The sequence below is a fragment of the Kitasatospora sp. NPDC028961 genome (assembly GCF_055564815.1).
In genome coordinates this window covers 59442-245563 of record NZ_JBVHVO010000011.1, presented here as the reverse complement: position 1 = coordinate 245563, position 186122 = coordinate 59442, and the positions used below count along the sequence as shown (strand labels likewise).

General features: G+C 74.9%; 52 protein-coding genes, 1 tRNA gene, 1 rRNA gene and 5 pseudogenes (1 of these 59 only partly in view). 25 read left to right on the top strand and 34 right to left on the bottom strand.

Features of this window, described 5'->3' with window-relative positions; all coding sequences use genetic code 11:
- Nucleotides 1–85, bottom strand: a 16S ribosomal RNA gene (locus tag ACZ4UX_RS21185); the annotation flags it as partial.
- An 821-nt stretch (nucleotides 86–906) separates the two neighbouring features.
- On the opposite strand from ACZ4UX_RS21185, the gene ACZ4UX_RS21180 reads away from it, so the two are divergent.
- The 3 genes from ACZ4UX_RS21180 to ACZ4UX_RS21170 all read left to right on the top strand — a co-directional run bounded on the left by ACZ4UX_RS21180 (nucleotide 907) and on the right by ACZ4UX_RS21170 (nucleotide 3126).
- Nucleotides 907–1890, top strand: a complete 984-nt coding sequence (locus tag ACZ4UX_RS21180; RefSeq protein WP_465707791.1) for a GlxA family transcriptional regulator — start codon at nucleotides 907–909, stop codon at nucleotides 1888–1890.
- 299 nt (nucleotides 1891–2189) lie between these two features.
- Nucleotides 2190–2792 (top strand): isochorismatase family protein, encoded by a 603-nt coding sequence (locus tag ACZ4UX_RS21175; RefSeq protein WP_396491422.1) that lies wholly within the window; start codon nucleotides 2190–2192, stop codon nucleotides 2790–2792.
- Between the two features lie 260 nt (nucleotides 2793–3052).
- Nucleotides 3053–3126, top strand: a tRNA-Ile gene (locus tag ACZ4UX_RS21170).
- Nucleotides 3127–3310: 184 nt separating this feature from the next.
- Here the strand turns inward: ACZ4UX_RS21170 and ACZ4UX_RS21165 are convergent.
- Together ACZ4UX_RS21165 and ACZ4UX_RS21160 are read right to left on the bottom strand one after the other, a co-directional pair.
- Nucleotides 3311–3952 carry an HAD family acid phosphatase gene (locus tag ACZ4UX_RS21165; RefSeq protein ID WP_465707790.1) on the bottom strand — a complete coding sequence of 214 codons (642 nt, stop codon included), beginning with the start codon at nucleotides 3950–3952 and terminating at the stop codon, nucleotides 3311–3313.
- 639 nt (nucleotides 3953–4591) lie between these two features.
- Nucleotides 4592–5215, bottom strand: a complete 624-nt coding sequence (locus ACZ4UX_RS21160) for a TetR/AcrR family transcriptional regulator C-terminal domain-containing protein (protein WP_465707789.1) — start codon at nucleotides 5213–5215, stop codon at nucleotides 4592–4594.
- A gap of 56 nt (nucleotides 5216–5271) precedes the next feature.
- On the opposite strand from ACZ4UX_RS21160, the gene ACZ4UX_RS21155 reads away from it, so the two are divergent.
- Nucleotides 5272–6786: an FAD-dependent monooxygenase gene (locus tag ACZ4UX_RS21155; protein WP_465707788.1), complete on the top strand. Its 1515-nt coding sequence runs from the start codon at nucleotides 5272–5274 to the stop codon at nucleotides 6784–6786.
- Between the two features lie 344 nt (nucleotides 6787–7130).
- On the top strand, nucleotides 7131–8051 hold the full coding sequence (locus ACZ4UX_RS21150) for a SigB/SigF/SigG family RNA polymerase sigma factor (RefSeq protein ID WP_465707787.1): 921 nt from the start codon (nucleotides 7131–7133) through the stop codon (nucleotides 8049–8051).
- An 87-nt stretch (nucleotides 8052–8138) separates the two neighbouring features.
- On the opposite strand, the gene ACZ4UX_RS21145 is transcribed toward ACZ4UX_RS21150, so the two are convergent.
- The gene (locus tag ACZ4UX_RS21145) at nucleotides 8139–8711 is read right to left on the bottom strand and encodes a DJ-1/PfpI/YhbO family deglycase/protease (RefSeq protein ID WP_465707786.1); all 573 of its coding nucleotides are present in this window, start codon (nucleotides 8709–8711) and stop codon (nucleotides 8139–8141) included.
- A gap of 578 nt (nucleotides 8712–9289) precedes the next feature.
- Nucleotides 9290–9526 (bottom strand): DUF6296 family protein, encoded by a 237-nt coding sequence (locus tag ACZ4UX_RS21140; protein WP_329490273.1) that lies wholly within the window; start codon nucleotides 9524–9526, stop codon nucleotides 9290–9292.
- Nucleotides 9527–9826: 300 nt separating this feature from the next.
- Between ACZ4UX_RS21140 and ACZ4UX_RS21135 the strand changes: the two genes are divergently transcribed.
- Entirely contained in the window at nucleotides 9827–10714 is an 888-nt protein-coding gene (locus tag ACZ4UX_RS21135; protein ID WP_465707785.1) for a Rieske (2Fe-2S) protein, read from the top strand.
- A gap of 465 nt (nucleotides 10715–11179) precedes the next feature.
- On the opposite strand, the gene ACZ4UX_RS21130 is transcribed toward ACZ4UX_RS21135, so the two are convergent.
- Nucleotides 11180–11788, bottom strand: coding sequence for a DNA polymerase ligase N-terminal domain-containing protein (locus tag ACZ4UX_RS21130; protein WP_465707784.1), 609 nt, complete (start codon nucleotides 11786–11788; stop codon nucleotides 11180–11182).
- Between the two features lie 228 nt (nucleotides 11789–12016).
- Between ACZ4UX_RS21130 and ACZ4UX_RS21125 the strand changes: the two genes are divergently transcribed.
- Together ACZ4UX_RS21125 and ACZ4UX_RS21120 are read left to right on the top strand one after the other, a co-directional pair.
- Complete coding sequence (locus ACZ4UX_RS21125) at nucleotides 12017–12955, top strand: AfsA-related hotdog domain-containing protein (RefSeq protein WP_465707783.1); 939 nt, start codon at nucleotides 12017–12019, stop codon at nucleotides 12953–12955.
- A gap of 121 nt (nucleotides 12956–13076) precedes the next feature.
- A complete protein-coding gene (locus ACZ4UX_RS21120; RefSeq protein WP_465707782.1) occupies nucleotides 13077–15647 on the top strand; it encodes an AfsR/SARP family transcriptional regulator in 2571 nt (856 codons plus the stop codon).
- Nucleotides 15648–15833: 186 nt separating this feature from the next.
- On the opposite strand, the gene ACZ4UX_RS21115 is transcribed toward ACZ4UX_RS21120, so the two are convergent.
- From ACZ4UX_RS21115 to ACZ4UX_RS21105, 3 genes are all read right to left on the bottom strand, one after another.
- A complete protein-coding gene (locus tag ACZ4UX_RS21115; RefSeq protein WP_465707781.1) occupies nucleotides 15834–16781 on the bottom strand; it encodes a polyprenyl synthetase family protein in 948 nt (315 codons plus the stop codon).
- 147 nt (nucleotides 16782–16928) lie between these two features.
- Nucleotides 16929–19646: a helix-turn-helix transcriptional regulator gene (locus ACZ4UX_RS21110; protein ID WP_465707780.1), complete on the bottom strand. Its 2718-nt coding sequence runs from the start codon at nucleotides 19644–19646 to the stop codon at nucleotides 16929–16931.
- 855 nt (nucleotides 19647–20501) lie between these two features.
- Nucleotides 20502–20771 carry a hypothetical protein gene (locus ACZ4UX_RS21105; RefSeq protein WP_329490266.1) on the bottom strand — a complete coding sequence of 90 codons (270 nt, stop codon included), beginning with the start codon at nucleotides 20769–20771 and terminating at the stop codon, nucleotides 20502–20504.
- Nucleotides 20772–20944: 173 nt separating this feature from the next.
- On the opposite strand from ACZ4UX_RS21105, the gene ACZ4UX_RS21100 reads away from it, so the two are divergent.
- A complete protein-coding gene (locus ACZ4UX_RS21100) occupies nucleotides 20945–21991 on the top strand; it encodes a hypothetical protein (RefSeq protein ID WP_465707779.1) in 1047 nt (348 codons plus the stop codon).
- 17 nt (nucleotides 21992–22008) lie between these two features.
- On the opposite strand, the gene ACZ4UX_RS21095 is transcribed toward ACZ4UX_RS21100, so the two are convergent.
- Nucleotides 22009–22824: a 4'-phosphopantetheinyl transferase family protein gene (locus tag ACZ4UX_RS21095; protein WP_465707778.1), complete on the bottom strand. Its 816-nt coding sequence runs from the start codon at nucleotides 22822–22824 to the stop codon at nucleotides 22009–22011.
- A gap of 424 nt (nucleotides 22825–23248) precedes the next feature.
- Nucleotides 23249–24628, bottom strand: a complete 1380-nt coding sequence (locus ACZ4UX_RS21090; protein ID WP_465707777.1) for a sensor histidine kinase — start codon at nucleotides 24626–24628, stop codon at nucleotides 23249–23251.
- 566 nt (nucleotides 24629–25194) lie between these two features.
- On the opposite strand from ACZ4UX_RS21090, the gene ACZ4UX_RS21085 reads away from it, so the two are divergent.
- Nucleotides 25195–26136, top strand: coding sequence for an ABC transporter ATP-binding protein (locus tag ACZ4UX_RS21085; RefSeq protein ID WP_465707776.1), 942 nt, complete (start codon nucleotides 25195–25197; stop codon nucleotides 26134–26136).
- A 59-nt stretch (nucleotides 26137–26195) separates the two neighbouring features.
- Here the strand turns inward: ACZ4UX_RS21085 and ACZ4UX_RS21080 are convergent, their stop codons facing one another.
- Nucleotides 26196–27113 (bottom strand): ParB/RepB/Spo0J family partition protein, encoded by a 918-nt coding sequence (locus ACZ4UX_RS21080; protein ID WP_465707775.1) that lies wholly within the window; start codon nucleotides 27111–27113, stop codon nucleotides 26196–26198.
- 563 nt (nucleotides 27114–27676) lie between these two features.
- Nucleotides 27677–27970: a hypothetical protein gene (locus tag ACZ4UX_RS21075; protein ID WP_329490260.1), complete on the bottom strand. Its 294-nt coding sequence runs from the start codon at nucleotides 27968–27970 to the stop codon at nucleotides 27677–27679.
- 256 nt (nucleotides 27971–28226) lie between these two features.
- Here ACZ4UX_RS21075 and ACZ4UX_RS21070 point away from each other — a divergent pair, with 256 nt between their 5' ends.
- On the top strand, nucleotides 28227–28994 hold the full coding sequence (locus tag ACZ4UX_RS21070) for a thioesterase II family protein (RefSeq protein ID WP_465707774.1): 768 nt from the start codon (nucleotides 28227–28229) through the stop codon (nucleotides 28992–28994).
- Between the two features lie 296 nt (nucleotides 28995–29290).
- Here ACZ4UX_RS21070 and ACZ4UX_RS21065 read toward each other — a convergent pair whose 3' ends face one another.
- A complete protein-coding gene (locus ACZ4UX_RS21065) occupies nucleotides 29291–29509 on the bottom strand; it encodes a DUF5988 family protein (protein ID WP_329490258.1) in 219 nt (72 codons plus the stop codon).
- 355 nt (nucleotides 29510–29864) lie between these two features.
- Between ACZ4UX_RS21065 and ACZ4UX_RS21060 the strand changes: the two genes are divergently transcribed.
- From ACZ4UX_RS21060 to ACZ4UX_RS21050, 3 genes are all read left to right on the top strand, one after another.
- The gene (locus ACZ4UX_RS21060; protein WP_465707773.1) at nucleotides 29865–30311 is read left to right on the top strand and encodes a hypothetical protein; all 447 of its coding nucleotides are present in this window, start codon (nucleotides 29865–29867) and stop codon (nucleotides 30309–30311) included.
- A gap of 212 nt (nucleotides 30312–30523) precedes the next feature.
- Nucleotides 30524–31849, top strand: coding sequence for a sensor histidine kinase (locus ACZ4UX_RS21055; protein ID WP_359839298.1), 1326 nt, complete (start codon nucleotides 30524–30526; stop codon nucleotides 31847–31849).
- Nucleotides 31834–32496 carry a response regulator transcription factor gene (locus tag ACZ4UX_RS21050; RefSeq protein WP_329490255.1) on the top strand — a complete coding sequence of 221 codons (663 nt, stop codon included), beginning with the start codon at nucleotides 31834–31836 and terminating at the stop codon, nucleotides 32494–32496. Before ACZ4UX_RS21055 ends, ACZ4UX_RS21050 begins: the two co-directional genes overlap by 16 nt.
- 79 nt (nucleotides 32497–32575) lie before the next feature.
- On the opposite strand, the gene ACZ4UX_RS21045 is transcribed toward ACZ4UX_RS21050, so the two are convergent.
- The 18 genes and pseudogenes from ACZ4UX_RS21045 to ACZ4UX_RS20960 all read right to left on the bottom strand — a co-directional run bounded on the left by ACZ4UX_RS21045 (nucleotide 32576) and on the right by ACZ4UX_RS20960 (nucleotide 165741).
- The gene (locus tag ACZ4UX_RS21045; RefSeq protein WP_465707772.1) at nucleotides 32576–35743 is read right to left on the bottom strand and encodes a non-ribosomal peptide synthetase; all 3168 of its coding nucleotides are present in this window, start codon (nucleotides 35741–35743) and stop codon (nucleotides 32576–32578) included.
- 66 nt (nucleotides 35744–35809) lie between these two features.
- Nucleotides 35810–46597 (bottom strand): annotated as a pseudogene (locus ACZ4UX_RS21040) (type I polyketide synthase); the annotation flags it as partial.
- A gap of 69 nt (nucleotides 46598–46666) precedes the next feature.
- A pseudogene (locus ACZ4UX_RS21035) lies at nucleotides 46667–48415 on the bottom strand (type I polyketide synthase); the annotation flags it as partial.
- 93 nt (nucleotides 48416–48508) lie between these two features.
- Nucleotides 48509–66445 (bottom strand): annotated as a pseudogene (locus tag ACZ4UX_RS21030) (SDR family NAD(P)-dependent oxidoreductase); the annotation flags it as partial.
- A gap of 292 nt (nucleotides 66446–66737) precedes the next feature.
- Nucleotides 66738–67844 carry an HAD-IIIC family phosphatase gene (locus ACZ4UX_RS21025; RefSeq protein ID WP_329490251.1) on the bottom strand — a complete coding sequence of 369 codons (1107 nt, stop codon included), beginning with the start codon at nucleotides 67842–67844 and terminating at the stop codon, nucleotides 66738–66740.
- Nucleotides 67845–67889: 45 nt separating this feature from the next.
- Nucleotides 67890–69005, bottom strand: a complete 1116-nt coding sequence (locus ACZ4UX_RS21020; RefSeq protein WP_329490250.1) for an acyl-CoA dehydrogenase family protein — start codon at nucleotides 69003–69005, stop codon at nucleotides 67890–67892.
- Nucleotides 68998–69288: an acyl carrier protein gene (locus tag ACZ4UX_RS21015; RefSeq protein ID WP_329490249.1), complete on the bottom strand. Its 291-nt coding sequence runs from the start codon at nucleotides 69286–69288 to the stop codon at nucleotides 68998–69000. The genes ACZ4UX_RS21020 and ACZ4UX_RS21015 overlap by 8 nt, the downstream gene beginning before the upstream one ends.
- Nucleotides 69285–70151 carry a 3-hydroxyacyl-CoA dehydrogenase family protein gene (locus ACZ4UX_RS21010; protein ID WP_329490248.1) on the bottom strand — a complete coding sequence of 289 codons (867 nt, stop codon included), beginning with the start codon at nucleotides 70149–70151 and terminating at the stop codon, nucleotides 69285–69287. Before ACZ4UX_RS21010 ends, ACZ4UX_RS21015 begins: the two co-directional genes overlap by 4 nt.
- Nucleotides 70152–70231: 80 nt before the next feature.
- Nucleotides 70232–73402: a condensation domain-containing protein gene (locus ACZ4UX_RS21005; protein WP_465707771.1), complete on the bottom strand. Its 3171-nt coding sequence runs from the start codon at nucleotides 73400–73402 to the stop codon at nucleotides 70232–70234.
- Nucleotides 73403–73407: 5 nt separating this feature from the next.
- Entirely contained in the window at nucleotides 73408–74124 is a 717-nt protein-coding gene (locus tag ACZ4UX_RS21000; RefSeq protein ID WP_396492581.1) for a hypothetical protein, read from the bottom strand.
- A gap of 279 nt (nucleotides 74125–74403) precedes the next feature.
- A pseudogene (locus ACZ4UX_RS20995) lies at nucleotides 74404–74895 on the bottom strand (acyl carrier protein); the annotation flags it as partial.
- A gap of 483 nt (nucleotides 74896–75378) precedes the next feature.
- Nucleotides 75379–89070 (bottom strand): annotated as a pseudogene (locus tag ACZ4UX_RS20990) (SDR family NAD(P)-dependent oxidoreductase); the annotation flags it as partial.
- Nucleotides 89071–89146: 76 nt separating this feature from the next.
- Nucleotides 89147–105790, bottom strand: coding sequence for a type I polyketide synthase (locus ACZ4UX_RS20985; RefSeq protein WP_465707770.1), 16644 nt, complete (start codon nucleotides 105788–105790; stop codon nucleotides 89147–89149).
- 43 nt (nucleotides 105791–105833) lie between these two features.
- Nucleotides 105834–120803, bottom strand: a complete 14970-nt coding sequence (locus tag ACZ4UX_RS20980; RefSeq protein WP_465707794.1) for a type I polyketide synthase — start codon at nucleotides 120801–120803, stop codon at nucleotides 105834–105836.
- A 110-nt stretch (nucleotides 120804–120913) separates the two neighbouring features.
- Nucleotides 120914–140596 (bottom strand): type I polyketide synthase, encoded by a 19683-nt coding sequence (locus ACZ4UX_RS20975; protein ID WP_465707769.1) that lies wholly within the window; start codon nucleotides 140594–140596, stop codon nucleotides 120914–120916.
- A gap of 61 nt (nucleotides 140597–140657) precedes the next feature.
- Nucleotides 140658–150272 carry a type I polyketide synthase gene (locus ACZ4UX_RS20970; RefSeq protein WP_465707768.1) on the bottom strand — a complete coding sequence of 3205 codons (9615 nt, stop codon included), beginning with the start codon at nucleotides 150270–150272 and terminating at the stop codon, nucleotides 140658–140660.
- A gap of 39 nt (nucleotides 150273–150311) precedes the next feature.
- Complete coding sequence (locus ACZ4UX_RS20965) at nucleotides 150312–164654, bottom strand: type I polyketide synthase (RefSeq protein WP_465707767.1); 14343 nt, start codon at nucleotides 164652–164654, stop codon at nucleotides 150312–150314.
- A 406-nt stretch (nucleotides 164655–165060) separates the two neighbouring features.
- Nucleotides 165061–165741, bottom strand: coding sequence for a DUF1707 domain-containing protein (locus tag ACZ4UX_RS20960; protein ID WP_329490239.1), 681 nt, complete (start codon nucleotides 165739–165741; stop codon nucleotides 165061–165063).
- A gap of 298 nt (nucleotides 165742–166039) precedes the next feature.
- Here ACZ4UX_RS20960 and ACZ4UX_RS20955 point away from each other — a divergent pair, with 298 nt between their 5' ends.
- The 4 genes from ACZ4UX_RS20955 (at nucleotide 166040) to ACZ4UX_RS20940 (ending at nucleotide 169556) form a co-directional block, all read left to right on the top strand.
- Entirely contained in the window at nucleotides 166040–167026 is a 987-nt protein-coding gene (locus ACZ4UX_RS20955) for a methyltransferase (protein WP_465707766.1), read from the top strand.
- A gap of 246 nt (nucleotides 167027–167272) precedes the next feature.
- Nucleotides 167273–167692: an XRE family transcriptional regulator gene (locus ACZ4UX_RS20950; protein ID WP_329490229.1), complete on the top strand. Its 420-nt coding sequence runs from the start codon at nucleotides 167273–167275 to the stop codon at nucleotides 167690–167692.
- 234 nt (nucleotides 167693–167926) lie between these two features.
- The gene (locus tag ACZ4UX_RS20945; protein WP_380382303.1) at nucleotides 167927–168334 is read left to right on the top strand and encodes a ParH-like protein; all 408 of its coding nucleotides are present in this window, start codon (nucleotides 167927–167929) and stop codon (nucleotides 168332–168334) included.
- Nucleotides 168327–169556 (top strand): MAB_1171c family putative transporter, encoded by a 1230-nt coding sequence (locus ACZ4UX_RS20940; RefSeq protein WP_465707765.1) that lies wholly within the window; start codon nucleotides 168327–168329, stop codon nucleotides 169554–169556. Before ACZ4UX_RS20945 ends, ACZ4UX_RS20940 begins: the two co-directional genes overlap by 8 nt.
- 199 nt (nucleotides 169557–169755) lie before the next feature.
- On the opposite strand, the gene ACZ4UX_RS20935 is transcribed toward ACZ4UX_RS20940, so the two are convergent.
- The gene (locus ACZ4UX_RS20935; protein ID WP_465707764.1) at nucleotides 169756–172020 is read right to left on the bottom strand and encodes a tetratricopeptide repeat protein; all 2265 of its coding nucleotides are present in this window, start codon (nucleotides 172018–172020) and stop codon (nucleotides 169756–169758) included.
- 93 nt (nucleotides 172021–172113) lie between these two features.
- The gene (locus ACZ4UX_RS20930) at nucleotides 172114–173340 is read right to left on the bottom strand and encodes a hypothetical protein (RefSeq protein ID WP_465707763.1); all 1227 of its coding nucleotides are present in this window, start codon (nucleotides 173338–173340) and stop codon (nucleotides 172114–172116) included.
- 771 nt (nucleotides 173341–174111) lie between these two features.
- On the opposite strand from ACZ4UX_RS20930, the gene ACZ4UX_RS20925 reads away from it, so the two are divergent.
- The 7 genes from ACZ4UX_RS20925 to ACZ4UX_RS20895 form a co-directional block, all read left to right on the top strand.
- A complete protein-coding gene (locus ACZ4UX_RS20925; protein WP_352291842.1) occupies nucleotides 174112–174834 on the top strand; it encodes a Crp/Fnr family transcriptional regulator in 723 nt (240 codons plus the stop codon).
- A 77-nt stretch (nucleotides 174835–174911) separates the two neighbouring features.
- Nucleotides 174912–175817 (top strand): nucleotidyl cyclase domain-containing protein, encoded by a 906-nt coding sequence (locus ACZ4UX_RS20920; RefSeq protein WP_465707762.1) that lies wholly within the window; start codon nucleotides 174912–174914, stop codon nucleotides 175815–175817.
- A complete protein-coding gene (locus ACZ4UX_RS20915) occupies nucleotides 175810–178677 on the top strand; it encodes a hypothetical protein (RefSeq protein WP_465707761.1) in 2868 nt (955 codons plus the stop codon). Before ACZ4UX_RS20920 ends, ACZ4UX_RS20915 begins: the two co-directional genes overlap by 8 nt.
- Nucleotides 178674–180371: a hypothetical protein gene (locus ACZ4UX_RS20910; protein WP_465707760.1), complete on the top strand. Its 1698-nt coding sequence runs from the start codon at nucleotides 178674–178676 to the stop codon at nucleotides 180369–180371. The genes ACZ4UX_RS20915 and ACZ4UX_RS20910 overlap by 4 nt, the downstream gene beginning before the upstream one ends.
- Nucleotides 180372–180374: 3 nt before the next feature.
- On the top strand, nucleotides 180375–180938 hold the full coding sequence (locus ACZ4UX_RS20905; RefSeq protein ID WP_465707759.1) for a Pycsar system effector family protein: 564 nt from the start codon (nucleotides 180375–180377) through the stop codon (nucleotides 180936–180938).
- Between the two features lie 88 nt (nucleotides 180939–181026).
- Nucleotides 181027–183378, top strand: coding sequence for a VWA domain-containing protein (locus ACZ4UX_RS20900; protein WP_465707758.1), 2352 nt, complete (start codon nucleotides 181027–181029; stop codon nucleotides 183376–183378).
- A 117-nt stretch (nucleotides 183379–183495) separates the two neighbouring features.
- On the top strand, nucleotides 183496–186122 hold the 5' portion of the coding sequence (locus tag ACZ4UX_RS20895; RefSeq protein WP_465707757.1) for a tubulin-like doman-containing protein. It continues 1117 nt past the right edge of the window; only the first 2627 of its 3744 coding nucleotides appear in the window; its start codon is at nucleotides 183496–183498; its stop codon lies off the right edge, out of view.

Genomic DNA, 186122 nt, shown 5'->3' with positions numbered 1-186122 from the left:
ACCCCGAAGGGCTTCACCGTTCGACTTGCATGTGTTAAGCACGCCGCCAGCGTTCGTCCTGAGCCAGGATCAAACTCTCCGTGAATGTCTGCCCGACTGTGCTCAATGAAGAGCGCGGGCTGCACTCGCGTCGAGCGGCACGGCAACCACCGGAATAGGGCGGCCCCGCGCACTGCGTCCTCGCTAGTGTTTACTTCATAAAGGAATCTCCAACCCCGATCACAAGGATCAAGGCCGGGGATGTCAACATATCTGGCGTTGACTTTTGGCACGCTGTTGAGTTCTCAAGGAACGGACACTTCCTTCGGACCGCCTCCCAGCGGGCCCTCCGGGCGCTTCGTTCTTTCGTGTTTCCAGCTTACCAGATGCTTTCCGCTCCGTTTAACGGCGCTTCGTTCATCCGATTTGCTTTCCTTCAGCCTTTCGGCGCTTCCGACTCTAGCAGATCGCTCTGCTTCGTCTTTCCGCGCTTCCGGCTTTCCAGAGGTTGTCGGATTATCGACCCGGGGGCCCCTCCGACCTGCTGAACTCTAGCCGAACCGCGCTTCACAAAGCGAATCCGACCGCAACCGACTTAAACACGCACAACAATTCGAGCGGAGGCGCACCGAAACGCGACCCAGCCGGGAAGAGAGGTGTGAACAAGAGGATTGGCCGCCCCGGGACCGTCCGCGCTATTGCGTGTCCGGTGCTCCCAGCCGAGCGACTAGGAAACACTACCCGCCCCTGGCGGCTGAGGCAAACCTCCCCGGCCGGCCCGGACCGGGGCTCGGCGGTCCGCCCGCGAGAGCCTGCCAGAGCCCCGGAGAGCCCCCGGCATGACGTCGGCGGTCCGGACGCCCGATGGCCGGATGTGACAGATCGCCGTCATTGCGGTCGTCCGGGTGCTGCCGTGACGATGGATGCATGCCCACTCCACACCGTGTCGTCATCGCGGTCTTCCCCGATGTCGACCTGCTCGACGTCACCGGTCCGGCCGAGGTCTTCGCCCTGGCCAACCGGGAGACCGGCGGCCGGGCGGGCTACGAGATCCGGCTGGCCGGCCCCGACAGCGGGCCGGTCGTCACCTCAGCCGGGGTCCGCCTGGTCGCGGACCTCTCCTTCTCCGAGGTGGGCGCCGCAGTGGACACGCTGCTGGTGCCCGGCGCGGTGGAGCTGCACCCCGACGGTCCGGTGGCCCGGGTCGACGAGGCCGTCGTGGAGTGGGTGAGGGAGACGGCACCGCACGCACGGCGGATCGCCTCGGTGTGCGTGGGAGCGCATCTGCTGGCGGCCGCCGGACTGTTGGACGGGCGGCGGGCGACCACCCACTGGTCGACCGCGGCCCAGCTCGCCGCCGACCACCCGAAGGTCAGGGTCGACGCCGACCCGATCTTCGTCCGCTCGGGCCGGGTGTGGACCGGCGCGGGCATCAGCACCTGCATGGATCTGGCGCTCGCGCTGGTCGCCGAGGACCACGGCGAGGACCTGGCCCTGGCCGTGGCCCGACAGCTGGTGATGTATCTGCGGCGGCAGGGCGGCCAGAGCCAGTTCAGCGTGCCGCTGAGCCGGCCCGCCCCGGCCCGCAGGGACATCGACGAGTTGCGCGTCTTCATCACCGAGCATCTCGACGAGGACCTGTCGGCCCCCGTCCTGGCCGCGCGGATGTGCCTGAGCGAGCGCCATTTCGCCCGGGTCTTCCGCCAGGAGACCGGCACCAGCCCGGCCGCCTACGTGGAGGCGGCCCGGGTCGAGGCAGCCCGCCGCCTGCTGGAGACCACTGACCAACCACTGGAGCAGGTCGCGGCGGGCATCGGGATGGGCTCGGTGGAAACGCTGCACCGTGCCTTCCGCAAGCAGATCAGCACCACCCCGGTCTCCTACCGTCGCCGATTCCGCACCACGTCCTGATCGCACGACATCCTGGTCGCACCGGCGTCCGGGTCGCACCGGCCTCGTCGCCCCTGCGTCCGGATCACCGGACGCCCTGACCGCTCCCTCACCCGGCCGCCGCGGCACGCGAGTCGTCGCGACCGAGGCTCCGCCATGCCTGATTCCCGGCACCGGTACGGATACGGGCCGCCCGAATCCGCCCTTGTCCACCCCTTCTCACGTCCAACCCGTTCCGGTCCGGCGTCGCACCTTCCGGTCCGGCTTCCGGTCCGGCTTCCGACCGAACCAGTCATCCGCCCGAAAGGACACCTCCAGCCATGTCTGCCTCCACCACCCTGCGTGACGTCATCGGCCTCGACAACACGCCGCCGCGCCTCGGCGAGAGCACCCTGATCATGATCGACTTCCAGAACACCTACCGCGGTGGCGTGATGGCGCTCGACGGCGTCGAGCCCGCCCTGGCCGCCGGGGCCCGTCTGCTCGCCGCCGCCCGCGCGGCCGGCACGCCGGTCGTCCACATCGTCAACGACGGCGGCGAGGGCACTCCTTATGACATCCGCGCCGAGATCGGTGCGATCAGCCCCGAGGTGGCACCGATCGACGGCGAGCCGGTCGTCGTGAAGCAGTTCCCCAACGCCTTCCACCAGACGGAGTTGGAGAAGACCCTGCGCGACCTGGGCTCCGGACTCGACCTGGTGCTGGCCGGGTTCATGACCCACATGTGCGTCACCTTCACCGCCCAGGGGGCGTTCAACCTCGGCTACCGGCCCACCGTCGTCGCCGAGGCGACCGCCACCCGCTCGCTGGCCGCGCCCGAGGGCGGCCTCGTGCCCGCCGCCGGACTGCAGGCGGCGAGCCTGACCACGATCACCGACCTCTTCGGCATCGTGGTCCCCACCGTCGACCAGCTCGCCGGCTGACACGTCGGCGCTGCCGCCCCGAGACCCGCCGGGCCGACGGTCGGCAGCGCCCCTGTTCCGCTCGGGGGTCGGGACAGGGGCCGGGGCCGCCCCGGGTCCACACAGCTGCGCGGTGTCGGCCCGGCCACCACCGTGCTGCCGCGACGGCCGGCAGCGGAGTCGGCCGGGCGCCGGGCGCATCCGGGGGCCGGCCGGGGCCGGGGTCAGCCCGGTCGGGGCTCGGTCCGAGCTCTGCTAATGTTGGCGGGCAACATCAGCGCGGGCCTATAGCTCAGACGGTTAGAGCGCTTCCCTGATAAGGAAGAGGCCACAGGTTCAAGTCCTGTTAGGCCCACCGCTGGAACCCCCGGACGTCTGTCGTCCGGGGGTTCTTCTTTGCCCGTCGCGCTGCCTCTCCCCGGGCGCGGCCTCCCGCCCCGGGCACCGCGTCCGCGTCCCGCGCGGGGCTCGGCGTGCCCACCGGCCCCGGGCGGTGTCGGTCCGCCGGACGGCGTGGGTCGACCGCCCGGCGGGGTGGGTCAGGAGAGCAGGCCGTTGTAGTCCGGCAGCTTGAAGGTGCGCTCGGCATGGCCGCCGTCCAGGTCGGTCCAGTTGTTGCCGACGCTGGCGATGATCGTGTAGCCCTCGTTCTCGACCTCGACCCGCTCGTCCGTCTTGTACTGCTGGACCGGCTTGAACAGGTCGCACAGGTCGCGCCCGTGCAGCTCGTCCACGGTGTAGCCGGCCGCGGCCAGGCTGTGCCGGGTGATCGGGTCGATGAAGTCCACCCGCGCGGTGACGAAGATGATCGCGACCCCCCGGCTGTGGGCGTACTGCGCCAGCTCCACGACCGGCGCGATGCCCGACATCGCGAACGGGTGGAAGTGCGTGGCGAGCGTGGTGTTGTCGATGTCGAACACGATCGCGGGCTTCTCGCCGGTGGGCGTGGCCGTGCGCTGCTCGACGTACGCGCGGGCGGGCGCGATCGCGGCGCCGACGTCGGCCAGCCACTGCGCCTCGGTCACCGCACCGCTGCTCGCGGCGGCGGCGAGGGCCGGGGCCTTGACCGGAGCAACCGGGGCCGCCGGGGCCTTCGGGGCCGCGACCGCCGGGGTGGCGAGACCGGCGGTGATCGCGGCCGTGAGGGCCGCTGCGGCAACGAGCCGTGCCTTGATGCTCATATCGGGGAGGAGGCCTTTCGTCTGCGGGGGTCGTCGGTCGGCGCGGCGGTGGGGGTCGGTCGGTGGCGCGAGTCGCGACGACGTTGTGGCCTGGGGGAGCGGGCCTCCCTCGGACGAGGTCCTCGCTCGACGGGGCCGCCGCGGGTGCCGGTCGACGGAGGGTCGAGGGCATGCCGAACGGCCGGCTGTCGGCAGGAGTCGCCACCGGGGGGCCGAGCGCCTTCCGTCCGGCGGGAGCCGGGCGGGAGGGGGCCGAAGTCGCCGCCGACCGGGTCCGTGCAGCCGGGTCGCCCCGCGCGGCCGGGCCCGGCGTCCCATGAGGGGGCGTCAGGCGCGGTCCACCGGAAGGTCCCTGGACCCGGGGCAGTCGTTCCGCCCGGGCGAGAACGTACACCAGCCGACGGGGCGAGCCAATACCCGCGGGTAACAAAGAATCGGCGGGCGGGAGAACATCAATCGGCGGGGCCGGACCCCGACGGCACGCCGCACGATCCGGCCCCGCACGACGCGCCACCACCGGACGCTGCGGGGCCGTCACCGCCGGATGCCGGGGCGCCGTCACCGCCGGACCCTACGGGGCCGTCACCACCGGGCGCCCGGGCGCCGTCGCCGGCCTCGGCCGACCCGTCGGCGCGACCGTCACCGCCGGCCCGGAGCGCCGCCGAGGATCGCGGTGAGGCCGTACTCGAAGCGCTCGTCGAAGGAGTCGGCGGCGAGGTGGCCGAGGACGCGCCGGAGGGCGGGGTGGGCCGTCTCCGAGAGCGCGTCGGCCAGCCGGTCGCCCAGCGGGCGGCGCGCGGCGGCCTGCTCCTCCTGGGTGAGGCCGAGGGTGAAGTAGATGACCGACCAGGTCGTCCAGGCCGCCCCGCGTTCGTCCCGTCCGCCGTCCAGGAGCGCGCCGACCAGGGCGTCGGCGAGGCCCAGGGTGTGCGGCTCGGCGGCATAGGTGCCGACGACGAGCGCGGCGCCGTCGCGGTGGGCCAGCAGGGCGCGGCGGTAGCGGCGGACCAGCTCCCGGGCGCGGGCGTCCGGCGCGGCGGGCAGGTCGCCTAGGGAGATCTCCCCGATCACGGCGTCCGCCATCAGCTCCAGCATCCGGGCCTTGGTCTTCACGTGCCACAGCACGGTGTTCATCCGCACGCCGAGCCGTTCGGCGACCGCGCGGGTGGACAGGGCGTCCAGGCCGGTCTCGTCCAGCAGCTCCAGGGCGGCCCGGATGACGGTGCCGGGGTCGAGGCGTCCGGCCGCTTGCGCATTGGTCATTGACCTAGTTTACTGCGACCCGTTGATTTGGTCAGTGACCAAGAGAGGTGGACCCCATGACCGAGCAGCACGTCGTCATCGCCGGAGGCGGCCCCGTCGGGCTCTGGCTCGCCGCCGAACTGCGGCTGGGCGGGACAGCCGTCACCGTCGTCGAGGAGCGCACCGCGATCGACGAGCGCTCCAAGGCGCTCACCGTCCACCCCCGCACCATCGAGGTGCTGGCCTCCCGAGGAGTGCACACGGCCTTCCTCGCCGAAGGGCTGCGGATCCCGACCGGGCACTTCGCGATGCTCGACACCCGGCTCGACTTCCGGGGCCTGGACACTCCGTTCCCGTTCACCCTCGCCCTGCCCCAGGCCCGCACCGAAGAGCTGCTCCAGGAGCACGCACTGCGCCTGGGCGCACGGATCGTCCGTGGGCACCGCGTCACCGGATTCACCGCTCACGACCGGTCGGTGACCGTCCACGTGGAGGGGCCGCGGGGCCCGTACCAGGCGGAGGCCGCCTACCTGGTCGGCTGCGACGGGACCCGCAGCACCGTCCGGCAGGCCGCCGGGATCGACTTCCCCGGCACGCCCTCCACCGTGCTCGGCCTGCTCGGCGACGTCACGCTCGACCGCCCGCCGCGACCGGGCTTCGGCATCCACACCCTCCAGGGCGCGGTGATGGTCGCGCCGCTGCCCGGCGGGCGGTTCCGCGTGCTCGGCATCGACCCGGACAGCCTCACCACCGAGTGGCCCGGCGACCTCACGATGGACGAGTTCCGGGCGAGGACCGTCGCCGTGACCGGGGACGACTTCGGCATGCGGGACCCCTCGTGGCTCTCCCGGTTCGGCAACGCCGGCCGGCTGGCCGCCGAGTACCGGCGCGGGCGCGTCCTGCTCGCGGGCGACGCCGCCCACCAGCACTACCCGGCGGGCGGCGTCGGCATGAACGTCGGCATCCAGGACGCGCACAACCTCGGCTGGAAGCTGAACGCGACGCTGAACGGCTGGGCCCCGGAGGGCCTGCTCGACACCTACCACGCCGAACGTCACCCGGTCGGCGTACAGCTGCTGGAACACAGCCGCGCCCAGACCGCCCTGATGACCACCTTCACACCCGAGGGCCTCGACCTGCGCGCCCTGCTGAGCGGGCTGATCGCCACCCAGCCCGCCTTCGGCCGCGCGCTGGCCGAACGGCTCACCGGGCTCGCCGTCGCCTACCCCGCCCAGGACCCGGCGGCCCACCCGCTCACCGGCACCCGCGCACCCGACCTCGCCCTCGCCGGTTCGGAGGCGGGCCTGTTCGCCCTGCTGGACCCGACCGCGTACCTGCTGCTCGACCTGACGCCCGACGGCGCCCTCGGCGCCCGCGCCCGGCCCGGGCTCGCCGTCCGCTCCGCCGTCCTCGACGGGCCCCCGGCCGCATGGGCCGGCGTACGCGCGGCGCTGGTCCGCCCCGACGGGCACGTCGCCTGGGCGGGCACCGACCGGGACGACGCCGAGCTCTCCGCCGCGCTGGACGGGGCGCTCGCGACCGTACTTCTCCGGGCCGCCTCCGATCGGCGGCGGCGGGTCTCGGCCCCATAGACGGCGGGTCTCGGGCCGGTAGGCGGCCGGGGGCGGGCCCGCGGGCGGCCGATCTCGGGCCCGAAGGCGACCGAGGGCGGACGGTCTCGCCGTGCGGGCCACCTGGCCCCCGAAAGGGGTGAATCGGATAGAACGATATAAATCGCGCAAAACGTGAATCAGGTGTCGTATGTCGGGTAGAACACCCGTGCGGCGTTCGCCCGGCCTACGCCGCTCCGCACCCTGCCGGGTGCCACCGGGACCTCCGGCCGAATCCGGCCATCGGTTCCGGAGGGAAAGAGACCCGGGGTCGGCGCACGTCACGCGCCGCCGCCGGGCGTTCACCCGATGCCCTGGAGATACACGTGTCCACCACCCTGGAGAACGTTCCCCGAGCCCCCGTACCCGCCGGCCTGCCGGCCGACCTGCCACCCCGGCCGACCGAGGCCGAGTTGCGCTCGATGGGCAAGACCGAGGCCCGCGAACTGAGCGACGCGCTCTTCGACCGCCTGATCGCGCTGCCCCGGGAGTCGCACGCCTACAGCTACGTGCGCGGCACCGTCATCGAGCTGAACATGCCGCTGGTGCGCTTCATCGCCGCCCGCTTCCGGCACCGCGCCGAGGACATGGACGACATCCTGCAGGTCGGCACCATCGGCCTGATCAAGGCCGTCGACGGCTACGATCCCGGCCGCGGCGTCGAGTTCGTCACCTACGCGATCCCCACCATCGCGGGCGAGATCAAGCGCTTCTTCCGCGACACCTCCTGGCCCGTGCGCGTACCGCGCAGCATGCAGGAGCTCTACCTCACCGTCGCCCGCGGCTCCGACCGCCTCGAACAGCGGCTCGGCCGCCTCCCCCAGCCCGAGGAGATCGCCGAGGACCTCCACCTCACCGTGGACCAGGCCACCGAGGGGCTCGTCGCCGGCCGCGTGTACCGGCCGGACTCCCTCGACGCCCCGCGCGACCAGGACACCGACGAGACCGGCAGCGCCATCCTCGACCGCATCGGCATCTGCGACCCCGGCATCGAACTCGCCGACTTCCGCACCGCCGTCCGGCCGCTGCTGGCCCAGCTGCCCGCCCGTGAACAGACCGTCCTGAAGCTCCGGTTCTGGGACGGCTGCACCCAGTCCCAGATCGCCGAACGCATCGGCGTCTCCCAGATGCACGTCTCCCGGCTGCTCACCACCACCCTGGCCCGGCTGCGCGAGCAGCTCGACGACCAGGACGCCCCCGGCTGGGACGACCTCCCGCACGAGCCCCACCGGACTGACCCGGACTGACCCGGGCCGGCACCGCCAGGCGTCGAGGCGGCCCGCCCCTCGTGTGGGGCCGGCCGCCTCGACGCGCCCGGGCGGGACGGACCTCGGTCAGGACGGACCGGCGGCCCCGGTCGTCACCCGCAGGGCGACGTCGATGCCCCGCAGGAAGTGGTCGAGGTCACCGGGATTGCGGGAGGTCACCAGTCGCCAGCCGTTGGCATCGTCCGTGACCAGCGGTTCGTCGAGCCAGGTCGCGCCGGCGTTGGCGAGGTCGGTGCGCAGCGACGGGTACGAGGTGAGCCGCTTGCCGAACGCCACCCCGGCCTCGGCGAGCAGCCAGGGCCCGTGGCAGATGGCGGCGACCGGGCGGCCGGAGGTGGTGAAGGCGAGCACCGCGTCGACCGCCTTCCGATGGAGTCGGAGGGTGTCCGCGTTGATGGTCCCGCCGGGGATGAGCAGCAGGTCGTAGTCGGCGGGGTCGACCTCGTCGAGGGTGTGGGTCGGGCGCACCCGCTCCCCCGGTTCCTCGTCCCCGACGAGCGTGCGGATGTCGTCCGCGGTGGGGGCGGCGATGTCGACCCGCACGCCGTCGTCGCGCAGGTGCTGGGCGGGGACGAGGAGCTCGTCCTGTTCGACCCCGTAGTTCGTCACGATCGCGAGGACCTTGGTGTCGCTGGTCATCGTTCCTCCTGAAGGTCGGGATTGGGTGGGCGGAGACGTTCCTCGGGGCTCGGCCGTTCGGTGGGCGGGCGCAGCCCGTGGGCGGGGGCGCGACCGCCGGCACCCCTCCGCGCCCCGGGAGCCGGCGGGTACCCGGCTTCGCGCCCGGCATGCCGGATTGGTGGCGTCCGGTTCGGGTAGCCGCGCGGCATCGGCGGGCGGGTGGCGCCCGCCCCGGACCACCGGGAGGCAGTGGTGAGCATCAGACGACGGTCCTGGGCCCTGGCGGTGCAGAACCGGTCCGGCCGGGAGCAGGACGCGCGGGAGCGGGACGGGCGGGAGCGGGACGGTGCGGGTGGCGCAGGTGGTGCGGGTGGCCTGCGACGGCGCCCCACGGACGGCGCGGGCCCACCGGGCGCCGCCCCGTCGTCCGCCGAGGCACCGGCGGCGGGGCGCGGTGAGGACCGGCCGCAGCCTCCGGCCGCCGACAGCACCGCCCCCTGAGGGCGGCCCCGGCACCGGTCGGAGGCCCGCGTCGACCGACGGTGCCCGGTTCCCGGCGCCGCCGGTCGAGGCACCGTTGGTCGCCGCACCGTCGATCACGGCAGCGCGTACGCCTGGAGGCAGGGGTGCCGGCCGCTGCCGGCCGGCGCCGTGAGGACGGTGGCCACGCCGCCGGTGATCTCCACCCGCAGGCTCCCGTCCGCGCTCTCCCAGACCGGTTCGCCGTCGGGGCCCGTCGCGTCGGTCGCATGGACGACGACGGTGGTGGGCGGGGCGTGGCCGCCGACCGGGCCGGGCAGTGTCACCGCGTAACGGCGTTCGAGGCTTCGCATGGCGGGCTCCTGCTCCCCACCCCCGGCTGACCGGCCCGTACCGTACCCGCGGCACCCGGTCGGGGCGGGCACGATCACCCGGCACCACGGCCGACGCCGACGGGCCGGCGATCCGGTCGGGACCGCCGTCCGGACCTCCGGGCCTTCCGGAACTCCTCCGGTACCCGGGCGGGTCCCCCGTAGCGGCCCGCCCAAACGCCGTCTACGGCGGTACACCCGGCGGTGTGGACCCGACCGCGTGTCGTTCCACCGGCGGCCGGATTCGGGTTTGGCGGAGCGGTGCCCGGCAAGCCGCCCGGTATGGATGCCTCAGCTCTGCACCTGCACCCGTGGTCCCGCCGGCTGCGCCGGGCGCTGGACGCCCCGGCGCACTGGGAGTTCCTCGACGCCCCGGCCTCCTCGCTCGCCGACGCCGTGGAGTCCGTCCCGCTCGGGCCGTCCCGCGACGCCCTGCACGGGGTGTGGCTCGGCCACCCGCTCCACCCCGTGCTGGTCCAGCTCCCGATCGGCTGCTGGATGTCCGCGGGTCTGCTGGACTTCACCCCGGGCGGCCGCCGGGCGGCCGGCACCCTGGTGGCGGCCGGGCTGCTGGCCGCCGGGCCGGCCGCGCTCGCCGGCTGGGTGGACTGGGCGCGACTCGACCCGCCGCGCCGGCGCACCGGCCTGGTGCACGCGCTGTCCAACACCACCGGTGTGCTGCTGTACGCCGGATCGCTGCTGGCCCGCTGCCGGGGGCACCACGCCCGTGGCCGGCTGCTCGGCCTGGCCGGGCTGACCGCCGTCTCGGTCGGTGGGGCGCTCGGCGGGCACCTCTCCTACCGGCTGGCCGCCGGGCCCGACCGGTCCGCCGCGGTGCCCCGGCTGGCGCCGCCCGACTGGGTCGGCCTCGGACCGGTCGACGACTTCCCCGACGGCGAGCCCGTCCGCCGGACGGCGGGCGAACTGACGGTGGTCGTGGTCCACGAGGGCGAGCGCTACCACGTGCTCGCCGAGCGCTGCGCCCACCTGTCCGGGCCGCTGTCCGCCGGGACGGTGGTGGACGGCTGCCTGCGCTGCCCCTGGCACGGCAGCGAGTTCCGACTGCGCGACGGCGAGGTGGTGCGCGGCCCGGCCACCGCGCCCCAGCCGGTCCTGGAGACCAGGGTGCTCTCGGGCCACCTGGAGGTACGGCTGCCGGGAGCCGGCTGACGTCCGGGCCCGCCGAACCCCGTTCGGCCCCGTGTCCCCGGGCGCAGCCCGGGTAGGCGGTGCCGAGGAAGACGATGCCGAACGATCGAATCGAGCCCAGGAGCAGCCCTATGGGGACACCCCCGAACGACCCCGTACCGCCCAGTCCCACCCCGGCCCCGGGCCCCGGCCCCGGCCCGCAGCCCGGCCCCCTGCCCGGTCCGGTCCCCGGCCCGGGCGGTCCGGATCCGGTACCGCCCGCACCGCCCCGGCCGGGTCCGGACCCGCAGCCGACACCCGCCCCGGGACCGGATCCGCACCCCCGCCCCGGCCCCCTCCCGGGCCCGGGCCCCGCACCGGAACCCGTCTTCTGACAGGTCTCGCCGATCCCGGGCCCGCCCGCGGGCCCGGGATCGGCGAGCGCTCCCCGGCGGCGGCCGCCGCCGGGAGCCCCTGCGTCGAGGCGCTCCTGGAGGCCGGTCGCGGTCAGGCCCGGCCCTCTTGGTCGGCGACCTGCCGCAGCGTCCGTCCGCTGCGCACCGAGCGGGCCCGCCGGGGGTCGGGGGCGGGCCGGCCACCACCGTGGCCGTGCCGCACCAGCAGCCAGGCCGCGCGCTCACCGGTGCCGTCCTCGCGGAACCGGGTGAGTGCCCAGTCCCCGCGCAGCTTGCGGCCGGCCAGCCGGAACGACGCGTGACCGGCGTCGAGCGCCTCCGCGAACGGGAGCTCGTGGCCGCGCCGGTCCGTACTGCGGTTCTCGTATCCGCCCTCGTCCCAGATGATCACCGTGCCGCCGCCGTACTCGGCCTCGGCGATGACCCCCTCGAAGTCGCGGTACTCCACCGGGTGGTCCTCGGTCGGCATCGCCAGCCGCTTGTCGTGCGGGTCACCGGACGGCCCCTTGGGGACCGCCCAGGACTTGAGCACGCCGTCGACCTCCAGGCGGAAGTCGAAGTGCAGGGTGCGGGCATCGTGGATCTGCACCACGAACCCGGGCCGCGCGCCCGGTGCGGCGCGGCCGCCGCCCTCGGGTTCGGCGGTCCTGGCGAAGTCGCGCTTGCGGTGGTAGTCCGACAGCGCGCCCGAGCCGCCCATCCCGTCCTCCCTCCACCTCGTACGGCGCCTACCCACGCCCCCGCGCCCGACCCGCGCACCCGCCCGGTTCCCGGTCCCCCGGCACGGCCCCGCCCCGGGCCGGGTGGGAGTAGCGGTCGCGCAACTTGCTGCCACGGGGGCGGGATGTCCACGTACCGCCCGGTGGGGCCATGCTGGGGGAAGGGCTGTCGAGGGGGCGGCCGTCGGACGACCCGGGGAGGCGCGGCCATGGCCGTCGGGAGCACCGTGCGGGACCGCGGGGCGCCCGGGCCGGGGGCCGCCCGGCACCTGGTCCACTGTCCGCCGTCCTGGGACCACTGCCTGCTGGAGGCGCCGAGCCGCGGCGAGGAGCGGTTCCGGCTGATCGGGGAGGTCCCGGGGGCCGACGACGGGCCAGGCCACTTCCACGATCCGCTGCTGGTCGTCGAGGCGGTCCGGGAGACCGCCGAGTTCGTCGGACGGCAGTACTTCGGCGGGCCCCCGGACCGGACCGGGTGGTTCCGCCGGTTCGGACTCGACGTGACCGAGGTGGCCGCCTGGCGGGCCGGGCGCGGTCCGACCCGGCTGGCCGCCGAGCTGCGGGCCACGCCGACCGCGACGGTCGACGGGGTACCGCGCGGCCTCGACCTCCGCCTGGAGCTGTCGCTCGACGACGTACCGTGCGCGACGGGCACCGCGAGCCTGGCGTTCGACCCGCCCGGGCCGCCCCGCGAGCGGGCCGGGCGGTGGGCGGTGCGCGCCGCCCCCGGGGCGGCGGACGCCCCGGCCGACCCCGGTTCGGTCGGCCTCGCCTCGGCGGCGGACGTGGTGCTGAGCGAGCCCGCCTGGGACTCCCGCGGCCGGCTCGCCACCTGGGTCCTCCCCCGTCGGGACCGCCCGGCCGACGGCCGGCTCTCCGCGCCGCTGCTGCTGGAGGCGGCGCGGCAGGCCTCGGTGCTGGTCGCCGGGCGCGCCGGCGGGCTGGTCCCCGGGCGGACCCTGCCGGCCTCCTACGACGTGCGCGTCCGCGGCCTCGGCGAGGCGGACCCGCCGGTGCACTGCGCGGCCGTCGCCGGGCCGGTCGGGCGGGACACGGCGGGGCGGCCGGCCGTCCCGGTCACCCTGACGCTGACCCAGCACCGGCGGACCGTCGCCGAGGCACGCACCACCGTGGTGCAGGACTTCTGACCCCCCGCCGGCCGGCGGGCCACCATCACCGCCGTCACCGTCGTCACCGCCGGGGACCCGGCGCACGAGAGCACAGCGAGTACGAGGGGTGGGCCCGGTGAGGTTCCGGATCCTGGGACCGATGGAGATCGAGGGCGGCACGGGCCCGCACACACCGCGGGCGGCCAAGCTGCGGGTCGTCCTCGGCACCCTGCTGGTCCACGGCGACCGGGTGGTCTCGGTCGACAGCCTGGTCGCCGAGCTGTGGCGGGACGAGCCGCCCCGCACGGCCACCGCCACCGTGCACGTCTACGTCTCGCAGCTGCGCAAGCTGCTGCACGCCGCCGACCCCGACCGGGGCCGGGAGCTGCTGCGCACCCAGTCCCCGGGCTACCGGCTCTGCGTCCCGCCGGACCGGCTCGACCTGTCCGAGTTCGAGCGGCTGCACCGGCGCGGCCGGGAGGCACTCGCCGCCGGCCGCCACCGCGCCGCCGCCGACCTCCAGCGCCGGGCCCTCGCGCTCCGGCGCGGCCCGCTGCTCTCCGACACCCCGCACGGGCCGCTGCTCGAAGGGGCCGCCGCCCGGCTCGCCGAGGCCGGCGTCGCCGCCCTGGACCAGCGGATCCGGGCCGACCTCGAACTCGGCCGGCACCACGAACTGATCGCCGAACTACGGTCGCTGGCCGCCGAACACCCGTTGCGGGAGGAACTGCACGGCCACCTGATCCTGGCCCTGTACCGGGCCGGGCGGCAGGCCGAGGCGCTGGAGGCCTTCGCCGAGCTGCGCCGGACGCTGGTCGCGGAGCTGGCGATCGAACCCGCGCCGCCGCTGCAACGGCTGCACCGGCGGATCCTGGCGGGCGATCCCGGGCTGCTGCGCACGGCGGCGGGCGGCGGCCGGGCCGTCGCCGTGGCCGTCCGGGCCGGGCAAGAGAGGGCGATGCCGCCCGCCGACCCGGTCTTCGCGGGCCGCGGCACGGCCCTCGCCCAGGTCGAGGAGCTGCTGCGGGACGCCCCGGCCGGATCGTTCGTCGCGGTCGCCGGGCAGCCGGGGGTCGGCAAGACCGCGTTCGCCCTGGAGGCCGCCCGCCGCAGTGACCCGTCCTTCCCCGACGGCCGGCTCTTCCTGGACCTCCACCCCGAACGAGGGCGGCCGTTGCGCGCCACCGAGGCGATGTCCACCCTGCTGCGACGGCGCGGGGTACGGCCGGCGAAGGGCGCCGGGGCGGGCGAGCTCCGCGCCGCCTGGCAGGCCCAGCTGGCCGGTCGTCAACTCCTGCTGGTCCTCGACAACGCCGACTCCGAGGCGCAACTGCGCCCGCTGCTGCCGACCACCGGCGGGAGCAGCGCGATCGTCACCGCCCGCCGGCTGCCCGCCGGGCTCGGCGGCATCCGGCCGGTGCTGCTGGACACCCTCGACGCCGAGGAGGCCCGGCTGCTGTTCGCGGCGGCCGCCGGCCCGGAGCGGGAGGCGGCCGAGCCCGCCGCCGTCCGCGAACTGCTGGAGCTGTGCGGACGGCTGCCGCTTGCCGTCCGGGTCGCCGCCGCCCAGCTGACGGCGCGCCCGCACTGGAAGGTCGCCTGCCTGGTGGACCGGCTGCGGGACGAACGGTACCGGCTCGGCGAGCTGCGGATCGGCGAACTCGACGTCCGGGAGCCGCTGTTGCGGGCCTACCGGGACGCCCGGCCGGAGTTGCGGCAGGCCTTCCGGCTGCTCGGGCTGCTACCGGCCGGCCGGTTCGACCGCGCGACGGCCGCTGCGGTGCTGGGCCGCTCCCCGGCCGAGACCGCTCGCCTGCTGGACGGGCTGCTCGACGACCGGCTGCTGGCCGCCGACCGGACCGGCCACCACCTCCCCGAGCTGCTGCGGGTCCTGGCCGTCGAACGGCTCACCGAGGAGGAGGACCCCCAGGACACCGGGGACGCGATCGAGCGGCTCTGTGCGGAGCACGCCCGCGCGGCCGAGCGGGTCACCGCCGTGCTGACGCACGCCCGGCCCACCGGGGAGGAGCCGCACGAGCCCGCCGGCTGGTTCACCCGTGAGCGGGAGGCGCTCGTCCGCGCCGTCCGGCAGGCCCACCGGGCGGGGCGGCCGGCCGCCGTCGTCCGGCTGGTGGCTGCGCTGGACGGCCACCTGGAGACGCACGCCGCCTGGGACGCCTGGGCCGAGACGCACGCGCTCGCCCTGGACGCGGCCCGGCGCTGCGGCGACCGCGGGGCCGAGGCCCGGACGCTCCGCTCGCTCGGCGATCTCGCCTGGCAGCAACGGCGCCCGGAGGAGGCCGGGGAGTACTACGGGCTGGCCCGCCGGGTCGCCGAGGAGTCCGGTCACCGGGCCGAGCTGAGCCGGGCCCTGGTCGGCCTGGCCGAACTGCGGATGGACGCCGGGGACGGCGCCGACGCCGACGCCCTGCTCGCCTCGGCCCACGCCACCGCGCTCGCCGACGACTCCGGACCGGCCGACCCGCGGGCCCGGTTCGACGTGCTGCGCGCCCTCGGACTCCACGCGCTCGCGGCCGGTGACCACGTCCGGGCACACGCCCGCTTCACCGACTGCCTCGACCTCGCCCGCACCCTCCACGACCGCCGGCTGGAGTCCTTCGCCCACCGCGCCCTGCGCACCGCCCGGCCCGGCCCGGGCCACCACCTGGAGGTCCGCCCCGGCGTCTGGCGCCTGCCCGCCCCCGGCCGCCGGGCCGAGCCGGCGGGGTAGCCGAAGGGGTAGCCGAACGACGGGCGGCCCCGGCGGGGCGGGCCGGCCGGTCCGAGGGCGGGCGAGGACGGCCAGGCGGTCGAGCGAGAACGACCCTGGGAACGAGGGGCATCGGAGCGCCGACCGCCGGGACCGGGCCGAGTGCCCCGGCGGCGGGCGGGCGAGATCACACGCCGGCCGGGCCGGTCAGGGTGCGGCCAGGCGGGTGGCCAGGGTGGCGAGTTCGGTGCGCCAGGCGAGGGTCAGCGGGGCTGCGGCGACGACCCGCCGGATGCGGTCGAGGAGGTGGCCGATGGTGCGCTCGGCGCGGTCCGGGTCCTCGCCGCCCAGCAGCATCTCCCGCAGCAGGTCGCCGTACCAGTCGCGGTCCCCGCTGCCGCTGACGAAGCCGCGCACCCGCCAGGCGGCGTGCAGCAGGCGGGCGTAGTCCTGGTACACCACCGCCAGGTCGCCGCGGCCCGCCAGCGCGGCGCCCATCAGCAGCGGGTGCTGGAGCGCGTACCAGCCGGTGCCGCAGCCTCGGGCGCAGCCCGCGAGGCAGCCGGCCGGCCACGGGTCGGCGAGGTAGCGGCTGGACAGCTCGGAATCGACGTAACTGCCGCCCAGCCGGCCGATCCGCAGGTCGTGCCAGACCTGCCGGGCGGCGTCCGGCAGGCCCGCGGCGAGCCGGTCGGCGAGGGCCGTCGCGAGGTCCCCGATCAGGGAGGCCATGCCGACGCCGAACCCCTGGGCGTCACCGCACCAGCCGTTGCGCTCGTGCTCGGCCGCGTGCCGGACGTGCAGGGTCGGCGCGCCCTGCCGGAGCGGGGCGTTCTCCCGGGCGTCGCGGCGGATCAGGTAGCAGGTGTCGAGGAGTTCGAGGGCCGCCGCCGCGTCGACGGCGGGGCCGCCCGCCGGATCGCCGCCCGCCGCGAGGTAGCCGGTGAGCAGCACGGTCGGCCGGATCCGGTCGCCACCGGCGGCGACCAGGTCGGCCAGCGCCTCCACCATGCCCGCGGCCGGCGGGTCGACGGCCCGGCAGCGAGCGTGCTCGGCATGGAGCTGACCCCGCAGCCGCTCCTCGACCCGGGCCAGCATGCCGGTGCGCAGCACCTCGGGCAGGGCCGCGTCCGGCGGACCGGTGTGCGTCGTCATGGTGTCTCCGTGGGTAGGCGCGGCGTCGCACCGGGCCGGTCCGGCGGTCGGCCGGTCCGGCCGACGCCGCGGGCCCGGGGGGCTCCCGCCGCCGGTCCTGGCTGTTCACCGCGGTGCCGGACTCCCGTCACCCGGTCCGCCGGGCCGTCACACCCGGCCGCCCGAGCCGAGCAGGTGGAGTTCCGCGGGCAGTTCCCGTCGGCAGGTGATGTTGAGCTTGCGGTAGACCCGGGTGAGGTGCTGCTCGACCGTGCTGACGGTGATGTAGAGCTTCATCGCGATCTCGCGGTTGGTGTGGCCGTGCACCGCGAGCATCGCCACCCGCTTCTCCGAGTCGCTGAGCCTGGCGTGGAGTTCGGCGAAGTCGACGCCCCCGCACCGGGTGTCCTCGGACGGCCCGCCGGGTCCGCCGGGGCCGGGGGCGATCTGCTCGCACAGGGCCTGGGCGCCGCACTCCTTGGCGAGTTGCCAGGCCCGGCGGCCGACCATGCCGGCCCGGTTGGCGTCGCCGAGTTCCTTCAGCACCCGGGCGAAGTCGGCGAGCGTGCGGGCGAGTTCGTAGCGGTCCTCGGCCTCGTGCAGCTCGTCCACCGCGCGGGCGAGCAGCGCGTGCCGCTCGCGGGGCTCGCACAGGCCCGCCCGTACGCGCAGGGTGAGGCCGCAGATCCACGGGTGGGCGGCGTCCCGGTGGGCGAGCTGCTCGGCGATGAGCCGGGCGGCCTGCGGGACTTCGCCGAGCCGGATCAGTGCCTCGGCCGCGCCGCTGCGCCAGGGCATCAGCAGCGGCCGGTCCAGGCCCCAGCGCTTCAGGCTGCGGCCGATGTCGAGGAAGTCGCCGAGTGCGGCGTGGAAGCGGTGGGTGGCGAGGTGGTACTCGCCGCGGGCCCGCAGGTGGGCGAGGCCGTGGATGCTGCCGGTCAGGCCTTCGGGCAGCGGGCGGCCGAGTTCGCGGGCGGCGGTGTCGTGGCGGCCGGCGGCGGTGGCTGCCCGGATCAGGGTGGCCGCCACGCCCCCGGCGTAGACGCTGCCGCCGCGTTCGGGCAGCAAGGCCAGGGCGGCCTCGGCCCGCTGCTGGGCGCCCGCCAGGTCGCCCTGCCGGAGCAGGGCCTCGGCGTGCAGGGCGGTGAAGGTGGTCTGCCAGCCGGGTGCGCCGCGCCGGACGGCCTCCTCCAGGAACACCTGGCACCAGGGCAGGGCGCGGGCCGGGCCGTCGGTGGCGAGCAGCGCCCGGACGGCCTGCACGATCGGGGCGGCGGTGCCGTCGCCGAGCGTGGCGCCGCGCAGGAAGGTCTCGGCCGCGGCCCCGGCCGCCCCGTCCGCGGTGTACTCGGGGACCGCCCACAGGGTGGCGGGCCCCTGGGTGCGGGCGGGCAGCGGTTCGCCGGGCCGGGCGCCCGCGGCCGACGGGGCCGGGCCGGCCCACCGGGGGAACGCCGAGAGGCCGTCCAGCGGGTCGGCGCCGCGGCCGAGCCGGGCCGGCTGTCCGGCGCGCTCGGCCTCGCGGGCGGCGGCCAGCCGTTCCAGGGCCTGGCCGGCCTCGTCGATCCGGCCCTGTTCGGTGAGCAGCCGGGCGAGCGGTCCGAGCCGGGCCGGGCCGAGCCGGCCGGCCCTGAGGGTCTCCAGCGGTCCGGCGAGGCTGCGCTCGGCGGCACTGGGGTTGGTCCGCCAGGTGATGGCGGCGAGCATGGTGCGGAACTGGGCGCGCTGTTCGTCGTCGGCCCGGCCGCGGTGGGCGAGTTCGAGGCAGGCGGCGGCCCGGTCGGTCGCGCCGTCGGCGAGCAGTTGCTCGGCGGCGGTGGAGAGCACCGCCACCGCCCACGGCAGCTCGGTGGGGCCGACGGCGAGGAGCTGGGCGGCCACGGCGGTGGTCGGGGCGCCGTCCTGGTAGGCGAGTTCGGCGGCGCGGCGGTGCAGGGCGGCCCGGTCGTCCGGGTCCATCCGGTCGAGCACCGCCTGCCGGGCGACGGGGTGGCGGAAGCGGTAGCCGTCCAGGATGCCGGCGGCGCCGAGCGTGGCGCTGCCCCGGACGACGGCGCCGTCGGTGCCGCCGAGCAGGCGGACGGCCAGTTCGCGCGAGCCGAGCTCGCCGAGGACCGCGACCACCTCGGCGAGGCGGCGCGCGACCGGTCCGCAGCGGGTCAGGCAGGCGAGGACGGCCTGGGTGAAGGCGCCGCCGAGTTCGGGGGCGCGGCCGCCGGCCCGGTGCTCCTCGATCAGGGCGCGCAGCAGCAGCGGGTTGCCGCCGGCGGCGTCGGCGGGCGGCGGGGTTCTGCCGTCGGCCGGGGAGGCGGCGAGTTCCGTGCGGACCAGCCGGTCGACGGCCTCGGGGCGCAGCCGCTCGGCCCGGATCCGGACGAAGCTGCGCTGGCGCAGCAACTCGGTGCCGTAGACGGGGTCGTCGCCGCGCTCGTGGACCGACTCGGTGCAGACCAGCAGGACGCGGGCGGCGCGGGTGCGGCGGACCAGGTGGAGCAGGTACTGGCAGGACAGGTCGTCGATGTGGTGCAGGTCGTCGATGCAGATCACGGCCGGCGTGGTCTCGGCCAGCCGGTGCACGGCGGCGCACAGGGACTGCATCACGTCGATCCGGGACGGGTCCGGCGCCCCCGCCGGGTCCGGCAGGGATCCGGCGGGGGCGGCGGCGAGCAACTGGCCCAGCACACCGAGCGGGAGGTCGTGCTCGACGGCGGTGCCGATGGCGCGCAGCACCAACGCGCCGGAGGCGGCCGCGCGTTCGGCGACCGTCTCGACGAGTTCGCTCTTCCCGCAGCCGACCGCGCCCTCGATCAGGACGATCCTGGGGGTTCCCTGCAGGCTGTCCGCGAGGGCGGAGTCCAGTACGGCCAGTTCTCGTTCACGGTCCATCAGCACTTTCGGCCCCCGGCTTCGTCCGCGTCACGGTCGGCGCGCCCGCCTCACGGCGATCGCCGGAGAGTCGTGGGCGCGGTTGAGACTTGCCACCCGGAAAGTGATCCGCCGGCGGTTCGAGTCTAGGCAGTCGGGACCGCCCGGACGGGCCGCCGAGGGCCGTCCGAAAGCTGCACGGCAACAACTTCCCCCCGCCTCGACGGCGGCTGTCCGGGGCGGGGTGACGAGGGGTCGGGCCGGGTACGGCGGGGGTCCGACCGGCCTGCGCGCGGACCGGCCTGCGCGCGGACCGGTTTGCCGCGACCGGACGCGGTGGTTCCGGCGGGTGTCGGGGAAGGGGTGGCACCCGGGCGCCGGCGCACCGGCGGGCGGGAGGCTGCCGGGCGCCGTGTCCGGGGCGAATGGCCGTCAGGTCCTGGCCGGGCGGCGGCGAGTCGGCCCACGTCGGCGGTCACGACCGGTCGGGCCGCGGCAGCGCGGAGTTCGACGGCGGGCCGCCGGACCTCCCGGTGCGTGACGTGCGGGCCGGGAGCGGAGAACGGGGCGGAGGCCGCGGGCCGGGGAGGGCACCGGCGGCGGCGCGAGCGCCGGGGCGAGGGAGTACGACACCTCGGGGCGCTCGGAGCGGGTCGTGATCGGCGGGCGGGGGCGCGCTCCGGCCGGTCGGCGGCGGGCCCACCGACGACGGTGGAGCGCGCGGCCCGGAACGGCGGGCGGGGAACGACTCACCGCGCCCGCCCCGGTGGTCCGTCAGCCGGCGGGCGGGGCGGCGCCGGGCGGCCGCCGGCCGGGCCGGGGGCATCCGGGCACTGCCCCGCGCCCCCGGCCGGTCCGACGGATGTTCGCGGGGGATCAGCCCCAGCGGTCGTCGTCCTCGGTCGCGGTGACCTTGAAGCCCAGGCGCGCGTCGGCGGCCTTGATGAGCAGTTCCTTCTTCAGGCCCCAGTCGTCGCTCGCGACGGGGGACGGTATGAGGTGGGTGATCCCCCACCGGTCGTCTCCGGGGCCGGTGACACCGACGCCGGAGGCCGAGCTGTGGCCGAGCCCGAGCAGGGTTGCGACACCCACCGCGAGCAGGGCGCTCTTCGCCGCCACCCGAATCCTGATGGTCGAGACCTTCATCTTGTCCCCCAAGCAGTCGGAACAGGTCGGAAACTCCGGCAGGGCGACGGCCGCACAGCCTTTCACCGCTTGCCTGGGCTCTACTCTGCCGCGCGGACAACGCCCGGTCCGAGCGGATCACCATGGCGTAAAGTTGCATGGCAGGAACTTCGCATTCCGACGGGGGCTTCAGAGTGTTCGGACACCCACAGCTTCAGACCGGCTTCGCCGAACTAGACGATCTGAGTGCGAGCGCCTATGGACACGCCGTCGAGTCGGGCCGCTTCGACCGGAATGCCATCGCCGCCGTGCTGAAACTGGACGAGGCCGAGGTCAGCCGCATCGAGCAGGTGCTGCGGCTGATGCACCTGCTGCAGCCGAGACCGGGCGACCCGAACGTCCTGGTGCCGGTCAGCCCGGACGTGGCCGCGGCCGACCTGGTCGGGCCGGCGGAGCATCAGATCCGCGACCTGCGGCAGGCGGTCACCGACGTCCGCAGCAAGTTGCTGTCGCTCAGCCCCCTGTACTTCGAGGGCCGCCGGCTGCGCAACCGGTTCGAGGCGTTCGACGTGGTCACCGACGTCGACGCGATCCAGAACATGCTCGACCACCTGGGGCAGACCTGTCGCAAGGAGGTGCTCACCGTCCAGCCGGGCGGCGCCCGCCCCTCCACGCTGCTGCCGGCCGCGCGCAAGTCCGCCGAGGGCATGCTGGAGCGCGGGGTGCGGATGCACACCATCTACCAGCACACCGCCCGCAGCGACCTCCCGACCAAGGCGTACGTCCGTGACGTCACCGCGATGGGTGCCGAGATCCGCACCGCGGACCAAGTGATCGACCGGATGCTGATCTACGACCGCGAGACGGTGTTCCTGCCGGTGCGCACCGCGGACGAGGAGGAGTCGACGGGCGCGGCGATCGTCCGTGAGCCGACCCTGGTGGCCTTCCTCTGCGCGGTGTTCGAGCACCTGTGGGACAGCGCGACCCCGTTCGTCTACGACACCCCGACCACGGACGACCTCAAGCAGTCGATCATCCGGCTGATGGCCCGGGGCTACAAGGACGAGATGGTGGCACGCCGGCTGGGCATGTCGGTGCGCACCTGTCGTCGTCACATATCGGAGATCACCGAGGAGCTGGAGGCCACCAGCCGCTTCCAGGCCGGGTACAACGTGGCGATGGCGGGTCTGCTCGGGAAGGGTCCGGCGGGCGCCGAACCGCCGCCGGAGCCGCCCGCCTGACCGGTCACGGGCTCGCATCACGCGCGGTCGTGGTCGAGCCCGGTTGTCATATTCATGTCTTCGAGGGGGCCGGGCCCGGCGTCGTAGACCGCGACGCCGACCCGGTACCCGCTGTCCAGTTCGAAGGTGTGGAACCCCCACTCCTCGCCGGTCCCGGTGCTGCCGTCGGGTCGCCGCACCGGGACGGGCCGGCCGTCCGGACCGAAGCCGAACTCCGTGAAGTCGAACCGCATGCCCTGCCCGGTCGCCTTCCGGTACGCCTCCTTGAGGGTCCACAGCCGCACCAGGGCCGGGTTGCGCTCCTCCTCGGCCTGCGCCGCCAGCGTGATCAGCTCGTACGCGGTGCACACCTGGCGGCTCAGGCCGCCCTGGTGCATCGGGCGCTCGGCGGGCTCGGCGTCCACCCCGATCAGGCCCCGGGTGGTGATGCCCAGCAGCAGCAGGCCGTCGGCCTGGCTGAGGCTGATGTCCACCCGGTCGCAGCCGCGCAGGTACGGCCGGCCGGTGGGGCCGTACGCCAGCTCCGGGGCGTCCGGGCCACCGCCCGGGAGGGCGGCGGCGGCGTGTTCGAGCAGCGCTCTGGAGGCGGCGTGGCGGTGGCGCACCTCGGGGTGGGCGAGGTCCAGGTAGCGCGACCGGTCCCGGTCGAGCGGCCCGCGCGGTTCCCCGCCGCCCGGCGGGACGGGCACCAGGTCGGCGAGGTCGGCGTGGACCACGGCGGTGCCGTACGCGGCCAGGTCGGCGCGCACCCCGGCCCAGGACCCGTCGAGGGCGGCCACCCGCCTGGGCCGGCCGACCGGCGGTCCGATCGTGGAGTTTCCCGGGTCGGTCATGCTCGTCGCTCCAGAACTGGGTGGGTCGCTGCGGGGCCGCGCGCCTGCGGGAGGGCGCGGTGAGGGGCGGGGACGCGGTGACGGGTCGCGGCGCGGTGACGGGTGATCGTGCGGTGACGGGTCGCGGCGCGGTGGGCGGGGTCCGTCGACGCCCCGGAGCGCGGCGCACGACAGGCCGGGCGGGCACGGCCGGGCGTCCCGGCGGCCGGGCCGCCCGGCTCCGCCGGCGCGGCGGCCCGGGCCCGCGCGCGCCCGGTGAAGCTGACGGAACGTGACATGACACCCCTCGGGTCGTCTCCGGTCCTGCGGGTCCCGCACACCGGGCCCGTCGTACGCCCCGATGGTCGCGCGGACCGCTAAAGCCCCGCTTAGGTGCGGGATTTCTCGCGATCGGTGCCCGGGGCGGCCGCGCACCCGTGGGCGGTCAGCGGCAGGGGCGGCCCGCCCCGCCCGAGGTGGCGGCCCCGGGCGCGGACAGCGCGCACGGCAGCTCCATGGTCAGCCGGGTCGGGCCGCCGGGCGGGCTGCTCAGCGTGAGCGTGCCGTCGAACGCGGCGAGCCGGCACTGGATGCCCCGCAGCCCGCTGCCCAGCCCGGGGTCCGCGCCGCCGTGACCGTCGTCGGCCACCTCGGCCCGCAACCGCCCGGCGGCGTGCGAGAACTCCACGCTGGCGCGCCGGGCACCGCCGTGCTTCACGGCGTTGGCGAGCGCCTCGCTGACGGCGAAGTAGACGGCCGACTCGACCGGCGCCTCGGCCCGGCCGGGTACGTCGGCCCGCACCTCGACCTTCAGCGGGACGTCCAGGGCGAGGGCGCGCACCGCGGCGACGAGTCCCCGCTCGGCGAGGACCGGCGGGTGGATGCCCCGGACCAGGTCGCGCAGCTCCTGGAGGGCCCGGACGACGTTCGCCTGGGTCTCCGACACCAGCTCCTTCGCCGCCTGCGGATCGCGGTCGATCAGCGCCCCGACCGCGCCGAGGCGCAGGCCGACCGCGACCAGCCGGGCCTGGGCGCCGTCGTGCAGGTCGCGTTCGATCCGGCGCAGTTCGGGAGCCCGGGCCTCGCCGAGGTCCGGGCGGCCCCCGACCGGCGGCCCGCCCCGGCCGGTCGGCGCGGCCCGCTCGGTGGGGCCGAGCAGGGAGGTCGGCGCGGCCCGCTCGGTGGGCCCGAGCAGGGCGCGGGTCCAGCGGCCGTGCAGGCGCAGCACCCGCTCCGCCAGACCGAGGCCGGCCGCCGCCAGGGCGAAGCCGAGGAGCGCGGTGTCGGCGCCGTCCAGCGGGAGGAGGGCGGTGTGCAGGGCCGGCTGCGCGAGGCCGGCCAGGCCGCAGCCGACCAGGAGCAGCGGGACGGCGGCGGTCGCGCCGCCGATCAGCGGGTTCAGCAGCACCCAGAGGTAGTCCCGCCAGGTCGCCGGGTCGGTCCAGAGCCAGCGGACGGTGCGGGTGTCCCCGGTGGGCCGGCCGCTCCGCTGGTGCTCCCCCGCGGTCGTCCCGCGGAGGGGCGGCGAGCGCTCCGGCTCCGGGCGCGGCAGGTAGGGCGACGGTACGGGCACCCCGGACCACGCCCCGGCCAGCCGCCGGGCGAGGCCGGCCGCCGCCCTGGTGAGTCCGGTGACCGCGGGGAACAGCGGGAAGACCCCGAGGCAGAACCAGAGCACGAAGCCGATCAGGGTCGTGACGAGCAGTCCGAGCGCGGGCGGGACGAGGACGGCCAGCACCGCCAGCCGGCCGAGGGCCGTCGCGTGCCCCCGCGCCCGGGCGACGGCGGGCAGGCCCGTCGGCCGCTCGGCCGCTGGGGACGGCATGCTGCTCACGGCTCCTCCGGCGGTCGGTTCGGTAGCGTCCGCTCGACGCCGTCCACTGCGGTGGTCGCTCCGGGACCTTCGGCTCCGACAGTAGGGCGCACGGGTGGTGGGCAGGAGCCACTCGGCCACCCCTTAGGGGTAGCGGCGGCCCCGACCCCTGTTCGCGGGCCCCGGAACAGGGGTGCCCGTCGCGAAGTCAGGGGTTCGCCACCGCACGGCCGGCGCCCGGTGTCCGGTCCCCCGCCTTCCCGTGGTTCGTGCACCGAGGTCGTTCCGCTCGCCGGTCCGTTCGACCGACCCGCCGGGAGCACACTCGCCCCTCCCCCGGATTCGGCGATTTCCGATCGTTTTCCCTCCTCCTGTCCATTCCACCGGTCGTCCTGTGCACGGAATCGATTCGGCGGGATATCCCTGAGGCGTCTTGAAATCGAACAGTCAGGAAAGCCGGTGGGGGTAGGCCCACTGCGTACGGGGCATAGCGGGGTGGCCGGGCGGCCGGGCGAACCGTAGGTTTTCCAGTCCGGGCCGACACCGGCACGCGCAGCCAGCATTCGAAAGGACAACCGATGTCCGTGGTGATCGAGGTGCGGAACCTGCACAAGACGTACGGTGACCGGGTCGCGGTCGATGACGTCTCCTTCTCCGTCGAGGAAGGTGAGATCTTCGGGATTCTCGGGCCGGCGGGTGCGGGCAAGACCACGATCCTGGAATGCCTCGAAGGGCTCCGGGACCGGGACCGCGGCCGGATCGAGGTGCTCGGCCGCGATCCCCGGCCGGAACGGACCGGGGTGACGCGGCAGATCGACGCCCGCCTCCAGGACGACCGGTCACCCGACCACCCGCGGATCGCGGAGGCGCTGTCGCTCTTCAGCTCGTTCTACCGCGACCCCGGTGACTGGCAGCGGCTCATGGACGCGCTCGGCTTCACCACCGGGAACGGGACCGAGACCACCGGGAACGGGACCGAGGTGGCCGGTCCGGCGTCCGGTCGGCCGGACCAGCGACCGGACCAGGTGCTGGCGAGCGCGCTGGAGCAGGTCGGGAACCCGAAGGTGGCGGTCTTCGACGAGCTGACCACCGGGCTGGACCCGCGGTCGCGGCAGGACACCTGGGAGCTGATCGAGGCCGTTCGCGCCAGTGGCGTCACCATCCTGCTGGTCACCGGTTCCTGGGAGGAGGCCGAGCGGCTGTGCGACCGGGTCGCGCTGATCGACCGGGGCCGGCTCACCGTCACCGACACGCCGGCCAGGCTGCTGGAGCGCGTCCGGAGCGGGCAGCGGATCCAGTTCCGCCCGTCCGCCCCGTTCGACCACCGCCTGCTGGCGCGGCTGCCCGAGGTCAGCGGCGTCAACCGCCAGGGCGACCACGTCGTGGTGACCGGCACGGACGAGGCACTGGGGAAGGTCACCTCGCTGCTGGCGCGGCACCAGGTCCTGGCCGAGAACCTCCGCGTCGACCAGGACGCCCTGGAGGCGTTCCTCGGTCTGATCAGCAGGCGCTCCGCCTGAGCCCGCACGGGGGCGCGCGGACCGCGGCGCCCCCGGACACCGTCCGGCCCGGTGCCGCCCTACTCGGCGGCGACGACCTGGGCCCGCCGGTTCAGCTCCTGGGCGAAGTCCTCCCAGATCTGGGAGTTCTGACGGGAGAGCTGGACGATCAGCTCGATGCAGTGCGAGGGCACGGACGCGCAGATGTCCGACATCTCCTTGGCGCCCAGCACGTTCTCCTTGAACATCCGCAGCAGCCGCCGGCCCAGCTCGTTCTGCCGCAGCGACGGGTCCCGCATGAGCTTCTCCAGCGTGACGGTCGAGGGCGGACCGACGACGACCGGGGTGCGGTCCGGCTGCTGCTCCCGGGCGGAGCCCGCCGGGGTGCCGGCGGGGGTCCGCTGACAGGGCACGGGACCCTCCCCGCGCTCCAGCCGCCGGCGCACGTCGAGCGCCGTCGCGGGCGAGACGCCGGCCGACCGGGCCACCTGACGCAGCGAGGCCTCGGGGTTCTCCCTGATCAGCTCCGCCACCCGCAGCCGCCCCGTCGCGCCGTTCAGCGGTCGGACCTTGCCGTCGCGCCCCACCCGGAAGTTCGACGCGGGCACGCAGTCGGAGGAGCGGCGCAGCTCGGCGACCGCCCTGGCGCCCAGTCCGGTCGACTTGGCGACGGCGCGGTCCGACATGGTGGGGTGCGACTTGAGGATCCGCAGCGCGGCCGCGTTGCGATCGGCCTGCGACAGCGGAAGGCCGTGCTCGATGTTCGACTCGACCGCCTTGAGGAACGCCTCCTCGCTGCTGCCGTCGAAGAACCTGACGTCGATCGTGTGGCGCCCCTTGAGGGAGGCCGCCATCAGCCGGTGGATTCCGTCGATCACCCGCATCGTCCGCCGGTCGACCAGAATCGGCGGCAGCGGACTCTCGATCGCCGCCAGCCGCAGGACGTGAATCTTGTCCTCACCCTCCAGGCGCGGTGAGTCCCCGGGCAGGATCTGCATGATCGGAACCGAGACGATCTCCGACTCGCCAATCCAGTGCTCATCAATTCTGAGCGGCATGACACTGTGGGCTAGAAGTCCCATACTGCACCCCCATGACAACTCGGTCGAGTCATTTGCAGCGGAAGCGGAAGCTGTCTGTTCCGGCAGGTCGGCAGCCGGAGGAACGTCGCACCGACCCCTAAAAGTCAATAGCGTTCGATCGGATTAACCAGAACCGCACGCTAGCAGCCCCGGACACCGCCCCGGAAGCTTCCGTCTGGGGATATAGGGGTCCCCTCACCGGATGTAAGGGCCCCCCGATTCCCCCCTCCTACCCGGCCTGCTCCGGCCCCGGCCGGCCCCTGCCCGGGGATGGCCGGGGGTGCTCGACGGGGAGGCAGGGGGTGCTCCACGGCGTGGCCGGGGGTGCTCGACGGGGTGGCCGCGGCGGCCGACCGCCGGCCGCCGGAAAACGCGGCGAAGCTCCGGTCGGGGGGACTCGAAAGTTCACCCTCGGCCGGAGCTTCGCCGCGTTCACACCCACCGCCACCTGGGCGGTTTCTTCGTCTCGTGCCGACAGGCTAGGCCGCCTCGGCGGCCGCCTCCTCGACCGGCGCCTGCGGCACCGCCGGGACGCTGAGGCCCGGGACCGTGAGGTCCGGAACCGTCTTCACCGTCTCCAGGGCCGACTCGATGGCCTCGGCCAGGGAGGGCGCGACCTCGTCGTCGAACTCGATCCTCGTGACCGGGACCTCCGCGTTGGTCGGAAGCGCATCGGTCGAGAAAGTCGCGCCGGCGAAACCCGCGTCCTGCAGGATCGTCGATTCCTCGTCGGAGATCTCCCGACTGAGCACCAGAGAGAACTTGTGTCCCACGTACGTCACCTCTCAATGTCGCCGCGTATTTTGGAACAGTAACCGGGATCATCGGGGCAACGCAACAGGCAGCCACGCTCCCTCGGTTCAAAGGAATACCAGTCGGCCGGCCGCCCGGCCACCGTTCAACTGTCACCCGCTCGCCAGTTGAGCGGATAACGCGGGGCCGGGCCCGCCGATCTCCTTGCCGCCGTTCCGGCAATTCGCTATGTTCGGGTTCAATTGACAATCCGGTATGACGACCTTCTGGAGTGGCATGTCTCGGCCTTCGCCCGGAGATGAACTGTGGTGCCGACGTTTTCACCCTGCCGAAAACGCGACCGCCCGACTCGTATGCCTCCCGCACGCGGGCGGCTCGGCCTCCTTCTACCTTCCGGTCTCGGCGGCACTGAGCCCCGCGGTCGACGTCCTCGCCATCCAGTACCCGGGGCGGCAGGACCGGCGGCTGGAGCCGGCCATCGACGACCTGGCGGTCCTCGTCGACCGTCTCTACGAGGTGCTCCGGCGCCAGCCGGAACTCCCGCTCACCTTCCTCGGCCACAGCATGGGGGCCGTCATCGGGTTCGAGCTGACCCGTCGACTGGAGGCCGACGGGCACGCTCCGGTGCGGCTGTTCGCCTCCGGGCGCCGCGCGCCGTCAACGGTCCGGCAGGAGAACACCTTCCGCAGTGACGACGCCATCCTGGCCGAGGTCCGCCGGCTGAGCGGCACCGCGTCGGCCCTGCTCGGGGACGAGGAGATGATGCGGGCCGCGCTGCCCGCCCTCCGGGCCGACTACACGGCGGTCGAGGGCTACCGCTGTGCGCCCGGGATCACGGTGAACAGCCCGATCACCGTGCTGACCGGCGACAACGACCCCAAGACGACCCTGGACGAGGCGAAGGCCTGGGCCGAGCACACGACGGCGGAGCTCGACCTGCGGGTGTTCGAGGGCGGGCACTTCTTCATCAGCGAGCGGAGCAAGGACGTCATGCAGGTCCTCGTCGAGCACTTCCGGGGTGCGGGCGCCCGGACCGCCGGCTGACGGTCCGGCCGCACACCCGCCCCCGAGGCCTTCATGGCCCTCAGGCCCCGCAACGGCCCGGCTCGTCCGGGCGGTTGCGGGGCCTTCGCCGTCCGTCCCGCCGCGCCCTTCGCGCCCGCCGCGCTCCGCCGGCTCGCCGACGGTTCGCCGGCCGATCGACGACGGGCCGCCCGCGGACCCCGGACACGCCGGAGCCGTGCACCGACCGGACGGTCCCGGTCGGTGCACGGCTCCGGTGCACGGTTCCGCTCTGCCGTACGCCGTCGACGTGCGGGTCGTCCGGCGTCCCGGTCGCGCTACTCGGCCACGTACGTGCTGTGGGTCCAGACGAAGACCCGCAGCTCGCGGTCGTCGACGAGAGTGGTCTCGGAACTGGCCTCGAAGTGCTCGTAGCGGTTGCCGAGCGGGACCTTCACCTTGGTCGCACCGGTATCCGCCACGTGGCGCAGCCGCTCCGCACCGGTGAGCACGGGGGCGCCGGTGAGGAACACGTTGGGTGCACCGTTGTCGTTCATGATCACCATCACTTCTCTGGGGTTCGGGATTCCTGTTCTTCTCCGGTCTCGGTTCCTCGACGTCCCTCGACGAGGCGCGCGCGGTGGTTCCGCTCTCCCCCGGGGCCGGGTCGGCCCGGCCGGAAGAGGGAAGGGCCGGGTGCTTCGGGGGAGCGCACCCGGCCCTGGCCTTGCGCATGATCGTAACAATCCCAATCACCCTTGGCCGTGCGGCAGTTGAACAGTCGAACGGCCTGCTCGGGAGGGCTCCGCGGGGAGTGGGTCCAGACCCACCCACCCGTACGGACAGACCCATGTCGGGGCGGGCCGGCGATCCGTAATGTCGTTAGCACAACGACACGAAGGAGCAGGAACCATGGCGAACACCAGCGACATCACGGCCTCGGCGGCGCAGCTCGGCGAGTCCCGCACGCAGGACGCATTCGACACCGTGAAGAAGTGCATCACGCTCTTCGGCGCCGTCGGCGCCATCGTCCTGGGCACGGTCGCCGTCATGGCGTTCACCGGCCACGAGGCCTCGCCGTTCATGTGGATCCGCGGCGCGATCCTCTTCCTGATCACCTTCCTGCTGCACCGGATGACGGCCCGCGCCGCCCAGGGCTCCTACAAGGCCTTCGACCGGGTGCGCACCCTCTCCACGATCATGCCGATCGCGATCATCGTCGTCGACCTGATCCCCGGCCTCTGCCCGGTCTGGTACGCCGTCCTCCAGGGCCTGTCCGCACTGGCCCTGATCGGCGTCGCCGTCCTCACCCGCGGCGCGGCGCTGAGCGCCGTCTTCCCCACCCCCGACAAGAAGTGACGTGCTGAGGACCTGCTCCGCCCCTCCGATGGCCGGACCCCCCTGGGCATCCGGCCATCCGGCGTCCGGGCCCCCGGTGCGCGCGGGACACCCGCACGCGTGGCGTACCCGCAGCCCCGGTAGGGGACCCGCCCGGCGTACGTTCGCAGGTACCGCCTGAGGAACCGGCGCCCGGCTGACACAATGATCACCCTTGCGAAAGGAACTGGCAGATGCGGATACCGCTCGGAGGCAATCCCCTGCGGTGGGGCGCCGGGATCGGGCTCGGGCTGTACCGGTCCGTCGTGCTGACCGGCCTCACCTGTGTGATGGCCCTGGTCGCCGTGCCCGTCGCGGTGGCCGGCTCCGCCCTCGCCTACTCCTGGTCCGACGGACTGTCCGCCCCGCTGGCCGTCCGCGCGCTGGCCACCCTCGGGGAGACCCTGGTGGTGGTCCTGTGGGTCGCCGTGTCGCTCTGGGTGGTCCACCCGCTGACCAGCCGGGCCCTCGCCAGGGGCGCGCGCCACTGTGCCAAGAAGTGGCTCGACCTGGAGATCCGGGTGGCCTACCGCCCCGTCCCGCCGGTCACCAGGATGGCCACGGGCTTCTGGTGGGACGGTCACGAGTACCACAAGTCCGAGCGGGAGGCCCGCCGGCGGGCCAAGGTGCACGCCCGGTTCCACGACCCGCAGCTGCACTGGGACGGCGTCTGGTCCCTGGTCGCCTCGGTCACCGTGCTCCCGGTCGCGGCGCTGCCGCTGCTCGCGCTCGGCTACGGCGGCTACATGGCGCTGACGCCCGCCCTCACCGGTTACGGCGTCGCCGTGATCGTGGCCGGCCTGGTCGGCGCCCCCTTCGCCTGGCGGATCCTGGGCCCGATGGCCCGGCGGTTCCTCGGGCCGGTCCCGAGCACCCGGCTCGGGCGGCGGGTCGAGGAGCTGGAGGCCATCCGCGCCGACCTGACCCAGACCCAGGCCGCCGAGCTGGAGCGCATCGAACGGGGCCTGCACGACGGCGCCCAGGCCCGGCTGGTGGCCATGGGGATGTCGATGGGCGCCGCCGAGCAGCTGGTGGACACCAACCCCGACGCCGCGAAGGCGATCCTCGCCGAGGCCCGGGCCACCTCCGCCACCGCGCTCGCCGAGCTGCGCTCGCTCGTCCGCGGCATCAACCCGCCCGTCCTCGCCGAGCGCGGACTGGTCGACGCCCTGCGGGCCCTGGCCCTGGACTCCTCGGTGAAGGTCAACGTCTTCAGCGAGGTGCCGGCCCGGCCCGAACGCCCCGTCGAGTCGGCCGTCTACTTCTCCGTCGCGGAACTGCTGGCGAACGTCGCGAAGCACTCCCGCGCCGAACGGGTCAAGGTCGAACTGAACTACGCGGCACGGTTGCTGACTGCTACCGTGAGCGACGACGGAATCGGCGGAGCGGCCGCATCCACAGGGTCCGGGCTGAGTGGCATCGAGCGCCGCATGGCGGCGTTCGGCGGACGTCTGGAGATCGACAGCCCGGCCGGTGGACCCACTCGTATCACCGTGGCGGTGCCGTGCGAATTGTCGTAGCCGAAGACCTCTTCCTGCTCCGCGACGGGCTGGTGCGCCTCGTCGAGGCGTACGGCCACACCGTCGTCGCGGCCGTCGACTCGGGGCCGGCCGCACTCGACGCGCTGGTCACCCACAAACCGGACGCGGCGATCGTGGACGTCCGGCTGCCGCCGACGTTCTCCGACGAAGGACTCCAGGCCGCGCTCTCCGCCCGCCGGGTCGTCCCCGGGCTGCCGGTGCTGATCCTCTCCCAGCACGTGGAGCAGCTGTACGCGCGCGAGCTGCTCGCCGACGGCCACGGCGGCATCGGCTACCAGCTCAAGGACCGTGTCCTGGACGCCAACCAGTTCATGGACGCGGTCCAGCGGGTGGCCGACGGCGGCACCGCGCTCGACCCCACGGTGGTCGCCAAGCTGCTGGGCCGGCCGATGCGGGCCGACCCGCTCGCCACCCTCACCGAACGCGAGCGCTCCGTCCTCGCGCTGATGGCCGAGGGGCTCTCCAACACGGCGATCGCCAACCAGCTGTTCCTCAGCGAGGGCTCCATCAGCAAGTACACGACGGCGATCTTCGCCAAGCTCGGGCTCGCCAACGACGACGACACCAACCGCCGGGTCCGCGCCGTCCTCACCTACCTCGGCGCCGACGGGCAGGGCGAGGACTGAGCACCGGGCAGCGGACAGCACACGGCAGCGGCCCTGCGGGAGGACATCTCGCAGGGCCGCTGCCGTGTGCGCGGGACGGTCAGCCGGCCGGCGCCTGCGCCCGTGCCGAGTCCCGGACGGCGGCGGCCAGTTCCCGCGGCGTACGGCGCTCGAACACCTCGGCCAGGCTGACCGACACCCCGCTGATGTTCTGGAACTCCTGCATCGCCAGCGCGGCGAGCATGGAGTTGCCGCCGTTGGCGAAGAAGTCGGTGTCGGCGTCGAGCGCCTCGTCCCGCAGGATGCTCCGCCACAGCCCCGTCAGCTCGGCCGTCAGGTCGTCGACGTCGCGCCGCTCCGAGCGGTCCGGGCCGGACCGGGTGGCGGCCGCGCGCCGGGCTTCGACGATCCGCTGCAGCGCGGGGTAGTCGACCTTCCCGCTGCCGTTGACCGGCAGCGAGTCGACCGTCACGAGGTCCCCCGGCAGCATCGACCGGGACAGCCGGGCGCGGGCGTGCGCCCAGACGCTCCCGGTGTCGATCGGCCCGGCGGCCGGCTCCAGGCAGCCGATCAGCACGGCGTCCGCGCTCGGGTCGCCGACCATGACCACCGCGGCGCCGCCGACCTCGGGGTGCGCCAGCAGGGTCGCCTCGATCTCGCCGAGTTCGATGCGGTTGCCCCGGAGCTTGACCTGCCGGTCGCTGCGGCCGAACAGATCGAGCAGGCCGTCCGCGCGCCAGCAGGCCACGTCGCCCGTCCGGTAGAACCGGCCGAACCCGGGGTGCTCGCCGAAGCGCTGGGCGTTGAGGTCCGGCCGGCCGTGGTACCCGATCGCCACCCCGACGCCCGAGATGCAGAGCTCGCCGCGGACGCCGACCGGCAGCTCGCGGCCGTGGCGGTCGAGCACGTGGACCCGGGTGTTGCGGATGGGCGCGCCGACGTCGAGGCGGCCGGCCGGCGCCTCGGTGACGACGCGTGACGTCGACCAGATGGTCGTCTCGGTCGGCCCGTAGGCGTGGTGCAGCACGCAGCCGGCCGCCACCAGCTGCCGGGCGAGGGACAGCGGCACGGGCTCGCCGCCCACGACGACGCCGCGGCCGCGCAGGCAGTCCGCCACCCGGTCGATCACCAGCCGCCAGGTGGTCGGCGTCGCCTGGACGAACCGTGCCCCGTACCGCTCGATCAGCTCCCGCAGGACCCGGCCGTCGCTCCTGGCCCGGTCGGGGGCGGCCACCAGCCGGCCGCCGGAGCTGAGCGACACGAACAGTTCGAGGCCGGAGATGTCGAACGCGAAGGTGGTCGTCCACAGCGTCGTGTCCCCGGCCGCCGCACCGAACTGCTCGGCGAAGTGCGCGACCACGTTGGCCAGCGCCGCGTGGTCGACCAGCGTGCCCTTGGGCAGGCCGGTCGAGCCCGAGGTGTACATCAGGTACGCGCAGGCCGCCGGATCCACCGCCGCGGGCCGGGCCTCGGCCGGCACCCGGTCCGGCGCGTCCTCGACAGCCGGCGCGGTCAGCACCACCGGGCCGGTCCCGGCCCCCTGCTCCGGGCCACCGGTCCCGCCCGTGGCCCCGGCCGGGCCCGCGACCAGCACCTTCGCGCCGGAGTCGGAGAGCTGGTGGCGGATCCGCTCCTCGGGGTGGGCCGTGTCGACCGGCAGGTACGCCGCACCCGCCAGCCACGCCCCCAGGACGGACGCGACCAGTTCGGGCCCGCGCGGAAGGGCCGTCGCCACCACGTCGCCGGCCCGGACCCCGGCGCCCCGGAGGAGGGCGCCCATCGCGTGCGCCGCGCTCCACAGCTGCCGGTACCGCACCGACCGGTCGCCCTCGACGACGGCGACCGCGTCGGGCGAGCGCAGGACCTGGGCGTGGACGGCTTCCAGGACGGAGCCGGGCCGTACAGGCCGGGCGGTGTCGTTCGCCGCGCCGATGATCGCGTGGTCCCGGTCGCTCCAGCACCGCACGTCGCCGACCGCCCGGTCCGGGTCCTCGGCGAAGGAGGCCAGCACCGCCTCGAAGCGGCCCAACAGCAGCTCGGCATGGGCCCGTTCGAAGAGCTCCGTCCGGTACACGGCCCGCAGCGAGACGGCGTCCGCCTTCGAGGTGGCGCAGAGCTGGAGGTCGAACTTGCCGAAGCCGCTCCCGACGGCGACCGGCCTGACCGGCAGCCCGTCCAGGGCCGGCGCGGCGGCGCCGCTCGCCGTCCGGTGGTCGAACACGTGCCGGAAGGGCAGCGACCACCGGCCGGTCCGCGCCGCGGGCATGAGGTCCGCCCGCGCGTCCACGGCCACGTCGGCGTGCGCCGCGCCCGTGCGCAGCCGCTCGCCGCTGCGGCGCACCAGCGCGCGGACGCTCTCCGCCCGGTCCAGCCGCAGCCGCAGCGGCACATGGGTCACGTGGTACCCGATCGTGCGGGCGGCGTGCGGCGGCCGGAGATCGACCGGGCACCCGACCAGCAGGTCGGGCCCGGCGCCGGCCGCCTCCAGCAGCACGTAGTAGGCGGCCAGCAGGACGGCGGACTCCGGGACGCCGAGGTCCTCGGCGAGGCGGCGGACCCCGGCCACCGTACCGGGCGGCAGGGTGCGGTCGAGCTGCGCCGCCGCCAGCGTCGGGCGGTCCGGCTCGGGCTCGGTGCAGGCCAGCTCCATGGTGTCGGTGCTCGCGCCCGCCAGCTCCGCGCGCCAGTGGGCGAGGCTCTCCGGGGTCGGGTCCGGCTCGGTCCAGCCGGGCACGGGCACGGGCGGTGCGTTCCTGTCGGGGTCGGCGGCGGCGGCGTTCTCGTAGGCCGATGCCAGGTCCGCCAGGAACACCGGGACGGACACCTCGTCGAAGACCAGCTGGTGCGCCGTGACGCAGAGGACGTCCGACTCCGGCGAGCGGAGGAGCACCGCCCGCAGCATCGGCCCCCCGTCCAGCCGGAACGGCGCGGCGGCCACCGATGCCAGGTCGGCCTCGCCGGGTTCGCCCGCCAGGACGACCTGGACGAGCTCCAGCCGGAAGTCGGCCGCGGCGACCACCCGCTTGGTCAGCCGGGTGCCGTCGGCGCGGTAGACGGTGCGCAGGGCCGCGTGGCCCCGCAGCACGACGGCCAGCGCCGCGTCCAGCCGCAGCGGGTCCAGCCGGCCCGCGACGGCGAACGCCCCGGACACGTTGTTCACGGGCGTGCCCGGCACCAGCGACTCCAGCAGCCACAGCGCCTCTTCCCTGGGGGAGACTCCCGCGTCGTCAGCCGGATCCGCGGGCGTACGCCCTTCCGCGGAAATCATCACGTCACTCCTCTACCCGTTACCAGTCCGTTGGGTCCGCCGGCGTTCCCGCTGCTGCCCGACCGCTCAGATCCCCAGCTCTTTGTCGATCAGGTCGAAGATCTCGTCGTCCGTCGCCCCGATGATGTCCTCGTCGGAGGGCGCGCCGTTCGCGTCCGCACCGCGGAACTCCTCCAGGAGCAGTTCGAGACGGCTCGTGATCTTCGCGTTCTGGCCGCCGCCCCGCCGGGCGATCGCGGTCAGCAGGGACTTGAGCCGGTCGAGCTCGCCCAGCACCGGCTCGTAGTCGATCTCCTGCTCGGCGACCCGGTCCCGGAGGTACCGGGCCAGCTCCGCGGGGGTGGGGTAGTCGAAGACCACCGCCGCGGGCAGCCGCAGCCCGAGGGCGCCGCTGATCCGGTTGCGGAACTCCAGCGCCGTCAGCGAGTCGAAGCCGAGCTGACGGAAGTACCGGCCGGCCTCGATGGATTCGGAGCCCGGCCGGTTGAGCACCAGGGCCGCCTGGGTCAGCACCAGGTTCAGGACCGCGCCCTCCAGCTGCTCCGGCGGGAGCGCGACCAGCTGGTTCAGGAGGCTCCTCCCGCCCTCCGGACCGGCCCCGCGCCCCACCGAGCGCCGACCGGGGCGGACGAGCCCGGTCACCAGCGCCGGCACCACGCTCCCGGGGCGACGCATCGCGGGCAGGTCCAGCCGGGCCGCGACCAGCAGGGGGTCGACGGCGTGCGCGGCCGCGTCGAGCAGCGCGAGCCCTTCGGAGGCGGACAGCGGCTTCAGGCCCTGCCGGGCCATCCGACGGCGGTCGGCCTCGGTGAGCTCACCGGCCATGCCCTGCTCCCAGGGGCCCCACGCCAGCGACACACCGGGCAGGCCCTCGTGCCGCCGGTGGGCGGCCAGCGCGTCCAGGAAGGTGTTGCCGGCCGCGTAGTTGGCCTGCCCCGGGGTGCCCCAGACACCGGCCACCGAGGAGAAGAGGGTGAAGGTGTCCAGGTCCAGGTGGCGGGTCAGCTCGTGCAGGTGCCAGGCGGCGTCGGTCTTCGGCCGCATGACCCGCTCGACGCGGTCGTCGGTGAGCGAGCCGACGACGCCGTCGTCGAGAACGCCCGCCGTGTGCACGACCCCGGTGAGCGGCTCGCCGCTCAGTACGCCCGCCAGTTGCGCGCGGTCGGCGGCGTCGCACGCCACCACCCGCACGCTCGTCCCGGCACCGGCCAACTCGGCCGCCAGCGCGGACAGCTGGCCGGCGGCCGGGCCGCGACGGGAGGCCAACAGGAGCCGTCCGGCCTGTCCGCTCGCCGCCAGGTGCCGGGCGACCAGACCGCCCAGGGCACCGGAGGCGCCGGTCACGAGGACGGTGCGCGGGCGACCGGTGGCGTGGAGCAGGTGCCGGTCGTCCCGGTCGTTCCGGTTGTTCCGGTCGTTCTGGTTGTTCCGGTTGTTCCGGTCGTTCTGGTTGGAGGCCTGCTCGCCCGGCTCCTGCCGGTCCTGATCGGCCGCACGCGTCAGCCTCGGCACTCGCACGGTGCTGTCCCGCACCGCGAAGCCGGGCTCCCCCAGCGCCGTTCCGGCCACGACGAGCGGCCCGGCGTCCGCCAGCTCCGCCACGTCCGCCGACACGATCCGCTCCGGATGCTCACCGGCCGCCGCCCGCACCAGTCCGACCACGCCCGCGCTGTCCAGTCGCACGCTCGCGCCGCAGCCGGCGTCCACACCGCGCTCGGTCACCACGACCAGCCGCGTCCCGTCGAGCGAGCCCGCCGCCAGCCAGTCCCGGAGCACCGCCAGCACGCGCAGCACGGCGGCCCGCGCCGCGGCCGGGACGTCGTCCGCGCCTTCGCCGGTGGTTGTTCCGAAGGGTGCTGTTCCGGGAACGCCGCAGACCAGCACGACGTCCGGGACCGCAGCCCCCGCCTCCACGGCGGCGACCAGATCCGCCACGTCCGCGTACGCCGCGGCGCCCGGCACGGCTAGGCGACCGTCGTCGCCCAGCACCGCCCACGCCCGACCCGGCTCGCCGGCCGTCTCCGGCGCGGCGACCGGCACCCAGTCCACCCGGAAGAGTCCGTCACCGACCGCCCCCGCGGCCCGGTCCACCAAGCCGGCGGCCGGCGCTCCGAGCACCACCGAGCCGACCGAGACGATCGGCTGGCCGGACTGGTCGGCCAGGGCCACCGAGACGCCCTCGCCCGAGGCCGACGGCGCCACCCTTACGCGCGCCGCCGGGGCGCCCGAGGCGTGGACCGTCACGTCGGCCCACCCGAGGGGCAGCAGCGGGCCCTCCTCGGCGGCCTGTTCCAGGCCGATGAGGTGCAGCGCGGCGTCCAGCAGGGCGGGGTGCACCCCGAACCCGGACACCTCGGTCCCCTCGGCCGACGCCACCTCGGCGAACACCTCGTCGCCGCGCCGCCACGCGGCCCGGACCGCCGGCCGGTAGCCGAGCCCGGCCGCCGCCAGCCGCGCGTACATCGCGTCCACGTCGGCCGCCTCGGCACCCACCGGCGGCCACTGCACGCTCCACGCCGCCATGTCAGCACCGGAGTGGCCGGCCGGCTCGTCCGGGGCCAGGGTGCCGGACGCGTGCCGCACCCACTCCCCGTCGTCCGCCCGCGCGAACAGCGCGACCTCCCGCCGCCCGGCGGGACCGCTCTCCCCGACGGTCACCTGGACGCGCACGCCGCCGCGCTCCGGCAGCACGACCGGCATCTCGACGGTCAGTTCCTCGACCCGTCCGCAGCCGACCTCGTCGCCCGCGCGCACGGCCATCTCGACCAGCGCCGCCGTGGGGACCATGACCCGGTCCCTGAGGAGCGACTGGGCCAGCCACGGTTGCGCGGCCAGTGACAGCTGCCCGGTCAGGACGACGCCGCCGGTGCCGGGCAGGGTGACGGCGGCGCCGAGCAGCGGGTGTCCGGGGTTCTCCAGACCGAGGTCCTCGGCGCGGCTGCCCGCCGTCGCGGTCAGCCAGTAGCGCTGACGCTGGAAGGCGTAGGTGGGCAGGTCGACCTGCTGGGCGCCGGTGTCCGCGTAGACCTGCTCCCAGGCGACCGGCACGCCGCGCACGAAGAGTTTCGCGAGGGCGGTGAACAGGGCGCGGGGCTCGTCACGGCCGCGACGCAGGAGGGGGAGCCAGACCTCGGGCTCGCCCTGGTCGTCCGTGCGGGTCTGCGGGCCCATGCCGGACAGCACGCCGTCGGGGCCGATCTCCACGAACGTCCGGACGCCGGCGGCGCGAAGGGCCTGCGCGGCGTCGTGGAAGCGCACCGCCTCGCGAACGTGCTTCACCCAGTAGGCCGGGTCCGTGACTTCGTCCGTCACCGGGAGACCGGTCAGGGCGGAGACCATGGTCAGCTTGGGCGTGCGGTAGCTGACGGCGGCGACGACGCGGGCGAACTCCTCCAGCATCGGCTCCATCAGCGGCGAGTGGAACGCGTGCGAGACCTGGAGACGCTTCGTGCGTGCGCCCGCCTGAGCCAACTGCGCGGCAGCCTGAAGTACTTCATCCTCGACGCCGGAGATCACCACAGCCTTGGGGCCGTTCACCGCGGCGACTCCGACACCGGCCCGGCCCGCGATCGCTTCGAAGACCTGCTCCTCCGTCGCCTCGACGGCCACCATCGCACCACCGGACGGAAGTTGCTGCATCAGCTGGCCACGCGCGGCCACCACCGCGCAGGCGTCCTCCAGCGACCACACCCCCGCCACATGCGCCGCGGCCAGCTCACCGATCGAGTGACCGGCCACCACCTGGGGGCTCACACCCCACGACTGAAGCAGACGGTGAAGGGCAACCTCAACGGCGAACAAAGCGGGCTGCGCCCAGCCCGTCTCGTCGATCGGGCCCTCACCCCGGATGACGGCGGCGAGGGAACCGTCCAGGTGCTCGGCCAGACCCGCGCACACCGCGTCGAACGCGTCGGCGAAGACCGGGAACGCCTGGTAGAGGCCCTGCCCCATGCCAACGCGCTGCGCGCCCTGGCCGGTGAACACGAACCCGACCTTGCCCGCACCGCCCACGGACCCGGTCACGACGCCGGGGACCTCGCGGTCCTCGGCCAGCGCCGCAAGACCCGCCACCAGCTCCTCGCGGTCCGAGCCCAGCACCACCGCCCGCTGCTCCAACGCCGCCCGCGACACCGCCAACGACCAACCAGCGTCCAGGACGTCAGCGTCAGACCGCTGTACGAAGTCCGCGAGCCGCTCCGCCTGCCCGGCAAGACCTTCCGCCGACCGCCCCGACACCACCCACGGCACCACCGGGAGCGTCCGGTGGTCCGCCCGGGGGCGCGGAATGTCCTGCTCGGGAGCCTGCTCGATGATCACGTGTGCGTTGGTCCCGGAGAACCCGAACGACGACACGCCCGCCCGACGCGGCCGCTCACCCGTCTCCGGCCACGGCTGCGCCTCGGTGACCAGCCGGACCGCGCCTGCCGCCCAGTCCACATGCGAGGACGGCTCGTCCACGTGCAGCGTCGCCGGAACGGTCCCGCGCTGCATCGCGGCAACCATCTTGATGACACCCGCCACACCGGCGGCCGCCTGCGCGTGCCCGATGTTCGACTTCACCGAGCCCAGCAGCAGCGGCCGGTCGGCCGGCCGCTCCTGGCCGTAGGTCGCCAGCAACGCCTGCGCCTCGATCGGGTCACCCAACCGCGTGCCGGTGCCGTGGCCCTCGACCACGTCCACCTCGGCCGCCGACAGACCGGCGTTGGCCAGCGCGGCCCGGATCACCCGCTGCTGCGACGGCCCGTTCGGCGCCGTCAGACCGTTGGACGCACCGTCCTGGTTGACCGCCGAACCCCGCACGACCGCAAGCACCTTGTGACCATTGCGGCGTGCGTCCGACAGCCGCTCCACCACCAGGACGCCGACGCCCTCGCCCCAGCCGGTGCCGTCCGCGGACTCCGCGTAGGCCTTGCAGCGCCCGTCCGGGGCCAGGCCGCGTTGCCGCGAGAAGTCGATGAACGTGCCGGGTGTCGACATCACCGTCACACCACCGGCCAGCGCGAGCGAACTCTCCCCCGAGCGCAGCGACTGGCAGGCCAGGTGCAACGCCACCAACGACGACGAACACGCCGTGTCCACCGTCACCGCCGGACCCTCCAGCCCCAGCGCATACGCCACCCGCCCCGAGGCCACCGAACCCGTGCCACCCGTCCCCAGGTACCCCTCGACCTCCTCCGGCACGAAGTGCGACGGCAGGTAGTCGTGATAGAAGAGCCCCGAGAACACCCCCGTCGCACTGCCCCGCAGCCCCGTCGGGTCGATCCCCGCGTCCTCCAACGCCTCCCACGACGCCTCCAGCAACAACCGCTGCTGCGGGTCCATCGCGACCGCCTCACGCGGACTGATCCCGAAGAACTCCGCGTCGAACTCGGCAGCGTCGTAGAGGAATCCGCCCTCCCGCGAGACGCTCCGGCCTGCGGCCGCCGGATCGGGGTCGTAGACGTCCGTCGCCCAGCCCCGGTCGGTGGGGAACTCCCCGATGGCGTCCCCGCCCGAGGCGAGCAACTCCCAGAAGTCGCCCGGGGACGACACGCCGCCCGGGAACCGGCACGCCATCCCGACGATCACCAGCGGCTCGTCCTCGACCCGTGCGCGCCCGGAGGCCGGGAGCGCGGTACCCGTCGAGACGGGGTCGTTGCCACCGACCAGCTCACCCAGCAGGAAGCCGACCAGGGCCGCCGGGGTCGGATAGTCGAACACCGTTGTCGCCGGCAGCCGCAGTCCGGTGGCGCTGTTCAGCCGGTTGCGCAGTTCGACGGCGGTGAGCGAGTCGAACCCGACGTCCCGGAAGGACCGTTCGGCGTCCAGGCTGCCCGGTCCGGCCATCCCCAGCACCAGGGCGGCCTGCGACAGCACCAGCTCCCGCACCACCTCCCGCTGCTCGTCCACGCCCAGCCCGGCCAGCCGCGCGGCAAGGGCGCTACGACCGTCGGTGCTCGGCAGTCCGGCCGTACGGCGGGTACGCGAGCCTGCGCGTGTCGCACGGACGAGGCCGGACAGCAGCGGCGGAACCTCGCCGGATCCCCTCGGGGCGGCCAGGTTCAACTCGGCCGCGACGAGGAGCGCTTCGGGCCGGCCGACGGCCGCCTCCAGGACGGCGAGCCCGCGCGCGTCGGAGAATGGCCGCAGACCCTGCCGGCCCATCCGGCGGCGGTCCGCAGCCGAGAGCTCACCCGCCATGCCGTTCTCCCACGGACCCCACGCCAACGACACACCGGGGAGGCCCTCGTGCCGCCGGTGAGCGGCCAGCGCGTCCAGGAACGTGTTCCCCGCCGCGTAGTTCGCCTGACCCGCGTTACCGATCACACCCGCGATCGAGGAGAACAGGACGAACATGTCCAGGTCCAGCTCGCGCGTCAGCTCATGCAGATACCACGCCGCGTCGACCTTCGGCCGCATCACCGCCGCCAACCGCTCCGGAGTCAGCGAGGCGACGAGCCCGTCGTCCAGAACACCCGCCGCGTGGACGACACCGTGCAGCGCCAAGCCCTTCAACGCGTCGGCGAGTTCCTCGCGATCGGACACGTCACAGGCCACGACCGTGACCTCGACACCCAGCCCCTTCAGGTCGGCGACCAGCTCCGGCATCCCGGCGGCCTCGATGCCCCGACGCGACAGCAGGACCAGGTGCTCGGCCCGCCCGCTCTCCGCGAGGTGCCGCGCCACCAAACCACCCAGCGCACCCGACGCGCCTGTGATCAGCACCGTGCCCGGACGGTCCCCGGCAACAGCCGCAGCCGTGGACGGCACCCGCACCAACCTGGGTACCCGCACCTGGCCGGCCCGCACCACGAACTGCGCCTCACCCGAGGCAACGCCCAGGCGCAACCACTCTGCGGACATCTCATCCACATCGGCCAGAACGATCCGGCCAGGGTTCTCCGCCTGCGCCACCCGAACCAGACCCCACACCGGAGCGGCCGCGACGTCCATCGACGCCTCCGGCCCGGCGTCCACCGCTCGGTCCGTCACCACCAGCAGACGGGACCCGGACAGGGACTCCGCCGCCAACCACTCCTGCACCAGACCCAGCACGTCAGCGGTTGTGCGCCCAGCCACAGCCGGGACCTCGTCCACGGCGTCCGGCACAACCCGCACCACCACCACCTCGGGCACGGCCCCCGCCGACGCCACCAGCGCCGCCAAGTCCGGGAACGACTCCACACCCGCCAGCTCCGCCGTCCCGAGAACAGCCCACCGGCCACCCTCCGTCGCGGCGCCGGTCAGGGCAGCCGGAACCCACTCCACACCGAACATCGACTCAGTCGCGGCCCCGGTGCCACCCGCCAGGTCCTCGGCCGAGGCCGCCCTCAGCACCAACGAACCGACCGACGCCACCAGCTCGCCCGCAGCATCGGCCAACGTGATCGACACGCCCTCGCCCGAGGCAGCCGGTGCCACACGCACCCGGGCCGCCACCGCACCCGATGCGTGCACCTCGACGTCACTCCACGCGAACGGCAGCGTCAGGCCGTCCCCGTCGTCGCCCAACCCCGCCACGTGCAGCGCGCTGTCCAGCAGGGCCGGGTGCAGCCCGAATCCGGACACGCCGACACCGTCCGGCAGTGCGACCTCGGCGAACAGCTCCTCGCCCCGCCGCCAGGCTGCCTGCATCCCCTGGAACACCGGACCGTAGGCGAGGCCACTGACGGCCAGGCGTGGGTAGAACCCGTCCAGATCCACCGCCTCGGCGCCCGCCGGGGGCCACTCGGCCGGCAGCACGGTGTCGGCACTCGGCGCGACCGGTGTCAGCGCGCCCGTCGCGTGCCGGGCCCACTCCTCCGCGAAGGCCGCCTCCTCGGACTGGGCATACACCGCGACCGCACGGCGGCCGGACTCGTCCGCCTCGTCCACCGTGACCTGCACCCGGACCGCGCCCTGGAGCGGCAGCACCAGCGGCGCCTCGATCAGCAGTTCCTCGACCCGGCTGTACTCGGCCTCGTCGCCCGCGCGCACCACCATCTCGACCAGCGCCGCCCCTGGGACGACGACCTGCCCGGCCACCACGTGGTCGGCCAGCCAGGGCTGGGCAGCCAGTGACAGCCGCCCGGTCAGCACCAGACCCCCGCTGGCCGGCAGCGTCACCGCCGCGCCCAGCAGCGGATGACGCGCCGGTGACTGGCCCAGCCCGGCCGCGTCCACCACACCGGAGCCGGTCGGCAGCCAGTAGCGCCGGCGCTGGAAGGCGTAGGTGGGCAGGTCGACCTGCTGGGCGCCGGTGTCCGCGTAGACCTGCTCCCAGGCGACCGGCACGCCCCGCACGAAGAGCTTCGCGAGGGCGGTCATCAGGGCGCGGGGTTCGTCACGGCCGCGACGGAGCAGCGGGAGCCAGACCTCGGGCTCGCCGTCGTCGGTACGGGTCTGCGGGCCCATGCCGGACAGCACGCCGTCCGGGCCGATCTCCACGAACGTCCGCACACCGGCCGCACGCAGGGACTGCGCGGCGTCGTGGAAGCGCACCGCCTCGCGGACGTGCTTCACCCAGTAGGCCGGGTCCGTGACCTCGTCCGTCACCGGGAGACCGGTGAGGGCGGAGACCATCGTCAGCTTGGGCGTGCGGTAGCTGACGGCGGCGACGACACGGGCGAACTGCTCCAGCATCGGCTCCATCAGCGGGGAATGGAACGCGTGGGAAACCTGGAGACGCTTCGTGCGCGCGCCGGACGCGGCCAACTGCGCGGCGGCCTCCAGGACTTCGTCCTCGACACCCGAGATCACCACAGCGCGAGGGCCGTTCACCGCAGCGATACCGACACCGGTACGACCCGCGATCGCTTCGAGGACCTCGCCCTCGGTCGCCTCGACGGCCACCATCGCACCGCCGGACGGAAGTTGCTGCATCAGTCGGCCACGCGCGGCCACCACAGCACAGGCGTCGTCCAGCGACCACACCCCGGCCACATGCGCTGCGGCCAGCTCACCGATCGAATGACCGGCCACCACCTGGGGGCTCACGCCCCACGACTCCAGCAGCCGGAACAGCGCCACCTCGACCGCGAACAGTGCGGGCTGCGCCCACCCCGTCTCGTCGATCGGGCCCTCACCCCGGATCACGGCGGCGAGGGAACCGTCCAAGTGCTCGGCCAGCCCCGCACACACCGCGTCGAAGGCGTCGGCGAACACCGGGAAGGCGGCATACAAGCCCTGCCCCATACCGACGCGCTGCGCACCCTGGCCGGTGAACACGAACCCGACCTTGCCCGCACCCCCCACGGAGCCGGTCACCACACCGGGAACCTCACGGCCCCCGGCCAGCGCCGCAAGACCCGCCAGCAACTCCTCGCGGTCCGAGCCCAGCACCACCGCCCGCTGCTCCAACGCCGCCCGCGACACCGCCAACGACCAACCCACATCGATTACTTCAGCATCAGAGCGCTCAACGAACGCCGACAGCCGCTCCGCCTGACCGGCAAGACCCTCCGCCGACCGCCCCGAGAGGGACCACGGCACCACCGGCAGCGTCCAGCCCTCGCCCCTCGGCGCGACAGCCTCCTCAGCCGGCGCCTGCTCGACGATCACGTGTGCGTTGGTCCCGGAGAACCCGAAGGACGACACACCTGCCCGACGCGGCCGCTCACCCGTCTCCGGCCACGGCTGCGCCTCGGTGACCAGCCGGACCGCGCCCGACTCCCAGTCGATCCGCGAGGACGGCTCGTCCGCGTGCAGCGTCGCCGGCACCACACCGTGCTGCATCGCGGCAACCATCTTGATGACACCCGCCACACCGGCGGCCGCCTGCGCGTGCCCGATGTTCGACTTCACCGAGCCCAGCAGCAGCGGCCGGTCGGCCGGCCGCTCCTGGCCGTAGGTCGCCAGCAACGCCTGCGCCTCGATCGGGTCACCCAACCGCGTGCCGGTGCCGTGGCCCTCGACGACATCCACGCCGTCGGCGCCGACTCCGGCGCTGGCCAGCGCGGCCCGGATCACCCGCTGCTGGGAGGGCCCGTTCGGGGCGGTGAGACCGTTGGACGCACCGTCCTGGTTGACCGCCGTGCCGGTCACCACCGCGAGCACCTTGTGACCGTTACGGCGCGCGTCCGACAGCCGTTCGACCACCAGGACGCCGACGCCCTCGCCCCACCCCGTGCCGTCCGCGGACTCCGCGTAGGCCTTGCAGCGCCCGTCGGCGGCCAGACCGCGCTGCCGCGAGAAGTCGATGAACGTACCGGGTGTCGACATCACCGTCACACCACCCGCCAGCGCGAGCGAACTCTCCCCCGACCGCAGCGACTGGCAGGCCAGGTGCAGCGCCACCAGCGACGACGAACACGCCGTGTCCACCGTCACCGCCGGACCCTCCAGCCCCAGCGCATACGCCACCCGCCCGGAGACGACCGACCCCATGCCCCCGGTGCCGAGATAGCCCTCGGCCTCCTCCGGTACGGGGTAGAACGGCAGGTAGTCGTGGTAGAAGAGGCCGGCGAACACGCCCGTCGCGCTGCCCCGCAGCCCCGTCGGGTCGATCCCGGCACCCTCCAGCGCGTGCCAGGACGTCTCCAGCAGCAAGCGCTGCTGCGGATCCATCACGACCGCCTCACGCGGACTGATCCCGAAGAACTCCGCGTCGAACTCCCCCGCGTCGTAGAGGAATCCACCCTCGCCGGAGACGCTCTTGCCCACCGCGTCCGGATCCGGATCGACCAGGTTCCCCGGCCAGCCGCGGTCCGTCGGGAAGTGGCCGATCGCGTCCCCGCCCGAGGCCACCAGCTGCCAGAACTCCTCCGGTGACGACACCCCGCCCGGGAACCGGCACGCCATACCGACGATGGCCACGGGTTCCTGCTGCCGGCCCTCCACCTCGCGCAGGCGCTCCCGGGTCTGCGCCAGGTCGGTAGTGACCCGCTTGAGGTAGTCACGGAGCTTCTCTTCGTTCGCCATCCGATGGACGCCTTCCTCATTTCGCACGGTGGTACGGCGACGTACTCAGAGCCCGAGCTGGTTGTCGATGAAGTCGAACATGTCGTCGTCACTGGCCGATTGGATCGTCTCGGCGACCGAGGCGCCCTCGTCGCCCTCGCCGGACCCGGCGGTGTCGCTCAGCGCCGAGAGGATGTCCTTGAGCCGCGCCGTGACCCGGGCCCGGGCGTCTTCGTCGCCCAGGAGCTCGGTGACCGAGGCTTCGAGCCGGTCGAGTCCGGAGTACGCCGCCAGGGCGCCCGACACCTCGGCGACCGACCCGAAGGTCTCCTGGGCCAGGAAGTCGGCCAGGGCCGTCGGGCTCGGGTAGTCGAAGACCGCCGTGGCCGGCAGCCGCAGGCCGGTGGCGCTGTTCAGCCGGTTGCGCAGTTCGACGGCGGTGAGCGAGTCGAACCCGACGTCCCGGAAGGAACGTTCGGCGTCCAGACTGCCCGGACCGGCCATCCCCAGCACCAGAGCGGCCTGCGACAGCACCAGCTCCCGCACCACCTCCCGCTGCTCGTCCGGCCCCAGCCCGGCCAGCCGCGCGGCCAGGGCACTCCGACCGTCGGCGGCAGGCTCCGCGACCGATCGACGGGCCGACCCACCGGCCCGCGATCCGCGCACCAGACCGGACAGCAGCGGCGGGACCTCGCCGGATCCCTTCAGGGCGGCCAGGTTCAACTCCGCTGCCACGAAGAGTTCTTCGGGCCGTCCGAGGGCCGCCTCCAGGACGGCGAGCCCACGTGCGTCGGAGAATGGCCGCAGACCCTGCCGGCCCATCCGGCGACGGTCCGCAGCCGAGAGCTCACCCGCCATGCCGTTCTCCCACGGGCCCCACGCCAACGACACCGCGGCCAGGCCCTCGTGCCGCCGGTGAGCGGCCAGCGCGTCCAGGAACGTGTTCCCCGCCGCGTAGTTCGCCTGACCCGCGTTACCGATCACACCCGCGATCGAGGAGAACAGGACGAACATGTCCAGGTCCAGCTCGCGCGTCAGCTCATGCAGATGCCACGCCGCGTCGACCTTCGGCCGCATCACCGCCGCCAACCGCTCCGGAGTCAGCGAGGCGACGAGCCCGTCGTCCAGAACACCCGCCGCGTGGACGACACCGTTCAGCGCCAAACCCTCCAGCACGTCCGCGAGTTCCTCGCGATCGGCCACGTCGCAGGCCGCGACCGTGACCTCGACACCCAGGCCCTTCAGGTCGGCCACCAGCTCCGACATCCCCGCGGCCTCGATGCCCCGACGCGACAGCAGGACCAGGTGCTCGGCCCGCCCGCTCTCCGCGAGGCGCCGGGCCACCAGACCGCCCAACACACCGGACGCGCCTGTGATCAGCACCGTGCCCGGACGGCCACCCGAGTCGGCGGCAGGCGTGGACGGCACTCGCACCAGCCTGGGTACACGTATCTGGCCGGCCCGCACCGTGAACTGCGGCTCACCGGAGGCCACGCCCTGGCGCAACCACTCTGCGGACATCTCGTCGACATCGGCCAGAACGATCCGGCCAGGGTTCTCCGCCTGCGCCACCCGAACCAGACCCCACACCGGAGCGGCCGCGACCTCCGTCGGTGCCTCGGGACCGGCGTCGACGGCCCGCTCGGTCACCACCAGCAGACGGGACCCGACCAGCCGTTCCGCGGCCAACCACTCCTGCACCAGACCCAGCACACCGGCAGCCGTGCGACCAGCCGCAGCCGGTACATCACCCGGCTCCGGCACGACCCGCACCACCACGACCTCAGGGGCCGGCTCCGCCGACGCCACCAGCGCCGCCAGATCCGGGAACGACTCCACACCCGCCAGCTCCGCCGTCCCGAGGACAACCCACCGACCACCCTCCGTCGCAGCGCCGTCCAGGGCAGCCGGAACCCACTCGACGCCGAACAGGCCGTCGCTCGCGGGTGCCGTGGCGCCCGCGAAAGGCCGCAGGACCACCGAACCGACCGACGCGATCAACGCACCCGTGGCATCGGCCAGGGTCAGCGACACGCCTTCGCCCACAGGCGTGACCCGCACCCGGGCGGCCACCGCATCCGCGGCATGCACCACCACATCGCCCCAGGCGAAAGGCACTTCCGGCCGCGCCAGGCGCTCGCCCGTGCCCACGATCACGTGCAGGGCGGCGTCCAGCAGAGCGGGGTGCAGCCCGAAGTCGGTCACGCTCACCCCGTCCGGCAGCGCGACCTCGGCGAACAGCTCCTCGCCACGCCGCCACGCCGCCCGCACCCCCTGGAACACCGGACCGTAGGCGAGGCCGCTGTCGGCGAGCCCCGGGTAGAACCCGTCAAGATCCACCGCCTCGGCACCCGCCGGCGGCCACTGCGCCAGATCGCCGTGAACATCGGCAGACGTGTCGGCCGGAGCGAGAACACCGGCGGCGTGCCGGGTCCACTCCTCCTCCTGCGCCGCTTCCTCGGCCTGGGCGTAGACGGCCACGGCACGGCGGCCGGACTCGTCCGCCTCGTCGACCGTCACCTGCACCCGCGCCCCGCCCTGGGGCGGCAACACCAGTGGCGCCTCGATCAACAGTTCCTCGACCCGGGTGCAGCCGGCCTCGTCGCCCGCGCGCACGGCCATCTCCACCAGCGCGGCGCCGGGGACGACGACCTGCCCGGCGACCACGTGATCGGCCAGCCAGGGCTGCGCGGCCAATGACAGCCGCCCGGTCAGGACCACGCCACCACTCGACGGCAGGGTGACCGCCGCGCCCAGCAGGGGGTGCCCTGCGCTCTCCAGCCCGAGGTCCTCGGCACGGCTGCCCGCCGTCGCGGTCAGCCAGTAGCGCTGCCGCTGGAAGGCGTAGGTGGGCAGGTCGACCTGCTGGGCACCGGTGTCCGCATAGACCTGCTCCCAGGCGACCGGCACGCCCCGCACGAAGAGCTTCGCGAGGGCGGCCATCAAGGCGCGGGGCTCGTCACGGCCGCGACGGAGCAGCGGGAGCCAGACCTCGGGCTCGCCCTGGTCGTCCGTACGGGTCTGCGGGCCCATGCCGGACAGCACACCGTCGGGGCCGATCTCCACGAACGTCCGCACACCGGCCGCACGAAGGGCCTGCGCGGCGTCGTGGAAGCGGACCGCCTCGCGGACATGCTTCACCCAGTAGGCCGGGTCCGTGACCTCGCCCGTCACCGGGACACCGGTGAGGGCGGAGACCATGGTCAGCTTGGGCGTGCGGTAGCTGACGGCGGCGACGACGCGGGCGAACTCCTCCAGCATCGGCTCCATCAACGGGGAATGGAAGGCGTGGGAAACCTGGAGACGCTTCGTGCGTGCGCCGAACGTGGCCAACTGCGCTGCCGCATCGAGTACTTCGTCCTCTACGCCGGAGATCACCACAGCCTTGGGGCCGTTCACCGCGGCGATACCGACACCGGCCCGGCCCGCGATCGCTTCGAAGACCTGCTCCTCCGTCGCCTCGACGGCCACCATCGCACCGCCGGAGGGCAGTTGTTGCATGAGCCGGCCGCGTGCGGCCACTACAGCGCAGGCGTCCTCCAGCGACCACACCCCCGCCACATGCGCCGCCGCCAGCTCACCGATCGAATGACCGGCCACCACCTGGGGACTCACACCCCACGACTCCAGCAGCCGGTGAAGGGCAACCTCGACGGCGAACAGTGCGGGCTGCGCCCACCCCGTCTCATCGATCGGGCCCTCACCCCGGATGACGGCGGCGAGGGAACCGTCCAAGTGCTCGGCCAGACCCGCACACACCGCGTCGAACGCCTCGGCGAACACCGGGAACGCCTCGTACAAGCCCTGCCCCATGCCAACGTGCTGCGCACCCTGGCCGGTGAACACGAACCCGACCTTGCCCGCACCGCCCACGGACCCGGTCACCACACCGGGAACCTCCCGGCCCTCGGCCAACGCCGCAAGACCGGCCAACATCTCCTCGCGGTCCGAGCCCAGCACCACCGCCCGCTGCTCCAACGCCGCCCGCGACACCGCCAACGACCAACCCACATCGACGACATCAGCATCAGAGCGCTCAACGAACGCCGACAGCCGCTCCGCCTGACCGGCAAGACCCTCCGCCGACCGCGCCGAAAGGGACCACGGCACCACCGGCAGTTCAACACCACCGGAACCGGAGCCCGAAGTGTCCTGGTCCGGCGCCTGCTCGATGATCACGTGCGCATTGGTCCCGGAGAACCCGAAGGACGAAACACCCGCGCGCCGGGGGTGCCCGGCATCCGGCCACGGCACCGCTTCGGTCACCAGTCGGACGGCGCCCGACTCCCAGTCGATCCGCGAGGACGGCTCGTCCGCGTGCAGCGTCGCCGGCACCACACCGTGCTGCATCGCGGCGATCATCTTGATGATCCCTGCGGCACCGGCGGCGGCCTGCGCGTGACCGATGTTGGACTTCACGGACCCCAGGAGCAGCGGCCGCTCCTGCGGCCGGTCCTGGCCGTACGTCGCCAGCAACGCCTGCGCCTCGATCGGGTCACCCAACCGCGTGCCGGTGCCGTGGCCCTCGACCACGTCCACCTCGGCCGCCGACAGACCGGCGTTGGCCAGGGCCGCCCGGATGACCCGCTGCTGGGACGGCCCGTTCGGCGCCGTCAGACCGTTGGACGCGCCGTCCTGGTTGACCGCCGTACCGGCGACCACGGCCAGGATGCGGTGCCCGTTGCGCAGCGCGTCGGACATGCGCTCCACCACCAGGACGCCGACGCCCTCGCCCCAGCCCGTACCGTCCGCGGACTCCGCGAACGCCTTGCAGCGCCCGTCGGCCGCAAGGCCGCGCTGCCGCGAGAAGTCGATGAACGTGCCGGGCGTCGACATCACCGTCACACCACCGGCCAGCGCGAGCGAACTCTCCCCCGAGCGCAGCGACTGGCAGGCCAGGTGCAGCGCCACCAGCGACGACGAACACGCCGTGTCCACCGTCACCGCCGGACCTTCCAGCCCCAGCGCATACGCCACCCGCCCCGAGGCCACCGAACCCGTGCCACCCGTCCCCAGGTACCCCTCGACCTCCTCCGGCACGAAGTGCGACGGCAGGTAGTCGTGATAGAAGAGCCCCGAGAACACCCCCGTCGCACTGCCCCGCAGCCCCGTCGGGTCGATCCCCGCGTCCTCCAACGCCTCCCACGACGCCTCCAGCAACAACCGCTGCTGCGGATCCGTCGCGACCGCCTCACGTGGGCTGATCCCGAAGAACTCCGCGTCGAACTCGGCAGCGTCGTAGAGGAATCCGCCTTCACCGGACACGCTCTTGCCCACCGCGTCCGGATCCGGATCGACCACGTCGCCGGGCCAGCCGCGGTCGGTCGGGAAGAGGCCGATCGCGTCCCCGCGCGACTCCAGCAGCTCCCAGAACTCACCTGGCGACGACACCCCGCCCGGGAACCGGCACGCCATCCCGACGATCACCACGCGGTCGTCCTCGGCCGACGCGCGTCGGACCACGGACCGTGCGGAGCCCGCCGACACGGGCTCGACCCCACCGACCAGCTCGCCCACCAGGTGGCCGACCAGGGCCGCCGGTGTCGGGTAGTCGAACACGATCGTCGCCGAGAGCCGCAGACCCGTCACATTGCTCAGTCGGCTGCGCAGTTCGACGGCGGTGAGCGAGTCGAACCCGACGTCCCGGAAGGAACGTTCGGCGTCCAGGCCGGCCGGTCCGGCCATCCCCAACACCAGGGCGGCCTGCGACAGGACCAGCTCCCGCACCACCTCCCGCTGCTCGTCCGGCCCCAGGCCGGCCAGCCGCGCGGCCAACGCGTTCTGGGCGCCGACGGCGGCCCGGCCCGCCGAGCGGCGGGTGCGGGAGCCCTGGTGCCCGGCGCGGACCAGACCGGTCAGCAGCGGCGGCACCTCGCCGGAGTTCCGCAGGGCGGCCAGGTCCAGCCTGGCCGTCACCACGAGCGGCGCGGCGGCGCGGGCGGCCGCGTCGAGCATGCCGAGCCCGTCGGCCGCGGGCAGCGGCCTCAGCCCCTGACGGGACAGCCGGCGCCAGTCGGCGTCGGTGAGACCGCCGGCCATGCCGTTCTCCCACGGGCCCCACGCCAGCGACACACCGGGGAGGCCCTCGTACCGCCGGTGGGCGGCCAGGGCGTCCAGGAACGTGTTCCCCGCCGCGTAGTTCGCCTGACCCGGGTTGCCCCAGACGCCGGCCACCGAGGAGAACAGGACGAACATGTCGAGGTCCAGGTGGCGGGTCAGCTCGTGCAGGTGCCAGGCGGCGTCGACCTTCGGCCGCATCACCGCCGCCACCCGCTCCGGGGTCAGCGAGGCGACGAGCCCGTCGTCGACGATCCCGGCCGCGTGGACGACACCCGTCAGCGGCACACCCGCGAGCGCGTCGGCGAGTTCCTCGCGGTCGGCCGCGTCGCAGGCCGCGATCGTGACCTCGACACCCAGGCCCTTCAGGTCGGCGACCAGCTCCGGCATTCCGGGGGCCTCGATGCCCCGACGCGACAGCAGGACCAGGTGCTCGGCCCGCCCGCTCTCCGCGAGGTGCCGCGCCACCAGACCGCCCAGCGCACCCGACGCGCCTGTGATCAGCACCGTGCCCGGACGGTCCCCGGCAACAGCCGCAGCCGTGGACGGCACTCGTACCAGCCTGGGTACACGCACCTGGCCGGCCCGCACCGCGAACTGCGGCTCACCCGAGGCAACGCCCAGGCGCAGCAGCTCTGCGGACATCTCGTCCACATCGGCCAGAACGATCCGGTCCGGGTTCTCCGCCTGCGCCACCCGGACCAGGCCCCACACCGGAGCAGCCGCGACGTCCATCGACGCCTCCGGCCCGGCGTCCACCGCTCGGTCCGTCACCACCAGCAGACGGGACCCGGACAGGGACTCCGCCGCCAACCACTCCTGCACCAGACCCAGCACGTCAGCGGTTGTGCGACCAGCCACAGCCGGGACCTCGTCCACCGCATCCGGCACAACCCGCACCACCACGACCTCAGGGGCCGGCTCCGCCGACGCCACCAGCGCCGCCAAGTCCGGGAACGACTCCGCGCCCGCCAGCTCCGCCGTCCCGAGGACAGCCCACCGACCACCCTCCGTCGCGGCGCCGGTCAGGTCAGCCGGAACCCACTCCACACCGAACAGGTCACCATGAGCCGGCGCCGCCACCGCTGCGAAGGGGCGCAGGACCACCGAACCCACCGAGGCGATCAACCCACCCGTGGCATCGGCCAGGGTCAGCGACACGCCCTCACCCAAAGGCGTGACCCGCACCCGGGCAGCCACCGCATCCGCGGCATGCACCACCACATCGCCCCAGGCGAACGGCACTTCCGGCCGCGCCAAGCGCTCGCCCGTGCCCACAATCACGTGCAGGGAGGCGTCCAGCAGGGCGGGGTGCAGCCCGAACCCGGACGCGCTGACACCGTCCGGCAGCGCGACCTCGGCGAACAACTCCTCGCCACGCCGCCACGCCGCACGTATCCCCTGGAACACCGGACCGTAGGCGAGACCGCTGTCGGCCAGCGCCGAGTAGAAGCCTTCGAGGTCCACCGCCACGGCACCCGCCGGCGGCCACTCGGTCAGCGCCTCCACCGCCTCCGGCGCGACCGGCGTCAGCGTGCCCGACGCATGACGGGTCCACTCCTCCGCGAACGCCGCGTCCTCGGCCTGGGCGTAGACGGCCACGGCACGCCGGCCGGACTCGTCCGCCTCGTCCACCGTGACCTGCACCCGGACCGCGCCCTGCGGCGGGAGCACCAACGGCGCCTCGATCACCAGTTCCTCGACCCGCCCGCACCCGGTCTCGTCCCCGGCCCGTACGGCCATCTCGACCAGCGCCGTCCCCGGCAGGACCACCTGCCCGGCGACCACGTGATCGGCCAGCCACGGTTGTCCGGCCAGCGACAGCCGCCCGGTCAGCACGAGACCCCCACTGGCCGGCAGGGTCACCGCCGCGCCCAGCAGCGGATGACGCGCCGGTGACTGGCCCAGCCCGACCGCGTCCACCGCGGCGGCAGCGGCCGGCAGCCAGTGACGCTGCCGCTGGAAGGCATAGGTGGGCAGGTCGATCCGCTGGGCGCCGGTGCCCGCGAAGACCTCGCCCCACTCGACCGCCAGACCGCGCACGAAGAGCTTCGCGAGGGCGGTGAGCAGGGCGCGGGGCTCGTCACGGCCCCGGCGCAGCAGCGGTAGCCAGACCTCGGACTCGCCGTCGTCGGTACGGGTCTGCGGGCCCATACCGGACAGCACACCGTCGGGGCCGATCTCCACGAACGTCCGGACGCCGGCCGCACGCAGGGCCTGCGCGGCGTCGTGGAAGCGCACCGCCTCGCGAACGTGCTTCACCCAGTAGGCCGGGTCCGTGACCCCGTCCGTCACCGGGAGACCGGTCAGGGCGGAGACCATCGCCAGCTTGGGCACGCGGTAGCTCACGGCGGCGACGACGCCGGCGAACTCCTCCAACATCGGCTCCATCAGCGGCGAGTGGAACGCGTGCGAGACCTGCAGACGCTTCGTGCGTGCGCCGGACGCGGCCAACTGCGCGGCAGCCTCCAGTACTTCGTCCTCGACACCCGAGATCACCACAGCGCGAGGGCCGTTCACCGCAGCGATACCGACACCGGTACGACCCGCCATCGCTTCGAAGACCTCGCCCTCGGTCGCCTCGACGGCCACCATCGCACCGCCGGACGGAAGTTGCTGCATCAGTCGGCCACGCGCGGCCACCACCGCGCAGGCGTCCTCCAGCGACCACACCCCCGCCACATGCGCTGCGGCCAGCTCACCGATCGAGTGCCCGGCCACCACCTGCGGGCTCACACCCCACGACTGAAGCAGACGGAACAACGCCACCTCAACGGCGAACAGTGCGGGCTGCGCCCAGCCCGTCTCGTCGAGAGAACCTTCGCCCCGGATCACACCCGCCGGCGAACCGTCCAAGTGCTCAGCCAGCCCCGCACACACCGCGTCGAAGGCGTCGGCGAACACCGGGAAGGCGGCATACAAGCCCTGCCCCATACCGACGCGCTGCGCACCCTGGCCGGTGAACACGAACCCGACCTTGCCCGCACCGCCCACGGACCCGATCACCACACCGGGAACCTCACGGCCCTCGGCCAGCGCCGCAAGACCCGCCAGCAACTCCTCGCGGTCCGAGCCCAGCACCACCGCCCGCTGCTCCAACGCCGCCCGCGACACCGCCAACGACCAACCCACGTCCAGGACATCAGGATCAGCACGCTCAACGAACGCCGACAGCCGCTCCGCCTGACCGGCAAGACCCTCCGCCGACCGCGCCGAGAGGGACCACGGCACCACCGGCAGTTCGACACCACCGGAACGTGCGACTGGAGCATCCTGCTCCGGCGCCTGCTCGATGATCACGTGCGCATTGGTCCCGGAGAACCCGAAGGACGAAACACCCGCGCGCCGGGGATGCCCGGCATCCGGCCACGGCTGCGCCTCGGTGACCAGCCGGACCGCGCCCGCCTCCCAGTCCACGTGCGAGGACGGCGCGTCCACGTGCAGGGTCGCCGGCACCACACCGCGCTGCATCGCCGCGACCATCTTGATGACACCCGCCACACCGGCGGCCGCCTGGGCGTGCCCGATGTTGGACTTCACGGACCCCAGCAGCAGCGGCCGGTCCTCCGGTCGCCCCTGGCCGTAGGTCGCCAGCAGCGCCTGCGCCTCGATCGGGTCACCCAACCGCGTGCCGGTGCCATGGGCCTCGACCACGTCCACCTCGGCTGCCGACAACCCGGCGCCGGCCAGCGCGGCCCGGATGACCCGCTGCTGCGACGGCCCGTTCGGGGCGGTGAGACCGTTGGACGCGCCGTCCTGGTTGACCGCCGTACCGGCCACCACCGCGAGCACCTTGTGACCGTTGCGCCGCGCGTCCGACAGCCGCTCCAGCACCAGGACGCCGACGCCCTCGCCCCACCCGGTGCCGTCCGCGGACTCCGCGAACGCCTTGCACCGGCCGTCGGCGGCCAGACCGCCCTGCCGGGTGAAGTCGATGAAGGTGCCGGGCGTCGACATCACGTTGACGCCGCCGGCGAAGGCCAGCGTGCTCTCCCCCGAGCGCAGCGACTGGCAGGCCAGGTGCAGCGCCACCAGCGACGAGGAGCACGCCGTGTCCACCGTCACCGCCGGGCCCTCCAGGCCCAGTGCGTACGCCACCCGCCCGGAGGCGACCCCGCCCGAGCCGCCGGTGCCGGCATAGCCCTCGACGTTCTCGGACACCGCGCCGAACGGCAGGTAGTCGTGGTAGATCAGGCCGGCGAAGACACCGGTCGCGGAGCCGCGCAGCGTGTTCGGGTCGATCCCGGCGTCCTCCAGCGCCTCCCACGACGTCTCCAGCAGCAGTCGCTGCTGCGGGTCCATCGCGATGGCCTCACGCGGACTGATCCCGAAGAACCCGGCGTCGAACTCCCCGGCGTCGTAGAGGAATCCGCCCTCGCCGGACAGGCTCTTGCCGACCGCCTCCGGGTCCGGATCGTGGACGTCCGGCGCCCAGCCGCGGTCCGTCGGGAACGGACCGATCGCGTCCCGGCGCGCCTCCAGCAGCTCCCAGAACTCGGTGGGGGACGACACCCCGCCGGGGAACCGGCATCCCATGCCGACGATGACCACCGGGTCCTCGTCGGCGGGCACGCCGGCCGTGGCCGCGGGCGCGGCCCCCGCCGGGCCGGGCTCGGCCGCGCCGACCAGCTCGCCCAGCATGAACCCGGCCAGCGCCGCCGGCGTCGGGTAGTCGAAGACCGTCGTCGCCGACAGGCGCAGGCCCGTCGCCGAGTTCAGCCGGTTGCGCAGCTCCACGGAGGTCAGCGAGTCGAAGCCGGTCTCGCGGAAGGCTCGGCCGGCCTCGATGCTCTCCGGTCCGGCCATGCCCAGCACCAGGGCGGCCTGCGCCGCGATCACGTCGAGGACGGCGGCGGTCCGCTCGGCGGGGTCGAGCGCCAGGAGCCTGGTGCTCAGCGCGTTCCGGCCGTCGGCGGCCGGACCGCCGGCCGTGCGCCGGGCGGGCGGGCCCGCATGCCCGGTTCGGACCAGACCGGACAGGAAGGGCGGGACCTCGCCCGAGCGGCGCAGGGCGGCGAGGTCCAGCTTGGCCGTCACGGTCAGGGCGTCGGCGGCGCGGGCCGCCGTGTCCAGCATGGCGAGACCGTCGGCCGCGGGCAGCGGCTTCAGCCCCTGGCGGGACATCCGCTGCCAGTCGGCCCGGTCGAGCTTGGCGGTCATGCCGTGTTCCCACGGCCCCCACACCAGGGACGCGGCGGGCAGACCGGCCCGGCGGCGGGAGGCCGCCAGCGCGTCCAGGAAGGTGTTCCCGGCCGCGTAGTTGGCCTGGCCCGGGTTGCCCCAGACGCCGGCGATCGAGGAGAACAGGACGAACATGTCCAGGTCGAGGCCGCGGGTCAGCTCGTGCAGGTGCCAGGCTGCGTCGGCCTTCGGCCGCATCACCGCCGCCACCCGCTCCGGGCTCAGCGAGGCCGCGATCCCGTCGTCGACGATCCCGGCGGCGTGCACGACGCCCGTCAGCGGCACACCCGCCAGGACGGCCGCGAGCTCCTCGCGGTCGGCCGCGTCGCAGGCCGCCACCGTGACCTCGGCGCCCAGCGCCTCCAGGTCGGCGACCAGCTCCGGCATCCCGGCGGCCTCGATGCCCCGACGCGAGACCAGCACCAGGTGCCCGGCCCGCCCGCTCTCGGCGAGGTGCCGGGCCACCAGACCGCCCAGCGCACCGGACGCGCCGGTCACCAGGACCGTGCCCGCCCCGGCGGCCGTCGCGGGCAGGGTCAGGACGACCTTGCCGATGTGCCGCGCCTGGCTCAGGAACCGGAAGGCGTCCACCGCGCGGCGTGCGTCCCAGCAGGCCACCGGCAGCGGCCGCAGGGCGCCCTCCTCGAACAGCAGGGTCAGCGACCGCAGCATCCGGCCGAGCACGTCCGGGTCCAGGTCCAGCAGATCGAACGCCCGGTAGGCGACCCCGTGGTCGCGGCGCACCTGCTCCGGGTCACGGATGTCGGTCTTGCCCATCTCGACGAACCGGCCGCCCGCGCGGGTCAGCCGGAGCGACGCGTCCACGAACTCCCCGGCCAGGGAGTCCAGCACCACGTCCACCCCGTGGCCGGCGGACGCGGTCCGGAAGGTTTCCTCGAAGTCGGTCGTGCGGGACGACGCGATGTGCGACGCACCGACACCCAGCCCGCGCACCGCCGCCCACTTGGCGGGCGACGCCGTCGCGAACACCTCCGCCCCCAGCTGCCGGGCCAGTTGCACCGCCGCGATGCCCACGCCACCGGCGGCGGCGTGGACCAGCACCCGCTCGTCCCGCCGCAGGCCGGCCAGCTCCACCAGCGCGTACCAGGCGGTCAGGAACACCAGCGGCGCACCGGCCGCCTCCGCCATCGTCCATCCGGACGGCACCGGGGCCAGCAGCCGCTGGTCGGTCACCGCCTCGGTGGTGAACGCGCCCGTGAACAGGCCCATCACCGCATCGCCCGGCCGGAGCCCGGTCACGCCCGGACCGACCTCCAGCACGACACCGGCGCCCTCCAGGCCCAGCCGGCCCGCGTCACCCGGGTACATGTCCAGCACGTTGAGCACGTCGCGGAAGTTCACGCCCGCCGCACGCAGGGCGACCCGCACCTGACCGGCGGCGAGCGCACCCGCCTCCTCGGCACCCAGCAGGGTGAGGTTCTCCAGCGTGCCGCGCTCGTCGAAGCCCAGACTCCACACCCGCTCCGCCGGGACCGGCAACCCCTCCGCGACGCGCGCCAGCCGGGGCACCCGCAGCTGGCCGGCCCGCACCGCGAACTGCGGCTCACCGGAGGCCACGCCCTGGCGCAGCACCTCCATGGAGGCGTCCTCGACATCGGCGAGGACGATCCGGCCCGGGTTCTCCGCCTGCGCCACCCGGACCAGGCCCCACACCGGAGCGGCCGCGACGTCCGTCGGCGCCTCCGGCCCGGCGTCGACGGCCCGCTCGGTCACCACCAGCAGACGGGACCCGGACAGGGACTCCGCCGCCAGCCACTCCTGCACCAGACCCAGCACGTCGGCGGCCGTACGACGGGCCCCGGCCGGGACGTCACCCGGCTCCGGCACGACCCGCACCACCACGACCTCAGGGGCCGCCTCCGCCGACGCCACCAGCGCCGCCAGATCCGGGAACGACTCCGCGCCCGGCAGTTCCATGGTCCCGAGGACGGCCCACCGGCCGCCCTCCGTTTCCGCGTCGGCCAGGGCAGCCGGGACCCACTCCACGCCGAACAGGCCGTCGCTCGCGGGTGCCGCGGTGCCCGCGAAGGGCCGCAGGACCAGCGAACCGACCGAGGCGATCAACGCGCCCGTCGCGTCGGCCAGCGTCAGCGACACGCCCTCACCGGTCAGCTCCGGGGTCACCCGGACCCGGGCCAGGGCGGCGCCGGTGGCATGCAGGTCGACGTTCCCCCAGGAGAACGGGACCTCAAGCCGGTCCCGGCGCTCACCCGTCCCCACGATCACGTGCAGGGCGGCGTCCAGCAGGGCGGGGTGCAGCCCGAAGTCGGCGGCGCTCACGCCGTCCGGCAGCGCGACCTCGGCGAACAGCTCCTCGCCGCGCCGCCAGGCCGCCCGTATCCCCTGGAACGCCGGTCCGTAGGCGAGGCCGCTGGCGGCCAGCGCCGGGTAGAACCCTTCGAGGTCCACCGCCTCGGCGCCTGCCGGGGGCCACTCGGCCGGCACGCTGTCGGCCGACGCCGTGGCGACCGACAGCGTGCCCGACGCATGCCGGGTCCACTCCCCGTCGGGCGCGGCCTCCTCGGCCTGGGCGTAGACACCGAGCTCCCGGCGACCGGACTCGTCGGGACCGTCCACCGTCACCTGGACCCGGACGCCACCCTGCGCAGGGAGGACCAGCGGCGCCTCGATGACCAGTTCCTCGACCCGGGTGCAGCCGGCCTCGTCGCCCGCGCGCACGGCCATCTCGACCAGCGCGGCGCCGGGGACGACGACCTGCCCGGCGACCACGTGATCGGCCAGCCAGGGCTGCGCGGCGAGTGACAGCCTTCCGGTCAGGACCACTCCGCCGGTGGCCGGCAGGGTGACGGCCGCGCCGAGCAGCGGGTGTCCGGGGTTCTCCAGACCGAGGTCCTCGGCACGGCTGCCCGCCGTCGCGGTCAGCCAGTAGCGCTGCCGCTGGAAGGCGTAGGTGGGCAGGTCGACCTGCTGGGCGCCGGTGTCCGCATAGACCTGCTCCCAGGCGACCGGCACACCCCGCACGAAGAGCTTCGCAAGCGCGGTCATCAAGGCGCGGGGCTCGTCACGGCCGCGACGGAGCAGCGGGAGCCAGACCTCGGGCTCGCCCTGGTCGTCCGTACGGGTCTGCGGGCCCATGCCGGACAGCACACCGTCGGGGCCGATCTCCACGAACGTCCGCACACCGGCGGCACGAAGGGCCTGCGCGGCGTCGTGGAAGCGGACCGCCTCGCGGACATGCTTCACCCAGTAGGCCGGGTCCGTGACCTCGCCCGTCACCGGGAGACCGGTCAGGGCGGAAACCATGGTCAGCTTGGGCATGCGGTAGCTGACGGCGGCGACGACGCGGGCGAACTCCTCCAGCATCGGCTCCATCAACGGGGAATGGAAGGCGTGGGAAACCTGGAGACGCTTCGTGCGCGCGCCCGCCTGAGCCAACTGCGCGGCAGCCTGCAGCACTTCGTCCTCGACGCCCGAGATCACCACGGCCTTGGGGCCGTTCACCGCGGCGATACCGACACCGGTACGACCCGCCATCGCTTCGAGGACCTGCTCCTCCGTGGCCTCGACGGCCACCATCGCACCACCGGACGGAAGTTGCTGCATCAGCCGGCCACGCGCGGCTACCACCGCGCAGGCGTCCTCCAGCGACCACACCCCCGCCACATGCGCCGCGGCCAGCTCACCGATCGAGTGCCCGGCCACCACCTGGGGGCTCACACCCCACGACTGAAGCAGACGGTGAAGGGCAACCTCAACGGCGAACAAAGCGGGCTGCGCCCAGCCCGTCTCGTCGATCGGGCCCTCACCCCGGATCACACCCGCCAGCGAACCGTCCAAGTGCTCAGCCAGACCCGCGCACACCGCGTCGAACGCCTCAGCGAACACCGGGAAAGCCTGGTAGAGCCCCTGCCCCATGCCAACGCGCTGCGCACCCTGGCCGGTGAACACGAACCCGACCTTGCCCGCACCACCCACGGACCCGGTCACCACACCGGGAACCTCGCGGTCTTCGGCCAGCGCCGCAAGGCCGGCCAGCAGCTCTTCACGGTCCGCACCGAGCACCACCGCCCGCTGCTCCAACGCCGCCCGCGACACCGCCAACGACCAACCCACGTCCAGGACATCAGCATCAGGATCAGCACGCTCAACGAACGCCGCCAACCGCTCCGCCTGACCCGCAAGACCCTCCGCCGACCGCCCCGAGAGGGACCACGGCACCACCGGCAGGTCGACACCATCGGCACGGGCCACCGGAGCATCCTGCACCGGCGCCTGCTCGATGATCACGTGCGCATTGGTCCCGCTGATGCCGAACGACGACACACCTGCGCGTCGCGGCCGCTCCTCGGAGTGGGGCCAGGCCACCGCAGTTGTCGCCAGCCGGACCGCGCCCGCCTCCCAGTCGACGTGCGAGGAGGGTTCCTCGGCGTGCAGCGTCTGGGGCACCTGCTCGTGCTGCAGGGCGAGCACCATCTTGATCACGCCCGCGACACCCGAGGACCACTGGGTGTGCCCGATGTTGGACTTCAGCGAGCCGAGCAGCAGCGGCCGGTCCTGCGGCCGGTCCTGGCCGTAGGTCGCCAGCAACGCCTGCGCCTCGATCGGATCGCCCAGCCTGGTCCCGGTGCCGTGGCCCTCGACCACGTCCACCTCGGCCGCCGACAACCCGGCGCCCGCCAGGGCCGCTCGGATGACCCGCTGCTGGGACGGCCCGTTCGGCGCCGTCAGACCGTTGGACGCACCGTCCTGGTTCACCGCCGAACCCCGCACCACCGCGAGCACCTTGTGCCCGTTGCGCAGCGCGTCCGACAACCGCTCCAGCACGATGATGCCGGCGCCCTCGGCCATACCCATGCCGTCGGCCTGCTCCGAGTACGCCTTGCAGCGGCCGTCCGCCGCGAGGCCCTGCTGTCGGCTGAACCAGGCGAGCCACGCCGTGGTGGCGTGCACGGTGACGCCGCCCGCCAGCGCCAGCGAGCACTCCCCCGACCGCAGCGACTGGCTTGCCAGGTGCAGTGCCACCAGGGAGGACGAGCATGCCGTGTCGACGGTGAGCGCCGGCCCTTCGAGGCCGAGCGTGTAGGCCACCCGGCCGGAGATCACGCTGGGCGCGATGCCCGACTGGAGGTGCCCTTCGAGCTCCTCGGGCGCGTTGGCGCCGTAGCCGGACGAGGAGGCGCCCACGAAGACGCCGGTCGCCGAGCCGCGCAGCCGCCTGGGGTCGATGCCCGCCCGCTCGAAGGCCTCCCAGGACAGTTCGAGGAGCAGCCGCTGCTGCGGGTCCATCGCCAGCGCCTCACGCGGGCTGATCCCGAAGAACCCGGCGTCGAACTCCCCGGCTCCGGTGATGAATCCGCCGCCACGCGTGTAGAAGGTGCCGGCTCGCTCCGCGTCCAGGTCGAAGAGCTGCGAGAGGTCCCAGCCCCGGTCGGTGGGGAGTTCGCCGACCGCGTCGCCGCCGGTGGCCAGCAGGTCCCAGAGCTGCTCGGGGGCGCTGACGTCACCGGGGAGGCGGCAGCTCATCGCCACGATCGCGATCGGCTCGTCGGCGGCCGCCGCCGTCCGGGCCGCCGCCGCGGTGTCGTCGGTGTGCCCCAGCGTCTGCGCCCGCAGGTACTCGGACAGCGCCACCGGGGTCGGGTAGTCGAAGATCAGTGTGGTGGGCAGCCGCAGGGCGACCGCGCTGCTCAGCCGGTTGCGCAGCTCGACCCCGGTCACCGAGTCGAAGCCGAGTTCCTTGAAGGTGTGCGCGGGGTCGAGCGCCTGCGCGGAGGGGTGTCCGAGGACGGCCGCGGCGTGCGCCGCGATCAGGTCGAGGACCACCTGGTCCTGCTCGGGCCGCGACAGGCCCGTGAGCCGGCGCAGCAATCCGTCGGCGGCGTCGAGCGGGGGTGCCCCGGCCGTGTCGTCCGCCGCGAGCGGCAGCTCCATCAGCTGCGCGGAGGGGCCGCTGTCGAGCCAGAACCGCTTGTGCCGGAAGGCGTACGTCGGCAGCTCCACCGGCCTCCCGGGGGGCAGGACCGCACGCCAGTCCACCGGCACGCCGTGCACGAAGGCGCGGGCCAGGCCCGTCACCAGGCTCGTGGTGCCTTCGTCGTCGCGCCGCTGGAGCGGGACGAAGTCGGGCTCGTCCTTCGCGGTGCCGGCCACGATGTCCGCGCCGAGCGAGGACAGTGACCCGTCGGGGCCGACCTCGATGAACACCGAGATGCCCTCGCGGGCCAGCGTCGCCACCGCGTCGGCGAAGCGCACCGCTCCCCGCGTCTGGGCCGGCCAGTAGCCCGCCTCGGGCTCGGTGACCAGCTCACCGGTGAGCGCGCCCGCCCACAGCACAGCCGGCCGGTGGTACTCCAACCCGGCCGCGACGGCGGTGAGTTCGTCGAGCACCGGGTCCATCGCCGGGGAGTGGAAGGCGTGCGAGACCCGAAGGCGCCGCACCCGGCGGCCCCGCTCCCGCCACAGCTCCACCACGTGGTCCACCGCGTCGGCCTCACCCGAAACCACCACAGAATCCGGGCCGTTCACCGCCGCGATCACCACCCCGGGCACCAGCTCCGCCAGCACCTCGGCCTCCGGGACGTTGACCGCCGCCATCGCCCCGCCGTCCGGCAGCGCCTGCATCAACCTCGCCCGCGCCGCCACCAGCCGCACCGCGTCCGGCAGCGACAGCACCCCGGCCACATAAGCGGCCGCGACCTCGCCCACCGAGTGACCGACCACCGCGTCCGGCGTCACGCCCGCAGCCGCCAGCACCGCCGCGACAGCGACCTCGAAGGCGAACAGACCGGCCTGCGCGTACAGCGTCTGCTGCGCCAGCGCCTCGTCCACACCCTCGGCGCCGAGCACGACGTCCCGGACCGAGACGCCCAACTCCAGCTCCAGCAGCCCGCACACCCGGTCGAAGACCTCGGCGAAGACCGCGCTGCCCTCGTAGAGGCCCCGGCCCATCCCGACCCACTGCGAACCCTGACCCGCGAAGACCAGACCCGCCCGGGCACCCGCCCGCGCCACACCCGACACCACCGAACCCGAGGGCGTCCCGGCAGCCAGGCTCTCCAGGCCGGCCACCAGCTCGGCGCGCTCGGCCCCGAGCACGACCGCCCGGTGCTCGAACGTCGCCCGGGTGGTCGCCAGCGACGCCGCCAGGTCCGCCGCTTCCACCGACGGCCGGGCCGTCACCCAGTCGCGCAGCCGCTCCGCCTGGGCCGTCAGCCCCTCGGCCGGCCGGCCCGACACCAGCCACGCACCGGCGCCCGGGAGGACCGGCGCCACGTCGGGCACCTCGGCGGTCTCGACAGCCGGCGGTGCCTCCTCCAGGACGACGTGGACGTTGGTCCCGCTGATCCCGAACGCCGACACGCCCGCGCGCCGCGTGTGCTCCCCGGCGGGCCACGGCACCGGCTCGGCCAGCAGCCGCACCGCACCCGCCGACCAGTCCACCTGCGGCGACGGCTCCTCCGCGTGCAGCATGGCGGGCAACTCGCCGTGCTGGAGCGCCAGCACCATCTTGATCACCCCGGCCACACCGGCGGCCGCCTGGGTGTGCCCGATGTTGGACTTCACCGAGCCGAGCCACAGCGGCCGGCCCTCCGGGCGCTCCCGGCCGTAGGTGGCGAGCAGCGCGCCCGCCTCGATCGGATCGCCGACCCGGGTGCCCGTGCCGTGTGCCTCCACCGCGTCGACGTCGGCGGCGGACAGGCTCGCGTTCGCCAGGGCGCGGCGGATGACCGCCTGCTGGGCGCGGCCGTTCGGGGCGGTCAGGCCGTCGCTGGTCCCGTCGGAGTTGATCGCCGAGCCGCGCAGCACGGCCAGCACGGAGTGGCCGTTGCGCAGGGCGTCGGACAGCCGTTCCAGGACGATCAGGCCGGCGCCCTCGGACCAGACGGTGCCGTCGGCGGCGGCCGAGAACGGCCGGCAGACGCCGTCCGAGGACAGCGCCCGCAGCCCGCTGAACGCGACGAAGTTCCCCGGGGTGGCCATCACGGACACGCCGCCGGCGAGCGCCAGCGAGCACTCGCCGGATCGCAGCGCCTGCACGGCGAGGTGGATGGCGACCAGGGAGCTGGAGGCGGAGGTGTCCACCGTGAGGGACGGCCCGTGCAGCCCGAGCAGGTAGGAGATCCGGCCGGACATCACGCTGGTCGTGGTGCCGGTGAGCAGGTAGCCCTTCACACCCTCCGGCGCCTCCTGCAGCCGGGGGCCGTACTCCCTCGGCTCGGCGCCCACGAACACGCCGGTCCGGGTGCCCCGGATCGCGGACGGGGTGATGCCGGAGCGCTCCAGGGCCTCCCACGAGGTCTCCAGCAGCAGCCGCTGCTGCGGGTCCATCGCCAGCGCCTCGCGCGGCGGGATGCCGAAGAAGGCGGCGTCGAAACCGGCGGCGTCGTCGAGGAAGCCGCCCCGGGTGAGGTAGGTCCTCCCGGGGCTCTCCGGGTCGGCGTCGTAGAGGGATTCGAGGTTCCAGTTCCGGTCCGCGGGGAAGTCGGAGAGGGCGTCCCGGCGTTCGGACAGCAGGCTCCACAGGTCCTCGGGCGAACGGACCCCGCCGGGGTAGCGGCAGCTCATGCCGACGATCGCCAACGGCTCCGCACCGGCAGCGGCACGTTCCGTCAGGGCCGGCCCATCAGTCTCGTTCACAAATCCCTCGGCATTCCGGAGTCTGGGAGTGCGATACCTGGTCGAATGTCTTTCAGCCAAGGAGAACAGCAATGCAAAAGGGCTGAACAGAACGGCCGCACAGAAAGCTGCGTCGAAGAACCGCACTGGAGCTGTGCGAGGAAATCCGGGAAATGGCCCGCCGGAGCCCCCGACGGTCAGGATATGAGCCGCTCCGTCCGGAGGACCACGTGTTCAACCGAGAAAGGCGCGCCGGTTGATCGGCGCGCCTTTCCGTTCGACCGGGGAGTCCCGGTACCGCTCACCCTCGGGCGACGGCGTCCTTCTCCGGGGCGGCCGCGGCGAGTTCGGGCGAGTCCAGCCGCATCGTCGTCGGCCCCTCGCGGCGGTCCGCGACCAGGTGCAGGCGCTGGACGCCCTCCCCGGCGGGCTCGCCGAGGACGGCCTGGCAGGCGCAGGGGTCGTCGGCGAAGCCCGCGAACCGGTAGGCGATGTCCATCATGCGGTTGCGCTCGGTGCGCCGGAAGTCGGCGACGAGGTGGGCGCCGGAGCGGGCCGCCTGGTCGATCAGCCAGTTGAGGATGACCGCGCCGGCACCGAAGGTCACCACGCGGCACGAGGTCGCGAGGAGCTTGAGGTGCCACAGATCCGCGTGGCGCTCCAGGAGGAGCACGCCCACGGCGCCGTGCGGACCGAAGCGGTCGGTGAGGTTGACGGTCAGGACCTCGTGGTCCGGGTCGACCAGCAGCGCACGCAGCGCGGCGTCCGAGTAGTGGACGCCGGTCGCGTTCATCTGGCTGGTGCGCAGGGTCAGTTCCTCGACCCGGGAGATGTCCTCCTGGTCGGCGCGCTTGATCTCCATGACGAGGTCGAGGGTGCGCAGGAACTCCTCGTCGGGGCCGCTGAAGGTGTCCTTCTCGGCGTCCCGGCGGAAGCTCGCCTGGTACATCTCCCGGCGGCGCCGGGCGTCGACCGTGACGATCTCGGGGCTGAACTCGGGCAGTGCGGTCAGCTCGGCCGCCCGCTCGGCCGGGTAGCAACGGATGTCGGGCGCGTGGTAGTTGACCTCGGCGCGCTCGGTGGGCAGGTCGTCGATGAAGGCGACGGCCGTCTCCGCGAAGTTCAGCCGCTCGGCGATCAGCCTCACCGCGTCGGACTTGCGCCCCCACCCGATCTGGGGATGCACGAAGTACTCGGCGAGGCCCAGGTCTTCGAGCCGCTTCCAGGCGAGGTCGTGGTCGTTCTTGCTCGACACCGAGTGCAGGACTCCCCTGGAGTCGAGCTCGACGATGGTGTCGTGGATTCCGGGGAACAGTTCGACGGTCGGGTCCTCCAGCAACGTGCCGTCCCAGACGGTGTTGTCCAGGTCCCAGACCAGGCACTTCACGAGGGTTGGCTTCTCAGCCACGGGGGTCTCCTACCAGCTTTCGGTCGGACTTCGGTCGGATGGACGTCAGTCGGAAATCGACAGGGCGTGGTCCGCCAGGATCAGCCGGCAGATCTCGTTGCTGCCTTCGATGAGCTCCATGAGCTTGGCGTCCCGGAACGCGCGGGCCACCACGTGGCCGTCCTCGGCACCGGTCGATCCGAGCAGTTGGACCGCGGTGGCGGCACCGCGGGCCGCGTGGTTCGCGCTGACGTGCTTGGCGAGGACCGCCGTGAGCCCCATGTCCGGGGCGGCGGAGTCCCATTGCCGGCTGGCGTGCTCGCAGCTGCGCCGCGAGACCTGCTCGGCGACGAGCAGCTCCGCGAGGTGCCCGCGGACGAGTTGGTGCTCGGCGAGCGCCACGCCCGCCTGGTGCCGGTGCTTCACGTGCCGGGTGGCGGCGCTCAGGCAGGCCTGCAGGATGCCGACGCAGCCCCACGCGATCGACACCCGCCCGTAGGAGAGCGCCGTGGTGAAGAGCATCGACAGGGGCTGCCCGCCGCCGCCCAGCACGTGGGTGGCCGGCAGCCGGACGTTGTCCAGGCGGATGTTGGCGTGGCCGGCGGCCCGGCAGCCCATCGGCTGGGGTACCAGGTCGATGTGCACGCCCGGCGCGTCGACGGGGACGATCGCGGCGGCCGCGCCGTCGCTGTCCCCCTGCCGGCCGATGACGACGACGAAGTCGGCGTACCGGGTGCCGGTGACCCACTTCTTCTCGCCGTCGATGACGAACCCGTCGCCGTCGGCCTTGATCCGGGTGCGCATGGCCGCCAGGTCGCTGCCGGCCCCCGGCTCGCTGAAGCCGACCGCGGTGAGCTTCCCGCCGGTCAGCTCCGCCAGGAAGGTGCGCCGCTGCTCGCGGTCGCCGAAGCGCTGGATGGTCCAGGCCGCGATGCCCTGCGAGGTCATGATGGACCGCAGGGAGCTGCACAGGCTCCCCACGTACGCGGTGAGTTCGCCGTTGTCCTGGCTGCTCAGCCCGAGGCCGCCGTAGGAGGCCGGCACCTGCGCGCACAGCAGGCCCTTGGCGCCGAGCGTGCGCAGCACGTCGAGGGGCAGTTCGCCCGCGACGTCCCAGGAGCCGGCCCGGGAGCCGACGAGCTCGCCGATGAGGGCGCGCTCGTCGGCCGGTCGGTCAGGCATTCCCGGCCGCCACCGCGTCGCCGCGCAGGCGCAGCACGAGGCCGGCCATGCCCCCGACGGTGCGGAAGTTGTCGAGCTTGAGGTCGCCGCCGACGATGGCGATGTCGTAGGCGTCCTCCAGGTGGACGACGAGCTGCATGGCGAACATCGAGGAGACCACGCCGGAGGCGAAGAGGTCCTGGTCCAGCTCGACGTCGGTCTTGATGCGCTCGGCGAGGAAGCCGAGGATCTCCTTCTGGAGGGTCTCAGCGGTCAGCGGAGTGTTGTCCCCGTGGACGGTCATGACGCGACCTTTCCGTAGTCGTAGAAGCCCCGGCCGGTCTTCCGGCCGAGGTGGCCGTCCCGCACCTTTTCGAGCAGGAGGTCACAGGGGCGGCAGCTTTCGTCACCGCGGCGCTCGTAGAGCACGTTGAGGGAGTCGACCAGGTTCTCCAGGCCGATCAGGTCGCCGGTGCGCAGCGGGCCGGTGGAGTGGCCGAGGCAGCCCTCCAGCAGGCCGTCGACGACCTCGACGGAGGCGACGCCCTCCTGGACGAGCATGGCCGCGGTGTTGATCAGCGGGTGGAGCAGGCGGTTGATCACGAAGCCCGCCGAGTCCTCGATGACGAGTGCCTCGCGGCCGAGGACGGTGAGCAGCTCGGTGGCCTGCTCCAGGACGGCCGGGTCGGTGCGCGGGCCGCGGATGACCTCGACCATCTTGATCATGTAGGAGGGGTTCATGAAGTGCACGCCCACCAGGTCCTCGGGGCGGACGATCCACTCGGCCATCTCGTCGATCGGGATGCACGAGGTGTTGGAGATCAGGGTGGTGCCGGGCGTCACGACCCGGGAGGCCGCGGAGAGCACCTCCTGCTTGACCTTGTCGACCTCGGTGACGGCCTCGACCACGGTGGTGGCCTCGGCGATGTCGTCGAGGTTGACGCTGGTGGTCAGCGTGCCCTGCGGGCGGTCGGCCGGCAGGACGCCCATGAGCTGGGCGTGCCGCAGCTTCTGCCGGATGGTCTGCCGGGCCGTCTCCAGCACGGTCTCGTCGACGTCGACCAGGACGACGGAGACGCCGTGGCCGAGGGCGAGCGCCGAGATGTTGGTACCCATCACACCGGCGCCGATGATGGCGAGGCGGTGCTCCTCAAGAGCAGTGCTCATGGATTCTTCCCTGCTGTTTCGTGAGCCGGTTCCTGTCGGCCGGCCCGGTCGTGGTGACGCGGCCCGGTGTGGTCCGCCGCTCAGGCGCGCAGCAGCGCGGCGAGAGCGGCGGGGGTCGGGTGCTTGAACACCTCGGCGAGTTCGAGGTTCCTGCCGGTGAGCTCTTCGACCCGCTGCGCCAGGACGGCCGCGAGCAGCGAGTGGCCGCCCGAGTCGAAGAAGTTCGTCTGTGCCGTGGCGCCGGTGCTCAGCAGCTGCCCCCAGATCCCGACGAGGCTGCGGACGAGCGCGTCGTCCTCCGCCGGGTCCGGCCGGTCGGCGCCCTGCTCGACGGCCTTGCGGGCCAGCGCGCGGAGGGCCTCGTGGTCGGGGCGGCCGTCCGGTGTCCTGGGCAGCGCGGCCAGGCGGACGAACAGCCGGGACCCGGCGGGGGCGCCGGTGCCGGTGGCCGTGCCCGGGTCGACGACTTTGTCGACGGCCGGGTCGGCGACTGTCCCGGTGGTCGTCGCGGTGGACGCCTCGGTGGTCGTCTCGGCGAAGGCGACGACGGTGTGCCCGCCGTCGGGCCGCGGCACGGCCAGCGCGGCGGCCGCCGTCACCCCGGCCCGGCCGAGCAGGTCGGCCTCCACGCGGCCGAGGTCCACCGGGCCGTCCTCGGTGGTGACCCGGCGGTCGGCCCGGCCGAGCCACTCGATCGCCCCGTCGGACCGCCGGCGGGCGAGTTCGCCGGTGCGGTGGTGGGGCCCGTACCGTGCGTCGGTCGCGACCGCCGGACCGTCCGGCCCGCTCGGGGCCCAAGCCGTTCCCGCGAGGCGGAGTTCACCACGCAGTCCGACGGGCAGCTCGCGCCCGTCGGGGGCGGTGACGAAGGCCCGGGTACCGGCCACCGGCCGCCCCCGGGTCAGCCCGTCGGGGCTCTCCACCCGGCCGGACAGCGCCCAGCCGGTGGTCCCCGGAAGGCAGAGGCCGCTGTGCAGTCGGCAGCCGGCCGCGAGGAGCCGCTCCGCCACCTCGGCGGTCAGCTCGTCGCCCCTGGCCAGCACCGTCAGCCCGGGCAGCTGCCCGGCCGGGTCCCCCAGGAGGCGGGCCGGGGTGCCCGGCGGGACGACGGCGACGATCGCGTCGAGCCCGTCGGCGGCGGCCCGGAGGGCGGTCACGTCGGTCCGGGCGCCGTCGGGCAGGACCACGCAGCGGCCGCCCGCGCCCAGCGCCAGGAACGTCTCGAAGAGCGCGTCGAAGCCGGCCGGCGCGGCGAGCGTCGGCACACCGGTGCCGGGCCCGACGCCGAGCTCGGCCGCGAAGTGGCCGACCGCGTCCGCGAGGCCCGCGTGGCTGAGCACGGCGGCGACCGGTTCTCCGGCCTCCCCGCAGGTGTAGAACACGCAGGCGGGCGCGGTCGGTTCGCCGTCCGCGGCCGGTCCGGCGGGACCGGGCGCAGGGGCGGGCGCGGGGGCGTCGGCCGCCGTCAGGACCGGCGGCAGGTCGGCGCCGTCGGGCAGCCGGACACCCGTGCCGGTGAGGACGGCCTTCGCCCGCGCGTGGGTGAGCTGCCGGGTCAGCCAGGACGGGTCGTGTCCGGCGTCGAGCGGCAGGCAGACGGCGCCGGCCCGCCAGACGCCGAGGGCGGCGGCCGCGGCCTCGCGCCGCGGCACGGCGATCGCCACCGTGTCGCCCGGCCCGATGCCGGCCCCGGCCAGCAGCGCGCGGACGGCGGAAGCCGCCCCGTCCACCTGCCGGTAGTCGACGCCGTGGTCGCCGTCGGTCACGGCCGGGGCCTCGGGCGTCTTCTCCGCCCAGGCCCGGAACGCCGCGGGCACCGTCGGGCGCACGGCCGGCTCGGCCGTCCCGTCGGCCCGGTCGACGGCCCGGCGGTCGGCGTCGCTCCAGCCCGCCGTCCCGGCGAGCGGCCGGTCCGGGTCCTGCGCGGCCGCGACCAGCAGGGCGTCGAACCGGTCCAGCATCGCCTCGACCTCGGCCGGGGCCAGCGTCTCGGAGTGGCGGAACACGATCTCCGCCCGGGACGGCGAGCCGACCAGCTCCAGGTCGAACTTGCTGTGCGGGTTCTCCACCGTCAGCACCCGGGCCGCCATGCCGCCGACCGACAGCTCGCCGGCCGGCGCCTCGGGCAGGAAGTTGAACAGGTGCCGGAAGAGCTGGGTCTGCCAGGACGTACCGATCCCCGGCAGCTCCCCGGTCAGCTCGTCGACCGGGGTGTCGGCGTGCGCCATCGCCCCGAGGAACGCGTCCCGGGCCTGCCGGGCCAGCGCCCGGAAGCCCTCGGCGAGGTCCACCCGGATCCGGATCGGCACGACGTTGACGTGGTAGCCGATGGCGGCGGTGTTCGCCCCGCGGACGTTGACCGGGGAGCCGATGACGAGGTCCGGTCCGGCGCCGTGCGCCGCGAGGAGGGCCGCGTAGGCGGCCAGCATCACCGCGCCGAGCGGCGCCCTGACCGCGCGCTGCAACTGCAGCACGGCCTGCTGCGCCCCGGGGGAGAGCGCGCGGCTCGCGGTCTCGCCCCGCAGCCGCGGCTGCCGGTCGCGCGGGGTGCCGCACCACAGCTCCAGCCCGGCCGGGTCGAAGCCCTCCAGGGTCTCCCGCCAGTAGGCGAGGTCGGCGGGCCGCGGCTCGGGCTCGGCGAGCGCCGGGGCCGGTGCGGTGGCCTGCGGCGGCACCGGCCGGCCCGCCGCGATCGCGTCGTAGACCGGGATGAACGCCTGGAGGAACAGGGCCACCGAGACCATGTCGAAGACCAGGTGGTGCACGGCCACGCAGAGCACGTCGCCGTCCGGACGGACGGCGTGCCCGATCCTGACCAGCGGCCGGCCGTCGAGCCGGAACGGCCGGTCCGCGAACGCGGTCAGCTGCCGCTCCACCGAGTCGCCCGACAGGTCGAGCGGCTCGATCTCCACGGCGAACCCGCTCGCGGGGACGACCTCCTTGACCAGGTCCGCCCCGGTGGTGCGGTAGACCGTCCGCAGCACCTCGTACCGGCCGACCACGATCGCCAGGGCCGCCCGCAGCGCGTCCGGCCGCAGCCGCCCGCTCACCTGGAGGGCCAGCCCCAGGTTGTTGACCCCGGTCTCCGGGACCAGCTGCTCCAGCAGCCAGAGGGCCTTCTCCTTGCTCGTCGTCGCGGTCGACGCCGAGGTCGCCGGTGCGTTCGTCGTCGCGGTAGTCGGGGCGTTCGTCGGTGCGTTCGCGCGGTCCGGTTCCGGCGGCCGGCCGGACGCGCCCAGGTCGGAGTTCATCGCCCTCAGAATTCGGCGTTGTCGAGGAGGAGCCGGACCGTCGAGTCGTCCCGCAGGAGGTCGACGTGGCCGATCTCCAGCGAGAGCCGCCGGCCCAGCACCTTGCTGGCGTTGACCACCGTCGCCGCGCCGGTCCGCTCCAGCTCCGCGTAGTCGGAGGAGGTGACGGCGAGCGCCTCGCCCCAGGCCCGGCTCGGGTCGATCTGGGAGGCGGCGGAGAGCCACGTCATGTACGACTCGAAGAGCAGCACGACCTCGTCCCGGCGGGCGTCGGCGAGACCGATCCGCCGGAAGGCGATGGAGGCCATCTCGCGGTAGAGGCCGACGATCTCGACGGCGGCGTCGAGCAGGCCGATCGACGGGGTCCCGACGATCTCGGCGGCCCGCTCGCGGGCGTGCTCCGCCTCCTCCGCGGTGAAGACCGGGCCGGCCAGCGCGATCATCTTGTGGATCTCGGACTCCAGCAGCTGCAGGTCGGTGACCTGCGGGTCGAACAGGATCACCTTGGGCGCGGTGCCCTGACGCTGCGCCAGGCGGTCGGCGATCTCACCGGCGTAGACGCCGCCGACGCAGTAGCCGAGCACGGCCACCACCTCGTACTTCTCCCACTCGCCGGCGTTCAGCCAGTGCTCGGTGTAGTAGTCGCCGGCCGGGCGGTCGGCCAGGCGGACCGGCGGGGGCGTGGTCTGCAGGAACCCGTGCCCGGCCCAGGCCGGGCCCATCTTCCGTGCGAGGTCCTCGAATCCGGCCTCGCGCCGCCCGGCGGCGGGGAAATCGATTCCGAGAACAAGGGACTTCGACGTCGGGGCGGTTATGACGCTCCAGGCGTTCTCGTTCGGCACTTTCTCATCCCATCTTCGGAGTCGGACGGCTGGTTTCCCTGCGGCACAGCCCGTGGAACATTTCCTCGAAGAACCGGTCGGACACCGGCACGGCCCCGGATCGCCGGGGGCCGCTCATCGGCCCCCGGCTCATGGCCCGCCGGCTCATTGCTCGTCGGCTCATTGCCCGTCGGCGCTTTCCCGGAGGACCGCCGTCAGCTCGCCGAGCAGGAAATCCGCGATCGCTTCCGGCAGATAGAGGTCATAGATGAAGCCCTCCGGCAGCTTAAGGCCGGTCAGCCCGGTAATTCTTTCCCGCAGTTGAACGGCCGACATGGACGTCATGCCCATCTCGAACACGTCGCCGTTCGGGCGGACCGAGTCGACCGACGCGTAGCCGAGCATCGTGGCGATCTCCTGGCGGAGCAGGTCGAGCACCAGCTCCCGCTGCTCCGCCTCGCCGAGGCCGGCCAGCTGCCGGAGCCAGTCGAGGTCGCCGGAGCCGTCGGCGGACCCGTCGGGGCCGTCGAGCGGCGCCTGCTCGCGTTCCTGCTGACGCCAGGTCGAGAGCCGCGCCAGCACCGTGCCCAGCGGCATGTCCTCCCGCAACGGCTCGGCCAGGCCGAGGACTTCGGCCAGGGCGGCCATGTCCCCGCCCTCCAGCGCGGCCCAGAAGCGCTGCTCGCCCGGGGTGGCGGAGCCGGCCGCGACCGGTTCGGTGCCGGGCCTGCGGGCCGGCGGCTGCGGCCAGTAGGGCTGTCGCTGGAACGCGTACGTCGGCAGGTCGACGTGGCGCCCGCCGCCCAGGACCGCGGACCAGTCCACGGGGACACCGAGGACGTGGAGGGCGGCCAGACCGGCCGTGAACGACCGCAGGCCCCCTTCCCCGTGGCGCAGCGTCCCGGTGACGGTGGCGCCCGCCCCGGCCCGCAGGCCCCGGTCGTCCAGGGCCCGGGCGAGGGCCGCGGTGAGTACCGGGTCGGCGCTGACCTCGATGTACGCACCGAAGCCGCCGTCGGCCAGGGCCGCCGCCAACTCCTCGGCCGGCAGGGTGTCCTGCGGGCTCCGGACCCAGTGGTCGGCGCCCAGCCCGGCGCCCTCGGCCCAGGCCATCGCCCGGGTGGAGAACAGCGGCACCGTGCCCGCCCGCGGGCGGACGGCGGCGAGTTCCGCCCGGTCGGCGGCCGCGCCGGCCGCCGACCGGCCGGTCAGCACCGCGATCCGGGCCGCGTCCGCCGGTGACAGCACACCGGCCACCTGGGCGGCCGCGACCTCGCCCACCGCGTGGCCCGCGACGGCCGCCGGGTGGACGCCCGCCGAGCGCCACAGCGCGGCCAGCGACACCATCACCGCCCAGAGCACCGGCTGGAGGACCTCGGGGCGGTCGAGCGCCGGACCGGCCGGGCCCTCCCGCAGCACCTCGGTGACCTTCCAGTCCACGTACGGGGCCAGGTCCCGCTCGCACGCGGCGATCCGGTCCGCGAAGACCGGCGCCTCGTCCAGCAGCGCGGCGGCGCAGCCGAGCCACCGGGACTCGCTGCCGGGGAAGACGAACACGGGCCGGTGGCCCGCCGTCGCGGTGCCGGTCAGCACGTCCCTGGTCGGCACGCCGGCGGCGGCCACCGCGAGGCCCGCGAGCAGGCCGTCCCGGTCCGCGCCCAGCACGACCGCCCGGTGGTCGAAGACCGTGCGCGTGGTGGCCAGGGAGAACCCGATGTCCACCGGGTCCGCGTCCGGCCGGTCGAGGAGGAAGTCGCGCAGCCGCCCGGCCTGGGCCCGCAGCGCCTCCTCGGTCCGCCCGGACAGCACCCACGGCACCACCGCCGGCGCTGCCGACGGGGCGGCGGGGGCGACGGGCGCGGCCGGCGCGGGGGCCTCCTCCACGATGACGTGCGCGTTGGTACCGCTGATCCCGAAGGAGGAGACGCCCGCTCGGCGCGGCCGCCCGTTCGGCTGCCACGGCACCGGCTCGGTCAGCAGCCGCACCCGGCCCTCCGTCCAGTCGACCTGCGGCGTGGGCTCGTCGACGTGCAGCGTGGCGGGCATCCGGCCGTGCCGCAGGGCGAGCACCATCTTGATCACTCCGGCGATGCCGGCCGCGGCCTGGGTGTGTCCGATGTTGGACTTCACCGACCCCAGCCAGAGCGGCCGGTCCTCCGGCCGGTCCTGGCCGTAGGTGGCGAGTAGTGCCTGGGCCTCGATCGGGTCGCCCAGCCTGGTGCCCGTGCCGTGCGCCTCCACCACGTCGACCTCGTCGGCGCGGACGCCGGCGTTGGCCAGCGCGGCCCGGATCACCCGCTGCTGCGAAGGCCCGTTGGGGGCGGTCAGACCGTTGGACGCGCCGTCCTGGTTGGTCGCGCTGCCCCGCAGCACGGCGAGCACCCGGTGCCCGTTGCGCTGTGCGTCGGACAGCCGCTCGACCACCAGCACGCCCGCGCCCTCGGCGAAACCGGTGCCGTCCGCCGCGGCGGCGAACGCCTTGCAGCGGCCGTCCGGGGCCAGCCCGCGCTGGCGGGAGAACTCGACGAACGTCCCCGGCGTGGCCATGATCGTCACGCCCCCGGCGAGCGCCATCGTGCACTCGCCGGACCGTAGTGCCTGGGCCGCCAGGTGCAGCGCCACCAGCGCCGACGAGCACGCCGTGTCGACCGTGACCGCCGGCCCCTCCAGGCCGAAGGTGTAGGCCAGCCGGCCGGACAGGATGCTGGTCGCGATCCCGGTCATCAGGTGGCCCTCGGCCTCCGCGCCGCCGTGTGCCAGCACGCTCATCTCGTAGCCGGAGGTGTAGCCGCCCACGAAGGTGCCGGTCTGGCTGCCGCGCAGGGACACCGGGTCGATCCCGGCCCCCTCGATGGCCTCCCAGGACAGCTCCAGGAGCAGCCGCTGCTGCGGGTCCATGGCCAGCGCCTCACGCGGGCTGATCTCGAAGAACCCGGCGTCGAAGGCGCTGGCGTCCTGCACGAACCCGCCCGCCTGGGTGTACGAGGTGCCGATGTGCGCGGCGTCCGGGTCGTAGAGGGAGTCCAGGTCCCAGCCGCGGTCGGCGGGGAACGGCGAGATCGCGTCCTGCCCCTCGGAGATCATCCGCCAGAGGTCCTCGGGCCCCGTCACGCCGCCCGGGAACCGGCAGCTCATGCCGACGATCGCGATCGGCTCGTCGTGGGCCGCCGCCCCGACCGGGGCCGGCGGTGCCACGACCGCCGAGGCTCCGCCGCCGAGCCGGCCCCGCAGGTGCCCGGCCAGCACGGCCGGGTTGGGGTAGTCGAAGACCAGGGTGGCCGGCAGCCGCAGTCCGGTCCCGGTGGTGAGGCGGTTGCGCAACTGGACGGCGGTGAGCGAGTCGAAGCCCAGGTCGGTGAAGGCCCGGCCGGGCTCGACGGCCTCGGCGGAGCTGTGCCCCAGCACGGCCGCCACGTGCGCCCGGACCAGGTCCAGCAGCATCCGGTCGCCGTCCGCGGCGGGCAGTGCGGCGAGCCGCTGCCGCAGCGAGTCCGCGCCCGCCCCGTCGGAGGCGGCGGCGGTGCGCCGGGCCGGTCGGCCGGCCAGTGCCCGCCAGAGCGGCGGGACGTCACCGGTGCGGGCCGCCTGGGACCGCAGCCCGGCCAGGTCCAGCCGGGCCGGTACCAGCACCGCCTCGTCCCGGCCGAGCGCCAGGTCCATCAGGGCCAGGCCCTCGGCCGCGCTCAGCCCGCTGGTCCCGCTCCGGGTCATCCGGGACCGCTCGGCGTCGGTGAGCTGCCCGGTCAGGCCGCTGACCTCCGCCCAGAGGCCCCAGGCCAGCGAGGTGGCGGGCAGCCCGGCCGCCCGCCGGTCGGCCGCCAGCGCGTCCAGGAACGCGTTGGCCGCCACGTAGTTGCCCTGACCCGGGACACCGAACGTCGCCGCGGCCGAGGAGAACAGCACGAACCGGTCCAGATCCAGACCCCGGGTGAGCTCGTGCAGGTGCCAGGCACCGTCGGCCTTCGGCCGCATCACCGCGGCCACCCGCTCGGGCGTCAACGACGCGATGATCCCGTCGTCCAGGACACCGGCGGTGTGGATCACGCTCCGCAGCGGACGCCCCGCCGGAACCGCCGCCAGCAGCGCGGCCAGCGCCTCACGGTCCGCCGTGTCACAGGCGACCACGTCCACCGACGCACCCGACCGCGCCAACTCCGCCGCCAGCACGGCCACCCCGGCAGCCGCCGGACCGGAACGACTGGTCAGCACCAGACCGTCCGCCCGCCCCGCGGTCACCAGATGCCGCGCGACCAGACCGCCCAACGTGCCCGTGCCACCCGTCACCAGCGCCGTCCCCCCGGATGGGCGGCCCGGCAGCTGTTCAACTGCCTCCGTGGAACGGGATGGACGCGTCAGCCGTCGTCCGTGGGCCAGGGTGCCGCGAACGGCGAGTTCCGGCTCGCCGGTGGCGAGTGCCGTCGGAAGGACGGCGATCTGCTCGGCGCCCGCGCCGGTCGGCAGATCGACCAGGACGAGTCGGCCGGGGTTCTCCGACTGCGCCGAGCGCAGCAGGCCCCAGACGGCGGCGGCGGGCAGATCGGCGACCCGCTCACCGGCCGCCGCAGCGACAGCCCCCCGGCTGACGACCACCAACCGGGCCTCGGCCAGACGCTCCTCGGCCAGCCAGGCCTGGACCAGGCCCAGGGCGTCTCCGGTCGCCCGGCGGGCGGCCTCGGCCGCGTTGTCGCCCTCCGCCTGGTCACCGGCACAGGCCAGCACCAGGGCGGGCTCGATCTCCCCCGCCTCGGTGGCGGCGGCCAGACCGGCCAGGTCCGTGAACGAGCGGACCGGAACGCCGGAGGCGTCCAGCGCCTCGGCGAGGCCGAAGCGGTCGGCGCCGATCAGCGCCCACGCCCCGGCCGGAGCTTCGGCCCCTGTGATCGGGGCCCACTCGACGGTGAACAGGGAATCCGCCACCCCGGCATCCTTCGACCGGAGTTGCTCGGCCGACACCGGACGGGTGATCAGCGACTCGACGGAGACCACCGGCGCACCCGTGGCATCCGCCGCCGACAGCACCAGACTGCCCTGCGCATCCCGGCGCAGCCGGGCCCGCAGCACGGACGCACCCGCCGCGTGCAGCTCGACACCCGTCCACGCGAACGGCAACCGCACCTCGTCCCCGGCCTCCGACACCAGCGCACTGGCCTGCAACACGCCGTCCAGCAGCGCCGGGTGCAGACCGAACGCCCCCGCATCGGCGGCCACCGAGTCCGGCAGCGCGACCTCCGCGAAGACCTCGTCGCCCCGGCGCCAGGCGGCCCGCAAGCCCTGGAACGCCGGCCCGTAGCCGTACGGCCCGTCGGCCGCGTCCTCGTACACACCGCTGACGTCCACCGCCGTGGCCCCGTGCGGAGGCCAGACCGCGAAGTCCTCCTCCGCGACCGGCGCCTCCCCGGCGGGAGCGAGGACGCCGTCGGCGTGCTGCGCCCACTCCTCCTGCCCGTCGGGACGGGAGAACACCTCGACCGTCCGACGGCCGTCGTCGTCCGCCTCGGCCAGCACCACCTGGACCTGCACCCCGCCACCGTCGGCGGGCAGCACCAGCGGCGCCTGAAGCGTCAGCTCCTCCAGCAGGCCGCAACCGAGTTCGTCACCGGCCCGGACCACCATCTCGACGAAGCCGGTCCCCGGTAGGAGCACCGCCCCACCGATCGCGTGATCGGCCAGCCACGGGTGCGTCCGCAGCGACAGCCGCCCGGTGCAGACCAGGCCCGCACCGCCGGCCAGTTCGACCGCCGCACCCAGCAGCGGGTGACCGACCGCACCCAGACCGAGTGAGACCGCGTCCCCGCCCAGGGCCGGTCCGGCCGCACGCGGCCAGTACCGCTCGTGCTGGAAGGCGTACGTCGGCAGCTCGATCCGCTCGGCGGCGGGGAGGACGGAAGTCCACTCCACGGAGGCGCCGTTGACGAAGGCCTCGGCGAGCGAGGTGACCAGCCGGGTCACACCGCCCTCGTCGCGGCGCAGGGTGCCGCAGACGGCGGCGGGCACGATGCCCGGGCCGGCCTCCTGGGCGACCTCTTCGAGCGTGTCGTTCATCGCGCCCAGCAGCACCGGGTGCGGAGTCACCTCGACGAACAGCTGGTGGCCCTGACCGGCGAGCGTGCGCACCGCCCGGTCGAAGTGGACCGTGGCGCGCAGGCTGCCGTACCAGTAGGCGGGGTCCAGCTCCTCGCCGGTCAGCGTCTCGCCGGTCATCGCCGAGACCATCGGGATCCGGCCCCGGCGCGGCGCGATACCGGCCAGGACCTCGGTGATCTCCGCTTCGAGACGGTCCACCTGCGCACTGTGCGAGGCATAGTCCACCGCGACCATCCGAGCCCGGACACCCTCCGCCTCGAACTCCGCCTTCAACTCCTCCAGCGCCTCGGGCTCACCCGAAACCACCACCGCCGACGGCCCGTTGACCGCCGCCAGCGACAGCCGCTCACCGAACCGGGCGATCCGCTCCTCCACCACCGCGGCGCTCCGGCTCACCGACAACATCCCGCCGAGGCCCGCCAGCACCTTCAGCGACCGCGAACGCAGCGCCACGACGCGCGCACCGTCCTCCAGCGACAGCATCCCGGCCACCGTCGCCGCCGCGATCTCGCCCTGCGAGTGACCGACCACGGCGTCCGGCACGACACCGGCTGCCTCCCAGACCGCCGCCAGCGACACCATCACCGCCCACAGCGCGGGCTGGACGACATCCGCCGCCGTCAACTCCGGCACACCCGCCAGGACATCGCCCAGTGACCAGTCCACATACGGCGCCAGCGCCGCCTCGCACTCCGCCAACCGCGCCGCGAACACCTGGCTCGACAGGGCCAGTTCACGACCCATCCCGACCCACTGCGAACCCTGCCCCGCGAACGCGAACACCACCCGCGCACCCGGCCGCGCCACACCCGACACCACCGCACCCGACGGCACACCGGCCGCCAGACTCTCCAACCCGGCCACCAGCTCGCCGCGCCCGCCGCCCAGCACGACCGCCCGGCGCTCGAACACCGACCGCGTCGTCGCCAGCGACCACGCCACCTCCGCCGGCTCCACCGACGGCCGCGCCGACACCCACGCGTGCAGCCGCTCCGCCTGCGCCGTCAGCCCCTGGGCGGAACGCCCCGACACCGCCCAGGCCGCGACCCCGCCGGGTTCGACCACCGACGGGGCAGCGGCCGGCTCGACCGGCTCCGCGTCGGTCGCGTTACCGGCCTCGGCGGGCGCCTCCTCCAGCAGGACGTGCGCGTTGGTGCCGCTGATCCCGAACGAGGACACACCGGCCCGACGCGGCCGCTCCCCCACCGGCCAGGGCGCCGCCTCGGTCAGCAGCTCCACCTCACCGGCGGACCAGTCCACGTGCGGCGACGGCTCGTCCGCGTGCAGCGTCCTCGGCAGCTCCTGGTGCTGCAACGCCAGCACCATCTTGATCACACCCGCCACACCGGCGGCCGCCTGGGTGTGCCCGATGTTGGACTTCACCGACCCCAGCCAGAGTGGCTTCTGGGCACCACGGTCCTGACCGTAGGTCGCCAGCAGCGCCTGCGCCTCGATCGGGTCACCCAGCCTGGTACCCGTCCCGTGCGCCTCGACGGCGTCCACATCGGCGGCCGTGAGGCGCGCATTCGCCAGCGCCGCGCGGATCACCCGCTGCTGGGACGGACCGTTCGGCGCCGTCAGACCGTTGGACGCACCGTCCTGGTTCACCGCCGAGCCGCGCACCACGGCGAGCACCCGGTGCCCGTTGCGCCGCGCGTCCGAGAGCCGCTCCAGGACCACCATGCCGGCGCCCTCGGCGAAGCCCATGCCGTCCGCGTCGGCCGAGAAGGCCTTGCAGCGGCCGTCCACCGCGAGACCGCGCTGCTGGCTGAAGCCGACGATGCCGTCGGGGGTCGCCATCACGGTGGCCCCGCCGGCGAGCGCCATCGAGCACTCCCCGGCGCGGATCGCCTGGGTGGCCAGGTGCAGCGCCACCAGCGAGGACGAGCACGCGGTGTCGATGGTCACCGCCGGGCCCTCCAGGCCCAGTGTGTAGGACACCCGGCCGGACATCACGCTCGTCGCGAAGCCGGTCGTCAGGTGCCCTTCGGCTCCCTCGCCGCCGGTCGCCAGTCCGAGCCCGTAGGCCGACGCGAACCCGCCGACGAAGACGCCGGTCTGGCTGCCGCGCAGCGTCGCGGGGTCGATCCCGGCCCGCTCCAGCGCCTCCCAGGACGTCTCCAGCAGCTGGCGCTGCTGCGGGTCCATCGCCAGCGCCTCACGCGGCGAGATCCCGAAGAACCCGGCGTCGAAGCCGCCGGCGTCCGCGACGAAGCCGCCCTCCTGGGTGTAGGAGGTGCCGACGCTCTCGGGGTCCGGGTCGTAGAGGCCCTCCACGTTCCAGCCGCGGTCGTCCGGGAAGCGGGAGATCGCGTCCGCCCCGGTGGTGAGCAGCTGCCAGAACCCGTCGGGGTCGTTCACGTCGCCGGGGAGCCGGCAGGCCATCCCGACGATCGCGATCGGCTCGTCGGATCCCGCTTCCGCCGGACGGACCGGCAGGAGGTCCACGGGCTGCTCGGCGTCACCGAGCAGCCGGGCCCGCAGGTGACCGGCCAGCGCGACCGGGTTGGGGTAGTCGAAGACCAGGGTGGCCGGCAGCCGCTGGCCGGTCGCAGTGCCCAGGCGGTTGCGCAGTTCGACCGCGGTGAGCGAGTCGAAGCCCAGGTCGGTGAAGGCCCGGCCGGGCTCGACGGCCTCGGCGGAGCTGTGCCCCAGCACGGCCGCCACATGGGTCCGGACCAGGTCGGTGAGCAGCCGGGTGCGCTCCTGTTCGGAGAGGCCGGCCAGCTGCCGTTGCAGCGAGTCCGCGCCGACGCCGCCCGAGGCGGCGGTCCGCCGGCCGGTCCCGGCCGTGACCAGGGTCCGCCAGAGCGGCGGGACCTCCGCGCTCCGCGCGGCCTGCGCGCGCAGCCCGGCGAGGTCCAGCCGGGTCGCCACCAGCAGCGCCTCGGAGCGGGCGGTCCCCCGGTCCAGCAGGGCCAGCCCCTCGTCCGCACTCAGTGCCACGGCGCCACCGCGGGTCAGGCGGGCCCGGTCGGAGTCCGAGAGCTGCCCGGTCAGGCCGCTGACCTCCGCCCAGAGGCCCCAGGCCAGCGAGGTGCCGGGCAGCCCGGCCGCCCGCCGGTCGGCCGCCAGCGCGTCCAGGAACGCGTTGGCCGCCACGTAGTTGCCCTGACCCGGGACACCGAACGTCGCCGCGGCCGAGGAGAACAGCACGAACTGCTCCAGGTCCAGACCCCGGGTGAGCTCGTGCAGGTGCCAGGCACCGTCGGCCTTAGGCCGCATCACCGCGGCCACCCGCTCGGGCGTCAGGGAGGCGATGATCCCGTCGTCGAGGACACCGGCGGTGTGGATCACGCTCCGCAGCGGACGGCCCGCCGGAATCGCCGCCAGCAGCGCGGCCAGCGCCTCACGGTCCGCCGTGTCACAGGCGACCACGTCCACCGACGCACCCGACCGCGCCAACTCCGCCGCCAGCACGGCCACCCCGGCGGCGGCCGGACCGGAACGACTGGTCAGCACCAGACCATCCGCCTGGGCCGCGGTCACCAGATGCCGCGCGACCAGACCGCCCAACGTGCCCGTGCCACCCGTCACCAGCGCCGTCCCTCCGGATGGGCGGGGGGCGCGCAGTTCGGCGGGGACGGTCAGGACCAGCTTGCCGGTGTGGCGCGCCTGCTGCATGAAGCGGAACGCCTCACGCGCCCGCCGCACGTCCCAGGCCCGGACCGGGAGCCGCGTCAGCTCGCCCGCCGCCATCAGGTCGACGATCCGGCCGAGCATCGCGCCCATCCGCTCGGGCCCGGCCTCGCCGAGATCGAACGGCCGGTAGAAGACCCCCGGGTACTGCGCCGCCAGGGCCTCCGCGTCACGGAGGTCGGTACGGCCCATCTCGACGAAGGCCCCACCGCGCGGCAGCAGCCGAAGCGAGGCGTCCGTCAGCTCGCCCGCCAGGGAGTTCACCACGATGTCCACACCCGCGCCGCCGGTGGCGGCGAGGAACTCCGCCTCGAACCCGGCATCGCGGGACGAGGAGATGTGCGCTTCGTCCAGGCCCATCGCCGCCAGCACCGGCCACTTCGCCGGACTCGCCGTCGCGAACACCTCCAGGCCCAGGTGCCGGGCGAGCTGCACCGCCGCCATGCCGACGCCACCGGCGCCCGCGTGCACGAGCACCCGCCGGCCGGCCTCGGCCTCGGCCAGCTCCACCAGCGCGTACCAGGCCGTCATGAACGCCACGGGCACCGACGCGGCCTCGGCGAAGGTCCAGCCCTCCGGGATCCGCACCAGCTGCCGGGCGTCCGTGACCGCCACCGGCCCGAACCCGCCTGCGGCGACACCCATCACCCGGTCGCCGACCGCGAGGCCGGTCACCTCGGGGCCGAGGTCGAGCACCGTCCCGGCGAGTTCACTGCCCATCACACCGCCGCCCGGGTACATCCCCAGGCCGATCAGCACGTCGCGGAAGTTCAGCCCGGCCGCGTGGACCGCCACCCGGACCTGTCCGGTCTCCAGCGGGTCACCCGTCTGCGGCGCCGCCGCCGGTGTCAGCCCCTCCAGCGAGCCGCCGGCGTCCGGCTCCAGCCGCCACGGGCCCTCGGGCACCGCCAGCTCGCCCGCCGGGCGCGCCAGCCTTCGTCCGTGGGCCTGGTCGGCGCGGACGACCAGCTCGGACTCACCGCTGCCCACCGCCGACGGCAGCACCGTGGCGGGCGTACCGGACTCACCGGCGGGCAGGTCGACCAGGACGAGTCGGCCGGGGTTCTCCGACTGCGCCGAGCGCAGCAGGCCCCAGACGGCGGCGGCGGGCAGATCGGCGACCCGCTCACCGGCCGCGGCAGCGACGGCTCCGCGGGTGACGACCACCAACCGGGCCTCGGCCAGACGCTCCTCGGCCAGCCAGGCCTGGACCAGGCCGAGCACCTCACCGGTCACCCGCGCGGCCGCCCGCGCCGGGTTGTCACTGCCCTGGTCACCGGCGCAGGCCAGCACCAGGGCGGGCTCGATCTCCCCCGCCTCGGTGGCGGCGGCCAAGCCGGCCAGGTCCGTGAACGAGCTGACCGGAACGCCGGAGGCCTCCAGCGCCTCGGCGAGGCCGAAGCGGTCGGCACCGATCAGCGCCCACGCCCCCGCCGGAGCCTCGGCCCCGGTGATCGGTGCCCACTCGACGGTGAACAGGGCATCCGCCACCGTCGAGGCAGCGGAGTTCAGTTGGTCGGCCGCCACCGGACGGGTGATCAGCGACTCGACGGAGACCACCGGAGCACCCGTGGCATCCGCCGCCGTCAGCACCAGACTGCCCTGCGCATCCCGGCGCAGCCGGGCCCGCAGCACGGACGCACCCGCCGCGTGCAGCTCGACACCCGTCCACGCGAACGGCAACCGCACCTGCCCGGGCTCGCCCTCCTCGGAACCTCCGACCAGGGCGCTGGCGTGCAACACGCCGTCCAGCAGCGCCGGGTGCAGACCGAACGCACCCGCATCGGCGGCCACGCCCTCGGGTAGCGCGACCTCCGCGAAGAGCTCGTCGCCCCGGCGCCACACCGCGCGCAGCCCCCGGAACGCCGGGCCGTAGCCGTAGGGCGTCCCGGCCAGCGCCTCGTACATACCGCTGACGTCCACCGCCGTGGCCCCGCGCGGAGGCCAGACCGCGAAGTCCTCCTCGGCGAGCGCGGGTTCACCGACATGGGCGACCAGACCGCTCGCGTGCTGGAGCCACGCCTGCTGCGCGTCGGCGGCATCCGGGCGGGAGAACACCTCGACCGTCCGACGACCGTCCGCATCGGCGGCGGCCACCACGACCTGGACCTGCACACCGGAACCGTCCGCCGGGAAGATCAGCGGCGCCTGGAGCGTCAGCTCCTCCAGCAGGCCGCACCCCACCTGGTCACCGGCCCGGACCACCATCTCGACGAAGCCGGTCCCCGGCAGGAGCGCGACCCCTCCGACCACGTGGTCGGCCAGCCAGGGGTGCGTCCGCACGGACAGCCGCCCGGTGCAGACCAGCCCCGCGCCGCCGGCCAGTTCGACGGCCGCGCCCAGCAGCGGGTGACCGACCGCGCCCAGGCCGAGCGAGACCGCGTCCCCACCGAGGGACGGCGCCGCAGCCGGCGGCCAGAACTGCTCGTGCTGGAAGGCGTAGGTGGGCAGCTCCACCGACTCGGCGGCCGGGAGCACCGTGCGCCAGTCCACGGGGGCACCGTTGACGAAGGCCTCGGCGAGTGAGGCCAGCAGGCGCTGGGCACCGCCGTCGTCGCGGCGCAGCGTGCCGCAGACGGCCGCCGGCAGCGCGGCGGAGTCCAGCGCGACCTCTTCGAGCGTGTCGTTCATCGCGCCCAGCAGCACCGGGTGCGGAGTCACCTCGACGAAGACCTGGTGGCCCTGGCCCGCCAGGGTGCGCACCGCGCGGTCGAAGTGGACCGTGGCGCGCAGGCTGCCGTACCAGTAGGCGGGGTCCAGCTCCTCGCCGGTCAGCGTCTCCCCGGTCATCGCGGACACCATCGGGATCCGGCCCCGGCGCGGGGCGATACCGGCCAGGACCTCGGTGATCTCCGCTTCGAGGCGGTCGACCTGGGCCGAGTGCGAGGCGTAGTCCACCGCGACCATCCGGGCCCGGACGCCCTCCGCCTCGAACTCGGCCTTCAACTCCTCCAGGGCCTCGGGCTCACCCGAAACCACCACCGCGGACGGCCCGTTGACCGCCGCAAGCGACAGCCGCTCACCGAAGCGCGCGATCCGCTCCTCCACCACCGCGGCCGACCGGCTCACCGACAACATGCCACCGAGGCCCGCCAGGACCTTCAGCGACCGCGAACGCAGCGCCACGACGCGCGCACCGTCCTCCAGCGACAGCATCCCGGCCACCGTCGCCGCCGCGATCTCGCCCTGCGAGTGACCGACCACGGCGTCCGGCGCGACACCGGCGGCCTCCCAGACCGCCGCCAGCGACACCATCACCGCCCACAACGCCGGCTGCACCACGTCAGCCGCCTTCAACTCCGTTACACCCGAGAGGACATCGGCCAGCGACCACTCCACATAAGGCGCCAGCGCCGCCTCGCACTCCGCGAGGCGCGCCGCGAACACCGGGCTGCACGCCGCCAGTTCACGCCCCATCCCGACCCACTGCGAACCCTGCCCCGCGAACGCGAACACCACCCGCGCACCCGGCCGGGCCACACCCGACACCACCGCACCCGACGGCACACCGGCCGCCAGACTCTCCAACCCGGCCACCAGCTCGCCGCGCCCGCCGCCCAGCACGACCGCCCGGTGCTCGAACACCGACCGCGTCGTCGCCAGCGACCACGCCACCTCCGTCGGCTCCACCGACGGCCGTGCCGACACCCACGCGTGCAGCCGCTCCGCCTGCGCCGTCAGCCCCTCGGCCGTGCGGCCCGACACCAGCCAGGCGTCCGCCCCCGACACCACCGGCGCCGTCGCCGGGGTGTCACCCTCCTGGGGCTCGGCGCCCCCGGCCGGGGCCTCCTCCAGGATGATGTGCGCGTTGGTACCGCTCAGGCCGAACGAGGACACCCCGGCCCGGCGGGCCCGCTCACCGGCCGGCCACGGCACGGCCTCGGTCAGCAGCCGGACCTCGCCTTCCGTCCAGTCGACGTGCGGCGACGGCACGTCCGCGTGCAGGGTCTTCGGCAGTTGCTCGTGCTGGAGGGCCAGCACCATCTTGATCACACCGGCGACACCCGCCGCCTGCTGGGAGTGGCCGATGTTGGACTTCACCGACCCCAGCAGCAGCGGCCGTCCCTCCGGACGGTCCTGGCCGTAGGTGGTGAGCAGCGCCTGCGCCTCGATCGGGTCGCCCAGCGTGGTGCCCGTGCCGTGCGCCTCGACCGCGTCCACGTCGGCGGCCGAGATCCGCGCATTGGCCAGGGCCGCGCGGATCACCCGCTGCTGGGACGGGCCGTTCGGCGCCGTCAGACCGTTGGACGCGCCGTCCTGGTTCACGGCCGAACCGCGTACCACCGCGAGCACCTTGTGCCCGTTGCGCAGCGCGTCCGACAGGCGCTCGACGACGACCATGCCGGCGCCCTCGCCCATCCCCATGCCGTCCGCGTCGGCCGAGAACGCCTTGCAACGCCCGTCCTCGGCCAGGCCGCGCTGCCGGGAGAAACCGACGAAGCCCATGGTGGTGGCCATGACCGTGACACCGCCCGCCAGCGCCAGCGAGCACTCCCCGGCGCGCACCGCCTGGCAGGCCAGGTGCAGCGCCACCAGCGACGACGAACACGCCGTGTCGACGGAGACCGCCGGCCCCTGCAGACCGAGCAGGTAGGAGATGCGGCCGGACATCACGCTGGCCGCACCACCGGTCATGAGGTGCCAGTCGAGCCCCTCCATGGTCTGCAGGGACTGGTGCGCGACGTAGTCGGAGGGGGCGACGCCGACGAACACGCCGGTCTGCGAGCCCCGGAGCGAGGCCGGGTCGACCCCGGCCCGCTCCAGCGCCTCCCAGGACGTCTCCAGCAGCAGCCGCTGCTGCGGGTCCATCGCCAGCGCCTCACGCGGCGAGATCCCGAAGAACCCGGCGTCGAAGCCGGCCGCGTCCCGCAGGAACCCGCCTTCGACCACGTAGGACGTGCCCTGGTGGTCGGGGTCGGGGTCGTAGACGCCCTCGGTGTCCCAGCCGCGGTCGTCCGGGAACCCGGAGATCGCGTCCCCGCCGGCGGCGAGCAGCTCCCACAGTTCCTCGGGGGTCGTCACGCCCCCGGGGTAGCGGCAGCTCATGCCGACGATCGCCAGCGGTTCCGAGGCCGCCGAGACGAGCTGGCGGTTCCGCTGTCGCAGCCGCTCGGTTTCCTTCACGGAGGCACGCAGCGCTTCAAGGAGCTTGTCGGCCTGTCCGGTCATCGCTGCCTCCACGCATCGAGCATCATCAACATCACTCCGACTCGCCGTCCAGGGCCAGGCGGATCAGGCTGTCCGCGTCCAACTCGTCGATGGCCTCGGCCTCTTCGCCCTGGTCGCCGATCAGCGCGGCGTCCCGGACGTCGGCGAGCCGCATGAGCGCCTCCATCAGCCCGGCATCGCGGAACCTGGACAGCGGGACGGTCGCGAGGGCCTTCCGCAGCTTCTCCTCGGCCGCGTCCGCCTCCCCGTGCTCGGCGAGCTCCGGCAGCAGCTTCTCCAGCAGGAGCCCGGCCAGTTCCGTGGGGTTGGGGTAGTCGAACACCAGGGTGGCCGGCAGCCGCAGTCCGCTCGCGGTGCCCAGGCGGTTGCGCAGTTCGACCGCGGTCAGCGAGTCGAAGCCCAGGTCGGTGAAGGCCCGGGTGGACTCGACCGCCTCGACGGAGGCGTGCCCCAGCACGGCGCCCACGTGGGCCCGGACCAGGTCGACGAGCAGCCGCAGCCGCTCCGGCTCCGACACCCCGGCCAGCTGCTTGCGCAGCGAGTCCGCGCCGACGGCGCCCGAGGCGGCGTGGCGCCGGCCCGTCCCGCCGCCGACCAGGGCCCGCCACAGCGGCGGGACGTCGGCGGCGCGGCCGGCCTGGGCCCGGAGCCCGGCCAGGTCCAGCTTGGCCGGGACCAGCACCGCCTCGTCCCTGGCGAGCGCCAGGTCCAGCAGCGCCAGGCCCTCGTCCGCGCTGAGCGCGGCGACGCCGCCGCGGTTGATCCGGGCGCGCTCGGAGTCGCTGAGCCGCCCGGTCAGTGCGCTGGCCTCGGCCCACATGCCCCAGGCGAGCGAGGTGGCGGGCAGTCCGGCCGCCCGGCGGTCGGCCGCCAGCGCGTCCAGGAACGCGTTGGCCGCCACGTAGTTGCCCTGACCGGGGCTGGCGAAGGTCGCCGCGGCCGAGGAGAACAGGGCGAAGTGCTCCAGGTCCAGCCCCAGGGTGAGTTCGTGCAGGTTCCAGGCACCGTCGGCCTTGGGCCGCATCACAGCGGCCACCCGCTCGGGGGTCAGCGACGCGATGGTCGCGTCGTCCAGGACACCGGCGGTGTGGACCACGGTCGTCAGCGGAGCCTCGGCGGGGACTCCGGCCAGGACGGCGGCCAGGGCGTCGCGGTCCGCCGCGTCGCAGGCGAGCACGTCCACCGACGCGCCCGACCGCGCCAGCTCCGCGGCTAGCGCGGCCGCACCCGGCGCGGCCGGGCCGGAACGGCCGGTCAGCACCAGGCCGTCGGCCCGCCCGGTGGTCACCAGATGCCTGGCCACCAGGCCGCCCAGCGTGCCCGTGCCACCCGTGACCAGCGCCGACCTGCCGCGCTCGCGGGGTTCGGCCGGGCCGGCGGTGACGGTGAGGACGAGCTTGCCGGTGTGGCGCGCCTGCTGCATGAAGCGGAACGCCTCACGCGCCCGCCGCACGTCCCAGGCCCGGACCGGCAGCTTCGTCAGCTCGCCCGCCGCCATCACGTCGACGATCCGGCCGAGCATCGCCCCCATCCGCTCGGGCCCGGCCTCGCCCAGGTCGAAGGGCCGGTAGAAGACCCCCGGGTACTGGACGGCCAGGGCCTCCGGGTCCCGGACATCGGTACGGCCCATCTCGACGAAGGCCCCACCCCGCGGCAGCAGCCGAAGCGAGGCGTCCGTCAGCTCGCCCGCCAGGGAGTTGACCACGATGTCCACGCCCGCGCCGCCGGTGGCGGCGAGGAACTCCGCCTCGAACCCGGCGTTACGGGACGAGGAGATGTGCGCTTCGTCCAGGCCCATCGCCGCCAGCACCGGCCACTTCGCCGGACTCGCCGTCGCGAACACCTCCAGGCCCAGGTGCCGGGCGAGCTGCACCGCCGCCATGCCGACGCCGCCGGTACCCGCGTGCACGAGCACCCGCCGGCCGGCCTCGGCCTCGGCCAGTTCGACCAGGGCGTACCAGGCCGTCATGAACGCGCTCGGGACGGAGGCCGCCTCGGCGAAGGTCCAGCCTTCCGGGATCCGCACCAGCTGCCGGGCGTCCGTGACCGCCACCGGCCCGAACGCGCCCTCGGCGACACCCATCACCCGGTCGCCCACGGCCAGTCCGGAGACTCCGGAGCCGACTTCGAGCACCGTTCCGGCGAGCTCACTGCCCATCACACCGCCGCCCGGGTACATCCCCAGGCCGATCAGTACGTCCCGGAAGTTCAGCCCCGCGACGCGGACCGCCACCCGGACCTGACCGGCCTCCAGTACGCCACCCGTCTGCGGCGCCGCCGCGAGCACGAGGCCCTCCAGCGAACCGCCGGCGTCCGGCTCCAGCCGCCACGGGCCCTCGGGCACCGCCAGCTCGCCCGCCGGGCGCGCCAGGCGCCGTGCGTGGGCCAGGGTGCCGCGAACGGCGAGTTCCGGCTCGCCAGTGGCGAGTGCCGTCGGGAGGACGGCGATCTGCTCGGCGCCCGCGCCGGTCGGCAGATCGACCAGGACGAGCCGGCCGGGGTTCTCCGACTGCGCCGAGCGCAGCAGGCCCCAGACGGCGGCGGCGGGCAGATCGGCGATCCGCTCACCGGCCGCGGCAGCGACGGCCCCTCGGCTGACGACCACCAACCGGGCCTCGGCCAGACGCTCCTCGGCCAGCCAGGCCTGAGCCAGGCCCAGGGCGTCGCCGGTCGCCCGGCGGGCGGCCTCGGCCGCGTTGTCACCCTCCACCTGGTCACCGGCACAGGCCAGCACCAGGGCGGGCTCGATCTCCCCCGCCTCGGTGGCGGCGGCCAGACCGGCCAGGTCGGCGAAGGCCCGGACCGGAACGCCGGAGGCGTCCAGTGCCTCGGCGAGGCCGAAGCGGTCGGCGCCGATCAGCGCCCACGCCCCGGCCGGAGCCTCGGCAGCGGCGATCGGGGCCCACTCGACGGTGAACAGGGCATCCGCCACCCCGGCATCCTTCGACCGGAGTTGCTCGACCGACACCGGACGGGTGATCAGCGACTCGACGGAGACCACCGGCGCACCCGTGGCATCCGCCGCCGACAGCACCAGACCGCCCTGCGCATCCCGGCGCAGCCGGGCCCGCAGCACGGACGCACCCGCCGCGTGCAGCTCGACACCCGTCCACGCGAACGGCAACCGCACCTGGCCCTCGTCCTCGGCCCCGGTGACCAGGGCGCTGGCGTGCAGCACACCGTCCAGCAGCGCCGGGTGCAGACCGAACGCACCCGCATCGGCGGCCACGCCCTCGGGCAGTGCCACCTCCGCGAAGAGGTCCTCGCCCCGGCGCCACACCGCGCGCAGCCCCCGGAACGCCGGGCCGTAGCCGTAGGACGCCCCGGCGCCGGCCTCGTAGATGCCGGTCACGTCGACGGCCGTGGCCCCGCGCGGAGGCCAGACCGCGAAGTCCTCCTCCGCGACCGGCGCCTCCCCGGCGGGAGCGACGACGCCACCGGCGTGCTGCGCCCACTCCTCCTGCCCGTCGGGGCGGGAGAACACCTCGACCGTCCGGCGGCCGTCCGCATCGGCGGCGGCCACCACGACCTGGACCTGGACCCCGCCGCCGTCGGCGGGCAGCACCAGCGGCGCCTGGAGGGTCAGTTCCTCCAGCAGGCCGCAGCCCACCTGGTCACCGGCCCGGACCACCATCTCGACGAAGCCGGTCCCCGGCAGGAGCACCGCCCCGCCGATCGCGTGATCGGCCAGCCACGGGTGCGTCCGCACGGACAGCCGCCCGGTGCAGACCAGGCCCGCCCCACCGGCCAGTTCGACCGCCGCACCCAGCAGCGGGTGGCCGACCGCACCCAGACCCAGCGACACCGCGTCCCCGCCCAGGGCCGGTCCGGCCGCACGCGGCCAGTACCGCTCGTGCTGGAAGGCGTAGGTGGGCAGCTTGACGAGGTCGGCGGAGGGCAGAACCGTCGTCCAGTCGACCGCCACGCCGTTGACATGGGCCTCGGCGAGTGAAGCCAGCAGGCGCTGGGCACCCCCGTCGTCGCGGCGCAGCGTGCCGCAGACGGCCGCCGGCAGCGCGGCGGAGTCCAGCGCGACCTCTTCGAGCGTGTCGTTCATCGCGCCCAGCAGCACCGGGTGCGGAGTCACCTCGACGAAGACCTGGTGCCCCTGACCCGCCAGCGTGCGCACCGCCCGGTCGAAGTGCACCGTCGCGCGCAGGCTGCCGTACCAGTAGGCGGCATCCAACTCCTCACCGGTCAGCGTCTCCCCGGTCATCGCCGAAACCATCGGCACCCGGCCCCGGCGCGGCGCGATACCGGCCAGGACCTCGGTGATCTCCGCCTCGAGACGGTCCACCTGGGCCGAGTGCGAGGCGTAGTCCACCGCGACCAGGCGGGCCCGGACGCCCTCCGCCTCGAACTCGGCCTTCAACTCCTCCAGCGCCTCGGGCTCACCCGAAACCACCACCGCGGACGGCCCGTTGACCGCCGCCAGCGACAGCCGCTCACCGAAGCGCGCGATCCGCTCCTCCACCACCGCGGCCGACCGGCTCACCGACAACATGCCACCGAGCCCGGCCAGCACCTTCAACGACTTCGAACGCAGCGCCACCACCCGGGCGCCGTCCTCCAGCGACAGCATCCCGGCCACCGTCGCCGCCGCTATCTCACCCTGCGAATGCCCCACCACCGCAGCAGGCTTGACGCCCGCGGCCTCCCAGACCGCCGCCAGCGACACCATCACCGCCCACAGCGCCGGCTGGACGACATCCGCCGCCGTCAACTCCGGCGCACCCGGTGCCCCGGCCAGGACATCGCCCAGCGACCAGTCCACATAAGGCGCCAGCGCCGCCTCGCACTCCGCGAGCCGCGCCGCGAACACCGGGTTGCACGCCGCCAGTTCACGGCCCATGCCGACCCACTGCGAACCCTGACCGGCGAAGGCGAACACCACCCGCGCACCCGGCCTCGCCACACCCGACACGACCGCACCCGACGGCACACCGGCCGCGAAGTTCTGCAGGCCGGACAGCAGCTCGCCGCCATCGGCGCCGACCACGACCGCCCGGTGCTCGAACACCGACCGCGTCGTCGCCAGCGACCACGCCACCTCCGCCGGCTCCACCGACGGCCGCGCCACCGCCCAGTCGTACAGCCGGCCCGCCTGAGCGGTGAGGCCCTCGGCCGAGCGGCCCGACACCAGCCAGGCGCCCACCGCACCGGGCTCGACCACCTTGTTCGGGAGGTCGCCCCGGCCGTCGTTCCCGGCGTCGTCCCCGGCATCGGTCGGCTCGGCGACCGCCGGGGCCTCCTCCAGGATGACGTGCGCGTTGGTGCCGCTCAGACCGAACGAGGACACCCCCGCTCGCCGCACCCGGCCGTTGCTCGGCCAGGGCGCCGCCTCCGTCAGCAGCTCCACCTCACCGGCGGACCAGTCCACGTGCGGCGACGGCTCGTCCGCATGCAGCGTCCTCGGCAGCTCCTGGTGCTGCAACGCCAGCACCATCTTGATCACACCCGCCACACCGGCGGCCGCCTGGGTGTGCCCGATGTTGGACTTCACCGACCCCAGCCACAGCGGCTTCCGGGCACCACGGTCCTGACCGTAGGTCGCCAGCAGCGCCTGCGCCTCGATCGGGTCACCCAGCTTGGTACCCGTCCCGTGCGCCTCGACGGCGTCCACATCGGCGGCCGTGAGGCCGGCGTTCGCCAGCGCCGCGCGGATCACCCGCTGCTGGGACGGACCGTTCGGCGCCGTCAGACCGTTGGACGCACCGTCCTGGTTGGTCGCACTGCCCCGCAGCACCGCGAGCACCTGGTGCCCGTTGCGCCGCGCGTCGGACAGCCGCTCCACCACCAGGATGCCCGCGCCCTCGGCGAAGCCCATGCCGTCCGCGTCGGCCGAGAAGGCCTTGCAGCGGCCGTCCGCCGCCAGTCCGCTCTGCTCGCTGAAGCCGACGAAGCCCTCCGGGGACACCAGGATGGTGACACCGCCGGCCAGCGCCATCGAGCACTCGCCGGAGCGCAGCGCCTGGGCGGCCATGTGCATCGCCACCAGGGACGACGAGCAGGCCGTGTCGATCGTCACCGCCGGGCCTTCCAGCCCGAGCGCGTAGGAGACCCGGCCGGACAGCACGCTCGTGGCGTTGCCGGTGATCAGGTGGGCCATGCCCTCGATGTCCGCGCCGTAGCCGTAGCCGGAGGTGTAGCCGCCGACGAAGACGCCGGTCGCGCTGCCGCGCAGCGACTCCGGGTCGATGCCGACCCGCTCCACCGCCTCCCAGGACAGCTCCAGCAGCAGCCGCTGCTGCGGGTCCATCGCCAGCGCCTCGCGGGGGCTGATGCCGAAGAAGCCGGCGTCGAACCCGCTCATGTCCTGGACGAACCCGCCGGACCTGACGTACGAGGACTCGCCGAGCGCCTCCAGGTCCCAGCCGCGGTCGTCCGGGAAGCCGGATATCCCGTCTCCGCCGGAGGCCAGCAGCGCCCACAGCCCGTCGGGGTCGACCACGCCGCCGGGGTAGCGGCAGGCCATCCCGACGATCGCGATCGGCTCGTCGGCCGCGATCGTGGCCGGCACGGCCGCCGGCGTCCCGGCGCCGTCCGGCACCGCCCCCAGCAGTTCCGCCTCCAGGTAGTCGGCCAGCGCGGCCGCGGTCGGGTAGTCGAACAGCAGGGTCGCGGGCAGCCGCAGCTCCGTGGCGGAGCTGAGGTCGTTGCGCAGCTCGACCGCGGTCAGCGAGTCGAAGCCGAGTTCGCTGAAGGCGCGGTTGGTCTCGACCGCCTCGGGCGAGGCGTAGCCGAGCACGTGGGCGGCCTTGGCCTGGACGAGTTCGGTCAGCACCCGGCGCTGCTCGGCCCGGCTCATCCCCGCCAGTCGGCGGACCAGGTCCTGCTCGACCGGCGCGGCCGGGACCTCGGCCAGCAGGGCGGCCAGCCGGTGGATCTCCGGCAGGTCACGCATCAGGGGGACGGTCAGCAGGCTCGCCGCCGGCTGCGGCTGCGCGAGGATGACGGACCAGTCGATGTTGGTGACGGTCAGCACGGTGTCGCGGCAGTCCAGTGCCTCGCCCAGGGCGCGGACCGCGAGGTCCGGGTCCATCACGCCCTCCCACTGGTTGCGGGCCAGCCGCTGCCGGGCCGCCTCGGAGCCCTGCGCCACACCGGCCGCCCACGGGCCCCAGGCCACGGCGAGCGCGGCCAGGCCGCGGCTGCGCCGGTTCTCGGCCACGGCGTCCAGGTAGGCGTTCGCCGCACCGTAGTTGGCCTGGCCCGGGCCGCCCGTGGTGGCCACCACGGAGGAGAACAGTACGAAGGCGTCCAGGTCGAGGTCGGCCGTCAGCTCGTCCAGGTAGGCCGCACCGGCGGCCTTGGCCGCGAGCACGGACTCCAGGCGCGCCGCCGAGAGGCCGTCGATCACGCCGTCGTCCAGCACCGCCGCGGTGTGCACCACGGTGCCCAGCGCGGGTCCGGTCGTGGCGATCCGGTCGAGCAGGCCGGCCAGGTCGGACCGGTCGGCCGCGTCGCAGGCCAGCACGTCCACCCGGGCGCCCCGGGCGGCCAGTTCGGCCGCGAGCCCGGCGACACCGGCAGCGCCGGCGCCGGACCGGCTGGTCAGCACCAGGCGCTCCACACCGCGTCCGACCAGCCAGCGGGCCACGTGCCCGCCGAGCGCACCGGTACCGCCGGTGATCAGCGCGGTGCCGTTGGTCGGCCGCCACGTCCCGGCCGCCGCCGGCTGGGGGGCGTGGGTGAGCCTGCGGCCCACGATCCCGGCCGGGCGGAGCGCGGCCTGGTTCTCGTCGCAGCCGGCCAGTACGGCCACCAGCTGCGAGCCGGTCCGCTCGTCCAGGACGGGTGGGAGGTCGATCAACCCGCCCCAGCGGTCCGGGTATTCGAGTCCGACGACCCGGCCGAAGCCCCAGACCTGGGACTGCAGCGGGCTGGTCAGCACCTCGTTCGGGGCGGTGGCCACGGCGCCCCGGGTGAGGACCCAGAGCGGCGCGACGACCTCGACGTCGCCCAGCGCCTGCACCAGGCCCAGCGTGGCGGCCAGGCCCACGGTCACCACCGGGTGGTCCGGCAGACGGGTCTCGTCGGTCGCGAGCAGCGACAGCACGCCGGACACCTCTCCGGTGCCCCGCAGCGCCTCGGCGAGCAGTGCGGCGAGAGCCTCCCGGTCGACCGTCCCGGCCGGGACCTCGACGAAGACGAGCTCGGCGCCGCGGGAGGACAGCGCGGCCACGCAGCCCTGGGCCACCTCGCCGTCGGTCTCCCCGGCGGGGAGCACCACCAGCCACCGGCCGGACAGCCGGGCGAGGCCGCCGGGGACGGTCGCCGGGGACCAGGTCACCCGGTAGCGCCAGGCCTCCGTGACCGAGCGGTCCCGCTCGCGGCGCCGCCAGGACGCCAGTGCGGGCAGCACCTCGATGAGCTGCTGGTCCTCGATGGCCAGCGCCTCGGTGAGGTGGGCCAGGTCACCGCCTTCGACGGCGGCCCAGAACTGCGCTTCCGCGGCCGTGCTCGCACCGTCGCCGCCCAGTGGGGACGGCGCTGCGGCGGACTGGAGCCAGTAGTGCTGGTGCTGGAAGGCGTAGGTCGGAAGCTCCACCGTCTCGGCGGCGGGCAGCACGACCTTCCAGTCGACCGACAGGCCGCCGACGTAGGCCTGGGCGAGTGAGGTGAGGAGGCGGGTAGCGCCCGCGTTGTCACGCTCCAGCGTGCCCACCGTCAGGACGTCGGCGACACCGGCGTCCTCGGCCGTCTCCGCCACCGCCGCCGTCAGCACCGGATGGGTCGACACCTCGACGAACGAGCCGTACCCGCCACCCAGCAGGGTGCGGACCGCCTCCTCGAAGCGGACCATCCGCCGCAGGTTCGCGAACCAGTAGGCCGCGTCGACCTCGGTGCCGGACAGCCACTCGCCCGTCACCGTCGAGATCATCGGAACGCGACCCGTCTGCGGGACGATCCCGGCCAGCTCCGCCGCCAGCACCGCCTCCAACGGCTCCACCGCCGGCGAATGCGCCACGAAGTCCGTCGCCGGAATCCGCCACCGCAGCACCTTGCGCGAGGCCAACTCGCGCTCGAACTCCGACAAGGCCTCCGGCTCACCCGACACCACCACCGCAGCAGGGCCGTTGACTGCGGCGACCGACAGGCGCTCGCCCCAGCCCTCGACGATCTCCCGCACCGCCTGCGACGGCATCACCACCGACACCATCGAACCCTGCACCGACAAACTCGTCAGCGCCCGAGCCCGCACCGCCACCACCCGCGCGCCGTCCTCCAGGCTGAGCATCCCGGCCACCGTGGCGGCGGCGATCTCGCCCTGGGAGTGACCCACTACGGCGTCCGGCGTCACACCGGCGGCCTCCCACACCGCCGCCAGCGACACCATCACCGCCCACAGCACCGGCTGCACCACATCGGCGGACTCGATCTCCGGCGCACCCGGCGCACCCGCCAGAACCTCACTCAGCGACCACGGCACGTGCGGCGCCAGCGCCGCCTCGCACTCCGCGAGACGCGCCGCGAACACCGGACTGCACGACGCCAGTTCACGGCCCATGCCAACCCACTGCGCGCCCTGACCCGCGAACACGAACGCCGTCCGGCCACCCGAACGGGCAACCCCCGACACCACCCCGGCCGCACGGGACCCGGCCACCAGGCCGCCCAGTCCGGACAGCAGCTCTTCGCGCCCGCCGCCGACCACGACCGCCCGGTGCTCGAACACCGACCGCGTCGCCGCCAACGACCACGCCACGTCCACCGGTTCGAACGACGGCCGCGCCCCGATCCACTCCCGCAGGCGATCCGCCTGACCCGCAAGCGCCTCCGACGACTGCGCCGACACCGGCCACGCCACCGGCCCGGCCGACTCCAGCACCGCCACCGCCCCGGCCTCACCGGCCGGCTCGTCCAGGGCGTCCGCCTCCTCGGCGACCGCGGCCGGCGCCTCCTCCAGGATGACGTGCACGTTGGTACCGCTCATCCCGAAGCCGGACACACCGGCCCGGCGGACGTGCTCACCGGTGGGCCACGCCACCGGCTCGGTCAGCAGCCGCACCTCGCCCGCCGACCAGTCCACGTGCGGGGTCGGCTCGTCCACGTGCAGCGTCTGCGGGAGCTGCTCGTTCTGCAGCGCCAGCACCATCTTCATCACCCCGGCCACACCGGCGGCCGCCTGGGTGTGCCCGATGTTCGACTTCACCGAGCCCAGCCACAGCGGCCGGCCCTCCGGCCGGTCCTGGCCGTAGGTGGCGATCAGCGCTTGCGCCTCGATCGGGTCGCCCAGCGTGGTCGCCGAACCGTGCGCCTCGACCACGTCCACGTCGGCGGGCGACACCCGGGCGCTGGCCAGCGCCGCGCGGATCACCCGCTGCTGGGAGGGACCGTTGGGGGCGGTCAGACCGTTCGACGCGCCGTCCTGGTTGATCGCCGAACCGCGGATCACCGCGAGCACCTTGTGCCCGTTGCGCCGCGCGTCCGACAGCCGCTCCACCACGAGCATGCCCGCGCCCTCGGCGAAGCCGGAGCCGTCGGCCGCCGCGGCGAAGGACTTGCAGTGCCCGTCCATCGAGATGCCGCCGGCCTTGGCGAAGGCCACGAAGACCCCGGGGGTGGCGGTGACGGTGGCCCCGCCGGCCAGGGCGAGCGAGCACTCGCCGGAACGCAGCGCCTGGGCGGCCAGGTGCAGCGCCACCAGCGAGGAGGAGCACGCCGTGTCCACCGTGACCGCCGGGCCCTCCAGGCCGAAGGTGTAGGACAGCCGGCCCGAGAGCACGCTGGTCGCGTTCCCGGTCACCAGGTGGCCCTCCACCACCTCGGTGCCCTCCAGTTGGACGTCGGTCGCGTACCGGGAGCTGTAGCCGCCGACGAAGGCGCCGGTCTGGCTGCCGCGCAGCGACGCGGGGTCGATCCCGGCCCGCTCGAACGCCTCCCAGGAGGTCTCCAGCAGCAGCCGCTGCTGCGGGTCCATCGCCAGCGCCTCACGCGGCGAGATGCCGAAGAACCCGGCGTCGAAGGCGCTGGCGTCCTGGACGAAGCCGCCGGCCTGGGTGTACGACTCGCCGTGCGGGTCGGTGTCCGGGTAGAGGCTCTCCAGGTCCCAGCCGCGGTCGCGCGGGAACGGGCCGATCGCGTCCGAGCCCGAGGCCAGCAGGCGCCACAGCTCCTCCGGGCTGGCCGCGCCGCCGGGGAAGCGGCAGGCCATGCCGACGATCGCGATGGGCTCGTCCGCGGCGCCGGTGGCCACCGGTGCGGCGGGTGCCGCGACGGCGGGCAGGTCGCCCGCCAGCTCGCCGCGCAGCAGCGTGGCGAGCGCGGTCGGGGTGGGGTAGTCGAAGACCAGCGTCGCGGGCAGCCGCAGGCCGGTCTCGGCGTTCAGGCGGTTGCGCAGCTCGACGGCGGTCAGCGAGTCGAAGCCGACGTCGGTGAACGGGCGGCCGGTGTCGATCGCGTCCGCCGAGGCGTGCCCCAGCGTGGCGGCGACATGGGCGAGGACGAGGTCCAGCAGCACCCGGTCCCGCTCGGGGCCGGAGACCGCCGCGAGCCGGCGCCGGAGCGCCTCGGCCGCGTCGGCTCCGGTGCCGGTGGCGGCGGCCGAGACGGCCGTGCGCCGGACGGACACCCCGGCCAGCGTGCGCCACAGCGGCGGGACGTCCGCGCTGCCGGCGGCCTGCGCCCGCAGCGCCGCCAGATCGAGGCGGGCGGGCATCAGCACCGCCTCGTCCCGGGCCAGCGCCACGTCCAGGACGACCAGGCCGTCCTCGGCGCCGAGTGGGACGAAGCCGCGGTCGATCCGCGACAGCGACGTCCGGTCCAGGTTCCGGCCGATGCCCGCCTCGTGCATCCACGGGCCGAGCTGCAGCGACATCCCCGCGAGGCCGGCGGCCCGGCGGTACCCGGCCAGGGCGTCCAGGAAGGAGTTCGACGCCACGTAGCTGGCCTGGCCGGCCGCGCCGAAGGTGGAGGCCGCGGACGAGAACAGGACGAAGCGCTCCAGGTCCAGCCCGGCCGTCAGCTCGTGCAGGTTCCAGGCCGCGTCGACCTTCGGCCGCATGACGGCCGCCAGCCGCTCCGGCGTCAGCGACGCGATCACGCCGTCGTCGACGACGCCCGCCGAGTGGACCACGGAGCCCAGCGGGTTCTCGGCCGGGATCCGGTCCAGCACCTCGGCCAGCGCGTCCCGGTCGGCCGCGTCGCACGCGACGATCCGGACCCAGACGCCCAGCTCCGCCAGCTCGGCCGCCAGCGCGGCGGCTCCGGCGGCGGCCGGGCCGGAGCGGCTGGTCAGCACCACACCGCCGGCCCGGCCGGTCGCCACCAGGTGCTTGGCGACCAGCCCGCCCAGCGTCCCGGTGCCGCCCGTCACCAGCAGCGAACGCGCCGCCGGGTCGGCCATCGGGTCGGCCGGCCAGCTGACCGGCTCCAGCTCGCCCGAGGGTCGGGTCAGGCGCCGGCCGTAGGCGGCCTCGCCGCGGATCGCCAGCTCGGGCTCGTCGCCGCCGACCACGGTGGTCAGCAGCGCGCTTCGGGCGCCGGCCTCGACGGCCGGGAGGTCGGCCAGGACCAGCCGGCCCGGGTTCTCGGCCTGGGCGGACCGCAGGAGCCCCCGTACGGAGGCCGCCGCCAGGTCCGTCACCGGCTCGCCGCCGGCGTCCACGGCGCCCCGGGTGACGACCACCAACCGCGCGGCGTCCAGGCGTGGTTCGTCCAGCCACTCGCGCACCAGCCGCAGTGCCTCGGCACCGGCCCGGCGCACCGTGTCCGGGAGGCCGGCGCCCTGGTCCGCGTCCCCGCCCAGCAGGGCGTCCGCGCACAGCAGGACGGTGCCGGGAGCGGCCTCGCCCGTCTCGACGGCGGCGGCCAGCTCGGCGATGCCGGCGAAGGCGCGCACCGGCACAGCGGCGGCGCCCAGCTCGTCGACCAGCCCGAAGCGGTCGGCGCCGATCAGTGCCCACTCGCCGGCCGGGGCGGCGCCGGCGGGCACCTCGGTCCACTCCTGGACGAACAGCGAGTCGTTCAACTCGTTCTGCGCGGAGCGCAGCTGGTCCATCGCGACGAGTCGCTTCACCAGCGACCCCACCGACACCACGGGAGCGCCGGTGGCGTCCGCGGCGGTCAGCGACACACCGCCCTGGGCGTCCTGGCGCAGCCGCACCCGCAGCACCGACGCGCCACCGGCGTGCAGCTCGACGCCGGTCCACGCGAACGGCATCGGCACCTGGCCCGGCTCGGCCTCGACGACCGGCTCCGCCAGCAGCGAGGCGTGCAGGGCGGCGTCGAGCAGCGCCGGGTGCAGGCCGAACGCGCCGGCCTCGGCCGCCGCCTCCTCGGGCAGCGCGACCTCGGCGAAGACGTCCTCGCCCCGGCGCCAGGCGGCCCGCAGGCCGTGGAACGTCGGGCCGTACACCTCGGCGAGGTGCACCGCGTACACGTCGGTGATGTCCACCGGTGCGGCGTTCTTCGGCGGCCACACCAGGAAGTCCTCGTCGGTCCGCCCGGCCGCGGTGGCGGGGGCGACCACACCGCTCGCGTGCAGGACCCAGGCCTGCGGGGCGGCCGTCTCCTCGGGGCGGGAGAACACCTCGACCCCGCGGCGGCCCTCGGCGTCGGGCGCGGCCACGACCACCTGGAGCTGGACCCCGCCGCGGTCGGCGGGCAGCACCAGCGGTGCGTGCAGCGTCAGTTCCTCCAGCAGGCCGCAGCCCACCTGGTCACCGGCGCGCACCGCGAGCTCCACGAAACCGGTGCCGGGCAGCAGGACGACGCCGCCGACGGCGTGGTCGGCCAGCCAGGCGTGCGTGCGCAGCGACACCCGGCCCATGCACACCAGGCCCGCGCCACCGGCCAGTTCCACCACCGCGCCGAGCATGGGGTGGCCCACCGCGCCCAGGCCGAGCGACAGCGCGTCGCCGCCGCCCGGGCGCGCGGAGCGCAGCTCGCCCAGCGTGCCCTTGGGCCAGAACCGTTCGTGCTGGAAGGCGTAGGTCGGCAGGTCCACTCCCGGTCCGGCCGGGAGCACGGTGGCCCAGTCGACGGCCGCGCCGCTGACGAAGGCCTCGGCGAAGGAGGTGACCAGGCGGGTCGCGCCACCGTCGTCACGGCGCAGGGTGCCGCAGACGGCGGCGGGCACCGCGCCCGGCCCGGCCTCCTGGGTGACCTCCTCCAGCGACTCCGTCATCGCGCCGAGCAGCACCGGGTGCGGGGAGACCTCGACGAACACCCGGTGCCCCTGGCCCGCCAGGGTCCGCACCGCACGGTCGAAGTGCACCGTCGCCCGCAGGCTGCCGTACCAGTAAGCGGCGTCCAACTCCTCACCGGTCAGCGTCTCACCGGTCATCGCGGACACCATCGGCACTCGACCCGGACGCGGCGCCACCGCGGCCAGCACGGACGTGATCTCCGCTTCCAGCCGCTCGACCTGCGCCGAGTGCGAGGCGTAGTCCACCGCGACCATCCGGGCGCGCACGCCCTCGGCCTCGAACTCCGCCTTCAGCTCCTCCAGAGCCTCGGGCTCACCCGAAACCACCACCGTGGCGGGCCCGTTGACGGCCGCCAGCGACAGCCGCTCGCCGAAGCGCGCGATCCGCTCCTCGACCACGGCCGCCGACCGGCTCACCGAGAGCATCCCGCCGAGCCCGGCCAGCACCTTCAACGACTTCGAACGCAGCGCCACCACCCGGGCGCCGTCCTCCAGGCTGAGCATCCCGGCCACCGTGGCCGCGGCGATCTCGCCCTGCGAGTGACCGACCACCGCGTCCGGCGAAACACCGGCGGCCTCCCAGACCGCCGCCAGCGACACCATCACCGCCCACAGCGCCGGCTGGACGACATCCGCCGCCTTCAACTCCGGCGCGCCCTCGGCGCCCGCCAGGACCTCACCCAGCGACCACTCCACATACGGCGCCAGCGCCGCCTCACACTCCGCGAGGCGCGCCGCGAACACCGGGCTCGACCGCGCCAACTCCTGGCCCATGCCGAGCCATTGCGAACCCTGACCGGGGAAGACGAAGACCGGCCGCGCGTCGGCCCGGGCCACGCCCGCGACGACGGCGCCGCTGGGCACGCCGTCGGCCAGGCTCTCCAGCCCGGCCGCCAGCTCCGCGCGGTCCCCGCCCACGACCACGGCGCGGTGCTCGAAGGTCGCGCGCATGGTCGCCAGCGACCACGCCACGTCCGCGGGCTCCGCCTCCGGCCGCGCCGCCACCCAGTCCCGCAGCCGGCCGGCCTGCGCCGCCAGCCCCTCGGCCGAACGGCCCGACACCGGCCAGGCGCCGGCGCCCGAGACGACCCGCGGCGCGGCCTCCACCGGCTCGGCCGCGTCCTCCTCGGCGGGTGCCTCCTCCAGGATCAGGTGGGCGTTGGTGCCGCTGCCACCGAAGGACGACACGCCCGCGCGGCGGACCCGCTCGCCGGCCGGCCACGGGACGGACTCGGTCAGCAGCTCCACCTCACCGGCGGACCAGTCGACGTGCGGGGTGGGCTCGTTGACGTGCAGCGTCCGCGGCAACCGGCCGTTGCGCAGCGCCATCACCATCTTGATCACGCCGGCCACCCCGGAGGCGGCCTGGGTGTGTCCGAGGTTGGACTTCACCGACCCCAGCCAGAGCGGCTGCCCGCCGCCGCGCTCCTGGCCGTACGTCGCCAGCAGCGCCTGCGCCTCGATCGGGTCGCCGAGCTTGGTGCCCGTGCCGTGGGCCTCCACCGCGTCGATGTCGGCGGCGGACAGCCGGGAGCTCTCCAGCGCGGCGCGGATCACCCGCTGCTGTGAGGGGCCGTTGGGGGCGGTCAGACCGTTGGACGCGCCGTCCTGGTTGATCGCCGAGCCGCGGATCACCGCGAGCACCTTGTGCCCGTTGCGGCGCGCGTCGGAGAGCTTCTCCACGACGAGCATGCCGGTGCCCTCGGCCCAGCCGGTGCCGTTCGCGTCGTCGGAGAAGGCACGGCAGCGGCCGTCCACCGACAGGCCCTGCTGGCGGGAGAACTCGACGAACATGCCGGGCTGCGCCAGCACGGTCACACCGCCGGCGAGTGCCATCGAGCACTCCCCGGCGCGGATCGCCTGGCAGGCCAGGTGCAGCGCGACCAGCGAGGAGGAGCACGCCGTGTCCACCGTGACGGCGGGGCCCTCCAGGCCCATGACGTAGGAGACCCGGCCGGAGAGCACGGCGGTCAGGTTGCCGGTCATCATGTGGCCTTCCAGGCCGGCCGTGCCCCCTTCCGCCAGCTCCAGGTTCACCAGGTAGTTCGAGGTGAAACCGCCGACGAAAACGCCCGTCCGGCTGCCCTTGAGCGTTCCCGCGTCGATTCCCGCGCGCTCCAGCGCCTCCCAGGCGACTTCGAGCAGCAGGCGCTGCTGCGGGTCCATCGCGACGGCTTCCCGCGGGCTGATCCCGAAGAACGCGGCGTCGAATCCGCTGGCGTCCTTCACGAAGGCCCCGGACTGGGTGTACGACCGGCCGGACTTCTCCGGGTCCGGGTCGTAGATGCTCTCCAGGTCCCAGCCGCGGTCGGTGGGGAACTCGCCCACCGCGTCGCCGCCGGCCGCCAGCAGCTCCCAGAGGTCCTCCGGGGTCTCCACGTTGCCCGGGTAGCGGCACGCCATGCCGACGATCGCCAGCGGCTCGTACTCGCCGGCCTCCAGCTTGTGCAGGCGCTTGCGCGTCTCCTGGAGCTCGGCCGCGGTCTTCTTGAGGTAGTCGAAGAGTTTCTCTTGGTTATCCACAGTGACCCCTTACCAAAACATGCCGTCAATTAGCGCGAAGTAACTAGTTGGACAGACCAAGTTCCTTGTCGAGAAACTCAAACACCTGGTCGGGTGTCGCCGATTCGAGTTCAACCTCGCCGCTGCCGGATTCCGCTTCGCCCTGCTTCTCGATCCACTTCGACAGAATGCTCTGCAGCCGCCTCGTGATTCGCTCGCTCGTGTCCTGGTCGGGTGCCGGACCGGACAGGCTGGATTCGAGCCGGTCGAGGTCGTCGAGCACCGGCACCGAGTCCGCCTCGTCCGGGGCGAGTTCGGTGCGCAGCCAGGCGGCCACCGCCACCGGGGTGGGGTAGTCGAAAATCAACGTAGCGGGCACCCGCAGTCCGGTCGCGGTGTTCAACCGGTTGCGGATCTCCACCGCGGTCAGCGAGTCGAACCCGAGGTCCTTGAAGGCCTGCTGGGCCTGGACGCCGTCCGCCGACGCGTGGCCCAGGACCACGGCCGCCTCGGCCCGTACGAGGTCCGACAGCAGCCGCTCCTGCTCGGCCCGGTCCAGGCCCGCCAGCCGCCGGCCCAGCTCGCCCTCGCCCGGGCCGGCCGCCTCGGCGGGCCGGGCGGCGGCGGCGGTGGCGATCCGGCGGACCTCCGGCAGGTCCCGCACCAGCGGGGCCTTCGGCAGGTCCACCGCGGTCTGCGCCAGCAGGGCCCAGTCCACGTCCATCACCGTCACCACGGCGTCGGGGCCGCGCAGCGACTCGTCCAGGGCCCGGACCGCCAGCTGCGGGTCCATCGCCGCCATCGGGAGCTTCTTCATCCGCTCCCGGATCGCCTCCTTGGACTCCGCCAGGCCGCCGCCGCCCCACTGGCCCCAGGCCACCGACAGACCGGTCAGCCCGCGGGCCCGCCGGTTCTCGGCCAGGGCGTCGAGGTGGGCGTTGGCGGCCGCGTAGTTGCCCTGCCCGGCGGAGCCGAGGGTCGACGCCGCGGAGGAGAACAGCACGAAGGCGTCCAGGTCCAGGTCGGCGGTCAGCTCGTCGAGGTGGGCGGCGCTCGCGGCCTTGGCGGCCAGCACCGTCTCCAGGCGGGCCGGGGTGAGGCGGTCGACGACGCCGTCGTCCAGGACGGCGGCGGTGTGCAGCACCGAGGACAGCGCCGGACCGGTCTTCCCGATCCGGTCCACCAGCCCGGCCAGCGCCGCGCGGTCGCTCACGTCGCAGGAGACGACGTCCACCGCGGTGCCGCGCTCCGCCAGTTCGGCGACCGTGGCCGCGACCCCGGCGGCCGCCGGGCCGGAACGGCCCGTCAGCACGACGCGCGGCGCGCCCCCTTCGGCCAGCCAGCGGGCCACGTGCCCGGCGATGGCGCCGGTGCCGCCGGTGATCAGCACGCTGCCGCGCGGGGTCCAGCGGTCCTCACCGGCCCGCACCCCGGCGGCCCGGCTCATCCGGCGGCCCAGCATCCCGGCCGGGCGGATGGCGACCTGGTCCTCGCCGCAGCCGGCGAGCACCGCGACCAGCCGGGCGCCGGCCCGGTCGTCCAGCACCTCGGGCAGGTCGATCAGACCGCCCCAGCGGTCCGGGTGCTCCAGGGCGACGACCCGGCCGAGGCCCCAGACCTGTGCCTGCGCCGGAGCGGTCGGCAGCTCGCCGGGCGTGGCCGCGACCGCGCCGCGGGTGGCCGGCCAGAGCGGTGCCTCGATCCCGGCGTCGCCGAGCGCCTGGATGAGGGTCAGGGTGGCGGCCAGCCCGCCGGTCACCACCGGGTGGTCCGGCAGCGGTGTCCCGTCCAGCGCCAGCAGCGACAGCACGCCGGTCACGCCGGACGGCTCCGCGCCCGCCTCCCGGAGCGCCCGGGCGAGCAGCGCGGACAGGACGGCACGGTCCGTCGTCCCGGCCGGGACCTCGACCGGCACGACCTCGGCCCCGCGCACACCCAGCGCGACCGCGCAGCCCTGCGCCAGGTCGCCGGCGGCGTCCGCCTCGGGCACCGCGACGAGCCAGGTGCCGGTGAGCACGCCCGGGTCGGGCTCGGCGACCGGCGCCCAGCCCATCCGGTAGCGCCAGCTCGCGGTGGTCGAGCGGTCCAGGTCGTGGCGCCGCCACGTCGTCAGCGCGGGCAGCAGTTCGCCGAGCCGCTCGCGTCCGTCCTCGATCGCCAGGGTGTCCGCGAGCTGCTCCAGGTCGCCGCCCTCGACGGCCGCCCAGAACGCGGACTCGGCCGGTGTGGCCGCCCCGTCCCGGCCGGTGGCCGGGCCGCCCGCCGGCAGCGCCGACGGGACCTTCGGCCAGAAGCGGTCGTGCCGGAAGGCGTACGTCGGCAGGTCCACCCGCCGGCCGGCCGGGAGGACGGCCGTCCAGTCGACGGCCGCGCCGTTCACGAAGGCCTCGGCGAGCGAGGTCAGCAGGCGCTGGGCGCCGCCGTCGTCACGGCGCAGGGTGCCGCAGACGGCGGCGGGCACGGCGGCCGCGCCCGCCTGCTGCGCGACCTCCTCCAGGGACTCGGTCATCGCGCCGAGCAGCACCGGGTGCGGGGAGACCTCGACGAACACCCGGTGCCCCTGACCGGCGAGCGTGCGCACGGCCCGGTCGAAGTGCACCGTGGCGCGCAGGCTGCCGTACCAGTAGGCGGCGTCCAACTCCTCACCGGTCAGCGTCTCCCCGGTCATCGCGGACACCATCGGGACCCGGCCCGGGCGCGGTTCCACCGCGGCCAGCACGGACGTGATCTCCGCTTCCAGCCGCTCGACCTGCGCCGAGTGCGAGGCGTAGTCCACCGCGACCAGCCGGGCGCGCACGCCCTCGGCCTCGAACTCCGCCCTCAACTCCTCCAGCGCCTCCGGCTCACCCGAAACCACCACCGCGGACGGCCCGTTGACGGCCGCCAGCGACAGCCGCTCACCGAACCGGGCGATCCGCTCCTCCACCACCGCGGCCGACCGGCTCACCGAGAGCATCCCGCCGAGCCCCGCCAGCACCTTCAACGACCGCGAGCGCAGCGCCACCACGCGGGCGCCGTCCTCCAGCGACAGCATCCCCGCGACCGTCGCCGCCGCTATCTCGCCCTGCGAGTGACCGACCACCGCCTCGGGCACCACCCCTGCGGCCTCCCAGACCGCCGCCAGCGACACCATCACCGCCCACAGCGCGGGCTGGACGACATCCGCCGCCTTCAACTCCGGCGCGCCCTCGGCGCCCGCCAGGACCTCACCCAACGACCACTCCACATACGGCGCCAGCGCCGCCTCGCACTCCGCCAGCCGGGCGGCGAACACCGGGTTCGCCGCGGCCAGTTCACGGCCCATCCCGACCCACTGCGAACCCTGGCCGGGGAAGGCGAACACCGGCCGCGCGTCGGCCCGGGCCACCCCCGACACCACCGACCCCGCGGACACGCCCGCCGCCAGGCTCTCCAGCCCGGCCGCCAGCTCCGCGCCGTCCCCGCCCACGACCACGGCCCGGTGCTCGAACAGGGACCGGGTCGCGACCAGCGACCAGGCCAGGTCGGCCGGCTCCGCCCCGGGCCGGGCGGCCACCCACTCGCGCAGCCGGCCCGCCTGGCCCGCCAGCGCCTTGGGCGAGCGGCCCGACAGCACCCACGCGCCGGCCCCGGACGGCGCCGGCGCCGCGGGCTCGACGGCGCCGGCCGCCCCGGCCGCCGGTGCCTCCTCCAGGATGATGTGCGCGTTGGTGCCGCTGATCCCGAACGAGGAGACGCCCGCCCGGCGCGGCCGCCCGTTCGCCCGCCACGGCACCGGCTCGGTGAGCAGCCGCACGTGCCCGGCCGACCAGTCGATGTGCGGGGACGGCTCGTCCACGTGCAGCGTCCGCGGCAGTTCCTCGTGCTGGAGCGCCAGCAGCATCTTCATCACCCCGGCCACCCCGGCGGCCGCCTGGGTGTGCCCGAGGTTGGACTTCACCGACCCCAGCCAGACCGGACGGTCCTCGGGGCGGTCCTGCCCGTAGGTCGCCAGCAGCGCCTGCGCCTCGATCGGGTCGCCGAGCTTGGTGCCCGTGCCGTGCGACTCGACCACGTCCACGTCGGCGGCCGTCAGCCCGCCACTGGCCAGCGCGGCCCGGATCACCCGCTGCTGCGAAGGCCCGTTGGGGGCGGTGAGGCCGTTGGACGCGCCGTCCTGGTTGATCGCCGAACCGCGCACCACCGCGAGCACCGGGTGCCCGTTGCGGCGCGCGTCGGACAGCCGCTCCACCACGAGCATGCCGACGCCCTCGGCCATGCCCATCCCGTCGGCGGACGCGGCGAACGCCTTGGACCGGCCGTCCACGGCCAGCCCGCGCGCCCGGGAGAAGGCGATGAAGCCGTCCGGGGCCGCCATGACGGTGATGCCGCCCGCGAGCGCGAGCGAGCACTCCCCCGCCCGGACCGACTGGCAGGCCAGGTGCAGCGCCACCAGCGACGAGGAGCACGCCGTGTCCATCGTGACGGCGGGCCCCTCCAGGCCGAAGGTGTAGGACAGCCGGCCCGAGAGCACGCTGGTCGCGTTCCCGGTCATCACATGGCCGTCGATGCCCTCGAACTCGGACTCGCCTTCGAGGCTCATCCCGGCGTACCCCGACCCGTAGCCGCCGACGAAGGCGCCGGTCAGGCTGCCGCGCAGGGAGGCCGGGTCGATCCCGGCCCGCTCGAAGGCCTCCCAGGACACTTCGAGGAGCAGCCGCTGCTGCGGGTCCATCGCCAGCGCCTCGCGCGGCGAGATCCCGAAGAACGCCGGGTCGAAGCCGCTGACGTCCCGGACGAAGCCGCCCTCGCGGGTGTAGGACGTCCCGGCGTGCTCGGTGTCCGGGTCGTACAGGGCGTCGAGGTCCCAGCCGCGGTCCTGCGGGAACGGGCCGATCGCGTCCCGGCCCGAGGCCAGCAGCTCCCACAGCTCCTCCGGGCCGGCGGCGCCGCCGGGGAACCGGCAGGCCATGCCGACGATCGCGATCGGCTCGTCCGCCACCGTGGCGGACGGCCGGACCGCCGGGGCCGGGGCGGGCAGGCCGCCCGCGAGCTCGCCGCGCAGCAGCGCGGCCAGCGCGACGGGGGTGGGGTGGTCGAAGACCAGCGTGGCCGGCAGCCGCAGCCCGGTCTCGGTCCGCAGCCGGTTCCGGAGCTCCACCGCGGTCAGCGAGTCGAAGCCCAGGTCGGTGAAGGCCCGGGTGGGCTCGACCGCCTCGGCGGAGGCGTGCCCGAGCACCGCGGCCACGTGCGCCCGGACCAGGTCCAGCAGCGCCCGGTCACGGTCCTGGCCGGAGAGCCCGGCCAGCCGGTGCCGCAGCGCCTCGCCGGCCTCGGCGCCGGTCCCGGCCGCGGCGGCGGCCCGCCGGACCCGGCCACCGGCCAGCGCCCGCCACAGCGGCGGGACGTCCCCGCTGCGGGCGGCCCGCGCCCGCAGGTCCGCCAGGTCCAGCCGGGCCGGCACCAGGACGGCCTCGCCGCGGGTGAGCGCCTCGTCCAGCACGGCCAGGCCCTCGTCCGCGCCCAGCGCCGCGACCCCGGACCGGCTGATCCGGGTCAGCAGCCGCTCGCCCAGCTCCCGGCCGATGCCCGCCTCGTGCACCCAGGGGCCCCAGGCCAGCGACAGGCCCGCCAGGCCGGCGGCCCGGCGGTACCCGGCCAGCGCGTCCAGGAAGGAGTTGGCGGCGACGTAGTTGCCCTGCCCCGGTGCGCCGAAGACGGCGGCGGCCGAGGAGAACAGGACGAAGTGCGCCAGGTCCAGGTCCCGGGTGAGTTCGTGCAGGTGCCAGGCGGCATCGACCTTCGGCCGCATGACCGCCGCCAGCCGGTCGGCGGTGAGGGTGCCGATCACGCCGTCGTCGATGATCCCGGCGGCGTGGAAGACGGAGCCCAGCGGGCGGTCGGCCGGGATCGTGGCCAGCAGCGCCGCCAGCGCGTCCCGGTCCGCCACGTCGCACGCCACGATCCGGACCGGGGCGCCCAGCTGCGCCAGCCCGGCCGCCAGCGCGGCCGTGCCGGGGGCGGCGGGGCCCGAACGGCTTGTCAGCACCACGCCGTTGACCTGCCCGGTCACCACCAGGTGCCGGGCCACCAGACCGCCCAGGGTGCCCGTCCCGCCGGTCACCAGGAGCGTCCGCGGGCCGTCGGCCGCGCGGCCCACGGGGCGTTCAACCGCTGCTCCAGCGCCGGACGGACGGCCCAGCCGCCGGCCCAGCACGGCCGTGTCACGGAGGGCCAGCTCCGGTTCGCCGGTGGCGAGGACGCCCGGCAGAACGGCGATCCGCTCGGCCGTACCGGTGGCGGGCAGGTCCACCAGGACCAGCCGGCCGGGGTTCTCCGACTGCGCCGAGCGCAGCAGGCCCCGGACGGCGGCGGCGGCCAGGTCGGCCACGGCCTCGCCCTCCCCGGCGGCCACGCCGCCCCGGGTGACGACCACCAGCCGGGCGTTCTCCAGGCGCTCCTCGGCCAGCCACTCCTGGGCCAGCGCCAGCGCGTCGGCGGTGCGGCGGCGGGCGGCCCCGGCCACGTCGCCGTCCTCGGCCTCCTCGGCCCCCGCACAGACCAGCACGACCTGCGGCTCGGCCTCGGCCGCCTCGGCCGGACCGGTGAAGGACCGGACCGGCACACCGGCCGCGGCCAGCGCCTCGACCAGACCGAACCGGTCGGCGCCGATCAGCGCCCAGTCCCCGGTCGGAACCTCGGCCACCGGGACCTCGGCCACCGGGACCCACTCCTCCACGAACAGCGCGTCCGACACCCCGCTGTCGGCGGCCCGCAGCTGCGCGGCCGACACCGGCCGGCTGACCAGCGACTCCACCGACACCACCGGGGAGCCGGCCGGGTCCACGGCCGTCAGCGCCAGCGCGCCCCGGGCGTCCCGCCGCAGCCGCACCCGCAGGACGGTCGCCCCGCTCGCGTGCAGCTCGACGCCCGTCCAGGCGAACGGCATCCGGACCTCGCCCGGCCCGCCGTCCGCGTCCGCCGGGGCCGTGCCCTCCAGCAGCGCGGCGTGCAGGGCCGCGTCGAGCAGCGCCGGGTGCAGACCGAACGCACCCGCCTCGCGCGCCACCGGTTCCGGCAGCGCCACCTCGGCGAAGACGTCCTCACCGCGCCGCCAGGCGGCCCGCAGCCCGTGGAACGCCGGGCCGTACACCTCCGCCAGCCGGACGGCGTATACCTCGCCGACGTCGAGCGCGGTCGCGCCCTCCGGCGGCCAGACCGACAGCTCCCCGGGGGCCGGCCGCTCCGCCGGGGCCGGGGCCACCGCGCCGCTCGCGTGCCGCGTCCAGTCCTGCTGCGGGTCGGACACGTCGGGGCGGGAGAACACCTCGACCGCGCGGCGGCCCTCGGAGTCCGCCTCGGCCAGCACCACCTGGACCTGGACCCCGCCGCCGTCGGCGGGCAGCACCAGCGGCGCCTGGAGCGTCAGTTCCTCCAGCAGGCCGCAGCCCACCTGGTCCCCGGCCCGGACCACCAGCTCGACGAAGCCGGTCCCCGGCAGCAGCACCGTCCCGCCCACCGTGTGGTCGGCCAGCCACGGGTGCGTCCGCACGGACAGCCGCCCGGTGCAGACCAGGCCCGCGCCGCCGGCCAGTTCGACCGCCGCGCCCAGCAGCGGATGGTCCACCGCGCCCAGCCCCAGCGACGCCGCGTCCCGGCCCGCACCCACCGGCGACAGGGGCAGCATCCCCTGCGGCCAGTACCGCTCGTGCTGGAAGGCGTACGTCGGCAGCTCGACCCGCTCGGCGGCGGGGAGGACGGTGCGCCAGTCCACCGGAGCGCCCTGGACGAAGGCCTCGGCGAACGAGGTGACCAGCCGGGTCACACCGCCCTCGTCACGGCGCAGCGTGCCGCAGACCGCGGCGGGCACGATGCCCGGGCCGGCCTCCTGGGCGACCTCTTCGAGCGTGTCGTTCATCGCGCCCAGCAGCACCGGGTGCGGAGTCACCTCGACGAACAGCTGGTGCCCCTGACCCGCCAGCGCGCGCACCGCCCGGTCGAAGTGGACCGTGGCGCGCAGGCTGCCGTACCAGTAGGCGGCATCCAACTCCTCACCGGTCAGCGTCTCCCCGGTCATCGCCGAGACCATCGGGATCCGGCCCCGGCGCGGCGCGATACCGGCCAGGACCTCGGTGATCTCCGCTTCGAGACGGTCCACCTGCGCACTGTGCGAGGCGTAGTCCACCGCGACCATCCGGGCGCGCACGCCCTCGGCCTCGAACTCGGCCCTCAGCTCCTCCAGCGCCTCGGGCTCACCCGAAACCACCACCGCCGACGGGCCGTTGACGGCCGCAAGGGAGAGCCGCTCACCGAAGCGCGCGATCCGCTCCTCCACCACCGCGGCCGACCGGCTCACCGACAACATCCCGCCCAGGCCCGCCAGCACCTTCAGCGACCGCGAACGCAGCGCCACAACGCGAGCACCGTCCTCCAGCGACAGCATCCCGGCCACCGTCGCGGCCGCGATCTCGCCCTGCGAGTGACCGACCACGGCGTCCGGCGCGACACCCGCGGCTTCCCAGACCGCCGCCAGCGACACCATCACCGCCCACAACGCCGGCTGGACGACATCCGCCGCCTTCAACTCCGGCACACCCGCCAGGACATCGCCCAGTGACCAGTCCACATACGGCGCCAGCGCCGCCTCGCACTCCGCGAGCCGCGCCGCGAACACCCGGCTCGACAGGGCCAGTTCACGGCCCATCCCCACCCACTGCGAACCCTGCCCCGCGAACGCGAACACCACCCGCGCACCCGGCCGCGCCACACCCGACACCACCGCACCCGACGGCACACCGGCCGCCAGACTCTCCAACCCCGACACCAGCTCGCCGCGGTCGGTACCGACCACCACCGACCGGCGCTCGAAGGCCGACCGCGTCGTCGCCAGCGACCACGCCACCTCCGCCGGCTCCACCGACGGCCGCGCCGACACCCACGCGTGCAGCCGCTCCGCCTGCGCCGTCAGCCCCTCGGCCGACTGGCCCGACACCAGCCAGGCACCGGCCCCTGACACCACCGGCGCCACGGCCTCGACCACCTCGGCGGTCTCGACGACCGCCGGCGCCTCCTCGACGATGACGTGCGCGTTGGTGCCGCTCATCCCGAACGAGGAGACCGCCGCCCGGCGCGGCCGCTCCCCCACCGGCCACGGCACCGACTCGGCCAGCAGCCGCACCTCACCCATCGACCAGTCCACGTGCGAGGACGGCTCGTCCGCGTGCAGCGTCTTCGGCAGCTCCTCGTGCTGCAGGGCGAGGATCATCTTGATCACGCCCGCCACACCGGCGGCCGCCTGGGTGTGCCCGATGTTGGACTTCACCGAGCCGAGCAGCAACGGCCGCCCCTCCGGCCGCTCCCGGCCGTAGGTGGCCAGCAGCGCCTGCGCCTCGATCGGGTCACCCAGCGTGGTCCCCGTCCCGTGCGCCTCCACCACGTCCACGTCCGCGGCCGACAGCCGCGCGTTCGCCAGCGCGGACCGGATCACCCGCTGCTGGGACGGGCCGTTCGGCGCCGTCAGGCCGTTGGACGCGCCGTCCTGGTTGACGGCGGAGCCGCGCAGCACCGCGAGTACCGGGTGGCCGTTGCGCCGGGCGTCGGAGAGCCGCTCGACCACGAGCATGCCCGCGCCCTCGGCCCAGCCGGTCCCGTCGGCGTCCTCGGAGAACGCCCGGCAGCGGCCGTCGGCCGACAGCCCCTGCTGGCGCGAGAAGTCGATGAACATGCCGGGCGTGGCCATCACCGTGGCACCACCGGCCAGCGCGAGCGTGCACTCGCCCGAGCGCAGCGCCTGCGCCGCCAGGTGCAGGGCGACCAGCGAGGACGAGCAGGCGGTGTCGATGGTCACCGCCGGGCCCTCCAGGCCCAGCACGTAGGAGACCCGGCCGGAGAGCACGCTGGTCGCGTTCCCGGTCAGCAGGTGGCCCTCGACGCCGGCCCCGCCCTCACCCGCCAGGGTGAAGCCGTACCCGGACGCGTAGCCGCCGGCGAAGACGCCCGTCGCACTGCCGTGCAGGGCCGCCGGGTCGATGCCCGCCCGCTCCAGCGCCTCCCACGAGGTCTCCAGCAGCAGCCGCTGCTGCGGGTCCATCGCCAGCGCCTCACGCGGCGAGATCCCGAAGAACCCGGCGTCGAACTCGGCCGCGTCCCCCACGAAGGCGCCCTGCGCCACGTACGAGGTGCCCTCGCGCTCGCCGTCCGGGTCGTAGACGCCGTCCAGGTCCCAGCCGCGGTCGGTCGGGAACCCGCCCACCGCGTCACCGCCCGAGGCCAGCAGCTCCCAGAACTCCTCCGGGCTGCCGGCCCCGCCCGGGAAGCGGCAGGCCATGCCCACGATCGCCAGCGGTTCGTCCGCGGCCGCGGCCGCCACGACGACCGGCCCCGGTCCGGCCGCGTCCCCGGTCAGTTCGCCCCGCAGGTAGCCGGCCAGCAGCAGCGGGGTGGGGTAGTCGAAGACCAGGGTGGCGGGCAGCCGGATGCCGGTCGCCACGCCCAGCCGGTTGCGCAGTTCGACGGCGGTCAGCGAGTCGAAGCCCAGGTCCTTGAACGACCGCCGGTCCTCGACCGCGTCCGCGGAGGCGTGCCCGAGCACGACGGCCACCTCGGCCCGGACGATGTCGGTGAGCGCCCGCTCCTGCTCGGCCCGGGTGAGCCCGGCCAGCCGCCGGGGCAGTTCACCCTCGGTCCGGGTGCCGTCCCCGCTCCCGGCGCCCCGGGCGGTCAGCCGGCGGACCTCCGGCAGCTCGCGGAAGAACGGTGCCTCCCGCAGGTCCGCCGTGCCCTGCGCGGAGGCCAGTTGGGCCCAGTCGACGTCCATCACGGTGACGACGGCGTCCGGCCCCTCCAGTGCCCCGCCCAGGGCGCGGGCGGCGAGCTGCGGGTCCAGCGGCGGCATCGGGCCGCGCTCGACCCGCGCCCGGGCCGCCGCGCTGGACTCGGCGAACCCGCCGCCGCCCCAGGCGCCCCACGCGACCGACAGGCCCGGCAGGCCCCGGCCGCGGCGGTTCTCGGCGAGGGCGTCCAGATAGGCGTTGGCCGCCGCGTAGTTGCCCTGACCGGCGGCGCCCAGCGTGGACGCGGCCGAGGAGAACAGCACGAAGGCGTCGAGATCGAGGTCGGCGGTCAACTCGTCGAGCAGCAGCGCGCCTTCGGCCTTCACCCCGAGCACGGACGCCAGGCGCGCCGCCGAGAGGCGGTCGACCACGCCGTCGTCCAGCACCGCGGCGGTGTGCAGCACCGAGGACAGCGCCGGACCGGTCTCCCCGATCCGGGCCAGCAGCCCGGCCAGCGCCGACCGGTCGCCGACGTCACACGCCACGACGTCCACTCCGGTACCCCGGGCGGCCAGTTCGGCGGCCGTGGCCGCGACCCCGGCGGCCGCGGGGCCGGAACGGCTGGTCAGCACCAGCCGCTCGGCTCCGCGCTCGGCCAGCCACCGCGCCACGTGCCCGGCGATGGCACCGGTGCCGCCGGTGATCAGCACACTGCCGCGCGGCGACCAGCGGTCCCGGTCGCGGGTCTGCCCGGCCCGCTTGAGCCGGCGGCCGAGGATCCCGTCGGCCCGGATCGCGACCTCGTTCTCCCCGGCACCGGCCAGCACCGCGACCAGCCGGGCACCGGCCCGGTCGTCCAGCACCTCGGGCAGGTCGATCAACCCGCCCCAGCGCTCCGGGTGTTCCAGACCGACGACCCGGCCGAGCCCCCAGACCTGCGCCTGCACCGGGCTGACCGGTGCCTCGCCCGGACCGGCGGCCACGGCGCCGCGCGTCGCCGGCCAGAGCGGCGCGCCGATCCCGGCGTCGCCCAGCGCCTGGACCAGCGCCAGCGTGGCCGCCAGCCCGGCGGTCACCCCCGGGTGGTCCGGCACGCGCGTCTCGTCCAGGGCGAGCAGTGACAGCACACCGGAGACGGCGGAAGGCTCGACCGCCGCGGCCAGCAGTGCGGCCACCGCGGCCCGGTCCACGGCACCGGCCGGGACCTCGACCACGACGACCTCCGCACCACGGTCGGCGAGCGCGGCCGCGCACGGCTGCTCGCCCGCGCCGGCCGGCACCACCACCAGCCACGTCCCCGACAGCACCCGCGCGTCGGGCTCCGCCACGGCCGACCAGGCCGTCCGGTAGCGCCAGTCGGTGGTCACCAGGCGGTCCAGCTCGCGGCGCCGCCAGGACGCCAGGGCCGGCAGTACCTCGGCGAGCTGCCGCTGGTCCTCGATGGCCAGCGTGTCGGCGATGCTCGCCAGGTCCCCGTCCTCGACGGCCGCCCAGAACCGCGCCTCCCCCGCCGTGCCCGCACCGTCGCCGCCGCCCGCCGCCGGCGGCGTCAGCGGCACCACGCCCTCCGGCCAGAAGCGCTGCTGACGGAAGGCATAGGTGGGCAGCTCGACAGGCTTACCGGCCGGCAGAACCGAACTCCAGTTCACCGGCACGCCGTGCACGAAGGCGCGGGCGAGACCCGTGACGAAACTCGCGACGCCCTCCGCGTCGCGCCGCTGGAGGGGGACGAACACGGGCTCGTCCCCGTCGATCCCCGCCACCGCGTCCGGGCCGAGCGAGGAGAGCGACCCGTCCGGGCCGACCTCGACGAACACCGAGACACCCTGGCGGGCCAGCGTCGCCACCGCGTCCGCGAAGCGCACCGCCTGGCGGGTCTGCGCCGGCCAGTAGCCCGCCTCGGGCTCGGTGACCAGCTCACCGGCGAGCGCGCCCGCCCACAGCACAGCCGGCCGGTGGTACTCCAACCCATCGGCCACGGCCGCGAGTTCCTCCAGCACCGGGTCCATCGCCGGGGAGTGGAAGGCGTGCGAGACCCGCAGCCGCCGCACCCGGTGACCCCGCTCCCGCCACAGCTCCACCACCTCATCGACGGCCTCGACCGAGCCGGAGACCACCACCGACTCCGGCCCGTTCACCGAGGCGATCACCACCCCGGGCACCAGCTCGGCCAGCACCTCGGCCTCCGGCGCGTTCACCGCCGCCATCGCCCCGCCCGCCGGCAGCGCCTGCATCAACCGCGCCCGCGCCGCCACCAGCCGCACCGCGTCCGGCAGCGACAGCACCCCGGCCACATAGGCGGCCGCGACCTCGCCCACCGAGTGACCGACCACCGCGTCCGGCGTCACGCCCGCGGCCGCCAGCACCGCCGCGACAGCGACCTCGAAGGCGAACAGACCGGCCTGCGCGTACAGCGTCTGCTGCGCCAGCGCCTCGTCCACACCCTCGGCGCCGAGCACGACGTCCCGGACCGAGACGCCCAACTCCAGCTCCAGCAGCCCGCAGACCCGGTCGAAGGTCTCGGCGAAGACCGTGCTCGCCGTGTACAGACCCCGGCCCATGCCGACCCACTGCGAACCCTGACCCGCGAAGACCAGACCGACCCGGGCACCCGGCCGCGCCACACCCGACACCATCGAGGCCGACGAGACCCCGGCGGCCAGGCTCTCGATGCCACCGACCAGTTCGGCCCGCTCGGTGCCCACCACCACGGCCCGGTGCTCGAACGCCGACCGCGTCGCCGCCAGCGACCACGCCACGTCCACCGGCGCCAGCTCCGGACGCGCCACCGTCCAGGCGCGCAGCCGGCCCGCCTGCGCCGTCAGACTTTCGGCCGTCCGGCCCGACACCAGCCACGCACCGGCACCCGCCAGCAGCGGCGCCACGGCCTCGGCCCGGGCCGTCTCGGGAGCCGGCGCCTCCTCCACGATGACGTGCGCGTTGGTCCCGCTGATCCCGAACGAGGAGACCGCCGCCCGGCGCGGCCGCTCCCCGGCGGGCCACGGCACCGGCGCCGTCAGCAGCTCGATCTCACCGGCCGTCCAGTCCACGTGCGAGGACGGCACCTCGGCGTGCAGGGTCTTCGGCAGCTCCTCGTGCTGCATCGCCAGCACCATCTTGATCACGCCCGCCACCCCGGCGGCGGCCTGGGTGTGCCCGATGTTGGACTTCACCGAGCCGAGCCACAGCGGCCGGCCCTCCGGCCGCTCCCGGCCGTAGGTGGCCAGCAGCGCCTGCGCCTCGATCGGGTCACCCAGCGTGGTCCCCGTGCCGTGCGCCTCCACCACGTCGACGTCGGCGGCCGACAGCCGCGCGTTCGCCAGCGCGGCGCGGATCACCCGCCGTTGCGAAGGCCCGTTCGGCGCGGTCAGACCGTTCGACGCGCCGTCCTGGTTCACCGCCGAGCCGCGCAGCACCGCGAGCACCCGGTGCCCGTTGCGCCGCGCGTCCGACAGCCGCTCCACCACGAGCATGCCCACGCCCTCGGCCCAGCCCGTGCCGTCCGCGTCCTCGGAGAACGCCCGGCACCGGCCGTCCGCCGACAGCCCCTGCTGCCGCGAGAACTCCACGAAGGTCCCCGGCGACACCAGGACGGTGACACCGCCCGCCAGGGCCAGCGTGCACTCGCCCGAGCGCAGCGCCTGGGCCGCCAGGTGCAGGGCGACCAGCGAGGACGAGCAGGCGGTGTCGATGGTGACCGCCGGGCCCTCCAGGCCCAGTGCGTAGGAGACCCGGCCGGACAGCACGCTGGTCGCGTTGCCGGTCATCAGGTGGCCCTCGACGCCGGACCCGGCCTCGGCGGACCAGGAGACACCGATCCCGTAGTTGGACGCGAAGCCGCCCGCGAACACCCCGGTCGCGCTCTCCCGCAGGGTCGCCGGGTCGATGCCCGCCCGCTCCAGCGCCTCCCACGAGGTCTCCAGCAGGAGCCGCTGCTGCGGGTCCATCGCCATGGCCTCGCGCGGTGAGATGCCGAAGAACCCGGCGTCGAACCGGGTCGCGTTCCGCAGGAACGCCCCTTGCGCCACGTACGAGGTGCCCTCGCGCTCGCCGTCCGGGTCGTAGACGCCGTCCAGGTCCCAGCCGCGGTCGGTCGGGAAGGCGCCCACCGCGTCACCGCCCGAGGCCAGCAGCTCCCAGAACTCCTCGGGGGTGTCCGCACCCCCCGGGAAGCGGCACGCCATTCCGACGATCGCCACCGGCTCCGCCGTCTGCTCCTGCACCTCGCGCAGTCGGGCGCGGGCGTCCTGGGCGTCTGCGATGGCCCGCTTCAGGTAACTACGGAGCTTGTCCTCGTCGGACACGGTCATCTCCCAGCAATGGTGTTTTTCGGCAGAGTCAGGGGCGGGCTGCCCCGCACGGTGTGTGCGGGGCAGCCCGGGTTCGAACGGAGCCCGTCAGGGCCTGGCAGGCGTCACTCCAGTTCGTCGACGAGAGCGAACAGCTCGTCGTCGGTCGCTTCCCGGAGTTCCGCTTCGCGCCGTTCCTTGCTCTTGTCGGCGGCCTGGTCACCGATGGCGTCCAGCAGCCGGCGCAGCCGGTCGGTGGCCTCCTCCCGCACCTGGTCCGCCATCGACCCGGTGCGGAGGGCGGCTTCGAGCCGGTCGAGCTCCGCGAGGACCGGCACCGACACCGCTTCGTCCGAGACAACCTCGGTTCGCAGCCACGCGGCAAGGGCGTTCGGGGTGGGGTAGTCGAACACCAGCGTGGCGGGCAGCCGGAGCCCCGTCACACCGTTCAGCCGGTTGCGCAGTTCGACCGAGGTCAGCGAGTCGAAGCCGAGGTCCTTGAAGGCGCGCCGGTCCTCGACCGCGTCGGCCGAGGCGTGCCCCAGCACGACGGCCACCTCGGCCCGCACCACCTCGGTGAGCACCCGCTCCTGCTCGGCCCGGCCGAGCCCGGCCAGCTGCCGGGCCAGTCCGCCCTCCTCGCGGACCGCGCCGCCGTTCGCACCCGCCGCGGCCAGCCGGCGGATCTCCGGCAGGTCCCGCACCAGCGGCATCTCCCGCGGGTCCACCGGGCCCGGCGAGGCCACCAGCTCGGCCCAGTTGACGTCCATCACCGTGACCACGGCGTCCGGGCCGTCCAGCGACTCGCCCAGCGCGCGCACCGCGAGCTGCGGGTCCATCGCCGGCATCGGGGCCCGCTCGACCCTCGCCCGGACCACCTTGCTGGACCCGGCCATTCCGCCACCGGCCCAGGCACCCCAGGCGACGGTGAGCGCGGCCAGGCCGCGGCTGCGGCGGTTCTCCGCCAGGGCGTCCAGGAAGGCGTTCGCCGCCGCGTAGTTGCCCTGTCCGGCGGCGCCCAGCGTGGACGCGGCCGAGGAGAACAGCACGAAGGCGTCCAGGTCGAGATCGGCCGTGAGCTCGTCCAGGTGGACCGCGCTCGCCGCCTTGGCGGCCAGCACCGTCTCCAGCCGCTCCACCGACAGCCGGTCCACGACACCGTCGTCCAGGACGGCGGCCGTGTGCAGCACCGAGGACAGCGCCGGACCGGTCTTCCCCGTCCACTCCACCAGCCCGGCCAGCGCCGAGCGGTCGGTCACGTCGCAGGACACCACATCGACGTCCATGCCCCGGGCGGCGAGGTCCGCGACCGTCGCCGCGACCCCGGCGGCCGCCGGACCGGAACGACCGGTCAGCACCAGCCGCTCCGCCTCGCGGCCGGCCAGCCACCGCGACACGTGCCCGGCGATGGCGCCGGTACCGCCGGTGATCAGCACGCTTCCGCGCGGTGTCCACCGGGCGGTGCCGCGGGGCTGGGCGGCCCGGGTGAGCCGGCGGCCGAGGATCCCGGCCGCCCGGATCGCGACCTGGTTCTCGCCGCAGCCGGCGAGCACCGCGACCAGTCGCGCACCCGCCCGCTCGTCGACGGTCTCCGGCAGGTCGACCAACCCGCCCCAGCGGTCCGGCTGTTCCAGGCCGACGACCCGGCCCAGCCCCCAGGCCTGCGCCTGCACCGGGTGGGCCAGCGCCTCTCCCGGTCCGGCCGCCACGGCGCCGCGCGTCGCCAGCCAGAGCGGCGCGCCGATCCGGGCGCCGCCCAGCGCCTGGACCAGCGCCAGGGTGGCGGCCAGACCGCCGGTCACCGCGGGGTGGCCGGGCACCGGCGTCTCGTCGAGCGCCAGCAGCGACAGCACGCCCGCCACCGCCGACGGCTCGACCGCCGCGCCCAGCAGCCCGGCCACCTCGGCCCGGTCCACGGCACCCGCCGGGACCTCGACCGTGACGACCTCGGCACCACGGTCGGCGAGCGCGGCAACGCACGCCTGCTCGCCCGCTCCGGCCGGCACGACCACCAGCCAGGTGCCGGACAGCACCCGGGCGTCGGGCTCGGCGATCGCCGCCCAGCCGCCCCGGTAGCGCCAGTTCGCGGTCATCGACCGGTCCTGCTCCCGGCGCCGCCAGGACGCCAGCGCCGGCAGCACCTCGCCGAGCCGGTGCTGGTCCTCGATGGCCAGCGTGTCGGCGATGCCCGCCAGATCGCCGTCCTCGACGGCCGCCCAGAACCGGGCCTCCGCCTCGGTGCTCGTACCGTCCCCGCCGACCGCCGGCGCGGCCGTCGGCAGCGAGAGGATGCCCTCCGGCCAGAACCGCTGGTGCCGGAACGCGTAGGTGGGCAGCTCGACCGGCGTACCGGTCGGCAGCACCGAACTCCATTCCACGGCAGCGCCGTTGACGTAGGCCCGGGCGAGACCGCCCAGCAGGCCGGTCACCCCCTGCTCGTCGCGCCGCTGGAGCGGGACGAACACGGCCTCGTCACCGTCGACGCCCGCCACCGCGTCCGGGCCCAGCGAGGAGAGCGACCCGTCGGGGCCGACCTCGACGAGCACCGAGACACCCTGGCGGGCCAGCGTCGCCACCGCGTCGGCGAAGCGCACCGCCTGGCGGGTCTGCGCCGGCCAGTAGCCCGCCTCGGGCTCGGTGACCAGCTCACCCGAAAGCGCGCCCGCCCACATCAGGTTCGGCCGGTGGTACTCCAACCCGGCTGTCACAGCGGCGAGTTCGTCCAACACCGGGTCCATCGCCGGCGAGTGGAAGGCGTGCGACACCCGCAGTCGCCGCACCCGGCGACCCCGCTCCCGCCACAGCTCCACCACGTGGTCCACCGCGTCGGCCTCACCCGAAACCACCACGGACTCCGGGCCGTTCACCGAAGCGATCACCACTCCGGGCACCAGTTCGGCCAGCACCTCGGCCTCCGAGACGTTGACCGCCGCCATCGCCCCGCCCGCCGGCAGCGCCTGCATCAAGCGAGCCCGCGCCGCCACCAGCCGCACCGCGTCCTCCAGCGAGAGGACCCCGGCCACATAAGCGGCCGCGACCTCGCCCACCGAATGACCGACCACCGCGTCCGGCGTCAGACCGGCGGCCTCCAGGACCGCCGCGACGGCGACCTCGAAGGCGAACAGCCCGGCCTGCGCGTACAGCGTCTGCTGCGCCAGCGCCTCGTCGACGCCCTCGGCGCCCAGGACCACGTCCCGGACCGAGACACCCAACTCCAGCTCCAGCAGCCCGGACACCCGGTCGAAGACCTCGGCGAACACGGCGCTGCCCTCGTAGAGGCCCCGGCCCATCCCGACCCACTGCGAACCCTGACCCGCGAAGACCAGACCCACCCGGGCACCCGCCCGGGCCACACCCGACACCACCGAGGCCGACGAGGCTCCGGCGGCCAAGCTCCCCAGCCCCGCCATCAGCTCGCCGCGCTCGGCCCCGAGCACCACGGCCCGGTGCTCGAACGCCGACCGGGTCGCCGCCAGCGACCACGCGACATCCGCCGGATCCACCGACGGCCGCGCCACCATCCACTCGCGCAGCCGGCCCGCCTGGGCCGTCAGCCCCTCGGCCGTCCGGCCCGACACCAGCCACGCACCGGCGTCCGAGAGGACCGGCGCCGACACCGTCCCGGTAGCCTCGACGGCCGCCGGCGCCTCCTCGACGATGACGTGCGCGTTGGTACCGCTCATCCCGAAGGCCGACACACCCGCACGACGCGGACGCCCGTCCGACGGCCACGGCACCGGCTCCGTCAGCAGGCTGACCTCCCCCGCCGACCAGTCCACGTGCGAGGACGGCACCTCGGCGTGCAGCGTCCGCGGCAGCTCCTCGTGCTGGAGGGCGAGGATCATCTTGATCACGCCCGCCACACCGGCGGCCGCCTGGGTGTGCCCGATGTTGGACTTCACCGAGCCGAGCAGCAACGGCCGCCCCTCCGGCCGCTCCTGGCCGTAGGTGGCCAGCAGCGCCTGCGCCTCGATCGGGTCACCCAGCGTGGTCCCCGTGCCGTGCGCCTCGACCACGTCCACGTCCGCGGCGGTCAGCCGGCCACTGGCCAGCGCGGCCCGGATCACCCGCTGCTGCGACGGACCGTTGGGCGCCGTCAGACCATTGGACGCACCGTCCTGGTTGACGGCGGAGCCGCGCAGCACCGCGAGCACCTTGTGCCCGTTGCGGCGCGCGTCCGACAGGCGCTCGACCACGAGCATGCCCGCGCCCTCGGCCCAGCCGGTCCCGTCGGCGTCCTCGGAGAACGCCCGGCAGCGGCCGTCCGCCGCCAGACCCTGCTGCCGCGAGAAGTCGATGAACGTCCCCGGCGTCGCCATCACGGTGACTCCGCCGGCCAGCGCGAGCGAGCACTCGCCCGAGCGCACCGCCTGGGCCGCCAGGTGCAGCGCCACCAGCGACGAGGAGCACGCCGTGTCCACCGTCACCGCCGGGCCCTCCAGGCCCAGCACGTAGGAGACCCGGCCGGACAGCACGCTCGTCGCGTTCCCGGTCATCACGTGGCCCTCGGAGCCGGAGTCGCCCTGGCTCGCCAGCGTCACCCCGAAGCCGTAGCCCGAGGCGAAGCCGCCGGCGAACACACCGGTCGACGATCCCCGCAGCGAGGCCGGATCGATGCCCGCCCGCTCCAGCGCCTCCCACGAGGTCTCCAGGAGCTGCCGCTGCTGCGGGTCCATCGCCAGCGCCTCGCGCGGCGAGATCCCGAAGAACGCGGCGTCGAACTCGGCCGCGTCCCGCAGGAAGGCACCCGACCGGGTGTAGGACGTCCCCGCGTTGCCGCGCTCCGGGTCGTAGAAGCCCTCCAGGTCCCAGCCGCGGTCGGTCGGGAAGGCGCCCACCGCGTCGCCGCCCGAGGCCAGCAGCCGCCAGAACTCCTCCGGGCTGCCCGCACCCCCCGGGAAGCGGCAGGCCATCCCGACGATCGCCAGCGGCTCGTCCGCCGCCGCGACCGCCGCGGCGGTGGACACCGGAGCGGCGGCGTCCGCCACCCTCCCGGTCAGCTCGCCGCGCAGGAACTCGGCGAGGACCACCGGGGTCGGGTAGTCGAACACCAGGGTGGCGGGCAGCCGGATGCCGGTCGCCACGCCCAGGCGGTTGCGCAGCTCGACCGCGGTCAGCGAGTCGAAGCCCAGGTCCTTGAAGGCGCGCCGGTCCTCGACCGCGTCGACCGAGGCGTGCCCCAGCACGACCGCGACCTCGGCCCGCACCACCTCGGTGAGCACCCGCTCCTGCTCGGCCCGGGCGAGCCCGGCCAGCCGGTGGGCCAGCTCTCCCTCGGCGTGGACCACGGCCGCCGCGCTCCCGCCGGCCGAGGCCAGCTGCCGGATCTCCGGCAGGTCCCGGACGAGCGGGCGCTTCGGCAGGTCCGCCGCGCCCGGTCCGGACGCCAGCAGCGCCCAGTCCACGTCCATCACCGTCACCAGGGCGTCCGGGCCCTCCAGGGCCTCGCCCAGGGCGCGGGCGGCGAGCTGCGGGTCCATCGCCGGCATCGGGCCGCGCTTGACCCGGGCCTGCACCACGCTGCTGGACTCCGCCATGCCACCGCCGGCCCAGGCACCCCAGGCCACGGTGAGCGCGGCCAGCCCCCGGCCCCGGCGGTTCTCCGCCAGGGCGTCCAGGAAGGCGTTCGCCGCCGCGTAGTTGCCCTGACCGGCGGCGCCGATCGTCGAGGACACCGAGGAGAAGAGTACGAAGGCGTCCAGGTCCACGCCGGCGGTGAGCTCGTCCAGATGGGCCGCGCTCAACGCCTTCGCGGCCAGCACCGTCTCCAGTCGCTCGACCGAGAGCCGGTCCACGACACCGTCGTCCAGCACCGCCGCGGTGTGCAGCACCGAGGACAGCGCCGGACCGGTCCCGCCGATCCAGCTCACCAGCCCGGCCAGCGCCGAGCGGTCGGTCACGTCGCAGGCGACGACGTCGACCGCGGAGCCGGCCGTCGCGAGTTCGGCGGCGAGCGCCGCCGCCCCCCTCGCGGCGGGGCCGGAACGGCTGGTCAGCACCTGGCGGGGGGCGTCGCGACCGGCCAGCCACCGGGCGACGTGCCCGGCGATGGCGCCGGTGCCGCCGGTGATCAGCACGCTGCCGCGCGGTGCCCAGCGGTCCTTGCCGCGGAGCTGGGCGGCCCGGGTGAGCCGGCGGCCGAGGATCCCGGCCGCCCGGATCGCGATCTCGTTCTCGCCGCAGCCGGCGAGCACGGCGACCAGTCGGGCACCGGCCCGGTCGTCCAGCACCTCGGGCAGGTCGACCAACCCGCCCCAGCGGTCCGGCTGTTCCAGGCCGACGACCCGGCCCAGCCCCCAGACGAGCGCCTGGAGCGGGTGGGCCAGCGCCTCGCCCGGACCGGCCGCCACGGCGCCGCGCGTCGCCAGCCAGAGCGGGGCGGCGATCCCGGCGTCGCCCAGCGCCTGGACGAGTGCCAGGGTGGCGGCCGTGCCGCCGGTCACCGCGGGGTGGCCGGGCACCGGCGTCTCGTCGAGCGCCAGCAGCGACAGCACACCCGCCACCGCCGACGGCTCGACCGCACCGGCCAGCAGCGCGGCCACCTCGGCCCGGTCCACGGCACCCGCCGGGACCTCGACCACGACCACCTCCGCGCCACGCGCCGCCAAGGCGGCCGCGCACGCCTGCTCGGCCGCTCCGGCCGGCACCACCGCCAGCCACGTCCCCGACAGCACGCCGGAGTCGGGCTCGGCGACGGCCGACCAGGCGGTCCGGTAGCGCCAGTTGGCGGTCAGCGAGCGGTCCTGCTCCCGGCGCCGCCAGGACGCCAGCGCCGGCAGCACCTCGTTGAACGGACGACCGCCGTCGAAGGCCAGCGTGTCGGCCAGCTGCGTGAGGTTCCCGCCCTCGACGGCCGCCCAGAACCGGGCCTCCGCCTCGGTGCTCGTGCCGTCCCCACCGGCGACCGGCAGGGCCAGGATGCCCTCCGGCCAGAACCGCTGGTGCCGGAACGCGTAGGTGGGCAGCTCGACCGGCGTACCGGTCGGCAGCACCGAACTCCACTCCACCCCGGCGCCGTTGACGAAGGCCTGGGCGAGACCGCCCAGCAGGCCGGTCACCCCCTGCTCGTCGCGCCGCTGGAGCGGGACGAAGACGGGTTCCTCGCTCCCGATGCCGGCCACGGCGTCGGGGCCCAGCGAGGAGAGCGATCCGTCGGGGCCGACCTCGACGAACACCGAGACGCCCTCGCGGGCCAGCGTCGCGACCGCGTCGGCGAAGCGCACCGCTCCCCGCGTCTGCGCCGGCCAGTAGCCCGCCTCGGGCTCGGTGACCAGCTCACCCGTGAGCGCGCCCGCCCACATCATGTTCGGGCGGTGGTACTCCAACCCGGCCGCGACGGCGGTGAGTTCGTCCAGCACCGGGTCCATCGCCGGCGAGTGGAAGGCGTGCGAGACCCGCAGCCGCCGCACCCGGCGACCCCGCTCCCGCCACAGCTCCACCACCTCATCGACGGCCTCGACCTCACCCGAAACCACCACCGACTCCGGGCCGTTGACCGCCGCGATCACCACACCGGGCACCAGCTCCGCCAGCACCTCGGCCTCCGGGACGTTGACCGCCGCCATCGCCCCGCCCGCCGGCAGCGCCTGCATCAGGCGTGCCCGAGCCGCCACCAGCCGCGAGGCCTCGGACAGCGACAGCACCCCGGCCACATACGCGGCCGCGACCTCGCCCACCGAGTGACCCACCACCGCGTCCGGCGTCACGCCCGCGGCCTCCAGCACCGCCGCGACGGCGACCTCGAAGGCGAACAGACCGGCCTGCGCGTACATCGTCTGCTGCGCCAGCGCCTCGTCCACACCCTCGGCGCCGAGCACGACGTCCCGGACCGAGACGCCCAACTCCAGCTCCAGCAGCCCGCACACCCGGTCGAAGACCTCGGCGAAGACCGTGCTGCCCTCGTAGAGGCCCCGGCCCATCCCGACCCACTGCGAGCCCTGACCCGCGAAGACCAGACCCACCCGGGCATCCGCCCGCGCCACACCCGACACCACCGCGGCCGAAGACGCCCCGGTGGCCAGGCTCCCCAGCCCCGCCATCAGCTCGTCACGCCCGGCCCCGAGCACCACGGCCCGGTGCTCGAACGCCGACCGGGTCGCCGCCAGCGACCACGCGACATCCACGGGCGCCAGGTCGGAGCGCACCGACATCCATTCGCGCAGGCGCCCCGCCTGGGCCGTCAGCCCCTCGGCCGACCGGCCCGAGACGATCCACGCACCGGCACCCGACACCACCGGAGCCGACACCGTCGCGGAAGCCTCGACTGCGGCCGGCGCCTCCTCGACGATGACGTGCGCGTTGGTCCCGCTGATCCCGAAGGCCGACACACCCGCTCGGCGCGGACGCCCGGCGGACGGCCACGGCACCGACTCGGTCAGCAGCCTGACGTCACCGGCCGTCCAGTCCACGTGCGAGGACGGCACCTCGGCGTGCAGCGTCCGCGGCAGCCGCTCGTTCTGCAGCGCCAGCACCATCTTGATCACGCCCGCCACACCGGCGGCCGCCTGGGTGTGCCCGATGTTGGACTTCACCGACCCCAGCCACAGCGGCTGCCCGCCGGCCCGCTCCTGGCCGTAGGTGGCCAGCAGCGCCTGCGCCTCGATCGGGTCGCCCAACGTCGTACCGGTGCCGTGCGCCTCGACCACGTCGACGTCGGCGGCGGTCAGCCGGCCACTGGCCAGCGCCGCCCGGATCACCCGCTGCTGCGACGGGCCGTTCGGCGCGGACAGGCCGTTGGAGGCGCCGTCCTGGTTGATCGCCGAACCGCGGATCACCGCGAGCACCTTGTGGCCCTTGCGCTGCGCGTCCGACAGCCGCTCCACCACCAGCACGCCGGCGCCCTCGGCCCAGCCGGTCCCGTTGGCGTCCTCGGAGAACGCCCGGCACCGGCCGTCCGTCGCCAGACCCTGCTGGCGCGAGAACTCGACGAAGGAGAACGGCGTCGCCATCACGGTGACACCGCCGGCCAGCGCGAGCGAGCACTCGCCCGAGCGCACCGCCTGGGCCGCCAGGTGCAGCGCCACCAGCGAGGACGAGCACGCGGTGTCCACGGTCACCGCCGGGCCCTCCAGGCCCAGCACGTAGGAGACCCGGCCGGACAGCACGCTCGTCGAGTTGCCGGTCATCAGGTGGCCCTCGACGCCCGAGGAGTCCTGGCCCGTCAACGCCATGCCGATGGCGTAGCCGGACCCGAATCCGCCGGCGAACACACCGGTGGACGATCCCCGCAGCGAGGCCGGGTCGATGCCCGCCCGCTCCAGCGCCTCCCACGAGGTCTCCAGCATCAGTCGCTGCTGCGGGTCCATCGCCAGCGCCTCGCGCGGCGAGATCCCGAAGAAGCCCGCGTCGAACTCCGCGGCGCCGCGCAGGAACGCGCCCGACTGGGTGGACGACGTCCCCGCCGTCCCCCCGTCCGGGTCGAAGAAGCCGTCGAGGTCCCAGCCGCGGTCGGTCGGGAACCCGCCCACCGCGTCGCCGCCCGAGGCGAGCAGCTGCCAGAACTCCTCCGGTGTGCCCGCACCGCCGGGGAAGCGGCAGGCCATCCCGACGATCGCCAGCGGTTCGTCCACCACCGGGGCCACCACGGCGGCCACCGGGGCGGGAGTCCCGCCCGTCTGCTCCCCGACCAGCTCGCCGCGCAGGAACTCCGCCATGGCGACCGGGGTGGGGTAGTCGAACACCAGCGTGGCGGGCAGCCGCAGCCTGGTCGCCGCGTTCAGCTGGTTGCGCAGCTCGACCGCGGTCAGCGAGTCGAAGCCCAGGTCCTTGAACGCCTGCCTGGCCTGCACCATCTCCGCCGAGGAGTGGCCCAGGACGGCGGCGGCCTGTGCCCGGACCATGTCGGTGAGCACCCGGTCCTGCTCGGCCCGGCCCAACCCGGCGAGCCGGTGGGCCAGTTCGCCGTCGTTGCGGGTGGTGTCCGCGGCGCCCGCCCGGTCGGCGGCCAGCCGGCGGATCTCGGGCATGTCGCGCACCAGCGGCATGTCCAGCACGTCGGCCGTGCCCGGCGCGGTGCCGAGCTGCCGCCAGTCGACGTCCATCACCGTGACGACGGGCTCCGGGCCGTCCAGCGACTCGGCCAGCGCCCGGACGGCCAGCTGCGGGTCCATCGGCGGCATCGGGATCCGGCGCATCCGCGACCGGATCGCCTCGTTGGACTCCGCGAGTCCGCCGCCGCCCCACAGGCCCCAGGCCACCGCGAGACCGGCCAGCCCGCGGCTGCGGCGGTTCTCCGCCAGAGCATCCAGGAAGGCGTTCGCCGCCGCGTAGTTGCCCTGCCCGGGGCCGCCCAGCGTGGACGCGGCCGAGGAGAACAGCACGAAGGCGTCCAGGTCCAGACCGGCGGTGAGCTCGTCCAGGTGGACCGCGCTCGCCGCCTTCGCGGCCAGCACCGTCTCCAGCCGCTCCACCGACAGCCGGTCGACCACGCCGTCGTCCAGGACGGCGGCCGTGTGGAACACCGAGGACAGCGCCGGACCGGTCGCACCGATCCAGTCGACCAGCCCGGCCAGCGCCGAGCGGTCGGTCACGTCGCAGGACACCACGTCGACGTCCATGCCCCGGGCGGCGAGGTCCGCGACCGTCGCCGCGACCCCGGCGGCCGCCGGACCGGAGCGACCGGTCAGCACCAGCCGCCCGGCACCGAGGCCGGCCAGCCACCGCGACACGTGCCCGGCGATGGCGCCGGTACCACCGGTGATCAGCACGCTTCCGCGCGGCGCCCAGCTCCGCTCGGAGCCGCGCTGCGGCACCCGCGACAGCCGGCGGCCGAGGATCCCGGCCGTCCGGATCGCGATCTGCTCCTCGCCGCAGCCGGCCAGCACCGCGACCAGCCGCACACCCGCACGCTCGTCCAGCACCTCGGGCAGGTCGACCAACCCGCCCCAGCGCTCCGGGTGTTCCAGGCCGATGACCCGGCCCAGCCCCCAGACCTGCGCCTGCACCGGACTGGCCAGCGCCTCACCCGGACCGGCCGCCACGGCGCCGCGCGTCGCCAGCCAGAGCGGCGCGCCGATCCCGGCGTCGCCCAGCGCCTGGACCAGCGCCAGCGTCCCGGCCAGACCACCGGCCACCACCGGGAACTCCGCGACCGGCGCCTCGTCCAGCGCCAGCAGCGACAGCACACCCGCCACCGCCGACGGCTCGACCGCCGCGCCCAGCAGCGCGGCCACCTCGGCCCGGTCCACGGCACCCGCCGGGACCTCGACCACGACCACCTCCGCGCCACGCGCCGCCAGCGCGGCAGCGCACGGCTGCTCGCCCGCGCCGGCCGGCACCGCCAGCACCCACGTGCCGGACAGCACCCGGGCGTCGGGCTCGGCGATCGCCGCCCAGTTCACCCGGTAACGCCAGCCGGCCGTCACCGACCGGTCCTGCTCCCGGCGCCGCCAGGACGCCAGGGCCGGCAGCACCTCGTTGAACGGACGACCGCCGTCGAAGGCCAGCGTGTCGGCCAGCTGCGTGAGGTCCCCGCCCTCGACGGCCGCCCAGAACCGGGCCTCCGCCGCCGTGCTCGCCCCGTCCCCGCCGAGGACCGGTCCGGCCGCCGGCAGCGCCAGGGCGCCCTGCGGCCAGTACCGCTGGTGGCGGAAGGCGTAGGTGGGCAGCTCGACCGGTTCGGCGGCGGTCAGCACCGCGCGCCAGTTGACGGTCGCGCCCTGGACGAAGGCCTCGGCGAGCGAAACCAGCAGGCGCTGGGCGCCGCCGTCGTCGCGGCGCAGCGTGCCGCAGACGGCGGCCGTCACGGCGCCCGGCCCGGCCGCCTGGGCGATCTCCTCCAGGGTGTCGTTCATCGCACCGAGCAGCACCGGGTGCGGAGTCACCTCGACGAAGACCTGGTAGCCCTGACCGGCCAGGGTGCGCACCGCGCGGTCGAAGTGGACCGTGGCGCGCAGGCTGCCGTACCAGTAGGCGGGGTCCAGCTCCTCGCCGGTGAGCGTCTCGCCGGTCATCGCGGACACCATCGGGATCCGGCCCCGGCGCGGCGCGATACCGGCCAGGACCTCGGTGATCTCCGCTTCGAGGCGGTCCACCTGGGCCGAGTGCGAGGCGTAGTCCACCGCGACCAGGCGGGCCCGGACACCCTCCGCCTCGAACTCCGTCTTCAGCTCCTCCAGGGCCTCCGGCTCACCCGAAACCACCACCGCCGACGGCCCGTTGACGGCCGCAAGGGAGAGCCGCTCACCGAAGCGGGCGATCCGCTCCTCGACCACGGCCGCCGACCGGCTCACCGACAACATGCCGCCCAGGCCCGCCAGGACCTTCAGCGACTTCGAACGCAGCGCCACCACCCGGGCGCCGTCCTCCAGCGACAGCATCCCGGCCACCGTCGCCGCCGCGATCTCGCCCTGCGAGTGACCGACCACGGCGTCCGGGGTGACGCCCGCGGCCTCCCAGAGCGCCGCCAGCGACACCATCACCGCCCACAGCGCGGGCTGGACGACATCCGCCGCCTCCAGTTCCGGCGCGCCCTCGGCACCCGCCAGGACGTCGCTCAGCGACCACTCGACGTACGGCGCCAGCGCCGCCTCGCACTCCGCGAGACGCGCCGCGAACACCGGACTGCACGCCGCCAGTTCACGCCCCATGCCCGTCCACTGCGAACCCTGACCGGCGAACGCGAACACCACCCGCGCACCCGGCCGCGCCACCCCCGACACCACCGCACCCGACGGCGCACCGGCGGCCAGGCTCTGCAGGCCCGCGACCAGCTCGGCGTGCTCGGTGCCGACCACCACCGACCGGTGCTCGAAGACCGACCGCGTCGTCGCCAACGACCAGGCCACCTCGGCCGGCGCCTGGTCCGTTCGCGCCGCGACCCACTCCCGCAGCCGGCCCGCCTGGGCGGTCAGCCCCTCGACCGTCCGGCCCGAGACCAGCCACGCGGCCGGCCCATCCAGCTCCACCACCGCGGCGGACCGGACGTCCTCGGCCGGCCCGTCCACGGTCTCCACCGCTTCGGGCTCCTCGGCCGGGGCCTCCTCCACGATGACGTGCACATTGGTGCCGCTGATGCCGAAGGCCGACACACCGGCCCGGCGCACCCGCTCCCCGGTGGGCCACGGCACCGGCTCGTTCAGCAGCCTGATGTCACCGGCCTCCCAGTCCACGTGCGAGGAGGGCACGTCCGCGTAGAGCGTCCGCGGCAGCTCCTCGTGCTGGAGCGCCAGCACCATCTTCATCACCCCGGCGACACCGGCGGCCGCCTGGGTGTGTCCGAGGTTCGACTTCACCGAGCCCAGCCAGAGCGACCCGCGGTCGCCGCGCTCCTGGCCGTAGGTGGCCAGCAGCGCCTGCGCCTCGATCGGGTCGCCCAGCGTGGTGCCCGTCCCGTGCGCCTCGACCACGTCCACATCGGCCGTGGAGAGCCGGGAGTTGGCCAGCGCGGCGCGGATCACCCGCTGCTGCGAGGGGCCGTTCGGCGCGGTCAGACCGTTGGACGCGCCGTCCTGGTTGATCGCCGAACCGCGCAGCACCGCGAGCACCGGGTGCCCGTTGCGGCGGGCGTCGGAGAGCCGCTCGACCACGAGCATGCCCGCGCCCTCGGCCATGCCCATGCCGTCGGCCGCGTCCGAGAACGCCTTGGAGCGCCCGTCCTCCGCGAGACCGCGGGCGTGCGAGAACGCGCGGAAGCCGTCCGGGCTCGCCATGATCGTGACGCCGCCGGCCAGCGCCAGCGTGCACTCGCCCTGGCGCAGCGCCTGGGCCGCCAGGTGCAGGGCCACCAGCGAGGACGAGCAGGCCGTGTCGATGGTCACCGCCGGGCCCTCCAGGCCCAGCACGTAGGAGACCCGGCCGGACAGCACGCTGGCCGCGTTCCCGGTCATCAGGTGCGCCCCGAGGCTCTCCACCTCCTCCTCGTCGGCCATCGTGACGGCCAGGTACGAGGAGCCGTAACCGCCGACGAACGCGCCGGTCTGGCTGCCGCGCAGCGTCGCGGGGTCGATGCCGGACCGCTCCAGCGCCTCCCACGAGGTCTCCAGCAGCAGCCGCTGCTGCGGGTCCATCGCCAGCGCCTCACGCGGCGAGATCCCGAAGAACCCGGCGTCGAAGCCGCTGGCCTCCTGGACGAACCCGCCGACCTGCGTGTACGAGGTCCCGACGTTGTCCACGTCCGGGTTGTAGAGGGAGTCGAGGTCCCAGCCGCGGTCGGTCGGGAAGGTCGACAGCCCGTCCGTGCCGGTGGCCAGCATCTGCCACAGCTCCTCCGGGCTGGTCGCGCCGCCCGGGAAGCGGCAGGCCATGCCGACGATCGCGACCGGCTCGTCCATGGCGAGCGCCGCCGTCGCCGCGGGACCGCCGAGGTCCACGTCCTCGGACAGGTCGCCGGCGAGCTGTTCGCGCAGCAGCGCGGCGAGCGCGACCGGGTTGGGGTAGTCGAAGACCAGGGTGGCGGGCAGCCGCAGCCCGGTCGCCGGGTTCATCCGGTTGCGGAACTCGACCGCGATCAGCGAGTCGAAGCCCAGGTCGGTGAACGGACGGCCGGCCTCGATCGCGTCGCCCGAGGCGTGTCCGAGCACCGCCGCGGCGTGGGTGCGGACCAGGTCCAGCAGCACCCGGTCGCGTTCGGTGCCCGGCAGCCCGGCCAGCTGCTGGCGCAGCACGTCTGCGGCGCCGGCGCCGGTGGCCCCGGCGGCCGAGGTGACGGCCGCCCGGCGCGGGATGAAGTCGTCCGCGAGCACCTGCCAGAGCGGCGGGATGCCGGTGGCGGCCGCCTGCGCCCGCAGGCCGGCCTTGTCCAGCCGGGCCGGGACCAGGACGGACTCGGCCCGCTCCAGGGCGAGGTCCAGCAGGACCAGGCCCTCCTGCTCGTTCAGCGCGGCGAGGCCCGAACCGGTCATCCGGCGGAGCATCACCTCGTCCAGGCCGCGGCCGATGCCGGCCTCGGGCATCCACGGGCCCCAGGCGAGCGCGGTGCCCGCCAGTCCGGCGGCCCGCCGGGCGCCCGCCAGCGCGTCCAGGAAGGCGTTGGCCGCCGCGTAGTTGGCCTGGCCCGCACCACCGAACGCGGCCGCGACCGAGGAGAACAGCACGAAGTGGTCGAGGTCCAGGCCCTGGGTCAGCTCGTGCAGGTGCCAGGCCGCGTCCACCTTGGGACGCATGACCGCCGACACCCGCTCGGCGCTCAGCGAGTCGACCATGCCGTCGTCGATGATGCCCGCGGCGTGGAACACGGAGCCCAGCGGGCAGTCGGCCGGCAGCGAGTCCAGCACCCCGGCCAGCGCGTCCCGGTCGGCCACGTCGCACGCGACCACCCGGACCCAGCCGCCCAGCTCGGCCACCTCGGCGGCCAGCGCGGCCACCCCGGCGGCGCCCGGGCCGGAGCGGCTGAGCAGCACGGCCCCGCCGGCCCGTCCGGTGGCCACCATGTGCTTGGCGACCACACCGCCGAGCGTTCCGGTGCCACCGGTGACGAGCACCGTCCGCGGGTCCTGGTCGGCCGGCCGCTCCGCCGCCGCCGTCCGGTCGGGGACCACCAGGTCGCCCGCCGGGCGGGTCAGGCGCCGGCCGTAGCCCTTCCGCTCGCGGACGGCCACCTCGGGCTCTCCGCTGCCCAGCACGGCCGGCAGCGCGGCCACCTCGCCGTCACCGCCGTCCGCGGGGAGGTCGGCCAGGACGAACCGGCCGGGGTTCTCCAGCTGGGCCGAGCGCAGCAGGCCCCAGACCGCGCCCACGGCCGGGTCCGCCACCGCGTCGCCGGCCTGCACGGCCACGCCGCCACGGGTGACGACCACCAGCTGCGCGGGCTCCAGCTCGGCCGCGGCCAGCCAGTCCTGCGCCAGCTCCAGGGCCTCACCGGCGACCTGACGGGCGGCCACGGCCGTCCCGTCGACGCCCTCGCCGCTCACGCAGGCGATCACCACGCGGGGCGAGACCTCCCCCTCGGCGGTGGCGGCGGCCAGTTCGGCGATGCCGGGGTAGCCGTGCACCGGGATCCCGGCGGCGGCCAGCTGCTCGGCCACGGCGAAGCGGTCGGCGCCGACCAGCGCCCACGGCCCCTCCTGCACCGCGCCCTGCGGCAGCGGCGCCCACTCGACGGTGAACAGCGCGTCGCGGATCCAGTCGTCGGCGCTCTGCAACTGCTCCGGCGAGACCGGGCGGGTGATCAGCGAGTCCACCGTCACCACCGGCCGGCCCGTGGCGTCGGCCGCGGTCAGCGTCAGGCTGCCCTGGGCGTCCCGGCGCAGCCGGGCCCGCAGGACCGGCGCCCCGGCGGCGTGCAGCGCGACGCCCGTCCAGGCGAACGGCATCCGGATCTGGCCCTGCTGGGCGTCGCCGGACTCCTGTGCCTCGGCCGCCTCGGCCACCACGCCCGCGAGCAGCGCCGCGTCCAGCAGGACCGGGTGCAGCCCGTACGAGGCCGGGTCCCCGGCCTCCTCCGGCAGGGCCACCTCGGCGAAGATGTCCTCGCCGCGGCGCCAGACGGCCTGCAGTCCCTGGAACGCCGGTCCGTAGATGTCGGCCAGGTGCACGGTGTACAGGTCGCTGATGTCGAGCGCCTCGGCCCCGCGCGGCGGCCAGACCGTGAGGTCCTCCTCCGGTTCGGCGGCGGCCGGGGCGGGGGCGATCACCGCGGCGGCGTGCTTCACCCAGACCTGCTCCTCCTCGGGGCGGTCGGGGCGGGAGAACACGTCCACCTGGCGGCGGCCCTCGGCGTCGGCCGCGGTCACCACCACCTGGACCTGGACGCCGGCGCCGTCCGCGGGCAGCACCAGCGGCGACTGCAGGGTCAGCTCCTCCAGCAGCGAGCAGCCCACCTGGTGGCCGGCGCTCACCACCATCTCGACGAAGCCGGTGCCGGGCAGCAGCACCACGCCGCCGACCGCGTGGTCGGCGAGCCAGGCGTGCGTGCGCAGCGACAGCCGTCCGGTGCACACCAGTTCGGCGTCGCCGGCGAGTTCGACCACGGCGCGCAGCAGGGGGTGGGTGACGGTGCCCAGGCCCAGTGAGGCCGGGTCGCCGCTCCCGGCCCTGGCCGCGCCGGGCAGCGCGAGCATGCCCTTCGGCCAGTACCGCTCGTGGCGGAAGGCGTAGGTGGGCAGTTCGACCTGGTCGGCGGCGGGCAGCACCCGCGCCCAGTCGACGGGCACCCCGGCCACGAAGGCCTCGGCGAGCGAGGTGAGCAGGCGCAGCGCCCCGCCGTCGTCCCGGCGCAGGGTGCCGCAGACCCGCCCGGCCTGGACGGCCGGGCCGGCGTCGACGGCGGCCTCCTCCAGGGTGTCGGTGATCGGGGCGATCAGCACCGGGTGCGGGGAGACCTCGATGAACACCTGGTGGCCGAGGCCGGCCAGGGTCCGCACCGCCCGCTCGAACCGGACGGTGGCCCGCAGGCTCGCGTACCAGTACCCGGCGCCCAGCTCCTCGCCGGTCAGCATCTCGCCGGTGACCGCCGAGATCATCGGGATCCGCCCGGCGCGCGGCGTCACCCCGGCCAGCAGGGAGGTGATCTCCTCCTCCAGCCGCTCCACCTGCGCGCAGTGCGAGGCGTAGTCGACCGCGACCATCCGCTCGCGCACACCATCGGCCTTCAGCTCCTCCTGGAGCTCCCGCAGAGCGGCCGCCTCGCCGGAGACCACCACCGCCGAGGGGCCGTTGACGCAGGCCAGCGAGAGCCGGCCCGCCCAGCGTCCGAGCCGCTCCTCCACCCGGGCGGCCGGCTCGGTCACCGACAGCATCCCGCCGATGCCGGTGATCGCCCGCAGCGCCCGGGACCGCAGCGCGACGACCTTGGCCGCGTCCTCCAGGCTCAACATGCCCGCGACGGTGGCCGCGGCGATCTCGCCCTGCGAGTGGCCCACCACCGCTTCGGGGGTCACCCCGGCGGCCTCCCAGACCGCCGCCAGCGAGACCATGACCGCCCACAGCACGGGCTGCACGACGTCGGCCGCCTCCAGCGCGGGCGCGCCCTCGGCGCCGGCCAGCACGTCGGCGAGCGACCAGTCCACGTACGGCGCCAGCGCCGCCGCGCACTCGGCCAGCCGCGCGGCGAACACCGGGCTGCCGGCCGCCAGTTCGGTGGCCATGCCGAGCCACTGCGAGCCCTGGCCCGGGAAGACGAAGACCGCCCGCGCGCTCGCGTGCGCCACCCCCGCGACGACCGAGGCGGTCTGCTGACCGCCGGCCAACTGGCCCAGGCCGCCCATGAGTGCGGCCCGGTCGGTGCCCAGCACCACGGCCCGGTGCTCGAAGGCCGCGCGCGTGGTCACCAGTGACCGCGCCACCGCGGCCGGCTCCAGGGCCGGCCGCGCGGCGATCCAGTCGCGCAGCCGGTCCGCCTGGGCGACCAGCCCGTCCGCCGAACGGCCCGACACCAGCCACGCCTCGGCGCCCGACACCAGCGGTGCCACGACCTCCGCGACGACCGGCGCCCCGCCCTCCGGGGCGCCGGGTTCGGCCGGGGCGCCGGCGTCGACGGCCTCCGCCGGCTCGGCCTCCTCGACCGGGGCCTCCTCGATGATGACGTGCGCGTTGGTGCCGCTGACGCCGAACGAGGAGACGCCACCGCGGCGCACCCGCTCGCCGGCGGGCCAGGACTCGGCCTCGTTCAGCAGCCGGACGTCGCCCGCCGACCAGTCGATGTGCGGCGACGGCTCCTGCGCGTGCAGGGTCTGCGGCATGCGCTGGTTCTGCAGCGCCAGCACCATCTTGATGACGCCCGCGACGCCGGCCGCGGCCTGGGTGTGCCCGATGTTGGACTTCACCGAGCCGAGGAAGACCGGACGGTCCTCCGGGCGGCCCTGGCCGTAGGTGGCGATCACCGCCTGGGCCTCGATCGGGTCGCCCAGCGTGGTGCCCGTGCCGTGCGCCTCGACCACGTCCACGTCGGCGGCCGACAGCCGGGAGTTGGCCAGCGCCGCGCGGATCACCCGCTGCTGCGAGGGACCGTTCGGCGCGGCCAGGCCGTTGGACGCGCCGTCCTGGTTGATCGCCGAGCCGCGGATCACCGCGAGCACCGGGTGCCCGTTGCGCCGGGCGTCGGACAGCTTCTCCAGGACGACCATGCCCGCGCCCTCGGCGATGCCCATGCCGTCGGCCTCCGCCGAGAACGCCTTGCAGCGTCCGTCGTGGGCCAGCCCGAGCTGCTTGGAGAACTGGGTGAACATGATCGGGATGGCGGTCACCGTGACGCCGCCGGCCAGGGCCAGCGTGCACTCGCCCGAGCGCACCGCCTGGGCGGCCAGGTGCAGCGCCACCAGGGACGACGAGCAGGCGGTGTCCACCGTCACCGCCGGGCCCTCCAGGCCCAGCGAGTACGACACCCGGCCGGAGATGACGCTGGTCGACGTCCCGGTCATCAGGTGGACGTCCAGGTCCTCGTCCGTGCCGAAGCCGTAGCCGGACAGCGCGGCGCCGGCGAACACACCGGTCAGCGAGCCGCGCAGCGAGGTCGGGTCGATGCCCGCCCGCTCCAGCGCCTCCCAGCAGACCTCCAGCAGCACGCGCTGCTGCGGGTCCATCGCCACCGCTTCCCGCGGGCTGACACCGAAGAACCCCGCGTCGAATCCGCTGGCGTCCGCGATGAACCCGGCCTCGCGCACCTGCGATATGCCGTCCGGGTCCTCCGCGTAGAGCTCCTCGATGTTCCAGCCGCGGTCGGTCGGAATTCCGGCGACCCCGTCCCGGCCGGTGGAGAGCAGGTTCCAGAAGTCCTCCGGAGCCTGGATTCCACCGGGGTACCGGCAGCCGATTCCGACGATCGCTATCGGTTCGTGGCTGCGTTCCTCCACCTCACGCAGTCGCTGACGCGTGTTGTAGAGGTCGGTCGTCACCCATTTGAGGTAGTCGCGGAGAGTCTCTTCGTTCGCCATCGGATCTCACCATTCCAGTCTGTGAAACGCATGCCTGCCATCCGCGCACACGGACAACCACTTACCTGCCGAGTTCCTTGTGGATGAACTCGAATATCTCGTCGTCCGTCGCGGACCCGATCTTCTCCGCGACCGCCTGGGTTTCCGTGGGAGCACCAACCTCCATCCACTGGGAAAGGAGCTCCTGCAGGCGATCGGTGATCAATTGATGCGTCTTCTCGTCCGGCGCCGCCCCGGTCAGCACCGACCCGAGCCGGTCGACCTCCTCCACCAGGGACACCGGACCGGACCCGTCCCGGAACTCCTCGTTCCAGAGGTACTCGGCCACCGCCGCCGGGGTGGGGCAGTCGAACAGCAGCGTGGCCGGCAGCTGCAGGCCGGTGGCGGCGCCGAGCCGGTTGCGCAGCTCCACCGAGGTCAGCGAGTCGAAGCCCAGGTCGCTGAAGGCCCGGGTGGCCTCCACGGCCTCGGGGGACGCGTAGTCGAGCACCGCGGCCGCCTGCGCCTGGACCAGCTTGACCAGCGTCCGGTTCTGCTCGGCCCGGGTCAGGCCCGCCAGTTGCTCCCGCAGGGACGCGCCCGCGTCCGGGTCGGCGGCCGCACCGGCCCCCGCCCCGGCCAGCGCCGCGACGACCTCGGGCAGCCCCTCGATCAGCGGGCTGCGCCGGCGCAGCGTGAACGGCGGGGCGAACCGCGCCCAGTCCACGTCGGCGATCGTGACGGAGCCCTCGCGGCCGTCCAGGATCTGGGCCAGCGCCTGGACGGCGTGGTCCTGGTCCATGACCATCAGGCCGCCCCGGGCCATCCAGGCGCCGGTGTCGGCATCGGTCATCCCGCCGCCGCCCCACGGCCCCCAGGCCACCGAGGTGGCGGGCAGCCCCTGCGCCCGGCGGTGCTCGGCCAGGCCGTCCAGGAAGGTGTTGGCCGCGGCGTAGGCGGGCTGGACGCTGCTGCCCCAGGTCGCCGAGATCGACGAGAAGAGCACGAACGCGTCCAGGTCCAGGCCCCTGGTCAGCTCGTCCAGGTGCACGGCGCCCCCGGCCTTGGCGGCCAGTACGGCGGCCGTCTCGGCCAGGTCGGTGTCCTCGACCGTGGTGGCCTGTCCGAGGCCCGCGGTGTGCATCACCGAGGACAGCGCGGGGCCGGTCACGGCGATCCGGTCGAGCAGCCCGGCCAGCCCGGACCGGTCGCTCACGTCGCACGCGACGACGTCCACCCGGCTGCCCCGGGCGGCCAGTTCGGCCGCCTGTGCGGCGACCCCGGCGGCGCCGGCGCCGGACCGGCTGGTCAGCACGAGCCGCTCGGCGCCCCGGCCGGCCAGCCAGCGGGCCACGTGCCCGCCGATGGCGCCGGTGCCTCCGGTGACCAGGACGGTCCCGGTCGGCGTCCACGGCCGCTCCGCCGGGCGGGGGTGCGGGGCGCGGGTCAGCCGTCGGGCCAGGATCCCGGCCGGACGGATCGCGACCTGGTCCTCGCCGCACCCGGCCAGCACCGCGGCCAGCCGTCCCGCGGCCTGCTCGTCGACCGTCCCGGGGAGGTCGATCGACCCGCCCCAGCGGTCCGGGTGCTCCAGGGCGACGACCCGCCCCAGACCCCACACCTGCGTCTGCACCGGGCTCGCCGGTCCGGTGCCCGGCCCACCGGCCACCGCACCGGAGGTAACCACCCAGAGCGGCGCGTCCACCTCGGCGGAGCCCAGCGCCTGCACCAGGCTCAGCGTCGCGGCGAGGCCCCGGGGCACCACCGGGTGCTCCGGCACCGGCGCCTCGTCCAGGCCCAGCAGCGACAGCACCCCGGCGAAGCCGGACTCCGGCCGCACCGCGCGGATCCGCTCGGCCAGCTGCTTCCGGTCGGCCTCGGCCGTGATCTCCAGGACGACGGGCTCGGCGCCGCGGGCGGTCAGCGCCGCCGTGCAGCCCCGGGCCACCTCGCCGTCGGTCTCCCCGGCGGGGAGCACCACCAGCCACGACCCGGACAGCCGGGCGGGAGCGGGGTCGGCGACCGGCGCCCAGCTGACGCGGTAGCGCCAGTTCTCCGTGACCGAGCGGTCCTGCTCCCGGCGACGCCAGGTCGCCAGGGCGGGCAGCACGGTGCTGAGCTGCTGCTGGTCCTCGATCGCCAGGGTGTCCGCGAGCCGGGCCAGGTCGCCGCCCTCGACGGCGGCCCAGAACTGCGCTTCCGCGGCCGTGCTCGCACCGTCGCCACCGACGGGGGACGCCGTCGCGGCGGCCTGGAGCCAGTAGTGCTGGTGCTGGAAGGCGTAGGTCGGCAGCTCCAGCGCCTCGGCGGCGGGCAGCACGACCTTCCAGTCCACCGACAGGCCGCCGACGTAGGCCTGGGCGAGCGAGGTGAGGAGGCGGGTAGCGCCCGCGTTGTCACGCTCCAGCGTGCCCACCGTCAGGACGTCGGCGACACCGGCGTCCTCGGCCGTCTCCGCCACCGCCGCCGTCAGCACCGGATGGGTCGACACCTCCACGAACGAGCCGTAACCACCACCCAGCAGGGTGCGAACGGCCTCCTCGAAACGGACCATCCGCCGCAGGTTCGCGAACCAGTAGCCCGCGTCGACCTCGGTACCGGACACCCACTCGCCCGTCACCGTCGAGATCATCGGAACGCGACCCGTCTGCGGGACGATCCCGGCCAACTCCGCCGCCAGCACCGCCTCCAACGGCTCCACCGCCGGCGAATGCGCCACGAAGTCCGTCGCCGGAATCCGCCACCGCAGCACCTTGCGCGAAGCCAACTCACGCTCGAACTCCGACAACGCCTCCGGCTCACCCGACACCACCACCGCAGCAGGGCCGTTGACTGCGGCGACCGACAGGCGCTCGCCCCAGCCCTCGACGATCTCCCGCACCGCCTGCGACGGCATCACCACCGACACCATCGAACCCTGCACCGACAGACTCGTCAGCGCCCGAGCCCGCACCGCCACCACCCGCGCGCCGTCCTCCAGGCTGAGCATCCCGGCCACCGTGGCGGCGGCGATCTCGCCCTGGGAGTGACCCACTACGGCGTCCGGCGTCACACCGGCGGCCTCCCAGACCGCCGCCAGCGACACCATCACCGCCCACAGCACCGGCTGCACCACGTCTGCCGCGTCCAGAGCGGGCGCACCCGGCGCACCCGCCAGAACCTCACTGAGCGACCAGTCCACATACGGCGCCAGCGCCGCCTCACACTCCGCCAGGCGCGCCGCGAACACCGGACTGCACAGGGCCAGTTCACGGCCCATGCCAACCCACTGCGCGCCCTGACCCGCAAACACGAACGCCGTCCGACCACCCGAACGGGCAACCCCCGACACCACCCCGGCCGCACCCGACCCGGCCACCAGGCTGCCCAGCCCGGACACCAGCTCCTCACGACCACCGCCGACCACGACCGCCCGGTGCTCGAACACCGACCGCGTCGCCGCCAACGACCACGCCACATCCACCGGCTCCACCGACGGCCGCGCCACCGCCCAGTCGTACAACCGGCCCGCCTGAGCCGTCAGCCCCTGCGCCGACCGACCCGACACCACCCACGCGGCAGCACCGCCGGGCACGACCACCGCGGGAGCGACCGGAGCCTGAGCCGCCTCGGTGGCGACCGGAGCCGGGGCCTCCTCCAGGATGACGTGCGCGTTGGTACCGCTCATCCCGAACGACGAGACACCGGCACGACGCACCCGGTTCTCGGCCGACCACGGCACCGCCTCGGTCAGCAGCTCCACCTCACCGGCCGACCAGTCGATGTGCGGCGAGCGCTCGGCGGCGTGCAGCGTCGCCGGCAGCTCCCGGTGCTGGAGGGCCAGCACCATCTTGATCACCCCGGCCACACCGGCCGCGGCCTGGGTGTGCCCGATGTTCGACTTCACCGAACCCAGCCGCAACGGCCCCTGGCCGCCCCGCTCCTGGCCGTAGGTGGCCAGCAGTGCCTGCGCCTCGATCGGGTCGCCCAGCGGGGTCCCCGTGCCGTGCGCCTCCACCACGTCGACCTCGTCGGCACGGACCCCGGCGTTCGCCAGCGCCGCGCGGATCACCCGCTGCTGCGAGGGACCGTTCGGCGCGGTCAGACCGTTGGACGCACCGTCCTGGTTGGTCGCGCTGCCGCGGATCACCGCGAGCACCCGGTGCCCGTTGCGCTGCGCGTCCGACAGCCGCTCCACGACCACCATGCCCGCGCCCTCGCCCAGGCCCATGCCGTCGGCCTCCGCCGAGAACGGCTTGCACCGGCCGTCCGGCGCCAGCCCCATCTGCCGGCTGAACTGGTCGAACAGCAGCGGGTTGGCCGCCACCATGACGCCGCCCGCCAGGGCCAGCGTGCACTCCCCGGAGCGCACCGCCTGCGCGGCCAGGTGCAGCGCCACCAGCGACGAGGAGCACGCGGTGTCGACCGTCACGGCCGGACCCTCCAGGCCCAGCACGTACGACACCCGGCCGGAGACCACGCTGGTCGAGATCCCCGTGACGAGGTGCCCGTCCAGTTCGCCCTCCAGTCCGGAGCTCCAGCCGTAGCCGGAGGCGGAGGCGCCCGCGAACACGCCGGTCGCCGAACCGCGCAGCGACGCCGGGTCCAGTCCGGCCCGCTCCAGCGCCTCCCAGGCCACTTCGAGCAGCAGCCGCTGCTGCGGGTCCATCGACAACGCCTCGCGCGGGCTGATCCCGAAGAACCCCGCGTCGAAGCCGGTCGCGTCGTAGACGAAGCCGCCCGCCCGGACGGGCCCGCCGTCGGCCGCGTCGGCGGTGTCCTCGATGACCCAGCCCCGGTCCTCCGGCAGTACGGAGATGGCGTCGGTCCGGGCGGTCACCAAGTCCCACAGCGCCTCCGGGCCGGTCACCCCGCCCGGGTAGCGGCACGCCATGCCGACGATCGCCAGCGGCTCGTCACTCGCCGCCGCCACCACCGGAGCACTCTGCGCGCCGTCGGGGACGCCGGCCAGCTGCACCAACAGGAACTCGGCGGCGGCCGTGGGGGTGGGCGCGTCGAACATCAGCGTGGCGGGCAGCTGCAGGCCGGTGGCGGCGCCGAGCCGGTTGCGCAGCTCCACCGAGGTCAGCGAGTCGAAGCCCAGGTCGCTGAAGGCCCGGGTGGCCTCGACGGCCTCGGGCGACGGGTAGTCCAGCACGGAGGCCGCCTGGGTCTGCACCAGGTTGACCAGCAGCCGGTTCTGCTCGATGCGCGACAGGCCGGCCAGCTGCCGCCGCCAGGACGCGCTCGCATCCGAGCCCGCGGCCGGGTCGGCCCCGCCGGCCTCCGGCAGGTCACCGGCCAGGGCCTGCCGGACCTCGGGCAGGTTCTCGATCAGCGGGCTGGGCCGGCGCAGCGTGAACGGCGGGGCGAACCGCGCCCAGTCGATGTCGGCGACCGTCAGCTGGGGCTCGCCGCCGTCCAGGACCTGGGCCAGCGCCTGGACGGCGTGGTCCTTGTCCATGACGATCAGCCCGCGGCGGCTGCCCTGGGCGGCACCCGCCTCGTCGGTCATCCCGCCGCCGCCCCACGAACCCCACGCCACCGAGGTGGCGGTCAGGCCCTGGGACCGGCGGTGCTCGGCCAGGCCGTCCAGGAAGGTGTTGGCCGCGGCGTAGGCGGGCTGGAGACCACTGCCCCAGGTCGCCGCAATCGAGGAGAAGAGCACGAAGGCGTCCAGGTCCAGGCCCCTGGTCAGCTCGTCCAGGTGGACGGCGCCCGAGGCCTTGGCGGCCAGCACGGCGGCCGTCTCGGCCAGGTCGGTCTCGTGCACGGTGGTGTGCTGGACGACACCGGCGGCGTGCATCACCGCGGACAGCGCGGGGCCGGTCGCGGCGATCCGGTCGAGCAGCCCGGCCAGGTCGGACCGGTCGGCCGCGTCGCAGGCGACGACGTCCACGTGGCTGCCCCGGGCCGCCAGTCCGGCGACCTTCGCGGCCAGACCGGCGGCGCCGGCCCCGGACCTGCTGGTCAGCACGAGCCGCTTGGCTCCCCGGTCGGCCAGCCAGCCGGCCACGTGTCCACCGATCGCGCCGGTGCCTCCGGTGACCAGGACGGTCCCGGTGGGCGTCCACTGCTCGGCGTGGGCGCGGGGCCGGTCGGCCCGGCCGAGCCGGCGGCCGAAGACCGCGGCCGGACGGATCGCGACCTGGTCCTCGCCGCACCCGGCCAGCACCGCGGCCAGCCGTCCCGCGGCCTGCTCGTCGAACGCGGCCGGAAGGTCGATCATCCCGCCCCAGCGGTCGGGGTGTTCCAGTCCGACGACCCGGCCGAAGCCCCAGATCTGGGTCTGCAGCGGGTTCGTCAGCGCCTCCTCCGGCGTCGCCGCGACGGCGCCGCGGGTGAGCACCCACAGCGGTGCGCCGACGCCCGCGTCGCCCAGCGCCTGCACCACGGCCAGCGTGGCGGCGAAACCCCGGGTGACCGCCGGGTACTGGGGCACCGGTGTCTCGTCCAGGGCCAGCAGCGACACCACTCCGGCCGGCACCTCGTCGCCCGGCAGGGCCCCGCCGATGATGGCGGCCACGTCCTGCCGGTCCGTGACACCGGCCGGTACCTCGGCGACCGTGACATCGGCGCCACGGGCGGTCAGGGCCCGGACGCAGTCCTGCGTCAGCTCGTCGTCGGCCCGGTCGGCGAGCACCAGCCAGCGGCCGGTGAGCGCGGTCGGGGCGGGGTCGGCGACCGGCGCCCAGCTGACGCGGTAGCGCCAGTTCTCCGTCGCCGACCGGTCGAGCTCGCGGCGGCGCCACGAGGTCAGCGCCTCCAGGACCTCGCCGAGCGAGCGGCGGTCGTCCAGCTCCAGCTCCTCGGCGAGGTGCGCCAGGTCGCCACCCTCGACGGCGGCCCAGAACCGGGCCTCGACGGCCGTGCTCGCACCGTCGCCACCGACCGGGACGACGGTCGCGGCCGAGGGCTCCAGCCAGTACCGCTGCTTCTGGAAGGCGTAGGTCGGCAGCTCCACCACCTCGGCGGCGGGCAGCACGACCTTCCAGTCCACCGCGAGACCGCCGACGTAGGCCTGGGCGAGCGAAGTGAGGAGGCGGGTGGCGCCCGCGTTGTCACGCTCCAGCGTGCCCACCGTCAGGACGTCGGCGACACCGGCGTCCTCGGCCGTCTCCGCCACCGCCGCCGTCAGCACCGGATGGGTCGACACCTCCACGAACGAGCCGTAACCACCGCCCAGCAGGGTGCGAACGGCCTCCTCGAAGCGGACCATCCGCCGCAGGTTCGCGAACCAGTAGGCCGCGTCGACCTCGGTGCCGGACAGCCACTCGCCCGTCACCGTCGAGATCATCGGAACGCGACCCGTCTGCGGGACGATCCCGGCCAACTCCGCCGCCAGCACCGCCTCCAACGGCTCCACCGCCGGCGAATGCGCCACGAAGTCCGTCGCCGGAATCCGCCACCGCAGCACCTTGCGCGAGGCCAACTCACGCTCGAACTCCGACAACGCCTCCGGCTCACCCGACACCACCACCGCAGCAGGGCCGTTGACTGCGGCGACCGACAGGCGCTCGCCCCAGCCCTCGACGATCTCCCGCACCGCCTGCGACGGCATCACCACCGACACCATCGAACCCTGCACCGACAGACTCGTCAGCGCCCGAGCCCGCACCGCCACCACCCGCGCGCCGTCCTCCAGGGACAGCATCCCCGCCACCGTGGCGGCGGCGATCTCGCCCTGGGAGTGACCCACTACGGCGTCCGGCGTCACACCGGCGGCCTCCCAGACCGCCGCCAGCGACACCATCACCGCCCACAGCACCGGCTGCACCACGTCTGCCGCGTCCAGAGCGGGCGCACCCGGCGCACCCGCCAGAACCTCACCCAGCGACCAGTCCACATACGGCGCCAGCGCCGCCTCACACTCCGCCAGGCGCGCCGCGAACACCGGACTGCACAGGGCCAGTTCACGGCCCATGCCAAACCACTGCGCGCCCTGACCCGCAAACACGAACGCCGTCCGACCACCCGAACGGGCAACCCCCGACACCACCCCGGCCGCACCCGACCCGGCCACCAGGCCCTGAAGACCCGACACCAGCTCCTCACGACCACCACCGACCACGACCGCCCGGTGCTCGAACACCGACCGCGTCGCCGCCAACGACCACGCCACATCCACCGGATCCACCGACGGCCGCGCCGACACCCACTCCCGCAACCGGCCCGCCTGAGCCGTCAGCCCCTGCGCCGACCGACCCGACACCACCCACGCGGTGGACCCGTCGAGCTCCAGCAGGGCCGGAGCGACCGGTGCCGCCGCCACCTCCGCGGCCGGCTCGTCCAGGGCGTCCGCCTCGTCGGCGTCCCCGGCCGGCGTCTCCACCGTCTCGGCGTCCCCGGTCGGGGCCTCCTCCAGGATGATGTGGACGTTGGTGCCGCTCATTCCGAAGGCCGACACACCGGCCCGGCGCACCCGCTCCCCGACCGGCCACGGGACCGGCTCGGCCAGGAGCTCCACCTCACCGGCCGACCAGTCGACCTCCGGGGTCGGCTCCGCCACGTGGAGCGTCGCCGGCAGCCGCTCGTGCTGGAGCGCCAGCACCATCTTGATGATCCCGGCCATACCGGCGGCCTGCTGGGTGTGCCCGATGTTGGACTTCACCGACCCCAGCCACAGCGGCCGCTCCTCCGGCCGGTTCTGGCCGTAGGTGGCGAGCAGCGCCTGGGCCTCGATCGGGTCCCCGAGCGGGGTGCCCGTGCCGTGCGCCTCCACCACGTCGACGTCGGCCGTCGACAGCTTGGCGCTGGCCAGCGCCGCGCGGATCACGCGCTGCTGCGAGGGGCCGTTGGGAGCGGTCAGACCGTTGGAGGCGCCGTCCTGGTTGATCGCCGAACCGCGTACCACCGCGAGCACCCGGTGCCCGTTGCGGCGCGCGTCGGAGAGCTTCTCCACCACCACGACCCCGGCGCCCTCGGCGACGCCCATGCCGTCCGCCCCGGCCCCGAAGGTCTTGCAGCGCCCGTCCGGAGACAGTCCCAGCGAGCGGCTGAAGTCGGTGAACAGCACCGGGGTGGCCGCCACGAACGCGCCGCCGACCAGGGCCATCGAGCACTCGCCGGAGCGCAGCGCCTGCGCGGCCAGGTGCAGCGAGACCAGCGACGACGAGCACGCGGTGTCGATCGTCACCGCCGGGCCCTCCAGGCCCAGCGTGTAGGACACCCGGCCGGACAGGATGCTGGTGGCGTTGCCGGTCATCACGTGGCCGTCGAGCTCGCCCTGCTTGCCCGTGATCCAGCCGTAGCCGGAGGCGGAGGCGCCCGCGAACACGCCGGTCGCCGAACCGCGCAGCGACGCGGGGTCGATCCCGGCCCGCTCCAGTGCCTCCCAGGCCACTTCGAGCAGCAGCCGCTGCTGCGGGTCCATCGACAGCGCCTCGCGCGGGCTGATCCCGAAGAACCCGGCGTCGAACTGGGTGGCGTCGTAGACGAAGTTGCCCGCCTGCACCTCCGCGGCGCCGGATCCGGGGTCGTCGGCGTCGCCGAAGGCCCACCCCCGGTCCTGGGGCAGTCCGGCCACCGATTCCCGCTGGGCGTCCAGCAGTTCCCACAGGGCTTCGGGGTCGCGTACCCCGCCGGGGAAGCGGCAGCTCATGCCGACGATGGCGATGGGCTCACCACCGGCCGTTTCCAGTTCCTGCAAACGTTGCCGGGTCTCGTGCAGATTAGCGGTCACCCGCTTGAGGAAGTAGCGGAGCTTCTCTTCGCTCACTTACGTCACCTCGTCGAAGAAGTCGCGGCGTTGGCCGAGTCAGTGGATTCCGAGTTCTTTGCCGATGAAATCGAAGACTTCGTCGTCGGTTGACGATTCGAGCTTCTCCGCAACTCCGGTCTCGGCGGTCTGTGCCCGAGCCTCCTTCCACTTGGAAAGGACGACTTCGAGGCGGTTCGTGATCAGCGTGGATTCGTCGTCGCCGGCGAGTGCGGCGAGCATGCCCTCCAGCTTGTCCAGTTCGGCCAGCACGGGCTGGGCCGGACTGGTCTCCTCGGTCAGACCGGCCCGCAGGTGGTCGGCGAGCGCGGCCGAGGTGGGGTAGTCGAACAGCAGGGTGCTGGGCAGGCGCAGGCCGGTGGCCGCGCCCAGCCGGTCGCGCAGTTCGACGGCGGTCAGCGAGTCGGCTCCGAGGTCGTTGAAGGCCCGGTCGGCCTCGACGGACTCGATGCTCGGGTGTCCCAGGACGGCGGCGGCCTCGGTCCGGACCAGGTCGGTCAGCAACCGGTCCTGTTCCACCCGGGGCAGTTCCGCCAGCTGCTGTGCCAGCGCGTTCCCGGCCGGCGACTCGGCCGGACCGGTGTCGCCGCCCTTCCCGGCCAGCACCTCGACGACCTCGGGCAGGCTCTCGATCAGCGGGCTGGGCCGGCGCAGCGTGAACGGCGGCGCGAAGCGCGCCCAGTCCACGTCCACGACCGTCATCATCGGGTCGCGGCCGTCGAGCACCTGGGCCAGCGCCCGGATCGCCTGGTCGGGGTCGATCAGGCGCAGACCGCGGCGGGTCATCTGGGCCGCGCCCTCCGCGTCGGTCATTCCGCCGCCGCCCCACGGGCCCCAGGCCACCGAGGTGGCGGCCAGGCCCCGGGCCAGCCGGTTCTCCGCCAGCGCGTCCAGGTAGGAGTTGGCGGCGGCGTAGCCGGCCTGGAGACCACTGCCCCAGGTGGCGGCGATGGAGGAGAACAGGACGAACGCGTCCAGCTCCAGACCGGCCGTCAGCCGGTCGAGGCTGGCGGCGCCCGCGGCCTTGGCGGCCAGGACCGTCGCCAGTTCCTCCACCGAGACGTCGTCCAGCGCGGTCGCCTGCGCCAGACCGGCGGCGTGCATGACCGCGGTCAGCGGCGGGCCGCCCGCACCGATCCTGGCGATCACCCCGGCCAGCGCGGCGTCCTCGGCCGCGTCGCAGGCGAAGACGTCGACCTGGGCGCCGATCGTCGCCAACTCGGCGGCCAGCGCGGCCGTTCCCGCCGCTCCGGCGCCGGACCGGCTGGTCAGGACGAGCCGCTTGGCGCCCCGGCCGGCCAGCCAGCGCCCGACGTGGCCGCCGATCGCGCCGGTCCCGCCGGTGATCAGTACGGTGCCGCGCGGCACGAACTGCCCCGCGCCGTCGCGGGGTCGCGGGGCCCGGGTGAGCCGGCGGCCGAAGATCCCGGCCGGCCGGATCGCGACCTGGTCCTCGCCGCACTCGGCGAGCACCGCGCAGAGCCGCGCCGCGGCCTGCTCGTCGAACTCGGCCGGGAGGTCGATCAATCCGCCGCCGTGGTCCGGGTGTTCCAGGGTGGCGACCCGGCCGAGGCCCCAGCTCTGGGCCTGCACCGGGCTGGTCGGCGCCTCGTCCGGCGTGGCACCGACCGCACCGCGGGTGAGCGCCCACATCGGGGCGTGGACGCCCTGGAGGATGAGGGCCTGGATCAGGGTCTGGGTCCCGGCGAGGCCGTTCGCCAGCACCGGGTGACCGGGCAGCGGCGTCTCGTCCAGGGCCAGCAGGGACACGACGCCGGCGACTCCGGCCTCGGGCAGGGTCGCGGCGATCCGCTCGGCCATCCGCTGCGGGTCGGTGGTCTCCGTGGTCACCATGGTGACCACCTCCGCGCCCCGGGCGGCGAGCGCCCGCGCACAGTCCCGCGTCAGCTCCTCCTCGACCTGGTCGGGCGTGACCACCAGCAGCCAGTGCCCGGCCAGCTCCGCCGGGGCGGGGTCAGCCACCGGCGCCCAGCCGACCCGGTACCGCCAGTTCGCGGTGACCGAGCGGTCCTGCGCCCGGCGGCGCCAGGACGCCAGGGCGGGCAGTACCTCGGCGAGCTGCCGCTGGTCCTCGATCGCCAGGGTGTCCGCGAGCCGGCCCAGGTCCCCGCCGTCGACGGCGGACCAGAACTGCGCCTCGGCGGCCGTGCCGGTACCGTCCCCGCCGGCGTTCGGCGGGGTCTGCACGCCCTTGGGCCAGTACCGCTGGTGGCGGAACGCGTAGGTGGGCAGCTCGACCGGCGTACCGGTCGGCAGCACCGAACTCCACTCGACCGCAGCACCGTTGACGTACGCGCGGGCGAGCCCCGCCAGCAGGCTCGTGACGCTCTCGTCGGTCCGCCGCTGGAGCGGGACGAAGACCGCCCCCTCGCTCCCGCTACCGGCCGCGATGTCCGGGCCGAGTGAGGAGAGCGACCCGTCCGGGCCGACCTCGACGAACACCGAGACACCCTGACGGGCCAGCGTCGCCACCGCGTCCGCGAAGCGCACCGCCTGGCGGGTCTGCGCCGGCCAGTAGCCCGCCTCGGGCTCGGTGACCAGTTCACCCGAAAGCGCGCCCGCCCACATCAGGTTCGGCCGATGGTACTCCAACCCGGCCGCGACGGAGGTGAGTTCGTCGAGCACCGGGTCCATCGCCGGCGAGTGGAAGGCGTGCGACACCCGCAGCCGCCGCACCCGGCGACCCCGCTCCCGCCACAGCTCCACCACGTGGTCCACCGCGTCGGCCTCACCCGAAACCACCACAGAATCCGGGCCGTTGACCGCCGCGATCACCACCCCGGGCACCAGCTCGGCCAGCACCTCGGCCTCCGGCGCGTTCACCGCAGCCATCGCCCCGCCCGCCGGCAGCGCCTGCATCAACCGCGCCCGCGCCGCCACCAGCCGCACCGCGTCCGGCAGCGACAGCACCCCGGCCACATAGGCGGCCGCGACCTCACCCACCGAATGACCCACCACCGCGTCCGGCGTCACACCCGCGGCCGCCAGCACCGCTGCGACACCGACCTCGAAGGCGAACAGACCGGCCTGCGCGTACAGCGTCTGCTGCGCCAGCGCCTCGTCCACGCCCTCGGCGCCCAGGACCACGTCCCGGACCGAGACGCCCAACTCCAGCTCCAGCAGCCCGCACACCCGGTCGAAGACCTCGGCGAAGACCGCACTGCCCTCGTACAGCCCCCGGCCCATCCCGACCCACTGCGAACCCTGACCGGCGAAGACCAGACCCACCCGGGCACCCGGCCGCGCCACACCCGACACCACCGAGGCCGAAGACGCCCCGGCGGCCAGGCTCCGCAGGCCACCCAGCAGTTCGGCCGGCCCGGTGCCCAGCACGACCGCCCGGTGCTCGAACGCCGAGCGCGTCGCCGCCAGCGACCACGCGACGTCCGCCAGGTCCACCGACGGCCGCGCCGCCACCCAGTCGTGCAGCCGCTCCGCCTGGGCCGTCAGCCCCTCGGCCGTCCGGCCGGAGACGAGCCACGCACCGGCGCCCGACACCACCGGCGCCACGTCGAGGTCTTCGGGTGCCTCCTCCGCCCCGACGGCCGCCGGCGCCTCCTCGACGATGACGTGCGCGTTGGTGCCGCTGATCCCGAACGCCGACACACCGGCCCGGCGCGGGCGGTCCCCGGCGGGCCACGGCACCGGCTCGGCCAGCAGCCGCACCTCACCCGCCGACCAGTCCACGTGCGGCGAGGGCTCGTCCACGTGCAGGGTCCTCGGCAGCTCCTCGTGCTGGAGCGCCAGCACCATCTTGATCACCCCGGCCATACCGGCGGCGGCCTGGGTGTGCCCGATGTTGGACTTCACCGACCCCAGCCACAGCGGCTGCTCCCCGGCCCGCTCCTGGCCGTAGGTGGCCAGCAGGGCCTGCGCCTCGATCGGGTCCCCGAGCGGGGTGCCCGTGCCGTGCGCCTCCACCACGTCCACGTCGGCGGCGGTCAGCCCGCCACTGGCGAGCGCGGCGCGGATCACCCGCTGCTGCGAGGGACCGTTCGGTGCCGTCAGACCGTTGGAGGCGCCGTCCTGGTTGATCGCCGAACCGCGCACCACCGCGAGCACCCGGTGCCCGTTGCGGCGGGCGTCGGAGAGCCGCTCCAGCACCACCATGCCGGCGCCCTCGCCCATGCCCATGCCGTCGGCCGCGGCCGAGAACGCCTTGGAGCGGCCGTCCGCCGCCAGTCCGCGCTGCCGGGCGAAGCCCACCATCTCCCACGGCGTCGCCATCACGGCGACGCCGCCGACCAGCGCCAGCGAGCACTCGCCCGACCGCACCGACCGGGCGGCCGTGTGCAGCGCCACCAGCGAGGACGAGCAGGCCGTGTCCACCGTGAGCGCCGGGCCCTCCAGGCCCAGGACGTAGGAGACCCGGCCGGAGATGATGCTGGTCGCGTTGCCGGTCACCAGGTGGCCCTCGACCTGCGCGGCGCCGTCCTGGCCGCCGAGCTGCATGCTGGCCAGCGCGTAGTTCGACGAGTAGCCGCCGATGAACACTCCGGTGCGCGAGCCGCTCAGCGAGGCCGGGTCGAGTCCGGCGGACTCCAGGGCCTCCCAGGACAGTTCGAGCATCAGCCGCTGCTGCGGGTCCATCGCCAGCGCCTCGCGCGGGCTGATCCCGAAGAAGCCCGCGTCGAAGCTGCTCGCCTGGTGCAGGAAGCCGCCCTCCCGCGCGTAGCTGGTCCCGGCGTGCGACGGATCGGGGTCGAAGAGCGCCTCCGCGTCCCAGCCGCGGTCCTGCGGGAGGCCGGAGATGCCCTCGCCGCCCACCGCCAGCAGGTCCCAGAGCTGCTCCGGGGTGTCGAGCCCGCCGGGGAACCGGCAGCTCATCGCCACTATGGCGACCGGCTCGTCGTCGGAGACGGCGGCCGTCGGCACGGCCCGCGCCGACGCGTGCCCGGCCAGGGCGCCGAGCAGCTCCGTCCGCAGGTGCTCGGCGAGCACCGTCGGGGTGGGGTAGTCGAACATCAGCGTCGTCGGCAGCCGCAGCCCGGTCGCGGTGGCGATCCGGTTGCGCAGCTCGACCGAGGTCAGCGAGTCGAAGCCCAGCTCGCTGAAGGCACGCCCGGCCTCGACGTCGTCGGAGCTCGCGTGCCCGAGCACGGCGGCCGCCTCGTCGCGGATCGTGTCCACCAGGATCCGGTCCTGCTCGGCCCGCGACAGGCCGCTCAGGCTCCGGGCCAGCTCGCCCTCGGCCTGCGGTCCGCCGGCGCTCTCGGTGCGCTGCGCCGCCTTCAGCCGCTGGGCGTCCGGCAGGGCGCGCAGGAACGGCACGTCCAGGATCTGGGCCTGGCCGGGCGCGGCCGCGAAGGCGGGCCAGTCCAGGTCCATGACGGTCAGCACGGTGTCCGGGCCGGCCAGCACGCCGCCCAGGGCCTTGACCGCGAGCTCGGGGTCCATCAGGACCTCCCAGCGGTTGCGGCGCAGCCGCTGCCGCGCCGCCTCGCTGCCGCCGGACACGCCCTCGCCGGCCCAGGGGCCCCAGGCCACCGAGCGGGCGGGCAGGCCGCGGGAGCGCCGGTGCTCCGCCAGCGCGTCCAGGAAGGCGTTGGCGGCCGAGTAGTTGGCCTGGCCCGCGCCGCCGAAGGTGGCGGCGGCCGAGGAGAACAGCACGAACGCGTCGAGGTCCAGGTCCGCGGTGAGCTCGTCGAGGTGGACGGCGCCGGCGGCCTTGGGCGCGAGGGCACTGGCCAGCCGGTCGTTGTCGAGGCCGTCGAGGACGCCGTCGTCGAGCACACCGGCGGTGTGCAGGACGGCGGTCAGCGGCGGGCCGCCCGCGGCGATCCGGTCGATCACCCCGGCGAGGTCGGCGCGCTCCGCGCTGTCGCAGCAGCTGATCTCGACGTCCGTCCCGGCGGCCGCCAGGACCGCGGCCAGGGCCACGGCGCCCCGGGCGGCGGCTCCGGAGCGGCTGGCCAGCACGATCCGCTCGGCGCGGCCGGCCAGCCAGCGGGCCACGTGCCCGCCGACCGCGCCGGTCCCGCCGGTGATCAGCACGGTGCCGCGCGGCGTCCAGTCCGGGCCGGGCGCGGGCTGCGGGGCCCGGGTCAGGCGGCGGCCGAGGATCCCGGCGGGGCGGATCGCCACCTCGTCCTCACCGCAGCCGGCGAGGACGGTGCACAGGCGGCTCGCCGCCCGGTCGTCGAGCACGGCGGGCAGGTCGATCAGACCGCCCCAGCGGTCCGGCTGTTCCAGGAAGACGACCCGGCCGAGGCCCCAGACCTGCGCCTGCACGGGGTTGGTCAGCGGGTCGCCCGGGCCGGTGGCGACCGCCCCGGAGGTGAGCGTCCACAGCGGGGCGGTGATCGCGGCGTCGGCCAGTGCCTGCAGCAGGGCCAGGCCGGCGGCCAGGCCGGCCGGCACCACGGGCCGCTCCGCGAGCGGTGTCTCGTCCAGGCCGAGCAGTGACACCACGCCGGTCACGCGCGGCGCGGCCTCGTCGGTGGCGTCGCGCAGCGCCCGGGCGAGGTCGGCGGCCAGCGGCTCGCGCCGGGCCGTCCCGGTCTCGACCTCGACGACCTCGACCCGGGCACCCCGCGCGGCCAGCGCGCGGACGCACGCCTCGACGAGGTCCGCGGTGCGGCCGGTGCGGTGCGCCGGGACGGCCACCAGCCAGGTGCCGGCCGGCTTGGCCGGGGCCGGGTCGGTGACGGGGGCCCAGGCGACCCGGTAGCGCCAGGCGCCGGTGACGTCCCGGTCCCGTTCGCGGCGCCGCCAGGACGCCAGCGACGGGAGCACCTCGCCGAAGGAGCGCTGTCCGTCCACGGCGAGCGTGTCGGCGAGCTGCTGGAGGTCGCCGCCCTCGACGGCGGCCCAGAACCGGGCCTCGGCCTCCGACGACGTGCCGTCCCCGCCGGCCGCGACCGGCGCGGCCGCGCGGGAGCCGGTGAGCCAGTACCGCTGGTGCTGGAAGGCGTAGGTGGGCAGGTCGGTGCGCCGCCCGGCGGGCAGGACCCTGCGCCAGTCGACGGGTGTGCCGCCGACGTGCACCTGGGCGAACGCCGCGAGCAGTCGGCGCGGGCCGCTGTTCTCGCGGTCCAGCGTCCCGGTGATCACCGGGGCGCCGGCCGTGCCCAGGTCCTCGATCGTGTCGGCGATCCCGGTGGTCAGCACCGGCTGCGGGGAGACCTCGACGAAGGTCCGGTTCCCGGCCGCGGCCAGCTCCCGGACCGCCTCGTCGAAGCGGACCGTGCGGCGGACGTTGGCGAACCAGTAGCCGGCGTCCAGCTCCGGGCCGTTCATCCAGCGGCACTCGACCGTGGAGAACAGCGGGACCCGCCCGGCCCCCGGCCGGATCCCCGCCAGCCGCTCGGTCAGCACGCCTTCCAGTTCCTCGACCCCGGCCGAGTGCGCCACGAAGTCGGTCACCGGGATCGGCCAGCGCATCACCCGCCGGGCCGCCAGCTCGGCGCCGAACTCCGCCAGCGCCTCGGTCTCGCCGGAGACCACGGTGGCGGCGGGCCCGTTCACCGCGGCGACCGCCAGCCGGTCGCCCCACGGGGCCAGCACCTCGCGCACCGCCGCGACGGGCATGACGACCGACAGCATCCCGCCGCCGGTGCCGAGCCCGGACAGCGCCCGGCTGCGGACCGCCACCACCTCGGCCGCGTCCTCGAGCGTCAGGATCCCGGCCACCGTCGCGGCCGCGATCTCGCCCTGCGAGTGGCCGACCACCGCGCCCGGGGTGACGCCCGCGGCCTCCCAGACGGCGGCCAGCGACACCATCACCGCCCACAGCGCCGGCTGGACGACATCGGCGCGGTCCAGCGCGGGCGCGCCGTCCGCACCGGCCAGCACCTCGGTCAACGACCAGTCGACGTGCGGGGCCAGGGCCCGCTCGCACTCGGCGAGCCGGCCCGCGAACACCGGCGAGACCGCCAGCAGCTCCCGGCCCATGCCCTCCCACTGGGCACCCTGCCCGGGGAAGACGAAGACCGCCTCGCTCGCCTCGGTGGCCGCGCTCGTGCCGGCGACCACCCCGGGGGCGCGCTCCCCGGCGGCCACCGCGGCCAGGCCCTCGGCCAGCTCGGCGCGGTCGGTGCCGGTCACCACGGCCCGGTACTCGTACACCGAGCGGGTCGCCGCCAGCGACCAGGCCACGTCCGCCGGGTCCAGCCCGGGCCGGGCCGCCAGGTACTCGCCCAGCCGGGCCGCCTGCCGGCGCAGACCGTCCGCCGTCCGCCCGGACACCACCCAGGCGCCGGCGCCGGGGGCGTCGAAGAGGGCCGGGGCCGGGTCGTCCCCGGTGGGCACCTCGACGGCCGCCGGCTCGGGGGCCTCCTCCAGGATCAGGTGGGCGTTGGTGCCGCTGACCCCGAAGGAGGACACCCCGGCCCGGCGCGGCCGTCCGTCCGTCTCCCACGGCCGCGACTCCGTGAGCAGCCGGACGTCCCCGGCCGACCAGTCCACGTACGGCGAGGGCTCGTCCGCGTGCAGCGTGGCCGGCAGGTTCCTGTGCTGCAGCGCCAGCACCATCTTGATCAGACCGCTGACACCGGCCGCGCCCTGGGTGTGACCGATGTTGGACTTCACCGACCCCAGCCACATCGGCCGGCCCTCCGGCCGGTCCTGGCCGTAGGTGGCGATCACCGCCTGGGCCTCGATCGGGTCGCCGAGCACCGTGCCGGACCCGTGCGCCTCGACCACGTCCACGTCGGCGGTGGTCAGCCCGGCGTCGGCCAGGGCCGCCCGGATCACCCGCTGCTGCGAGGGGCCGTTGGGCGCGGTCAGACCGTTCGACGCGCCGTCCTGGTTCACCGCGGAACCGCGTACCACGGCCAGCACCGGGTGCCCGTTGCGGCGGGCGTCGGAGAGGCGCTCCAGCACCACCATGCCCGCGCCCTCGGCGATGCCCATGCCGTCCGCCCCGGCCGAGAACGACTTCGACCGGCCGTCGGGGGACAGCCCCCGCTGCTTGCTCACCCAGACGAAGAGGTCCGGGGTGGAGGCGATGAACGCGCCACCGGCGAGCGCCAGCGAGCACTCGCCCGAACGCAGCGCCTGACTGGCCAGGTTGACCGCGACCAGGGCCGACGAGCAGGCCGTGTCGACGGTGACCGCGGGGCCCTCCAGGCCGAAGGTGTAGGCCACCCGGCCGGAGAGCACGCTGGTCGTGGTGCCCGTCAGCAGGTGCGCCTCCAGGCCCTCCGAGGCGTCCGGCCCGACCAGGCCGTACCCCGCGTAGCTCGCACCCGCGAACACGCCGGTGCGGCTGCCGCGCAGCGCCGCCTGGGAGATGCCGGCCCGCTCCAGGGCCTCCCAGGAGGTCTCCAGCAGGAGCCGCTGCTGCGGGTCCATGGCCAGCGCCTCGCGGGGGCTGATGCCGAAGAAGCCGGCGTCGAACTCGGCCGCGTTGTAGACGAATCCGCCCTGACGCACGTACGCCGTGCCGGGGTTCTCCGGGTCCGGGTCGTAGAGGCCGTCCAGGTCCCAGCCGCGGTCCTGCGGGAAGGCACCGATCGCGTCCGTGCCCGAGTCGAGGATCTCCCAGAGCTCCTCCGGGCTCCGCACCCCGCCGGGGAAGCGGCAGCCCATGCCGACGATGACCACCGGGTCGTCGTCCGCCGCCGCCCGGCCGGTGACGGCGACCGCACCGGCGTTCGCGGTCCGGTCGCCCAGCAGCTCGGTCCGCAGGTAGCCGGCCAGCACCACCGGACTCGGGTAGTCGAAGAGCAGCGTGGCGGGCAGCTTGAGGCCGGTGGCGGCGCCCAGCCGGTTGCGGAGCTCGACGGCGGTCAGCGAGTCGAAGCCCAGCTCGCTGAAGGCCCGGCCGCTGCCGATGGCCTCCGGCGAGGAGTACTCCAGCACCGCGGCGGCCTCGGCCCGGACCAGGGTGACCAGCGTGCGGTCCTGCTCGGCGGCCGGCAGGTCGGCCAGCTGCCGGCGCAGGGGCGTGCCGGCCTCCCGGTCGACGGCCGGGTCGGGCCCGTCGCCGGCCAGCGCCCCGGCGACCTCGGGCAGGTGCTCGATCAGCGGGCTGCGCCGGCGCAGCGTGAACGGCGGGGCGAACCGCGCCCAGTCCACGTCGACGACCGTCGTCAGTGCCTCGCCGCCGTCCAGGATCCGGGCCAGCGCGCGGGTGGCCGGGTCGGGGCCCAGCAGCCGCAGACCGCGCCGCTCCAGCTGGGCCGCGTCGTCCCCGGAGCCCATCGCGCCGACGCTCCACGGGCCCCAGGCCACCGAGGTGGCGGCCAGGCCCCGGGCCAGCCGGCGCTCCGCCAGGGCGTCCAGGGAGGCGTTGGCGGCGGAGAAGCCGGGCTGCTGGCCACCGCCCCAGACGGCGGCGACCGAGGAGAACAGGACGAAGGCGTCGAGGTCCAGGTCGGCGGTCAGCTCGTCCAGCCACCGCGCGGCCTCCGCCTTGACCGCGAGCACGGCGGCGAGGTCCGCGAGGCCGAGGTTCTCGACCGGCTGGTTGTCGATGGCCTCCGCGAGGTGCAGGACGGAGGACAGCGCGGATCCGGTCGTGGCGATCCGGTCGAGCAGGCCGGCCAGCTCGGACCGGTCGGCCGCGTCGCAGGCCAGCACGTCCACCCGGGAGCCCCGGGCGGCCAGTTCGGCCGCCAGCGCGGCGACACCGGGAGCGGCGGGGCCCGCGGCGCTGCTCAGCACCAGCCGGGACGCACCGCGGTCGGCCAGCCAGCGGGCGACGTGCCCGCCGATGGCGTCGGTGCCGCCGGTGACCAGGGCGGTGCCGCCCGGCGTCCAGTCCCGGCCCGCCTTGGGCTGCGGCGCGCGGGTCAGGCGACGGCCCAGCACACCGGTCTGCCGGATGGCGACCTGGTCCTCGCCGCAGCCGGCCAGCACGGCGGCCAGCTGGGTGCCCGCCCGGTCGTCCAGCACCTCGGGCAGGTCGATCAGACCGCCCCAGCGGTCGGGGTGTTCAAGTGCGACGACCCGGCCGAGGCCCCAGACCTGGGCCTGCGCCGGACCGGCCGGCACCTCGCCCGGCGTGGCCGCGACGGCGCCGCGGGTGGCGACCCAGAGCGGCGCGGCCACCCCGGCGTCGCCGAGGGCCTGGACGAGCGCGAGCGTCGTGCCGAGGCCGGTGGACACCGCCGGGTGGGCCGGCAGGGGGGTCTCGTCGATCGCCAGCAGCGACAGCACGCCGGACAGCTCCCCGCCGTCCGGCAGCGCCTCGGCGAGCAGTGCGGCGAGGTCCGCCCGGTCGACCGTCCCGGCCGGGACGTCGAGGGACACCGCCTCGGCGCCGCGGGCGGTCAGGGCCGCCGTGCACTGCCGGGCCAAGGCCTCGTCGGCGGTGCCGCTCAGGGTGACGACCAGCCAGCGACCGACGGGCGCGCCGGCGGACTGCTCCGTCACCGGGGCCCAGGTCACCCGGTAGCGCCAGGCCTCCGTCACCGAGCGGTCCCGCTCCCGGCGGCGCCAGGACGCCAGTGCGGGCAGCACCTCGGCGAGGCGCTGCTGGTCCTCGATCGCCAGGGTGTCCGCGAGCCGGGCCAGGTCGCCGCCCTCGACGGCGGCCCAGAACTCCGCTTCCGCCGCCGCGCCGGAGCCGTCCCCGCCGACGGTGACGGTCCGGGCCGGGGCCTGGAGCCAGTACCGCTGGCGCTGGAAGGCGTAGGTCGGCAGCTCCACCACCTCGGCTGCGGGCAGCACGACCTTCCAGTCCACCGACAGGCCGCCGACGTAGGCCTGGGCGAGTGAGGTGAGGAGGCGGGAGGCGCCCGCGTTGTCACGCTCCAGCGTGCCCACCGTCAGGACGTCGGCGACACCGGCGTCCTCGGCCGTCTCCGCCACCGCCGCCGTCAGCACCGGGTGCGTGGAGACCTCGACGAACGAGCCGTAACCACCGCCCAGCAGCGTGCGGACGGCCTCCTCGAAGCGGACCATCCGCCGCAGGTTCGCGAACCAGTAGGCCGCGTCGACCTCGGTACCGGACAGCCACTCGCCCGTCACCGTCGAGATCATCGGAACACGACCCGCCCGCGGGACGACCCCGGCCAACTCCGCCGCCAGCACCGCCTCCAACGGCTCCACCGCCGGCGAATGCGCCACGAAGTCCGTCGCCGGAATCCGCCACCGCAGCACCTTGCGCGAGGCCAACTCGCGCTCGAACTCCGACAAGGCCTCCGGCTCACCCGACACCACCACCGCAGCAGGGCCGTTGACTGCGGCGACCGACAGGCGCTCGCCCCAGCCCTCGACGATCTCCCGCACCGCCTGCGACGGCATCACCACCGACACCATCGAACCCTGCACCGACAAACTCGTCAGCGCCCGAGCCCGCACCGCCACCACCCGCGCGCCGTCCTCCAGGGACAGCATCCCCGCGACCGTCGCCGCGGCGATCTCACCCTGCGAGTGACCCACCACCGCATCGGGCGTGACGCCCGCGGCCTCCCAGACCGCCGCCAGCGACACCATCACCGCCCACAGCACCGGCTGCACCACATCTGCCGCGTCCAGAGCGGGCGCACCCGGCGCACCCGCCAGAACCTCACTGAGCGACCACGGCACGTGCGGCGCCAGCGCCGCCTCGCACTCCGCGAGACGCGCCGCGAACACCGGACTGCACAAGGCCAGTTCACGGCCCATGCCAACCCACTGCGCACCCTGACCCGCGAACACGAACGCCGTCCGACCACCCGAACGGGCAATACCCGACACCACCCCGGCCGCACCCGACCCGGCCACCAGGCTGCCCAGCCCGGACACCAGCTCCTCACGACCGCCACCGACCACGACCGCCCGGTGCTCGAACACCGACCGCGTCGCCGCCAACGACCACGCCACGTCCACCGGATCCACCGACGGCCGCGCCGACACCCACTCCCGCAGGCGATCCGCCTGACCCGCAAGCGCCTCCGACGACTGCGCCGACACCGGCCACGCCACCGGCCCGGCCGGCTCCAGCACCGCCACCACCCCGGCCTCACCGGCCGGCTCGTCCAGGGCGTCCGCCTCGTCCGCGTCCTCACCGGAGGGCTCGTCCGTCCCCGTGGACTCGCCGTCCGCGGTCGGGGCCTCCTCCAGGATGATGTGGACGTTGGTACCGCTCATCCCGAACGACGACACGCCGGCCCGGCGCACGTGCTCGCCGGTCGGCCAGGCCGCCGCCTCGTTGAGCAGCCGGACCTCCCCGGCCGCCCACTCCACGTGCGGCGTCGGCACGTCCGCGTGCAGCGTCGCGGGCAGCTGCTCGTGCTGGAGGGCCAGCACCATCTTGATCACACCGGCCACACCGGCGGCCGCCTGGGTGTGCCCGATGTTCGACTTCACCGAGCCCAGCCACAACGGCCGGCCCTCGGTCCGCTCCTGACCGTAGGTGGCGATCAGCGCCTCGGCCTCGATCGGGTCGCCCAGCGTGGTCGCCGAACCGTGCGCCTCCACCACGTCGACCTCGTCGGCGCGGACCCCGGCGTTCGCCAGCGCGGCCCGGATCACCCGCTGCTGCGCCGGACCGTTCGGCGCGGTCAGGCCGTTCGACGCACCGTCCTGGTTGGCCGCCGAACCACGCATCACAGCCAGCACCCGGTGCCCGTTGCGCCGGGCGTCCGACAGCCGCTCCACGACGAGCACGCCGACGCCCTCGGCCCAGCCGGAGCCGTCCGCCGACTCGGCGAAGGACTTGCAGCGCCCGTCCACCGACGTCCCGCGCTGGCGGGAGAAGCCCACGAAGACGGACGGGCTGGAGATCACCGTCGCGCCGCCGACCAGCGCCAGCGAGCACTCACCGGAGCGCAGTGACTGGGCGGCCAGGTGCAGCGAGACCAGCGACGAGGAGCAGGCGGTGTCGACCGTGACGGCCGGGCCCTCCAGGCCGAGGGTGAACGCCACGCGCCCCGAGGTGACGCTGGTCGCGATGCCGGTGAGGAGGTGGCCCTCCGAGCCGCCGGTCTGCACCGCCGGGTCCGTGCCGTAGCCCTGGGTGTAGGCGCCGGCGAACACGCCGGTCCGGCTGCCGCGCAGCGAGGCGGCGTCGATGCCCGCCTGTTCGAGCGCCTCCCAGGACACCTCCAGCAGCAGGCGCTGCTGCGGGTCCATCGCGACCGCCTCGCGCGGCGAGATGCCGAAGAAGCCCGCGTCGAACTCGGTGGCGTCGTACATGAACCCGCCGTGGCGCGCGTACGAGGTGCCGGGGTGGTCCGGGTCGGGGTCGTAGAGGTTCTCCAGGTCCCATCCGCGGTCCTGCGGGAACGGGCCGATCGCGTCGGTCCCCTCGGCCAGGAGCCTCCACAGCTCCTCGGGGCCCTGAACCCCGCCGGGGAAGCGGCAGCCCATGCCGACGATCGCGATCGGCTCCTGGTTCCGCTCCTCGACCTCAGCCAGGCGACGGCGGACCTGGCGCAGATTAGCCGTCACGAGCTTGAGATAATCGCGGAGCTTTTCTTCGTTCGCCATGTGAATTCCGCCATCCCTGCTTGCCGAGGATATGCCAGTTCTGATCTGCACAGCCGCGGTGCGGGATTACCGCGGAAATTAGGCAAAATCGAGAGTTCTCAATACCTGCAAATGATCGAGCCCACCATCAACAGGAACGTATCCAGCCCCTGTTGGGCGGCGCAACGTGGCAGTTGAACACTTGAACCACGCCCGGGAATCGAGGAATCCAGCACTCGTTCCACCGGTGCGCGCGGGTACCGGACACCATTGAATACCATCGCCCGGCTATTCAGGTCCAGGGCGATGCGTGCGCGCTCGCACACCTTCCTCGCACAACGCAAGGGGCGGTGGCCGGCTCCTCCGAGCCGACCACCGCCCTCACCGGGACCATCGCCCCTCGCCGGACCGCGGTCCGACCGCTACCTCAGAGCGCGCTCTCCCCGCGCATCCACTGCCCGAGCGTCCGCCTCGGGTACCGCACCACCACGTCGCCGCCGCGTACCCGCCCGGTCACGTTCACCCGGAGCTCGGTCGGCTCGTTCCACGCCGCCTTGGGCACGCGGACCTTGAGGTCGCCCACCCCGACGGCCAGGTCGTGGGTCGCCACCACGATGCCGGGCCTGACCACGATGACCAGGTCACCGCCGATGCTCAGGTAGACGTCGAGGTCGAGCGTGTCGTGAGTGATCACCGCCTGGGTGAAGTCGAGCTTGACGTCGCCCCCGTGCATGCGGACGTCCAGCCGGCGCGGGACCTCCCAGGGCCCGGACCGGCGCAGGGTGCCGAAGCGCTGGTTGATCTCCACGATGTCCTTGCCCGGCGGGCCCGTCCGCACCGGGGGCGCGGGAACGGGCGCGGGCGCGGGGACGACCGGAGCGAGGGGGGCGACCGGCAGATCGCGGGTCAGCCCGGCCAGTTCACCGAAGGTGCGGGCGTTCAGCGCCACCGTGAGGCGCTCGTCGAGTTCCTCGGCCGTGAGCCGGCCGTCCGCCGCGGCGTCGCGGAGGATCTCGACGACCTCGTCCCGGTCGGCGTGCGAAGCCCTGATGTCCTCCGCGGACACGTCCCCGGCCTTGCGACCGTTCGACGCCGTGTCATCCGTCATGTCTCCGGCCTGATCCTTCTCTGGGGAGTCACCTCGAATCGACGGTACATGACACCGGTTTGTCCCTTCGACCGCAAGCGGGACATTCGGCCGTGTTCAACTGGTGGCCCCCGCGCGCCGGACCGGATCCCCGGGCGCCGCCCGGCCTCGAACTCCCGTCTCAGGGCGGGGCAGTTGAACGACGCGACGCACGGCGCCTCCCCGCATTACCGTCGGCCGAACGAACCGTCATGCGCAACCTGCCGTCTAAGCCTAGGAAGTGAACGGGGCCATGGAAACGTCGCTGGTGAGTCTTGTCATGGGATCCTTGACGTCCGCGACGGTCGGCGCCGCGGCTCGGCTGGGTGTGGCCGACGCCCTCGCGGACGGACCGGCCACGGCCGCCGAACTGGCCAAGGCCGTCGACGCGGACCGCGACGCCCTGGTCTCCCTGATGACGGCCCTGACGGCGCTGGGGATCTTCGCCCGGGACGAGGACGGCCGCTACACCAACTCGCCCCAGTCCGAGCTGCTCCGCACCGACCACCCCGACTCGATGCGGCACCTGACCGCGCTGCTCTGCGGCCTCTACGCCCAGGCCGCCGCCGGCGGCCTCGCCGAGGCGGTCCGGACCGGCACCTCGGTCATGCCCCACGCCTTCGGCGTGCCGCTCTACGAGTACCTGGAGAAGGACCCCGAGACCGCGCGGATCTTCGACCTCGCGATGCAGGACTGGGCCCGGCCGATCGGCAAGATCCTGGCGGAGCACGTCCCGTTCGAGGACGTCCGCACGGTGATCGACGTCGGCGGCGGCAACGGCACGCTCCTCAAGGCGATCCTCACCGCCCACCCGCACCTCGAGGGCGTCTGCGTGGACCGTCCGGACACCTGTCGGCGGGCCGAGGCCGAACTCCGCGCCTCGGGCGACGCGGACCTCGCCGGGCGACTCACCTACCGCCCCGCCGACATCCTCCGCGAGGTGCCCGAGGGCGGCGACCTCTACATTCTCAAGAACGTCCTCCACGACTGGAGTTCCGAGAGCGGCATCCAGATCCTCGGCAACATCCGCCGCGCCATGAGCGCCGGCGCCGACGGCTCCCCGACCCTCCTGGTCATCGACCCCCTCGCGGAGCACGACTCCGGCGCCGCCTTCCGCAACGTCATCAAGATGATCGTCGGCGAGCCCAACACCCGCGAGCGGACCGAGGCCGACATGCGCCGCGAAGCCGCCGCCGCCGGCCTCCAGGTCGTCTCGCTCACCCCCTGCCCCGCCGACCTCACCGTCACCACCTGCACCCTCGCCTGACCGTCCCCCCGGCCCGTTGGGCCGCCTCCCCGGGGAGGCGGCCCAACGGGCCGTCCCGGCCTCATCCCCTGCAACCCGACGACCACGGCGCGAGCGGAGTGACGGACTCCGGACCCGCTCCGGCAGGAGGCTGCTCTCCGGGCCGGTGCCCCGCGTGGGGGAGCAACTAGACTGGGGGCTCGGTTCGCGAGAGGTCGATCCGCGCACGGACGACGCGTGCGCCCGGGGTGAGGGAAGAGGTGTGCCGTGCCCGATGCGGACTCCGGTGCGTCCACGCTCGCGGCGAAGCTGGACCGGCTGTTCGACGTGGTCCGCCGTCCCGACCGTGAGCCGTACAGCCACGAGGAGGTCGCCCGGGCCTGTCGGGAGGCGACCGGCGAGAGCTTCTCGGCGACGTACCTCTGGCAGCTCCGGACCGGCCGCCGGAACAACCCGACGAAGCGTCACCTCGAGGCGCTGGCGCAGTTCTTCCAGGTGCCGCCGACGTACTTCTTCGACGACCGGCAGAGTGCCAGGATCGCCGAGGAGCTGGCGCTGCTCGGTGCGCTGCGCAACGCGGGCGTACGGGACGTGGCGCTGCGCGCGGTGACGCTCTCCCCCGAAGGGCTCGGCACGATCAGCGACATGATCGAGGCGATCGCCCGCCGCGAGGCCGGCGGCCGGTAGCTGCCGCGGCGGCTCCGAGATGGTGAAGCGGATTCCCTCGGCGTTGCCGCGTCCGTAGTATCACCTCCCGGTCGACCGCCAGGGGGGCGAATCGTGGGGTATCCGGGTGGGGTTGAGCAGGGGCTCTGGCAGCGATGTCGGGGGGTCGCGGAGTCGATACCGATTCCGGAACCGTTCGGCATACCGGCGCTGACCGAGGCGCTCGCCGTGCGGCGCGGCAGACCCATCGAACTGATGCCGCTCTCCGGTCCGGAGCACTCGCCGTGCGGCGTGCTGATCACCACCGACCGGGCGGACTACATCGGTTATCCGGCCGACACCACGGCGCTGCACCAGCAGCACATCGTGCTGCACGAGATCGGCCACCTGCTCTGCGGGCACACCGGCGGCCCCGGGGCCGCCCCGGCCGTGTCGCCCGCGCTGACGACGCTGCTGCCGGAGGACCTGGTGCGCCGGGTGCTCGGCCGGTCCGGCTACACGCAGCGGATGGAGCAGGAGGCGGAGCTCGTCGCCTCCCTCGCGCTACAACGCGCGCTGCACCGGCCGCGCTCCACCGCCGTCGGCCAACTCGCCGACCAGGTCGTCCGGTTACGGTACGTGTTCGGCCGGCCGCTGCGGCCCGGCGCGGCCCGCCGTGGGTGATCAGCTGGCCAACGCCGCTGGGTACCTCGCCGGTGCGGTCGCACTGCTGGGCACGGTCTGGAAGATCCTGATGGACCGGGGACGCCGGTCCGATCCGGCGCTCCACCACGGCTACGCCTGCGGGGCGCTGATCGGCGCGGGGATGGCGGTGAGTGCCCCCGCCACCGGTCCGGCGCTGGCCGCCCTGCTCCCCGATCCGAGCCACCTCACCCTGCTGGCCGACCAGTTGAAGGTCGCTGCCTCCGGCGCGCTGGCCACGATGGCGTACTCCACCCGGCCGGCCGCGGCGGCGCGGCGCGCGGTGCGGCGGCAGACCGCCCTCACGGCCGGCACCGTCCTGCTGGGCGTCGCCCTCTTCCTCGCCGCCTCGCCCGTCCGACGGGGCGCCGAGGTCGGCGTCGACGCCGCGGGCCGGCCCGTCCTGGCGGCCTACGTCACGTTGTTCGCCCTCCACACCGCGTGGTGCCTGGCGGTCTTCGGCTTCCTGATCGGGCGCTGTGCGCGGTGCCTGCCGCGCGGAGTCCTCCGGCTGGGCCTGCGCCTGATGGCACTGAGCGCGCTGGCGGGCCTGCTGTGGACCGCGGACACCCTGCACGACCTGGCGAACATCCTCGCCACGGGCCACGAGAACGGCGCGGAGAGCAGGATGTCCGCGCTGGCGGGCGCCGTCTGCGTGACGCTCGGCTTCGCCGGTGCGACCGCGTCCGGCTGGGCGGACTGGGCCGGACGCGTCCGGGCCTGGCACGATCACCGCAGGCTCGGTCCGCTCTGGTCGGCGATGCGGACGGCGCTACCGGAGATCGAACTCGCCGCCCAGACCGGGCTGTTCGGCGCTGCCGGCGGGCCCCGTCGCCGCGACATCCAGTTCGCGCTGTACCGGCGGATCATCGAGATCCGGGACGGCCAGCTCGCCCTCCGTCGCCATCTGCATCCCGAGGTGCGGCACTGGGTGGCGGAGGCCGTCGGCCCCGCCGAAGCGGAGGAGCTGGCGGCCGTGGTGGAGGCGGCCGCCATCGCGGCCGCCCTGGAGGCGGCCCGGGCCGGGCACCGGTTCGCCGGGCACCCCGGCGAGGGGTGCGTGCCCCACCCGGTGGCGGCGGGCATCCACGAGGAGGCGGCCTGGCTGGTCCGGGTGGCCGCCGCCTACACCGGCTCGCCCGCCGTGGCGCACGTCCGCGCCCGGGTGCGCGACGAGCTGGGCCGCGCCGCGCTCCGGCACTGACGGCATGGGGCCGCCCCGCCGCCCGGCGTCTGCGGCGGGGCGGCGGGGCGACATCGGTGGGCGGGGCGGCATCGGCGGCCGGGGCGGCATCGGCGGGCCCGCTCAGGAACGGGCCGAACCAGGAACGGGCCGGATCAGGAACGGGCCGGATCAAGAACTGGCCCGCTCAGGAACGGCCCCGGCGCAGACCCCGCCCCGCTCAGACCCGGGCCAGGTCGGGCATCAGCTCGTACACCTGCTCCGCGGACCCGGGGTCGGCCGCCAGGCAGGCGAGCAGGTCGGCCCTGGCGGTGTCCGCCCGGTCGAGCCCGATCAGGCAACGGGCCCGCTGCAAGCGGGCGTCCACGTCCTCGGTCGCGCCGAGCACCTCGTCGAGCAGCCCGAGGGCCTCGCCGTAGCGCCCGGCGTCGTGGTGGACCACGGCCAGGTTGAACCGCATGCCCGGGTCCGCCGAGAGCTCGACCGCACGGGCCAGGTCGGCGCTCGCGCCGTCCAGGTCGCCCTCCTCGTAGCGGAGTTCCCCGAGCAGGGCCCACGCCTGGGCGTACTCGGGGTCGGCGGCGAGCGCGGCCCGCCAGGCCTCGGACGCCGCCGCGGGGTCGCCCTCGGCCGCCAGCAGCTGCCCCTTCAGGCACAGGAGTTGCGGGCTGTCCGGAGTCGCCGCCAATCCGGTCCCGACCTCGCCCAGGGCGCGTTCGTGCTCGCCCGCCTCGAACAGCAGGGCGGCCCGGTTGAGCCGGGCGTCGGCGAACGCCGGGTCCAGCTCCAGTACGTAGCCGAAGTCCGCCGCGGCCGCCTCGGTCTCGCCGAGCTCGGCCAGCACGTCGGCCCGGTTGAAGTACGCCTCCGGGAAGGGCGGCGACAGCCGGATGGCGCGGTCGTAGTCGGCCAGCGCCTGCTCCGGACTGCCGAGGTCGCGCCAGAGCATGCCCCGGTCGAAGTAGTACTCGGCGTAGTTGGGGTCGCACTCGATCACCGCCGTGTAGTCGGCGACGGCGTCGGTGTGGCGGCCCAGGCCCGCGTACACCTGGGCGCGGTTGTAGCGCAGCACGGAGCGGTGCAGCGCGTGCTCGTGCTCCTCCAGGGTCTCGTCGAGCCGGGCGATGCAGGCGTCGAGCAGCTCCAACGCGGCGTCCAGGCGGCCCTGGTGGACCTCGATCAGCGCGAGGCCGTTGCGGTTGAACACGACCCGCGCCTCCCGCTCCTTGGGTTCGGGGTGCCACTTCGCGAAGGCGATCGCCTGGTTGACCCAGCTCCGGGCCAGCTGGTGGTCGCGCCGGTCCGCGCCGAAGTGCCGGGTGTGGAGCATGGCCGTGGCGTACGCGGCCTGCATGTGGACCTCGGGCGAGGAGCTGAGCGCCCGGGCCTCGTCGTACAGCGGCAGCGCCTGCTCGGCGAGGCCGAGCGCGGCGAAGGAGGTGGTCATCTTGGTGGTGAAGGCCCACCAGTGGGTGGGGTGGCTCTCGTGGGTGACCAGCCGCCGGCCGCGCTCGCCGAGGTCCAGGACGGCGTGGTAGTAGCCGAGGTCCATGCAGTGGTCGAGCGCGTGGCGCAGCGTGTCCGCCCCGACGCCGGACGGGTCGCTGCCGTGCTCCGCGTGCCAGGCGATGGCGCCGAGCCGCAGCGAGGACTCCCCGGCCGTCTCCAGCTCGGCCCGTCGCAGGTCGTGCAGCCGGGCGCGCTCGGTGGGCGGCAGGGCCAGGTAGGCGGCGAGCTCGTCCGGGTCGTCGCCCACGCCGTCCCCGTCGATGTGCCGGCGGCCGAGCACGGCGGCCGACGGCGTCCCGGCCGGGCCTCCTTCGCTCACCGCACCCGCCGGCCGCCCCTCGTCCGGCGCGACGCCCTCCCCCGCCGGGACGACCACCGAGGCAACCACCGGGGCGACCACCGTGCAGTACGCGGCCAGCGCGGTCGGCAGGTCCTCGCTGCCGAGGCCGGCCGGGCTCGCGGGCGGCTCGGCGCCGGTGGTGACCACCACGGTGAGCAGCGCGGGATCGACGCGCCGCAGCAGGACGGCGAGGAACTCGGCGTCCGTGGGGTCGGCCGCGTGGGCGTCGTCGACGATCAGCGTGCGCGGGGCGGAACCGGCCGCGCGCAGGTACGCCTCCAGGAACTCGACCAGGCCGTGGGCGATCCGCAGGGTGCGCAGCGCCGAGTAGAAGCGGGTGCGCTCCTTGGGCACTGCGAGCGAGGTCAGCGTCTCCCGGGTGGCCGGCACCAGGTCGCGCAACTCCGGTGTGGTGGAGAGGATCTCGATGTCGTGCCCGGTGACGGCCTCGGGGCAGCGGGCGAGCGCGTCCGGGACGATCGCCCGCAGGATCGCGCCGACGGCGGTGTAGGGCCCCCGGAGCCGGCGGTTGGCGTTCACCAGGGCGAGCACGGGCGGCAGGTCGAGCCGCTCGCGGGCGTCGGCGCGGGCGGGTCGCCCGGCGGCGCGGACCCAGTAGTGGCGGTGCTCGGCCATGACACAGCTGCCTTTCGTGCGGTGGCGCAGGAGAGAGGGGTCGGTTCGGGCGTCGGGCCGGGGCGGCGAGCCGCGCACGGGCGGGGGCGGGCGTCAGGCCGAGGCGGCGGCCCGCCGCTCGCGGGCGGCGAGCACGAGGACGGCCACCGTCTGCGCGGCGCTGAGCAGCATCAGGGCGAGCGAGTCGAGCCGGCCGGCGAGCGAGGCCTGGCCGGTCAGCCGCAGCCACATGTCGTGCAGCAGCCGGTAGGCCGTCGGTACGACGACCCCGGCGAACATCGTGAGCGTGAACACGTAGCCCACCAGCATCAGCCAGGCGTACCAGCGCGCGACCCGGCGGTCGACCGGGTGGTGGACGGACAGGTCCAGCGGCGGCCGTCCGGTGCCGCGCCGAACGGCGTTGCGCAGCACGTCGGCCGCGGCGGCGTGCAGGTTCACGCAGCCCAGGACGGTGCTGAGCAGGACGTAGAGGTCGGTCCGCAGGTAGAAGAACCCCTGCCAGGCGAGGCGCAGTACGGTGGCGTAGGCCATCGCGAGGCAGATCGACGCGACGACGGCGTTCGTGTCACGGGTCAGGTCCGCGACGAGGGTGAGCACGGCGATCGCCAGGGTGTCGGCCAGCATGCCGGCCATGATGGGCAGGTAGCGCTTTCGGCGCTCCACGCTGACCAGGCCGTCGAGGGAGGTCTCCAGGACCAGGTAGACGAGCCGGCGTCCGACCGAGAGCCGCGAGCGCAGGCCGAGCCGGCGTCCGGCCAGCGCGTGGAAGGCCTCGTGCAGGGCGAGCAGCGGCACCTGGCCGACGAACAGCATCAGCACGACGAGGGTGTAGGACGAGCTGAAGAAGATGTGGTCGACGCGCGGGACCAGCCGGGGCACCCGGATCATCTCGGCGACGGCGAGGGCCGTCACGAGTGCGTAGCCGACGAAGGCCGGTCGGCTGAACACCAGCCGGCCCAGCCGCTGCCAGCGCACCGGGGTGACAGCGCCCGCCGGTCCGTCCGTTCCGTCCGGTCCCGCCGGTTCCCCGGCGGAGCGGACGAGGTCGAGCTCGACGAGGGCCTCGACCAGGTCGGCGATGTCGACGCTCTCACCGTGTGCGGCCTCGTAGCGTTCGGCGGCCTCGCGGGGCGTGCGGCCGTCGGCCAGCATCCGGACCAGTTCGGCGCCGTCGGCCGGGAAGACGGCGTAGGTGTCGGTCTCCGGGCTGCCGATGGTGACTTCGTCGGCCTCCTGCAGATAGACGAGGCGACGCAGTGGCACCGCACGGTCCAGGTCGACGCCCGGGGCGGCGGAGCCGCTGTCCGTGGAGGAGTGCACGGATCCTCCTGCGGGAGGTAGGCGGAGGGGCGAGGTGGAGCGGTGCCGGCCGGCACGTGGGTCCGGCCGGCACCGTGTGCCCCCTTGCCCGGGGGGATGGATCAGTTCTGCACGGCGCAGGACCACGGCAGGTACAGCGCACGGGCCGCGCTGGTGAGGCGAACCGGGCCGGCCTTGCGGACGACGATCTTCTTCATGGCACACACCTCCTTCGATGACTGGCTGGCAACAACGCCATCAGCTGAGATGAATGACCATGGGTCAGTCGTCCACACCAGCTCGGCGATGGGCCAAGAGTGGTGAAGTTGTGCCGATCGTGTCAAGGGACCGGACTCGACTGGCCGGAACGGTGGAGAGGGCCGCCGGACGGCTCGCCCACCCGGCCCCGCAGGCCACCTCCGCCCCGCCCGCCGCCGCTGGCCACCCGGCGTGACCGGGGCCGCCCGGCCGGTTCGCCGGACGCCTCCGGGGCGCAGTGCGCGGGGGCGCACGACGGCGCATCGAGCGTGTACACCGCACTGTGGCCAAGAGATGTCTGAATCGTGTCCCAAACCGCGCCGCTCTTCCCGCGATCACCTTGCCGACCTGCCCGTTCGCCGTACGGCCCGGGCACCGCCGACCCCTCGCGGAGGTGTCACACCAGCCTCGTGAACCCCTCCAGCACCACATCGCTCCCGTCGCGAGAAATTCGGCCAAATTCCTCCTCCGGCAGGTCTACGATCTCCCAACGTCGGAGCGGATCAAGACGGTTGGTGAGGACCAGGAGGTGACATGGGTCTGCTCGGCGGCGACCAGCCCTTCGCCCGAACACTCACCGCCCACGATCTCGAAGCCCTGGTCTCGCTCGGGGCCGAGCGCACGTTCCGGCCGGAGCAGCACCTGCTCTCCGAGGGCGACCGGTCCACGCACGTCCTGCTGGTGCTGGCCGGCTGGTCCATGGTCTTCACGGCCATCGACCGGGGGGCGACCCGGCTCGTGCTCGGCCTGCGCGGACCGGGTGAACTCATCGGCGAGCTGGCCGCGTTGGACCAGCGGCCGCGCAGTGCGACGGTCCAGGCGCTCGGCCCCGTCAAGGCCCTGGTGATCCCCGGCGACAGCTTCCGCCGGTTCCTGGCCGAAAGCCCCCGGGTCGGCAGCCAGGTGATGACCCAACTGGCCTCCCGGCTGAGGGACTCGGACCGCGAACGGTCCGCGCTCGCCTCGCTCACCGTGGTCCAGCGACTCGCCCGCCGCCTGGTGGAGCTCTCCGGCACCGACGCCACCTCCCGGCCGGGCCGGGACGGCGCCGCCGCGGTCGTCCACCTCGCCCAGGAGGACCTCGCCGCGACCGTCGGCGCCACCCGCGAGGCGGTGGCCAAGGCGCTCAGACTCCTGCGCGACCAGGGCCTGGTGCGCACCGGCACCCGGCAGGTCGAGATCCTCGCCCCCGCCCCGCTGCTGCTGCTCGCGCGGGGACCGGCCGAGCAGCGGCCGGAGGCGCGACGGCGCACATGAGGCGCGGCCGGGCGTCACCGCACGGCGCATGTAAACGGTCACAGACAACCCGGCGCGCGGCAGGCAATCCTGACGGCGTGGCAGAGACAACCATGGGGGTGGACGTGGACGACCAGGCAGTCGACGCGGTGTACGAGCTGGTCGTGGGCGTGGACGTCCGGCGGTCCGGGGCCTACGACGACCAGGGCAAGACCCGGATGCGCCGGCAGCTCTACGCCGTCCTCGACCGGGCATTCACCCGGGCCGGGGTGCCGGCCCGGCTCGTCCACCGCGAGGACCGCGGCGACGGCATCCTGGCGGCCATCGCCTCGACCGTCCCGCCGGCCCGGATCATCGGCGTCTGGGTGGCCGAGGTGCACGAGCAGCTGCGCCAGGACAACCGCGACCTGCGGATGCCGCTCGGGCTCCGGATCGGCCTGCACGTCGGCCCCGTCACCCACGACGCCCAGGGGATCAGCGGCCACGCCGTCGACCTCGCCTGCCGGCTCACCGACTCGGACGCCGCACGCCGGCTGCTCGAACGCGACCGGGCCGACCTGGTGGTGGTCGTCTCCGACTCCCTGTACCGGGAGGTCGTCTGCCACGGCGGCCGCTTCGTCGACCCCGAGCACTACGCTCCGGCGCGACTGCGGCTCAAGGACGGCGGGGTGCACGCCTGGCTCCGGCTGCCGGGCAGGCCACGGCCCGTCCCGGTGCCCGAGGGCGGCGGCACGTCCGCCGAGGGGCCGCCCGCCGACGAGCCGACCACAGGGGAGCCGGCTCGCGGCGGGACGGCCGACGGCGGTACGACGGGCGCACCGGACCACGCGGCCGGGAGCGCCCCGCGCCGGACCGAGCCCCGCCCCGGGCCCGCCGCGGACCCGGTCGCCCCCGGTCTGCCCCACGGCACCACCGTCGCCGGGGACCTCTCGGTGCACCACGACAACACGTACCAGGCGCCGGTCCACATCGGCCGCACCACCGAGGGAGACCGCCGTGGCTGAGCCCGCCGGCACCACCGAGGCACCCGCCGAGCGCAGGGCGGAGGAGCCGCGCGAGCGCGCCGCCCGGCGGCCGGAGGCCCGCCCGGAGCCCCGGGCCGGCGGGCCCGAGAACCGCGGGCACCACGACCGCGGCCGCGAGCCGGGCGACCGGGACCGCCGCGGTGAGCACCGCCCCGGGCGCGACCGCGCCGACCGGGAGCGCCCCGGGCCGGACCGCCCCGAGCGGGACCGCGGGCCGCAGCCGCCGGCCGGCGACGAGCCGGTGCGCACCGGGGACGATCCACCGCGCGCCGAGGCGGACCGGGAGGAGCCGGGGCGCGCCGAACAGGACGGCGAGGAGCAGGAGCGCTCCGAACGCGAGCGCGCCGCCGGCCGCTTCCGTGAGCGCAGCCGCGACCGCCTCCTGGACGAGCAGGAGGACGAGGGCGGCGCCGCCACCGGGATGGCCGCCACCTCCCGCGCCCACCGCTCGGCCCGGTCCTCCTACCAGGTCGGCGGCGACCACAACCTCTTCGACCGCTCGGTGTTCCACCGCGCCCACATCGGCGACGTCCACCTGAGCCTGGACGGCCGGCAGGCGGTCGGCGCGGTCAGCGGCCCGGTGCCGGAGGCGGAACTGCGCCGGGTCCGCCGGGTCTACCGCGAGCCGGAGGGGTACGTGGGCCTCCAGCGGGCGCTGCGCCGCCAGCGCGTGCTGGTGCTCGCCGCCGCCCCGGGCACCGGCCGGACGTGCACCGCGCTGGCGCTGCTCGACGAACTGACCCAGGCGGGCCCCGCCCAGCCCGCGGCCGGGGCGGAGCCCGGCGGGGCGGCCGGCGAGAAGCCGCCCGCCCGGGTCTCCCGGATCGCGCCGGACACCCGGGTGCCCCGGCTGACCACCGTGGTCGCCGAGGGCGAGCACCGCGACCGCGGCTACCTGCTCGAACTCCCGTCCGGCGGGGGCCGCACGGTACTGCCGCCCGACGAGTTCGAACTCGACGCGCTCGCCGCTGCCCTCGTCGCCCGGGACTCCTTCGCGGTCCTGGTGGTCGCCGCCGGCCCCACCGCCGCCCCGCTGCTCGCCGGGCGGTACGGCCTGATCTGCCCGCCGGCGCCCACCGAGGAACTGCTCCGGGCCCGGCTGGCCGAGCGCCTCGCGGCGGAGCCCGCCGGGGCGGGCGGCGAGCACCCGGACGCGGAGCCCGAAGCCGGGTCCGCGGCAGGGTCCACCGGGTCCACCGGGGAGCCGTTCCGGACCGACCCCGACGCGTTCGGGCGTGCCGAGGAACTGGTCGACGACCCGGAGGTGCGCGCCGCCGTAGGCCTGGAGGACCTCCGCCCCGCCGAGGCCGAGCTGCTCGCCGACCTGGTCTCCGCCCACGTGCTCGGCCGGCTCACCCGCCAGGACCTGCTGGACGGCTGCGCCAGCCTCGCCCCGCAGCAGGCCCAGCAGTGGTTCGCGGGCGCCGACCGCGAGATCGCCGACACCGCCGGGGACAACGGCCGCTCGGCCGCCACCGTGCTGCACCCGACCGCGTCCCGGATCGCCCTCGCCGTCCTGAACGGCTCGGCGCACAGCACCGTCGCGGAGGCCGCGCACCTGCTCACCTGGGAGTTCGCGGTCGCCCGCGACCCCGCCAACGCGCCCGCCCGGCCGCTGTTCTGCGACGACCCGGCCTCCGACCTCGCCTTCCTGCGGGCCGAGTTGACCGACGGCGAGGTGGAGACGGCCGGTGTCGGCGCACCCGCCCGGATCGTCCGCTACCGGGGTGCCGCCCTGCCCGCCGCCGTCCTCGCCGAGGTCTGGGACCGCCACCACCCGGCCCGCGAACCGGTGATCCGCTGGATGCGGCTGCTCGCCGACGACCCGCGCCCCGAGGTCTGGGTCCGGGCCGCGCTGGCCTCGGGCGAGCTGTGCTCCCGGGACTTCGCCACCGGCTACGAGAAGCTGGTCCGCCCGATGGCCACCGCCCCCGCCACCCAGCGCCGCGCCTTCGCGGCCACCGTGCTCGACCAGACCGCCCGGCACGAGAGCCACCGGCCCGCCGTCCGGGCCCTGGTCCGGGACTGGACGAAGTCCGACTCGGTGCGGCTGCGCTGGACCGCCGCGATGGCCCTCGGCTTCGGCCACATCGCCCCGGTGGAGGAGGCGCTGGACCGGCTGGCCCGGATCGGCACCGACGAGCACGACGACCAGGCGCCGCTCGTCTCGCACAGCGCCGTCCGGCTGCTGTCCGGCCCCGACGACCGGGCGGTCCTGCGCCGGATCGCCGACTGGACGGCCGACCGCCGCGTGCCGCACCAGGACCTGGGGCTGCTCACCATCGTCCGGCTGGCGGTGACCACGGTCGGCGAGGTCTGGGACGGCGAGGCCTCGCCGGACCTCGCGGACCACCTGGACTGGCCGCTGCCGCTGGCCCTGGCCGTGACCCGGCCGGACCGGGTCCGGGCCCTGGCCGACCTGATGTGGACGGCGCTGCGCACCCCGCGCTCCCACGAGGCCGCCACGGACTGCCTGGAGTACTGGTTGCGCGGGGCCGTCCCCGAGGAGGACGGCGGCCTGGAGGGCGGCCCGGACACCAGGCGGGGCCTGGCCGCGCTGCTGCCGTCACTGCTCGGCGGGGACCGCGAACGGCAGCTCCTGGACTGGTTGTTGCGCCGGATGATGAAGGATCCCGACGCCCCGCTGGACAAGGCGGCGGCCCGCCGCCTCTGGCACCTCGCCACCGAGGGCCGCCCCGCCCCCGAGGCCCGGCCCGCCCCCGTCGGCCGTCCGGACCGGAGCCGCACCGCCCCCGACCCGAACCGCACGGACCGGCGGCACACGGATGAACAGCGCACGGACCGGCAGCGCAGGGACACCGAGGAGGACGAACGATGACGGACGACCCGAAGGCGGGCCGGAAGTCCCCCGGCCGGGGCGGCGCCTCCTCGGTGCACCCGGCAGGCCCGCTGCTCAAGGAGTACCCGCGCCCGGAGGGCGGCCTCCCGCAGCCCGGTGCCGGCGTCGCCCAGGTGCTCTTCTACCGCAACGGCGGCCACAGCATCATCACCGCCCGGGGCAGCGAGCACGTCGGCCGCCCGTTCATGGCCCGGCCGGTGACGGTCTGCGAGGTGGCGCGGGGCACCCATATGACCCGGGTGTCGCTGCAGGTCCCGGCCGCGGGCGGCACCACCTTCTTCGAGGTCGAGGCCGACATCCAGTGGACGGTCACCGACTACCTCAAGGTGGTGGACGAGCAGGTCACCAACGTCGCCGTCCGGCTGCGGGCCCCGCTCACCGAGCGCCTGCGCGGGGTCTGCGCGGGCTATCCGATCACCGCCGCGACCGAGGCCGACCGCGCCGTCAAGTCCGCCTGCCGCAACGGTCAGTGGGACGACCTGGGCTACGACCTCGGCCTGCGGGCCGAGTTGTACATCCGCTTCACGGTGGACCGCAAGGCGATCGCGCAGGCCGAGCAGGTCCGGGACGACGACCACCGGGGGACGATGGCCGAGCGGGAGCACGCGCACGACCTGGCCGGCGAACACCACAGCGGCGAACTGCTCCAGCTGCGGATGCAGAAGTTCCGGGTGATGCTCGAAGGCGGCGAGTGGAGCCAGATCTGCTTCATGCTCGCCGACAACCCGGCCGAGGCCCGGGCCTTCATGGAGCTGCTGCGCCAGGAGGCCCGCCAGGACCGGCGCGAACTCCTCGACCACACCCTGGACCTGGTCGAGAAGGGGGTGATCCAGTCCGCCGAGCTGGAGAGCCAGGTCCGGGAGCTGCTGGGCACCGGGGCGTACCGGGTGGAGGGCAGCTTCGGCCGACCGCCGGTGCGGCCCGCACCGCCGCGCCGCGAGCTGCCGCCCGGCCGGCAGCACGACGACGGCCCGGACGACCGCTGGGACGAGCACCGGGACGACCGGTCGGACCGGTCGGACCGGTCGGACCGGTCGGACCGCCGGCACGATCGCGACGGCAGCCGAAACGACGACCGGAAGGACGACCGGAACAGCGACTGGAACAGCGACTGGAACGACGGTTGGAACGACAGCCGGTGGGACGAGCGCCGCAGCAGCTGGGACGCCCGGTCGGACCGCCACGACGACAGCCGCCGCGACGACCACCGGAGCGACACCAACCGGAGCGAGCGCCACCGGAGCGAGCGCCGGGACGATCGGAGCACCGGGGCGGACGGCCCCGGCGACACCCGGAACGAAGGGGCCGCGTACCGGAACGACCGCCGTACGGAGCAGCGCGAGAACCGGTGGTCCGAGCCGGACAACCGCCGAACCGACCGGACGGACCGCCCGGGCGCCCAACGCCCCTACACGCCCTCCTGGTTGGAGGCCGACCCAGCTCCGCCGCAGCGGCCCGCCGCCGACACCCGGATTCGACGCCGGCCCAGCGAGGCCTTCGACGACTGGGAACCCGCCCCGGCCCGCGACGCCCCCGGGCCCCGGACCGACCGGACCGGCACCCCGCGCACCGACAACCACGGCCCGGACCGCGACCGGGGCCGGCGCCGCGACCCCGACCCCGACCCCGACCCCGACGACGACCGGCCCTGGTCGCCGAACGGCGGGTGGTGAGCCGTGCCCGACCCCCGCACCACCACCGTGCCCCCGATACCGCCCCCCGCCGCCACCTCGACCACGTCCCCGACCCCGCAGGCACCCGCCCCCGACGAGGCCCGCTTCGTCGCGGACCGCCTGCTGGCCGCCGTCCGCGAGGACATCGGCCGGGCCGACACCAAGGCCTCGATCCTGCTCACCGCCGCCCTCGGCCTGCCGGCCCTGCTGCTCGGCCGCAGCTGGCCGGACGGCCGTCCCACCGGCCTCGCCGCCGTCCTGCTCGCCCTCGGCGGCGCGCTCTGGGCGGCCGGAGCCGTGGCGCTGGTGCGGGCGATCCTGCCCCGCACCGGCACCCAGCGCGATCACGAGGGCGTCACCTACTTCGGCGACCTGCTGCCGGCCGAGGGCCGGACGGCGCTGGCCGACCGGGTCGCGGCGGCGGGCCGCGACCCGGTCGGCTGGCTGCTCGTCCAGGCCGTCGACGTCAGCACCATCCTCGCCGCCAAGTACCGCTGGATCCGCTGGGGCGTCGGCTGCCTCGCGCCCGGCGCCGCCCTCACCACCGCCGGGCTGCTGCTCGCCTGACCGCACCCTCCTGCCCCCACCCGCCGACTCCCCGGCCGGCCATGCCGGTTCGGCCGGGAGCACGCACCCTGATCCAGAGGAGATGACGGTGCACCACCTGTCCCTCGGGCCCTCCCGCAGGCGCGCCACGGCCGCCGCGGCCCGGCCCCGGCGGCCGCGCCACCGCCTCGGTCGCGCCGCGGCCGTCGTCGCGGCGGCGGCCCTGCTGACCACGGGCCTGCCCGCCGGTCCGGCCGCCGCCGACGATCCCGCGCCCGCGGCCGCGCCCGGCACACCGTCGGCGTCCATCGGCCCGGTCAACTACGCCGTCGCCGTCGACGAGTCCGGCAGCCTCAAGCCCGCCGACCTCGAACGCGAGCGCGCCGCGGCCGTCCGGATCGCCCTCGGCGAGGTGCACCCCGCCTCGACGGTGGGCGTGTTCGGCTTCGCCAGCGCGGACAACGCGGGCCAGCACCCGGTGGACGAGGTCTGCCCGCCGACCGTCCTCGACGCCGCCGGCCGCGACCGGATCGGCACCTGCATCGCCAAGCTGCACAGCCGCGCCCCCGACGAGGGCCAGGGCACCGACTTCCCGAACGCCGTCCTCCAGGGCGTCGGCCGGCTCGGTGACGGCACCGACCCGGCCGTCCCCCGGGTCCTGTTCGTCCTCACCGACGGCAAGCTGGACGTCAGCGACAGCCCCGCCTACGGGGACCCGGCGCACCGGGCGGCCGCCGGCGAGGAGGCGCTGACCAGGGCACTGGCCGCCGCCAAGGCCGCCAACATCCAGATCTGGCCGCTCGGCTTCGGCGCGGAGATCGACCGGGCCGCCCTGGACCGGATGGCGGCCGGCGGCTTCCAGGAGGGCTGCGTCAGCCTGCCCGGCGCCAGGCCCCGGGCCTCGGTGGTGCAGGACTCGGGCGCCGTCGGCACCGCGCTGGAGGCCGCCTTCGCCGCCGCCCACTGCCTGCGCGCCGAGCCCGGCAAGACCGGCCACCCGCCGGCCGACCTGCCGGTGCGGATCTCCCCGCTCGCCACCGTCGGCAGCATCGTGGTCGACAAGGGCGACCCGCAGGTCACCGCGACGTACTTCGACCCCTCCGGGAAGCAGATCACCGGGCCCCAGTCCGACCCCGACTCGACGTTCGAGTTCTCCGGCCGCGACCAGAGCGTCGAGTCGCTGCGCATCACCGACCCGGTACCGGGCGACTGGCGGGTCCACCTGGACGCCCCCGAGGGGCACCGGGACCAGCTGGCCAGCGTCAGCGTGCTCTGGCGCGGCGCCCTGAACAGCTCGATCACGCTGACCCCGCCGTCGCCGCGGGCCGGCGAGAAGGCCGTGGTGACGCTCAAGCTGCAGACCCGCAAGGGCCTGGCGATCACCGACCAGCAGGACCTCAAGGACCTCGGCGTGACCGCCGTCCTGGCGGGCGAGGGCTTCCCGTCCGTCCCGGTCCCGCTGGCCGACGACGGCGCCGCCCCGGACGCGAAGGGCGGCGATGCCACGTTCACCGGCACCGTCACCGTCCCCGCCGGCGCCACCGGCCGGATCACCGCCTCCGGCACCCTGACCGCCTCCGGCCTCGCCGCCGACGAGAACCGCCCGGCCGCCTCGGTGGTCTCCCCGGCGGTGCCGCTGGTCACCGCGTCGTTCTCGCTGGACGGGGGCGCCGGCGCCCACCCCGGGGACGGCGTCGGCGGCACCCTGACGCTGCGCAACGACGACGCGGTGCCGCACACCCTGCGCCCGGCCGTCACCGACCTCGCCGCCGGCCTGCTGACGGTGTCCCCGGGCTCGGTCACGCTGGCGCCCAAGGAGTCGCGCACGGTCGACGTCACCCTGACCGTGGGCAGCGCCAAGGCGTTCGGCCGGCTGCTCGGCGACGACGGCGTGACGGTGGGCGGCAAGGTCACCGTCGTCGACACCTCCGACCGGGACCGGGTGCTGGTCGACAGCCCGCTCTCCCTCACCGTCACCCCGCCGCCGACCTTCCTGGAGCGGTGGTGGTGGGCCCTGGCGCTCGCCGGCGCCGTCGTGGTGCTGGCCGTGCTGGGCCTGCTGGTCCGTCGCCGGATCACCCGCGACCGCAGCACCCCGGCCGGGCTGGAGCTGCTCCTGCTCGACGACAGCGGTCGCGAGATCGGGAAGCACACCGCGTCCGCCGGCTCCCGCGGCTGGTACGAGTTCGAGGTGAGCGGTGTCGGCGGGCCGCACCCGCGCATCGTCCGCCGGCCCGGCGGCACGTACCGGGTGCAGCGCAGCCAGGACGGCGGCGCGGTGCTGGAGATCCGCCGCCGGTCGCCCTCGCGGCTGAGCGCGGACACCCCCGTTCCGCTCGCCGACGGCCTGAGCCTCGGCCTCGGCGCGGGCCGCCGCACCGGGCCGACCCCGCCGCCGCCGCGGTCCGACGAACGGCCGTTCGCGACGGGACCGTCCACGCCGGCCTCCGACTACCTCTGACCCGGGCGCCCGCCCCAGCCACGCCGACCCCGACCCACGCCCGACCCACGCACGTCCACCTCGCCCCACCCCACACCCGAACCGGCCGCACCGCGCGGCCGGATGGAGGCGGAACACATGAAGATCTTCCAGCCGATGCTCTTCGTCGGCCTGGGCGGCACCGGCGGCCTCGTCGGCGCCGAGCTGGACCGGCGGCTGCGCGCCGAACTCTGCGGGCCGGACGGCACGGCGCTGACCGGCCTCGGCGCCATGGCCCCCTACCAGCTGCCGGACTGCCTGCAGTTCGTCTACGCCGACTTCAGCGAGACCGACCTGTCGAGGCTGCCGCACGCCTCCGCCGCCCCGGCGCTGCGTCCCGTCTTCAGCCGCACCTCGCGCTCCACCCACGACCTGCTGCCGAACTTCGACAGTTCGCCCGACGTCACCAAGATGCTGCGGGCCAGCCTGCCCGACGAGACGGCCGCCTGGCTGCCGCCCCGCAACAACGAGCCGCGGGTCGTACCGCTGAAGAACGGCGCCGGCCAGCTGCCCACCGTCGGCCGCGCCGGGCTGTTCGGCACCCTCCGCGGCGGGCTGGACCCGGTCCTGGAACCGCTGATGCAGGCCATCGACGCGCTCGCCCGCTCCGGCGGGGTGCTCAGCCAGCTCGGCGGCGGCCCGGTCTCCGGCTGCGACGTCTTCGTGGCGTTCTCCGTCGCGGGCGGCACCGGCGCCGGGATCTTCCTGGACTACCTGTACCTGATCAACCACGCCTTCCGGGAGAAGGGCTTCGACGGCGTCAAGATCTACCCGCTGGTGGTGATGCCCTCCGCGTTCCCGGCGGCGAGCGGCGGCGGCCGGGAGGCGGAGCTCAACTCGGCCCGCGCCCTGGTCGACCTCTTCCGCCTGGTCGACGAGCAGAACGCCCCGGTCGAGGGAGCCGAACTCGGCGACCTGGACGAGGACCTGACGCTGCGCGTGCGCTACCCGCACACCCCCCCGATCCGGCTGCGCACCGGCATCCTGCCGACGGCCTTCCTGTTCAACCGCACCGCCGGCATCCGGCCGGACGACCTGCGCCGCTCGATGGTGTCGCTGGTGATGTCGCTGATCGGCACCGAGCTCGGCGACGGCCGCACCGCCCGCACCCGGGCCGACGACGACTACCAGACCTTCGCCGCGAGCTTCATCAACCGCGGCACGCAGCGCGCCGCCACCGCGCCGTCCGGCATCGGCCGCCGCGGCGTCTCCACCAGCCTGGTCGCCTCGATGACCGCCCCGGTGGACGAACTGGCCTCGCTCGTCTCCGGCCGCATCCTGCGCGCCTCCGTCCAGCAGCTCGACGACCGCACGCACCGCCCGGGCCACTCCGCCGAGGAGCTGGTGAAGCAGATGTTCACCGACTCCGGCCTGGAGGAGCTCCTGCTGCGGCCCGCCCTGGAGATCCAGCCGCCGTCCCCCGAGCCGCGCGGCAGCTCGGCCATCGAGGCCGGGCTGGCCGCCCGGCTCGGCGACATGCAGTCCGAACTCGCCAACCTGGCCCGGCAGGTGGCGGTCCGCACGGCCGAGATGGCCAAGGACTTCGCACCCCGCAGGGCGGTGGACCGGCTGCTGGCGAAGGTCGACCCGTTCACCGTGCAGCGGATCGTGCGGGGCGTGCCGCAGGACGGCAACGACCTCGCCCGCCTCGGCTTCCTCGGCCTGCTCGACCAGCGCACCCACACGCCCCCGCTGCCGCCGGGCACCCGGGAGCAGCCGCCGTCCGCCCCGAGGATCCGGCGCCGCATGGGCGGGCTCGCCCAGCCGCGCTGGGGCGACGACGAGGTCCAGGCCGTGCTGCGGGCCCAGGACGCCTGGTACCGCTGGCGCAGCCGGCAGCTGTGGCACGAGGGCTGGAAGAGCCAGCAGCAGCGCTGGGAGCCGACCGCCCGCGCGCTGGAGGCCGAGGTCGGCCGGCTCGCCACGGCCTTCCGCAACCACGCCCGGGACGAGCCGAGGGCGTTCGCCGAGCAGTCCCAGACGCTCTACGAGGACCGCACCGGCGTCTCCTACCTGCTGCCGCCGCAGCGCGACCTCAAGCACTTCTACGACGACCTGGTGACCCGCCTCACCGCGCGCGAGGGCCTGCCCGAGACCGAGGACGAGGCCGCGCTGCTGATGCGCCTGGTCGGCGGCGAGGAGTGGCGCTCCGCCAACGCGCTCAGCCGGCGCAACCCCGGCAACGCGGTCGGCGAGGTGAAGACCGCCGTGGAGGCGGGCGTCAAGCGGCTCTTCGCGGAGAGCGGCGAGCAGCTGGAGGAGCGCCCGCTGCTGCCCGCCATGGGGGTGCTGCTGGCCGCGGCGGCCGGGAGCACGGAGGACGCCGAGCAGGTCAGCAAGGAGGCGCTGGAGCAGTTCGGCCGCAAGCTGGCCGGGCTGCTGCCGGCCGGGTTCGTGCCCGAGGGCACCGGCCCGCTCAAGGCCCTGGTGACCTACCCGCGGGTGAAGTCCGCGGACGAGGTGGAGGACTTCCTGCGCAAGGCGCTGCGGCTGCCGAAGGACGCCCGGGCGGAGTTCCGGGGCGTCGAGACGCAGTCGATCACGGTCGTGCTGTTCCGCAGCGAGATGAGCCTCACCCAGGTGCCGGAGGCCCGCAAGATGCTGCGCCAGTGGGCCAAGGCGAAGGAGAACGAGCAGAGCGACGACGTCCTGCGCTGGCGCCAGCGGCTCGGCCACCGCGACGACTGGCTGGTCTCCACCGAGGCCGACCGCCGGCTCATCCTGCA

Coding starts and splice junctions, on each gene's coding strand:
- ACZ4UX_RS21085 (WP_465707776.1), top strand. CDS start 25,195: ATGTCCGTGGTGATCGAGGTGCGGAACCTGCACAAGACGTACGGTGAC.
- ACZ4UX_RS20960 (WP_329490239.1), bottom strand. CDS start 165,741: ATGACGGATGACACGGCGTCGAACGGTCGCAAGGCCGGGGACGTGTCC.
- ACZ4UX_RS21010 (WP_329490248.1), bottom strand. CDS start 70,151: ATGAGCACTGCTCTTGAGGAGCACCGCCTCGCCATCATCGGCGCCGGT.
- ACZ4UX_RS21180 (WP_465707791.1), top strand. CDS start 907: ATGCCCACTCCACACCGTGTCGTCATCGCGGTCTTCCCCGATGTCGAC.
- ACZ4UX_RS21065 (WP_329490258.1), bottom strand. CDS start 29,509: ATGAACGACAACGGTGCACCCAACGTGTTCCTCACCGGCGCCCCCGTG.
- ACZ4UX_RS20955 (WP_465707766.1), top strand. CDS start 166,040: ATGGGATCCTTGACGTCCGCGACGGTCGGCGCCGCGGCTCGGCTGGGT.
- ACZ4UX_RS21145 (WP_465707786.1), bottom strand. CDS start 8,711: ATGACCAGCGACACCAAGGTCCTCGCGATCGTGACGAACTACGGGGTC.
- ACZ4UX_RS21015 (WP_329490249.1), bottom strand. CDS start 69,288: ATGACCGTCCACGGGGACAACACTCCGCTGACCGCTGAGACCCTCCAG.
- ACZ4UX_RS21070 (WP_465707774.1), top strand. CDS start 28,227: ATGTCTCGGCCTTCGCCCGGAGATGAACTGTGGTGCCGACGTTTTCAC.
- ACZ4UX_RS21020 (WP_329490250.1), bottom strand. CDS start 69,005: ATGCCTGACCGACCGGCCGACGAGCGCGCCCTCATCGGCGAGCTCGTC.
- ACZ4UX_RS21005 (WP_465707771.1), bottom strand. CDS start 73,402: ATGAACTCCGACCTGGGCGCGTCCGGCCGGCCGCCGGAACCGGACCGC.
- ACZ4UX_RS21130 (WP_465707784.1), bottom strand. CDS start 11,788: ATGGGCGGCTCGGGCGCGCTGTCGGACTACCACCGCAAGCGCGACTTC.
- ACZ4UX_RS21045 (WP_465707772.1), bottom strand. CDS start 35,743: ATGATTTCCGCGGAAGGGCGTACGCCCGCGGATCCGGCTGACGACGCG.
- ACZ4UX_RS20925 (WP_352291842.1), top strand. CDS start 174,112: ATGGGTCTGCTCGGCGGCGACCAGCCCTTCGCCCGAACACTCACCGCC.
- ACZ4UX_RS21175 (WP_396491422.1), top strand. CDS start 2,190: ATGTCTGCCTCCACCACCCTGCGTGACGTCATCGGCCTCGACAACACG.
- ACZ4UX_RS21060 (WP_465707773.1), top strand. CDS start 29,865: ATGGCGAACACCAGCGACATCACGGCCTCGGCGGCGCAGCTCGGCGAG.
- ACZ4UX_RS20975 (WP_465707769.1), bottom strand. CDS start 140,596: ATGGCGAACGAAGAGACTCTCCGCGACTACCTCAAATGGGTGACGACC.
- ACZ4UX_RS21120 (WP_465707782.1), top strand. CDS start 13,077: ATGGAGATCGAGGGCGGCACGGGCCCGCACACACCGCGGGCGGCCAAG.
- ACZ4UX_RS21125 (WP_465707783.1), top strand. CDS start 12,017: ATGGCCGTCGGGAGCACCGTGCGGGACCGCGGGGCGCCCGGGCCGGGG.
- ACZ4UX_RS21000 (WP_396492581.1), bottom strand. CDS start 74,124: ATGGGCCCGGCCTGGGCCGGGCACGGGTTCCTGCAGACCACGCCCCCG.
- ACZ4UX_RS21135 (WP_465707785.1), top strand. CDS start 9,827: ATGGATGCCTCAGCTCTGCACCTGCACCCGTGGTCCCGCCGGCTGCGC.
- ACZ4UX_RS21155 (WP_465707788.1), top strand. CDS start 5,272: ATGACCGAGCAGCACGTCGTCATCGCCGGAGGCGGCCCCGTCGGGCTC.
- ACZ4UX_RS21105 (WP_329490266.1), bottom strand. CDS start 20,771: ATGAAGGTCTCGACCATCAGGATTCGGGTGGCGGCGAAGAGCGCCCTG.
- ACZ4UX_RS20965 (WP_465707767.1), bottom strand. CDS start 164,654: ATGGCGAACGAAGAAAAGCTCCGCGATTATCTCAAGCTCGTGACGGCT.
- ACZ4UX_RS21165 (WP_465707790.1), bottom strand. CDS start 3,952: ATGAGCATCAAGGCACGGCTCGTTGCCGCAGCGGCCCTCACGGCCGCG.
- ACZ4UX_RS21110 (WP_465707780.1), bottom strand. CDS start 19,646: ATGGACCGTGAACGAGAACTGGCCGTACTGGACTCCGCCCTCGCGGAC.
- ACZ4UX_RS21160 (WP_465707789.1), bottom strand. CDS start 5,215: ATGACCAATGCGCAAGCGGCCGGACGCCTCGACCCCGGCACCGTCATC.
- ACZ4UX_RS21080 (WP_465707775.1), bottom strand. CDS start 27,113: ATGCAGATCCTGCCCGGGGACTCACCGCGCCTGGAGGGTGAGGACAAG.
- ACZ4UX_RS21090 (WP_465707777.1), bottom strand. CDS start 24,628: ATGCCGTCCCCAGCGGCCGAGCGGCCGACGGGCCTGCCCGCCGTCGCC.
- ACZ4UX_RS20945 (WP_380382303.1), top strand. CDS start 167,927: ATGCCGCTCTCCGGTCCGGAGCACTCGCCGTGCGGCGTGCTGATCACC.
- ACZ4UX_RS21095 (WP_465707778.1), bottom strand. CDS start 22,824: ATGACCGACCCGGGAAACTCCACGATCGGACCGCCGGTCGGCCGGCCC.
- ACZ4UX_RS20910 (WP_465707760.1), top strand. CDS start 178,674: ATGACGGACGACCCGAAGGCGGGCCGGAAGTCCCCCGGCCGGGGCGGC.
- ACZ4UX_RS21055 (WP_359839298.1), top strand. CDS start 30,524: ATGCGGATACCGCTCGGAGGCAATCCCCTGCGGTGGGGCGCCGGGATC.
- ACZ4UX_RS21115 (WP_465707781.1), bottom strand. CDS start 16,781: ATGACGACGCACACCGGTCCGCCGGACGCGGCCCTGCCCGAGGTGCTG.
- ACZ4UX_RS21140 (WP_329490273.1), bottom strand. CDS start 9,526: ATGCGAAGCCTCGAACGCCGTTACGCGGTGACACTGCCCGGCCCGGTC.
- ACZ4UX_RS20935 (WP_465707764.1), bottom strand. CDS start 172,020: ATGGCCGAGCACCGCCACTACTGGGTCCGCGCCGCCGGGCGACCCGCC.